The following is a 177,283-nucleotide window of genomic DNA, read 5'->3' as shown; positions in this document are numbered from 1 at the left end:
ACCCGCGGCTCGTACGTGAAGTCGAAGAACGCCTCACGGGCCTGCGCACCCACACCCAGCACCACACGGGCCTCCCGCGCGGTGTACGGCGTACCCGTGCGGTAGACCCGGTCGAGGAGCGCGACAAAACCCTGCTCCACCAGTTCCGGCATCAACTGCCCGATCGGCAACCCCGTACGAGTGCGCTCCGGCCCGCCGATCGCCGTGAAGAACGCCGCGTTCGCCGTCTCCAGCATGTGCGCCGGACCGGCCAGGGACGCGAAGACCGCCGACGACTGTCCGAACAGGGAGCGCAGGTCATCGTCGGCGCTCGATGCGGCGACGCCGCGCACACCGGTCCGCGCCTCAGCAGGCCACGGCGCGGGCTGTCCCGGTACGCGCGTCATATGTTCTGCCTCTCCTTCGGCTGTGCGGCATCGTCCGCCACGATGTCACGGGGGGCGGCGTCCGCGGCCAGGGCTCGGCCCGCGTCGGCGTACACGGAGAAGATCTGGTCCAGGCCCGTCAGCGAGAACAGGCGGGCCACCGAGTCCGGCACGGCCGCCAGGCGCAGGACCCGGTCCTGCGCGGCCAACTGCTGGGACAGTCCGAGCAGCGCGCAGATACCGGAGGAGTCGCAGAACGTCAGGAGGGTGCAGTCGACCACCACCGGGCCCGCCCCACGGCCCGCGGCGAGTTCCGCCTCGCCCGCCTCGTGCAGCTGCACCACGCTCTCGAAGTCGAGTTCGCCACGCAGCGCGAACACCGCGCCCCGGTCCTCCGGACCGACCTGGCCGACCTGGCCGACCTGCGTGACCTGCGTGACCTGCGTGACCTGCGTGACCTGCGTGACCTGCACCGAGAACACCCTTGGCTTCCTCCGCGTGAAACCCTCACCAACGATCATGAGCGAGTCCTGACGATCATCCGATCATCACGACGATCGTGATGATCCCGATGATAGAGACTCGATCCGCCGTCCTGTACCCGCAGGAGGTCCGACCCGCTTCCAGGGCATCAGAGTTGGCGGGACGTCACCGGGGGCGCGGCCCCGAGCTCACCGCCCGGGCAGGGAGCCGATCCGGCGGAATCGATGGTTCCGCACCCTCCCGTCGGCGGGACCGTGCGCCTCCGGCTCGTCGAGGACGGCCAGGTCGACCCCTTTGGCCTGCGCGTATTCGCGGATCTCCACCAGCGCCAGGTCGATGTCCGCGTCCGTGGCCGGCATCCCGTCAGAGGTGGTGAGGAAGCGCGCCGCTCCGGCGTCGCGGTGGGAGACGAGGAGCGCGTGGAGGCGGGCCACCGCGGTGTGCGCGGTGCTCCCTACGACGGTCTGCTCCCAGCCGTGATGGACGGCCACGTACCCGCTGTGGTCCTCGAACACATTGATCATCTGCCGGAGCCTACGAGTCGACGCAGGCGTGTCCTCGGATCGCCGCGCAGGGAACAGAACCGCCACCGCACCGGCCCTATCCGGGGTTCGGTGCGATCACGCGTCGCGTTCATATCGTCGGCAAGGCGCATTGTGGGTCCGGAGAGTGACGGTGACCGGAATCCGGGCGAGTCAGCGTCCGGCCCGTCCGCGGTTGTTCTAGAGAGGAACGATGCGTGCCCTTCCCTCCCTTCCTGCCGTCTGGCGGCAGTCCGCCTCCACCTCCCTGACCGTGGCCGGTACCGCCGCCGTCGTCGGTGCCCTGGTCGTCGCGGGGGTGTCCACCAGCAGTACCGCGCGCGCCGCGGCGGGCGGCACCACCAGCGCGGCGCTCATCGATCTGACCCTGTCGGACGTTCCCGCGCTGGATACCAGCGCCTTCTCCGGTACCTACGGGACAGCGGGATCGCCTCCCGTCAACGGCGCACCGGACACCGGGGACTTCTCCGATCCCGACGGTGTCCTCGCCCACTACACGGACGGCACCCACGCGGTCACCACCTCGCGGGCCGACGGCAAGAACTACGCCAAGGTCGACGCGGCGGGCCTGGTGGTCCAGGTGCACGGCCAGGACTTCATCCGCACCCCTTCGGGCAGCGCCGGAACCCTGAACACCTACGCGGAGTGCACCCCGCCGCCGACCGGCCCCTACGCCCTGGGGTACGCCCGCACCGCCGGGCAGCAGATCATGATCCTCGACCGGCCCGTCGGCCTGGGCACCACCACGTTGAGCGTCAGCGGCGAGGATCTCGGCGCGCCCGACACGCTGGGCACCAGCTCGCTGACCGTCACGTTCACCCAGCACGTGATCCCCGCCGGCGGGGCCCAGACACCGGGCGCGTACACCGCCGAGGCCTGGTTCGACGTGAGCGTCACCGGCGTCCTGCACGACCTCTCTGGCAACACCGTCCACGACGGCCCCATCGCCGGCGCACGGTTGGGCGAAGTCCACGCGGACTGCACGCCGGCGTCCACACCCACGCCGACGCCCACGCAGCCGCAGACGGCCACACCGACGCCCACGCCGACCCCGACACCCACGCCCACACCGACGCCCACACCGACGCCCACACCGACCCCGACGCCTACCCCCACGCCGACTCCGACACCGACCCCCACGCCAACTCCCACGCCGACCCCCACACAGAGCGTGACCCCGAGTCCGTCACCGACCCGGAGCGGTGAGAGTCCGCCGCCGGTTCCCAGCCCGTCCTCCAGCCGCGGAACGCTCGCCGACACCGGCGAGGACGATTTCGACGCCACACTGTGGGGCGGCATCGCCGCCGCGGCCCTCGCGAGCGGTGGCGGACTCCTGCTCTGGGGCGGTCGCCGACGCACCGGCCGCCACATGTAGCCGCAGCGGCGGTCCTGCCGCCGGGACCGCGGTCACGATGCGGTCCGCGGCGAGACACGCGGGGCCCGGCACACCGCCGGGCCCCGCCCGTGGACGTGCCGATGGCACTGAAGCCGCCGCACGTACAACCTCGGCCCCCGCTCGGCTGTCACAGGAGTACCCCTGTGCCCTGCAACCGAGTTGGAGCCCCCCGTGCGCATACGGACCTACGCCGCAGCAGTGACGGTCGCCGCCGCGGCCACCGCCGGCCTGCCCCTCGCAGCGCCCGCGACCGCCGCCACCCCGGCGGCGCCGACCGCGCTCACCAGCGACATCAACGGCGACGGTTACGCCGACCTCGCCGTCGGCGTGCCGGGCGGCGCCGTCGACGGCAGGGCCGGGGCCGGGTACGTCGACGTGGTCTGGGGCGGCCCGGACGGGCTCGACGCGAGCGGCGACACCCGGGTCACCCAGGCGACCCCCGGTGTCCCCGGCACCCCGGAGAAGGGCGACCGGTTCGGCGCCGCGGTGAGCGTGACCGACATGAACGGCGACGGCAGGGCGGACCTGGTCGTCGGAGCCCCGGGCGAGGATGTCGGCGGCGCGGGCACCGACGCGGGCACGGTCGCCGTCCTGTACGGCGCCCGGAGCGGCCTGGGCACCGGCACCACCGTCCTCAACGGCCCCTCGGCCGCGGCCGCGTACGGAAAGTCCCTGGCGGCGGCCGACCTCACCGGCGACGGCAGGACGGACGTCGCGATCGGCGCGACGGACAAGGTCGTGCTGAAGCAGGGCGGCGGTCCCGCCAGCACCGTGTTCACCGGCGCCATGGGCGGACGCGCGCCGGTCCTCGCGGTCGCGGACCTCGACGGCAGTGACGACGGCGTCGCCGACCTGGCCACCGGGTACTGGTCCACGACCCCCTTCACCCAGTCGCACGTACGCCTGTGGAGCTGGTCCCCCGCGGAGAAGTCGCTCGCCAACTTCTGGAACACCGACAACGCCGGCGTCTCCGCGCTGGCCACCGGCGACTTCGACGGGGACGGCCACGACGACCTGGCCCTCGGCGAATGCCGCGAGATCGCCGACGAGAACATCGACGACCCCTGCGGCCCGGAGGAACTCGCCCTGGGCGGCGGCATCCACGTCCATTACGGCGCCGGCATCCCCTGGAACTTCGGCTACCGCCAGCAGACCCTCAACCAGGACACGCCCGGGGTCCGGGGCGTCGCCGAGGCCGGCGACCACTTCGGAGCGGCCCTCACCGCGGCGGACGTCGACGGCGACGGCCGCGACGACCTGATCGCGGGCGCGCCCGGCGAGGCCATCGGGGACCGCGCCGGGGCGGGCGCCGCGACGCTGCTCCTGGGCGGCCCGACCGGGCTCGTCGACGCGAACGGCGCGGGGCACTCGGTGGCGTTCCACCAGAACACCCCGGGCGTTCCCGGCGCCGCGGAGGCGGGTGACGCGTTCGGCGCCGCGCTCGCGACCGGGGACCACGACCACGACGGCGCCCTCGACATCGCCGTCGGATCGCCCGGTGAGAACAGCGGCTCGGGCGGCGTCTGGGTGCTGCCCGCGGCCTCCGCCGCCGGCTCCTACGACGTCACCCCCGGCAAGCTCGGCCTGCCCTCGCCGTCGAGCGCGCTGAAGTACGGCGGGATACTCGGCAGCCGCTGACGGCCGAGCCGCCCCGGCCGGTTCCCGCGCGCTCCGCCGACGGGCCGAAGGTCCGACGGACCTTCGGCCCGTCGGCCTGACGCGGTCATCGCGGACAAGGCGTACCAACTTGCCTTCGCGTGCACTCCAAGGTGTTGTCTGTGGAAGAGACGGGTGAAGTGCCGTCCGCCCGGATGACGAGTTTTCCCGAGGGAGCACACCATGACGCAGAAGATCTGGTTCATCACCGGTGCCTCGCGCGGCTTCGGCCGGGAGTGGGCCGTCGCCGCCCTCGAACGCGGCGATTCGGTGGCCGCGACCGCGCGCGACCTCTCCACGCTGGACGATCTCCGCGCGAAGTACGGGGACCGGCTGCTGCCGCTGCGGCTCGACGTGACGGACCGCGAAGCCGGCTTCGCCGCCGTGCGGCAGGCGCACGAGACGTTCGGCCGCCTCGACGTGGTGGTGAACAACGCCGGCTACGGCCACTTCGGCATGATCGAGGAGCTGACCGAGGCCGAGGCGCGCGCCCAGCTGGAGACCAACCTCTTCGGCGCCCTGTGGATCACGCAGGCGGCCCTGCCGTTCCTGCGCGAGCAGGGCAGCGGCCACATCCTCCAGGTCTCCTCCATCGGAGGCATCAGCGCCTTCCCGCTGGTCGGGATCTACCACGCGTCGAAGTGGGCGCTCGAAGGCATGAGTCAGGCGCTGGCCCAGGAAGTGGCACCGTTCGGCATCAACGTCACGCTGATCGAGCCCGGCGGGTTCGCCACCGACTGGGCGGGTTCCTCATCGAGCACGTCCCAGCCGCTGCCCGCCTACGCCGACTTCCACAAGGAAGTGCAGGAGCAGCGCCGCAAGCGTGTCGGCACGCCGGGTGATCCGGCCGCGTCCGCCGCGGCCGTGCTGGAGATCGTCGACGCCGACGAGCCGCCGCTGCGCTGCTTCCTCGGCTCCGCGCCGCTGGGCATCGCCAAGGCCGACTACGAGCAGCGTCTCGCGGTGTGGGAGAAGTGGCAGCCGGTGGCGGAGCGGGCGCAGGGCTGAGCCCGGGCCGGACGGGCGGGCCGCTCCGGCGCCCGGAGCGGACGCGGGCACCTTCGAAAAGAAGGGACTTTATGTACGATTATGCGAGTGCGTGAGGGGCATCCGACTGCCTGAGCGGGGGCCGCCGGGGTACTGGTGGTACGCCGCACGGAACGACCACGGCACGACCCGGATGTCCGGAGGACAGACGTGAACGGACTCATCTTGCATGTCGACGCCCCCGAGGGACGACGCGTCCTCGTGCACGCCAAGGGCGAGCTGGACCTGCACGCGTCCGTCGACCTGTACACGCAGGTCCAGGATCTGCTCGCCACCTCGCCGACGGTCATCATGGACATGTCGGCAGTCACGTTCTGTGACTCGTCGGGCTTCAACGCGCTGCTGAGGCTGCACCGCAGGGCCCAGGAGTCCGGCGGCCGCCTGGTGCTCGCCGCACCGCATCCGACGGTGAGCCGGCTGCTCGCCCTGACCGGGTCCGACCAGGTCTTCGAGATCTTCCGTACGCGGGCCGAGGCGTGCGAGGCGCACCCCACCGGCATCTGACCGTCATTTGACGGCCCCGCCAGGGCGGCGCCGCTCCGCACGGTGCGACGGCACGTGCGGAGCGGCCCTCACCGTCAGGTGAGCGGCACGACCCCGGCGCACAGCGTGCACCGCCGTCCCCGCTGAAGCGACGCGCTCCAGTCGACCTCGGATCTCACCACGTACGCGGAGGAGACTTCGTGCGGAGGTTCGCGCACCTCCGCATCGAAGGCGTGCACGATCGCGTCCGGGGCGATCGCGCTGACCAGAGCGTCGTCACCCGTCGCTTCGATGGCTATCGTCCAATGCGTCATGCACACCGTGTGCTCCCTCCGCCGCGAATGACACCCCCTCCTCAACCGGCTCTCCTCGCGCGGCCCCCGCACGCGAACAGCCGAAAGGGCGGAGGCGACCAGAAGTCGCCTCCGCCCTTTCGCCGACGGGTGTGCGGTGTGTCAGTGGTTTCCGTGAGCGCTGGCGGAGGCTCCGGAAAAGAGTCGCGCGACCGCGCGGAACGGAAGAGTGACGACCGTCCCGACGGCGCCACCGATCGATCGCAGAACGTCCGCAATGGCCTTCAGCATCTCAGGCCCTCCTGTGGTGAGTCATGGCTTCTTGCACCGCGAGTCGTAACTCCCGCACAAGCTGGTTCCTCCCGGCTGCCCGTCGCCCCCGGATCGGAAACCGCTGATCCGGACCCGTTCGACGATCGACGCCGTCAGTCGTAGGGCAGCAGGGAACCGAGCGGGCCGAGATCGAGGTTGAGGTCCTCACGGCGCAGCCCGTGGCGTTCGCACAACTCCGTCATGCAGTCGTCGAGTTGCATCAGGGCGGTGCCGAGTCGGTCCTCCTGCTCCGGCGTGAGGTCGCCCGCGTCGAATCGGCGGACCGCCTGGCGTTCCATCAGTTGGCGGAGCAGTTCCACCACGGTCAGGACGAGGGACGCGAGGTCGCGGCCGACCGTTTCGGCGTCGAGGTCGATGCGGGCGTTCGCGGTCACAGGGGTCCTCCGTCGGCCCAGGGGGCGGGGACGCGTTCGCTCACGGATGCCAGCAGCGCGTGCAACGAGATGCGGACGAGCGGGACTTCGGCGATGGCGATGACCAGGTCGCCGCTGACCACGACACCCGTGGCCAGCACCCGGTCCAGGAGATCCACCAGAGGTACGCCGATGGGCGCACCGCTGTCGGGGCCCTGCCACGCGACCGGTTCCGTGCCGGCCGGGCGGCTCATACGGGACTTCCTTCCACGTGCCGCGAGGCCGGTTCCCGATCGGACCGCGCGCGCTGCTCGGCCCGGCTGGGCTGCTCAGTCGGGCCGGACGGGCCTGGCGGGTCGGACGGGCCGGGCGGGACGGACGGGTCGGACGGGTCGGACGGGTCGGACGGGTCCTGCGTGGAGGGCACCACGGCCTCCACGAAGGAGTACGGCACCCAGGGCCCGGCGATCTCCACGGCGCAGTCCCCCAGCTCGGGCGCCGCACGCAGCCGGTCGAGCAGCGCGACGAACTCCCGCCCGCGCTCCTCGTCGACCAGGTAGGCGGCGTTCATGATCTGCGTGCGGTCGCGGCCGGTGATCTCGGCGCTGTGCAGACGGCGGCGCACAGCGGCCGTCGCCACCGATCGGGCGGCCCTGTCGAGGAGTTCGGCCGCCTCGACGGCCTGTTCCCTGCGCCGCTCCCGGTCCTGACCGCGCTCGCGCAGCCGGGCCAGGTAGGCGCGCCCCCCGGGCCTGGACGCCGGAGCGGCCCCGTCCACCGGCTGCGGGGACGAGGCGGCCGGCGTCGCCGGCGGGCCCGCGACGAGACTGACCTTCACGGCCCACTCCCTGCGGCCGGAGATCCGCCGGAGACCGCGGTCGAACGCCCCCTCACCGGCGCGGAGAGCCGCCTGCGCACGCTCCTGCGAGTGGTAGAGCGTCGCCAGCGGAAGGGGGATCGCCCCGGCGCGCACGGCGAACGCGGTCACGACGTCGTGATGCGCCCGGACACAGCGCTCCAGCGTCGCGGGATCCGCCAGCTTCCGCTGAAGGGCCTCGCGCGAGTACCGATCCGCCGGGACGTCCTGGACCACGGCCCACAGCGCGCCGAACGGAAGGAGCCGCACCCGGCCCCCGCCGTCGTGCCCCGCCAGGTCCCGGGGCAGCTCCGGGCCGCGTCCACGCCGTACGGCGAAGACGCAGACCGCGGGCGTCGAATCGAGTGCACGCTCCGTCACCGGGTCTCCCTCATCCGCTCCAGCCGGTCCTGCGTCTCGTCGCCGTCCCCCGGCTTCAGCTCCGCCAGCTCGGCGCGCAGCCTGCGGTTCTCCTCGCGCAGGCCGTCACGAGCGGCGCGGGAGGACAGCGCCGGGTCCGTCTCCCACCAGTCGATCCCGGCCTTGCGGGCGGTGTCCACGGAGGCGATGAACAGGCGTACCCGGATGGTGAGCAGTTCGATGTCCAGCAGGTCGATCTTGATGTCACCGGCGATCACGACGCCCTTGTCCAGCACGCGTTCCAGGATGTCGGCCAGGCTTCCGTCGGACCGGCGCTCCATGTCCGCCGCAGGGGCCGAGGTGCGCCACGTGTCGAGTTCGGACACAGGTGATCATCGCCTCCGTGCAGGCCGCTCGGCCGCGTCGTCGTCCTCGGCGTCGTCGTCCTCGGCGTCGTCGTCCTCGGCGTCGTCGTCGTACGGCTCCTCGTAGCCGTCCTCCTCGGCGTAGTCCTCGTCGTCGGCGTCGTCGGCGGCGTCGGCGTCGGCGTCGTCGTCCCGCGCATCGGCATCGGAGTCGTACGACTCGTCGTCCTCGTCGTCCTCCAGCCCTTCCTCGTGGCTGCGGACGACCTCGCCGTCGCGGATCTCGCCGCGCCACCCCTCCACGTCCTCGTCGGCGTTGAGCGTGACGTAACGGGCGAAGTGCTTGAGGTCGAGGCGGAGCCGGCGGCCCTGCGCGCGCCAGAGGTTGCCGGTCTTCTCGAAGAAGCCGGCCGGGTAGTACTCGACGACCAGCACGATGCGGGTCAGCGTCGGAGCCAGCTCGTGGAAGCTGACCGCGCCGCGGGTGGAGCCCTTGCTGCCCTCGGAGGTCCAGACGATCCGGTCGTCCGGCAACTGCTCCTGGACGGTGGCCTTCCAGCTCCGGCTGGAGGGGCCGACCTTCACCTTCCAGTCCGAACTCACCTCGTCGGACGCCGAGACGCTCCGGACGCCCTTCGTGAAGCTGCTGAACTCCTCGTACTGGGTCCACTGGTCGTAGACCGTGCGCAGCGGGACGCCCACGTCGACGACCTCGACGATGTTGGTGACCTTGGTGTCTCCGGCCCCGCCCCCGCGACCGCCCGACGAGAACAGTTCCTTCGCCTTCCCCACCACACCGTCCTTGAGGTCCTTGGCCTTCTCCCCGACCATGGCCTTCACGGGCGAGTCGCCCTTCAGCACCCTGGCGCCGACGCGCGGCAGCGTGCCGCCGTTCTCCGCGGCGTCCTGCAACTTTCCGGTCAGGCCGGTCAGGGTGTCGCCCAGCTTGTCCGTCAGCTGCTGGGCCTGGGCGTCGAGGAAGTCGGTGAACTCGTCACGCAGCCGGTCCATCGGGGACCCGCCGTCGTCGTGCGAGCTGCTGCTCCGGCTGCCACTTCTCTTCTGTTCGGCCATGGCCGGGTCAGCTCCTTCGCCTCGAACGGGTCGACGTGGTACCGGTCGTCCGCTTCGCGGCTCCCGACTTCTTCGCCGCGGTCTTCTTCGTTGTCGTCTTCTTCGCCGTTGTCTTCTTCGCCGTGGTCTTTTTCGCTGCCGTCTTCTTGGCCGCGGACTTCTTAGTCGCGGTGTTCTTCGCTGCCGTCTTGCGCGAAGGCGCGGTCTTCTTCGCCGCCGTCTTCTTCGCCACGGTCTGCTTGGCCGCCGTCTTCTTGGCCGTGGTCCCGGAGGCGGACTTCTTCGCGGGGGTCGACTTCTTCGCGGGGGCCGTCTTCTTCGCCGCGGTCTGCTTGGCGGGAGCCTTCTTCGCGGTGGTCTTCTTCGCCGCCGTCTTCTTGGCCGCCGTCTTCTTCGCGGGCGCGCTCCGCTGCGCCGTACGGCGGCCCTCGCTCCGTTTCCCCGTACTGGTGCCCGCCCGCTGGTCGGCGGTGGACTCGGTGCGGTCGGATCCGCCAGGCTCCGGGCTGCTCGACCTGCCGCCCGCAGGCCTCTTCCGCGACGCCGACCGTCCCGACGACGCCCGCTTCTGCGCCGGCTTCGCGACGGCACTGGAGCTTTCACGGGCCGCACCCCGGCGGGGCGCGGGCTGGCGGCCGGAATCACGGTGCGTCCGCCGGTGGGCCCTTTCGCCGCGCGCCGGGCCGTTGTCCCGGCTCTGCGCGGTCGAACGCCGCCGTCGGGAGCCGGATCCGTCGTGGTCGTCCTGGTCGTCGTAGCCGTCGGTGTCATCGGTGTCGTCGGCGTCGTCGGCGTCGTCGGTGTCGTCCTCCGGGCCCGGCGCGGCCTCGTCCTCCTCGTCCTCCTCGTCGTCCTCGTCCTCCTCGTCGTCGTACGGCTCGCCCTCGCCGTCGTCCTCGTCCTCGTAGCGGTCGTCGTCGTAACGGTCGTCCGCGTCGTCCCAGCCGTCGGCGCTCTCCTCGCCGTCGCGGTCCGGGGCCGTGTCGTCGTCGTCCCGGTCGTCCTCGGCGTCCCGGTCGTCACGCGCGGAACGCAGCGACTGGGTCCGGTCGGCGAGCAGGTCGGCGAAGGACCCCAGCCGGCGATCGGCCGCCGCGGACACCGCGGCACGGCCGGCGTCCAGCAACTCGCCCCTGACCTGGTCGGTCAGCTCGGCGAACTGCGGTGTCTCCCGCAGCCGCTGGGCACCCTGACGCAACAACTCCTGGGGCGAGAGGCCGAACTTGCGGCCCGCGAGATAGGAGCCCACGGCGAAGGCCAGTTTGGCCTTCTTGGTGCGGCCCAGAAGGTAGCCGCCCGCCACTGCTGCGCCGAGGGCGATTCTGCTGCATTCGTTCATCGCACAATTCCCGTGGGTAGAGGGCCAGCCGACGCGTGTCAGGAGGCCGGTTGATGGAGCGAGGGCGGGCGTCGTTCGAGGAGGTCGAGCAGGTGCTCCTCCTCGCGTTCGAAGCGGGCGAGGTCGATGTCGCCGTGGTCGAGGGCGTCGTTGAGGGCGGAGAGCCGGGCCCGCAGGACGTCGGGGTCGTACAGCTCACGCTCCGCCGCGTCGATGAGCCGGTCGGCGACCCAGCCGACGCCCCTGACCGGGGCCAGGGGCAGCAGGAGCAGGCCGCTGATCAGGCCCACGTCACTGGCCCGCGGGCACGGCGTCGCCGCCGACGAAGCTGTAGCAGGGCAGCGGGCCGGTGACGGTGAGGGCGATCCGGCCCCGATGCCGCTCGGCGAGTGCCTGGACGGCCCGGCGGAACGGGGCCTCGTCGCTCTGCGCCACCAGGAAGGAACTGTTCAGGGCTCCTCCCGCGACCGCGCCGCCGACGCGCACGTCCACCGCGAGGGCGTCGAGATGGGCGACGACGTCCCGGGCCGCGGCTTCCGCACGGCGCTGGAGTGCGGCGGCGATCGCCTGGCCCAGCCGGACGTCGGCCTCGTACCCCGGGCGCTGGCGGGTGCTCGCGCGCAGGGCGCGCAGACCGGCGTCCTCACGCAGCAGTTCGGGCAGGGCCTCGGGGACGGACTCGCCCTTGACGTTCCACTCGGCCCTCCCGGCCACGCGCGCCAGGGCGGACAGGTTCTGCGCGCGCCGGGCGGACATGTCGGCCCGTACGGCCTCCTCGTCGGCGGCGATCATCCCGAAGCGCATGGGCAGGACGGGACCGTGCGCGAGGAGCGCGTTCAGCACGTCCTGGTGCGCGCGCAGATCACGGCGGCGGGCCCGCGGCCGCTCGGCCGCGGGGCTCACGACGGCGGCCAGGTCGTCCTGGACGAGGACCGTGACGGATGCGCCCTGGTCCCCCACCGCCGGGCAACGGCGCGCGTGTCCGGCGGTCGCCGGGTCCGTGAGGGCGTACACGTACAGGCTGGAGCGGGCGGGAGGTGCGGGCACGGTCAGTCGTCCTCTTCGTCGCGGCGCGGGGAGCGGGGCCGTCTGGCGGCGCGGCCGGTGGGGCGGGAGCGGGAGGTGCCACCGCGGCGCGGCCGGGAGGTCTCCTGCTCCTCGTCGTCCGTGTCCTCGTCGGAGCCGGAGTCGAGACCGAGGGTGTCCTTCACCTTGTCCCCGACGGAGCGGGCGGCCTTCTTGGCGCCGGCCTTGCCCATGGCCGCCGCGGCGCCGCCCCCGCCGAAGAGTTCCGGGACGGTCTTGCTGCGGCTGTCGTGCTCCAGGTCCAGGCGGTTGCACGCCTCGGCGAACCGCAGGTAGGTGTCCACGGAGGCGATCACGATCCGTGCGTCGATCTTGAGGATCTCGATGCCGACGAGCGAGACCCGCACGAAGACGTCGATGACCATCCCGCGGTCGAGTATGAGTTCCAGGACGTCGTACAGCGTGCCCGCGCGCGGTGCGCAGGCGACGACGTCCTCGCTGTAGGTGGTGGTCATGGCGGGGCCCTGTTCTCTCGGGTGGCGCGCGGGTCGCGCGTCAGCTGTCCGCCCATCCGCGTCGGTAGCGGCGGACTCTGCGGTACTGCTTCAGGCGTCCGTGTGCGTCGAGTTCCACCTCGTAGGTGGCCAGGAGGCTGGTGGTGTCGGGGATGCGTGCCACTTCCAGGACGTCGACGCTGACCCGCCAGCCGTCGCTGTCGGTCGGGCAGACGGCCGACACCCCCTCGGTGGGGAAGCCGATGAGGTCGGTCAGCGTGCGGCACGCTTCCTGGACCAGCTCCCGCAGGTCGGGGGCGGCTCGGTCGGTGTCCCGAGGCCGGGACCGGGAGGCGGTGGCCTGGGGGCTTCGCGAGCGTTCGGTCATGGGGACCACTCTTCAACGCGCGGGCCGCAAGGGCGCGGCCTGATAGCCCGAACAGGTGGCGCCCGGCCCCGGGCCCGGCGCGGCGCGGCCCCGGTCGCGCGCGGACCTGCTCCACCGCTCGGGCCGCCGGGCGCCCCCGGTCACCCGAATGGCGCAGCGCGGGCGGCGGGCGCAGAGTGGAGGAGGCGCCCTGACGGGCGGACACGCCGCCCGCTCCGGTCACTCTGGGAGGCGGCCATGTCCGACACCGACCTCGGCTACGGCAGTGCGACGGCGAACGGTCCGAACGCGGGATCGCGGCCCCCTACCGCCGCCGACAAGGGCGCGGGCCCGTCGGCTTCGCGGGGTACGACCTCGCGGGGCACGACCACGATCGCGGACAACGTCATCGCGACGATCGCCGGCATCGCGATCCGCGGCACCGACGGCGTCCACTCCGTCGGCAGGGGCCCGTCGAAGGCTCTGGGCGCGGTCACCGGCCGGATGTCCGGGGGATCCGACGCGGGCCGCTCGGTGAAGGTCGACGTGGACGACGGGCGGGTGCGGGTCGATGTCGACATCGAGGTGGAGTACGGCATGCCGATCCACGAGCTGGCCGACCACATCCGCACCCACGTCACCGACGCCGTGGAGACCATGACCGGTCTGGACGTGGGCGAGATCGACATCAACGTGTTCGCCGTGCACGTGTTCGACGAGGACGACGACAGTGCCGGCGGCGGTGACCGGGGCGGTGACGGCGGCAGCTGAGCGCGGGTCCTACGGGGTGACGATCGGGAAGGCCCTGTCGGGCTCGGTGACGTAGGAGAAGAGCCGGCCGAGGAGCGACGTGTCGCCGTGCGCGTCGACGCCGTCCAGGCCCTGCCCGGCGAGGACGCCGAGGAGTCGGGGCCTGGTCAGGGTCAGGGTCAGGCCCGCCTCCGACCTCGGGGCGGTCACCGTGCGGTGGGTGAGGGCGCCGTTGTGGAGGGTGAGGCGGTGGCGGCGGTCCTCGTCGGTGAGGACGAGGTCGATGGTGAGGTCGTCGTCCCAGGCGCGCGGGCCGTCGATGCGGATGGCGAGGGAGTCCAGCACCATGTCGGTCGTCAGGGCCATCGCCATCTCGGGGTTGGTGGTGTCGATGGCGATGGGGTTGACGCCGTGGCGCAGCTCCATCGCCGAGGTGAGGTAGAAGTTGCGCCAGGTGCCGTTCTCCGCGCCGTGGCCGAGCCGGTCGTAGACGTCGGCCAGGGCCGTCTTCGCGTCGGCGTTGTCGGGTGTCGCGAAGACGAGGTGGTTGAGGAGGGTGGCGGCGAAGCGCAGGTCGCCCGCGTCCACGTATCCGCGGGCCGTGCTCAGGGCCTGTTCGGGGCCGCCGAGGGCGTCGACGTAGCGCTGGGCGAGTGCGACGGGCGGGTGCTCCCACAGGTGGGCGACGTTGCCGTCGAACCAGCCCAGGTAGCGCTGGTAGATCGCCTTGATGTTGTGGTTGACGGAGCCGTAGTAGCCGCGTGCGTGCCAGGAGTTCTCCAGGGCCGGCGGCAGCTCCAGCTGTTCGGCGATCTCCGGACCGGTCAGGCCGTCGTTGAGCAGGCGCAGGGTCTGGTCGTGGAGGTAGGCGTACAGGTCGCGCTGGGCGGCCAGGAACGCGACGACGTTCTCGCGGCCCCAGGTGGGCCAGTGGTGCGAGGCGAACGCGACGTCGTAGCCGTCGCCGAAGTACTCGATGGCCTCGTCCAGGTAGCGGGCCCAGACGCGGGAGTCGCGGACCACGGCGCCGCGCAGGGTCAGGATGTTGTGCAGGTTGTGCGTGGCGTTCTCGGCCAGGCACAGGGCGCGCCTGTCGGGGAAGAGGAAGTTCATCTCCGCCGGGGCCTCGGTGCCGGGGGTGAGCTGGAAGACGATGCGGACGCCGTCGACCGTCTCCTCCTGGCCGGTGCGGGTGATGTCGTGGGTCGGCGGGACGAGGCTGATCGTGCCGTTCGAGGTGGTCATGCCCAGGCCGGCGCTGATCTGTCCGTCGGCCGCCTTGGGCAGCCGGTCGCCGTACATGAAGATGGCGCGGCGGGTCATGGCGTTGCCCGCGTACACGTTCTCGCTGACCGCGTGCTCCAGGAAGCCCTCCGGGGCGAGGATCGGTACGCCGTCCTCGGTGCCGCGGGGCAGGACGCCGCGCGAGCCGCCGAAGTGGTCGCCGTGGGAGTGCGTGTAGACGAGGCCGGTGACGGGGCGCTCGCCGCGGTGCCGCCGGTAGAGGGCGAGGCCCGCGGCGGCGGTCTCGACGCTGAGCAGCGGGTCGATGACGACGACGCCGCGCTCGCCCTCGACGAGTGTCATGTTGGACAGGTCGAGGCCGCGGATCTGGTAGATGCCCTCGCACACCTCGTACAGGCCCTGGCGGGAGCAGAGCTGGGCCTGGCGCCACAGGCTCGGGCTGGCCGTGTCGGGGCAGTCGCCCTTGAGGAAGTCGTAGGCGTCGTTGTCGTAGACGACGCGGCCGTCGTCCGTCTTCACGACCGCCGGGTCCAGGGCGTCGATGAAGCCACGGTCGGCGTTCTCGAAGTCGGTGGTGTCCTCGAAGGGCAGGGCGCTCATGGTGCGGCTCCGTTCGGCGGTGCGGATCTTGCCCCCTCATGCTGGGGGCTCTGCTTCTGGCGGGCAGGTCGGGCGGGCGGGGCTGGCGAACCGGGGCCTGGCCGCGCCCCGGGGTTCAGGGTTCGTCCACCGGCGCGTCCGTCCTGTTCCCGGGGCTGTTCGCCGGGCCGTCTCCCGGGACGGTCCTCGGGCCGTCTCCCGGGCCGTTCCTCGGGCCGTCTCCCGGGCCGTTCTCGCGGTTGTTCTCGCCCTTGTTCCCGGCGTTGCCGTCGCGCCACGCCCGCGCGGTGGCGAGCGCCGTGTCCAGCGGGGCGAAGATCTCGGCCCGGGCGGGGACGACGCCTCCTTCGCCGAGCCGGCCCGCGAGCCCCGACGCCCGCAGGAGCCGGACCAGCGACGGCTGCGCCCCGGCGATGATCAGCCGTCCGCCCCGGGCCGCGAGCGAGGCCGCGTACCGGTCGAGGAGGGTGAGGACGGCGGAGGACGGCACGTCGGGCAGCGCGCGGACCACCAGGATGACGACGCTGCCCCGCGCGGCGTCCGGCGTCGGCAGCTGCGCCTCGATCCTGGGGAGTTCGGCGAAGAACGAGGAGCCCGCGTAGTCCAGGACGGTGATCCCGCCGGGCGTGAGGCGCGTCGGCGGGGGCGCCGTGCTCCACCGGCCGTCGCCCGCCCGGACGAGGGCGACGAGGCGTGCCTGCCGTGCGGCCCGGACGCAGTACAGCAGGAGCGACAGCACGGCGCCGATCACGATGGCCTGCTGGAGCGGGAGCTGGGTGGTGGCCAGGAAGGTGAGGATCATCGCGGCGGCCGACATCCAGGACGTCCGCAGGACCAGCGCGACGTCGTGCCGTCGGCCCCGGATCAGCTCGCCGCCGACCACCAGGATCAGGCCGCCGATCACCGGCATCGGGATGCGCTCGGCGAGCGGACCGCACACCAGCACCACCAGGGCGAGGAAGACGCCGGAGATGATCCCGGCCCACCGGGTGCGGGCGCCCGCGCTGACCGCGACGCCGGTCCGGGACATCGAGCCGCCGCTGGGCAGTGCCTGGAAGAGCCCGCCGAGCGCGTTGGCGTATCCCTGGGCGCGGAAGTCACCGTCGACGTCGGAGCGGCTGCCGTCCGGGTTCGGCATGGACGGCGCGATCCCGGCGGCCTGCGCCAGGGCGACGAGCGCGACGGAGAAGGCCCCGCCGACGAGGGAGGGCACGGCGGCGGGGTCCGGTGCGGAGAAGCCGGGCAGGCGCGCGGGGATGCGGGCGATGTCGCGGACCAGCTCCACGTCGGTGGAGAGGACGGCGACCCCGGCGCTGACCACGACCATGGCGATCAGCAGCGCCACGGGTTTTAGTTTCTCTACGGCGCGGGAGGCCGCCCAGACGGCGACGGTGATGACGGCGACCAGCGTCGCGGCGCCCTTCCACTCACCGATGTGCGCGAGCCAGTCGCCCAGTTGGTACAGCTTGTTGTGGCCCTGTGGTGCGTAGCCGGTGGCGTCCTTGAGGACGCCGGTGATGATCTGGAGGGCGATGCCGGTGGAGAAGCCGGTCATCACGGCGTTGGAGACGAAGCTGAGCACCACGCCCAGGCGCAGCAGGCCCATCAGCAGCATGACGACGCCGACCATCAGGGTCAGCGTCGCGATGTTCCCGGCGTCCTCGGGGTCCAGTCCGGCGTCGGACAGCACGCTCTGCGAGGTCAGCGCGATGGCGCTGGTGAGCGTGGTGACCATCAGCACGGTCCGGGTGGTGAACGAGCCGACGATCGCGGGCACGACGCCCGCGTACAGCCCGGCCACCGGGTTGAATCCGGCAATGGCGGCGTACGCCATGCCTTCGGGGATCGAGAAGAGCCCGGTGACGGCACCGGAACTCACGTCGGCGGGCCGCGGGCGGCCGAGCCTCTTCAGGGCCGCCCGCGCCGCCGCCGCCGGACTCCGGGAGATGCCGCGGTCCGCCGTCACGGCGCGGCACGTCCGGAGCCGCCCGTACCCGTCCGTCGCCCGGTCCGCGCGGCGGCGTCGGCGGCGCCCGGGCCGTCACCCCGGCCGCGCGGGGCGTCGGCGTGGCGGCCGGGTCGCTCGGGAGCGGACGTGCGGCTCATGCTCGGGCCCACCCCTCTCTTCCTGGTGGGCACCAGCCTGGGTCCGGCGCCGGGCAGCGGCGAGCGGTGCGCGTCCGACCAGGTGCCTCCCCCGGCCCGGAGGGGCCGCGACCGCCCGGACCGGAGGGCGGCCCCTGCGCCGCTGCCGCGGACCGGCCTGACAGCATGCCCCGTAGCGTGTTCAGGGTGTCCGGCCGGCCGGTGCGGAGGGCATGTGCGACAGAGAGAGTGGTGAGGGTGCGATGGGTGAATCGACGAGGCCCGAGGTCGTCGTCCCGGAGGGGGACGCGCCGACCGAGCTGACCGTCCGGGACATGATCGTCGGGGACGGGGCCGAGGCGAAGCCGGGCATGGTGGTCAGGGTCCACTACGTCGGGGTGACCTTCGCGTCCGGCAAGGAGTTCGACGCCTCCTGGGACCGGGGGCTGCCGTTCAAGTTCGCCCTGGGCGGCGGCAGGGTCATCAAGGGCTGGGACCGGGGGGTGAAGGGGATGCGGGTCGGCGGCCGGCGCGAGATCGTCGTTCCCCCACGTCTCGGTTACGGGAATCAGTCGCCGTCACCGCTGATCCCCCCGGGCTCGACCCTCGTCTTCGTGGTGGACCTGATCGACCTCTACTCGGGCGCGGGCGGCTGGAGCAAGGCCTGACGCCCCTGCGCACGAGCGCGGTCGCCTACCGCAAGGCCTGACGCCCCTGCGCACGAGTGCGGTCGCCTACTTCGGGTCGGCGTCGAACTGGGCCGTGGACCAGCGGTGGCCGAGGAGGGTGAGGGCCAGGCACCAGGCCAGCGCGATCCACCAGTTGTTGCCGATCCCGGTCCCCAGCAGGAGACCGCGCAGGGTCTCGATGGCGGGCGTGAACGGCTGATACTGGGCGATCGGCTGGAACCAGCCGGGCATCGAGTGCAGGGGGACGAAGGCGCTGGAGATCAGGGGCAGCAGGATGAGCGGCATGGCGTTGTTGCTGGCGGCTTCGGCGTTGGGGCTGCCCAGCCCCATGCCGACGGCGATCCAGGTGAACGCGAGGGTGAAGAAGGCGAGCAGTCCGAAGGCGGCGAGCCACTCCACGAAGGTGGCGTCCACCGAGCGGAAGCCCATGGCGACACCGACGGCGCCGACGAGGACCAGGCTCGCCAGGGTCTGCACGACGCTTCCGACGACATGGCCGAAGAGGATGGAACCGCGGTGGATGGCCATGGTGCGGAAGCGGGCGATGATGCCCTCGTTCATGTCGGTGGAGACCGAGACGGCGGTGCCGATGGTGGTGGAGCCGATGGTCATGAGCAGGATGCCCGGGACGATGAAGGCGATGTAGGCGTCGCGGCCCGCCCCGCCGCTCATGGTGTCGCCGAAGATGTAGACGAACAGCAGGAGCAGCATGATCGGGGTGAGCAGCAGGTTCAGGGTGAGCGACGGGTAGCGGCGGGCGTGCAGGAGGTTGCGGCGCAGCATCGTGGAGGAGTCGCGCACGGCGAGGGAGAGAGAGCTCATCGGACGGTTTCCTTGGTCGGGCGGGCCGGGGTGGCGGCCGGGGCGTCGGGGGTGCCGCCGGTGAGGGCGAAGAACACGTCGTCGAGGTCGGGTGTGTGGACGGTCAGTTCGTCCGCCTCGAGACCGGCCGCGTCCAGCCAGTCGAGGATGGAGCGCAGTTCGCGCTGACTGCCGTCGCTCGGGATGCGCAGCGCCAGCGCGTCGTCGTCGCGGGTGGCCCCCTCCAGGACGGACACGGCGTGCTGGTAGACGGCCGGGTCGGTGAAGCGGAGCCGGATGTGGCCGCCGGGGATCATCCGTTTCAGTTCCTCCGCGGTGCCCTCGGCGGCGATCTTCCCGTCGCTCAGCACGGCGATGCGGTCGGCGAGTTGGTCGGCCTCCTCCAGGTACTGGGTGGTGAGGAAGACGGTGACGCCGCCGGTGACGAGGTCCCGGATGATCTGCCACATGGTGTGGCGGGAGCGCGGGTCGAGTCCGGTGGTCGGCTCGTCGAGGAAGATGATCCGCGGACCGCCGACCAGCGTCATGGCGATGTCCAGGCGGCGCTTCATGCCGCCGGAGTAGGTGGAGGCCGGCTTCCGCGCCGCCTCCACCAGGTCGAAGCGTTCCAGCAGTTCACCGGCGACCCGCCGCCCCTCCTTCTTGGAGAGGTGGTGCAGGTCGGCCATGAGGAGCATGTTCTCCTCCCCGGTGATCAGACCGTCGACCGCGGAGAACTGGCCGGTCACCCCGATCATCGAGCGGGCCGCGTGCGCGTCGGTGGCCGGGTCGTGGCCGCCGATGCGCACCGATCCCGCGTCCGCGCCGATGAGGGTGGAGAGGATCTTGACGGCGGTGGTCTTGCCCGCGCCGTTCGGGCCGAGCAGGGCGAAGACCGTTCCCGGGGGGACGGTCAGGTCGATCCCGTCGAGGACGACTTTGTCGCCGTAGGACTTGCGCAGGTTCACGGCGGACAGTGCGGAGGGCGGCTGGAGACCACCCTCCACGGCGGTTGCGGACATGACAGATGACGACATGGCGTCCTTTCGTTGCAGGCCGGGCGGGAAGGGCCGGGCGGGCGGTGCCGGTCGGGGCACCGGGCGAGTTGGGAGGAGGACCTTGACGAGGAGGTCCTTGACGAGGAGGTCCTTGACGAGGAGGTCCTTGACGAGGAGGACCTTGACGAGGAGGACCTTGACGAGGAGGACCTTGACGAGGAGGTCCTTGACGGGGAGGGCCTTGACGAGGAGGTCCTTGACGGGGTGACGGGGCCGTCAGGCACCCGCGGGGGGAACCCACTCCACGAGCCGGATCACCACGCCGTTGGGATCGGTGAGTTGCACCGCCCACTCCCCCCACGCCTCCTGGCGCAGGGGCAGGGTGATGTGCGCCCGCTCGCGTCGCAGCCGCTCGTGTTCGGCCGCGAGACCGGTGACGGTGAGGCAGATCGCGACGTCCGACGACGCCCGCGTGCCCGCGCGCACCGGCTGCCCGTCGCCCGTGGGGGCTTGGAGCACGACCACGTCGGCGGCCGCGTCGTCCCGTGCGAGATGGACGGCCTCCGCCGTGAGCAGGACCTCGCGGAAGCCCAGGTGGGTGGTGAAGAACCGGCTCGACGCCGCCGGATCGGCGACGGTCAGGAGCAGCGCCGATGCCACGATGTTCATAGCTGGTCTCCTCTGCGACGACTTTCCTCACGCAAGGATCCGCGCACCGCGCAGGCCGATCAACGGCCTATCCTGCACGGACGGTTAACCTGAGAGTTCACGGTCGACGGGGGGGGACAGTGGAGCTGCGGGAAATAGAGATCTTCCTGGTCCTGGCGGAGGAACTGCACTTCGGCCGCACCGCGGAGCGGCTGCACGTCACCCCGGCCCGCGTCAGCCAGGCCATCAAGAAGCAGGAACGCGTCATCGGCGCCGAACTCTTCAAGCGCACCAGCCGCAGCGTGCAACTGACGCCGATCGGGAGCCAGTTGCGGGACGGCCTGTCGGTCGGATACCGGCAGATCCAGGAGACGCTGGCGGCAGCCGTCGAAGCGGGCCGCACCTTCACCGGGGAACTCCGAGTGGGGTACTCGGCCGCCTGGTGCGGCAATCTGGTCGTGGCGGCCGCGGACATCTTCCGCACCCGTCACCCGCACTGTGTGATCCAGTTCCGCAACTCCCAGATGGAGGAGCCGCTCACGCCGATGCGGGACGGTCTCTGCGACCTCCAGCTCATCGAGCTGCCCATCGACGAGCCCGACATCGTCAACGGCCCGGTGCTCTTCACGGAGCCCCGCGCCCTCGTGGTCCCCGCCGGCCACCCCTTCGCCGAGCGCGCGACCGTGTCCCTGGAGGACCTCGCGCAGGCGCCGCTGATCTCGGTCACCGATCAACCGGAGTACTTCCTCGACCTGCACTACCCCCGGCGCACCCCCAGCGGCCGGGCCATCCCCCGCGGGCCGTCGGCCTCGGCCTGGCAGGACGTGCTCGCCCTGGTCGGCGCGGGCAAGGGCGTGTCACCGACGTGCCTGCGCGCGGCGCACTACTACTCCCGCCCGGACATCGTCTACGTCCCGTTCAGCGACGCGCCGCCCGTCCACTACGGCCTGGTCTGGCCGGCCACCGGCAACACGGCGAAGGTGCGCGCCTTCGTCCAGACCGTGCACGAGGCCGCCGCCCTGGAGGCGTCCTCCGCCTGACCCGGACGCGGGGCGGAAGCGCGGCGCGGCGGCGCCCGGGCGCGGCCCCTCAGGCGCGAAGGGCGCTGCGCTCGCCCCCGTCGGCGAACAGCACGGCACCGTTGACGGAGGAGCCGGCCGGGCCGGCCGGGAAGGAGTCGATCTCGGCGATCTCGGTGGGGTTCCCGGCGCGGCCGTGGGCGTTGCCGGAGTCCAGGGCGGCGATGTGCTCGCCGAGCATCGCGCGGGTGCCCTCGGTGTGGACCGGGAGGTAGGTGGTCGGTCCCCGCCCGACGGTCGGTCCCCGCCCGGTGGCCGGTCCCTGCCCGATGGTCGGTCCCCGGCCGGTGGCCGGCACCTGCCCGATGGCCGGCTCACGCCAAGGTGACGTCCACGCCGCCGTCGGCCAGCGTCTGGAGGACGGCGGCGAACAAGTCGTGGGGCCGACCCTCCCCGGTCAGGGTGTCGGACAGGTGCGCGCGTGCGACCGCGGCGTCCCGCCAGAGCAGCGGGGCGGGGCCGGTGTAGCCGAACGCGCCGCCCAAGCAGTCGTCGAGAGCAGCCAGACACCCGCCGAAGTAGCCGCCCGGCCCGTTGACCGCCTCGCCGAGAGCCAGGTAGAGCGCCGGCTCATCGGTGATGAACCGGCCGTCGAGTTCGTACGCGTGCCCCGGCGAACGGTCGCGGTGCGATCGGCGGCAGGCCCGATCCCGGACGAGTTCGTGCCACACCCCGCGGCGACGGGTGTCGAGTGCGGCCCAGGCGTTGACGTCTCCCGGCGGCCCGGAGAACCAGCGCTCCCAGACGGGCCGGGCATGGGTGGGGACCGTGTCGAGACGGCCCGCGTCGAGTTCCAGGTCGATCAGGCCCGCCCCGCAGGACGACGGGCGCCAAACGCTGACGGTGGCCGACAGCGGCCGGTCGGACAGCAGCTCGCCCTCGTCGTCCCGTATCTCGAGCGCGGCGTCGCCCAGGTCCAGCGCGCGCCGGGTGCCCTCCTCCAGTGCCGCCCTCAACCGGTCGCCCGGCGCGAGCCCCCGCAGCACGAGCGGCGGCGGCGCCGCATCGGGGGGCAGGATGCGGGTGAATTCCTGGCAGGACCCCAGCGCGCGGTACCCGTCGTGCACGCGAACGCGGCCCCTGTACCCCTCCGGCGGGCCCTCATGGTCGTCCAGGGCCGTGAGCACCAGACTGCCCGCGGGGCCCCGCCCCACAATCTCCGCGTCCTCCAGCAGCCAGACACCGAGCGTCTCGTCATCCGGCACCAGGCACACCCGGCTGCCCAGCCACGCGAGCCTGTCGGCCCGCTCCGGAATCCAGTCGAACAGCTCGTACGTCCCCCGCCCGGAATCTCCGAACAGCCCCTCCACATCGGCGCAGCGGCCCCAGACGTGCCCGTGCTCCGCCTCGGCCAGCGTGTACCGCACGCCCTCACGCACCCCCTCCGGCCCCCGTGCCCTCCCACCTTCGCGCCCCCATCCTGGCGCCCTGGCGTCCCGACGCACAGCAGGATCCAGCCAGTTCACCCACCACCCCGCCGACCCGCGCGCTCACCGGCCGACCCGCCAACCGAAGCATTACGTCACAACAGCGCGGCGACCTCCTCCGGGCTCTCCGGCAGCCCGGCCGCACGGAACCACACCACGTTCTGGGTGATACCGGCCGCCGCCCCCTCGGTGTCCACGAAGGCGCGCAGCAGGTCGCGCTGGGCGGGGGTGAGCGGGTGGGCCGGGTCGTACCCGCCGGGGAAGGCCAGGAGGAGGAGCGGCCCACGCTCGTAGTCGACGACCGACGGGCGGAAACCGGCCACAAGGGCGACGGCCACCGGTGCCACCTCCTCGAACGACGCGGCCAGGGCGAGCGCATGCCGCAGCACCGTGAACCGGAACCACCCGTCGAGGCCCGGCAGCGGCTCGGGGAACCAGCCGTCCGTCGTCTCCGGGTCCCGCAACGCGTCGAGGAGCACGGCGAGGGCGCGCGGCCGGTCGGCTGGGTCGGGGCCCAGCGCGGCGCAGACCCGCACGGCCGGGTCGGGATCGACGAGCAGGTCCGAGACGTCGCACCGCCACTGACCAAGCGCCCACGCCGCGACGGCCCGCTCCCGTCGACCCTTCTCGTCACCCTGCCGTCGACCCGACCCGTCGCCCTGCCGTCGACCCGACCCGTCGCCCACCCGGGCCCGGACCAGAGCGGCGGCGCGGGGTATCCGGTCGGCGAGCCCCGGGGCGCGCAGGAGCTGCACCGCGGCGCCGAGCGCGGCCTCGCGGACGTGGGGATCGGGCGAGGACAGGGACGGCTCGATGGCGTCGTAGAGGGCCGGCCGGATCGCCCGGCACGCGTGCAGCGCGGCGAAGTCGTCCGGACCGCGGTCGTCCGGCAACGCGTCGTGCCAGGGTTCCCAGTCCCAGCACAGGCGGCTGCGCCCCGGGTCCTCCCCGTACGCGGCCGACTCGGCGACCCGCCCCAGCCACGCCAGCAGGGAGGCCCGCAGGCCGCGCGGCGACCCGTCGTCCCACGGGACGTGCCCTTCGTGCTCGGTGACACCCAAGGGGTGGTCGAGGATCGCGGCGACGAACAGCGCCGCGGGCGCGGTGACGGAGTACAGCGAGCCCTGGTGCAGTACGCCCATGTCCAGCGCCCCCAGCGCGCTGGACCGCACCTTGGGATCGTCGTCCAGGAGGAAGCACAGGGACACGGGGATGTCCCGGGCCGAACCGTAGGCGTGCCGGAGGGAGTCCCAGTCGGTCTCCCTCAGGAGGTCCAGGGCCGCCGTCGGCAACCCGCTCACGATCCGTGCCATGCGGGCACTCTCACTGTCCGTCATGCGCGCAGCCTGCCAGCACCCACTGACAACGCCCCGCGCCCGCCGCCCCCGAGGGACGACCGGGCCTTCGAGATCCGGCGCCAGATCCACCGGCCGGATCCGGCCCCTGCACCCCTCCCCCGTTCCCGGCATTCTCTGCGCGCAGCGTTGACGCGTCCGCGCCCCATGGCTACGTTCCCCCTCGAACATGCCCCCCGGCACCTCCGCACCCTCCGCACTCCCGCCTCACCACCAGGCACCAGCAGGCACCACCAGGCACCACCCCGCAAGGGGATCGGACCCACCTCTCCACGGCATGACAACGTTGTCAGAAGTGCCCGCACGAGCCCTTCCGCTGTCCGGCGCGGCCGCACCGGCCCACCGGTCCACGCACACGAGGAGGCACGAAGGACATGAGACGTCCCTTACGGTCATCCGCCGCGCTCGGCGCCGGCGTACTGGCCGCCGGCGCGCTGGCGGTGGCCCAACTGGCCGGTCCCGCCGTCGCGGCACCGCGCCCGGCGGCCCTGGTCACCGCCCCGGCCACCCTGGTCAACCCGTTCATCGGCACCTCGAACCAGGCGAACGACTTCCCCGGCGCCGACGCACCGTTCGGCATGGTGCAGTGGAGTCCCGACACCCCCTCGCGGCCGCCCGGCGGCGGGTACGAGTACAACGACAAGTCGATCACCGGCTTCAGCCTGACGCACATCGCGGGGCCCGGCTGCGGAGCGGCGGGGGACGTGCCGGTGCTGCCCACCGTGGGCGCCGTCGACACGAAGGCGAGCGTCGGCTTCAGCCACGCCAACGAGTCGGCGTCGGCGGGCATGTACAAGGTGGCCCTGGACAACAAGGTCACCACCGAGCTGACGGCGACGAAGCGCAGCGGCATGGCACGCTTCTCGTTCCCGTCCAGCACCCAGGCCAATCTGGTCTTCAAGCTCACCGGCAGCCAGAACGGCGCGAGCGACACGCAGTTCACCAAGGTCTCCGACACCGAGGTCAGCGGGCAGGTGACCAGCGGCCGCTTCTGCGGCGCGGGCAACAGTTACACCGTCTACTTCGACATGGTCTTCGACCAGCCGTTCACCACCAGCGGCACCCCGGCCGCCACGGCGACGCTGCGCGGCACGGCCGGCAGGGGCGCCAACAAGAACGCCGCGGAGAGGGCGAACCACCCCGTCCTGCACGGCGCCCCCGCGAAGAGCACGGCCGGCCCCCAGGCCGCCGCGAACAACGGCTACGTCACCTTCGACGCCACCAAGCATCCCGTGGTGCAGGCGAAGGTGGGCGTCTCCTACGTGTCCGTCGCCGGCGCGAGAGCCAACCGTGCGGCGGAGAACTCCGGTTGGGACTTCGACGCCACCCGCGACGCGGCCCGGAACGCCTGGAACAGCGAGCTGGGACGGGTGCAGATCGGCGGCGGCACGGCCGCCCAGCAGCAGCAGTTCTACACCGCGCTCTACCACTCGCTGCTGCATCCGAACGTGATCAGCGACACCGACGGGCAGTACCCGGGCTTCGACGGCAGGGCCCACACCGTGGACGCCGGCCACCAGGCCGCCTACGGCAACTACTCCGGCTGGGACATCTACCGCTCCCAGGCGCAGTTGGAGGCCCTGGTCGATCCGCAGGCCGCCTCCGACACCGCGCAGTCGATGCTCGACGACTACCGGCAGACCGGCGTCTTCCCCAAGTGGTCGGAGAACAACGGCGAGTCCTACGTGATGGTCGGCGACCCCGCCGCCGCGATCATCGCCGACTACCACGCCTTCGGCGCCCGGCAGTTCGACACCGCCGAGACGCTGCGCGGACTGGTCGCCCAGGCGTCCAGGGCGAACAACGACCGCCCCGGCCTGAACTACCTCGACTCCCCCGGCTACCTGCCGCACAACGGCAGTTACGGCTGCTGCAACTTCTACGGGCCGGTCGCCACGACGCTGGAGTACAACACCGCGGACTTCGCCCTGTCGGCGTTCGCGGGCGCGCTCGGTGACAGCGCGAGCCAGTCCACGTACGCGAAGCGCGCCCAGAACTGGCGCAACGTCCTCAACCCGGCCTCCGGCTTCGTCGAGCCGCGCAACGCCAACGGCGCCTGGACGGGCGGCTTCGACCCGACCAGCGGCACGGACATGGTCGAGGCGGACTCCTGGATCTACACCGGCATGGTGCCGTTCAACGTGCGGGACCTGGCTCGCGCCAAGGGCGGCAACACCGCGATGAACCACTATCTGGACACCGTCCTGCGCAGCTTCACCGGCGCCAACGGCTACGCCTGGGTCGGCAACGAGCCCAGTATCGAGCTGCCTTGGGAGTACGACTACACCGGTCAGCCGTGGAAGACACAGGGCACCGTCCGCGCCGTCCAGCAGCAGATCTGGTCCGCGACCCCCGGCGGGCTGGCCGACGGCAACGACGACCTGGGGGCCATGAGCGCCTGGTACGTCTTCTCCGCGCTCGGCATGTACCCGCAGACGCCGGGCACCGCCGACCTGGCCCTGGGCTCGCCGCTCTTCCCGCAGGCCGTGATCACGCTGCCCTCCGGCAAGAAGCTGACCGTCAACGGCAACGGCGCCGCCGACAACGCCCCCTACGTGCAGTCGGCGGCCTGGAACGGCTCGGCGTGGAACAACGCCTACGCGCCCACCTCCGCCCTCACCGCGGGCGGAACCCTGGACTTCACCCTCGGAACGAGCGCCAACACGAGCTGGGCCGCCGCGAGTTCGGCGGCGCCGCCGTCGTACGGAGGCGGCACGTCGGCGCCGTCGATCCCGCGGGTGGGGCCGATCGTGTCCGGCGTCCCCGCCTCCGGAGGCGGCAAGCTGTGCGTCGACGTCGCGAACTCGGGCACGGCGGACGGCACCGCCACCCAGCTGTGGGCCTGCAACGCCACCTATGCCCAGGACTGGACGGTCGCCGCGGACGGCTCGCTGCGCTCGCTCGGCAAGTGCCTGGACGTGGACAACGGCGGCACCGCCAACGGCACCAAGGTCCGGCTGTGGACCTGCAACGGCACCGGAAGCCAGCAGTGGCGGGCCGGCGCGAACAACTCGCTGGTCAACCCGCAGTCCAACCTCTGCCTGGACGACCCCAACAGCTCGGCCGCGGGCGGCACCGCGCTCCAGCTCTACGCCTGCAACGGCACGGGCGCCCAGAACTGGACGCTCCCGGCGACCGCCACGTCCCTGACCGGCAAGAGGGCCGCCGACCCGGCCGGCACACCCGCCTGGCAGCCGGGCCGCAGCCCGACCGCCGCGCCGAGGACCGGGGCACGGCGGTGAGCGCTGCGCCCTGATCACCCGCCACCCCCCACACCGGTCCGGCCGCCCGGCTCCCCGAGGCGGCCGGACCGCTCCCGTCCCACGACGCGCCCGCCGCTCCACCCGGCGAGCGACCCCGGCACCGCCCCGGCGCGGCTCCGGATGGTTCGACGCGCCTCCCGCGCCGGGCCGGACCGGGCCGCGGTCCGGGGCACCCGTCTGACCAGCGGTCCCGCGACGCGCCGCGCGAGAGGCGATCGGCCGGGGCGGGAAAAGGCCACCAGATTGGTCTAGTCCTTACTTGGTGCAGACCATTGACACGTCTCCGTCCACAGGGCTATTCCGTAAGCATCTTCCGTGCGTCACGACTGAGTTGACGCCACTTCACCTCTGGATGGCCATGAGACATCTGCGCCCCCTTCGCGCCACCGTCACCGCGGTGGCGACCGCGGTGACCGCTCTGGGCCTCACCGCGCTCGCGGGCTCCCCCGCCCAGGCCGCGACCCCGCTCCCCGCCCACGTCTTCGCCCCGTACTTCGAGTCCTGGACGGGTGAGAGCCCCGCCGCCCTCAGCGCCCAGTCCGGCGCCAAGCACCTGACGATGGCGTTCCTCCAGACGGCGGCCAAGGGCTCCTGCACCGTCTACTGGAACGGCGACACCTCGCTGCCCGTCGCCCAGGCCTCCTTCGGCGCCGACATCAAGACGATCCAGGGGCGCGGCGGTGACGTCATCCCCTCGTTCGGCGGGTACACGGCGGACACCACCGGGACCGAGATCGCCGACAGCTGTACGGACGTCGACCAGATCGCCGCCGTCTACGAGAAGGTCGTCACGACCTACGACATCCCGCGGCTCGACATGGACATCGAGGTCGACTCGCTGGACAACACCGCCGGTATCGACCGGCGGAACAAGGCGATCAAGAAGGTCCAGGACTGGGCCGCCGCCAGCGGCCGCAAGCTGGAGATCTCGTACACCCTGCCGACGACGACCAACGGCCTCGCGGCCAGCGGTCTCGCCGTGCTCAAGAACGCGGTGGCCAACGGCGCGCGCGTCGACGTCGCCAACCTCATGACGTTCGACTACTACGACAACGCCACGCACAACATGGCCCAGGACACCAAGACCGCCGCCCAGGGCCTGTACAACCAGCTCGCCGCGCTCTACCCCGCCAAGACCCCGGCCCAGCTCTGGGGCATGATCGGCGTCACGGAGATGCCCGGCGTCGACGACTTCGGGCCGGCCGAGACGTTCACCCTCGCCAACGCCAAGGACGTGTACGACTGGGCCGTCGGCAAGGGGATCAACATGATCTCCTTCTGGGCGCTCCAGCGCGACAACGGCAGCTGCCCCGGCGGCGCCGCCGGGGACAGCTGCTCCGGCATCGCCCAGAACACCTGGGACTTCACCCACGTCTTCGCGCCCTTCACCAGCGGCACCACCGCGCCGGCCAACGACTTCTCGCTGACGGCGTCCCCGGCGTCGGGGTCGGTCAAGGCCGGGGCCTCCACGAGCGCGACGGTACGGACCGCGGTCACCTCGGGCAGCGCCCAGACCGTCAGCCTCACCGTCAGCGGAGCACCCGCGGGCGTCACCGCCACCCTCAGCCCCGCCTCGGTGACGGCCGGCGGGACCTCGACGCTCACCGTCGCCACGACCTCGGCGGCCGTCAACGGCACCTACAGCATCGTGGTCAGCGGCGCGAGCCCGGGCGCCGCGCACTCGGCGACGTACTCGCTGACCGTCACCGGCGGCAGCGGCAACCAGTGCACGGCGGCACCCTGGGCCTCCGGGTCGATCTACACGGGCGGCCAGCAGGTGTCGTACAAGGGCCACACCTGGAAGGCCAAGTGGTGGACGACGGGCGAGGAGCCCGGCACCACCGGCGAGTGGGGTGTCTGGCAGGACCTCGGCGCCTGCTGAACCCCTTCGATCCGGGCGGGGGCCCGGGGACCGTCGGTCCCCGGGCCCCCGCCCGCCCGTCGTCGCGGCGAGGGGGGCTCAGGTCCCGAGCCACAGGAGCGTGGTCAGCGCCCCCAGGGCCGCGCCCACCAGGGTCTGCGGCACCGTGTGGTAGCGCAGGGCCACCCGGGTCCAGCACACCAGCGCGGTCCCCGCGTACCCCGCCAGCCACCACGGGCTGTGCACGACGGCGAGCAGCGCGACCACGGCCGACGCGACCGCCGAGTCGACGGACACCTTCCAGACGGTGTTCACGCCCAGCAGGACGACGGTCATCAGCCACAGCGCGACCATCGCCCTGATGACGTCCGCCGGAGCCCGCCCCCAGGTCATCAGGAGCGCGCCGGTCCCGACGGACGCCAGGATGACGAGGAAGATGGGCGCCCGCTTCGTCCGGTCCACGACGTGGCGGTCGCCCCAGGTCCCCCGTCCGCGCTCGTACTCGATGTACGCGGCGGGCACCAGCCCTGCGCACAGCGCGCCCAGAAGTCCCCAGGCCAGGCCGACGGGTCCGCCCGCGACGGCCCCGATCCCGAGCATCCCGGCCACGAGCACGTTGCGCGGCTGGAGGACGTCCGTGACGAGGCGCGCCGCGCCGCTCGACGTACCGGGGGCCGGCCGGGCGACCGCTCTCGTCCTCGTCCTGGTCCGTGTCCTCATCCCTGTCCTTCGTCGGTCGAACGGCGTCGATGGAGCGTCGTGCGTCGACTCGGCGCGTCGGACGCGTGCGTCGGGCAGGACGAGGCAGTGTACGGCGGCGGCCGGCGTCCGCCACCGGGGTGAGGCGGCGTGACCTGACGCGGGTGGGCGGCGGTTGTCCCGTCATGAAGATGATCCGCGGTGCCGTCACCGCCTCCGCTCTCGCGCTCGCCGTCGTCGCGGCCCTCGCGCAGGGCGGCCCCGCCGCCGCCACCGAAGCGGCTCCGGCCCGCGTCGACAGGAGCTCCTGCACGCACCACTGGTCGGGGCCCCAGATCTGCATCCGCATGACCGGCGACGCCCTGCGGACCCGCGTGGTGGGCTTCTGGTCCAACCCTCCGGGGTCCGTGAGGTCCCGCACGACGTGGCTCGCCTCGGACGGCAGGCGGATCACCAGCGTGGCCCGCGCCACCCGGGTCGGAAAGACCGTCAGTTTCACCTGGTCCGGCGCCGATTACCGGGGCCGGAAGATCTGCGTGCGGTTCCGGGGGATCAACCGCACGGCCTGCCAGGACGCGCCCGTCTAGACCGGCCGTGACCGCCCCTCCGGCGCGCACGCGCCCCCGCCCGATTCAGTCGGCCGGACCGGGCGGGGGCAGGTGCGCGGTGTCGCCCCAGGTGCGCAGGCGCAGGGCGCGGCCGTCGGATTCCCAGTGGGACAGCGAGGCGTTGGGTACCGGCGGGAGTTCCTCGGACGGGACCGCGCCGGTCCCGGCCAGGACGTGGCGCAGGGCGACCAGGACGCTGTCGTGCGCGACCAGGAGGACGCGGCGGCCGGGCGCGGCCCGGCACAGGTCGCTGAGGAACTGCCCGACGCGCAGCGCCACATCGGTGAGGGCCTCGCCCCCGGGCGGCCGGTAGTGCCACTCCCCCGACAGGGCCCGCCGGGCGGCCTCCTCCGGGCTGCGGGCCCGTACGACGCTCGGCGGGTGCAGTTCGAAGACGCCCATCTCCCGGTCGCGGAGCCGCTCGTCGACCACCGTCCGCCGTGCGGGAGGCACGCGAGGTGTGGGACACGCCGAGGACGCGGGAGGTCGCGGCCCGCCCTGGGCGGCGGCGGTCCTGCGCATCACCTGCCAGGTCCGGCGGGCCCTCAGGTAGGGCGAGCACACCACCAGATCGGGCCCGCCCTCGGCGTCCAGGGCCGCCAGCCTGCGGCCCAGGGCCTCGGCCTGGCGCACGCCCAGCGGGGACAGGGCGACGTCCCGGTCGCGTCCGGCCAGCGGTGCGGTGGACCCGGCGGCCGCCGCGGCGGCGAACGCCACGTTGGCGGTGGACTGCCCGTGCCGCACCGCCCACAGCGACTCCAGGCCGCACGGTGGCACCGGCGCCGCCGTCGGCGGGTCGCGGGGGACGGATCCTTCCGGGCGGCTCACGGTCCTATTCTGCCCAGGCGCGCTCCAACAGGGCCTCGAAGGTGGCGGGTTCGCGGCCGATCAGTTTGGCGAGCGTGGGATCGACGGCGGTGAACTCGCCGTGCCGGGCCGCGGCGAAGACGCTCGTCAACAGGTCGGCGACGGGGGCCGGGGCGCCGTGCGCGAGGACCTGCTCGCGGAAGGTGCCGTCGGGAACGACGGTACGGGTGAAGGGGCGGCCGGTGATCCGGGACGCGGTCCGGGCGACGGTGTCGAAGTCGAGCGCCGCGCCGCCGGTGAGCGGCGGGGTCGGCCCCTCGAAGCCGCCCGCGCCGGTGAGGACCGCCGCGATGGCGTCGGCGAGGTCGTCGTGGCCGGTCCAGGCGACGGGCCCGTCGGCGGGGAGGGCGATGTCGCCGGTGTGGCGGGCGGGCTCCAGGAACTGCACGGCGCTGGCCGCGTAGAACCCGTTGCGCAACGCGGTCCAGGGCAGGCCCGTGGCGCGGAGCAGGTCCTCCGTCACGGCGTGGTCGCGGCACGCCTGGAAGCGGGAGTCGTGGGCGGCGCCCATCTGGCTCGTGTAGAGGATGCGGCCGACGCCCGCGCGCACGGCGGCGTCGATGGCGGTGCGATGCCCGGTGACGCACTCCTCGCCCGTGCGGTCGAGGGAGACGAGGAGGAGCTGGTCGGCTCCCTCGAAGGCGTGGTCGAGCGAGGCGGGGTCGTCGAAACTGCCCTGCCGGACCCGGACGCCCCGGTCGGCGAGGTCCTGGGCCCCGCGGGGGTCGCGGACGCTGACGCCGACGCGGGTCGCGGGGACGCGCTCCAGCAGGCGCTCGACGGTGAGGCGGCCGAGCCTTCCGGTGGCTCCGGTGACGATGATCATGAGGTTTCCCCAAACTGTTTCCAGTGGAATCACCTTCACGGTAACGCTGAAATATCGATGGAATCAAATCACCGGTATCATCGGTACATGGTCACCCGTGAGTCCCCCGCCAGCCCGGACAGTCCGCGTCGCCGCATCGTCGATGCGGCCGTCGAGCTGCTGGAGAGCGGCGGCCCCGACGCGGTCAGCACCCGCGCGGTCGCCGCCGCGGCCGGCATGCAGCCGCCCGCGATCTACCGCCTCTTCGGCGACAAGGAAGGCCTCATCGAGGCGGTCGCGGAGCACGGGTACGCACAGTTCCTGGAGAGCAAGCGCGCGCAGCTCGACCCCGCCCCGCAGGACGCGGTGGAGGACCTGCGGCGCGGCTGGGACATGGTGGTGGAGTTCGGGATCTCCCGCCCCGAGCTGTTCGCGGTGATGAACAGGGCGACCGGCCGCGGCGCGGACCTGGCCCACCGCGCGGGCCTGGAGATCCTGCACGGCCGGGTGCGCAGGCTGGCGGCCGGCGGATGGCTGCGGGGCGACGAGGAGCTGGCCGCCCAGATCATCCGGGCGACCGGCCAGGGCGCGGTCATCACCTGGCACTCCACGCCGCCGGAGCGCCGCGATCCGGCGCTGCTGACCGCGCTCCGCGAGGCCATGATCACCGCCGTCACCCGCGCCGAACCGACCGTCCCCGCCACGGAGTCCGGTCCCGGCGCGGCGGCCCGCGCACTGCGCGCCGCCCTTCCCGACGACGCCGGGGTGCTGAGCGACGCCGAGCTGCGGCTGCTGCGCGAATGGCTCACCCGTCTCGCGGACGCGGGCGGCGGCGCAGACCGTTCCGGCGCCTGAGGCGCACGGTCCGGCCAAGTTGCCGGACCGGCAACTTTAGGTGCGCGGCGGCGCCGCCCCGCGCAGGATCGACAGGGCCGCCCCGCGCACGGAAGGCCGGGGCGCGCGATTCGGTACGGCAGCACGAGCTACAGGAGGCATCCGGTGTCCGGACACCACGAGCACGGCGGGAACGGCGCGCACGCCCGGCAGGACGAGGAGGCCGCCGCCGCGATGTTCGAACCCGCCGGCTGGGACGAGCGGTACGCGGGCCAGGAGCGCTTCTGGAGCGGCGAGCCCAATCCGCAGCTCGTCGCCGCCGCCGACGGGCTCACCCCGGGCACGGCGCTCGACGTCGGGTGCGGGGAGGGCGGCGACGTCGTCTGGCTGGCCGGGCAGGGCTGGCGGGTGACCGGCGCCGACTTCTCCGCCGAGGGGCTCGCGCGCGCCGCCCGGCACGTCGAGCAGGCGGGCCTGGCCGAGCGCGTCGACTGGTGGCAGGTGGACGCCCGGGCCTTCGACGCGGGCGAGCGCGCGTACGACCTGGTCACCAGCCACTACCTGCACGCCCCCGACGGGGGCATGGTCGAGGTGACCCGCTCGCTCGCCGGGGCCGTCGCCCCGGGCGGACTGCTGCTGGTCGTCGGCCACGCGCCGTCCCACGAGTTCACGACGCTCTCCGAGAGCCACCGCAAGGCGATGTTCCTGGCCGCGGAGCTGCTGCCCGCCCTGCCGGACGACTTCGAGCCCGTCGTGGTCGAGCAGCGCACCCGCACGCTCCAGCGGGACAGCGGCCCGGTGGAGGCCGAGGACTCGGTGCTGCTGGCCCGGCGCGCCCGGCACTGACCCGCACCCGCCGCGGCGCCAGTCCGGGCCGACCCCGTCCAGGACGAAGCCGTGGCGCTCGTCGTCGCGGCGGAGCCGGTCCGGCGCCGTGTCGGCCCGCGTGGGGGGGGCAGGACACCTCGTGGCCGGTACGTCGGCGACGACGACCGCGAGCCGGCGGCGACAAGGAACCGGAACCCCGCGCACGAGCGGCGGCGCGCCGCTGCGGGAGTACGGCCGAGGGGCCGTCGCGCACCGGCCCGAGCGCCGCACCCACGCGCACGCAGGAGGCCACCAGGAGCGCCGCGGGCGTGCGGCGCCGGAGCCGTGCGCCCAGCCGGTGCGCCCGCGCGCCCGCCGACGCTTCCGCAGCCGGGCTGACGAACACCGCACGCCTCCCCCACGATGAGGTGCCGCCCTGTCGGTGGCGTCCACGCGGGACGGCGGTCCAGCCCCCGCCACGAGCAGACAGCCGGGGGAACACATGGGACGACGCTGGCTCATCACGGGATGCTCCTCCGGCCTCGGCCGGGCGCTGGCGGGCGCGGCCGCCGCGGCGGGCGACGACCTCGTGGTCACCGCGCGCAGGACCGCCGACCTGGAGGACCTGGCCGCCGCCTGGCCCGGTCGCGTCACGCCGGTCGCGCTGGAGCTGCGCGACGCCGACTCCTGCGCGGCGGCCGTCCGGTACGCGGCCGAACGGCTCGGCGGCATCGACGTGCTGGTCAACAACGCGGGTGGCGGCCTCTTCGGCGCGGTCGAGGAGACGTCCGACACCGAGCTGCGCGACCTGCTGGAAGTCCTGCTCGTCGGTCCATGGCGGCTGACCCGGCTGATCCTGCCGCTGATGCGGGCGCAGGGCGCGGGACACATCGTCAACGTGTCCTCGGTGGCCGGTCACCTCACCCTGCCCGGCGCGGCCGGCTACGCCGCCGGGAAGCAGGCGCTGGAGGCCATGAGCCAGACGCTCGCGGCGGAGACCGCGCCCCACGGCATCCGGGTCACCGTCCTGGAACCCGGCATGTTCGCCACGCGCTACGGCACCGCCATGACGGAGACCCGCGAGCACGTCGCGGCCTACGCCGAGGCCAACGGGCCCATGCTCGCGGCCTTCCGGGCCCTCGCGGACGCCCCGGAGGTCGGCGACCCCGACGACTTCGCCGCCCAGGTGCTCGCCGTCGTGGCCGGCGAGGGCCCCCTTCCGCTCCGCATCCCGATCGGCGACGACGCGTTCGGCTATCGGGAGGCGGCACTCGACGCGTCCCGGACGGATCTCGCGGAGGCGCGACGGCTCTTCGGGTGAACCGGGAATTCACGGCACGGGCAATTTGCCTCGAAGGGCGAAAGACCCGCCACGTTCCGCGACTCCCCGCGTTCTGCAAAGAGAACAAAGCGAACGGGAATGGCTGGTCGAAGGCTGGTGGAAAGCGAAAGGCCCGGCGCCCGCCGCACGCACCCGTGATCACGGAGCGTCACGGAATGAATGCGTAAAGATTTGTGCGCGTGGCGCGGCGCCACGCGATCAATTCCGCGTGTAAGGCCTCGTAAGATCTCGCCAACGCAAAAGGGAGTTCCCTCGGCGTCAGGCCTAGGAACCTGCCGATGCGAACTCCCCGCGCGGCCCCCACCATCCGGAATTGCGACCCGACGGAGATGCCGTTTTGCAACAGCTTAGCAACACCCGACCGTCCCTTTCGGGACGACTGGCCCGCGTAGTGTGCCGCCTTCGCGGATGGCGGCTGAAGAACGGACGGTCGCTCGTCGACGAGATGGTGCGCGGCGCCGCCTACAGCGCCGGTTCCGCGGCGGTGAGCCTTCTGGTGGTCTGGCTCCAGCACCACCTCTGAGAGACAGCCCCCTCGCCCAGCATCGCTCAGCTCGCGTGACGAGCTCTCAGAAGGCGTAGCGGATGCGCAGCCACGGCGTGTGCGTGGTGACGAGGTCCCTGAGGCGGGTGAGGGAGCGCTGTTTGACCTGGACCTGGTAGCGGATGTTGAGGGCGCCGTTCTCGGAGCGCTTCGGCTCCTGCGCCTCCGGCTGCCACAGCAGTTCCTCCGCCCGGGGATGCCAGCCGAGGTTCACCTCATGGAGCTGCTGGTTGTGGGTGAGCATGATGATCTCGGCGGCGGCCTGTTCCTTCACGCGCGCGGGCAGCACGTCGTCGAGGTGGCCGAGCAGGTCGGCCCAGTCGCGCTGCCAGCCGGGACGCAGGACGACGGGTGACAGGTTGAAGTGGACCTCGTAGCCCGCGTCGAGGAAGTCCGCGGCGGCGGCGATCCGCTCGGCGACCGGGCTGGTGCGGAGGTCCAGCAGGCGCGCGTCGGCAGCGGGCATGAGCGAGAAGCGGATGCGGGTGCGCCCCTGGGGATCGAGGTCCAGGAGGTCGGGGTTGACGAACTTCGTGGCGAACGACGCCTTGGCGGTGGGCAGGCGCCGGAAGGCGGCGATGTAGTCGGCGGTGTTGTCGCACAGCAGCGCGTCCGCCGAGCAGTCGCCGTTCTCCCCGATGTCGTAGACCCAGGCGTGCGGGTCGCACTGGTTCGGCTCGCCCTTCGGCCCCTGGGCCCGGACGTGCCGCCGGACGTGGGCCAGGATCGCCTCGATGTTGGTGAAGAGCGTGATCGGGTTGGCGTACCCCTTGCGGCGGGGCACGTAGCAGTAGGCGCAGGCCATGGCGCAGCCGTTCGAGACCCCGGGGGCGATCCAGTCCGCGGAGCGCCCGTTGGGGCGGGTGACCGGGTGGCGCCGGACGCCGAGGACCAGGGTCTCGGTCTTGATCCGGGTCCAGCGGCCGATGTTGCCCTCGTTGCCGTGCAGCTCGGGGATGCCCCAGTGGCTCGCCACCTCAGTCACGCGGGCGTCGGGCAGCCGGGCCATGATCTGCTGCCCGCGCGGAGAGGCGAGCGCCTCCGGTTCGGCGAAAACCGACCGGATGTCGAGCAGTCGCCGCGCCCGGGCGCTGTCGCGGAATCCGCCCGGGGCGGGCCCCGGCGACGGGGTGGCGTCCCAGCCGAACAGGGCCTGCTGACCGTCCAGGCCGTCTTGATCGTCCTGCTCGTCGTCGTGAGCGTCCGGGGAACGGTTCATGCGGGTACCTCCGGACTCGCGGCGCGGCCGGCGCCCCGTGAGGGCGCCTGTCACGGAGAGCCTACGATTCGGGCCGCCCGTCGCCGCGCAGCCCACGCGTGCCGTCCCCGGCCCGCTCCCTCACGCGCGCGCCCTGGTGGCGGGCGGCGGCGAGGATCTCGTACACGGTCGCCCCGGGCCCCAGCCGCAGGCTCTCCGGGGACCCCCCGGCCGCCTCCACGGACAGGATCTCCCCGTGTCCGTCGCGCCCGTCCGTGAAGGTGAGGTCCCGCCACGGGTGGCGCCACTGCCGGTCGGGGCCGCGCCACATCTCCACGGCGCGGTCGGTCGTGCGCAGCAGCCGGGCCGTGCGGAACAGGCGCGAGCGCCCCTCGGCCGCGCCGTGCACGGCGTACCTGCTCAGCTCGTGCTCCCCCGCCTCCAGGGACGTCCGCCGGGTCCGCTCCTGCCGCAGCTCCCGCAGGTTCGAGGTGAAGACGAGCAGGGCGAGCACGAAGGAGAGGAGCACGATGCCCGGGCTCGGCCCGCCGGTGCGCAGCCACATCAGGGCGCACAGGAACGCCCACACCAGGAGGAAGACCAGGACCTTGACGGCGATACCGCGTGCGGAACGACGTCCGGTACGGCGTTCCGTGCGCGGCGACATGCTCATCAGCACCTCCGGGGAGTCCGTACCGGATCCGGTACCCCGCACCACGCCCCGTCACGCCGGGCGTCGACCCGCGCGATACTGGGCCCATGTTCGTGGACACGGTGCGCACGCGACTCGGATCCGCCCTCTTCTCCCGCGTGGCCGGGCCGGACGGCCCCGCCAACCGGGCGCGGATCCACGACACCCCCGGCCCGCGCTGGTTCGCCCCCGACTCCCCCGTGCGGACGGTGCACGGCGACGCGTCCATGTTCATCGGGGGCATCGCCGCCCTGCTGCTCCAGTCGCTGCATCCGCTCGCGATGGCCGCCGTCGACGCGCACTCCGGCTACAAGGGCGATCCCTGGGGCCGTCTCCAGCGCACCAGTACGTTCCTCGCCGTCACCACCTTCGGTGTCGAGGAGCACGCCCAGGACGCCGTGGACCGGGTGCGCGCCGTGCACGGCCGGATCCGCGGCACCGCGGCGGACGGCCGCCCCTACCGCGCCGACGACCCGCATCTGCTCACCTGGGTGCACACCGCGGAGGCGTACTGCTTCCTCGGCGCCCACCAAAGGTTCGGCGCGCACCCGTTGGACGAGGAGGGGTGCGACCGGTACGTCGCGGAGTCCGCCCGGGTCGCCCGCGCCCTCGGCGCCGACGACCCGCCCACCGACCTGTCCGCGCTGCGCCGCCGGGTGGCCGCCTACCGCCCCGAGCTGCGGGCCACCCCGGCGGCCCGGGAGGCGGCCCGCTTCCTGCTGGTCACACCGCCGCTGCCGTGGCCGGCCCGGCCCGCGTACGCCGTGCTCGCCGCCAACGCGGCGGGGCTGCTGCCCGGTTGGGCGCGGCGACCGCTGCTGCTGCCGTACGTGCCGGTGGTGGAGGAGACCGCCGTCCGGCTCGGCGGCAAGGGCATGACCCGGGCGATCCGCTGGGCCATGACCCCTCCGTCCTGACCGCCGTACGGGCCCGCCGCGCCGCTCGCGCCCGGGCGGGCCGGAGCGGGCCGGTCGGGCGGTCTCACGCGGCCGGTGCGCCGCCGGGGAACATCGCCGCAGGGGTCGTCGGCAGGGCGTCCAGCGCCGCCACCGCGGCCGTCAGATCCGCGCGCACGGTGTCGAGTTCGGCGGGGACGTCCGCGGCGCGCGGGTCGTCGGCGCCGGTGACCGACAGGCAGGACAGCAGGGTCAGCAGCGCCTGGGAGACCCGGGCCCCGGCCGTGCCGAGCGGCCCGGTCTCCTCCTCGTTCACATGGTTCAGGACGTTCCAGACGTGGCCCGTCTGCCAGTGCAGCAGGCCCATCACCCCGGTCCAGTCGGCGCCCGACGCCTTGAACACCTGCTCGCGGGCGAGCGCCATCTCCTCGGTGCCCGCGCCGGCTTCGAGCATGTTGCCCTCGGTCACCATCCCGGTGCCGATGGAGGCGCCGTAGAGGGCGTTGGCGAGGACGGCGGCGAGGACGTGCTCGCCGCCGACCGTGTCGGCCTGCGCCGCCAGCTCCTCGGGGGTGGGGGCGTGGGCGTAGACGCCGAGGGCGGTCATGGCCGCGGCTATCGCTGTCGGGGTGGGCGCGGGGTGGCGCTGATCGTGAGCTGGCATGTCCAGGACCGTAGCGGGTCGGCGGGAGGGGACACGAACGGGCCTGCCGGACGTGTCCCCTCCCGCCGTACCGCGGGGCGGGGGTGTCAGTTCCCGCCGGAGCTCGCGAGGTTCTCCCGGATCTTGGCGATGGCGAAGCCCCAGCCCTGCTGGACGGTCGGCTTGGCCGGCACGGCGATCTCCTCGGGGTTGGTCAGGACGTCCAGGAGGACCGGGCCCGGCGTGGCGAACGCCCGGCCGACCGCCTCGGCGAGGTCCTCGGGCCGGGTCACGCGGATGCCGGTGATGCCGAGCGCCTCGGCGACCGCGGCGAAGTCCGGGTTGTCCAGCTCCGTGCCGAACTCCGGCAGGCCGGCCTGTTCCTGCTCCAGCTTGACCATGCCGAGGCGCTGGTTGTCGAAGACGACCAGTTTCAGCGGCAGTCGGCGGCTGCGGACGGTCATGAGGTCGCCGAGGAGCATCCCGAGACCGCCGTCGCCGCAGAAGGCGACGACCTGCCGGTCCGGGTTGAGGAGCTGCGCGCCGATCGCCTGCGGCATCGCGTTGGCCATCGAGCCCAGGTTGTAGGAGCCGAGCAGGCGGCGGGACCCGCGCATCTCGACGAACCGCGACAGCCACACGGTGGCCATGCCGGTGTCCGAGGTGAAGATCGCGTCGTCGGCCGCCAGGGCGTCCACGGCGGCGGCGAGCGCCTCGGGACGGACCAGGTGGTCGCGGTTGTCGAAGGCCGAGCGCACCTTGCCGACCAGGCCGTGGTCGTGCCCGGGTTCGGCGAGCCGGCGCTGCCCCTCCTGCCACTTGGTGAACTTCTCGCGCGCGCCCTCCAGGTGCTTGCGCTCGGTGCGCCGCTCCAGGCGGTCGAGCAGCCCGCGGACGGTGGGCCCGACGTCGGCGGCGAGGGCCACGTCGACCGGCACCCGGCGGCCGATGTGCTCGGCCACCCGGTCGACCTGGACGACCTTCTTGCCCTGCGGGTACCAGTCCCGGTAGGGGAAGTCCGTGCCGAGCAGCAGGAGCGTGTCCGCCTGGTCCATGGCGTGCGCGGCGGCCGGGTTGCCGATCAGGCCCGTCTGGCCGACCTGGTAGGGGTTGTCGCCCTCGAAGCCCTCCTTGGCCTTGAGGGTGAGCACCATGGGGGCAGCGAGGCGCTCGGCGAGGGCGAGCACGTCCTCGCGGGACTCCCGGGCGCCGCGGCCGACGAGCATCGTGACGTCGCCGCCGTCGGCGAGGGTGGCGGCCGCTTCGTCCAGGATCGGGTCGTCGGGCCGGTTGGCGGAGCCGACGACGGACAGCCGGGTCGGCCGGTCCTCCGGAAGCTCCTTGTCGCCGACGTCCCCGGGGACGGTGAGCACGGCGACACCGCGCCGGCCGATCGCGGTGCGCACGGCGATCTCCAGCAGCCCGGGCAGCTGTTCCGGGGAGGTGACGGTCGCACGGAAGACGGCGACGTCACGGAAGAGCAGGTCGTTGTCGACCTCCTGGAAGTAGTCGGTGCCCACCTCGGCGAGCGGCACCTGGCCGGCGATGGCGAGCACCGGGGTGCCGCTCTTGGCGGCGTCGTACAGGCCGTTGAGCAGGTGGACGGAGCCGGGGCCGACGGTGCCCATGCAGACGCCGATGGTGTCGGTGAGCTGGGACTGGGCGCCCGCGGCGAACGCGGCGGCCTCCTCGTGGCGGCAGCCGACCCAGCTGACGGACGCGCTCTCGCGGATGGCGTCGGTGAAGGGGTTGAGCGCGTCTCCGACGACGCCGAAGACATGGCGTACCCCGAGTTCCTCGAACGCGTCGATCACGACTCGGGCGACAGTGCGGGACATCTAGTGGTTCCTCTCGTACAGGGGGGTGCGCGGAGCGCTCGCGGGCGTGAAGGTGTCCGGGTCGGCCGCCTGCCAGTCGGCCGCCCAGCTCCGCGGGGGTGCGGCGAGCAGTTCGCCGGGCGACAGCCAGGGGTAGAGCTCGGCGTAGGAGCGGAAGCCGCCGTGGTCCTCGCGGCGCTGGAGCAGGTGCGGGCCCAGCTCGGACGCGTCGCGTACGCCCATGGCGGCCATGATCTGGAGGGCGCTGTGCAGCGTGGCCCGCTGGTAGCGGGTGACCCGGGCGGCCTTGTCGACGACGTCGAGGGCGCGGGCCCGGCGCGGGTCCTGGGTGGTGACGCCGGTCGGGCAGCGGTTGGTGTGGCAGCGCTGGGCCTGGATGCAGCCGACGGCGAACATCATCGCGCGGGCCGCGTTGGTGTAGTCGGCGCCGAGGGCGAGCCGCTTGACGATGTCGGAGCCGGTCGCGACCTTGCCGCTGGCGCCGAGCCGGATCCGGTCGCGCAGCCCACTGCCGGTCAGGGCGCTGTGCACGGTGAAGAGGCCCTCGGTGAGCGGCATTCCGAGGTGGTCGGCGAATTCCAGCGGGGCGGCGCCGGTGCCGCCCTCCGCGCCGTCCACCACGATGAAGTCGGGGGTGATCCCCTCCGCGGTCATGGCCTTGCAGACGGCGAGGAACTGGGCCCGTGAGCCGGGGCACAGCTTGAAGCCCACCGGTTTGCCGTGGGCCAGCTCCCGCAGCCGCGCGAGGAAGCGGACGAGTTCGCGCGGGGTGGAGAAGACCCGGTGGTAGGGCGGGGAGACGACCGTCTCGCCCCGGGGCACCCCGCGCACCCCGGCGATCTCGGCGTTCACCTTGCTGCCGGGCAGGACCCCGCCGATGCCGGGCTTGGCGCCCTGCGACAGCTTGAGCGACACGCAGCGCACGGACGGGTGGGCGGCCTTCTCCGCGAACTGCCGCTCGTCGAAGTCGCCGTCGCGGGTGCGGCAGCCGAAGTAGCCGGTGCCGATCTCCCAGACCAGGTCGCCGCCGGGCCGCAGGTGGTACTCCGACAGGCCGCCCTCGCCGGTGTCCTGGGCGAATCCGCCGCGGGCGGCGCCGGTGTTCAGGGCGAGCACGGCGTTGGCCGACAGCGAGCCGAAGCTCATCGCGGACACGTTGAGCAGGGCCATGTCGTACGGCGCGGTGCAGTCGGGGCCGCCGACGCGGACCCGGGGCGGCTCCTCGGGGACGTCGGCCGGGGCCATCGACGGGACGAGGAACTCGTAGCCGCGCGCGCTCATGTCGCGTTCGCTGCCGAACGGTTCCTCGGCGTCGACGCCCTTGGCCCGCTCGTAGACGATGCTGCGGGTGTCCCGGTCGAAGGGCCGTCCGTCGTAGTTCCGCTCGACGAAGTACTGCTGGAGTTCGGGGCGCAGCGACTCCATCAGGAAGCGCAGATGTCCGAGGACGGGGTAGTTCCGCAGGACGGAGTGGCGGCGCTGGACGAGGTCGTACAGCCCGGTCAGGGCCACCGCCGCCACGGCGGCCGCCGGCAGCCACCACCAGGGGGAGACCAGGAGGGCCGACAGCGCGGCGCCGAGCGCGGCGGCCGTGAGGAGGCCCACCAGGGCATATCGCGTCATGATCTTCGAGTGACCCCGATTCGGTCCGGCACACGTCGTCTCCCGGCCTTCCACCGGTTCCCGGCGGTTCTGCCCCGCGCGCGGGCCGTCCCGTGCTCAGGCGGCGTCGCGGTACGCGGGACCGCCCACGGCGACGTCCCGCACCTTCGCGCAACTGCGGCTGATCAGGCGGGAGACGTGCATCTGGGAGCAGCCGATCTCCTCGGCGATGCTGGCCTGGGTGCGGTCCTCGAAGTAGCGCAGGTAGAGGATGGTCCGCTCGCGCTCGGGCAGCAGCCGCAGGCCCCGCTTGACGGCTTCGCGGTCGGTGATCAGGTCGTAGCCGGGCTCGGCCGCCCCCAGGGTGTCGGCGATGCTGAATCCGTCGTCGGAACCGCCGGTCTCGGCGTCCAGGGACAGGGCCCGGTAGCTCTCCAGCGCCTCCATGCCGTCGCGCACCTCGTCCAGGGTCAGTCCGGCGCGCACCGCTATCTGCTCGATGCCGGGCTCGGTGTCCTGGCCGGGCTCGTTGAGCACGTCGCGGCGCGCGGAGCGGACCTTGTTGCGCAGGTCCTGCACCCGGCGCGGCACGCGCACGTCCCAGCCGTGGTCCCGGAAGTGCCGGCGCAGTTCGCCGGTGATCGTGGGGACCGCGTACGCCTCGAAGGCGCCGCGGGCGACGTCGTAGCGCTCGATCGCCTTCACCAGGCCCATCGCCGCGACCTGCTTCAGGTCGTCGATGTTCTCCCCCCGGTCGCGGAACTTGAGCGCGAGGCGGTGGGCCATCGGCAGCCATGCCTCCACCAGTTCCTCGCACAGCAGGTCGTGCTCGGGGCCGACCGCGGTGGCCGCCAGCCGCTCGAAGGTCGCGCGGGTGTCGGGGGCGTCGTGGTGGGTGTGGGCAGGCATCAGGAAGCGTTCCTCTCGCAGGTCCGCGGTGGCAAGGCAACTGCGAGAGCGGCCGAGACCGCGTGACTGGGCAGATTTCTCCCGCAGACGCGCCTGTGGTCCCAAGCACTACGACCCGGTTGCCCTTGGCCCTCGCCGACAAACGGGCCGGATGCCCGCGAGGGCGGAACGACGTCGCGCGGACGAGGGCCGCGCCGCCGGTCTCCCGGTCAGCGGGCCCTGTCGGTCACAGCAGTCCCTTGCGCCATTCCCGGAACAGCAGGTGGCCCAGATACAGGCCGCCCAGGGCCATGGTCCACACGCCCACCGGCAACTTCTCGAAGACCGGCGCGTTCTGGGCCGCGATGTCGGCCGTCACCAGCAGCAGCGCGCCGGTGAGGGCCGACAGGGCGAGATGGGGGCCGGTGCCCCGGGTGACGCGCCGGGCGATCTGGGGGGCCGTGAGGGCGATGAAGGAGATGGGGCCCGCCGCGGCGACCGCCCCGGCGGACAGGACGACGGCGACGACGACGCTCCAGGTGAAGGTGCGGCGCGGGTCGGCGCCGAGGGAGGCCGCCGTGTCCTGGCCAAGCTCGCTGGCCGTCAGCGGGCGGGACAGCGCGAGGGCGAGCGGCACGCACACCAGCAGGACGGTGCCGGCGGTGGCGGCGTCGCCCCAGGAGCGGGCGGTGAGGCTGCCGTTGAGGTAGGAGCTGAGGACGGTGGCCTGGTCGCGTTCGATCGCGTACACGATGTACTGGATGAAGGCGGTGGCCATGGCGGTGACCGCGACGCCGGCGACGACGAGCCGGGTGGGGTTGCGGAATCCGGTGCCGGTGGACACGTAGACGACGGCCATGGCGAGGACGGCGCCGCCCGCCGCCCCGAGGGCGATGGGGAACGACGGCAGGAGCAGGGCGACCAGTGCGGCGCCCGCGCCCGCGCCGGGCGCGATGCCGATGATGTCGGGGCTGCCCAGCGGGTTGCGGGTGACCGACTGGAACAGCGCGCCGGAGAGCCCGAAGCAGGCGCCCGCGGCGAGGGCGACGACGAGCCTCGGTCCCCGCAGCCGTTCCAGCACGAAGGCGTCGATGCTCGCGCCGTGTCCGCTCAGGGCGGCGGGGAGGCCGGCCGGCGGGATGCCGAGCCGGCCGACGGTCAGGGAGGCGAAGCAGGCCGCCGCGACCAGCACGAGGAGGGCGAGTCCGGTCCACAGGGTGCGTGCCTGTACGCGGATGTGGACGGCGGGGCCGACCTTCACCCGGTACCGGCGGGGGCCGGTGCCGGGTCGTGCGGAGAGGTGGGTGGTCACGATGCGGACCTCATTCGGCGGACGGCGACGAGCAGGGCCGGGGCTCCGGCGAAGGCGGTCACGACGCCGACCATGAGTTCCTGCGGCCGGACCACGACCCGGCCCGCGACGTCCGCGAACAGCAGCAGGGCGGGGCCGATGAGGGCGCCGCACAGGAGCTGGCGGCGCATGTCGACGCCGACCAGGGCGCGGGTGAGGTGCGGAACGGCCAGGCCCACGAAGGCGATCGGCCCGGCCGCGGCGGTCGCCGCCGCGGCCAGCAGGGTGGCGGTGAGCAGGCCGATCGCCTTCACCCGTGTCGGCCGGGCGCCGAGCGCGGCGGCGGTGTCCTCGCCGAGGGCGACGACGTTCAGGCCGCGGGCGAGGACGGCGGCGACGACGAGCCCGACGGCGACCAGCGGGACGACGGTCCATACGGCGGTCCAGGTGCGGCCGGTCAGGGCGCCGACGACCCAGTAGCGGTAGTTGTCGAAGGTGGCCGGCTTGCTGAGGGTGACCGCCTGGATGAACGCGCTGAGCACGGCGGTCAGCACGGCTCCGCCGAGGACGAGCCGCACGGGGCTGACCCGGCCGCCGACGATCCCCGCGAGGTAGACGAACACCCCGGCGAGCAGGGCGCCCGGCAGCGACCACAGCAGGATCTGGAGCTGTCCGCTCGCGCCGAAGTAGCCGGTGGCGGCGACGACGCCCGCCGCGGCGCCGGTGTTGATGCCGAGGAGGCCGGGCTCGGCCAGCGGATTGCGGGTCACGGCCTGGAGCAGGGTGCCCGACACCGCGAGGCCGCAGCCCACGAGGATCCCGAGGACCGTCCGGGGATAGCGGCTCTCCACGACGGTGGCCGCGTAGCCGTGCCCGTCCCCGGTCAGGGCGTCGAGGACCGCGCCGAACGGCAGCGTCTTGCTGCCGATCGCGACGCTCGCGAAACCGGCCGCGGCCAGGGCGGCCAGGAGGACGGCCACCATGACCGGGAGGGGAACGGGGCCCGTGCGGCGGCCCGTCGCCCGCGGCCCCGTGCCGGTCCGCGGGCGGTCGGTCTGCTCGACCTGGTCGACGTCAGCCACGGAACGCTACTTGCCCGCCTTCTCGACGGCCTTGTCGATGAGCGGCAGGTACCGCTCGATGCTCCACGGCACCGTCAGCGGGTTCAGCATCGAGGAGGCCGTGACGAACGAGTTGTCCGCGCTGTGCACGAGGGCGCCCTTCTTCACGGCGGGCATCGCCGCGTACAGGGGCTGCTTCTCGATCTCGCGGCGGTTCTTGTCGTCGCTGTAGAAGGTGAACAGCAGGTCGCTCTTGTTGAGCTTGTCCGCGTTCTCCAGGCCGATGAGGGAGGAGTCCGTGCCCTCGGTCTCCTTGAACGTCTTGACGACCGGATCGACCTTGAGGCCGAGGGACTTGACCATCTCCACGCGCTGCTCGGTCGGCGAGAAGACGCCGAGCGTGCCCGGTCCCGTGTTGTAGATGTACGAGAACTGGTACTTGGCGTAGTCGGGGCGGGTCTTGGCGGCGGCCGAGAGCTTCTTCTTGATGTCGCCGATCAGCTTGTCGGCCTGGTCGGGCTCGCCGAGCGCCTTGGAGACGATGTCGATCTGCTGGTCCCAGTCGGTGCTCCAGGCCTTGTCCGGGTAGGCGACCGTGGGGGCGATGTCCTTCAGCAGGTCGTACTGCTTGGCGGTGATCCCGGACCACGGGGCGAGGATGACGTCGGGGCGCAGCTCGGTGATGGCCTCGATGTCGAGCTGCTCGCCGCCCTTGAACTGCTTGGGCAGGTCGTCGCCGTTCTTCTTGACGGCCTCGTGGATCCACGGCAGGTAGCCGGACTTGTCGCTGCCCCAGGCGTACTCCTCGATGCCCACCGGGGTGTGGCCGAGCGCGATGGCCGTCTCCGCCGAGCCCTGGCCCAGGGTGACGACCCGCTTGGGCGCGCTCTCGATGGTCGCGGTGCCCAGGGCGCTCTTGAGGGAGACGGGGAAGGCGCCGCCGCCGCTCGATTTGCCCGCGGCGTCGTCCTGCTGGTCGTCGTTGCCGCACGCGCCCGCCAGCAGCACGAGGGAGGTGGCGGCGGAGACGGCGAACAGGCGTCGCGCTATGGAGCGGCGCACAACAGGCATGGGGCGTCCTTCACATGGGATACGGAGGTGGGGCGTCGGCCCGGAGGGACACGCGTCCGCCCGACCAAGGCCAACTTAGGTTAACCTATCCTAATACTTTGGCAATCCGGTGGACGGGCTGTGCCCCATCCGGCCAACCACGGCGCAGGACGGCGGAAGTTGGCCGGAACGCACCCCGCGGTCAGCACCCCCGCGCGAAGGTCAGCGGCACCTCCAGACGGGCCGTGAGCTCGTCGGGCGTGATGCCGAAGGTCCGCGTGACGTGGACGCCCCGGGGCGAGAGGTCGAACACCGCGCGGTCGGTGTAGACGCGGTCGACGCAGCCGAGGCCGGTGAGCGGGTAACCGCACTCGGGGACCAGCTTGGGGGCACCGTCCTTGGCGAAGAGGGTCATCGTCACGAAGACCCGCTTGGCGCCGATCGCCAGGTCCATGGCCCCGCCCACGGCGGGGATCGCGTCGGGGGCGCCCGTGTGCCAGTTGGCCAGGTCGCCCGCCGCCGAGACCTGGAAGGCGCCCAGGACACAGATGTCCAGGTGGCCGCCGCGCATCATGGCGAAGGAGTCGGCGTGGTGGAAGTACGCGGCTCCGGGCAGTTCCGTGACGGGCACCTTGCCCGCGTTCGTCAGATCGGGGTCCGCCGCGCCGTCCCGCGCCGCCGGTCCCATGTTGAGCATGCCGTTCTCGGTGTGCAGGACCACGCCGGAGTCGGCGGCCAGGTGGTCGGCCACCAGGGTCGGCAGGCCGATGCCGAGGTTGACGTAGGCGCCCGCGGGGATGTCGCGGGCGATCAGCGCGGCGATGTCGTGCCTGCCCAGCGGTTCCTGCCGGTCCGTCACCGCTTCGTCGAAGGTCATCGCCGCCCCGCCTCCCGGACCACGCGGTCCACATAGATGCCCGGGGTCACGACGGCCTCCGGGTCGAGCGCGCCCGTCTCGACGATCTCGCGGACCTGCGCGACCACGGTGGTCGCCGCGGTCGCCATGACCGGACCGAAGTTGCGGGCGGTCTTGCGGTAGACCAGGTTGCCCATGCCGTCGGCGCGGTGGGCGCCGATCAGGGCGACGTCGCCCTTGATCGGGTATTCGAGGACGTAGGTGCGGCCGTCGATCTCGCGGGTCTCCTTCCCCTCGGCGAGCGGGGTGCCGACGCCGGTGGGGCAGAAGAAGGCGCCGATGCCCGCCCCGGCCGCCCGCATCCGCTCGGCGAGGCTGCCCTGCGGGACGACCTCCAGTTCGATACGGCCGGCGCGGTAGAGGCCGTCGAACACCCACGAGTCCACCTGGCGCGGGAAGGAGCAGATCACCTTGCGCACCCGCCCCTCGGCGAGGAGCGCGGCGAGGCCGGTGTCGCCGTTGCCCGCGTTGTTGGAGACGACGGTGAGGCCGGACGCGCCCTGGCGGATGAGCGCGTCGATCAGCTCGACCGGCATGCCCGCCATGCCGAAGCCGCCGACGAGCACGGTGGATCCGTCCTCGATCCCGGCGACCGCCTCGTCCGCGTCGGCGCACACCCGCGCGGTCATCGGCCGGCCTCCGTGACGTTCTCCAGCACGACGGCGAGCGCCTGGCCGACGCCGATGCACAGGGCGGCGACCCCCCAGCGGGCGCCGGAGGCGCGCAGCCGGTGGACCAGGGTGCCCAGGAGGCGGCCGCCGGACGCGCCGAGGGGGTGGCCGAGCGCGATCGCGCCGCCCTTGGTGTTCACGAGGTCCGGGTCGACGCCCCAGGCGTCCACGCAGGCGAGGGCCTGCACGGCGAACGCCTCGTTCAGCTCGACGGCCCCCACGTCCCGCCAGGAGATCCCGGCGGCCTTCAGCGCCCGGTTCGCCGCCTCCACCGGCGCGTAGCCGAAGAGGTGCGGGTCGAGGGCGGACACGCCGCGTCCGGCGACGCGGGCGAGCGGGTCGGCGCCGATGCGCGCGGCAGCCGCCCGCGAACCGAGCAGGACGGCCGAGGCGCCGTCGCTGAGCGGGGACGCGTTGCCCGCCGTGATGACACCGTCGGGCCGGAACACGGGGGCGAGCCCGGCCAGTTCGCCCGCGGTGGAGCCGGGGCGGATGCCCTCGTCCCGGTCGAGCGTGGCGCCCCGGGCGTCCACGGCGACGGGGACGACCAGGTCGTCGTAGAACCCCTCGTCCCACGCCGCGTGGGCGAGCCGGTGGGAGCGGGCGGCGAAGGCGTCCTGGCGTTCGCGGCCGACGGCGAAGCGGTCCGCGAGCTGTTCGTTGGCCTCTCCCAGCGAGACCGTCCACTCCTCGGGCATCCGGGCGTTGACCAGGCGCCAGCCGAGCGTCGTCGACACGGCGGCCGTGTCACCGGCCGGGAAGGCGCGCGAGGGCTTGGGCAGGACCCAGGGGGCCCGGGTCATCGACTCGACGCCGCCGGTGAGCACGATGTCCGCGTCGCCGGTCTCGATGGTGCGGGAGGCGATGAGCGCGGCGTCCAGGGAGGAGCCGCACAGGCGGTTGACGGTCGTGGCGGGCACCGAGGTGGGCAGTCCGGCGAGCAGGACGGCCATCCTGCCGACGTTGCGGTTGTCCTCGCCCGCGCCGTTGGCGTTGCCCCACACGACGTCGCCGATGTCGGCCGGGTCGAGTGCGGGGGTCTTCGCCAGGGTGGCGGTGACGGCGTGGGCCGCGAGGTCGTCGGGCCGGACGTCGGCGAGGGCCCCGGAGAACCGTCCGAACGGCGTGCGCGCTGCTGCGTACAGATAACTGGAGGTCACTTCCCTCACGCTAGGAGCGCGCGTTCATCACGTCCAAGACCTGATTCGCATGGATTGATAAGCCGTCGTGATGGGTGTGGGTAGCCTGGGGCCATGGAACTCCGTCTGCTCCGGTCCTTCCTCGCCCTCGCCGACGAGTGCCATTTCGGGCGGGCGGCGGCCCGGCTGCATGTGGCGCAGCCCGCCCTCTCGCAGCAGATCAAGGCGCTGGAGCGAGAGCTGGGTGTCACGCTCTTCCACCGCTCGACGCGCCGGGTCGAGCCGACCGAGGCGGGCCGTCAGCTCACGGAGTACGCCCGCGCGCTCGTCGCGGAGGAGGCGCGGGCGCGCGCCCGCATGGAGGAGCTGGCCACCGGGCGCGCCGGGCGGGTCTCCGTCGGCTTCATCGGCACGGCGACGTACGACGTGCTGCCGCGGGTGGCCCGGACCGTGCGCGCGCGGCTCCCCGGGATCACCCTGGACCTGCGCGGCGAGCTGCTCACCCCGCATCTCGTGGCGGGGCTGTCCTCGGGCGCGTACGACCTGGCGGTCCTGCGCGGCCGTGTGGCGGACGAGGAGCTGCGGGTCACCTCCCTGCGGTCCGAGCCGCTGGTCGCCGTGCTGCCCGCGCACCATCCGCTGGCCGGGCGCCGGCGGATCCCGCTGGAGGCGCTGTCCGCCGAGCCGTTCGTCGTCCACCCCTCGCGGTCCCGGTCCTCGATGTACGACGTGGTGCTGGCGGCGTGCGAGCGGGCGGGTTTCCGTCCCGTCTCGCTGACCGAGGTCGGCGAGACGGCGACCCTGGTCGTGTTCGTCGCCGCCGGGCACGGGGTCGCCCTCGTGCCGCGATCGGTGCGCAGTCTCCGTCTCGACGGTGTCACGTACGTGCCCCTGACGGATCCCGCGTCGGTCGACCTGCTGCTCGCCCGCCGGGCGCGGCGCGCGTCCCCGGCCGTCGAGGAGGTCGCCGCGGTGATCGAGGGGTGCGTGGCCGGGTGACGCGGGGCGCCGGGACCGGCGTCAGGTGCGGGCGGTGGCGACCGTCAGGGTGTTGGCGCCGACGATGACGGCGATCGCGCACCAGGCGGCGGCGTCCGGACGCTGGCCGAGCACGGCGAGGCCGACCAGGGCGGCGAAGACCGGGTTGACGCTCATGAACACGCCGAAGAACCGTGCCGGGACGCGGCGCAGGGCCAGCAGGTCGGCGAGGAACGGCACGGCCGACGACAGCACCCCGGCCGCCAGCGCGCAGCCGAGCGCGGCCGGGCCCGGCCGGTGGTGCCACAACACCCAGGCGCCGACCGGGAGATAGAGCGCGCCGGAGACCGCGGCCGCCGTGGCGGAGCCCTCCAGGCCGGGCAGCCGGGCGCCGATGGTCCGGTTGAGCAGGATGTAGCAGCCCCAGCAGCCGGCGGCGAGCAGGGCCAGGCCGATGCCGGGGTAGTCGGTGGACGGGGTGGGCCGGGTGAGCACGGCCACCGCGCCGGCCGCCGCCACGGCCGCCGTCAGGTCGGTCCGCCGCCGCGATCCGGCCAGGGCCACGGCGAGCGGTCCGAGGAACTCCAGGGTGACGGCGAGGCCGAGCCCGATCCGGTCGATCGCCGTGTAGAGGGACAGGTTCATCCCCGCGAAGACCACGGCGAGGGCGAGGACGGGGCGCCACTGGGCGGCGGTGAACCGGCCCGGGCGCGGCCGGGCGACGGCCCCGAGGAGGACGGCGGCCACCCACTGCCGCACCGCGACGACACCGGCCGGGCCGATCGCCGGGAACGCCAGTGCGGCGACGGCCGCCCCGGTCTGGTTGGCCAGGCCGCTGGCCAGCATCAGGGCCACGCCGCTCCCCCGGCCGCCGGGCGTCGCGACGCCCGGCGCCGCGGCTGTTTCGGTCTCCATGCGCCCACGATGGGACCGCCCGGACCCTGCGCAAAATGCATCCGGGGGACCGTCTATACGCTGGACGCATGGACAGCCATCGGGACGGAGGGGCGGCGCGGGCGCTGGAGTTGAGGCACCTGCGCTGCCTGGTCGCCATCATGGACACCGGGAGTTTCACGGACGCCGCGCACGAACTCGGCGTCTCCCAGGCCGCGGTCTCCCGCACCCTGGCCGCGCTGGAGCGGCTGCTCGGCGTGCGGCTGCTGCACCGCACCAGCCGCGTCGTCACCCCGACACCGGCCGGTGTGCAGGCGCTCGCGCGCGCCCGCGTGCTGCTCGCCGGGGCCGGCGAACTCGTCCACGAGGCCGCCACCGGCCGCTCCCGGCTGCACATCGGCCACGCCTGGTCGGCCTTCGGCCGCCACACCACGGAGTTCCAGCGGCGCTGGCACGCGCAGCACCCCGGGACGGAGCTGCGCCTGATCCGCCACAACACGCCCACCGGCGGTCTGGCCGAGGGGCTGTGCGACCTCGCCGTCATCCGCGCGCCGCTCGATCTGACGCCGTGGGCCCACGCGTTGATCGGCCACGAGACCCGCTGGGTGGCGCTGGCCTCCGACGATCCGTGGGCGCGGCGGCGCGGCATCCGCCTGGCCGACATCCCCTCCCGCACCCTGGCCATCGACCGCCGCACCGGCACCACGACCCTCGACCTGTGGCCCCGGGACCGGCGCCCCGAGGTCGAGTACACGCAGGACATCGACGACTGGCTGGCCGCCATCGCCACCGGACGCCGCGTCGGCGTCACCCCGCAGGCCACGGCCGCCCAGTACCGGCGCGACGGCATCACGTACCGGCCGCTGCGCGACGCCGACCCGGTCCCCGTCCACCTCATCTGGCGCGTGCACGACACACATCCGGCCACCCACACCGCGCTCGCCCTCGCCTCCGGCCTGTACCGCGCGAGCGGGTGACGCAGGGGAGTTGCCGTCCGGGCCGACCGGGGGCCGGGGTTGCGAGGGGGTGGTGGCTGCCGGACGATCCGAGGGACGCGATCGACAGAGGGAGACGACGATGCCCGAGGCGCCGGAGCCCACGCAGGCCACAGCCGTCCAGCACAGCGACTTCGGACGCCGGGTCGCGGCCCGCCGCCAGGAACTCGGTCTCACCGCGCAGGACCTGGCGGACCGGACCGGCGCGTCGGAGGCGTACGTCCGGTACGTGGAGGAGCAGGCCGCCCACCCCTCATCCGGCTTCTGCCTGCGCCTGGCCGCGGCCCTGGAGACGGAGGTCGACACCCTGCTCGGCGGCGCGGCCACCCGTCCGCCCGGTACCGCACCCGCGGCGCACTCCCCCGCGTTCCTGGAGCTGTCGGAGCAGGAGTGCCGCGCGCTGCTGTCGTCGCACGGCGTGGGCCGGGTCGCCGTCCAGCTGCCGCACGGTCCGGTGGTGCTCCCGGTCAACTACACGATCACGTCCGACGGTTCCGTCGCCTTCCGTACGCGGCCGGGCTCGTCGCTCTCCGGTGCGGCGGGCCAGGAGATCGCCTTCGAGGTGGACCAGGTGGACGACGCGCTCAGCGAGGGCTGGAGCGTGCTCGTCGTCGGCGTCGCCTGCCGGGTCACCGACGCGGACACCGCCACCGCGCTCGACGACCAGGCGCACTCCGAGCCGTGGGCCGGGGGCGAGCGCGACCAGTGGCTGCTGCTCACGCCGCGCCGGATCAGCGGCCGCCGGATCCGCCGCACGACCGGCTGACCGGCCCGCGTCACGCGCTCCGGGTCACCCGTTCGGTCCTGGGCGCCCGTTCGGTCGTGGGCGTCCGTTCGGTCCTGGGCGTCCGTTTGGCCCTGGGCGTCCGTTTGGCCCTGGGCGCCCCTTCAGCCGTAGGCGTCCGTTCGGCCGTAGGCGTCCGTTCGGCCATAGGCATCCGTTCGGCCATAGGCATCCGTTCGGCCCTGGGCGTTCGTTCGGCGCCGCATCGTCTGCCCGGGCCGTTCGGGCGACGCGCCGGGGTCAGGCGGCGCCGCCGTTGGCGAAGAGCACCTGGCCGTTGGTCCAGCGGCCGTCGGGGCCGGCCAGGAAGGCGACCGCGCCCGCGATGTCCTCCGGTGTGCCGAGCCGCCCGAGCGGGGCGGCCGACGCGATCCGCTCGATCAGCTCGGGGCTCTTGCCCTCCAGGAAGAGCGGGGTCGCGGTCGGCCCGGGCGCGACGGTGTTGACGGTGACGTCCCGGCCGCGCAGCTCGCGGGCGAGGATCAGGGTCATCGCCTCCACCGCGCCCTTGGTCGCCGCGTAGGCGCCGTAGGTCGGCTGCTGCATACGGGTGACGGAGGTCGAGAAGTTGATCAGCGCGCCTCCGGGGCGCAGCCGCCGGGCGGCGAGCTGGGAGACGACGAACGTGCCGCGGACGTTGACCCGGTGCATCCGGTCGAAGGTGTCGAGGTCCATCTCGGTCACCGGCGCCAGGTGCATGATGCCGGCGGTGTTCACCACGACGTCCACCCCGCCGAACCGCTCCTCCGCGGTGTCGAAGAGCCGCGCCATCTCCTCCGGTTCCGCGACGTCGCCCGGCGCCGCGTACGCCGTGCCGCCCGCCGCGGTGATCGCCTCGACGACCTCGGCGGCCCGCGCCCCGGACCCCGCGTAGTGGACGACGACCGCGGACCCCGCGGCGGCGAGCCGGCGGGCGACCGCGCCGCCGATGCCGCCCGACCCGCCCGTCACCACGGCGACCCTGCGTCCGTCGCGCTCCGCGTCCGTCATCTTCTTCTCCTCGCCCTGTGCTGTCGGTGTCTCCACCCTCCGCCGCCCGCGACTATTTGTCTAATGAATCATTGATATCTAGGCTATGCGCATGGTGCATATGGAACGGGTCGACCTCAACCTGCTCGGCCCGCTGACCGCACTCCTGACGGAGCGGCACGTCTCGCGCGCGGCCGAGCTGGCCGGGATGAGCCAGCCCGCGATGAGCCGCGCGTTGCAGCGCCTGCGGGACACCTTCGGCGACGAGCTGCTGGTCCGCGCCCCGGGCGGGTACCGCCTCACGCCGCGCGCCGAGCGGATCCAGCGCCGGCTCGGCGCGGTCGTGCCCCGGCTGGAGACGCTGTTCGCGCCGGAGACGTTCGTGCCCGCCGAGGCGGCCGAGGCGTTCCGGATCGCGGGGACCGACTACGCCTCGGTCTTCGTCCCGGCCCTGGTCCGGCGGGTGTTCGGGCGCTCGCCACGCTCGACCCTGGACGTCGGCAGATGGCACGACGGCATCGTCGAGGACATCGACCACGGCCGGGTGGACCTGCTCTTCCACGCGGCGGGCAAGGCCTCGTCGGGGCTGCGCACCGAGCACCTCTTCGACGACCCGTTCCTGTGCGTCGTGGCGCGCGACCATCCGCTGGCCGACGGCCCGCGGCCGTCCCTGGACGCCTATCTCGACGCGGCGCACGTGGTCGTGGCCACCGCCGGTGGCCGCCAGAGCGCCATCGACGACCCGCTCGACCGGCTCCACCGGCCGCGCCGGGCCGGCCTGTCGGTGCCGTACCACTCCGTGGCGGCGCGCGCGGTGGCGGGCACATCGCTGATCGCCACGCTCCCCCGGCGCATCGCCGCCGAGCACGCGGCGGACCCGGCGCTGCGCGTCCTGCCCGCGCCGCCGGAGATCGGCCCGTTGCGCTACCACATGACCTGGCACCCGCGGCTCGACGACGACCCGGCGCAGCGCTGGCTGCGCGACACGGTCCGCGACGTGCTCGCCGAACCCCCGGCGGGCGAACCCCGGGAGACGGATAGTTAACTTAGGCTAAGCTAACTACGTGCCGAAGAATCCCAGGCTTGTCCCGAAGCACCCCGGCCTCTTCCGCGGTGAAGTGGTGCGCAGTGTGCGTTTCTCCCCGTCGATCCAGCGCGTGACGGTGTCCGGCGGCGCCTTCGCCGCGTTTCCGTGGCGCGGCTACGACCACTGGTTCCGGCTCTTCTTCCCGCTGCCGCACCAGGACGCGTTCGCCCTGCCGGACCTGTCGGGCACCAAGTGGTGGGAGCCGTACCTCGCCCTCCCGGAGGAGGTGCGCCCGCACTGCGCGAACTACACGGTGGCGGACTTCCGCCCCCGGACGGCGGAGCTGGACATCGACTTCGTGGTGCACTGCGGTCCGGCCGGGGAGCCCGAGGGCGCGGCGGCGATCTGGGCCTGCGCCGCCGGCCCGGGCGACCCGGTCGCCGTGCTGGACCAGGGCCTGCTGTTCGACTGCCCCGACGACGCCTCCGAGGTGCTGGTGGTGGCCGACGAGAGCGGCCTACCGGCCATGGGCGGCGTCCTGCGCTCGCTCCCCCGCGGCACCGTGGGCCGCGTCATCCAGGAGATCCCGGCCCACGGCGACCGGCGTGAACTCGACGCGCCGGACGGCGTATCGGTGACCTGGGTGGTCCGCGACGACGCCACCGCCGTGCCCGGCGCGGCCGCGCTGGCGGAGTTGCGGCGCCACGAGAAGGTGCCCGGGACGGGCTACGCGTTCGTCGTCGGCGAGTCGACGCTCGCCACCGAGGGCCGCCGCCATCTGCACCGGGCGGGCCTGCCGAAGAGCCGCATCACCTTCTCCGGCTTCTGGAAGCACAGCGGGGCCCGCCTCCAGCACGCGAGTTGACGGACCCCAGACCGCAAAGACTTCTTCGCAAACAGACCTTTGCGAAGAAGTCTTTGCGGTCTAGGGTGTCCCCCATGACTGACGCGGAGGACAGTGCGGACCGCCCCGGCGGGGCCGACGGGCATTCCGTCGTTCTGGACGCCGAGGGACTGCGCGCCCTCGCGCACCCGGTGCGCGTGCAGTTGGTGGGACTGCTGCGCAAGCACGGCCCGTCGACGGCCACCCGCCTCGCGGAGCGGCTGGGCGTGAATTCGGGGACGGCCAGCTATCACCTGCGCCGGCTCGGTGCGGCGGGCTTCGTCGAGGAGGACACCGGCCGCGGGAACGGGCGGGAGCGCTGGTGGCGTTCGGTGCACCGCACGATCTGGTTCAACGACCGGGACCTGGCCGCGCGCGAGCCCGAGGCGGCGCTCGCCTACCAGCGGTCGGTCGCCGCCCTCCACACCCTGCGCACCCAGCAGACGCTCAACTCCCTGCACACGATGCCCCGCGCCTGGCGGGACACCTTCGACATGAGCGACTGGGCCCTGCGGCTCACACCGGAGGAGACCACCGCGCTGTACGGGGAGTTGACGGATGTCCTCGCCCGGTACCGGCGCGACACCCCCGAGGCGGCGGCGTCCGCCCCCGAGGGCGCCGAGCGGGTGGGCCTCATCACCTATCTGCTCCCGGAACCCGACGCACCCGGCCCCGGGCCCGCGTCGGGGTCCGAGGAGTCATGAGCGGCGACGGCATGGGCGACGGGCGGTCGCCGGGCGGAGCCGAGCGGACCGGGGAGCGACCCGGGCGGGCCCCGGACGGGCGCGCGCGGATCCCGGACGGACGCGCGCGGACCCCGGACGGACGACGGCGTACCCCGGACCGTCCCGAGCGGTCCTTACGGCCGTTGAGCGGGGTGCTCGTGGCCATGGCCGTGTCACTGACCGGTACCCGGATCTCGGCGGTCGCCCTGCCCTGGTTCGTCCTCGTCACCACCGGCAGCGCCACCCGGACCGGACTGGTCGCCTTCGTCCAGATGGCGCCGTATGTCCTGGTCAAGGCCTTCACGGGACCGCTGGTGGACCGGGTCGGGCCGCGCCCCGTCTCCTGGACGACGGACCTGGTGAGCGCGGTCGCCGCCGCGGCCGTGCCGGTCTGCCACGCCCTGCACCTGCTGTCGTTCCCGCTGCTGCTGGCCCTGGTCGCGGTGATCGGCGCGGCCCGCGGCCCCGGCGACCTGGCCAAGGAGGTCATGGTGCCGGAGGCGGCCGAGCGGGGCGGGGTGCCGCTGGAGCGGGCCACCGGACTGTCCGGTGTGATCGAACGGCTCGCCTCCACGGTCGGCCCCGCGGCCGGCGGCTCGCTCGTGGCGCTGCTCGGACCGCTGACGGGACTCGTCGTCAACGCGGGGTGCTTCGCCCTCGGTTCCGTGGTCATCGGCCTGGCGCTGCCGCGCGGCACGGGACGCCCGGCCACATCCGCCGACCCCCCAGGGGACGCGGCGCCCGGGGACGACGCGACCCCCACGAACGCGGCGCCCGCGGGCTATTGGCAGCGTTTCGGCGAGGGCTTCACCTTCCTGCGCCGCGAGCCGCTGCTGCTCGCCGTCGTCGTCACGCTGGGCGTCACCAACCTCCTGGACGCGGCGATGTCCACGGTGCTCGTCCCCGTCTGGGCCGACGCGTCCGGGCGCGGACCCGCGGCGATCGGCCTGGTCGGCAGCGCGATGGGGGCGGCGGCGGTCGCCGGGAGCCTCATCGCGGCCGGGGTCGCGCACCGGCTGCCGCGCCGCACCGTGTTCTTCGCCGGCTTCCTGCTCGCCGGGGCGCCGCGCTTCCTGGTCCTCGCCCTCGGCGCGCCGTTGGGCGTCGTCCTGGCCGTCTTCGCGGTCAGCGGGTTCGGGGCCGGTTTCATCAACCCGGTGCTGGGAGCCGTCCTGTTCGAACGGGTGCCGCGCCCCCTGCTCGGCCGGGTCAACGCGCTCGGCGACTCGCTGTCCTGGGCCGGGATCCCGCTCGGCGGCCTGCTCGCCGGGGCGGCCGTCACCGCCCTCGGGCTCACGCCCGTGCTGCTGGCCTGCGCGTGCGCGTACTTCCTCACCACGAACCTGGCGGGGCTGCGCCCCGAATGGCGTGCGATGGACCGGGGACGGGAGCGGCCCGTGCCGAGTCCCACCGGGTGAGACCCGGCCGGCCGCCGCGACGTCCACCGCAGAAGAACGCCGGACCGCCAGCGCGGTCACGTGCTCAGAGCCAGCCGGTCGCCAGCCACACCGTGACGCCCGCGACGCCGATCAGCGCGAGGTTGAGGGCGATCATGCGGTCGCCCATCCGCAGGTGGACGCCGGTCGCCGCGACCTGGAGGACCACGAAGCCGACGGCGGCGGCGAGCGCCAGCCAGGGCGCGACGCCGGTCAGCGGCGGCAGGAGGAGACCGGCCGCGCCGAGCACCTCGATCAGCCCGATGCCCCTGACGGCCGCCATCGGCATGCTGTCCACCCAGGCCATCATGGGCCGGAGTTCGTCGCGGCCACGGACGAGCTTCACCCCGCCCCCGTAGACGTAGAAGAGGGCCAGCAGGCCGGCGACGAGCCAGTACGCGAGGTGCACGGGGTTCCTTTCGTGGCGCGGCGGCGGTGTGCCGCACGCCTCGATGGGACGGCCCCGCGCACCGCCCTGTCCAGGACGCGTTCCGCACCGCCGATACCGGCTGGGTATCGTCGCAGCATGGAGCTACGGACGCTGCGCTATTTCGTGGCGGTCGCCGAGGAGTTGCACTTCGGGCGGGCCGCCGCGCGGCTGCACATGAGCCAGCCGCCGCTGAGCCGGGCGATCCGGCAGCTGGAGGCGGACCTCGGCGCCGTCCTGTTCCACCGCTCGCCCGCCGGGGTCTTCCTCACCCCGGCCGGCACGGTCCTGCTCCAGGAGGCGCGCACACTGCTCGGCCAGGCCGAGCGGGCCCGCGCGCGGGTGGCGGCGGCGAGCGGCGCGGCGTCGCTGACCGTCGGCCTCCTGGGCGACAGCGCCGACCCGGACGTGCGGCGGCTGGCCGGCGCCTACCGGCGGCGGCATCCGGACGTCGAGGTCCGCATCCGCGAGACCGGCCTGGCCGACCCCACCTGCGGACTGCACGCCGGGCACGTGGACGTCGCCCTCACCCGCGCCCCGTTCGACGGGACCGGCCTGACCGTCCGCACCCTGCGCACCGACGCCGTCGGGGCGCTGCTGCGCGCCGACGATCCGCTGGCCGGGCGGCCCGCGCTGCGCCTGGCCGACCTGGCCGACCGCAGCTGGTTCACCTTCCCCGAGGGCACCGATCCGCTCTGGCAGGCGTACTGGAACGGCGGGGCCACCCGCGAGGGACCGGTGGTGCGTGCGGTGCAGGAGTGCCGTCAGGCCGTCCTGTGGAACGGGACGGTCGGCGTGACGCTCCTCGCCCACGACCCGGGCGCGGGGCTGATCGTGGTGCCGCTCGTCGACATGGAGCCGAGCCGCGCGGTGGTGGCCTGGACCGCGGGTGACGGCAACCCGCTGATCCGCTCGTTCGCCGCGCTCGCGGCGGCCGCGTTCCAGGGCGGCGCGGACCGCCCGCGGACCGGTACCCACGGCTGAGCCCGGCGGGTCGACCGGCTCGGCGGACGAGCACGGTGTGCGACGTGCGGGGCGTGCGGGGGCTTCGCCGGGGTTCCGGGGAGGCCCCTCGCGCGCTCAGGCCTGTACGTACGCGGCCCAGTCCACGATCTGCACGGCCGCTCCGGCGGCCTCCTCGCCCCGGCAGTGGGCGTGGTGCCTGCGGGCGATCCCGTCCAGGTCGAGGTGGCGGCCGAAGGCGGGGTGGGCCGTCAGCCGGCGGGCGTGGGCCCAGAGTCGGGGGTGGTCGGTGATGCGGTGCACGGCGGCGGCGTCCAGGTGGTGGCGGTGCACGGTGTCCAGCCGCACGAGGGTGGTCCAGAGGTGGACGTCGGCGAGGGTGAGGTCGTCGCCGAGCAGGTGGGTCCGGCCGTCGAGCCGGGCCTCCAGGTGGTCCAGGGCGTCGTGGAGGGTGGTCAGGGCGGTGGCACGTGCCACCGGGTCGGTGCCGGGCTCGCCGGCGCACTGGGCGGCGTCGGTGATGTCCTCGTCGCAGAGCCTGCCGAGCGCCTCGATCGCCTCCTCGGCGCCCCGCGGGTCGAGGTCGGGCCCGTGGTCGCCGAACTGCCGGGCGAGGTCGCGCAGGATGCCGGGGGTGTGCGTGCTGACGATCGTGCCGGTCCAGCTGTCGCTGAGCACCGGCGCCAGCGTCGGGCCGCGGTGCTGGTGCGCGCTCGCCTCGTAGAGCGGGCGCAGCGCGAGGTGTCCGCCGTCGGGGGTGTCCGGCACGGCGGACAGCAGGGTCACGGGGAGGGTGTCGTCGAGGGCGAGGAGGCTGTGGGTGACGGCGATCCGCATGCTGTCCGGACAGGACAGCGAGAGGTGGAGCCGGTAGCGGCGCGGGACGGCGTAGTAGCCGCTGCGCGCGTCGCAGCCGATCCTGCTGCGGAAGACGGGCGCGGCGGTCGAGGACGATGAGGCGGGCATACGTCTCCCTCAGAGTGCTGGGTCACAGGCATACGACGGCGACGGCGGGGCCGGGCACGGCAGGTGGTCCGTGCGGGTCAGGCGTGCGCGGGAGCAGGACCTCCGGGGCGCGGCGTCCTTGCCGCACTGCATACACGCGCGAGGTCGATGTACCGGCGGGACGTCAGCAGGGGCAGCTGCCGGACGGCGACGCGGACGGCGTCACCACCGAGGTCCGGCACGGCTCGACCCATGATTCCCTACCGATTCACTAGGATTCCCGTACAGGAGTCTCTTCCCGTGATCCAGCCCCGTCAAGAGGTCCGCGTCCAGCTCGTCCGCTCGTCTCACCACGTGAGAAGGGGTGCGGGCCCGCCGCTCACCTGCGGCGCCACTCCCGCGCCAGCAGCTCGTACGACCGCACCCGGGCGGCGTGGTCGTGGGTGATCGTCGTGATGAGCAGTTCGTCGGCGCCGGTGGCCTCCTGGAGCTGCGCGAGGTGGTCGGCCACCCGCCCCGGCGAGCCGACGAACCGGGTGTCGGCGCGGTCCCTGACGAGGTCGCGGTCCTCGTCGGTCCAGTCGAGGGCCCGCGCCTCGTCCGGCGTCGGGTAGGGGATGGCGCCCTCGGCGGTGCGGATGCTGCGGACCCAGGCCTCGTAGCCGTGGGCGAGTTCGCGGGCGGTGTCGTCGTCCTCGGCCACGACGACGTCCGCCGAGACGCTGACGTACGGCGCGTCGAGGACGTCGGACGGCTTGAAGTGGGCCCGGTAGCCGTCCACGGCCTCCAGCACGGTGCCGGGGCTGACGTGGTAGTTCGCGGCGAACCGCAGGCCCCGCGCGCCCGCCGCCTCGGCGCTCTGGCCGCCGCTGCTGCCCAGGATCCACACGTCGACCTCCGCGCCCTCCCCCGGCACCACGTGGGCCTCGACGCCGTCGGCCGAGCGGTAGGTGCCGGCCAGCAGGGCGAGCACGTCGTCGAGCTGCTCGGCGTAGTCCTGCGACTGGGCGCCGGGGAGCAGGAGCAGCTTGCGCTGCAACGCGATGCGCGGTGAGCCGAGGAGCCGTTCGAAGGAGAACGCGGGCGGGATCAGGAGGCCGTTCGGGGCCCGGCCGTCGACCACGGGCGTCGCGGTCGCCGGCGGTTCGGCCGGGCGGGCCGGCGGACGGCCGCCCGAGCGGCCGAGGCCCAGATCGAGGCGGCCGGGGTGCAGGGCGTCGAGCAGGCCGAACTCCTCGACCGTGCTCAGCGCGGTGCGGTGGCCGAGCTGCACGGCGCCGGAGCCGAGCCGGATCGTGGAGGTCCGCGACGCGGTGAGCGCGAGGACGACGGCCGGGGAGGTGCCCGCGACGCCGGGGTTGAGGTGGTGCTCGGCGAACCAGTACCGGGCGTACCCGAGGCGTTCGGCGTGCTGGGCCAGGTCGACGGAGTTGCGCAGCGCGTCGGCGGCGGTCGACCCGGACACGATCGGTACGAGGTCGAGCACGCCGAGGGGGATGTCAGACACGGGCGGACTCCTCGGGGGCCGGTGCGGCGGCGGGCGGTGCCTCGTCGGGGTGGGCGAGGCCGAGGTGGTGGCGCAGGGTCGGGCCCTCGTACTCGGTGCGGAAGACGCCCCGTTCCTGGAGGAGCGGGACCACCTGGTCGGCGAAGTCGTCGAGGCCGGTGGGGGTGATGTGCGGGACGAGGATGAAGCCGTCGCTGGCGTCGGCCTGCACGAACTCGTTGATCGTGCGCGCGATCGTCGCCGCCGAGCCGATGAAGTTCTGCCGGTTGCCGGTCTCGATGACGAGGTCGCGGATGGACCAGTTGTGGGCGGCGGCCCGTTCGCGCCACTCGCGGGCCGTGGCCAGCGGGTCGCGGTACATGCGCACCTGGGCCCGGCCCTTGGAGATGTGCTGGTCGCCGACGTCCGGGTCGATCTCGGGCAGCGGTCCGTCCGGGTCGTAGGAGGACAGGTCCCGGTTCCAGACGAACTCCAGGTGCTTGAGGGCGGTGGCGCCGCTGACCTGCTGGCGGCGCACCTCCCTGGCCAGTTCCTCGGCCTCGGCGTCGGTGTCGGCGAGGGTGAAGGTGGCGGCCGGGAGGATCAGCAGCTGGTCGGCGCGGCGCCCGAATTTGGGGAGGCGGTCCTTGACGTCCGTGTAGAAGGCCCGGCCCTCCTCCAGGGTGGCGTACCGGCTGAAGATGGCGTCGGCTTCGGACGCGGCGAACTCGCGGCCCTCCTCGGAGTCGCCCGCCTGGAAGATGACGGGGCGGCCCTGCGGGGAGCGCGGGACGTTGAACCGGCCGTGGATGTCGAAGTGCTGTCCGGTGTGGACGAAGGAGCCGGCCTTCGCGTCCCGCAGGAAGGCGCCGGTCTCCTGGTCGGCCAGGATCTCGTCGCCGTGCCAGGAGTCGAGGAGTTCGTGCGTGGTGGCCAGGAACTCCTTGGCGCGGGAGTAGCGCTCCTCCTGCGGCAGGAAGCCGCCGCGCCGGAAGTTCTCGCCGGTGAAGGCGTCCCAGGAGGTGACGACGTTCCAGGCGGAGCGGCCCCCGGAGAGGTGGTCAAGGCTGGCGAACTGGCGGGCCACCTCGTAGGGCTCGTTGAACGTGGAGTTGATGGTGCCGGTGAGGCCGAGGTGTTCGGTGACGGCGGCGAGCGCGGCGAGGACGGTGAAGGTGTCGGGGCGGCCGACGACGTCCAGGTCGTATATCTGCCCGCCCTGTTCCCTGAGCCTGAGCCCTTCGGCGAGGAACAGGAAGTCGAACTTGGCGCGTTCGGCGGTCCGGGCGAAGTGGGCGAAGGAGCTGAACTCGATGTGGCTGCCGGACCTCGGGTCGCTCCACACGGTGGTGTTGTTGACGCCGGGGAAGTGCGCGGCCAGGTGGATCTGCTTCAGTGGCTTGTTCATGGTCGGGGTCCCTCCGGCTCAGGCGGTGGCGGCGTGCGGGGCGTAGCGGTTGGCGGGCCGGCTCAGGCCCAGCAGGCCGCGCAGCGTGTCGGCCTCGTAGGCGGTGCGGAACGCGCCGCGGCGCTGGAGTTCGGGGACGAGGCCGCGGGTGATCGCGGGGAGGTCGTGGCCGGCGACGGCGGGCCGCAGCCGGAATCCGGTGAGTCCGCCGCCCGCCAACTCCTGGAGCAGGTCGGCGAGTTCGGCGGGGGTTCCGGCGAAGATCAGCGCGTCGCTGGTGTAGGGCTCGCCCGCGAGGGCGTCCAGCCGCTCCCTGCGGGCCCGGGCCGCGCCCGGCTCGTCGTCGAGGAGGACCACGAGGTCGCCGAAGACGTGCAGGGGCTCGTCGGCGCGGCCGGCCGCCCGCTGCTCGGCGCGGATCCGGTCGACGATCGAGCGGGCCTCCGCGGTGTCGTGCGGGGTGATGTAGCCGACGTCGGTGGCGCGGGCCACCAGCCGGAAGGGGACGGTGTCGTGGGCGAGGGCGGTGACCAGCGGCTGGCCCTGGGGCGGGCGGGGGGTGATGGAGGGGCCCTTGACGCTGAAGTGGCGGCCCTCGAAGTCGATGTAGTGCAGCTTGTCGCGGTCGATGAAGCGGCCGGTGGCGGCGTCCCGGATCTCGGCGTCGTCCTCCCAGCTGTCCCACAGCCTGCGCACCACCTCGACGTGGTCGACGGCCTCGTCGAAGAGGTCGGTCACCGCCTCGGCGGGGTTCGGCAGGTCCCGCATCTCGATGCGCGGGACGGTGCGGCGGCCGAAGTGGTCCGCCTCGTTCGACCGGGGCGAGATCTGGACGCGCAGTCCCGCGCGGCCGTTGCTGACGTAGTCGAGGGTGGCGATGGCCTTGGAGATGTGGAACGGCTCGGTGTGGGTGGCGATCACCGTCGGCACGAGACCTATGTGCCGGGTGAGCGGGGCGACCCGGGAGGCGATGAGGACGGCGTCGAGGCGGCCGCGGACCTGGTCGGTGCGGTCGTCGGGGTCCGGGAAGAGGGACGACTGCGGGCCGAGGCCGTCCTCGATGGTGACGAAGTCGAGCAGGCCGCGCTCGGCCTCCTGGACCAGGCCGGTCCAGTGGGCGGCGGTGAACAGGTCCCGGGGGCGGGCCACCGGCTCGCGCCAGGAGGCAGGGTGCCAGCCGGTGCCGTCCAGGGCGACGGCGAGGTGCAGCGGGGAAACGGGTGTTGGGGACACGGGTGGGTGCCTTCCTGGAGGTCCGTGACACGAGGACGCCGAGCCCTCGCGCGGGGCGGCGGAGCAGGGATCACCGGCCGGGCGGGCGCGAGGGCGCGGGCGGGGCCGGGGAGCGGGTCAGGGACGACAGAGCGCGCCGGCCACCCGCCGCAGGTCGATGTGCGGCCGGGTGTGCAGACGGACGACGCGGCGCGGGCGCAGGGTGCGCGGGTGGTTCCGGTGCGCTGTCCGCATGTGCCGCGCCTCCGTCCCCCATGCCGTGGTGCGCGTCCCGTCGTGGGTCACAACGCCTCCGTCGCGCGGGGTGTTCCGGGCGCGCGCAGCAGCAGGATCCGGGTCCGGCGGCGCAGGGTGAAGCCCATCGCCTCGTACAGCCGGATGGCCTGGGTGTTGGTCGCGGCGGCGTGCAGCAGAGGGGTGTCGCCGCGGTCGCGGATGCCGGCGGCGACGGCGCGGACCAGCAGGCCGGCCAGTCCCCTGCCGCGGTGTTCCGGATCGGTGCAGACGGCGCTGATCTCCGTCCAGCCGGGCGGTCGCAGCCGCTCGCCCGCCATGGCGACGAGCCGTCCGCGGTGCCGGATGCCGAGGTAGGTGCCGAGGGCGACGGTGCGCCGCAGGAAGGGTCCCGGCCGGGTGCGGGCGACGAGGTCGAGCATGTCCGGTACGTCGTCGGGGCCGAGCCGCACCGCCCGGGGCGCGGGTTCGGCGCGCAGCGCGGTGTCGACGAGCTGGACGCCCCGCCCGCCGCCGACGACCTCCCAGCCGGCCGGCACGGTCTCGACCCCCTTGATCCGTACGGTGTTGCCGGGCCCGACGAGCGTGTGCAGGTCGGTCCAGGCGGCGGGGTCCGAGGGGTCGGCGAGGGCGGCGTACGCGTAGACGTCGGCCGGGTACCGGGCGGCCCGGCCCACGCGCTCGGCGAGGTGGGCGTGCGGACCGGCGAGGGCGGCCCAGACCGCGTTGTCCAGCGGGTGGGTGCTCGGGTCGGCCGGCGCTCTGGGGATCACCCCACCATGTGTAACAGCCATTTGAGGGGTAAATCATTGCAGCTGCATGAAATCCGGCCCTGGACGTGGCTCGGAACCGGCCGTCCGGGAACGCAGGTGCCCCCGTACCGCAGCCGTCTTTCGAAGAGTTGAGCAGATACCGAGTGACCCGTGGGGAGAATCCTGCTGTGCTGATCAACCTGCCGAGTGAGACCACGCCGTGTGTGGGACGGACCGCCGAGCTGGCCGAGCTGCGCGAACTGCTGCGCGGGCCGGGGCTCGTGACCGTGACCGGCGGGGCCGGCATGGGCAAGTCCCGCCTGGCGCTGCGCGGGGTGCGCGGGAGCGACTGGGCCGGTTTCGACGCGGTGTGCTGGGCCGATCTGTGGCCGGTGCGCAGCGACGCGCTGCTCGCCGCGTCGGTCGCGGAGGCCCTCCACCTCTCGGACCACACCTCGCGGACGCTGGTCGAGGCGCTGTGCGACTGGATCGGCAACCGGCGCGTGCTGCTGGTCCTCGACTCCTGCGAGCACCTGGTGGCGGCGGCGAGGTCCCTCGTGGCGGACCTCCTGACGGTGTGTTCCCGGCTGACGGTGCTGGTCACCAGCCGGGAGGCGCTGGGGATGGCGGGCGAGGCGGTGCTGGAACTGGGGCCGCTCGACCCGGTGACGGAGGGCGTCGCCCTCTTCGCGGCGCGGGCCACCGCGGCGGGCCGCCCCTTGCGCGACACCACGGAACGGCTGCTGGCGACGCGGCTGAGCAGCCTGCTGGAGGGGGTGCCGCTCGCCCTGGAACTGGCCGCCGGCCTGCTGCGGCACCGGACGCTCCAGGAGGCGTGGGAGCTGGCGCAGCAGCGGCCCGAGGCGCTGGGGCGGCGGGAGGCGGGGCGGCGCGCGTCGCGGCACGACGCGCTGCGCACGGCGGTGGGGTGGAGCCACGAGCTGTGCCGTCCGGCGGAACGGCTGCTGTGGGCGCGGCTCGCGGTGTTCCCGGGGTCCTTCGACGCCGACCTCGCGGCCCTGGTCTGTCCGGGCGGGCCGCTGACGGCGGACACCCTGCGCGAGGCGCTGTCCGGTCTGGTGCGCAAGTCGGTGGTGGTCCTGCACGACGGCAGGTACCGGATGCTGGACTCGGTGCGGGACTACGGCCGCATGTGGCTGGACGAGCTGGGCGAGGGGGCGGCCGTCGCCGCGCGGCACGCCGCCGCGATGCTGGCGACCAGCCGGCGCGCGAACGACGGCTGGCTGACCGCCGAACAGCAGCACTGGTACGCCCGGATGCGCGACCTGTACCACGACGTGTGCCTCGCGACCCGTCACCTGATCGACGCGGAGGACCCCGCCGCGCTGGAACTCATCGGCAACACGGCGTTCTTCTGGGTCTGTTCGGGCCATCTGCACGAGGTGGCCTACTACGCGCAGCTCGCGCTCGAAGTGGCGCCGCGCGACGACCCGCGGCGGGTGCGCGCCCTGTGGACGCTGGGGCTGGCCCGGATCCTCCAGAGCGATCACACGACGGGCCGCACGCACGCGCAGGCGAGCCTGGCCGAGGCCTTCGCCGCCGGGGACACGGAGGGCGTGCGGCAGGCCGCCTATCTGGAGGGGCTGGCCTCGCTGCTCGACGGCGAGCCGGTCGCGGCGCTGAGCCGTGCCGACGAGGCGCTGCGGGCGGGGGTCCCGGCCCCCCGGGACGCGACCGGTCCGCCCACGGCCCCCGGGTCGGACGCGCCGCGGCCGAAGCTCACGTTCGGGCTGCTGCTGTGCGGTCTGGTGCGGGTCTTCGCGCTCACCGGCGCCGGCCGCCTCGAACAGGCGCGGCGGGAGGCGCAGGAGCAGCGCGGGGTCTGCGTGGAGCTGCGGGAGTACTGGACGCGTTCCTACCTGGACTACCAGCTCGCCCTGATCGCCCTGATCGAGGAGCGGCACCGGGCCGCGGCCGGTCACGCCCGCGACATGCTGGACGCGAAGCAGCGCATCGGCGACCAGTTCGGCATCGCCATGGGGCTCGATCTGCTCGCCACGAGCTGGTGCGCGCAGCAGGACCCGGACCGGGCGGTGGTCGCGATCGCGGCGAGCGACCGGTTCTGGAGCGCCGTCGGCCTGCTGCGCCGCGGCACGCCCGAGGTGCTTCCGATGTGCGCGCTGACCCGGGCCAGGACCCGGGCGCTGCTGGGCAGTGCGGCGTACGAGGATCAGGTGCGCCGGGCCCAGTCGATGGCCCCGGACTCGCTGCTGCACACGGTGCTGGGCCAGCAGCCGACGCGCTGACCCGGCACCGCGGGGCGGCCCGACCGGGGCCGCCCCGCGTGCGTGGTTCAGTGCCCGAGGACGCGGTCCACGGTCCGCACGAGTTCCCCGTCGGGGGTGTCGCCGTCCAGGGACCAGAACATGGCGCCGCCGAGTCCCTCGGCCTTCACGTAGCGGGACTTCTGGGTGAGCACCCGCGGGTCGTCGTACGTCCACAGGGTCGTGCCGTCGAACAGCCAGGCGTGGCCGTCGCGCGCGTCGCGGTGCAGGCGGTACGTGCCCGAGTCCGCCAGCGCCTTCAGCTCCTTGTAGTCGGCGTAGCCGTTGGCCCACTTCGCCGGGGCGGGTGCCGTGGCGGGCTGCCCCAGGCCGTCGCCGCCGCCGGTGACACCGGTCCAGCCCTGCCCGTAGAACGGCATGCCGACGACGAGCTTGCGGGCCGGGGCGCCGCGCCGCAGCCAGGCGTCGACCGTGCCGTCGACGCTGAAGTCGTCGCGGGCGTACAGGGCGGACTGCTGGGCCGTCGTCTTCTCGCCGCTGACGTGGAAGTCGTAGCCCTGGAGGTTGACGAAGTCGAAGTCCTTCATGATCTTGCGGACCTCGAACCCGGCGTCGATCTTGGCGGGTGCGGTCGGGACGAACGCGGACAGCTCGTAGTTCTTGTGCCGGGTGCGGCCGTAGGCGTCGAGCTGGTGGCGGAACTCGGCGACGAGCGCGGTGAAGTTCCGCTTGTCCTCCGGGCGGTACACGGTGTCGGTGTCGCCCTCGGAGCCGGGCCACTCCCAGTCCAGGTCGACGCCGTCGAAGACGCCGGCCGCGGCGCCGGCGCCGCCCCGGGCGCCGTCCTGCGGCAGGTTGCCCTTGAGGTAGAGGTCGACGCAGGAGGCGACGAGCGCCTTGCGGGCGGCGGGGGTGCGGACCGAGTCGGAGAAGTTCGTCGACCAGGACCAGCCGCCCAGCGAGATCATGACCTTGAGGCCGGGGTGCGCGGCCTTCAGCTCCCGGAGCTGGTTGAAGTTGCCGGCGAGGGCCTGGGTGTCGGTGTCGGCGACGCCGTCCACCGAGTTCTCGGCGTCGAGCGGGCGCTGGTAGTCGGCCCACGGGTCGGATTCACCGGGGACGTTGCCCATCAGGCACTTCCCGTCGGTGCCGATGTTGCCGAACGCGTAGTTGATGTGGGTGAGCCGGGCGGCGGCGCCGCTGCGCTCCAGGTCCTGGACCTGGAAGTCCCGGCCGTAGACGCCCCATTGGGTGAAGTAGCCGACGCGGCGCGCGCTGTCGTGGTGGGAGCCGTGGTGGCCGTCGTGGGCGACCGCGGCCGGCGCGATCGCGCCGAGCAGGGAGAGCGAGGTGACGGCGACAGCCGCCCGGGACAGAAGTCTTCGGCGCACGGGAGAAGGCGGGCGCAGGCGCATGACGGAGCTCATTCCTGTGAGGCGTGGTGCACGTGCCGTACGAGCGGTGGACTTGCCTGCACGAGAAACTATTGGTCTGGACCATCAGGGTCAAGAGTGGGGAAAGCCCGGCCCGCGCCCGGGGCGGCTACCGCAGGTCGAGCGTGTCCGCCGCGGTGACCAGGCGGCGCAGCTGCTGCTGGTCCCAGCCGGTCAGCCGCGACACCTCGGTCCAGTCCTCGGGGGTGGCGTCCTCGGCGCGCAGGGCGGCGGCGGCCTCGGCCTCCAGATCCGTGCGGGCCGCGTCCAGCGCGGCGACAGCGTCCTGGTACCTCTGAAGGGCGAGTTCCATCTTGGCGGCGTCCATCGCCGCATTGTGCACCACGCGGGGCGTCCCGGGCTCACTGCGGCGGCGGGGCGGGCGCCCGGCCGGGTGGTCGCGGTCCGTCGTCCGTGGCCCGCTGACCGGCGGCGTTCGGCAGGTTCTCCCCCGCCGTGAGGTGGTCGAGGACCTCGGCGAGCTCGTCACAGGCTCGCTGGATCGAGCGACGCGTGGCGCGCTGTTCGGTCACCAGGGAGGACAGCAGCAGCGCGGTGAGCGCGACGGCGCCGTTGAACGCGCCGAGCTTCGCCATGACCTCCAGGCCGGACTGCCGGACGAACGCGCCGCCTCCGGTGTTCGCCTCGAAGGTGGCCAGCACGGACGCGAACAGCGCGCACGACATGCTGCCGATCAGCTCGAACCGCAGGGCGGCCCAGACCAGCAGCGGGAAGACGAGGAAGAGCAGGCTGATCGGGCTGAGCGCGGCCAGCGGGACGAGCACCAGGGCGGTCACCACCAGGCACAGCGCCTCCTTCCACCGGTGGAGCCCGAAGCGCCCCTTCGGGGCGAGGAACAGCAGGATCAGCGGGGTGACCAGCAGCACGCCCATCGTGTCGCCGACCCACCAGGCCAGCCACACCGTCCAGAAGTCGCCCGTGTCCAGCTTTCCGGTCAGCACCTGCACGCCGACGCCCGCCGTGGAACTGATGACCATGGCGCACAGCCCGCCGAAGACCAGGGCCATCCCGTCGCGCAGCCGGGACACGTCGGGCCGGAAGCCGATCCGGCGCAGCAGCAGGACGGCGCAGAGCGGCGCGGCGGTGTTCCCGGCGACGTTGACCAGCGTGGTGGCCTGGGGCGTGGTGAGGGAGGCGATGACCAGCAGGGAGCCGAGCGCGACGCCGGGCCACACCCGCAGGCCGAACACGAGCAGGGCGGCGACGGCGACGCCGGTGGGCGGCCAGACGGGGGTGACCACGACACCCTCGATGTCGAGCCGGCCCAGCAGGCCGAGCCGCCCCGACAGGTAGTAGGCGGCGGCGACGAGCAGCGTCGTGAGAACGGTCCCCGCGGGCCGTCGTAACCATCGGCAGTCCACCACAGAGCCATCAGACACCGGCGCGGGCTCTCCGGCCACCGGCGGCGCGTCCGATCAGGGGTCCGCGGGCCGCCGCCAGCGGCTGCCGCCGTCGTGGCCGACGACGAGGACGGCCGCGTCGTCCTCGTGTCCCACCGAGTCCGCCAGCTTCATGACGGCCCGGGCGAGGGCGTCGACGCCCATGCCCGCGACGACGGCGATCTCGGCGAGCCGGGTGACCTGGCCGAGCCCGTCGTCGAGGCTCAGCGACGGCCCCTCCACCACGCCGTCGGTGAGGAGCACGAAGACCCCGCCCTCGGTGAGCCGGTGCCGGGCGACGGGGAAGGCCGCGCCCCGCAGCACGCCGAGCGGCGGTCCGCCCTCCCGGTCGTCGACGCCGGAGCGGCCGTCGGCGGTGGCCCAGATGTGCGGGATGTGGCCGGCCCGGGCGCAGTCGAGGACTCCGGTGCGGGGATCGAGGCGCATGAAGGTGCAGGTGGCGAAGAGGTCGGCGGCGAGGGAGACGAGCAGGTCGTTGGTCCGGCTCAGCAGCTCGCCGGGGTCGGCGGTGACCGAGGCCAGCGCCCGCAGCGCCACCCGGACCTGGCCCATGAAGGCGGCGGCCTCGATGTTGTGGCCCTGCACGTCGCCGATGGACATGCCGAGGGTGCCGTCGGGGAGGATGAAGGCGTCGTACCAGTCGCCGCCGACGTTCAGCCCGTGGGTGGCCGGGGTGTATCCGACGGCGACCTGGATGCCGGGCGGCTGCGGCAGGTCGCCCGGCAGCATGCCCCGCTGGAGCTCCACGGCGAGTTCGACGCGGGAGCGCTGGACCGCCGCCAGCTCGCGGGCCCGCGCGGTCATCGTCCCGAGTCTGTCGAGCAGCTCCTCGCCGTCGTCGACCGACCTGCTGCGGACCATGGCTCAAGCCTGCCCGCAGTCGGCGGCCGGCGCACCCGGGCGGGCCGGGTGGTCAGAACACGGGGGTCAGGACGTGGGGTGCGCGGGCCCGGGGACGGTCTCGTGCGTGCGCGGGGCGCCGTGCGCCTCGGGGGCGGCGGGCGCGGGCGCGGTGCCGAGGGCCGCGTCCATGGCGCGCAGCCGGCGGTTCGTGAGGCTGCTCATGTACGTCAGCCAGGTGAGGAACACGACGGTCAGGACCGCGAACCCGACGGTCTGGCGGGGTCCCGCGGTGAAGGCCGTCAGGACGGTGATCCCGACGAACATGACCGCGAGGAAGGCGAGCGCGGCCTTGCGGTGCCGTCCGCGGTGCGTGCGCTGGTCGACCAGCCGCCGCATGGCCTGCCGCTCCGCGGGGTCCGTGGGGACGTCGCCGGTGCGCAGCCGCCGGTCGAGGGCGATCAGGCCGTCCGTGCTCCCTGCGGCGCGCCGCTCCTTGCGCCGCGCGGTCAGCGCGATGCCGACACCGGCCAGGGATCCGAACACGGTGCGTCCGAGGACGGCGGCGAACGAGCCCTGCGGGTAGAGCAGTTGGACGATCACGACACCGGCGAGCACTCCCAGCAGGAGCTGTGCCCAGAAGTGCCTGGCGAAAAAGGTGTGGACGCGTTCCATGGGCCCTCTCCTCGGGTCGGCTGCCGGGTCACGTCCGGGTTCCCCTGTCCCTCGCGCGTACGCGGTACCCGGCCCACGGGATGCGGAGCCGGGCCGTCCGGCCGGGAGACCGAGGGACCGGAGACGTTGCTGGCCAAGTGCGCCGGGCTCGAACCGGCCCACTTGCGCGGACGGCCGTGGAGCCGTCGAACCTCAGCCTGCGCCGGGTCCACGTGTCGATGATCCAGGAATACGCCCGTCACGACGGCCGTGCCGACTTCCTGCGGGAGCGGACGGACAGGGCAGTTCACCTCCCTCCTACCCCTGGATCTCCCCGGCCGCCCGGCGGCGGCCCGCATCGGCTCGCTTTCGTGCGTGGATTTTTTCCAGGCCCCGCAGGAGGCGAGGGCCGGCCGGGAAGGCCAGTGGGCTCAGCCGGAGGTTTCTGCGCCGGGCTCGCACTCGAAGTCGCGGGCGGCGGTCAGGCCTTCGATGAAGGACCGGAAGTCCGGGGCGAGGGCGAGTTCGGTGCGGAAGTCCGCATCGAGCCAGGCGACAGAGGGTTCTGCGTACCGGCCACAGACTCGGTAGTCGAGCCCGATCCAGCAGTGTCCGTCGCCCGAGAACAGCACCAGCCCGGCTGGAAGTCCCCATTCTCCGACCAGGTACGGACTGTCGAGCAGGGAGCTCGTTCCCTCGCGACGGCCGATGCCCAGCACGTTGTCGAAGGGGACGTGGTCGGCGCTCCACGAAGTCGGCTCGCTGGTGGGGAAGGCATTCCAGTCGTCGGCGACCTCGCCGCCATTCCGATGGCTCAACAGGTCGAGCAGGGAACGGGGAAGCGTGACCCCGAGCAGTCGCTGGGCTTCCACGATCGCCCGGCCGGTCAGCGCCGGCTGCACCGTGCAGTCGCTACTGGTGTCCCACAGGGAGTGCCGGAGATCTTCAAAGCGTGCCATGGCCAGCATCGTAGAAGTGATGTCCCGCAGTTTCCCTCCCGGATGCCGCTGCTGTCCGCCGCCTTCCTGGTCACCGAGGGGCGCCGCACCCACCCGCGTCCCGCCCGGGATCCAGGTCAGCGCACCCCGGCCCGCTGCCGCTGCGGCGCGAGGGCGGGCAGACCGGTCCAGTCCAGGCGCAGGACGGCGAGGTCGTCGGTGTGCCGGCCGGCGTTGCGGACCTGGACCTCGTCGAGGACGCGGTCCAGGTGCGTGCCCGCGTCGGAGTCGGCGCAGGCGTCCATGATGGCGAGCAGCCGGTCGACGCCGAGCCGCTCGGCGCTCTCGTCGACGTGCCCCTCGATCAGGCCGTCGGTGTAGAGGAGCAGCGAGCCGGAGGGCGGCAGGCGGACGGTGGTGACCGGCCACCTGTGCAGGCCCGGGGCGATGCCCAGGGCCACTCCGTGCTCGATGACGAGTTCCCGGGAGCGCCCGTGGGAGGTCAGCAGCGGCGCGTGGTGGCCGGCCAGGTGGAGGGCGGCGGTGCCCGCGGCCCGGTCCAGGGTCACCAGGGTGCAGGTCGTGAACAGGTCGGTGCTGCTGCGCTCGGCGATGTGCATCTGCTCCAGGAGGTCCAGGAGGGCCCCGCCGCGGTGGCCGCCCAGGGTGAGGGAGCGCCAGGCGATGCGCAGGCAGACGCCGAGGGCGGCGGCGTCCGGGCCGTGCCCGCTGACGTCGCCGATGACGGCGTGCACCTGTCCGTCGGGGGTCTCCACGACGTCGAGGAAGTCGCCGCCGAGCAGGGCCTGCTCGCGGCCGGGGAAGTAGCGGCTGGTGGCGACGACGCCGCCGCTCGACAGCATGGGGGCGGGCAGCAGGCCGCGCTCCAGGCGGGCGTTCTCCTCGGCGCGCAGCTTGCCCGCCTGGAGATTGGCGCTGGCCCGCTCGGCCTGCTTGCGGTGCACGGCGTAGCGCACGGCCCGCTGGAGCAGGTCGGGCTCCACCTTGCCCTTGACCAGGTAGTCCTGGGCGCCGGCGGCGAGCGCCTCGATGCCGGCCTGGGACTCCGCGAGGCCGGTCAGCACGATGACGGCCGCGTCCCCGGCCGCGTCGAGGAGTTCGGCGACGGCCCCGACCCCGGAGGCGTCGGGCAGGTGCAGGTCGAGCAGGATGCAGTCGCTGCTCCGGGTCGCCAGCGTCCGCCGCGCCTCCTCCAGCGTGCGGCAGTGGTCCAGGACGTGGTCGATGTCGGTGTCGAGCAGGAGCTCCTCGACGAGCAGGGCGTCTCCGGCGTCGTCCTCCACCAGCAGGATCCGGCAGGGGGCGGACGTCCCATCGAGCGCGGTCATGGCAGCAGCGATCCTTCACTGTCGGCCGCCTCGGCGGACGTCTGCTGGGGGAACGTGAAGCTGATCGAGGTGCCGTCGCCGTCGACCGGGTCGACGGTGATGGTGCCTCCGTGGAACTCGACGGTCTTCTTGCACATCGCGAGGCCGATGCCGGTGCCCGGGTAGGCCTCACGGGTGTGCAGCCGCTGGAAGATCACGAAGACCTTCTCGCGGAACTCGGGGGCGATACCGATGCCGTTGTCCCGCACGGTGAACCGCCAGTGGTCGTCCTCCTCCCGCACGGTGACCCGGATGTGCGGGGGGCGGTCGGGGGCGCGGAACTTGATGGCGTTGGACAGCAGGTTCTGCCAGAGCAGGGTCAGCTGGCCGGTGTCGCCGTGCACGTCCGGCAGGGGGTCGTGCTCGATGCGCGCGCCCGACTCCTCCATGGCCACGCTGAGCGAGTCGACGGCGCTGGCGAGCGTGTCCTCCAGCGACACGCTGCGCTGGTCGTGGACGCGGCCCACGCGCGAGAACATCAGCAGGTCGTTGATGAGGACCTGCATGCGGTTGGCGCCGTCGACGGCGAAGGAGATGTACTGGTCCGCCCGCTCGTCGAGTTTGCCGCCGTAGCGGCGCTGGAGGAGCTGCGTGAAGCTGGAGATCTTGCGCAGCGGCTCCTGGAGGTCGTGCGAGGCGACGTACGCGAACTGCTCCAGCTCGGCGTTCGAGCGCCGCAGGTCCTCGGCCTGCTGGTCGAGGAGGGCGCGGCCCTCCTCGCTGCGGGCCAGCTCCGCCACCAGGCGCACGCGCATCGACTCGACGTCGTGGGCGAGCTGGCGCAGGTCGGCCGGGCCGGTGGCGGGCAGCTCCCGGTCGAACTGGCCGCGGCCCACGTCCCGGGCGGCGGTGCCGAGCTGGGTCAGCGGGCCGGTGACGCCGCGCCGCAGCCCGTAGAAGATGACGCACATCAGGACGACGATGACGGCGGCGATGGCGATGAACACGACGTTGCGCAGCCGCTGTGCCGTGTCCAGGTCCTCGCCCGCGTGCTGCCGGGCGGCCAGCAGGTGGTCCTGCTGCCGGGACAGGGAGACGCGCACCTCGTCGAAGAGCCGCTTGCCGTCCCCGGCCCGGTCGGCGGTGATCCGGACCGCGTCGGCGCTCGACGCCTCGGCGACCGGCCGTGCCAGGCCCCGCTGCCAGCTCTCCACGTCGGCCCGCACCGCCCGCAGGTCCTTCTCGGCCTCGCCCGACCCGGCGACGAGCCCGTCCAGCGCCTTCAGCGCGGCCTTCTCGTCCGCCCTGCCCCGGGTGTACGGCGTGAGGAAGTCGCGGCGGCCGGTGAGCCCGTAGCCTCGGACGCCCGTCTCCTGGTTGACCAGGGCCGCCTCCAGGCGCACCGCGTTGATCAGCGCCGGGGAGCGGGTCTGCACCACCTCGTCGGTCAGCCGCGAGGTGGTGCTCAGCGCCCACGCGCCCAGCGACCCGAGGATCAGCAGCAGGACGGCGCTCGCGGCGACCCCTGTCGTCACCCAGCGTCGGGTCGTCCAACGAGCTATGCCCGTCGGCTCGGGCCGTTCCGCGCCCACGTCCATGCTCCTGTGCTCCTTCGCCCGTCACAAGGTCCGCGGCCCTCGGGGGGCAGCGTCGATACCATACGGCACCCGACAACACTTGTTGTCGCCGGAGTTCCCTGACGGTACGGTTCGGGCATGCCAGGAACTGATCCGTCACTTCTCCCTGGAAGCCGTACCTTCGAGGAACTGGCCGTCCAGGCCGTCCAGACCCTCGTCACCGACCTCGCTCCGCAGGTCGCGTACCCCCTCGACGCCGACGAGCGCCGCGAAACCCCCCACCACGCACTGCGGCGGCTGCGTGTCCTGACCCACCTCCAGCGCGCGGTGAGCGAGCTGGAGGCACTGGCCGCCCGCGACGCCGCCGCCGCAGGCGCCGGATACCCTCAGATCGGCGAAGCGACACACCTCAGCCGTCAGGGGGCGCGCCGCCGCTGGCCCGGCCTCATCAGGCTCGACGGCCGCCCCTGCTCCCCCACTCGTTCCCCGGAGTACCACACCATGATCGCTTCTCCCCGCTCCTACGACGTCCTGCTCGTCGAGGACGACCTCGCCGACGCCCTGCTGATCCAGGACGCGCTCGCCCAGCACCACACCCGCAACCTCACCCAGGTCGCCGACGGGCTGGAGGCCCTGGAGTACCTGCGCGACCCCGAGACGTCGCTGCCGGACCTCATCGTGCTGGACCTGAACATGCCGCGCATGAACGGGCGGGAGCTGCTGCGCATCCTCAAGGACGACGCCGCTCTGCGCGCCGTCCCGGTGGTCGTCCTGACCACGTCGGCGGCGCCCGACGACGTCACCGACGCCTACCACCAGCACGCGAACGCATATGTGACGAAGCCGGTCAATCTGGAGGATTTCGAGGCGGCGGTCCGCAGCATCGACGCCTTCTATCTGGAGACGGCCACCAAGCTGCCCCGCGGCTGAACCGGCGGCCCACCGGGCCCCGGCCCGTCCGCCCAGCTCACCCCCTCTTTCCCCCGTGCCCCCGGGCCGCTCGCGAGCGGCCCGGGGGCACGGTGCGTGCCGGGCCCGTCCGCGCCCCGCGGGCCGTCCCGACCTTGACAGGAACACAGCCACTTGTATGGTCTAGGCCAAGCGTCAACGGCCGTTCCGCTTACGGGAGTCGGCCCTGTTCCGCAGGGCCGCCCTCCCTGTCCCTTCGCGCCTCTTGGCCCCACCCTCGAGAGGCCGTCCCGGACGTGCGTCCCCACATCGCACGCACCCCGGGAGACCTGTAGTGAAGGAGTAGGCATGCACGCCCGAAAGAAGAAGGCCGCCCTCATCGGCGCGGTCCTCGCCCCGGCCCTGGCCCTCACCCTCCCCACGGGTTCGGCGAGCGCCCACGGCTACATCAACTCGCCGCCCAGCCGTCAGGCGCAGTGCGCGGCCGGCACGGTGTCCTGCGGGGACATCACCTACGAGCCGCAGAGCGTCGAGGGGCCCAAGGGCCTGACCAGCTGTAGCGGCGGAAACAGCCGGTACGCGGAACTCGACGACGACTCCAGGGGCTGGGTCGCGACCCCGGTGCCGAGCGACGCGACGTTCGAGTGGAAGCTCACCGCGCAGCACGCGACGAGCACCTGGCAGTACTTCGTCGGCGGCCAGGAGATCGCGGAGTTCGACGACAACGGCGCCAAGCCCGGCGCGACCGTCACCCACCAGGTCGACTTCGGTGCACTGACGGGCCGTCAAAAGGTGCTGGCCGTCTGGAACATCGCCGACACCGCCAACGCGTTCTACGCCTGCATCGACGTGAACGTCGGCGGCTGATCCCACCCCCCACCCCGTGGTGCCGCGGGCCGTCCCCCACGGCGCGCCCCGACCGGGCACGTCACGGCCCCGGCGCCACGGCCGTCCGCCTCTCTCGTCCGCGCTCCCCCGCGAGCGGCCCGGCGCGGACCACCCCCCACACCTCCCGTCCTTAGGAGCGCACGCATGCGCCATCGCATCCTCGCCCTGCTGACCGCCGCCGGCTCGGCCGCGACCCTCACCGCGCTGACCCTGACCGCCCCGGCCTTCGCCGACAAGGCGGCCGGCGCGCCCGCCCACGAGACGTCCGCGCAGGCGGAGTTCGTCGTCAGCGAGGCCCAGTTCGACCAGATGTTCCCGGGCCGGAACTCGTTCTACACGTACTCCGGGCTGACCGCCGCGCTCGACGCCTACCCGGGCTTCAGCGGAACCGGCAGCGACACCGTCCGCAAGCAGGAGGCCGCCGCCTTCCTGGCCAATGTCAGCCACGAGACCGGCGGACTGGTCTACGTCGTGGAGCAGAACACGGCCAACTACCCGCACTACTGCGACACGACCCAGTCCTACGGCTGCCCGGCGGGCACCGACAAGTACTACGGGCGCGGCCCGATCCAGCTCAGCTGGAACTTCAACTACAAGGCGGCGGGCGACGCCCTCGGCATCGACCTGCTCAACAACCCGGACCTGGTCCAGAACGACGCGGCCGTGGCCTGGAAGACCGGGCTCTGGTACTGGAACACCCAGACCGGGCCGGGGACGATGACGCCGCACAACGCCATCGTCGACGGCGCGGGCTTCGGCGAGACCATCCGCAGCATCAACGGCAGCCTGGAGTGCAACGGCGGCAACCCCGGCCAGGTCCAGAGCCGCATCGACAGCTACGAGAAGTTCACCCAGATCCTGGGGGTCGAACCGGGCGGCAACCTCAGCTGCTGACCCGCCCCGGGCCGGGCCGGACCGGCGGTGAGAGCCACGACACAGCTCTGACCAGCAATCGGTCACCGGGAGGCCGCGTGAAGGGATCGTGACGGGGCAGTGGAAATCGTGCCCCTGCCCCCGACCCCCCGGAGCCCGTCTTGACCGCGACCACCTCGGCCCCCGTGAGCCCCGCCGCAGACACCGACGAGCGCCCCCTGGACGCCCGTCAGCGTCTGCGGCGGCGCCTGGAGCGCCTCATCGGCATCGCCGCCACCGAGGGCAACAAGCTGACGCCGCTGCGCAACGGCGACGAGATCTTCCCCGCGATGCTGGACGCCGTGCGCGGCGCCCGGCACACCATCGACATGATGACCTTCGTCTACTGGCGCGGCGACATAGCCCGCGACTTCGCGCACGCCCTCGCCGATCGCGCCCGCGCCGGGGTCCGGGTGCGGCTGCTCCTCGACGGCTTCGGCAGCCGCACCATCGAGAACGATCTGCTCACCCTCATGGACGAGGCCGGGGTGCAGGTCGCCTGGTTCCGCAAGCCGCTGCTGCTCTCCCCCTTCAAGCAGAACCACCGCTGCCACCGCAAGGTCCTGGTCGTCGACGAGACGACGGCGTTCACCGGTGGCGTCGGCATCGCCGAGGAGTGGTGCGGCGACGCCCGCGACCCCAGCGAGTGGCGCGACACCCACGTGCGGATCAGCGGGCCCGCCGTCGACGGCATCTGCGCGGCCTTCGCGCAGAACTGGGCCGAGTGCCACGAGGACCTCTTCGACGAGCACGACCGCTTCGTCGAGCACGAGCCGAGCGGCGACGCCATCGTCCAGGTCGTGCGCGGCTCGGCCAGCATCGGCTGGCAGGACATGCAGACCCTGCTGCGCGTGGTGATCGAGTCCGCGCAGACCCGGCTGCGCCTGGCCACCGCCTACTTCTCCCCCGACGTCTACTTCGTCGACCTGCTCTGCGAGGCGGCCCGCCGGGGCGTCGAGGTCGAACTGCTCGTCCCCGGCCCGCACACGGACAAGCAGGTGAGCCGGATCGCCGGCCGCCACCACTACGCGCGGCTCCTGGAGGCCGGGGTCGCCGTGCGCGAGTACCAGCGCACGATGCTGCACTGCAAGGTCGTCACCATCGACGGGATCGCGTCGCTGGTCGGTTCCACGAACCTCAACCGGCGCTCCCTCGACCACGACGAGGAGGTCATGCTCGCCGTCCTGGACGAGGAGTTCACCGCCGCCCTCGACGCCGACTACGAGGAGGACGTCTCGCACAGCATGCGCGTGCAGCTGGACCGCTGGTCGGACCGGCCGATGTCCTTCCGCGTCGCGGAGAAGACGACGCGCGCCATCCAGCACTTCCTGTGACCGGGACCCCCGGGGCCGCTTGACGGCGCCGCAGCGGATGAGCACAACGATGCGAACCGGCTCGTGCCCCCACACGGGTCCCGTTGTGCCCCCTCCCCCCACAGCTCGCAGGAGGCCCGATGACGCCCCGGACCCGCATCCTCGCCCGCGCACGAACGGACCGGCCGCCCACGGCCGGTCCGTCGCTGTTTCCGGCACCCCTGTACTCCGACAAGACCGACGGGACGCACAGCCAGAAACTGGTGGCGGCCCGCACCGCCGACGGCGTCACCTGGACCGGGCGCCACGACACCGTCGCGAGCGCCCTGGACTCGGACCGGCCCGGCATGGCCGTGGTGCGGCGGCTGGGCGACGGCTCGTACGTCATGTCGTACGAGATCTGCGCGGCGAGCGGGCAGTACGGGTGCGTCGTGCTGATCCCCGCTGGCGGGCAGGTGAGGTACGACGCGGACGGCGGCGGTCTGCTGGAGAGCGCCACCGCCTACGACGGGACCGTCCGCACGCCGCACTTCGCCTCGGCCGCCGAACCGGTCAGACCTTGCGCCAGCGGGCGTTCGCCCAGGAGAAGACACCGAACGCGGCGAGGCCGACGGAGATCAGCACGAGCAGCCAGGGCCCGGCCGGGGTGTCGGTGAAGGACCGCAGGGTGTCGTCCATGCCCTTGGCCTTGCCGGGCTCGTGCTGCATCGCGGCGGCGACGGCGAACCCGCCCGCGACGGCGAAGACGATGCCGCGGGAGGCGCCGCCGAACACGCCGAGGACGTCGACGGCCTTGCGCACCTTGGCCGACATCTCGGCCATCTTCAGGTGCTTGTGGTACTTGCGCATGACCGCGCGTGCGGTGATCCAGATGCCCGCGACGGCCACGCCGACGCCGACGGCGCCCACGATCCACTGGCCCATGGGCCAGTCCAGTGCCTTCGCGGTGATGTCCTTGGAGCTCTTGTCGGAGCTGCCGCTCCCGCTGGACTTGTCGCCGGCGGCGAAGGACAGCACGGAGTAGGAGACGAAGCCGTAGAAGACGAAGCGGCCCGCGGCCATCGCGCGCTTGCTCGCCTTCTTGCCGTCGGCGCCCGCCTGCCCGAAGGCCGCCTCGGACAGCCGCCACAGGGCCATGCCGGCCAGGGCGACGCCGAGCAGCCACAGGGCCGCCATGCCGAACGGCTTCTCGGCTATCTCCGCGACGGCTCCGCCGCGGTCGGCCTGCTTGCCGCCCCCGTCGGCGAAGGCGATGCGCAGGGCCAGCAGTCCGATCAGTATGTAGATGACCCCGCGGGCGATGAAGCCCGCGCGGGCCGCCATCGCCACCGCCGGGCTGTTCGCCGCGCGTCGGGCGTGTCCGAGACCTTGTGTTCTGACCGATCCAGTAGCCATGTCACCCAGTTGCCCCCGGACGACCGGTCAACTCCTGGCGGGCTCCTCTTCCTTCGGCCGGACTCCGCTGAGGACCGCGGTGATGGTCTTGCCGTCGTCGTGCCGGTCGATGCTGACGTGGTGCGACAGGTGCTGGATCATGAACCAGCCGAAGCCGCCGGGGCGCGTCGGGTCGTGGGGCTGGTCGCCCGGGAGGCGGGCGCTGCGGTCGCGGACCCGGATCACGAGATCGCGGTCGTGGACGCAGGCGCTGAAGCGGGTCATGCCGTCCCCGTGCCGCAGCGCGTTGGAGACCAGCTCGTCGGCGACCAGCATCGCGTCCTCGGACAGCCGGCGCGCGAGGCGGCGCGGCGCCGCCGCGCACAGCGGCTGGACGGCCGCGCTGGTCTCGGCCCGCGCCTGCGAGCAGGTCGTGCGCCCCGGGCCGGGGGTGTCGAAAGCGCTCATGCGAGGCTTCTTCCTCAAGTGGGGTGGGCGCGGTCTCGGCCGTCTGTCCCTCCCGCTTGCCCGGGGTCGAGGACGGCACACCCCCCGGTCCGGGACGATCCGGGGCGCACCGGTCACCAGTCGTGCAGCGACCCGTCCAGCTGGAGCCGGTTCACGGGCAGGTAGGCGGGGTCGTAGGGGTGGGCCCGGGCCGCGTCGTCGTCGTGGTCGACGCCGAGGCCGGGCTCCTCGCCGGGGCTGAGCAGACCGTCGGTGAAGGTGTAGGAGGGGCGGAAGACCTCGTCGGTGGCGCGGGAGTGCTTCATGTACTCCTGGATGCCGAAGTTGGGGATCGCGACGCCCAGGTGCAGGGCGGCGGCGAGGCCGACCGGGGAGATGTCCGTGGGACCGTGGACGCCCGACTTGATCTGGTAGACGGCCGCGTAGTCGAGGATCCGGCGCAGCGCGGTGATGCCTCCGGCGTGCGTGACGGGTGAGCGGACGTAGTCGATGAGCTGTTCCTCGAACAGCTCGCGGTAGTCCCAGATGGTGTTGAAGACCTCGCCGATCGCCAGCGGCGTCGTGGTGTGCTCGCGGACTCGGCGCAGCATGGCGGTGTTCTCCGCCGGGGTGACGTCCTCCAGCCAGAACAGGTCGTACGGCTCCAGGTCCTTGCCGAGCCGGGCCGCCTGGATGGGGGTCAGACGGTGGTGGGCGTCGTGCAGGAGGGGCAGTTCGGGGCCGAACTCGGCGCGCACCGCCTCGAAGACCCTGGGGGCGTGCCGCAGGTAGGCGCGGGTGTCCCACGCCTCCTCCACCGGCCGGTTCGCGCGGCGCGCGGGTTCGTGGTCGTAGCGGGAGGTGGCGCCGTCCTCGCCGACCGCGGCGTTGGCGCTGGAGGCGACGCCGTAGACGGAGCCGAGGCCCGGGATGCCGCTCTGCACGCGCAGGGCGCGGTAGCCCTGGTCGAGGTGGTCGCGGATGGAGTCGAACAGTTCCTCCAGGTCGGCGCCGCTGGCGTGCCCGTAGGCGAGGCAGCCGCGGCGGCTGCGGCCGCCGAGCAGCTGGTACAGGGGCAGGCCCGCGAGCTTGGCCTTGATGTCCCACAGCGCGGTGTCGACGGCCGCGATCGCCGCCATGGTGATGGGGCCGCGCCGCCAGTAGGCGCCCCGGTAGAGGTACTGCCAGGTGTCCTCGATCGCGTGGGCGTCGCGCCCGACGAGCAGCGGGGTGAGGTGGTCCTCCAGGTAGGAGGCGACGGCGAGTTCGCGGCCGTTGACGGTCGCGTCGCCGTATCCGACGACGCCGTCCCCGGTGCGCAGGCGCAGCGTCACGAAGTTGCGGCCGGGTGAGGAGACGAGCACCTCGGCGGAGGCGATGCGGGTGGCGTCGTCGCGTGCGACGCCGGGGGCGGGGGTGCGCGGTGCGGGCCGTGCGGTGGACACCTGGACATCTCCCTGGGTCGGGGGCGTGGCGGACCGCGCGCCCCGCGAGGACGGCAGGGGGCGCCGAGGGCCGGGCGCCGGGTACCGGTCCAGGTCGTGCGGTCCTTCGCCACCGTAGATCTTGCCGCGGCCCGGGGGTAGACCCGCCGGACGATCACACGGGACACGGGCCGGGCGGCGCCGCGATCCGGGGCGGGCCGGGTCCGGTCGCGGGGGCCGGGGCCGTACAGGGGCCCGGGCGGTTTGTTCCGGCCACACCGGACGGGATCCGCGCAGAAGCGTCCGGGCCGGACGGGAGTCTGGGAAACTGACGGGCTGGGTCCGCCCGCTGACGGATCGTCGCGCGGGCGCCGCGCACGGTCCGCCCGGCCGGGCCCGGCCCCGCACCCGACAGCCCGCACCCGACAGGCGGGAGCCGTTCATGAACGCCAGCACCCGCGATCCGGGGTTCGTCGGACGCGGCGCGCTCCTGGCGGAGGCCGCGGCGCTGCTCGCCGACGGCCGCCACCTCACCCTGGGCGGGCTGCCCGGCGTCGGGAAGTCCCGGCTGGCCCGGGTGCTCGCCGCCCGGCCCGCCGTGGGGGACGGCGCCCACGTCGTGGATCTCGCGCCGCTGCGCAAGGGGGCGCTGCTGCCGCACCTGATCGCCGGCGCCGTCGGGCTGGACGTCTCCGACGGCCGGCCGGCCCGCGACCGGCTGCTGTCCCGGCTCGCCGGCCGGGACGCGCTGCTGGTCCTGGACAACGCCGAGCACCTGGCCGACGCGTGCCGGGACCTCGTGCCCGAGCTGCTGTGGCGGTGTCCCGGGGTCCGGGTGCTGGTCACCAGCCGGCTGCCGTTGCGCACGGCGGCGGAGCGGCTGCTGGTCGTGGAGCCGCTGAGCGAGGAGGCGGCCATGGAGCTGTTCCTGGCCCGGGCGCGGGCGGCGGCCCCCGGCGGGTCCTGCCCCCCGCCCCACGACGTCCTCGCGCGCAGTCTGTGCCGGCGGCTCGATCTGCTGCCGCTCGCCCTGGAGCTGGCCGCGGCCAGGCTGGCCTCGCTGAGTCTGGGCGAGCTGGAGCACGCGCTGGACATCGGGGACGACCTCGCGCCCGCGCGCTGCGACCCCGAGCGGCGCCCCGCGCACCACCACTCGCTGAGCACCGCGCTGGGCCGCAGCCATGAACTGTGCCCTCCCGCCCAGCGGTTGCTGTGGGCGCGGCTGTCCGTCTTCATCGGCGCCTTCACCGCCGAGGACGCCGTGCAGGTGTGCGCCGACCGGCTGCTGCCGGACGTCGCGGGGGGACTCGACGGGCTCGCCGAGGGGTCGCTGGTGCACGGCCGGGACGAGGCGTTCTGGCTGCCGGTGACCGTGCGCACGTACGGGATGCGGCTGCTGGTCGCGCTCGGCGAGAGCGCCCGGCAGCAGGAGCGCTACCGGGCCTGGCGCGACCGTCCATGAGCCCCAACCGGGTGGCCTGCGTACCGGAAGTGATTGGCGTCCGTGTCGTGAGGTAAAGGCAGGTATGCACACCTTGGCTGCTTCGAGCAGCGCCTCCTGGATCTTCACCGTCGTCGGCGTTCTGATCGTCATCGCCCTGCTCGTCCTGCTGTGGACGAGCAGGCGCCGCCTGGCCCGGCGTCCGAACCCGCCGCAGTCCCCGCAGCCGCGGCAGGACTCGTGGCAGGACCCGGACCACCCGCAGCGCGACGATCACTGATCGGACGCGGCTTTCGCGGCGGACCCGAACGGGTTCGGGAGCCGCGGGGCGGGAGCCGCCCGGTGGGGCCGGTTCCCGTCGCGCCGTGTGAGGGGGGATCTCCAGGGGGTGAGCGTGTGGAGGATGTGCGGGGGTAGAGGGGACGGGCCGCCCTGTCCGGGCCGTTTTCGATCTGGGGGTAAACCGTTGACGACCGCACGCCTTTCGCGCAGAAGACTCGGCATCGCCTGTACGGCCGCCGCCGCCCTGCTGACCTTCACCGCTCCGCTCCAGGCCGCGACTCCCGTACCGGGCCGTACCGCCACCGCCGCCGAGCTGAAGGACGCGACGCTGGGCTACCGGGCCGACGGGCGGGCGGACGGCACCGTGACGGGGGCCACCGCGGCCCCGCCGTACAAGAAGGTCTGGAGCCGCGACTTCGGCACCGTGGTCTCGGCGCCCGTCGCCGTCGGCGACAAGGTGTACGCCGTCGTGAACGCGGACGACGGCACCGAGGGCGGCCCGCGCATGATGCTCGTCGGCCTGGCGGCCGCCACCGGCAAGAACCTGTGGCCCGCCGTCCCACTGGAGCAGAACGAACCCCAGGCCGGGGTCGCGTACGGGGGCGGCCTGCTCTACACGCAGACCTCGCGCGGCACGATCGCCGCCTGGGATCCGGCCACGGGGAAGCGGAAGTGGAGGGTCACGCTCGACTCGGCGTCGATGCAGTACCCGCCCGTCTGGTACGACGGCCTGCTGTACCTGCAAGACGGCCGCGGGACGGCGCTGGCCCTGCGCGCCGACACCGGTGCACGGGTGTGGAGCGCCCCGCTCGCCGAGTACGGCTGGGCGCCGACCGTCGTCGACGCCTCGGGGGTGTGGATCGGGTTCGACGGCATCGCCTGGCACCATCTCGCTCTCAGGACGGGCGCCGAGCTGCACCGCTTCGAGGTGCCCAACCTGTCCGGGTCCTACGGCAATCCGGTCGCCCTCGGCGCCGGCGCGGCCTGGATGCGCAGCGGCGACAGCGACGACGAGACGGTCACGGCCTACAGCCGGAAGACCGGCGCGGCCCTGCGGAAACTGCCGGCGGACGCGACCCCGGCGTTCGGGCCCGGCCGGGTGTACGTCGCCCACCGCGGCAGGGTCAAGGCGCTGAGCACCACCACGTACAAGGCCGCCTGGACGTACGTCAGCTCCCGGAAGGCGGCGACGGTGCGCCTGGTGGCAGGCGGATTCGTGTACGTGGAGGACGCCGACGGCCGCCTCGTCGTCCTCGACGAGAAGACCGGCAGGACCGCCTGGTCCTACCGGCGCTATCCCGCCCCGCATCCCACGGCGAACGTCGTCGCCGAGGACGACTGGAGGGGATTCACGGTGCCGGGCATCGCCACCGCGAGAGGCAGGCTGTTCGTGCCGGCCGCGGACGGCACGCTGATCGCGTTCCGGAAGGCGTAGCCGCGCCTCGGGCGGGGCGCTCCCCCGGTGTCCGGTGGGCGCCCCGTGCGGGTCGGGGGGGGCGCGTCAGACCGTGCGGCGGTTCCCGTCGGCGGTGCAGGGCAGTTCGGCTGCCGGGTGGTTGGTGACGAAGTCGCGGGTGGCCTGGCCCTCGGCGTCGGTGATCGCGGTGGGCTCGACGTCGATGATGCCGCCGAAGGGCCGGTCGACGTCGCGAATGATGCACAACGTGGTGGTGAGCAGCGCGGTGATCACGACAAGGGTGATCAGCTGGCCCCGGTTCCTCCTGCGCGGGATGCACATGCCGAGGGCGACGACGGTGATGGCGAGGGTGGCCAGCAGGAACCAGAGGATGGCGCTGGGGATGCTCGCGGTGGCCTGGGTGAGGCGTTCCTCGCGTTCGTCGGAGCGCTTGTTGTCGGCGGCGATCAGCATGCCGAAGACGGGCTCTCCCTCCAGATCGCGGAACGTCCGGCGGAAAGCGGTCGACCAGACGCTGGGTGCGGCCGATCCCCGGCCGTCGGCCATGGCCGGCCATTCCTGGGTGCGTACCGCGCGGGCGTAGCAGACGGCGGCGGCCTGGATCTCGGCCCGCTGCTTCTCCGGCGCGTACTCGGCGGTCTCCACGAGCTGGTCCAGAGCGCGGGCCTCGCCCCGGGAGGCGACCTCGGCCTTGCCGTAGGAGCCGTTGGCGGTGACCAGGACGAAGGCGAGGAGCAGGACGGTCAGGGTCAGCAGGGGGCCGACGAGGTCCTTGACCGCCATGCCGGTGTCGTCGTCCTCGGAGAGCAACCGGGGGCGCAGGAAGCGGTTGGCGGCGAGCCCGGAGAGGAGGGCGACGGCGGCCACGACGATGACGAGGGTCACGGGCGGGCACCCCCCGTGGAGCAGGACGTGAAAAGGGCTGGGTACATGCCCCAGCCCTTCCAGGTCTGCGGTGGCTCCACAACCGCAGAAACGATCGCTCACCCTCGTACGGCGGACGCCCCTTGCTCCGGACGACGGCACGGGCGAACGCCGTTCCGGCCGGGTGTCCACGCGCCGCGGCACCGGACCAGCGGGCGGGCGGGGCTGCGGACGTCCCCGGGAGCACGCCTTCGGCCGAGGACCTAGGCCGCCTCCCGGCCCGCCACGCGCGCGGGCACGCACCGTTCGAGCACGGCGTACGCGAGGACGGCGACGACGAGGCCCGTGACGGCGTCGGAGAGCTGCGGCGCCGACCAGTGGGCGACGGCCGCGGCGCCCGCGCCGATCGCCCAGGCGCCGAACGCGGTGGGCCGCACGGCCACCGTGGTGCGGCTGTCCATCGCGCCGCGGCCACCGCGGGCGAAGAACTGGTCGGCGATCAGGACCCCGCCGAGCGGCGGGACGAACACGCTGAGGATCACGAGCCAGTCGAGGAAGTGGTCCCAGACGCCCGCGAGCGCCGCCACGGTGCCGACGAGGCCCAGCACGATCGTCATGAGCCGCATCGTGCGGCCGGTCAGATGGGACCAGCCGAGCGCGCCGTTGTAGAGGCAGTGGCTGCACACCGAGCCGAGGTTGACGAAGACGAACACCGCGGCCAGTACGTCGAGCACGCCCGAGTGTTCGCCGGTCAGGATCGGCAGGAAGTCGCCGCCGGTGACGGCCGGGGCGGCGATCGCGCCCGCCGCGACCACCAGGCCGCCGGTGACCTGCGCGACGACGCTCGCCACCGGGAAGGCGCTGACGGTCGCGAGGACCGCCTCGCGGCCGTTCCTCGACCAGCGGGTGAAGTCGGCGGTCATCGTGCCGGAGTCGGCGAAGGTGGCCATGATCGTCGAGACGGCGGCGCCGAAGGTCAGGGTGGAGGCGCCGCCCACTCCCTCGTAACGGAAGACGGACCCCAGGTCGTGGTCCGCGGCGACGATCACCAGGGCGGTCACGCCCGCGACGATGAAGAGCGGCGCCGCGACCGCCCCCAGCCAGGACAGGGCCTTGATGCCGAGGTAGGTCAGGGCTATGAAGCCCAGTCCGGCGAGGACGCTGACCAGTTGCTCGTGCCAGCCGAAGGCCTGGTGCAGGGTGGCGCCGGTGGCCCCGGTATTGAAGGCGAACCAGCCGACCACGATGGTCGCGAGGAACGCCGCGGCCACGACGTACCCGGCGCGGCCGAACGTGCGGGTGGCCTGGAGCGAGAAGCTCTCGCCCGTGCTGCCCGCGCGATGGCTGAGGATCCCCACGTAGAGGAGCATCACGAGGTTGGCCGCCGCGATGGCGGCCATCCCGCGCCAGAAGCCCAGCATGGCGACGACCACGCCGCCGGGGACGGCGTTGGTCAGGATCATCGGGAATCCGAACCAGACGGCCGAGACCGTCCACAACGACTTGCGCCGGTCGGCCGGGACCGGGCTGTGCTCGTACTCGGCGTCGAGGGCCGCGGTGTCCGGCCGGGCGGCCGGGTCCATGGCGGAGTGCTGTGTGTTCATCGTGTGTGGGCTTCCGGGGCGGGCGCTCGCGCGCGTCAGAACCGTCAGGACCGTCAGGAGGGGGAGCCGGTGAACGTCTCGGCGAGGGCGACGACCGCCTTGGTGAAGGCCTCGGCCGGGGGATGCGTGATGCCCGCGCCGATCATGCCGATGCCCGCTTCCTTGTGGGCGATGGCCGTGTTGATGATCGGCAGGATGCCGGTGTCGATGACCTTGCGGACGTCGATGCCGGTGGGCAGGCCCTGGAAGTCCAGGGCGGGGATGGTGACGTTGGGGTTCGCCGTCGTGGTGATCTCCCCCATGTCCCGGGTGTACTGCATCGCCTCGGCGACGGTGCCGCCGACGAGGGCGACGATGGCGGGCGCGGCCGACATCGCGAAGCCGCCGAAGCCGTAGGTCTCCGTGATGGCGCTGTCCCCGATGTCGAGGCCGGAGTCCTCCGGCCGGTACCCGGCGAACATGGGGCCGACCACCCGCTGCGCGGGGCCGGTGAACCAGCGGCCGGGCAGTCCCGCGACCCGGATGCCGAAGTCGACGCCGTTGCGGGCCATGGTGGTGACGATCGTGGAGTGCTCGATGCCGTTCGCGGCGTCCAGGGCGGCCTTCGCCACCGCCATCCAGGTCGGGCCGGAGAAGTAGTCGGAGGACGCGACGAAGTCGAAGACCTCCTGCTTCTGCGCGAGCGTGAACGAGGACCGGAGCAGGCCGGGGGCGAGGGCCTGGAAGAGCAGGAGGGTGCCCGCGCCGTTGCGGTTGTGGCACTCGTCGCCCATGTGGATCGCCTGGGACAGCAGCAGGCGCAGGTCGATGGGGCCGGTGAACTCGACGGCCTCCTTCAGCATCGGGCCGAAGACGTCCCGCATCCAGATCAGCCGCTCGACGACGGACTCGTCGTTGGCGCCCATCCGCAGGATCTTCGCCATCTGCTCGGACAGGTTGGTGTACGCGGTGTTGCCGTGCGTCTCGTTCCTGACGATGTGCATGAACATCGACGCGGAGGTGACGCCGGCCATCGACCCGACGGTGTCCATCTCGTGGCACGGCTTGAAGGTGATCCGGCCGGACGCGGCGACCTCGGCGGCCTCGGCCAGGTCCGCGGCGAGGCCCTCGAAGACGAGGGCGCCGGTGACCGCGCCCCGCATCGGACCGTTCATCCGGTCCCAGGTGAGGGGCGGGCCCGCGTGCAGGATGGTGGTCGGGGTCATGCCGGGGACGACGTCGAGGGCGCGGCCGTAGCCGACGAGCATCGGGCGGGCGGCGGTGATCCGCTCGACGGCCTCGGCGTTGGCCCGCTCGATGCGGGCGGCGAGCGCGGGGGCGTCCAGGGCGTCGAGGGCGCGGGCCGCCTCGACGCTGCCGCCGCCCGGCGGGGTCCAGTCCAGGGTGGTGACCCGGGCGCCCTGGGCCGCGAGGTCGGCGTCGAACAGGGCGAGGCCGACATTGACGACGCTCAGCCCGGCGCCGAACAGGGCGGCGGCCTCGGGAGCCGCGGCCTCGCGGGGGGCGGCTTCGGAAGTGGCGGCTTCGGAAGTGGCGGCTTCGGGGGTGGCGGCTTCGGGGGTGCTCATGGCTACTTGGCCTTCCGGGCGATCTCGCGGGCGAACTCGCCCGTCTCGGTGGAGCTGCGGGTGACGATGACGCCGGCGGCCTCCAGGGCCGCGCTCTGGGCGGCGACCGACGGGGTGTCCAGGTCGGTGCCGAGCACGTAGGCGATCACCGGCAGGTGACGGCCGGCCGCGGCGGCGATGCGCTGGGCCTCGAGGAGGGCGGGCAGGGTGGTGCCGACCGGGTCCTCGTGGGAGCCGAAGCCCAGGACGAAGTCCAGGACGAGCGCGGCGACGGACGGGTCCTTCGCCTCCTCGACGATCCGCTCCAGGCGCAGCGCGGGGTCGATCATCGGGTGCGGGCGGCCGTTGGTGAAGTCGTCGTCGCCGAAGTCGAGGAAGGTGTGGCCGGTGGCGGCCGCGGCGGCGGTCAGCCGGAAGGCCGGGTCCTTCTGGATATTGCTGTACACGTCGACGCCCGCGTCCCGGACCGCGTACATGGTCTCGTCGCAGAGGGTGCCGCCGCAGAACAGGCCGCGCACGTACCGCTGGCCCTCGGCGAGGCCGCCGACGAGGACGGTGGCGGCGGCCTCGGCGTCGAACCCGTCGGCGTCGGCGGCCGGTTCGACACCCGCGTGGACCACGGCCTGCCGGGCCGCGTCCAGGCTGGAGGCGGCGAAGTGGGCGCCCGCGGCGGTCACCGCCTCCTCGGAGCCGCCGACGAAGTAGACGACGACGGGCTTGCCCGCGGCGGCGGCCTCGGCGAGGACCTTCTTCTCGACGGAGGGCGCCGGGGGCTTGGACACCAGCACGATGACGTCGGTCGCCGGGTCGGCGGCGAGCGCGCGGATGCCGTCGGTCATCATCAGGCCGCCGACCTCCTCGCTGAGGTCGCGGCCACCGGTGCCGATGAGCTGCGAGACGCCGCCGCCGAGCGCGTGGACGCGGACGGAGACCTCCTGCGAGCCGGTGCCGGACGCGGCGACGATGCCGACGGAGCCGGGGCGCACCTTGTTGCCGAAGCACAGGGCGACGTTGTTGATGATGGCGGTGCCGCAGTCGGGGCCCATCATGAACAGGCCCTTGTCGTGGGCGAGTCGCTTGAGGGCGACCTCGTCCTCGACGGACACGTTGTCGCTGAAGAGCATCACGTGCAGGCCGCTGGTGAGGGCCTTGCGGGCCTCGCGGGCCGCGTAGGCGCCGTTGACGGCGATCACCGCGAGGTTGGCCCCTTCGAGGGCCTCGGCGGCGCCGGCGATGGTGCGGTGGGTGACCGCTCCGGCCGCGGCGGACGCGGGCGCCCTGCGCCGCATCAGGTCCTCGACCTCCCGGAGGAGCTCGTCCGGGTCGGCGTCGTCGGCGGCGACGAGGACGATCATCAGGTCGCCGCCGGAGGCGTCCCGCAGCGCGTCGCTGAGCAGCCCCAGGTCGTCGAGGACGCCCTTGTTCATCTCGGTGCCCATGGCGGTGAAGGCCTGCTCCACCCCCTCCAGGGCGTTGGCCCTGGTCGAGACGGACATCAGGGACACGGAGTCGTAGTACGTGTTCTTCCGTACGACGGCTGTGGTGGTACTCACAGCGGACCTCGCAGTTCTTCTTCCAGGTGGAGTCCGGCCGCCAGGCCGGACAGGGTGTCGCTGCCCGAGGTGTGGCCGATGGCCAGCAGCCTGCGGACAGCAGCGTGCGGCGGCCGGTCGTCGTCGGCCGACTGCCGCAGTACGTCGATGAGTTCGGCCCGGACCCGGCCGCGGGTGGCCTCGGTGAGCGTCGCGTGGGAGACGTCGGTGGTGCGCCCGCGGTGCGCGTGGAGGACGGCGCGCACGACGGTGACGAGACCGGTCGGCGCGCTGCCCGGCAGGGCCGCGACGAAGGTGAGCCCGGTGAGGAAGTCGTCGCCGGCCGGGGTGAGGCCGGGGCCGAGGCCGAGCAGGGCGAGGACGCCGCGCCGGATCTCCGCGTCGCCCGCCCCGTGGCGCAGCGCGGTGAGCAGGGTCGCCCGTCCGGCGTCGAGGGCGCGGGCGACGGCCAGTTCGAGCGGTCCGGCGCCGGCGACCGGGCCGAGCATGCCGCCCCGGGGGCCGAAGTCCTCGTTGAGTGCGTCGAGTCGGCCCGCGATGCGCGCGAGGGCGCCGGGAGCGAGGCCGGTGAGGCGCGGGGCCACGGGCTGCCACGGTCGGGCGGCTGCGCTGGTCACCCGCAGCGGGCGGGGACCGGTGCCGAGGTCGATGTTCCCGGCTGCGAACGTCGCGGGCTGTCCGGCGGCGGGCGCTGCCGCGCTCCAGTCCGGGGTGTCCACGACGAGGGTCCGCGGGGCGTCGGCGCTGTCGCGGGCGGCGAGGGTGACGAGCAGGCCGTCCGGGGCGAGCAGGTTGACGACGCGGGTGAAGACGGAGTGGATCCGGCCCTGTCCGGTCGTCGTGCGCAGCAGGTCGAGGAGTTCGGCGTCGCCGGAGAGCGCGGGCACCGTGGACGTCCCGGCGGAATCGTCGTCGCGCAACGCGTCGCGCCCCCTTCAGCCTTCGGCCCCACCGGTGTGCGGGCCCCTCGGACGGTGCCCGCTGCGGAGCACCCACCTTGGTATACCATTCGCCGTCTCGTAGGCGAACACCTGTACCCGCACTTCTCAGCAAGGGACCTCACCATGCGCATCGTCGTCGCTCTCGGAGGCAACGCTCTGGCCAGGCGCGGGGAGCCGATGACGGCCGACCGGCTGCGCGCCAACGTCCGCGGGGCCTGCCAGGCACTGGCCGGCCTGGCCCGCGAGCACGAGGTGGTGATCACGCATGGCAACGGTCCGCAGGTCGGCCTGCTCGCCCTCCAGAACCTGGCCTACCAGGACGTCGCCGCCTACCCGCTGGACATCCTCGGCGCCGAGACCCAGGGCATGATCGGCTACGTCATCCAGCAGGAGCTGTCCAACGCCCTGGCCGGCGAGCGCGAGGTGGCCGCCCTCGTCACCACCACCGAGGTGGACGAGGCCGACCCGGCCTTCGAGCGCCCGACCAAGCTGATCGGCCCGACGTACTCGGCGCAGGACGCCGCCGAGGCGGCGGCCGAGTACCGGTGGACGATCGCCAAGGACGGCGGCGCCTTCCGCCGGGTCGTGCCCTCCCCGCACCCGCTGCGCGTCATGCAGGCCCCGCTGGTCGGCACGCTGCTCGACCACGGCACGCTGGTCGTCTGCGTGGGCGGCGGCGGGGTGCCGGTGCGCACCGACGCGCGGGGCCGCCAGATCGGCATGCAGGCCGTGGTGGACAAGGACGCGGCGAGCGCCGCGCTCGCGGCGGACCTGCGCGCGGACATGCTGATCATGCTGACCGACGGCGACTTCGTGAGCGAGAACTGGGGCACGCCGGAGCAGCGGGACATCCTCACCGCCTCTCCCGAGGGGCTGGCCGCCATGCGGTTCGCCGAGGGGTCGATGCAGCCCAAGGTCGAGGCCGCGGTGCGGGTCGCCAGGGCCGGCGGGCGCGCCCTGATCGGCCCGCTGGACCGGCTCGACGACCTGCTGGCGCGCGAGGTCGGCACGGAGGTCCGGGCGGACGTGCCCGGCGGCGTCGTCTTCGTCGGCGCCTGACCGGGCGGCCCGGCGCCGCCCTCGCGGGACGCCTTGGTGGGACTCCTCACCGGTCGCCCCTTTCGGTATACCAAGACCCGATCACGCCCCGCGCCGCGCCGGACGCCGCCGGGGCGCCGCCAGGAGAGGAGCACCGCCACGGTGCGCAGGAACCCGCCGGACGCGCCCCCGCCGACCGCACCGCCCCGCCGGGCGGGCCCGCTCGCGGCGCTGCGCGCGAGCCGGGAGTTCCGCGCCCTGTGGGTCTCCAACGTGTTCTTCTTCGGCGGCGCGTGGACCCAGACGATGGTGCTGGGCTGGATCGTCTTCGACACCACCGGCTCGGAGTTCCTGCTCGCGGTGTTCACCGCGGCGCGGCTCGCCCCGATGCTGCTCGGACCGGTGGCGGGCGTGCTGTCCGACCGTCACGATCGCGTACGTTTGCTCACGATCGCCTGCGGTTGGGCGCTCGGCGCGGCCGTCGCCCTGTCGGCGCTCGCGTCGGCGGGCCGGGTGCCGTACTGGGCGCTGGTGCTGGGCGGTCTCGCCATCGGTCTGGCGCAGTCCCCCTCCCAGCCCGCGCGCTCGGCGCTCGTCCTCTCCCTGGTCGGCCGCCGCCACCTGAGCAACGCCAACGCCCTCAACGCCATGGCGATGAACATGACGCAGGTGCTGGGTCCGGCCCTGGGCGGGGCGCTCATCAGTGCCTTCGGCGCCGCGGCCGCCCTGTGGATCTCCGCGGGCTGGTACGCGCTCTCGCTGCTCGCCCTGCGACCGCTGCGCCGCGCGCAGGCCGCCCGGGGCGCGGACGCCGCCGAACTCCCGCACACCGAGGAGTCGTTGCGGGTCATGCTGGTCGGCGGCGTGCGGCACATCCTGGGCAGCAGGCTCGCCACGGGTGTCCTCGGCGTGACGCTCGCCGCGAACGTGCTGCTGTGGCCCGTGTACCAGGCGTTCATGCCGGTCTTCGCACAGCAGTCGCTGGGGCTCGACGCGGACGGCCTGGGCCGGCTGCTCACGTGCGGCGGCGTCGGCGGGCTCGTCGGCTCGACCGTCATCGCGGCCCTCGGCGACTTCCCCTTCAAGGGCGGCCTGTTCGTGTTCGGCACCGCGGGCTGGGCCGCCCTGTGGGGCGCGTTCGCCCTGTCCCACCAGGTGGCGCTGTCGTTCGCGCTGATGGCGGGGATCGGCCTGCTCAGTGCCGCGTTCGGCGTGTTGCAGACGACGCTGCTGCTGATGACGACCGAACCGGCCATGCAGGGCCGGGCCTTGGGCGTGCAGGAACTGGCGATCGGCGTGATGCCGGTGTCCTCGCTCGTCCTCGGCGCGTCGGCGCAGTACGCGGGGGTGGCCACGACCACGTTCGTCAGCGCGCTGATCCTCGTCGCGTTCCTGGCGTGCCTCGCGCTGCGGATGCCGGCGCTGTGGCGCTACCGGGGCGTCTGACCCGGCCCGCCGCCCTGGTGCGCCGCGGCCTCCACCTCGCTGGTCGCCAGGTGCCGCCGCGTCAGCTCCTCGACGCGCCGCACGTCGCGTGCCTCGATGGCGCGATACAGCTCCTCGTGCTCGTCGGCCACGGCCCCGAAGTCGTCGTGCTGGCCGAGCAGCCAGCGCATCCGGCTGCGCAGCGTCCCGCTGAGCTCGCTCAGCAGCGCGTTGTCGGCGAGGTCGGTGACCGTTTCGTGGAAGTCGGCCGCCGCGTTGCGGGCCCGGGTGCCGTCGTCCTCGGCCGCGGCGTCCAGTTCGGCGTCGAGATCGGCGCGGAGCCGGGCCAGCCCGGCGCGGGTGCGGCGCTGCGCGGCGAGCCGGAAGCCCAGTACCTCCAGGGCGGAGCGCACCTCGCCGAGGTCGGCGATGTCGGCCGGGGTGAACTCGCGGACCACGGCCCAGGTGCGCGGGCGCGGGGTCACGAGCCCCTCCCCCGCGAGGTCGCGCAGGGCGTCGCGCACCGGCAGCCGGCTCACCCCCAGCTCCTGGGCGATCTCCCGCTCGACCAGCTTGCTGCCCGGCGCCCGCGTGCCCTCGATGATCTGATCCCGCAGGGTGCGCATGACGCGTTCCGACTCGGGGGTGAACTCCTCAGCGCCAGTCATGCCGTCATTGTCCCATCGCAGGTCACGGCCCCGGTCGGGGAGCGCGGGCGGCTGGTCGCCGCGGGACGGCGACGGGGACCGACGACCGGGGCGCCGCGGTCGGCGAGGTGCTGCTCGACCTCGGCCGACGGCCCGTCGGCGCACACACCCGTCCGCCCGCCGGCCCCGAGGGGCGGCGGGCGGACGGACGCGCGTGCCGGATCAGGCGCTCAGCTGCTCAGGCCTTGCCCTGCATGCTGCTGCGGGCCGGGTTCGCCTGCTGGTCGGCCTTGGGGTCCTTCTGGTCCGCCTTGGCGCGCACGCCCTGCTCGATGCGCTCCCCGATGGACTTGTCGATGTTCGACCAGTACGTGAAGGCCCTGGCCAGCACGGGCTCGGTCACCCCGTTGAGGAGGTGGCCGACGACGTTGTCCACGAGCCGGTCGCGCGCGGCGTCGTCGAAGACCTCGCGCACCAGGGTGCCCGCCTGACCCCAGTCGTCGTCCTCGGCGTGGTCGACGTAGGCGGCGCGGGTGATGGCGCCGTCCGCCTGCCAGCTCGGCGGCGCGTAGCGCTCGGTGTCGGCCGCCGGGCCGCCCTTGGAGTTCGGCGCGTACACGGGGTCCTCCGTCTTGCGGAACGCCATGGCCCCGTCCTTGGAGTACGTGTGCACGGGCGCGACGGGGGCGTTGACCGGCAGCTGCTGGTAGTTGCCGCCGATCCGGTACCGGTGCGCGTCGGCGTAGGAGAACAGCCGGCCGAGCAGCATCCGGTCGGGGCTCGGGCCGATGCCGGGGACCAGGTTGTTCGGCTGGAACGCCGCCTGCTCGATCTCCGCGTGGTTGTCCGTGGGGTTGCGGTCGAGGGTCATCTTGCCGACCTCGATGAGCGGGTAGTCCGCGTGCGGCCACACCTTGGTCAGGTCGAACGGGTTGAAGCGGTAGTCCGCCGCGTCCTCGTACGGCATGACCTGCACGTGCAGCGTCCAGCTCGGGTACTCACCGTCGCGGATGTGCTCGAACAGGTCCCGGGTGTGGTAGTCCGTGTCCGCCGCGGCCATCTGGTCACCCTCGTCCTGGGTGAAGAACTCGATGCCCTGGTCGGTCTTGAAGTGGTACTTCACCCAGAACCGCTCGCCCTGGGCGTTGATCCACATGTAGGTGTGCGAGGTGTAGCCGTTCATGTGGCGCCAGGAGCGCGGGATGCCCCGGTCGCCCATCAGCCAGGTGACCTGGTGGGCGGACTCCGGCGAGAGCGTCCAGAAGTCCCACTGCATGTCGTGGTCGCGGAGGTTGTTGTCCGCGCGGCGCTTCTGCGACCGGATGAAGTGCTGGAACTTCATCGGGTCCTTGATGAAGAAGACCGGAGTGTTGTTCCCCACCATGTCGTAGTTGCCCTCGGTGGTGTAGAACTTCAGCGCGAATCCGCGCGGGTCGCGCCAGGTGTCGGGGCTGCCGCGCTCGCCCGCGACGGTCGAGAACCGGGCGACGAGGTCGGTCCTGACCCCCGGCTGGAACAGGGCGGCCTTCGTGTAGGCACTGACGTCCGCGGTCACCTCGAAGTGGCCGAAGGCGCCACTGCCCTTGGCGTGCGGCTGTCGCTCCGGGATCCGCTCCCGGTTGAACTGCGCCATCTGTTCGATCAGATAGGAGTCCTGGAGGAGGATCGGGCCACCGGCGCCGACGGTGAGCGAGTGCTCATCGCTCTCGACCGGAATGCCGGCATCCGTGGTGGTCGGTTTGCCTGTGACGTCACTCATGGGAAACGCGTGCCTTTCGCTGGGGTTGTTCTCCACGCCTCATGGGCCTCGCCTGCGCAACGGCAGGAGGGCCCTGCTCCGAGAGGCGTCTGCGCCGCGCCCGGGGGCGTGCGGAACGCCCCGACAGCTCTTCCATCCTGCGGCCCCTTCGATGAGACGGCCATTCGTACGGGACCGGGTCCGGTCCGCCGTGCCCTGCGGCCACGGCACGGACCACGTCCCGAACACGGCCACCCTCCGGCTGTCCGAGTCGGGCACATCTAAACGGATGGTCCCGGCTCGACTGGGTACCCGGCAGCTTCGACGACCTCGAAGAGAGTGGAGGTGACCGCCGTGCCGGACACCCAGCCGCATGCCGCGGAGGGCCGCGACATGGGTCAGGAGCCGGTCAGCGAACTGGTCCAACGCGCTTCGCAGCAGCTCACCGAGCTGATGCGGGGCGAGCTTCGGCTGGCCCAGGCGGAGATGAAGGAGAAGGGCAGGCGCTACGGCAAGGGCGGCGGGCTCTTCGGCGGCGCCGGGATCGTCGGGTTCCTGACGCTCCAGGCGGCGGTGGCCGCCTCGATCGCCGGGCTCGCCGTCGTGTGGCCGGTGTGGCTGTCCGCGCTGGTGGTCACCGCGGTGCTCGGTGCGGTGGCCGCCGTGCTGGCCGCCCGGGGCAAGCGTCAGTTCGGCAAGGCCGCTCCTCCGGCCCCCGCCACGACCATCGAGAACGTGAAGGCCGACGTGGCCGAGATCAAGGAGAGTGCCCACCGATGACACAGGATTCGCAGTCGCAGTCCTCGCAGGACGGAACGGCCGTGACCGACCCGGACGAGCTGCGCGAGCAGGTCGAGCGGACCCGGGCCGAGCTGGGCGACACCGTCGAGGCGCTGGCCGCCAAGGCGGACGTCAAGGCGCGGGCCAAGGACCGGGCCGTGCAGGTCAAGGAGCAGGCGACGGTGAAGGCCGACGCGCTCAGGACCCAGACCACCGCCACCGTGGGCGCGCTTCGGACCCGGGTCTCGGGCCTCGCCCAGCAGGCGCAGGACCGGCTGTCCGGCCCCGACGGCGCCCCGGGATCGCGTGCGGTCCGGGACCGCCGGGCCGTCGCCGTGGTGGCCGCCTCCACCGGAGCACTGGTGCTGTGGCTGACCCTGCGGCGCCGCAAGAAGTGACGCCGGGGCGGTGACGCCCGCGCGGTGATGCCGGAGGGCCGCGGTGGCGGAGCGCCCTTCCGGCGGGGAGGGCCGTACGGCCCCTGGTCCGGCGGCATCTCCCGTCGGCACGGAAGACCCGGCGGCATCCCCCGTCGGTACCGAAGACAACGGCCCGGCCGACGACTCGGCACCCGCCCGGGCCACGAGGTTCGCTTCGGCAGTGAGGCGGACGGCAGCCGGGGCACCGCGGGACCACGCCGGAACGTCGGACGTGCGCGGGCCCCGGCTTTCGCCCGTCCGGACGCACCCGTTCGGTCCGCGCAGGCGCGCCGGGGGCCCGGCCCGGGCCGCCGCTCCGGGAGGGCGCGGTCTTCGGCGACGAGCCGTACGCGCACCGGGGGTGCGACAAGCGCGTCACGGCAGGGGACGCGGGCCCGCCCCGAGGTCGTGGACCGCGCGGCGCAGCGCGGGGAAGCCCCGCTCCGCGCGGTCGGGGTGGACCCGGTTGGTGAGCAGGATCGCGTACCGGCCCGCCCGCGGGTCGATCCACAGGCTGGTGCCGGTGAAGCCGGTGTGGCCGTAGGAGGCGGGGCCGAACGTCGCGCCCACCGGGGAGCCGACGGCGTCCTGCCCCTGCCAGGCGAGGGCGCGGCGCAGGTTGAGGCGGTCCGTGCGCGGGGCCGTCATCAGCGCGAGGGTGTCCGGCTTCAGCAGCGGCGGGCCGCCGGCCAGCAGCGCCGCGGCGAGGCGTTCGAGATCCGGGAGGGTGGCGAACAGGCCCGCGTGGCCCGCGACCTCGCCGAGCACCACGGCGTTCTCGTCGTGCACCCGGCCGACGACGGTGTGTCCGCGCCAGGGGCAGGCCTCGGTGGCCACGGCGCGTCCGCGCGCCGCGGGGCCGGGCCGGAAGCACAGGTCGCTCAGGCCGAGCGGGGCGCCGACGAGGTCGGCGGTGAGCCGGTCGAGGCGCCGGCCGGTGGCCGCCTCGGCGATCAGGCCGAGCAGGATGAATCCCGGCGAGGAGTAGACGACACGGGTGCCCGGGGCGGAGTGCGCGGGCAGGGTGCCGAGGGCGGTGAGCAGCGCGTCGCGGGTGGGGTGGTCGCGGTAGAGGGGGACGCCGCCGGGCAGTCCCGAGGTGTGGTCGAGGAGTTGGGCGACCGTCGCGTCCGCGTGCGGGCTGTCGCGGTAGCGGGCGAGGCGGGCGCCCACCGTGTCGTCGAGGCCGAGCAGGCCGCGCTCCACCAGGGCCAGCACCACGAGTCCGACGATCGGTTTGGTGACCGACGCGAGGTCCCACAGGTCGGTGCCGTCCAGCGGGTCGCCGTCGTGCGCCCGGGTGCCGGTCCACCCCCGGTCGCGGGGGCCGTCCGCGTCCCCGAACGACCAGGCGGCGCCGGAGAACTGCCCCTCGGCCCGGCCCTGTTCGAGCAGGGCGCGCCGGGCCGCCGCCTCGTCCGTTCCCCCGCTCATCGCTGCTCTCCCCCGGTGCCGATCATGCCGAGCCGTGGCCCCGACCGGGCCGCGAGGCCCGCCGAGACGGCGGCCGCGGCGGAGCGCAGCATCGGCCCGTAGAGGTGTGCCGCGGCCTCGTCGAGGGTGAAGGCGAGTCCGGTGAGGACCAGGGCGCCGACCGTGTCGCCGGAGGCGTCGCGCACCGGGGCGGCCAGGGCCCGCCGGTCCCGCCAGGCGTCCGCGCCGTCGAACGCGTAGCCGTCGCGGGCCGTCGCGGCCAGGGCGGTGCGCAGCGCCTCGGCGTCGGCCTCCGTCAGGCCGTCCCACCCGTCGGCGCCGGGGGCGGGCGGCGACGGGAGCAGGGCGTGTCCCGCCGCCCCCGCCGTCACGGCCTCCCGGGCTCCGGGCCGCAGGTCGAGGCCGAGCGCCTGCGCGGGCGCCCGGACGTCGAGGTGGATGACGGTGCGCCCGTCCCGGACCGCGTAGGACGCGAACAGGCCCGTACGCGCCCGGAGTTCATCGAGGACCGGGCCGGCCGCGGACAGGGCCGGGTCGTCGGCGAGGGCTCCCGCGGCGAGTCCGAGCAGCCGGGGCCCCGGCCGGTAGCTGCCGCCGGCGCCGGGCGCGGCGTACCCGGCCGCGGCGAGCGCGCGCAGCAGCCGGTGCACGGTGGGCTTGGCGAGTCCCGTGCGCCGGGCGAGGTCGGCGAGGCGGTGCGGCGCCCCGGTGTCGGCGAGCGCCGAGAGCACTTCCATGGCCTTGTCGACCGGTCCGGGCGCGGCGGCCGCCGCTCCGGTGGCCGCCGCGGCGGTGGTCTGGTCCTGCGAACGACTGTTGACCGGTTTCCCCATGTGACCTACCTTACCCGCATCGCATTCCATCCACCGGAACGGATGTGTTGCTCAATGGAACGAATACGTGGAGGGAGAAGCGGCCCGCCCCCCGGCCGCTCCCGCCGCTCCGTGCTGCGTGCCGGGGCGCTCACGGTGCCCGCCCTCGCCGCCCCCGCCCTGCTCACCGGGTGCGGCGGGCCGCCCGCGAAGGCGGCGGGGAACGTCCTGCGGGTCTCCCAGACCGGGGACCCGAAGACGATGGATCCGCACAAGCAGGGCGACATGACGTCGATGAACGCCCTGATCAACCTGTTCGACACGCTCACCACCCGGGGCCGCGACAACACCCTCCGACCGCGCATCGCCCTCACCTGGAAGGCGATCGGGCCGAAGGTGTGGCGGTTCACGCTGCGGCGCGGCGTGACCTTCCACAACGGCGAGGCGTGCGACGCCGAGGCGGTGCGGTTCAGCATCGGACGGCTGCTGGACCCGGCCACCAAGTCGCCGATCGTCGAGCTGCGTTACGTCGAGGGCGTCACGGTCGTCGACCGGTACACGGTCGACGTGCACACCTCGGTGCACGACCCGATCCTGCCCGCGAAGCTGTCGCTGTTCGGCGGGGTCGTCGTCCCGCCGAAGTACCTCGCGAAGGTCGGCGACGAGCGCTTCGCCGCGCACCCCGTCGGCACCGGGCCGTTCGTCTTCCGGCACTGGCAGCGCGACCACGAACTGCGGCTCGCCGCCTACCCGCACCACTGGCAGGGCCGCCCGCACGTCGACGAGCTGGTCTTCGTACCGGCGCCCAACTCGTCGTCCGCGCTGGCCGCCCTCCAGAGCGGCGGCGTGGACATCGTGGCGGGGATGACGCCGGACGCGGCGCAGCAGCTGGCCGGCTATCCGGACGTGCGGATCGGGCACCACACCGGCATCCGCACCTCCTACCTGTCGCTGGACACCCTCGCCGAGGGGCCGTTGCGCGACCGGCGGGTGCGCCGGGCCCTGAACCACGCGGTGGACGTCCCGCTGCTCATCAAGGCGGTGCTCGGCGGGCGGGCCACCGAGGTCCCGGCGATGATCCCGCGCGGCGCGTTCGGCTTCGACGCGACGCTGAAGCCGTACGAGCGGTCCCTCGCCCGGGCCCGCGCGCTGCTGGCCGACGCCGGGCACCCCGAGGGGATCAGCACCACGCTGACCGCCTCCAACGTGGACGCGAACGTCGCCGAGGCGATCTCGGGGCTGCTGGCCCGCGCCGGGGTGCGCGCCCGGGTGGACCTGCTCGACCCCGGCACGTACGCCCAGCGCCTGACCTCGGACAACCACGGGGCGCTCGGCCCGATGTACCTGGCCGCGTCGACCGTGTGGACGCTCGACGGCGAGAGCATGCTCCAGTCCAACGTGCGCAGCGACCGCCGCCAGAGCCGCTGGCACGACCGGCGCGCCGACCGGCTCGTGGACCGCGAGGAGCTGTCCGTCGAACCGGCCGTGCGCCGCCGCGCGTTCGCCGGTCTCCAGCAACTCATCAAGGACGAGGCGCCGTTCGTGTCGCTCTACCAGATCGACAACATCTACGTGCACAACACCCGCCCCACCTGGACGCCCGGCGCGGCCGGGGTCCTGGACATGGCGAGCGCGAAGGTGGCCGTGTGATGGCCGGGACCCTGACCGTGCCCGCCGGGGTGCGGGTGGGCGCCGTGCTGCGGCCCGCCCTCACCCGGCTCGGCACCGCGCTCCTCGTGCTGCTGTGCACCGCCACCGTCGTCTTCTTCCTGGTCCGGCTCTCCGGCGACCCGGTGAAGGTGATGCTGCCGCCCGACGCCACCGCCCAGCAGGAGAGCGCGCTGCGGCACGGCCTGGGCCTGGACCGGCCGCTGCTCACCCAGTACCTGGACTACCTGTGGGGCCTGCCGCGGTTCGACTTCGGCGACTCCCTCTTCTACAACCAGCCGGTGCGCGAGGTGCTCGCCGACCGCGTCCCGGCGACGCTGCTGCTCGCCGCGGGCGCGCTGGTGGTGACGCTGGTGATCGCGGTGCCCGCCGGGATCGTCGCGGCGATGCGCCGGGGCAGGGCCGCCGACCGCGGCGTCATCACGGCGGTCCTCGTCGGCCAGTCCACCCCGCCGTTCTGGATCGGCATCCTGCTGATCCTGGTGTTCGCGGTCGGTCTGCACGCGCTGCCCGCCTCCGGGTACGGCACGTTCGCGCACCTGGTGCTGCCGTCGATCACGCTCGCCGTCTACTCGGTCGCCGTCGTCGCCCGGCTGCTGCGGTCGTCGCTGATCGACGTGCTCGGCTCCGACCACATCCGCACGGCCCGCTCGCGCGGCCTCGGCCCGGTGCGCACGGTGCTGCGGCACGGCCTGCGCAACGCGTCGCTGCCCGTCGTGACCGTCGTCGGGCTGGAGGTCGGCAGCCTGCTCGGCGGCGCCATCCTCACCGAACAGGTCTTCTCCTGGCCCGGGGTCGGACAGCTGACCGTGCAGGCCATCGCCAACCGCGACTTCCCGCTGGTCCAGGGCACGGTCCTGCTGTTCGCCGCCACCTTCGTCGTGGTGAACCTGCTCGTGGACCTCTCCTACGGCCTCCTCGACCCGAGGGTGAGGAACCCCCGATGACCACCACCACCGCACCCGCCCCCGCACCGGCCGCCACCGCCGTGGGACAGCCGTCCATGTGGCGCTCGCTGCTGCGCAACCGGCTCGCCGCCGCGGCGCTCGGCCTCCTCGCCCTGATCGTGGTCTGCGCGGTGTTCGCCCCGCTGATCGCCCCCGCCGACCCCAACGCCCAGGACCTGCTGGCCCGGCTGCGGCCGCCGGCCTGGCAGTCCGGCGGCAGCTCCGCCCACCTCCTGGGCACCGACCAGCTCGGCCGCGACCTGCTCTCGCGCGTGGTGTACGGGACCCGGGTCTCGCTCCTCGTCGGCGCGGGGGCGGCGCTCCTCGCGGGTGTCATCGGCACGGTGGCCGGTCTCGCCTCGGGCTACCTCGGCGGCTGGACCGACCGCATCGTGATGCGCGTCGCCGACGTCCAACTCGCCTTCCCCGCCCTCCTCCTGGCGCTCGCGGTCGTCGGCTTCGTCGGCTCGGGACTGGGTTACGTGATCCTCGTCCTCGGCATCACCGGCTGGGTGTCGTACGCGCGGGTGGTCCGCTCCGAAGTGCTGTCGCTGCGCACCCGGGACTTCATCACCGAGGCCCGCGCGATCGGCGTGAGCGACCCGGTGATCATGCGCAGGCACCTGCTGCCGAACGTGCTGGCCCCGCTGGCCACCATCGGCACCCTGCACATCGCCGCGGCCGTGGTCGCCGAGGCCTCGCTGAGCTATCTGGGCCTGGGCGTGCCGAAGGAGACGGTGACCTGGGGCGGCATGCTCGCCGACGGACAGCTGTACCTCGGCACGTCCTGGTGGATCGCCGTCTTCCCCGGCGTCGCCCTGATGCTCACCTCACTGGCCATCAACATCATGGGCGACGCGCTGCGCGACGTCGCGGACCCGAAGGCGTACCGCCGATGACCGACCACTCCCCCACCCCGCCGCTCCTCGAATTCCGCGACCTGCGCGTCGACTTCGCCCTGGCCTCCGGCACCGTGCACGCGGTGCGCGGCGTCAGCTTCTCGGTGGCCGCGGGAGAGACCCTGGCCGTCGTCGGCGAGTCCGGCAGCGGCAAGTCCGCGACCGCGCTGTCCGCGCTGCGCCTGAACCCCGAGCCGCCCTGCGTGTACGCGGGCGGGCAGGTGCTGCTCGACGGCACGGACGTCCTCGCCCTGCGCGAGCGGCAGCTGCGCGCGGTGCGCGGCGCCGAGATCTCGATGGTGTTCCAGGACCCGATGACGAGCCTCGACCCGTTGCAGCGGGTCGGCGACCAGGTCGGCGAGGTGCTGCGGCTGCACGGCGGCCACTCCCGCGCCGAGGCCCGCGCCCTGGCGCTCACCGCGCTGGAGGAGGTCGGCGTCCCCGACCCCGAGCGGCGCTTTCGGCAGTACCCGCACGAGCTCTCCGGCGGCCTGCGGCAGCGCGTGATGATCGCGTCCGCGCTCGTCGCCCGGCCGCGCGTGCTGATCGCCGACGAACCGACGACCGCCCTCGACGTGACGGTGCAGCGCCAGATCCTCGAACTGCTGGTCGACCTCCAGGAGCGGCACGGCATGGCCGTCGTGCTCATCACCCATGACCTGGGGGTGGTCGCCGAGACCGCCGACCGGGTCGTGGTGATGCGGCACGGCGAGGTCGTCGAGTCCGGCGACGTGGAGCAGGTCTTCGGCCGGCCCGCCGCCGCGTACACCCGCGACCTGCTGGCCGCCACCCCCCGACTGGAGCCCGCCGCATGACGACCCACGACCTGCTGAAGATCAGCGGACTGCGCAAGGAGTTCCCCGGGCGGCCGCCGAGCGTCGCCGTCGACGACGTGTCGCTGACCGTGCGCGAGGGCGAGACGTTCGCGCTGGTCGGCGAGTCCGGCTGCGGCAAGACCACCCTGACCCGGCTGCTGCTGCGCCTCATGGAACCGACCGCAGGGCAGGTCCACTTCGACGGCACCGACCTGCTGGCGGTGCGCGGCGCCGCGCTGCGGCCGCTGCGCCGGCAGATGCAGGTCGTGCTCCAGGACCCGTACTCCAGCATGAATCCGCGGCTGCGGATCGCCGACATCGTCGGGGAGCCCCTCGTCACCCACGAGGAATGGGCGCGCGGGCGCGGCGGGCGGGCCCGGGTGCGCGCGCGGGTGGGCGAACTGCTCGACGCCGTCGGCCTGGACCCCTCGATCGTCGACCGGTATCCGCACGAGTTCTCCGGCGGGCAGCGGCAGCGCGTCTCGATCGCCCGGGCGCTGGCCCTGGAGCCGCGCCTGGTCGTCCTCGACGAGCCGACGAGCGCCCTGGACGTCTCCGTGCAGGCGCGCGTCCTCGATCTGCTCGCCGATCTCCAGCAGCGCCTGGGACTGACGTATTTCTTCATCTCGCACAATCTGGCCGTGGTGCGGCAGATCGCCGACCGGGTGGCCGTGATGCGGCAGGGCCGGATCGTCGAGTGCGGCGGCGCGGAGCAGGTGTTCGGCGCGCCCGCGCACGCCTACACGCGCCGGCTGCTGGAGGCCGTTCCGGTGCCCGACCCGGCGCGGGCCCGGCGGGTGCGGCAGGTCGCCCGATGACGGCCCTACGGCCCCTGCGGCCCCGACAGCACCAGGCCCGCCGCGCCGAGCAGCGCTCCGGTGTCCGCGGCCTCGCCGAGGACGACGCGCGGCAGCTCGCCGCCGAGCACGTCCGCCCGCAGCCGCGCCTCGACCAGCGCGCGGAACGGCTCCCCGCCGTCGAGGGCCTCGCCGTGCAGCACGAACAGGCCGCACGCGAAGAGCTGCTGGACGGTGGCCAGGCCGAGGACCAGGTTCTCCGCGTACGCGGCGACCAGGTCACGGGCGACCGGGTCGGCCGACCCCACCAGGTCACCCAGCCCGCTCTCCGCGAGACCGAGTCCGGCGGCCCGGCCGCGCAGCCAGCGGGTCGTCGCGACGGTCTTCCAGCAGCCGCGCCGCCCGCACGTGCACAGGTCGCCGCTGGCGGTGACGGTCATGTGGGCGCCGCTGCGGCCGCCGGCCGGGGCGAGCACCCGGCCGTCGTGCAGGATGCCGACGCCGAGCACCTCGCCGGTGGCGACGGAGGCGAAGGAGCGGCGGCCGCGCCCGGCGCCGAACCAGCGGTCGCCGAGCACCTGCACCCGCGCCCGGTGCTCGACCCGCACCGGGGCGCCCGCCAGCTCGGCCAGCCGGTCGGCGACGGGGTAGCCGCGCAGCGCGGGCGCGTCGTTCACCTCGATGATCCGGCCGCCGGCCGGATCCACGACCCCGGCGGCGGCGACCCCGATCCCGGCCGGGGCGTGTCCGGCCCACACCCGCGCGGCCTCGCCGAGCGCCCGGTCGACCACCGCCGGATCGGCGCTCGTCGCGTCGAAGCGGGCCTGCGCCCGGTCTCGTACGGCTCCCGTGCGGGTCAGCAGCGCGGCCCGCACCGTGCCGGGCAGGACCTCGACGGCGCCCAGCACACCCGTGTCCCGCCCGGTCGGCTCGTCCGGCCGCGGATCGGGAACCAACCGCAAAGGAATACGTTCATGCGCCATGCGCCGACTCTGTCATGCCCCCTGACCGGGGAGACAGCGGCATGACCCTCCGGAATCTGACCGAGAGCACCTGGCGGCGGACGCGTGCCGCGGCGCCCGACGCGATCGCGGTGCTGCCGATCGGCTCGCAGGAGCAGCACGCCGGGCATCTGCCGATGGGGACGGACACGATGCTCGTGGACGCGGTCGTCGCGCGGGCGCTGGCCCTGCTCGCCGAGGAGGAGGCGGGCGGCGCCGAGGTGCCCGACCTGGTCCTGCTGCCCACGCTGCCGTACGGGCACAGCCCGCACCACTCGTTCGCCGCGGCCCTCACCCTGTCCGCACCGGTGCTCGGCGCCGTCCTCGACGAACTCCTGGACTCGCTGGCCGCCTGCGGGTACCGCCGGGTCCTGGTCGTGAACGGGCACGGCGGCAACGACGAGATCATGCGGCTGGCCGTGAAGCGGTTCGCGCTGCGCGCCGAGGTGACGGCGGCGGCGTGCTCGTACTGGACGCTGAGCGACGGCACGCCGGATCCGGCGCCCGCGGACCTCGTCCCGGGGCACGCCGGCTGGTTCGAGACCTCCCTGATGCTGGCCGCCCGCCCCGAACTCGTCCGCGCCGAGCGGCCGGCGTGGGAGCCGGTGGACCCGCCGCCGCTGTTCGACCGGCCGCCGCACCCGGGCCTGACCGTGGAGCGGCACGGCGAATGGGAGCGGGTCGGCGGGGCCACCGACGACGCGGCCGGGGCGGACGGCGCGGCCGGGGCCCGGCTCCTGGACGCCCGGGTCCGCGGCCTGGCCCGGGCGGTGCTGGCCCTCGACGCCGCGACCCGGACCACCCCGGCCCACTGACCTCCGCCCCCGCACCTCCCGAGAGGAACGCACCACCCCTATGAAGATCACCGCCGTTGATGTCCACGTGGTCAATCTGCCGCTGGTCAACCCGTTCACCAGCTCCTTCGAGACGAAGACCGGCGAGACCCGCACCGTGGTGCGGATCAGGACCGACTCCGGGATCGAGGGCTGGGGCGAGACGATGTGGGGCCGGCCGGTCGCCGCGATCGTCCGCGACCTGGCCGAGGACCTGATCGGCACCAGCCCGTTCGCCCTGGAGTCCTTCCACCGCCGCCACCACATGGTGCCGTTCTTCTACGGCTACCTCGGCTACGCGGCGCTCGCCGCGCTCGACGTGGCCTGCTGGGACGTCATGGGCAGGGCCACCGGCCAGTCGGTCACCGACCTGCTCGGCGGCCCGGTCCGCACCGAGGTCCCGCTGACCGCGCTGATCACCCGCGCCGACGCGCCCGACGCCGCGCCGGCCGACCTGCCGGGGGCGCTCGCCGAGCACACCGTGCGGGTCGTCACCGAGGGCGGGTTCACCGCCGTGAAGCTCAAGGGCACCACCGATGTGCAGGGCGACGTCGCGATCCTGCGGGCCCTGCGCGACGCGCTGCCCGCGGTCGATCTGCGCGTCGACCCGAACGCGGCCTGGTCGGTGCCCGACTCGGTGCGCGCCGGGATGGCGCTGGAGGAACTGGACCTGGAGTACCTGGAGGACCCCTGCGTCGGGATCGAGGGCATGAGCCAGGTCCGGCAGAAGGTGCGCATCCCGCTGTGCACGAACATGTGCGTGGTCCGCTTCGAGGACTTCGCGCCCGCCGTGCGCCTCGGCGCCGTCGACGTGATCCACGGTGACGTCTACAAGTGGGGCGGCATCGCGCCGACGAAGGCGCTCGCCGCGCACTGCGAGACGTTCGGGCTCGGCATGAACCTGCACAGCGGCGGCGAGCTCGGCATCGCCACCGCCGCGCACCTCGCCGTCGTCGCCAGCACGCCGGTGCTCTCCCGCGCGATCGACTCCATGTACTACCTGCACGCCGACGACATCATCGAGCCGCTGACGCTGCGCGAGGGGCGGCTGCGGGTGCCGGACGGGCCCGGCCTCGGCGTCACCGTCGACGAGGACAAGCTGCGTCACTACGCCGCGGTGAACGACAGGGAAGGGGACCTGACCCGATGAGCGGCGAGTTCGGCGGTGTCGCCGCGAAGCGCGCCGTCCACAGCGCGGACACGCCGCCGCCGGCGGGCGGCTACAGCAAGGCCCTCGCCGCCGGACCGTACCTGTTCACCTCGGGCCTCGGTCCGCAGCACCCGGTCACGGGCGCCGTCGCCGACACGGTGGCGGAGCAGACCCGGCAGGTCCTGGCGAACCTGCGGGCCCTGCTGCGGGCGGACGGCCTCGACCTGGACGACGTGGTGAGGGCGACCGTCCATCTCCAGCACCTGAAGCGGGACTTCGCCGCCTACGACGCGGTGTACCGGGAGCACTTCACCGAGCCGCTCCCGGTGCGCACCACGGTCGGCTCCGATCTGATGGACATCCTCGTCGAGATCGACGTGGTGGCGCTGCGCCGCACGTCCTGATCCCCCGGCGGCGGTGCGGGTGCGGGCGTCCGGCGCGGGCGCCCGCACCCGTCTCAGCCCCCGGTGCTCTCCCGCACGATCACCTCGTGTCCGACGACGTGGTCCTGGAGCGGTCCGCCGTCGGGGTCGTCGATGCGGCCCACGAGCAGCGCCACCGCGGCCCGGGCGATCTCCTTCTTGTCCGGGGCCACCGTCGTCAGGGTGGGCACGCTGAACCGGGACGCCTCGATGTCGTCGAAGCCGACCACGTCGATGTCCTTCGGCACGCTCACGTCATGCTCGTGCAGGGCCCGCAGCGCGCCCAGGGCGAGGTGGTCGTTGAGGCACAACAGGGCGTCCGGCGGGGTCTCCCGGGCGAGCAGCCCGGCCGCGGCCCGGGCGCCGTCCTGCCAGTGGTAGGCGTCCACGCCGATCACGAGGTCGCCGTCGAAGGGGACGTGGGCCGCCCGCAGGGCCTGCCGGTGGCCGTCCGTGCGGAGCCGGTCGGTGCCCTGCCGGCCGCGGATCCGGCCGCCGACCACCGCGATCCGGCGGCGCCCGCGCGCCAGCAGGTGCTCGGTGGCCTCGCGCGCGGCCCGGACGTTGTCGATGGCCACGTGGTCGGTGCCGCCCTCCGCGGGCCGCTCGCCGAGCAGGACCACGGGCAGCCTGCGGTCCCGGGTGGCGAGGTCCCGGGGCTGGAGGGCGAGCGGGCTGAGGATGATCCCGTCGGAGAACTGGGCGTCGAAGCCGTGCAGGGCGGCCAGCTCCCGCTCGCGCGAGCCGCCGGTCTGGTGCAGCAGCACCGTCCTGCCGTGCCGGTCGGCCTCCGTCATCACGTGCTTGGCCAGCTCGGAGAAGTAGGCGACGTCGAGCTCGGGGACGGCGAGAGTGATCATGCCGGTGCGGCCCTGCCGCAGCTGGCGGCCCGCGATGTTGACCCGGTAGCCGAGGGCGTCGATCGCCTCCCGGACGGCCTCGCGGGTCCGGTCGGAGACATGCTCGAAGTTGTTGATCACGTTGGAGACCGTCTTGGGCGAGACGCCCGCGTACTCCGCAACGTCCTTGATCCTGGGTCTGGCCGCCACGCTGTCCATTCCTTCCGTCTGCCGTCCGCGATGGTATCGAGCATCACGAAAGGGTTTCGGGCCGGATCCCGCCCCGCTCCACATATTTACAACGATGTAATCGCCATGGTGCCATGAGCCGCGCACCGACTGGCACAGCATTGAGCGGCAAGGAGCACCATGCCTGTCCCCCGTCCCGAGTACCCGCGACCGCAGTTCGCCCGCGACGCCTGGCTGAACCTCAACGGCACCTGGCAGTTCGAGATCGACCGCTCCGACACGGGCCTCGAACGCGGCCTGCGGGAGCGGGAGCTGAGCGACCGGATCACCGTGCCGTTCTGCCCGGAGTCGGAGCTGTCCGGCGTCGGTGAGACCGACTTCCTGGAGGCGGTCTGGTACCGGCGCACGGTGACGGTGCCCGCCGACTGGGCGGACGCCCGGGTGCTGCTGCACTTCGGCGCGGTGGACCACGACGCGACGGTGTGGGCGAACGGCACGGAGGTGGCCCGGCACCGCGGCGGCTTCACCCCCTTCACCGCGGACCTCGGCGACGTCGCCGCCCCGGGCGGGGAACTGACCCTCGTGGTGCGGGCGCGCGACACCCGGCACGGCCCGCAGGCCCGCGGCAAGCAGGCCACCTGGTTCGCGAACTCGCACTGCCACTACACCCGCACCACCGGCATCTGGCAGACGGTGTGGCTGGAGCCGGTGCCGCGCGCCGTCGCCCTGCGGCGGCCCCGGATCACCCCGGACCTGGCGTCGGGCGCCTTCCACCTGGAGCTGCCGCTGACCGGCAACGCGCCGGGCCACCGGGTGCGGGCCACCCTGACCGACGAGCGGGGGCCGGTCGCCACCGCGCAGGCCCGCGCCGACCTGGACCTCGCCCCGCGCCTGACGCTCGCGATCCCCGCCGAACGGCAGCGCGTGTGGTCGCCGGCCGACCCGCACCTGTACGGCCTCACCGTCGAACTCCTCGGCCCCGAGGGCGCTCCGGTGGACCGCGTGACGTCGTACGCCGGTCTGCGCTCGGTCTCCATCGACGGCAAGCGGCTGCTCCTGAACGGCGAGCCCGTCTTCCAGCGCCTCGTCCTGGACCAGGGGTACTACCCGGACGGGCTGATGACGGCGCCGAGCGACGCGGACCTGGTGCGCGACATCGAACTCGGCCTCGCCGCGGGCTTCAACGGCGCCCGGCTGCACCAGAAGGTCTTCGAGGAGCGGTTCCTCCACCACGCGGACCGGCTGGGCTATCTGGTGTGGGGCGAGTTCGGCGACTGGGGCTGCGAGGTCGGCGTCCGCGACGACAACCAGCGGCCCGACGCCAGTTACGTCGCCCAGTGGCTGGAGGCCGTCGAGCGGGACTACTCGCACCCGTCGGTCGTCGGCTGGTGCCCGCTCAACGAGACGTACCAGAACCTGCACGACCGCATCACGCAGCTCGACGACGTCACGCACGCGATGTTCCGGGCCACGAAGCAGGCCGACGGCACCCGCCCGGTGATCGACGCCTCGGGGTACGCCCACCGGGTGCCGGAGACCGACGTGTACGACGCGCACTGCTACGAGCAGGACCCGGCTCGGTTTGCGAGGACGATGCGCGGCCTCGCGAAGGACCGGCCGTACCTCAACACCGGCCCCGACGGACGCGTCTGGTCGGTCCCGTACGGCGGCCAGCCGTACTTCTGCAGCGAGTTCGGCGGCATCTGGTGGGACGCCGAGGCCGCCGCCGAGGCCGCCGGCAATGTGCTCGACGACTCCTGGGGCTACGGCGAACGGCCGCGCAGCGCCGAGGAGTTCATCGAGCGGTTCACCGGGCTGACCGGCGTCCTGCTCGACGACCCGGACATGTTCGGCTACTGCTACACGCAGCTCACGGACGTCTTCCAGGAGCGTAACGGCGTCTACCGCTTCGACCGCGCGGAGAAGGTCGACACGGCCCGGCTGCGCGCGGCCCAGCTGCGGGCGGCGGCCTTCGAGAACGTGCGCTAGCCCGGTCCGTTTCGCATTTACATCGATGTATGTCCGTGGGTGGCGGTCGTCGACGACCCGCCACCCACCGGGAAGGAGACCCATGACCGGCCTACCCGCCCCCGTCGGCCGCCCCGCGCTCACCAGACGGCGCGCCCTGACGACCGCGCTCGCCGCCGGGGCCTCGGTCCTCGGCGCGGGCGCGCTCAGCGGCTGCGGCAGCGCGCTGGCCGCGGGCGACAGCACGGTCCGCCTGTGGGACCTGTTCCAGGGAGCCGACGGCGGCCTGCTCGACGAGATGGTGCGCACGGCGCGGCCCGACATGCCGGGCACCCGCATCGAGCGCACCGTCCTGGAGTGGGGCACCCCCTATTACACGAAGCTGGCCATGGCGTCGGCGGGCGGGCGCGGCCCGGACGTCGCCGTCGCGCACCTGTCGCGGCTCGCCGGTTACGCGCCGACCGGGCTCGTGGACCCGTGGGATCTGGACCTGCTCGCCGAGTTCGGCGTCCACCGGGGCGACTTCGCGGACGCGGTGTGGGGCCGGACGCAGGTCGACGGCGCGACGTACGCGATCCCGCTCGACACGCACCCCTTCATCGTCTTCTTCCACCCGGAGCCGACGAAGCGGGCCGGGCTGCTGAAGGACGACGGCACCCTGGACCCGGACGCGTTCTCGTCACCGCGGAAGTTCCTCGCCGCCGGGCGTGAGCTGGCGAAGGCGTCGGGCGGGCAGGGGATCTCCTTCGGGTACGTCAACGACACCGCGCAGGGCTGGCGGCTCTTCTACGGCCTGTACCGGCAGACGGGCGGCGCGTTCGAGCTGCCGCCCGGCGGGCCGGCGACGGTGGACCTGGACCGGATGGCCGAGGTCATCGCCTTCATGGCCGAGCTGGTCGACGGCAGGACCAACCCCGGGCGGCTGGACTACGACGCGAGCGTCGCCGCGTTCACCAACCGGCAGACGGCGATGACGCTGTCCGGCGAGTGGGAGCTGGGCACCTTCCGCGCCGCGGACGAGAAGGTGGACGCCGCCCCCTTCCCGACGGTCTTCGGCACCCCGGCGATCTACGCCGACTCCCACTCGTTCGTGCTCCCCCACCGCGACGACCCCGACCCGGGGCACCGGCGCCGCACGCACCGGGCCGTGGCGGCCCTGCTGAAGGCGGGCCAGACCTGGGCGACGGCCGGGCACATCCCCGCGTACACGCCCGTCACCCGGACCCGGGCCTACGCGCGGCTGCTGCCGCAGGCCCACTACGCCTCGGCCGCCTCGCGGGTGGTCCTCGACCCGGCGGCCTGGTTCGTCGGCGCGGGCTCCGACTTCCAGAACGCCATGTCGCAGGTGCTCCAGCAGGCCCTGCTCGACGGTCTCTCCCCGGACCGCGCGGCGCGCGCGATGGTGCGCCGCGTCGACACCTTCCTCTCCAAGCCCAGCCCGGCCTGACCTCCAGGAGGCACAACGATGTCCTCTCCGCACGCCTCGCCCCGGCCGGGACCGCCGTCGGCGCGCCGGCTGCCGCCCCCGGGCCTGCTCTTCGCCCTGCCCTTCCTCGTCCTGTTCGCCGTGTTCCTGCTGTGGCCGCTCGGCCAGGGCCTGTGGATGGCGCTCACCGACCGGGCCCTGTCCGCGCACGCCCCGTCCTTCGTCGGCCTCGACAACTTCGGCGAGGCGTTCGGGGACGCGGAGATGTGGCGTTCCCTGTGGCACACCGTGCTGTTCACCCTGATCTCGACCGTCCCGCTGGTCGTGGTGGCGCTCGGCATGGCGCTCCTCGTGCACACCGGGCTGCCGGGCCAGTGGGTGTGGCGGCTGGCGTTCTTCGCGCCGTACCTGCTGCCGGTCGGCGTCGTCGGCCTGCTGTGGCTGTGGCTCTACCAGCCCGACCTCGGTGTCTACAACCACCTCCTGGGGGCCGTCGGACTCGACCGGGTGGCCTGGCTGAGCGACGAGTCGGTGGCGCTGTGGGCGATCGCGCTGACGACGCTGTGGTGGACGGTCGGCTTCAACTTCCTGCTCTACCTGGCCGCCCTCCAGTCGATCCCCGACCACCTCTACGAGGCCGCGGCCCTCGACGGCGCCGGCGCCTGGCGGCGGCTGTTCTCCCTCACGCTGCCGCAGCTCGGCCGCATCACGACGGTCATCACCGTGCTCCAGCTCCTGGCGTCCCTGAAGGTCTTCGACCAGGTGTACCTGCTGACGAAGGGCGGCCCGAACAACTCGACGCGGCCGGTCGTCGAGTACGTCTACGACGTCGGCTTCACCGGCTACCGGCTCGGCTACGCGTCGGCGATCAGCTACATCTTCTTCGCCCTCGTCCTGCTCGCCTCCGCCGCCCAGTTCGCCGTCCTCCGCCGCCGGGAGAAGTGACATGACGACCACCACCGACGCCCCCGTCCGGCCCGCCCGGCAGCGCATCGTCCCGGTCCGCCCGCCCCGGCCGGGCGGCGCTCCCGCGCGCACGACCGCGAATCTGACGCTCGGCGCGGGCCGCACCACGCGCGTCCTCGCCCTCCTGGTCCTCGCGGTCGCCGCACTGATCTGGCTGCTGCCGATGGCGTGGGCGCTGCTCACGGCCTTCAAGTCCGAGCAGGACGCCAGTGATCCGGCGCACTGGCTCTGGCCCAGGCACGGCTTCACCCTCCAGGCGTTCAGCACCGTGTGGGAGCGCGGCGACCTGCCGCTGTGGATGCTCAACAGCCTCCTGATCTCGGTCGCCGTCACCGTGATCACCGTGCTGGTCTCGGCGATGGCCGGATACGCCTTCTCCCGCACCCTGTTCGCGGGCCGCAGGGGGCTGTTCGCGCTGACGCTCGCGGCCGTCCTCGTGCCGCCGCAGATCCTCATCGTGCCGTGGTTCGAGCAGATGCTGACCCTGCACCTGCTCGACACGTACGCGGCGGTGATCCTGCCGCAGACCGTGGCCCCCGTGATGGTGTTCATCCTGAAGAAGCACTTCGACTCGCTGCCGGTGGAGCTGGAGGAGGCGGCCCGGATCGACGGCGCCGGGCACTGGCGGATCTTCTGGTCGGTGCTGCTCCCGCTGTCCCGGCCGATGCTCGCGGCCGTCGCGATCTTCGTGTTCATCGGGGCGTGGAACAACTTCCTGTGGCCGTTCGTGTCCACGTCCGACCCGTCCCTGATGACGCTGCCGGTCGGCATCACGACCGTGAAGGACGCGTACGGGATCCAGTACGCGCAGTCGATGGCGTCGGCCGTGCTCGCCGCGCTGCCGCTGGTCGCGGTGTTCGTCTTCTTCCAGCGGCACATCGTCAAGTCCGTGGCCACCACCGGCCTGGGCGGCCAGTAGCCCCGCGCCCCGACGGCAACTCCGTGCCTGGCGCGACCCGTTGACACCACCCCGATCCCTTCCCTACGGTCCTGGAGACCTGGGACTTACATCGATGTAAGGAGCCGCTCGTGCGCGCACGGTCCCGTACCGCCCTCGTCCCCGCACTCCTCGCGCTGGTCGCGGGTCTGGCCTGCGGTCCGCAGGCCGCCGCCCACCAGGATCCCGCCGGACGGCCGGCGGCGTCCGCGGCCGCGAGCGGCACCTTCCGCAATCCGCTGAACACCGGCCCCGACCCGTTCGTGACGTACGCGAACGGGGCCTACCACCTGACCACCACCCAGGGCGACAGCATCAAGATGTGGAGTTCGCCCTCCCTGGCCACGCTGCTCGACGCCGAACCGAAGACGGTGTGGACGGACACCGACGCCTCACGCGACCAGCATCTGTGGGCGCCGGAGTTCTACCGCTTCGGCGACCGCTGGTACCTCTACTACACGGCCGACGACGGCACGGACGACCACCACCGGCTCTTCGTCCTGGAGTCGTCGGGCGACGACCCGACCGGCCCCTACCACTTCAAGGCCGGGCTCACGCCGCCCAACCACACCGGCGACTTCGCGATCGATCCGGGCATCCTCCAGCACAACGGCAGGCTGTACCTCGCCTACAGCGGCATCAACGCGTACCAGCACAACGGCCTGAACATCGCGCCGATGTCCGATCCGTACACCGTCTCGGGCGACGCGGTCGCGATCGACGCCGCCGGGGGCTGCCCCGAGGTGCGCGAGGGCCCCGAGTTCCTGAACCGCAACGGCCGTACGTGGCTGACGTACTCGACCTGCGACACCGGCAAGCCCGACTACCAGGTCTGGATGATGTCCCTCCCGGCCACGGCCGACCCCCTCGTCCCGGGCAACTGGGCGCAGCGCCCGGGGCCGGTCTTCTCGCGCGCCGACGCCCGCGGGGTGTTCGGCCCCGGCCACCACGCCTTCTTCACCTCGCCCGACGGCACGGAGGACTGGCTGGTCTACCACGCCAAGACGACGGCGACGAACACGTACTCCGACCGCACGACCCGCGCGCAGCGGATCTCCTGGAACGCCGACGGCAGCCCCGACCTCGGGACGCCGCTGGCGATGGGCGCGACCCAGGACCTGCCGTCCGGTGATCCCGGCTCGGGCAACCACTGGATCAACGACGACAGCCGGTCCAGCGGCGGCGGTGGCGTGACGTACACCGGCGCCTGGAACACGGGCACCGGCTGCGCCGCGCAGTGCTTCTGGGGTGACGACCACTGGAGCGACAGGGCGGGCGCCACCGCGACGTTCACCTTCACCGGGACCCGGATCGCGCTGCTGTCGGTCAAGGACACCGGGAACGGGATCGCGTCGATCAGCGTCGACGGCGGCCCCGAGCAGCGCGTCGACTTCTACGGCGCGATCCGCACCGGCGAGACGCTCCAGTACCTGAGCCCGCGCCTGGCGAACGGCCCGCACACGCTGCGGGTGCGGGTCACCGGTGAGCACGCCGCCGCGTCCGGCGGCTCGTTCGTCAGCGTGGACCGGGCCGAGGTGTACACGGACTGACGGCTGCCCGGCTCCCGTCCCCGCGGGGCGCCGCTGGGCGGCCCGTCCGTTCCCGGCCCTGTGCGCTCACTCCCCTTCGATGTCGGCGTCGATCTCGATCTCCAGCAGGCAGAACCCGCCGCCGTGGCAGGAGCCGCAGACCTCGCCGTCGCGGCTCCCGCTGCCGTGGCACGCGCCGCACAGGCCGTCGTGCCATGTCGTGCCGTCCAAGGCGTAGTGCGGGCTCGGGTAGTGCGTGTCGGGGAGCACGCACTCCACCTGTGTCTCGGGATGCCGCCGCACACACAGGTCCTGCCCGGAACGCCCCTGCCGTCCGTCCTGGATGATGACTCCTCCGTCGTCGGTCCGTCGGGTCTTCCCGTTCTGTCTTCCCTTCCCAGGGATAGCACCCGGTACTGACAACGGCCGCACGCGGACGGGCCCGCACCGGTTCGTCGGTGCGGGCCCGTGCGGGCAGCGGTGCGGGGGTCAGCCGCGGGTGGGCTCCAGTGCGCGGTCGTCCTGCGCCGGGGTGTCCTCGGCGGTCAGGTTCTCGCGGAGCTTCTCGCCCTCCACGTCGACGTTGGGCAGCGCCTTGTCGAGCCAGCGCGGCAGCCACCAGGCCGACCGGCCGAGCAGCGCCATGACCGCGGGCACGATCGCCATGCGGACCACGAACGCGTCGAAGAGGACGGCGATGGCGAGGCCGAAGCCCATCATCTTGATCATGCTGTTGTTCTCCATGATGAAGCCGGAGAAGACGCTGATCATGATGACGGCGGCGGCCCCGACGACCCGTCCGCCGTGCCGGAAGCCGGTCACGATGGCCTCGCCGGGGCGCGCCCCGTGGACGTAGGCCTCGCGCATCCGGGTCACGAGGAACACCTCGTAGTCCATGGCGAGTCCGAAGACCACGCCGATCAGGAAGATCGGCATCATCGACATGATCGGGCCGGGCTGCTCCACCCCGAAGAGGTCCGCGAGCCAGCCCCACTGGAAGACCGCGACCACGGCGCCGAGCGCCGCCGCGACGGAGAGCAGGAAGCCGAGCGCGGCCTTGAGGGGCACGAGGATCGAGCGGAAGACCAGCATCAGCAGGAGGAAGGCGAGGCCGACCACCAGCAGGAGGTACGGGACGAGCGCGTCGTCCAGGGTCTGCGAGAAGTCGATCGTCATGGCCGTCGCGCCGGTGACGAGGATCTCCGCGCCGGTCCGCGCCGTCCAGTCCGCGGCGTCCGAGCGGATCGTACGGACCAGTTCCTCGGTCTTGTGGTCGCTCGGCCCGGTCCTGGGCACGACCGTGAGGATCGCGGTGTCACCGGCCTCGTTGACCTGGGCCGGGGTGACCGCGGTGACGCCGTCGACCTTGGCGAGGTCGGCGCCGACCCGCTTGGCGGCACCGGCCGCGCCCCGCCCGTCGACGGTCACCATCAGCGTGCCGTTGAAGCCCGCGCCGAAGGACTCGGAGAGCATGTCGTAGGCCTTGCGCTGGGTGCTGTCCGGCGCCGACGAGCCGTCGTCGGGCAGGCCCAGTTCGAGGCTGGCGGCCGGGACCGCGATCGCGCCGAGACCGAGCACGCCGACGAGCAGGACGCCGAGCGGGCGGCGCAGCACGAAGCGGGACCAGCGGGTGCCGAGGTTGGGCCGCGCGCTGTCGGTGGCCGCACCGCGGTCCTTGCGGTCCTTGCGGCGCAGCACCTTCTTGCCGGCGAAGCCGAGCAGCGCCGGGATCATGGTGAGCGCGATGAGCACGGCGATGGCGACGGTCGCGGCGGCGGCCAGGCCCATCTTGGTGAGCATCGGGATGTTGACGACCGCCAGGCCGCTGAGGGCGACGACGACGGTGAGGCCCGCGAAGACGACGGCGGAGCCCGCGGTGCCGACGGCGCGGCCGGCCGCCTCCTCGCCCTCGCGGCCCTCGGCTATCTCGGCGCGGTAGCGGGAGACGATGAAGAGGGCGTAGTCGATGCCGACGGCGAGGCCGATCATCGAGGCGAGTGTCGAGGTGGTGCCGGACAGGTTGAGGACGCTGCCGAGCGCGGCGATGCCGGAGACCCCGATGCCGACGCCGATGATCGCGGTCAGCAGCGGCATGCCCGCGGCGACCAGCGAGCCGAAGGTGAGGATCAGGACCACCGCGGAGATCGCGATGCCGATCAGCTCGGCGCTGCCGCCCATCTCTTGGTCGGCCTCGACGGCGTCGCCGCCCGCCTCGACGGTGTACCCGTCGGCGCGCGCGCCGTCGATGGCCTTGGTCAGGGCCTCGTGCGCCTCGTCGGTCAGCTCGGTGCCGGCGACCTTGTAGGTGACGGACGCGTAGGCGGTGGAGCCGTCCTTGCTGACGGCGTTCGCCTTGTACGGGTCGGCGACCGAGGCGACCTGCGGGCCGTCGCCGAGCTGGGTGACCATCGCGCGCACATCGGCCTTGGCGGCCGGGTCGGTCAGCTTCTCGCCGCCGGGCGCGCGGATGACGACGCGGGCGGTCGCCCCCTCGGAGTTGGCCGCGGGGAACTTCTCGTCGAGGAGGTCGAAGGCCTTCTGCGACTCGGTGCCGGGCATGGAGAAGGAGTCCGCGGGCGGGGCGGGCGCGGCCGACGAGGCGAACCCGATCCCGCCGAGCAGCAGCACCCACAGCAGCGCGACGTAGCGGCGGCGCCGGAAGGACAGCCGGCCGAGTTTGTACAGGAAGGTGGCCACAGCGAAAGGGGCTCCCGTCGGGGTCGTGAGAGAACTCTCAGGCGGGTGCGACCACCCGGCGGTGCGTCGTTGCACGTCAGAAGGGTCGGCAGGATCTGTGTCCATCCTCGCCGCCCGGAGCGGCCCGCAGGTCAGCCTCTGAGCCACAGTCCGCGCCCACGGCTGCGGTAGGCGCCGCGGGCGGGTGTCATACCCGGGGAGGAGTCGGGTCCCATCGGTGTAAACCCCACGGTGGAGCGCGACCCCGAGGTCCCCCCGTCGCCGGGGGCCCGCGCGGCGCCGGTCAGTGCCGTCCGGGCGGGTCGCCCCAGGGGGCTTCGAGTGCGGTGCGCAGCGCGCGCAGCGCCTCCTCGCCGACGCGTGCGGCCAGCTCCGCCTCCAGGCGGGCCAGCGCGCGGCGGGCCCGGTCGTGGGCGTACCGGCCCGCCGGGGTGCGGCGGACCAGGCGCCGGCGGGCGGAGGCGGGGTCGGGCACCTGCTCCAGCAGGCCCGCGGCGACCAGGGAGCCCACGGCCTGGTGGACGGTCTGCCGGGTGACGCCCGTGCGCCGGGCGAGTTCGGCGACGGTGGTGCCGTCGGTGTCGAGGGCGGCGAAGAGCTGGAGCTGCGCCGGGGTGACGGCCGGCACCCCGCCCGCGTCGAGCGCGGCGAGCAGTCCGTCCTCGAACCAGCGCCGGGCCTCGCCCAGCAGTTGCGGCAGATCGCGCCGGCTCTCGGTCATCGCCACCTCGCAGTCCCGGGGCGGCCCTTGCCCGCCGCCCGCGTCTCGTGTCAGGCTACCTGACACTACTTGTCAGGCAGCCTGACATCAGAGTGCGGGCAACGAGGAGGGTGGACAGACATGACCATGGAGTTCGCGACGCGGTACCGCGCCGCCTCCCGGATCCCGGCGGATCCGTCGAAGCCGTACGTCATCGAGAAGGGCGAGGGCGACCGGGCCCACCTGTTCGGGGACCTGATCACGGTCTACGCGGGCGGCGAGCAGACCGGGAACACCTTCAACTTCTTCACCGTCGAGGGGCCCAAGGGCGACATCATCCCGGCGCACGTGCACGCGGACACGCACGAGGTGTTCTACGTGACGCAGGGCGCGGTCCGGCTCTTCGCCGAGGACACCGAGGGCGAGCAGAGCGAACGCCTCCTGACGCCGGGCGACTTCGGCTTCGTCCCGAAGAACTGCCCGCACGCCTACCGCATGGAGCGCCATCACACCCAGATCGTCGGCGTCGCGGCGGGCCCCGGCGGCACCTTCGAGCGGTTCTTCGAGACCCTGGGCACGCCCACGGAACGGCACGGTCCGCCCGCCGAACCGTTCGTGCCGGAGCCGCACCGGTTCGGCTCGGTCCCGGACCGGTTCGACGTGCGCTTCCTGCCCGACCACCAGTGGCGCACCGGATGACGCCCGGCGGGCTGCGGGCCTTGATCGCCGCCCCGCACCCCGACGTGGCGCCGCTGCCGCCGGCGGTGCCGCGCCCCGGCGGGACCCGGCTGCTGCGCGGGGTGCCGTACGCGGTCCCCGACGGCGCCCGCCCGCTCGAACTGGACCTGTGGCTGCCCGCGGCACCGGACCCCGCTCCCCTGGTGCTGTTCGTGCACGGCGGGGCGTGGCGCGGCGGGCGCCGCGACGACCTGGGCGTGACCACGCGCTCCTGGGAGCCGGGCCCCTTCGAGCGGCTCGCCGCGGCCGGTCTCGCGGTGGCCTGCGCCGACTACCGGCTCAGCGGGGAGGCGGTGTTCCCGGCGCCGCTCGATGACCTGCGGGCCGCACTGCGCTGGCTCGGCGTCCGGGCCGTCGAGCTGGCCGTCGACCCGTCGCGCACGCTGGTGTGGGGCGAGTCGGCGGGCGGGCACCTGGCCGCGCTGCTCGCACTGACCCACCGGGAGCCGCCGCTCGCGGGGGCGGTGGTCTGGTACGGGCCGGCGGACCTGACGACGCCCCGCCCGCCGTTCGACCCCGCCGACCCGGCGACGCCGGAGGCGCTGCTGCTGGGCGCGGCTCCCCGGGAGGTGCCGGCGGCGGCCGTCGCCGCGAGCCCCGTCCACCGGGTCCACGGGGACGCCCCGCCCTTCCTGGTGGTGCACGGCGAGGCCGACACGATGGTGGCGTGCTCGCACGGCCGGGACCTGGCGCGGGCGCTGCGGGCGGCGGGGGCGCCGGTGGAGCTGCACACGGTCGCCGGCGCCGACCACGGCTGGCACGGCCTGGACCGGGCGGAGGTGGAGCGGATCTTCGCGCGGTCCGTGGCGTTCGCCACCACCGCGAAATGATCTCTTTCCCCGGCCCGTCCCGCCTGGCAGATTGGGCCCCGCTCCCTCATCGACGCGCAGGAAGAGGTCCCGCATGAGCCCGCAGTTCGGCGACTACCAGTACGAGATCTACCTCGACGGGCTGCGCGGTGTCGTCCCCACGCTGCCGATGGAGTTCGGGGAGCTGGAGCGGCGGGCCGAGGCGGCGCTGCCGCCGTCGATCTGGTCCTACGTCGCGGGCGGCGCCGGGGACGAGCACACGCAGCGGGCCAATGTGCGGGCCTTCGAGCGGTACGGGCTGATGCCGCGGATGCTGGTCGGCGCCACCCGGCGCGACCTGTCCGTCGAGCTGTTCGGGCACCGGCTGGCGTCACCACTGTTCATGGCGCCGGTCGGGGTGATCGGCCTGTGCGCGCAGGACGGGCACGGGGACCTGGCGACGGCGCGGGCCGCGGCGCGCACCGGGGTGCCGATGGTGGCGTCGACGCTGTCGGTGGACCCGCTGGAGGACGTGGCCGCCGGGTTCGGGGACACCCCGGGCTTCTTCCAGCTGTACACGCCGACCGACCGGGCGCTCGCCGAGAGCCTGGTGAAGCGGGCCGAGGCGGCGGGCTACCGGGGCATCGTGGTCACCCTGGACACGTGGGTGACCGGCTGGCGCCCGCGCGACCTGTCGACCGCGAACTTCCCGCAGCTGCGCGGCCACTGCCTCGCCAACTACACCTCCGACCCGCGTTTTCGCGAGCTGACCCCGTCCGACGATCCGCAGGCCGTCGTCGGCTCCTGGGTGGGTCTCTTCGGCAATCCGCTGACCTGGGACGACCTGCCGTGGCTGCGGTCGCTGACCGATCTGCCGCTGATCCTGAAGGGCGTCTGCCACCCGGAGGACGTGCGCCGGGCCAGGGACGGCGGCGTCGACGGCGTCTACTGCTCGACGCACGGCGGCCGCCAGGCCAACGGCGGGCTGGCGGCGCTCGACGCGCTGCCCGGGGTCGTCGAGGCGGCCGACGGCATGCCGGTGCTCTTCGACTCCGGGATCCGCTCGGGCGCCGACGTGGTGAAGGCGCTCGCGCTGGGCGCGACCGCCGTCGGCGTCGGGCGCCCGTACGCGTACGGGCTCGCGGTCGGCGGCGAGGACGGCATCGTGCACGTGCTGCGCTCGCTGCTCGCCGAGGCCGACCTGACGATGGCCGTGGACGGCTATCCGACGCTCGCCGATCTGACGCCGGAGTCCCTGGTCACCCTTCCGCGGGCGTGACGGGGAGCAGCTGTGGGCGGCGGGCGGCGCGCCCGTCCCCCGAGGACCTGCCGCGCAGCCGCCGGCCGAGCCACGGGCCCAGGTAGGAGGCGAGCCAGCGCAGTTCGGTCAGGGCCGAGGGGGCCGGGGCCCGCCACGGGGGCAGCGGCGCGGTCCAGGAGTCGTCGCTGCCGGGCAGGCGGAGGGCGTCGGCGACCGCTGCCGCGATCCGGGCGTGGCCGAGCGGGCTGGCGTGCAGCCGGTCGGCGCTCCACAGCCGCGCGTCCGTGAAGACCGGCGCGTGCGCGGTCTCCGCGAGGGCGACGTCGTGGGCGGCTGCGGCGACCCGGATGCGGGCGTTGAGGGCGGTGATCCGGCCACCGAGCGGGCGGGCCGCGGGGATCATCCGGCCGACGTCGGGGAAGGTCACCGTGGCCACCTTGGCGCCCGCCGCGGTCAGTTCCGCGAACATGGCCTCCAGGTGGCCCGCCACCTCGTCGGCGTCGAAGGACGGCCGCATCAGGTCGTTGACCCCGGCCACGACCGTCGCCAGGTCGGGGCGCAGGGCCAGCGCGGCCGGCAGCTGCTGCGCGCGCACCTGGCCGGCGAGGCGGCCGCGCACCGCGAGGTTCGCGTACCGGACGGCCGGGTCGATCGCCGCGAGCCGTTCGGCCATGCGGTCGGCGCAGCCGCGCAGCCCGGTCGTGTCGTCGCCGTCGCCCACACCCTCGGTCTGGCTGTCGCCGAGCGCGACGTAGCGCAGATAGGGCGCGGCGGGGGCGGGCGCCGGGCGCGGGGAGGGGCGGGAGGGTCGGGAGGAGCGGGAGGGGAAGGGGGAGGTCATCGCTGCGCCCGTGCCGCGCGCAGGTCCAGGATCTCCAGGGCGCGGCGGCCCCAGCGGAGGTTCTCCTCCTCCAGGGAGATGCCGCGCAGCAGGGTGAGGTAGGGGCCGATCCGCTCGCCGTCGCGCAGGAACTCCTCCTCGGTCATGCCGTGCAGGAGGTGGGCGCGCACGCGCTCGTAGCGGGCGAGCTTGCCCGTCGCCCAGGTCATGCGCTCCTCGATGTGGGCGCGTACGGCGGCCGGGTCGCCGACGTCCGACGCCTGCACCTTGACCATCAGCTCGTCGCGCACGGCCATGGGCCGCGGCTCCTGGGTGGTGAACGCGGCGAGGTCGGTGCGGCCGGCGTCGGTGAGCGTGAACAGCCGCTTGTTCGGCCGGCGCTCCTGCGGCACCACGCGGGCCCGGACGAGGCCGTCCGCCGCGAGCCGTTCCAGCTCGCGGTAGAGCTGCTGGGGCGTCGCCGCCCAGAAGTTGGAGACGGAGACGTCGAAGATCTTCGCCAGGTCGTAGCCCGACGCCTCGCCCTCCAGCAGGGCCGCGAGCACCGCGTATCTGAGAGACATCTGGACACCGTACAGCGATGCGATTACTTTCACCCACACTTATTCAATTAGTTGACTATTAGGAAGAGAGGGGTCGTCATGGAGGCGTTCCGCAGGGCCGTGGAGGCGGACGACCACGCGGCGATCGAGGCGCTGCTCGCCGACGACGTCGTGTTCACCAGCCCGGTGGTCTTCAAGCCGTACCCGGGCAGGGCGATCACGGCGGCGATCCTGCGCGCGGTGACCCGGGTCTTCGAGGACTTCCACTACGTGCGGGAGATCAGCGACGCGGGCGGCCGCGACCACGCGCTCGTCTTCGCGGCGCGGGTCGGCGACCGCGAGCTGAGCGGCTGCGACTTCCTGCACGTGAACGACGAGGGGCTGATCGACGAGTTCACCGTCATGGTGCGGCCGCTGTCGGGGGCGAACGCGCTCCAGGCGGCCATGGCGGCGCAGTTCGACCGGATCGCGCGGGAGGCCGCGCAGGACTCCTAGGGGGTGCGGAGGGCGGCCAGCAGTTCCGTCGCCGACTCCCAGTCGAACGGGCCCCGGGTGAACCGGACGCCCATCGAGCGCAGGCGGCGCAGGCTGTCCCGGTAGGCCGGGTGCGCGGCCAGTTCCTCGCCGACGCACGGCGCGGCGGCGAGCGGGACACCGGCGCCGAAGGCTTCGCAGAGGGTGGCGGCGGCCAGCGTGTCGGCGATGCCCGCGGCCCATTTGTTGAGGGTGTTGAAGGTGGCGGGGGCGACCACGACGGCGTCGGCGGACGGAAAGGGGCGCGGGGTGCCCGGCTTCCGGGACGCGGCCCTGACGGGGTGTCCCGTCTGCGCCTCCACCGCCGCGAGGTCGAAGAAGCCGTCGGCGGCCGTGGGGGTGGCGATCACCCCGACGTCCCAGCCGGCCTCCCGCGCCGCGCCGATCAGCGTGCCGATGCCGTCGGCGGCCCCGGCCGCGCTCACGACGACGTACAGGAACGGCTGCCGCGCGGGCGGTTCAGACGGGGTCACTGGTCACCTTCCGGATCAGGTCGGTCAGGGCGGCCGCCACCGCGTCGAGTCCCCGGTGCGGGGTGACGGGCTCGTCCAGGTACAGATCGCGCCGCAGTTCCAGCATGACGGCGGTGACCCGCGCGTCGCGGCCGTAGTGGCGCAACGGTACGTACGTGCCCGCGAACGGCGTGTTCAGGCCGCTGTCGCCGAGCGGCGCGAACGCCGCGCGCGCGTGGGCGAGGAGGGTGTCCGGGGTGTGGAAGGGATCGGTGCCCAGGCAGACCGGCGGCCGGGCTCCGCCGCCGTGCAGTTCATAGGGCAGCGCCCGGCTCGGGTACGAGTGCACGTCGACGACGACCGCGCGGCCGGTGGCGGCGAGCCGGTCCTCGACGGCCCGGGTCAGCGCCTGCGCGTAGGGCTCGAAGTAGCGGGCGAGGAGGGCGGGTCCGTCCGGCGCCGGTTCGGGACGCAGCGGCTCGCGGTGGGTGGTGCGGGTGTAGACGGCGCCCATGCCGACCGCGCGCATCTCCTCCCGCCCGTCGGGGAACCGCTCGGGGTCGACGACCAGCCGGGAGCGTTCGTTGACGAACCGCCAGGGCGGCACGGGCGCGTCCCGGGCGGCGCGGGCGGCGATCTCCCGGGTGTGCGCGTCGGTGATCAGGTCCAGCTCCCGCTCCAGGCCCGCGTCGTCGAGGAGCAGGCCGGAGCGGACGTGCGGGGGGATCGTGCGCGAGCCGTGCGGGACGTGCAGGATCACCGGCGAGTCGGGGGCGCCGGACAGGAGCCGGTACGCGGGGCCGTCGCCGTCCGTGGTGTTCATGCCCCCAGCCTGCCCGGTGCGCCGCCCTCTCCCCCAGCGGGGCGGGGTCCTCGACCGCGCCCGCCCCGCACCGGCGCCGACGGTGCTAGCCCACGGGGACCACGGGGCCCGTGAGGGGCAGCACGGCCCGGCACTTCACCGGGCGCGGATGCGCCGGGTCGAGCGCGTTCAGGACGTAGGTCAGGGAGATGGGGTCGTACGCGGCCTCCAGGTGATCGGTGAGGTCGAGGGCGCAGGCGTCCTGGACGCGGATGTTGCGGACCGTCGCGCCCGGCCCCGCCGTCAGATAGCTGTTGGTGTACGGCGTGACGACCTCGTCGTACTTGCTGGCGATGACCGTGTAGTCGACGCCGGGCACGGTGTCGCCGCCCGCGTCGAGCTGCTTGTTGAAGTCCGAGCCGATCTCCTGCTCGACGAGGGCCGGACTGGTCTTCGTGAGCAGGTCGTTGGCCGGCTCCAGCAGGTGCAGGGCGCTGCCGAGCTGGGTGATGCCGCTGAGCGTGGTGCCGTGGTTCGACGGGGTGATGCCGATGAGCTTGCCGACCTTGCCCGCCGCGCCCGGGTCGTTCTTCAGGTAGTAGCGGGGCATCGGGCCGCCGCCCTGCGAGTGGCCGACCAGGTCGACCTCGGCGGCGCCGGTCGCGGCCCGCACCCTGTCCACGAACGTGCCGAGCTTCGCGGCGCTGTCCTTCATGGGCCCGGTGCCCTGGACCGGGCTGCTCTCGCTGTCGGCGCCGTAGTTGAAGGCGAAGACGCAGTACCCGTTGTTGGCCAGCAGGGGTGCGGCGCCCCGCCAGTTGTCGTTCATGTTCTCCAGCGTGCCGTGGATGAGGACGACGGGCCGCGGATGCGCGGCGCTCGGCCGGCACGCCCAGTCGTTGGCCCCGCCGGGCGCCTGGCCGGGCTGGAGGAATCCCTGGAGGAATCCGCTGGTGAAGTTGTACTCGACCGGCCGGGAGCCGTCGGCCGCCGAAGCGTCCGGCGCGCCGAGAGCGAGCAGCCCGGTAATTCCGAGGGCGCTCGCGGCGACCGCGCCGAAAATCGACTGTCTCATTTCCAGTACCGTCCCTTGTTCTGGAATACCGCGCCATTCATGGCGTCGGACGGCGCGAAGCTAGAAGGAGTCCCGGCCCACGGCAACGGTGCGGGCGAGGGGATGCGTGAGGCGCGCAGGACGGTGCCAGGATTGGCCCGCGGCCGCCACCGAAGGTGTCACCCGGATGAGTGTTTTTGTCGGCGACGTCACCCGAAAGGCCCACGATATCGCTGGTGAAAGACCCACTGGCGGCGCTGTTCGACGTTCCGTCAACACCTTGACCCGTGAGTAACACCGGCTCATACTCGGCGGGACGGACGGACGTTGAGGTGGGGCATGAACGCTTCCGGTACGGCCGGCCCGCCGGGCTTCGGCGGCGCGTGGGCGGCCTTTCCGCAGCGGCTCGCGGCGGAACTCCGCAAGGAGAACCGCACCCTGGCCGCCGAGATCATCCACGAAATACGCCGTCAGATCCCGGAATTCTCCCGCCCGTTGTCGGGGCAGTTCGGCGCCGCCATCCAGAACGGGGTGGAAACCGCTCTCGCGGAATTCGTCGACCGGGTCGAGGAGGGCGGCGGGGAACTCGACGCGGAGCGGCTGCCGGTGTACCGGGCCCTGGGCCGCGGCGAGCTGTCGGAGGGCCGCAGCCTCGACGCGCTCCAGGCCGCGTACCGGCTCGGCGGCCGGGTCGCCTGGCGCCGGTACGTGCGGGTCGCCCGCCGGCTCTCGCTCGCGACGGACGCGGTGGCGCAGCTCGCGGAGACCGCCTTCACGCACATCGACGAGATCGCGGCGGCGTCCGTCGCCGCCTACGCCCGGGCCCAGGCCGACGCGGCGGGCACCCTCGGCCGGCGCCGCCACCGGCTGCTGACCCTGCTGGTGGCGCCCGAGCCGGCGCCCGGTCCGCAGCCGCGGCACGCCCGGCCGGAGCCCGTGCCCGACGACGTGCTGCGGCAGGCGGCGCGGGACGCGGAGTGGCCGCTGCCCGACACGGTGGCGGCGGTCGCCCTGAGTCCGGGGCCTGGCCGACGGCCGCCCGGCCCGGGTGACGCGGGCCCCGCCCGGCCGCCCGGCGGGCCCTCGCGCGGACTGCGGCTGCCGTCCCTGGTGCTCGCCGATCTCGACGGCCCCGCGCCGTGTCTGCTGGTGCCCGATCCGGCCGAGCTGCTCACCGACCGGCGGCTGCGGCAGGTGCTGCGGGACCGGGCCGGCGCCACGGGCCCGGTCGTGCCGCTGCGGCAGGCCGCGGACTCGCTGCGCTGGGCCCGCGCGCTGCGCGCCCACGCCCCGGCGGACGAGCCGGCCGACGCCGACCGGCGGCTGACGGATCTGCTGCTGCTCGCCGATCCGCCGCTGGTGCGGCTGATGGCGGCCCGGCGGCTCGCCCCGCTGGACGCGCTCACCCCGAAGCAGCGCGAGCGGCTCGCGCACACCCTGCTCGCCCACCTCCAGACGCCGCACGGCAGCGCCCCGGAGCTCGCCGAGCGCCTCGCGATCCACCCGCAGACGGCCCGGCAGCGGCTGCACCACCTCCAGCGCCTGTTCGGCGCGCAGCTCGCCGATCCGGACGCCCGTTTCGAGCTGGAGGCGGCGCTGCGGGCGGGCCTCGCCCGGCCCGGCGGACCGGGGGAATACGCCCCGGGCCCGCCCTGTTGACGGCCGCGAAGGAGGCAACAGTGGAGCAGCAGAAGTACTACTCGCACGGAACGGCCGCGGAGCGCTGGGAGCGGGCGCGGATGTTCTTCGACGCCAAGGAGTACGCGACCGCCGCCCGGATCCTGGACGGTCTCGTCGCCGAGGTCCCGGAGCAGGTCGCCCCGCGGCTGCTGCTGGCCCGCTCCTACTACCACTCCGCGCAGCTGCGGCGCGCCGAGACCGAGCTGCGCGCGATAGTGGAGCGCGACCCGGTGGAGCACTACGCCCGGCTGATGCTCGGCCGCACCCTGGAGCGGCAGGGCCGGGACACCGAGGCGGCGCCGCACCTGCGGATGGCGGCGGCGCTCGCCGGGGACTTCCCGCAGGACTGAACCGCCGCGCGTGCGGCCGGAGCGACGAGCCCGGCCGCACGCGCCGCCGACCGCGACCGGACGGCCCCCCGACCTCGGCTAGCCTTGCCGGACGATGAACGACAAGGCCCCCTCCGCACCCGTCCTGACCAGCCCGTGGTCCGATCTGGCGCTCACCCGCCACCCCGAGGACCCGCGCGACCCGCTGCGCGCCTGGGACGCGGCCGACACCTATCTGCTGAGGCACCTCGCCGAGCGGGGCGTCGACCTGTCCGGGTCCGTCGTGGTGGCCGGGGACCGCTGGGGCGCTCTGGGCACGGCGCTCGCCGGGGCCGGGTGCGCGCCGACGCTGATCTCGGACTCGTACCTCGGACGCCGGGCCACGTGCACGAACCTGGAGCGCAACGGCCTGACCGGTCCCCTCCTGCGCACCACCCGGGACGACCCGCCCGCCCGCGCGGACGTGCTGCTGGTGCGGGTGCCGAAGAGCCTGGCGCTCCTGGAGGACCAGCTGCACCGGCTGCGGCCCGCCGTCCACCCGGGCACGGTGGTCGTCGGCACCGGCATGGTCAAGGAGATCCACACCTCCACGCTCCAGCTGTTCGAGCGGATCATCGGCCCGACCCGCACCTCGCTCGCCGAGAAGAAGGCGCGGCTGATCTTCTCGACGCCGGACCCGTCCCTGACCCCGGGCCCGAACCCCTGGCCGCTGCGCTATCGGCTGCCCGACGACATCGGACCGCTGGCGGGCCGCACCGTCGTCAACCACGCCGGGGTGTTCTGTGCCGAGCACCTCGACATCGGCACCCGCTTCCTCCTCCAGCACCTGCCGCGCGCCACCGGCGCCCGCCGCGTCGTCGACCTCGGCTGCGGCAACGGCGTCGTGGGCACGACGGCCGCGCTCACCCACCCCGGCGCCGAGGTGCTGTTCACCGACGAGTCGTACCAGGCGGTGGCCTCCGCCGAGGCCACCTACCGGGAGAACGCGAGCGGCGAGGCCCGCTTCCGGGCCGCGGACGGGCTGGAGGGCGTCGAGGACGGCAGCGTCGACCTCGTCCTGAACAACCCGCCCTTCCACTCGCACCAGGCGACGACCGACGCGACGGCCCACCGCATGTTCGCGCAGGCCCGCGCGGCGCTGGCGCCCGGCGGCGAGCTGTGGGTGGTCGGCAACCGCCATCTCGGCTACCACGTGAAGCTGCGCCGCCTGTTCGGCAACAGCGAACTCGTCGCGGGCTCACCGAAGTTCGTGGTCCTCAAGGCCGTGAAGCGGGAGTCACGGGCGGCGCGGGCCCGCCGGCAGTGACAGGGCGAGGGCGGCGGCCAGCAGGCACACCGCGCCGCACCCGGCGAGGAAGACCCCGGCGCCCCTGGCCGCCGCGACCAGCCCGGCGAGCGGCAGCAGCAGCGGGCTCAGACCGAGGGTGCACAGCGAGGTGACCGAGGTGACCCGGCCCGTGTAGCCGGGCTCGGTCCACTGCTGGAGCAGGGCGTGGCCGAGGACCATGGGCACCCCGCTCGCCGCGCCGAGCAGCGCGCACAGGGCCACGGCCGCGCCGGGTCCCGGCCGGGCGAGGCCGAGCGCGGCGACGAGCGCACCGGTGGCGGCGAGGCTCACGGCGAGGACCGTACGGGGTGCGGGCACCTGGCGTACGAGGGTGAGCGCGACGCCCGCCGCCGCGCCCGCCACACTGAACGCGCCGAGCAGCAGGGCGAGGGTGCCCGGGCTCCAGCCGCGCTCGTCGGTGAGCAGGACGAGCGTGGCGCCGATCGGCCCGCTGAAGCACATCTCGCCGAGCCCGATGACGCCGACGAGCCGGAGAAGGGGCCGGTGCTTCTTCAAGTAGCGCAGGCCGTCGACGAGTTGGGTGCGGGCGGACACGGTGCGCGGCGCCGGTCCACCGGGCACCCGCAGGCCGCCGAGCAGCACCAGCGAGACGGCGAACAGCAGGCCGACCACGGTGAACGCGCCGGCCGCGCCGGCTGCCGTGAGCGCCGCGCCCGCCGCGAACGGTCCCGCCGTGTTGGCGAACCGCACCGCGAGGGACCGCAGGCCCTGGACGCGCGTCAGCTGGTCCGGCGTGGTCAGCCGCGGCGGCAGCGCGCCCACGGCGGGCAGGAACACGGCGTCGGCGACGCCGAAGCAGACGGCGAGCGCCACCAGCAGCGCGAGCGGGGCGCCGCCCGTGGTGAGCGCGGCGGCCACGGCGAGCACGGTCAGGCAGCGCCCGAGGTCACTGCCGATGAGGACCCGGCGCGGCCCGAACCGGTCGGCGAGGACGCCCCCGCCGAGCATGAGCAGGGCGCGGGGCACGGCGCCCGCGGCGAGCACGAGACCGGCCTGCGCGGGTCCGGCGGTGTCGACGACGGCCCAGGTCAGGGCGGTCATGTAGAGGACGTCGCCGGTGACGGACGTGGTGTAGGCGCCCAGCCAGCGCAGCACGTGCGGATCGCGGTGGGCGGCGGGCGCGGTCGCCGTCGCGGTCATGAGCCGAAGGTCTCGTCGGTGGGGAACGCCTGGATCTGCACGGTGGCGCGGGCGGCGCCCGGCGTGGGCTCCCGGTCCCGGTAACGGGTGACGACGGCGTGCAACTCGCTCTTCAGGGCGTGCAGTTCGTCGGGGGTCACCCGCACGTCGAAGTCGCTGAAGGCGGTCACCGCGAACCAGTCGTCGGGCAGGGCGGGCACGACCCGTACGGCGGCCGTGCGCAGCCGGTCGGCGGCGGCGAGGGCCACGGCCCGGGTGTAGGCCCGTCCCTCGGGGCCGCCGCGCTCGGCGGGATCGTGCTGCGAGGCGCGGTGCAGCGCCCGCCACCAGCGGTCCCGGCGGTTGCCGCGCTCGGTGTCCTCCTCGATCAGGCCGCCCGCGGCGAGCCGGCGCAGATGGTAGCTGGCGGCGCCGGAGTCCAGCTCGAACCGGCGGGCCAACTGCCGTGCCGTGGCCGGTCCCTGGCGGCGGAGGTCGTCGAGGAGCGCGAGCCGGACGGGGTGGGCGAGCACCCGCAGTGCGGCGGTGTCGAGGGTGAACTCGGCTTCAGCGGGCGGGCCATGCGGATCGCGGGGGCGGTAGTCGTCGGCTTCTCGCATGAGGCCGAGCGTAGAAGGAGAAGAGTTGTTCGGGAAGAGTTCTTCGCGAACGACCCTTCGCGTGTGGAGAAAGTGAGGAATTCTTTGCGGCGGCTGCATCCGGGGGCGCGGCCCGGCCGGTAGTAGGGGGTGAGGCAGCGGGGCACGGCCCTGTTGTCCCTCGCGCTCGTCGCCGGCGTCCGGTGCGCCTGCACGCCCGGACGTCGGCGGCGTTCCGCACGGATGGTGCGCGCACCTTGTCGGAACGATGCCCTCCGGGACACGATGCCCCGATGAAGGGTGATCTTTTCGCGAATGAGTTCATGGTCCAGGCCGCTGTCGCGCCGGGCATGTCCGTACAGAACGCCAAGTCGATCCGGTACGTCGTCGACGGGGAGATGATGGCGCGGCAGGGATCGATGATCGCCTACCGGGGGAATCTTCAGTTCGAGCGCAAGGGCCAGGGCGTCGGCGGCATGCTGAAGCGGGCCGTCACCGGTGAGGGGCTCGCCCTCATGAAGGTGAAGGGGCGGGGCGAGGCCTGGTTCGCGCAGGAGGCGCAGAACGTGTTCGTGGTGGACCTCGAACCCGGCGACGTCTTCACCGTCAACGGCCGCAACGTCCTGTGCTTCGACCCCACGCTGTCCTACGACATCAAGACGGTGAAGGGCGCGGGCATCAGCGGCGGCGGCCTCTTCAACAGCGTGTTCACCGGGCACGGCAGGCTGGGCCTGATCTGCGAGGGCAATCCGCTGGTGCTGCCGGTGACGGCGCAGCAGCCCGTGTACGTCGACACGGACGCGATCGTGGGCTGGAGCTCCGGCCTGCGCACGTCACTGCACCGCTCGCAGTCCATCGGGTCGATGATCCGCGGCGGGTCCGGCGAGGCGGTGCAACTCATGCTGGAGGGCGAGGGGTTCGTCGTGGTGCGGCCGAGCGAGGCCACTCCGCAGAGTCCGCAGCAGCACTAGCGGAGCCCGACGTCTTCACACTTCCCACCCCTTCCGTCCAAACCCGAAGAGCATGGTTGTGCGACTGTTGGTCGGTTGCTCGCGCACCTGTATCGGGGGAGATCCATGCGCACTCACACTGTTGCGGCTTCCGCCGCGCTGATTCTGTGCACGGTGCTGGGCTCGGCGGCTTGCTCGTCATCCCCTGAGAGCAAGCCGTCCACCGACAGCCCGTCCTCGGCCGAGCGGCACCCGGCGGGGAAGAGCACGCCCACCGGTGATCTGTCAGCATGTGCGACCCGCAGCGAGAAACTGCCGGAATTCTGCGAGGTCGACGTCGATGTCTCCGGCATCGGGATCGGGACTCCCGCGACGGAGCCTCCGGAGACGAACGCGACGATGGCGCCGCCGACGGACTGATCGTCTTCGCCGGGCCGGGCCCCAGCTGCCGCACAGTGGCACCGTCTGGACGGACGTCTGGAGGGGCGACATCGGCCGTCAGCCGCGAGAGATCTTCGTCGTCAGCCCGCCGACATGCCCTAGGGCCTGTCGGCGGAGCCCCGTCGTCCGTCCGGGGTGCGGGTCGGGTGTTCGGCCACCGCGATCCTGGCCAGTTTGGTGAGCATCATGCCGTTGCGCACCTTGACCAGGTAGTCGACCGGCAGGCCGTGCATCCGGGTGCCCGGGCCCCGCAGGGGGTGCCAGTCGAGGACGAACAGCGTGTGCTCGCCCCACGGGATCAGCTTCATGGCGACGCGGGCGGCGCCGAACGGGTCGGCCTTCGCCTCCAGCTCCAGCCGGTGCCCGGGCTCGCAGATCCGGACGGTGCTGGTGTCGTCCGTGGTCAGCGGGCCGATGCCGACCCGGAAGCGCAGTGTGCTGCCCACGGCCGGCCAGTCCGGGTGCACCGCGAGCACCTGCTGGTTGCCCGTCACCCATTCGCCGTAGCGATGGCCGTCGCACAGCAGCCGCCACACCTCGTCGGGCGGGCTCAGGACGAGTCGGCGGTTGCGGGCCACGATGATCACGCTCCTTCTCAGGACAAGCGTGCGACCCCGCCGCCGCTCCGGCAACCGCCGGTGCGGTGGGGCCGGGCTCAGGGCGCCGCGTCGTGGTCCTGCGCGAGGCGCACGTGCAGGTGCAGGTCCTCGACCGCGTCCGCGGCCGTCGCGGCGCTCCCGACGAAGCAGCAGACCAGCGCGGCGGCGAGGGCGGCGCGCCAGCAGCGGCGCCGGATCGACGGCGCCGGTTCGCCGTCGATGAGTGCCCTGACGCGACGCGGCACGGCCCCGCCCGCCGTGGCGAGGATCGCACCGCGACGGGCCGCCGGGCTCCGGGAGTCGTGCGCCGCCAGGGCCGCCCGGCCGATGGCACGCGCGGCCAGGGCCCGGTCCCCCACGGCCCGCGCGGCGTCCTCGTCGGCCCAGCGTTCAAGCGCGTAGGCGAGCGGCCCCCGGAGCCCGAGGAGCGCCGGGTGCAGGCGTGCGGCGATCTGGCCCGCCGCGAGGAACCGGTGGTGCCGGCACGCGAGGTGCGCTCTCTCGTGGGCGAAGAGCGCCTCCCGCTCGCCTGGGGGCAGGGACCGCAGCATCGCGGAGCTGACCACGATGTGCCCGGCCGCTCCCCGGCGGCCGGGGAGCGCGTAGGCGTACGGGAAGTCGTCCGGGCGTACGGACAGCTCGCCGCCCGCCGGTCCGACGGCCCGCCGCTCCGCGCGCACCTCCCGGTGGTGGCGGCTCATGACGCGGGCGACCCGGGTGAGGCCGACGGGCAGGGCGGCGAGTGCCAGCGGCGCCGCCCACAGGGCGGGCGCGGAGTATCCGGACATCCACCGCGGGTGGAAGCCGGCGACCGCGGCGACGGCCTCCACCCGCAGCAGGCCGAACGCGGCCAGGGAGCCGACGGCGACCGTGCTGCACGCGGCGAGGAGCACCATGCCCGCGAGCAGGGCCCACGCGGCGCGGCGCGGACTCAGCCCCGGCGTCACGTGGCGCAGCACGGGGACGGCGAACAGCGGCGCCAGGAGGGGGAGCCACACTCCGTAGATCAAGTCCGGGCCCCCTCTCCCCGCTGCTCGGTCATGACGCGCATTCTGGCAGAGGGCGACGGCCGAGCGGTCATCCGTCCGCCCCGGGCGGCTCTCAGCCGCGGTAGGTCTCCAGCAGTCGCAGCCACACCTCGCTCACCGTCGGGTAGGCCGGCACCGCGTGCCACAGCCGGTCGATCGGGACCTCGCCGGCGATGGCCACGGTCGCCGAGTGGATGAGCTCGCCGACGCCGGGGCCGACGAAGGTGACGCCGAGCAGCACCTCGCGGTCCAGGTCGACGATCATGCGGGCGCGGCCGGTGTAGCCGTCGGCGTAGAGGCTGGAGCCCGCCACGTTCGCCAGGTCGTAGTCGACGGCGCGGACGCGGTGGCCCGCCGCCTCGGCCTCGGCGAGGGTCAGGCCGGCGCTCGCGGCCTCCGGATCGGTGAAGACGACCTGCGGGACGGCCGCGTGGTCGGCGGTGGCGGCGTGGGCGCCCCAGCGGTCGGTCTCCAGGAGGGGCACGCCGGCCGCGCGGGCGGTGATCGCGGCGCCCGCGATCCGTGCCTGGTACTTGCCCTGGTGGGTGAGGAGCGCCCGGTGGTTGGCGTCGCCGACCGCGTAGAGCCAGTCGCTGCCCTCCACGCGCAGGCTGTCGTCCACGGGGAGCCAGGAGCCGGGGGTCAGCCCGACCGTGTCCAGGCCGATGTCCTCGGTGCGCGGGGCGCGGCCCGTCGCGAACAGGATCTCGTCGGCCTCCAGGACCGATCCGTCGGTGAGCGTGGCCGACACCGTGCCGTCCTTGCGCTCGACCGCCGTCACGGACACGCCGGTGCGCACGTCCGTCCCCGCCGCGCGCAGCGCGTCGACGACCAGCTCGCCGGCGAACGGCTCCATGCGGTCCAGCACGGCGGCACCGCGCACCAGCAGGGTGACCTGCGAGCCGAGGGCCTGCCAGGCCGTCGCCATCTCGGTGGCGACGACCCCGCCGCCGACCACGATCAGCCGTCCGGGCGCACGGTCGGCGCTCGTCGCCTCCCGGCTCGTCCAGGGCCGGACCTCCGGCAGGCCGGGCAGGTCCGGCAGGGCGGCGCGGGTGCCGGTGCACACCGCGACGGCGTGCCGGGCGGTGAGCACGGTCACCGTGCCGTCCTCGGCGGTCACCGTGACCCGGCGGGTGCCGTCGAGGCGGCCGTGGCCCCGGTGGAGGTCGGCTCCGACGGACTCGATCCAGCCGACCTGGCCGTCGTCCTTCCAGTGCGACGTGAAGTCGTCGCGGCGCGCGAGGACGGCGGCCGTGTCGAGGGGGCCCTCGACGGCCTGGCGCAGGCCCGGGACCCGCCGGGCGTCGGCCCGGGCGATCACCGGGCGCAGCAGCGCCTTGCTGGGCATGCACGCCCAGTACGAGCATTCGCCGCCGACGAGCTCGCTCTCCACGATCGCCGCGCTCAGGCCACCGGCCCGCACCCGGTCGGCGACGTTCTCCCCGACCGGTCCCGCCCCCAGCACTACAACGTCGTACACGTGGTCGTTCGTGGTATCCGTGGCATGTGTCATGGCGTCCAGTGTCGTCGTAGGTGTGCGTGTGGGCCACATGGGTATGGGCGCGGAATACGTCCGACGGCCGGACGGTTGTGCACGAAGGCATCGCCCCCGACGGCTTCGCCCCGAGATCCAGGAAGCAGGAAGAGGGAAACACCATGAGCAGCACCACCAAGGAGCTGACGAAGGAGAACTTCGATCAGACGGTCACGGAGAACGAGTTCGTGCTGATCGATTTCTGGGCGTCCTGGTGCGGTCCGTGTCGGCAGTTCGCCCCGGTCTACGAGAAGGCCGCCGAGGCCAACCCGGACCTGGTCTTCGGCAAGGTCGACACGGAGGCGCAGCCCGAGCTGGCCGCGGCCTTCGGCATCCAGTCGATCCCCACGCTGATGATCGTCCGTGACCAGGTGGCCGTGTTCGCCCAGCCGGGCGCGCTGCCGCAGGAGGCCCTGGACGACGTGATCGGGCAGGCCCGCAAGCTGGACATGGACGAGGTCCGCCGGTCCGTGGCCGAGCAGCAGGCGCAGGAAGGGCAGCAGGGGCAGCCGACCGAGGAGGCCTGAGCCCCTCGGCGCGGGGTGCGGCGCGGGTCAGCTCGACTCGCGCCGCACCAGGCTCGCGCCCAGCACCTCTCTGATCTCCGGCTCGGCCGGCGGGGTGCGCACCAGGCGGTCGACGAGCTCGGCCAGTTCCTGGCCCGAGGGCAGGGCGAGCCGGACGGTCGTCAGCCGGGGCCGCAGCAGCCGGCCCAGCATCAGGTCGTCGGCGCCGACGACGGCGACGTCGTCGGGCACGGTGACGCCCGCGTCCTGGAGCGCCCGCATCAGCAGCATCGCGTACTCGTCGTTGTAGGCGAAGACGGCACGCAGCCCCAACTGCCCTATCCGCCGCGCGACTTGTGCGGCCTGCTCCTCGTCGTAGGCGATCGGCAGCGCGACCGTCCCGACGCCCGCCTCCCGGATGCCCGCGAGGCGCGGCGCGGCGAACACGTCCAGCCCCTCCTCGCGCGGCATCAGCACGCCGGCCCGCCGGTGCCCGCGCTCGCGCAGATGCTCCGCCGCGACCCGCCCGACCGCGCGGTGGTCGGTGATCAGCGCGTGCGCGCCCGCCACCGGCTCCGCGCCGAGGGTGATGACGGCCCGGGCGCCGGACCGGTGCAGGATGTCGATGCCGCGCCGGCCCATCCCGAGCGGGGCGAGCACGGCGACGGGCCGGAGTTCGGCCCAGGCGCGGGCCGCGTCGTCACCGGCGACGCCCACGCTCCCGTACTGCACGGCGGTGTAGTCGAAGCGGCTCAGCGCCCACTGGAACTCGTTGAGGAATCCGCTGTACAGGGCGCCGACGGGGACGTCGGGCGTCGGCATGAGGACGATGCGGGTGTGTCCGGCGCGCAGGCTGCGGGCCGCCGCGTGCGGGACGTAGCCGAGTTCCCTGGCCGCCTCGTGGACCCGGCGCCGGGTCGGCTCGCTGATGCGTACGGCGCTGGTGTTGTTGAGGACGTAGCTGACGGTGGCGCGCGAGACGCCGGCCCGGCGGGCGACGTCCGCGCTCGTGGGCGCCGCACCGCGGAGCGGGCCCGCCGGGGCGCCGGACGGGGGTTGCCGGCTGGGTATCTGCGGTTTCCGCGGTTTCTGCACCATGACGTACGGCATCTTTCCAGAACGGCTCCGCGTGCCGGGCGCCGGGCGGGCACCCGGTGCCATTCTGCCGGTCAACGTGCCTGTGAGGCCAGGCAGTTGGGACGTCCGCGGCATCCTCGTCCGGGTCCGCCGCCCGGCCGGGGCGGCCGGATCTAGCCCTCGGCGAGCACCCGCCAGACGTCCGGGTCCTCGAAACCCAGCGCCCACAGCACCGTGTACGGGACGTCGTGGGCGCGCAGCACGGTGAGATGGGCGGCGGTGCCGCGCGCGTCCTGGTACCAGACGGTGCGCCGGGTCGCGCCGTCCCGGTAGGTGAAGTGCGGGGTGCTGGAGTCGGGGTCGAGGGCGTACGGCGCCTTCTCCTTGCGCCGCAGCGCCTCGGCGTCCTTCCATGTGACGTGCCGGGCGCGGCTCTTGTCGCCGACGGCCCAGTCCCAGCCGTAGCCGGGCAGCCCCGTCTCCAGCTTCTCGCGCGGGATCCGGGCGGTGGCGGTGGTGAGAATCTCGTCGTACCAGCGCGGGGTGGAGAGCGGGCCGGGCGCGCCCTCCGCGTAGTGCAGGTTGTACGCCATGACGCGGACCCGGTCCGCGGCGGCGCCCAGCCGCTCGTAGTCCCACACGCGGCCGGAGGCCCGGGTCTGTGGGGTCACGGTGGCGAAGCACTGCTTGTCCAGGGCGTGCAGGCGGGCGCAGAGGTCGGTGACGAAATCGGCGTAACCGGCGCGCACGGCGCGGTAGGTGGCGTCGGGGCTCGGGGCGATCGTCTCGTAGTCGAGGTCGATGCCGTCGTAGGCGCGGCTGCGGACGACGGCGAGGAGCGCGTCGACGTGCTCGGCGCGGCGGGCCGGGCTGGTCATGAGGGCGCCGAGGGCGCCGGGCTTCATCCGTTCCATGACGGTGGGGACGACCTGGATGCCCTTGTCGTGCAGGCCGTTCACGATGCGGCGCTCGCCCGCCCCCGGGTGGCCGTCGACGCGGGTCGCGGACTTGGCCTCGTACCAGAAGGGGCTGATGGTGCGGATCTGCCCGGCGTGCGCGAGGGCGTCGCGGTAGGCGTTCTCCTGGTCCCAGTAGGGCAGCCAGGCCGAGACGGTGCGCGGCGGGGGCGGGGCTTCGGCGGCGTGCGCGGTGACCGGGGCGAGGGCTCCGGCGAGGAGCAGCAGGGCGGCCGGGGCGATGAGGGGTATGCGTCGTCGTGCCATGCACCGAGCGTGCGGGCCGTCCGGTGGGCCCGCCGCACGGACTGGGCCGTCCAGGCTCTAACGTGACCCGCGTGACTGCCTTGACGGATGATTCCGCGAACGAGCACCCGGGCCGCTTCGGAGCGACGGCGACGGTGCAGGCCGAGCCGGACCGGGTCGGTCCGGTGCGCACCGAGTACGCGCCCGCGCACGACGGCGACCCCGACCCGGGCGAGATCGTCTGGACGTGGGTGCCCTTCGAGGAGAACGACGGGCGCGGCAAGGACCGGCCGGTGCTCGTCGTCGCCCGCGAGGCGGCCGGGACGCTGCTGGCCGTGCAGCTGTCGAGCAAGCGGCACGACCGGGACCGCGAGTGGGTGGCGCTCGGCGCCGGACCCTGGGACCGCGAGGGCCGGGACTCGTGGGTGGATCTCGACCGGGTGCTGCGGGTGCACGAGCGGGGCATGCGGCGCGAGGCGTGCGCGCTGGACCGCGGCCGTTTCGACACGGTGGTGCTGCGGCTGCGGGAGCGCTACGGCTGGCGCTGAGCGGCCGGCCCGGCGGCGCCGGTGAGGACCCGCTCGAAGGCCGAGCGGGTCGCCGCGCCCTTCGTGCGGTCGAGGACCGCGAAGACGACCTGCTCGAAGCGGCCGTGGAAGCGCCCGGCCATCGGGTCGAGCAGTTGTGCGAACACCCGCGCGACCTGCTCCGGGTCGTTGCGGAAGACGCCGCAGCCCCAGGCCCCGAGCACCAGCCGCCGGTAGCCGTGCCGGGCCGCGACCTCCAGGACGCGCTCGGCGCGGCGGGCGAGCGCCACGGGGATCCGGTCGACCCGCTCGGGCGTGCGGCGCGCGATCACCCCGGCGTTCGGCGCGGGGCAGGTCAGGAAGCCCGCCTCGTAGGGCTCGTCGAGGAGCCGCCCGCTGTCGTCCCGGAACACCGGTACGCCGGGGCTGTGGATGACCCGGTCGCTGTAGAACACGTCCCGGTCCGCGCGGTGGTGGGCGTAGAACTCCGGCACGGCGAGCAGGCAGGTGTACAGCGCCGAGGAGCGGCAGAGGGCCTCCTCCTGGGCCTGCGCGCCGGCCAGGTGGCCGCCGCCGGGGTTGCGGGCGGAGGCGAAGTTCAGCACCGCGACCGGCTCCGCCCGCTCCCCCGTCATGCGGCGCGCCGCGCCGAGACTGCTCTCCCCCGTGACCTCGGGCGACGGCCACGGCGCCGCGACGGCCGGCGCGGGCGGCACGGCGACCGGCTCCGGGCCGTACAGCCGCGTGCCCTGCCTGGCCCGTGCCACCGCGCCGGCGAGGTGGATCGTGCGCCCGTCCCCCGTGACGTACGCCCCCGTGGCGACGATCTCCTCCGTGCGCTGCGCGAGCTCCCGCAACCGGGCGCTCACGCGCGCTCCCCCGCGACGTCCCCCGTCGGTTCCATGAACTCATCGTGTGCGCCCGGTGGCCCCGCGGACAACAGGTTTTCCGCGCACCGATCCGGCCACACCCAGCGCCAGGGGCACCCTTGTGCGATTCCCGGCGAGGGTCTTGGGTAGACGGGCGTTGCCCGAAACGGCCCGACCCGGGCCGAATCGCCGCCGTGGCCCCGACCAGGGACCATGGGACGGGTGAGGACCAGGAGGAATCCCGGTATGAGTGAGGAAGACTGTAGGAGCCTCGGCGAACCGCTCGCCGAGGCCGCCGAGGTGGAGGCCCTGATCCGGGGCATCTGCTTCAAGACCGGACCGCCGCGCGCGGTCGGCGTGGAGCTGGAATGGCTCGTCCACGAGCCGGGCCCGCAGGGGGCGCCCTGGCTTCCGTTACCCCCCGAGCGGCTCGACGCGGCCTATGCCGCACTGCACACCGTCCCCCTGCGTTCGTTGATCACCGTGGAACCCGGCGGCCAGCTGGAGCTCAGTTCGCTCCCCGCCGCCACCCTGACGGAGTGCGTCTCGGCCATGCGGGTCGATCTGACCGCCGTCCGCACCGTGCTCCGCGACCACGGGCTCGTCCTCTCCGGCCGGGGGACCGACCCCTGGCGGCCACCCCGGCGGGTGCTCCGCGAACCCCGCTACGACGCCCTGGAGGCCTCCCTCGACCGGGCCGGTCCCGCCGGCCGCTCCATGATGTGCTCGTCGGCGTCCGTGCAGGTGTGTCTGGACGCGGGGTACGAGGAGCCGGGCCCGCTGGGTCACGGCAGGCGCTGGGTGCTGTCGCACCTGCTCGGTGCCGTCCTGGTCGCCGCTTTCGCCAATTCGCCGATGCTGTCCGGGCGGGCCACCGGCTGGCGCTCCACCCGGCAGCTGCTGTGGGAGCGCATCGACCCGGGGCGCTCGGGCGCGCCGGGTTCGACCGCCGCGCCGCGCGCGGCGTGGGCCCGGCACGTGCTCGACTCGCCGGTGATGTGCGTGCGCGCGGACAGCGGGCCGTGGGAGGTGCCCGACCGGCTGACGTTCCGCGAGTGGATCCGCACGGGCGGCCCGCGGCCGCCGACCCGGTCCGACCTCGACTACCACCTGACCACGCTGTTCCCGCCGGTGCGCCCGCGCGGCCACCTCGAACTCCGCATGATCGACGCCCAGCCGGGCGACGACGGCTGGGTGATCCCGCTCGCCGTGACGACGGCCCTCTTCGACGACCCGCAGGCGGCGGAGACCGCCTACCGGGCCGTGAAGCGGCTGGCGGAGCGTTCGGGGCCGCTGCCCGCGCCGCACAACCCGCTGTGGCAGGACGCGGCCCGCCTCGCCCTCACCGATCCGGAGCTGCGGGAGGCGGCCACGGCCTGCTTCACCGCGGCGCTCGACGCGCTCCCCCGGATCGGCGCGGACCCCGAGGTGTGCCGGGCCGTCGACGACTTCACCCGGCGGTACGTGCTGCGGGGCCGCTGCCCCGCCGACGACGTGCTCGATCAGCTCAGCGACCCCGCGACCGCATCCGCCCAGGGGAGGGCCGTCCGCTCATGACCACTCAGCAGAACCGGGAGACCACCGGGCCCGAGAGCACCGACCCGGAGGCGCTCAGGCGCCGCGCGGTCGACGCCCTGGAGACCGCGCGGCGCCGCACGACGCTGCTCACGAGCTGCGTCGAGGAACCCGAACTGACCGCACAGCACTCGCCGTTGATGTCCCCCCTGGTGTGGGACCTCGCACACATCGGCAACCAGGAGGAGCAGTGGCTGCTGCGGGCCGTCGGCGGGCGGGAGGCGATCCGCCCGGAGATCGACCCGCTGTACGACGCGTTCGAGCATCCGCGCTCCGAGCGGCCCAAGCTGCCGCTGCTGGCGCCGCGGGAGGCGCGCGGTTACGCGGCCGAGGTGCGCGGCCGGGCCCTCGACGTGCTGGCGGACGCCTCGTTCGAGGCCGACGGCGCGGCGCGGCTGACCCGGTCGGGCTTCGCCTTCGGCATGATCGCGCAGCACGAGCAGCAGCACGACGAGACGATGCTGATCACCCATCAGCTCCGGTCCGGGGCCGCCGCGCTGACGGCGCCGGATCCCGAGCCGCTCGACGGCCCGTACACCGGGCCGGCCGAAGTGCTCGTCCCCGGCGGCCCGTTCACGATGGGCACGTCGGCGGAGCCGTGGGCGCTGGACAACGAACGGCCCGCCCACACCCGCACGGTGCCGCCGTTCCACCTCGACACGACGCCGGTGACGAACGGGAAGTATCTGGATTTCATGGCGGACGGCGGCTACCGCACGCCCGGATGGTGGGCCGCGCCGGGCTGGGAGCTGGTGCGTGAACACGGCCTGGAGGCGCCGCGGTTCTGGTGGCGGGACGCGGGCGGGCAGTGGCTGCGCCGGCGGTTCGGCGTCACCGAGGTCGTGCCGCCCGACGAGCCGGTGCTGCACGTGAGCTGGTACGAGGCCGACGCCTACGCCCGCTGGGCGGGCCGCCGGCTGCCGACGGAGGAGGAGTGGGAGAAGGCGGCCCGCTTCGACCCGGCGACGGGCCGTTCGACCCGCTACCCGTGGGGTGACGCCGACCCGACGCCGGAGCGGGCGAACCTGGGCCAGCGCCACCTGCGCCCCGCCCCCGCGGGCAGCTATCCGCTCGGCGCGTCCCCGCTCGGGGTGCGGCAGCTGATCGGCGACGTGTGGGAGTGGACGTCGAGCGACTTCCTGCCCTACCCCGGATTCGCCCCGTACCCGTACCGCGAGTATTCGGACGTCTTCTTCGGATCCGAGCACAAGGTGCTGCGCGGCGGCTCGTTCGCGGTGGACCAGGTGGTGTGCCGGGGCACGTTCCGCAACTGGGACTATCCGGTGCGCCGGCAGATCTTCGCCGGCTTCCGCACGGCCCGGGACGGCTCCTGATGTGCCGCCATCTGGCCTACCTGGGGCCGCCGGTGGCGCTGGGCGAGGTGTTGAACGCCCCGTCGCACAGCCTGTTCCGGCAGTCCTGGGCGCCGCGCAGGCAGCGGCACGGCACGGTCAACGCCGACGGTTTCGGGGTGGGCTGGTACGCGGACGGCGACCCGGTGCCCGCCCGCTACCGCCGGTTCGGGCCGGTCTGGGCCGACGCCTCGTACGCGGACCTGACCCGGGTCGTCCGCTCCGGGGCGCTGCTGGCCGCCGTACGGGACGCGACGCTCGCGGGCGCGGACGGGGAGGCCGCGGCGGCGCCGTACGCGGCGGGCCCCTGGCTGTTCAGCCACAACGGCGCGGTGCCGGGCTGGCCCGGGTCGCTGACGCCGCTGGTGTCCGCGCTGCCCGCCGCCGACCTGCTGTCCCTGGAGGCGCGGTGCGACGCGGCGTTCCTGTGGGCGCTCGCCCTGCACCGGCTGCGCACCGGGGACGAGCCCGCCCAGGCGCTGGCCGACACCGTCCTGGACGTGGCCGCGCTCCAGCCCGCGGCCCGCCTCAACCTCCTGCTCACCAACGGCGAGACGATCGCCGCGACGGCCTGGGGCGACACCCTGTGGTACCGCGCGGACCCCGCGCACGGCACGGTCGTCGCCTCCGAGCCCTACGACGACGACCCGCGCTGGACCGAGGTACCCGACCGCACCCTGCTCGCCGCGAGCCGCACCGATGTCCTCCTCACCCCGCTGAAGGAGCCTGCCGCGTGACCACGAACGATCCTGCGACCCCCTTCGACGTCACCCGCACCCTGCCCGCGGACGCCACCGGCGCGGCCCTGCGCGCCGACGTGCTGCACGGGCTGACCCGCACCCCGAGGACGCTGCCGCCCAAGTGGTTCTACGACGCGCGCGGCAGCGAGCTGTTCGACGAGATCACGACCCTGCCCGAGTACTACCCGACCCGGGCCGAACGGGAGATCCTGCTGGCCCGCGCGGCGGAGATCGCGGCGGCCTGCGGCGCGCGCACCCTGGTCGAGCTGGGCTCGGGCTCCTCCGACAAGACCCGTCACCTGCTGGACGCGCTGCCGGACCTGGCGGCGTACGTGCCGGTGGACGTCAGCGAGAGCGCGCTGCGGGGCGCGGCGACGGCGCTGCTCGCCGAGCGTCCCGGGCTGGGCATCCACGCCCTGGTCGCCGACTTCACCCGGGCCCTCGTCCTGCCCGCGACGCCGGGACCGCGCCTGGTGGCGTTCCTCGGCGGCACGATCGGCAATCTGCTGCCCGAGGAGCGGACGGCGTTCCTCGCGGCGGTGCGCGGCATGCTGGCGCCGGGGGACTTCTTCCTGCTCGGCACGGACCTGGTCAAGGACGAGGGGGTGCTGGTGGCCGCGTACGACGACGCGGCCGGGGTCACCGCCGCGTTCAACAAGAACGTGCTGACCGTGATGAACCGCGAGCTGGACGCCGACTTCGACCCGGACGCCTTCGAGCACGTCGCCGTCTGGGACGCCCGCGCCGAGTGGATCGAGATGCGGCTGCGCTCCACGCGGACCCAGGCCGTCAAGATCCCGGCGGTGGACCTGGCGCTCGAGTTCGCGGCGGGCGAGGAGGTGCGCACCGAGGTGTCCGCCAAGTTCCGGCGCGACGGTGTCACGGAGGAACTGCGGTCCGCCGGGCTGGAGTTGACGCACTGGTGGACCGATGAGGCGGGGAGGTTCGCGCTGTCCCTCGCCGCCGTCGCGGGCTGACCGGGCGGGGCGGCGCTACTCCGCGCGGTCGTCCAGGCGCCTGGTGATCTCCTTCGACGCCTTCCTGGCCTCCGTCTTCGGGTCGCCGCCCATCAGCACCCGGGACATGTAGGACTTGATGGGGTTGTCGGCGGCCTCCACCGCCGACCACAGCGGTGAGGCCGGGGTCGCCTTGCCGTGGGCGGCGCCCACGGCCATCGCGGCGACGCCGGGCTCGCCGGCCACGGCGGCGGCCAGCGTGGTCTTGTTCGGCACGTAGTTCATGGTCCTGGCCAGGTCGGTGTTCCACTTCTTCCCGGCCAGGGCCTCCACCACCGCGACCGCGCCCGAGCGGTGGGCGGTGTGCGCGGGGACGACGAGGTCGGAGCCGCCGGTGAACACGGCGCCCGCCCGTGCCGCCGTCCGCCCCGGGATGGGGAAGAAGCCGAGCTTGCCCTTGAGGGACGGGTTCTTCTGGAGGATGCGCTGGGCCGCGCCCGGCACCGAGATGATCTGGGCGACGTCGCCCTCGGCGAACCGGTCGGCCTGCGAGGGGTGTTCCTCGTCGGCGTCCTTGGGGCCGTCGCCGAGCGCCTGGAGCTGCGCGTAGAAGGCCATGCCGCGCAGCGCCGCGTCCGAGTCGAGGGCGCCGGTCCAGGTGCCGGCCGACTCGTGGGCGAGTTCGCCGCCCTCGTCCCAGATGAAGCCCGACAGCGTGTACCAGTCCTGCCCGGCGAGGTAGATGCCCTGCTTGCCGCCGGAGCCGAGGCGGCGCGTGACGTCGAGCCACTCGTCGCGGGTCCTCGGCGGCTTCTTGATGCCGGCGGCGTCGAAGAGGGACGTGTGGTAGATGACGACGCGGTTGGCGGCGTACCAGGGGACGCCGAACTGCCGGCCCTGGTCGGAGCCGGGCTCGGCGAGACCGGGCAGCCAGTCGTCCATGCCGAGGTCGCGCGCGGACTCCAGCGAGAGGTCGAGCAGTCCGTCGCCGTCGGCGTATCCCGGCACCTGGGTGTTGCCGACCTCGATGACGTCGGGGACGGAGTCGTCGCCGTCCTTGGCGGCGAGCGCCTTGGCCACCTTCTCGCCGATGCCCGTCCACTCCTGGATGCGGACGTCGATGCGCAGGTCGGCGTGGGTGGCCTCGAACTCCTTGGTGAACCGCGCGATGAAGGCGTCCGAGGCACTGCCCTTCATCAGCCACACGGTGATGGTGGTCCGTCCGGCGTCACCGCCCGGCAGGACGTCGCAGGCCGTGGTCAGCAGGCCGGACGCGGCGAGGAGGGGACCGAGGGACAGCACGGCACGGCGGGAGATCACGTGGGTCACTTTCTTCCTGCGGACAGGGAGGCGGGGCCCGGCGTGGGGGACGAGCGGGATGCTCGTACGGGTGTGGGTGGATTTTGGTATGGACCAATGCCCGGGTCAAGAGTTACCGGAAAGTAAGTAGCGGGCGGCTCCCTCGCGGAAGCGGTCGGCCTGGGGCACGGTGGAACCATGTCGAATCACACGTACCGCGTCACGGAGATCGTCGGCACCTCCCACGAGGGGATCGACCAGGCGATCCGCAATGGCATCAGCCGCGCCTCGCAGACCCTGCGCAACCTCGACTGGTTCGAGGTCACGCAGGTCAGGGGCCAGATCGTGGACGGGGAGGTCGAGCACTACCAGGTGGGCCTGAAGGTGGGTTTCCGCCTCGACGCCGACGCCTGACCCCGCGCGGCCCACCGACGGCGGGCCGGGCGGTCGGCCGTCGCTGGGTGTCCGAAGGTGTGTGTGTCCGAAGGTGTGGGTGTCCGAAGGTGCTGTGGCTTCGGCCGTGGGTGAGGTGGTCGGCGCGATCAGAAGGCTGGGGTTCGCGGCGCACCCCTCGTGCGACTACGAGCACCTCCTGCCCGGGGCGCGGGCGGGGAGATCCGGGTGAGAACCCGGCGCGTGTACGAGGTCGACAGAGATTCAGAGACGAAGATCGGAAACGTCGGCGCAAGCCGGTAGGTTCGGAAAGGAACACCTCGGCGTCGAGCCGCAGGGCACGTCAGTTGCTCACGTAGGCGCAGCGGGCCTCGGCAGCGGGAGGCGGATTCAGCCCTCTGCCGGGAATCCCCGCGGGCCCGGTGCGTTGAACAGGACGTGAGCACCGTGATCGAAAAGACCCGCTTCTCCGTCCTGGACCGCTCCCGCACCCGCGAGGGCCACTCCGGTGCCGACGCGCTGCGTGACACCGTCGCGCTCGCCCAGGACCTGGAACGGCTCGGCTATCACCGGTTCTGGGTCAGCGAGCACCACGGTGTGCCCGGGGTGGCCGGTTCGGCGCCGACGGTGCTCGCGGCGGCCGTCGCGGCGGCGACCCGCACCCTGCGCGTCGGCACCGGCGGCGTCATGCTGCCCAATCACCAGCCGCTGGTCGTGGCCGAGCAGTTCGGGGTCCTGGAGTCGCTCTTCCCGGGCCGCATCGACATGGGCCTGGGCCGTTCGGTCGGCTTCACGGACGGGGTGCGCCGGGCGCTGGGCCGGGACAAGGACGTGGCCGACGACTTCGCCGGCCAGCTCGACGAACTCCTGGCGTTCTTCGCCGGTACGTCGGCGACGCGGGCGCACGCCCGGCCGTCGGAGGGGCTGACCGTGCCGCCGTTCGTGCTGGCGATGGGCGAGGGGGCCGCGATCGCGGCGCGGGCGGGCCTGCCCATGGTCATCGGTGATCTCCGCGACCGGGAGAGGATGCTGCGCGGCATCGAGCGCTACCGCGCCGGGTTCCGCCCGTCCCGGTGGGCGGCGGAGCCGTATGTGGTGATCTCCGGGACCGTCGCGGTCGCGGGCAGCGAGCCGGAGGCCCGCCGGCTGCTGGTCCCGGAGGCGTGGTCGATGGCCCACTCCCGCACGCACGGCACGTTCCCGCCGCTGCCGCCCGCCGAGCGGGTGGCGACCCTGGAGCTGACGGCCAAGGAGCGCGAGTTCTACGAGGCCGGTCTGCGCGGCCACCTCGCGGGCACCGAACAGCAGGTCGCGGACGGGCTCGCCGCGGTGATCGAGGCGAGCGGGGCGCAGGAGGTGCTGGTCACGACCAGTACGTACGACCGTGAGGGGCTGCTGGAGTCGTTCCGGCGGCTGGCCCGGATCGCCCGGCTGACGCCCGCCTGACGCCTCTAGGGCCTGCTGGCGCCCAGGCCGAGGCCGTGCAGCAGCATCGGCAGCGAGGCGTGCAGTTCGCGCTGCCAGTAGGGCCAGGTGTGGGTGCCGGGGCCGTAGAAGTGCGTGGTGAGGTGGCGGGCCCCCAAGCGCCTCAGGCGGTCGGCGAGTGCGTGGTTCTGCCGGTTGAAGTCGGCCTCCAGGGGGTTCGTCGCCCCCGGCGGGTCGAGGGGGCCCGCGGTGCCGTCGCCGCTGGAGAGGTACACCGGCAGCGTCCTGAGGCGGGCGGCCAGGTGGTACGGGTCGTGGGCGGCCCACACGGCGCGCTGGGCCACGGGATCGCCCCACACGCGCAGCGGGTCGGTGCCCTGGGCGGCGAAGAAGCCCAGGATGCGCGTGGTGGACTCGTCGTCCAGGAGCGGGTGGGCGGAGCCGGAGTACGAGGCCGCCGCGCGGAACATGCCGGGGTGCCGGGCCGCGTAGAGCAGCGCGCCCTGGCCGCCCATGGACAGACCGGCGACGACCCGGCGGGAGCCGGCGCCCCAGTCGCGCTCCAGGAGGCGGCGCAGGTCGCGGGTGTGGAAGGTGTCCCAGGCGGGGTCGCCGCCCCGGCCGTGGTTCCACCAGTCGCTGTACCAGCCGTTCCAGCCCGCCTCGGGCATGACGACGAGGACGTGGCGCAGGCTGTCCAGGGAGGCGACGTCGGTCCGGCTCGTCCAGGACGTGTAGTCGCCGCAGCAGCCGTGCAGCAGCCACAGGGTGGGCCAGTGCGTGCGCCGGTCGGCGGGGTCCCAGCCGTCCGGGGTGAGCAGGCGGACCTTGACGGTGCGGCCGCCGAGCGCCGACGCGCGGACCGAGAGGTCCACCTGCCGTTCGGCGACCCGGGTGACGGCGACGACCTCGGCCGCGGGCCGCGCCGCCGGGGCGGCGAGCGCCGACGGCGCCGCGCCCGCGGTGAGCAGCAGCAGCGCGGCGAGGACGAGGAGCAGGCGTCTGGCGCGGCGGGTCAGGGCGGCGGTCATGGCGGCTCCCGTGGGTCGGCGGCGGGTCGTGCTCCTGCTGCGGTGCCGGGCTTTGCTGCGTGCTGCGGTGCCGGGCCGTGCTGCGTACTGCGGTGCCGGGGCTCGGTTCCTGGTGCGGTGCCGGGGGTCAGTTCCTGGTGGGGAGGACGAGGAGGGCGTCCCCCACCGGGCGTTCGCCGGTGGCGTCGGACGGGTCGTTGATCACCTGGCCGTCGACGACCATCGTGGTCGAGCCGCCGCCGTCGAGGTTCATGGCGTCCCTGAGGCCCAGCGCCGCGGCGACCGCCGCGCTCTCCGGGATGCTCAGGCCGAGCGATCCGGTGCCGCGGCCGTCGGCGGTGACGAGCACGGTGCGGCCCGCGGCGTCCGTGCCGGCGAAGGTGCGCGGGTTCCGCTTGTGCGCCCAGCCGTAGTAGAAGCTCGGGTTGCCGGGCTGGACCATGCCGTCGGTGGCCACGGTGACGTGCGGGCGGCCGTCGCGGACGAGTTCGGGCCCGCCGTTGAGGACGCTGGTGGTGCGGGACGGTACGACCGGGCGGCCCCTGCCGTCCTCCAGGCCACTCCGGATCCGCAGCGGCCGGCCGACCCGGGCGAGGGCGGTGAGCCGGGCCGCGTAGCCGCCGGTCGCCTGGACGCTGCGGCCCCCGGCGGGCAGGGCGCCGCCGCGCGGGGTGCGCACCGCGACGACCGTGCCGCGGCGGTCGAGGACGGCCTCGGCTCCGTCGCCCTTCGGCGTCTCCTTGCCGAACTCCTCGGTGAAGGCGACGAGTTCGTCGGGGTCCGTGCACGTGGTGTCGTGCAGCGGACGGGCCGTGGGGAGGTCGTCGGCGGTGCCGCCGCAGTTGCGGATCAGCCCGGGGACGCGGTCGACGCCGTCCAGCGGCAGCGCGGTGCGGCCCGTGCCGACGCTGCCGCTCCAGGTGAGGCGGGTGACGCCGGTGCCGCGTCCGGAGTCGTGGACGACGAGCCCGGGGCGGCCGCCGACCGCCTCGCTGAGCAGGCGTCCGCCGTAGACGCCGACGCCGGCCGGGTCGCCGGGCGCGCCGGCCCTGGGGTCCAGGACGAAGAAGCCCGCGTTGACGCCCGCGGTCGCCCGGTCGGCGGCGGCGAGCGCGCTGGTGGTCTCGCGGTTCTCCAGGTCGGGGCCGTAGGTGGCCCGCAGTGCGCCGCGGAACGCCCTCGGGTCGATGGTGAGGACGTCGAGGCGCCAGGGCCCGCGGTCACCGGCGTCGCCGTCCCAGCCGGTGTACCAGGCGGACCCGGTGTATCCGGCGGCGCGCAGCCGGGTGCGTTCGGCGGTGGCCGCGCTCTCGCCGGGGAAGGCGCCGACGCGGACCCGCCAGCCGAGCGTGCCGCCCGCGTAGTCGGCGGTCGCCGGGGTGGTGACCCGCTCGGATCGGGCGTCGAAGCCCTTGGCGCGCAGCGCCGCGAGCAGCGCGTCCGCGCTCGCCTCGTCCTTGAGCGCGGCCGGCGGCGCGTCCGGGTCGGGGGATCCGGCGCCGCCGGGAATGGCGAGCTCCACGGTCCAGGCCATGGCCGGGGCGTCGGCGCCGCGCACGATGCGGGTGAGCGTCACGCCCGGATGGAGCGTGCGGGTCGTCCGGGTCTCGGCCAGGCCCGCGGCGCCGAGCGGCAGTCCGCGCGGGGGCGCCGGCGCGGCCGGTGCGGGAGCCGCTCCCACCAGGGCGAGGACGCACAGGGCCGCGCCGACGCCGAACAGTCTGCTGTTCACGAATCCCCCACTCGACCGAAGAAGACCCCCGTAACGGTGCGTGGGCCCGCGACGGGCCGTCAAGGCATGTGCACATCATTCATCGGACGTTCTCCGGGACGTCCATCGCCGCGCCGCCGGGCGCGCGCCACCCGGCCCGGTGGGTGGATCATGGAGGACGACGTACAGAGCCCGCCGCACGACCGGGAGCCCGCCGCATGCACCACCCCGACCCGTCCGATCCCCGCCCCGACGGCCTCGTGCGGGTGCGCGGCGCCCGCGAGCACAACCTCAAGGGTGTCGATGTCGACGTGCCCCGGGACGTCCTCGCGGTCTTCACGGGGGTGTCGGGCTCGGGGAAGTCCTCGCTCGCCTTCGGGACGATCTACGCGGAGGCGCAGCGCCGCTACTTCGAGTCGGTCGCCCCGTACGCGCGCCGGCTGATCCATCAGGTGGGCGCGCCGAAGGTCGGCTCGATCAGCGGGCTGCCGCCCGCGGTGTCGTTGCAGCAGAGCCGGTCGGCGCCGACGTCGCGGTCCTCGGTCGGCACGGTCACCACGCTGTCGAACTCGCTGCGGATGCTGTTCTCGCGGGCGGGCCGCTATCCGCGCGGCGCGCGGCGGCTGGACTCGGACGCGTTCTCGCCGAACACGGCGGCCGGGGCCTGCCCGGAGTGCCACGGCCTGGGCCGGGTCCACCGCACCACCGAGGACCTGCTGGTGCCCGATCCGTCGCTGTCGATCCGCGAGGGCGCGATCGCGGCCTGGCCCGGCGCCTGGCAGGGCAAGAACCTGCGGGACATCCTCGGGGCGCTCGGCCACGACGTGGACCGGCCGTGGCGGGAGCTGCCGCGGGAGGACCGGGACTGGATCCTGTTCACCGACGAGCAGCCGGTGGTGACCGTGCACCCGGTGCGGGACGCGGACCGCATCCACCGCCCGTACCAGGGCACGTACATGAGCGCGAACCGGTACGTGCTGAAGACCTTCGCCGACTCCAAGAGCCCGGCGCTGCGGGCGCGGGCGGAGGGTTTCCTGCACAGCACGCCGTGCCCGGTGTGCGGCGGGGCGCGGCTGCGGCCCGAGTCGCTGGCGGTCACCTTCGCGGGGCGCGACGTGGCGGAGCTGGCCCGGCTGCCCCTGACGGAGCTGGCCCGGATCCTCGACATCCCCGATCCGTCCGAGACGGCGCGCGTCCTCACCGACGACCTGCGGGCCCGGATCGGCACGGTCACGGAACTCGGGCTCGGCTATCTGAGCCTGGACCGCGCCACGCCCACGCTCTCCTCGGGCGAGCTGCAACGGCTGCGGCTGGCCACGCAGTTGCGGTCGGGGCTGTTCGGCGTCGTGTACGTCCTGGACGAACCGTCGGCGGGCCTGCACCCCGCCGACACCGAGTCGCTGCTGACGGTCCTCGACCGGCTGAAGGCGGCCGGCAACTCGGTCTTCGTGGTCGAGCACCAGCTGGACGTGATGCGGCACGCGGACTGGCTGGTCGATGTGGGGCCGCTGGCCGGGGAGCACGGCGGCGAGGTGCTGCACAGCGGACCGGTGGCCGCACTGAAGGGGGTCGAGGCCTCGGCGACGGCCCGTTTCCTGTTCGACGACTCCCCGGTGACGGCACGTCAGGTCCGCACGCCGCGGGCCTGGTTCGCGCTCGGTCCGGTGACCCGGCACAATCTGCGGGACGTGTCCGCCCAGATCCCGCTCGGCGCGTTCACGGCCGTCACCGGCGTCTCGGGATCCGGCAAGTCGACCCTGATCGGGGAGATCGCGGAGGACCGGGAGGGGGGCGTGGACCGGCTGGTGGTCGTGGACCAGAAGCCGATCGGGCGCACGCCGCGCTCCAACCTCGCCACGTACACGGGCCTGTTCGACGTCGTCCGCAAGGTGTTCGCGGCGACCGACGGGGCGCGGGCCCGCGGCTACGGCGTGGGCCGCTTCTCCTTCAACGTCGGCGGCGGGCGCTGCGAGACCTGCCAGGGCGAGGGGTTCGTCAGCGTCGAGCTGCTCTTCCTGCCGAGCACGTACGCCCCGTGCCCGTCCTGCGGCGGCGCCCGCTACAACCCCGAGACGCTCGACGTGACCTATCGGGGGCTGAACATCGCGCAGGTCCTCGATCTGACCGTGGAGTCGGCCGCCGCGTTCTTCGCCGACGATCCCGCGGCCACGGCCGTGGCGCGCAGTCTGCGGACCCTGCTCGACGTCGGCCTCGGCTATCTGCGGCTGGGCCAGCCGGCGACCGAGCTGTCCGGCGGCGAGGCCCAGCGCGTCAAGCTGGCGAGCGAGTTGCAGCGGGTGCGGCGCGGGCACACGCTGTACCTGCTGGACGAGCCGACCACGGGACTGCACCCGGCGGACGTGGAGGTGCTGCTGCAGCAGCTGAACGGGCTGGTGGACGCCGGGCACTCGGTGGTGGTCGTGGAGCACGACATGGCGGTCGTCGCGGGCGCGGACTGGGTGATCGACATGGGGCCCGGCGGCGGGGACGCGGGCGGCCGGGTCGTCGCCGCCGGGCCGCCCGCCGCGGTGGCCGCCCACCCGGACAGCCGGACCGCCCCCTACCTGCGGCGGCTGCTGCCCTGACGGAGCCGGCCCTTGGCCAGCTTCCCGGTGGGTGTGCGCGGCAGCGAGGCGACGAACTCGACGGCTCTGGGCGCCTTGTGGTGTGCCATCCGGTCGCGTACGTACGCGATCAGCTCGGCGGCGAGTTCCGGTGCGGCGGACACCCCGTCCTCGGGCCGGACGTAGGCGCGGACCGACTCCCCCATCTCCTCGTCCGGCACCCCGACGACGGCCACGTCGGCGACGGCCGGGTGCAGGACGAGGCAGTCCTCGATCTCCTGCGGGTAGATGTTGACCCCACCCGAGATGATCATGAATGCCTTGCGGTCGGTGAGGAAGAGGTACCCGTCCTCGTCGACGTGGCCGATGTCCCCGGTGGTGGTCCACGCCGGGTGGGCGGGGTGCTGGGCCTCGCGGGTGCGGTCGTCGTCGCGGTGGTAGCGGAACGGCAGTTCGTCGCGCTCGAAGTAGACGGTGCCGGTCTCCCCTGGCGGCAGGACCTTCCCCTCCTCGTCACAGATCCTCAACTCGCCGAGGAGACCGGCGCGTCCGACGGAACCCGGCTTGCGCAGCCACTCGTCCGGGCCGATGAACGTGATCCCGTTACCCTCGGTCGACGCGTAGTACTCGTACAGGACCGGCCCCCACCACCGCATCATCCGGCGCTTCACCTCCGCGGGGCAGGGCGCCGCCGCGTGGACGGCGACCTTCATCGACGACGTGTCGTAGCGCTCCCGGACGGCGGGCGGCAGCTTCAGCATGCGCACGAACATGGTCGGCACCCACTGGCTGTGGGTGACCCGGTGCCGTTCGATCGCCGCCAACGCCCCTTCGGCGTCGAAGGATTCCATGAGGACGACGGTGCCCCCGGTCGCGGTGATCGTGCCGCAGAAGCGCAGCGGCGCGGCGTGGTAGAGCGGCGCGGGACAGAGGTAGACCGTCTGCTCGTCGAAGCCGTACATGGGCTGGAAGAGGAGCTGCACCGTGGACGGTTCGGTGCGCACGTCGCCGTCCGGCAGGGCCGGTTCGACGCCCTTGGGGCGGCCGGTGGTCCCGGACGAGTAGAGCATGTCGGTGCCGCGCGGCTGCACGGCGGGCGGCTCGGCGGACGCGGCGGCCAGCGCGGCGTCGTAGGTCCCGTCGTCGAGGCCGAGCACCTGGGTGACGCCGGGCGCCGCCGCGGCGACGGCCGCGCCCAGTGCGCGCAGCGGCCCGGAGACGACGAGGGCGCTCGCCCCGCAGTCCCGCACGATGTAGGCGGCCTCGTCGGCGGTGAGGTGGTGGTTGACGGCCGTGAGGTAGAGGCCCGAGCGCATCGCGGCCCAGTAGACCTCCAGGGCGCGCGGCTCGTTGCCGCAGAGCAGGGCGAGATGGTCGCCCCGGCGCAGCCCCGTGGAGCGCAGATGGTCGGCGAGGCGCAGCGAGTTCTCCTCCAGCGCGCCGTAGGTGAGGGTGGTGCCGCCGTCGGCCGTGACGACGGCCGGCCTGGCTCGGTCGTACGTTCCCGGATACATGGAGCGGACCGTACCGCGCCCGTATGACGCGGCGTCAGACCCCGGTGCGCGATGACGGGGCCGGGAGAGCACCTGCTCCCGGCCCCGCCCACCCCGCGCTGTTCGCGGGACGTGTGGTGGTGCGGCTCAGCGGCTGACCTTGCGGTTCGCGCGCAGCCACTCCTTGTTCATGTTCGTGATGGAGAACAGCGGTATGCCCTTGGGGCAGGCCGTCGCGCACTCGCCGGCCAGCGTGCAGCCGCCGAAGCCCTCGTCGTCCATCTGGGCCACCATGTCCAGGACCCGGGTCTCCCGCTCGGGGGCGCCCTGCGGCAGCACGTTCAGGTGGTTGATCTTGGCGGAGGTGAACAGCATGGCGGCGCCGTTCGGGCAGGCCGCGACGCAGGCGCCGCAGCCGATGCACTCGGCGTGTTCGAAGGCGAAGTCCGCGTCCGGCTTGGGCACGGGGGTGGCGTGCGCCTCGGGGGCCGTGCCGGTCGGCGCGGTGATGTAGCCGCCGGCCTGGATGATCCGGTCGAAGGCCGTGCGGTCGACGACCAGGTCCTTGATGACCGGGAAGGCGGCGGCGCGCCACGGCTCGATGTCGATCGTGTCGCCGTCCTGGAAGGACCGCATGTGCAGCTGGCAGGTGGTGGTGCGTTCGGGGCCGTGGGCGTCGCCGTTGATGACGAGGCTGCACGCGCCGCAGATGCCCTCGCGGCAGTCGTGGTCGAAGGCGACGGGGTCCTCGCCGCCCACGATGAGTTCCTCGTTGAGGGTGTCGAGCATCTCCAGGAACGACATGTCCTGGCTGATGCCGTCCACCTCGTAGGTGGACATGGCGCCTTCGGCGTCGGGGTTCCGCTGGCGCCAGACGCGCAGGGTGAGCTTCATGCGTAGCTCCGCTGGGTGGGGTGGACGTACTCGAAGACCAGGTCTTCCTTGTGCAGGGTGGGGGCGTGGCCGGTGCCGGTGAACTCCCAGGCGGCGGCGTAGGAGAACTCCTCGTCGACGCGGGCGGCCTCGCCGTCGGGGGTCTGCGACTCCTCGCGGAAGTGGCCGCCGCAGGACTCGGCGCGGTGCAGTGCGTCGAGGCACATCAGCTCGGCCAGTTCGAGGTAGTCGACGATGCGGTTCGCCTTCTCCAGGGACTGGTTGAACTCCTCGCCGACGCCGGGCACCTTGATGCGGCGCCAGAACTCCTCGCGGATCTGCGGGATCCGGTCGAGGGCCTTGCGCAGGCCCTCGTCGGTGCGGGCCATGCCGCAGAACTCCCACATCAGTTCGCCGAGTTCGCGGTGGAAGGAGTCGGGGGTGCGGTCGCCGTCGACGGACAGCAGCAGGTTCAGCCGGTCCTCCGTCTCGGCGACGACCTCCTGCACGACCGGGTGGTCTGCGCCGACCTCGTCGTGGTGCGGGTTCTTCGCCAGGTAGTCGTTGATGGTGGCCGGGAGGACGAAGTAGCCGTCCGCGAGGCCCTGCATCAGCGCGGAGGCGCCGAGCCGGTTCGCGCCGTGGTCGGAGAAGTTCGCCTCGCCGATGGCGAAGAGCCCCGGGACGGTGGTCTGGAGGTCGTAGTCGACCCACAGGCCGCCCATCGTGTAGTGCACGGCCGGGTAGATCCGCATGGGCACCTGGTACGGGTCCTCGTCGGTGATCCGCTGATACATGTCGAAGAGGTTGCCGTACTTCGCCTCGACGGCCTTGCGGCCCATCCGCCGGATGGCGTCGGCGAAGTCCAGGTAGACGCCCTGCCCGCCGGGCCCGACGCCCTTGCCCTCGTCGCACACGTTCTTGGCGGCGCGCGAGGCGATGTCGCGCGGCACCAGGTTGCCGAACGAGGGGTAGATGCGCTCCAGGTAGTAGTCGCGCTCGTCCTCGGGGATCCGGTGGGCGGGCCGGTCGTCGCCCTTGGCCTTCGGCACCCAGATGCGGCCGTCGTTGCGCAGCGACTCGCTCATCAGGGTCAGCTTCGACTGGTGGTCGCCGGTGCGCGGGATGCAGGTGGGGTGGATCTGGGTGAAGCACGGGTTGGCGAAGTACGCGCCGCGCCGGTGGGCCCGCCAGATCGCCGTGGCGTTGGAGTTCATGGCGTTCGTCGACAGGTAGAACACGTTGCCGTAACCGCCGGAGGCGAGCACGACGGCGTCCGCGAAGTAGGTGTCGATCCTGCCGGTGACGAGGTCCCGCGCGACGATGCCGCGCGCCTTGCCGTCGACGATCACCAGGTCGAGCATCTCGGTACGGGGATGCAGCTCGACGTTGCCCGCGGCGACCTGGCGGCTGAGCGCCTGGTAGGCGCCGAGCAGCAGCTGCTGGCCGGTCTGCCCGCGCGCGTAGAAGGTGCGGGAGACCTGGACGCCGCCGAAGGAGCGGTTGTCGAGGAGGCCGCCGTACTCGCGGGCGAAGGGCACGCCCTGCGCCACGCACTGGTCGATGATCTCGACGGAGATCTGGGCGAGGCGGTGCACGTTCGACTCGCGGGCGCGGAAGTCGCCGCCCTTGACCGTGTCGTAGAAGAGGCGGTGCACGGAGTCGCCGTCGTTGCGGTAGTTCTTCGCGGCGTTGATGCCGCCCTGCGCGGCGACCGAGTGGGCGCGGCGCGGCGAGTCCTGGAAGCAGAACTGGACGACGTGGTAGCCCTGTTCGGCGAGCGTCGCGCCGGCCGAACCGCCGGCGAGGCCGGTGCCGACGACGATGACGGTGTGCTTGCGGCGGTTGGCGGGGTTGACCAGCTTCGCCTCGAAGCGCCGGGTGTCCCAGCGCTCGTGCACGGGCCCGCCCGGCGCCGTGGCGTCGACGACGGGGGCACCGGTCGCGTAGTCGGTGTACTCGCGGGACGAGGTCATGTTCTTCAGCTCACCAATCCGGTCATGACGCCCACGGGCACGGCGACGAAGCCGAGCGTGAGCAGTGCGGCGAGGGCGTTGCCGGCGGTCTTCAGGACACGGTCACGGGTGCGGCTGCCGACGCCGAGGGTCTGCGCGGCGCTCCAGAACCCGTGCTGGATGTGCAGGCCGAGGGCGAGCATCGCGACGATGTAGATGACGTTGCCGTACCAGGTCGAGAACGTGTCGATGATGTTCTGGTAGGGGTGCAGGTGCTGGTACCCGCCGGGGTGCACCGTGCCGGTCGTCAGGTCGAGGATGTGCCAGACGATGAACAGGCCGAGGATGACGCCGCCCCAGCGCATGGTGCGGGTGGCGTAGCCGGCGCCCGGCTTCTTGTGCGCGTACCTGGTCGGGCGCGCCCTGATGTCGCGGCGGCTGAGCTGGTACGCGGACGTGGCGTGCGCCACCACGGCGACGACGAGGACGACGCGCACGATCCACAGGCCCCACTCGTGGTGCAGGACCGGGCCGCCCATGGTGCGCAGCCAGCGTGCGTAGTGGTCGATCTCCTCGGGGCCGAAGAAGATCTTGAGGTTTCCGATCATGTGGGCGACCAGGTAGAGCAGCATCACGATGCCGCTGACCGCCATCACGGTCTTCTTCCCGACGGAGCTGTCCCACACCGTGCGTGCCATGGACGGTCGTCGGTCCGTCCGCGTTGCCAGAGCCATGGGACCTGACGGTAGGGCCCGAGGACCCGATCGGTCCAAGACATGGAACAGCTCATTTCCATAGGCTGCGGCTATCGTGGCGGTACAGTGGGCGTCATGCAGTTCCAGCAGCTCCAGTACTTCGTCGCGGTCGCGGAGACCCGGCACTTCACCCGCGCGGCCGAGCTGGTCCACGTCGCGCAGCCGTCCCTGTCCCAGCAGATCAGGGCCCTGGAGCGGGAGCTGGGGGCCGATCTCTTCCAGCGGGCGCGCGGGAACATCACGCTGACCGACGCCGGGGAGGCGCTGCTGCCGCCGGCCCGGCGGATCCTCGCCGACGCCGACACCGCCCGGCACGAGGTGCAGGAGCTGGCGCAGCTGCGGCGGGGCCGGGTGCGGCTGGGGGCCACGCCGTCCCTGTGCACCGGTCTGCTCCCCGACGTGCTGCGCGCCTTCCACGACCGCTATCCGGGGATCCAGCTGCTCGTCGAGGAGGGCGGCTCGCACGACCTCGTACGGGAGCTGGCCCGCGGGGCGCTGGACCTGGCGCTGGTCGTGCTGCCGCTTCCGGCGCCCGCGCCCGCGCTGACCACCGTGGAGCTGCTGCGCGAGGAGCTGGTCGTGGTGTCCTCGCCGAGCGCGCCGCGGCCGGGGCGCGGGGGGCGCTCCGTGCGCATCGGCGACCTGGAGGGCGAGCGGCTCGTCATGTTCCGGCACGGGTACGACCTGCGGGAGCTGACCGTCGCGGCGTGCCGGGCCGAGGGGTTCGAGCCGGACTTCGCGGTGGAGGGCGGCGAGATGGATGCCGTGCTGGGGTTCGTGCGGGCCGGGCTCGGGGTGGCCGTGGTGCCGTCGATGGTGGCGATGCGGCCGGGGTCCGGTCTCCGGGTCACGCCGCTGGCCCGCCCGGGTCTGCGCCGCACCATCGCCCTGGCCCACCGCTCGGACGTGGCCCCGCCGCGGGCCGCGCGAGAGCTTCAGGGCATGCTGCTGGAGCGCGGCTCCCCCGCGCCCTGAGGCGTGGCCGGCGGTGGCCGTCGGCCGGACGCGGGACGGCCCCTACGGCGTGCGGTTCGTCAAGCAGTACAGCCCTCCGGAGGGGTCCCGCATGACGTGCCAGGCGCGCCCCTCCCCCACCGGCTCGGCCCCGGCCGCGACATGCCACGCCCGCGCCCGGGACGGCTCCCCGCAGGCCAGGTCCAGGTGGGCCGACGGCGGTGCGTCGGATTCGAGCCGCTGGAGCAGCAGCTGGACGGGGACCGCGTCCGCCGCCAGCAGCCGGAACTCCGGGCTCTCGCACGGCACTTCGGGCCACCCGGTGAGGGCGGCCCAGAACCGGGCCTCCGCCGCGTACACCCCCGGCGCCGTGTCCAGGGACAGCTGGTCGAGCCGGCCGGCGCGGTCGTCCCAGGGCGGCCGGGTCCGCTCCCCCTGCCACGGCACCAGGCAGAACGCATGACCGGCCGGCGACCTGAGGACCGCGAGACCGTCCTCGGCGAGGACCGGGACGGCGCCGAGGGAGCGCGCCCGCGCCGCCTCGCCCGGCACGTCCTCCACCGCGAGGTCGAGGTGCGCCCCGCCCGGGCCGTCCGCGACGCCCTGCACCTTGAGGTACGGGTCGCCCTCGGACGGCACGAGCGTCACGAACTCCCCGCGCGCGCCGCGCGGCGCGGACCGCCGGGTGCCCGTGACCCGGGTCCAGAAGTCACCGGCCGCGTCGACGTCCTCGTACGGCCGGTCGATGAACGCATACACCCAGCGGACGGTCACCGGCTCACCCCGTGGCGTCGGCGAGCGCCAGCTCGTGCAGGCGGTCCGGCGGGCCGGGGCGGGCGTAGTACCAGCCCTGGGCGGTGTCGCAGCCCAGCTCCTTCAGCTGCTCGGCCTGGGCGCCGGTCTCCACGCCCTCGACCGTGACGGCGAGGTCCAGGCTGTGGGCGAGCGAGACGATGCCCTCGACGATCTTCAGGTCGACCGGGTCCGCGGGGAACTGCTGCATCCCCTGGGTGAAGGAACGGTCCAGCTTGAGCACGTTGACCGGGAGCCTGCGCAGGTTCGCGAGGTTCGAGTAGCCGGTGCCGAAGTCGTCCAGCGCTATGTCGACCCCCATCTCCGACAGCCGGCGCAGCGGCTTGAGGAGGTCGTCGTCGGCGCCGATCAGCGCGGACTCGGTGACCTCCAGGCAGAGCGCGCCGGGTTCGAGGCCGGAGCGCTCCAGGATGTCGACCGTGTCGGCGACGAGCCCGGGGTGCGTGAGCTGCTTCGGCGACAGATTGACGTTGATGCGCAGCGGGCCCGCGTCCGCGTGCCGGTCCTGCCACACGCACGCCTGGCGAACCGATTCCTCCAGGACCCAGCGGCCGAGCGGCACGATGAGCCCGGTGTGCTCGGCGAGCGGGATGAACCGGTCCGGGCCGAGCACCCCGTGCTGCGGGTGCAGCCAGCGGACCAGCGCCTCGGCGCCGCGCACACTGCCGTCGCCGAGGTGGACCAGCGGCTGGTACTCGATGAAGAACTCGCCGCGGTCCAGGGCCGCGGGCAGCGCCGTCGTCAGGCCGTGCCGGGTGATGGCGCGGGCGTCGGCCTCCGGGTCGGCCAGTTCGTAGCGGTTGCCGCCCGCGGACTTGGCCCGGTACATGGTGATGTCGGCGCTGCGCAGCACCTCGGCGGGGCTGCGGTCGGCGGCCGGGCCCTCGACGATGCCGATCGAGCCGCGCACGGTGAGTTCGCGGCCGTCGATGCGGATGGGCGTGGACAGCGCGTTCATGATCCGGCCCGCGAGCTCGTCGACCTCGGTCCGGGTGTCGGGGCCGGTGGTGAGGGCCACGAACTCGTCGCCGCCGAGCCGGGCCACCATCTCGCCGCGCGCGGTGGCGCAGGCCTGGAGCCGGTCGGCGACCTCGACGAGGAGCCGGTCGCCGACGGCGTGGCCGAGGCTGTCGTTGATGGTCTTGAAGCCGTCGAGGTCGAGGTAGCACAGGCCGAAGCGGCGGCCCTCGCCCGCGCCGAGCACCTTCTCCAGGCGCTCGAAGAACAGGGTGCGGTTGGGCAGGCCGGTCAGCGCGTCGTGCGTGGCCTCGTAGCGCAGCCGCAGGTTGAGCAGCCGGCGCTCCGTGGTGTCCTCCATCAGCGCGAGCTGGTACTGCGGTTCGCCGTCCTTGTCGCGCAGCAGCGACATCGTCAGGTTCGTCCACAGGGCGGTGCCGTCGGGGCGGTAGAACGCCTTCTCCACCCGGTAGTGCTCGCGGTCGCCGCGCACCAGCTCCTGGTAGAGGTGCCAGACCTGCGGGGCGTCGTCGGGGTGCGTCCAGTCGCGGAGGTTGCGGCCGCGCAGCGTGCCCTCGCCGCCGCCGAACATCCGCACCAGCGCGTCGTTCACCTCCAGGACCGTGCCGTCGAGGGAGGCGATGGCGATGCCGATCGCGGCGCCGTGGAAGACCGCGCGGAACCGGGCCTCGCTCGCGTGCAGGGCCTCCGCGACGGCGCTGCGGGCGTTGAGCGCGGCCCGCGATATGGCCTCCTGCTCGGCGAGGGTGCGCTCGCGCAGCGCGGCGGCGAAACCGGCGGCGACCGCGTGCTGGATGCGGGCGCAGCGGGCCCGCAGGTCGTCCTCGCGCTCGGGGGTCTGTGCCTCCTCGCCGCAGTACAGGACGAGGTAGGAGTCGACGACGCCGAGGGTGCGGCTGAGCGCCTCCGGGTCGGTGCAGTGCGCGTCGACGAGCGCGGCGCCGACGGCCTGTCCCTGTGCCGCGTCCAGCGTCCGCGCGGCCAGCGCCGCCCGCAGCGAGCGGGCCAGCGGTATCAGTTCGTCCTCGAACTCGGGCCTGGTCAGGGACGTCGCCGTCACCGGGAAGATGGCCCGGCCCCAGATCGTGGCGAACCTGCGCAGTCTGTCTTCCGGTCCGCCCGGCTCTTCGCTCACGCCTTGCGCCCCACTCCCACATAGCCCGCGAATGTGTACGGATCCGCGTCCTGGATGTCCTGTGCCGCGTTCTCCGGCCGCCACTCCGGTATCGGGACGATGCCGGGGTCGACCACTTCGTATCCCTCGAAGAACCGCTCGATCTGCTCGCGGTCCCGCATGATCAGCGGGTTGCGGACGTCGTCGCGGTAGACGTCGACCGCGCCGCCGGCCTTCTCCGTCGATATGGGCATTCCCTCATAGGTGGCGTGCGTCACGACCAGCAGGCTGCCGGGTGCGAGCGCCCCACTGAGTTCGGCCACCGCGCCGTACGGGTCGTCGGCGTCCTCGACGAAGTGCAGGACGGCGACCAGCAGGAGCGCCACCGGCCGGTCCAGGTCGAGGAGTTCGACGACCTCGGGGCTCTTCAGGATCTCCCGGGGGCAGCGCAGGTCGGCGGCGACCACGGCGGTGTCCGGGTCGCCCTCCAGGACGGCCCTGCTGTGCGCGACGGCGACCGGATCGTGGTCGACGTAGACGACGCGGGAGCCCGGCCGGGCCCGCTGCGCCACCTCGTGCACGTTGCCGAAGGTGGGGATGCCCGAGCCGATGTCGAGGAACTGGCTCACGCCCTGGTCCGCCGCGTAGCGCACCGCCCGCCGCATGAACGCCCGGTTCGCCTGCATGATCTTGGGCAGGCCCGGCAGGAACTCCATGGCCTTGCGGGCGGCGTCCCGGTCGACCTCGAAGTTGTGCGAACCGCCCAGGTAGTAGTCGTAGATCCGGGACACGCTGGGCACCGTGATGTCGATGCCCTGCGGGGCCCAGGCAGGACGCTCCATCAAACTCTCCAAGGCGTAGGCGATCCGGTGTTCGAGGCGAGGCTACTGATCAACCGACAAAGGAGCGAGCCAAAACGGAAATTGACCGTCCGTTCTCGGTCACTACCAGCGGCACGTGCCAAAGCGCGGCGACGCGGAACCACCCCGAAATCATCTCTTTCCCCACCGAAAAGAAACCGGCCCGTTCCCCTCGTGCGGCCCGCACCGGGCCTCGTGGGAACGGACCGGCGATGCGCCGAATCCCGGACGACTCTACTGCGCGCCGCGCGCCGCACGCACCGGCCCCTCCTCGGCGGTCACCGGGGCGCGCCCACGGGCTTTCCCTGCGGGGAGGCCGCGTACCAGGTGCCACCGACTCCCTGGCCGTTGACGTCCCCCGGCTTCTTGTCGCCGGAGAACGTGTAGACCGGCCAGCAGTTCAGTGTCTGCTGCCTTCCGCCGTCGGGCCTGGTGAAGGCCATGAATCCCTTGAGGGGAATGTTCTTCGTGTCGTTCTTGGCGACCGGTTCGACGGCCGGCCATTTCGTCGCGCACGCTCCCACGCAGGCGGACTTGATGGGCCACGCGGAGTCCTTGAGGAAGCGGTAGACGGTCATGCCGTTCTTGTCGACGACGATCTCGCCGAGTTTCGGGTCGTTGCGGGTGGACAGCCCCTGGAGGTCCGCCGGGGCGGCGGCCGGGCCCGCCTTCTTGCCGTCGGGGGCCGCGGCGTACCAGACGCCGCCGACGCCCTGGCCCTTGGCGTCCCCGGGGGCGGTGTCCATGGCGTACCGGTAGACCGGCCAGCCGGCGACGGTGAGCTGCTTCGTGCCGTCCGCCGCGGTGACCGAGCCGAGCAGCGAGGGATCGACCCCGGCGGCGGCCTTGGCGCCGCTCGCGGGCACCGCGGGCCAGGTCTTCCGGCAGGTGTCGTCGCAGTTCGTCCTGGGCGGCTTCGCGGTGTCCTTGTCGAAGCGGTAGAACGTCATCCCCGCGCCGTCGGTAAGCACCTTGCCCAACTTCTCGCTGTCCCGGGCTGCGAGTTGGCCGGCGGGTGCGGCCTTCGCGGCGGGGCTCGCGGAGCCGTCCCCGGACGAGCCGTACGCGTCGTCCCTGTAACCTCCCTGGGCCTGTGCGGCGTTACCTACGTTCTGTCCGTCCGTGCGCCGGCCGCCCTCGTCCTGGCCGCACGCCGTCGTCAGCGCCAGCAGGGCCGCACCAGTCGCTACGAGCGAGGCGCTCCGCCAGGAGGTCTTCATCGTCAACTCCCTTGATTTGCATGGGTGTTGTGTGATCCCGGTCGGGTTCGCACATGGCCCTAGGTACGGGCGGCGAGGCCCGGCGCGTTCAACGCGGCCGAAGATTTCTCCCGGACACCCGCACGGGGCGCGCAAACCCCGAGTGCTCCCACACCCCTCCTTCGGGGCAATCCGCGCCGATCTCGGCGTGCCGGGGCGCGCCGGTGCTCATGCTCTCGGTCGTGCATCGAACCCAGCGGGCCGGACCCCGATCCTCCGGCCTGGTCCCACGCGTCCTCGCGGTGCTGCTCACCGCCTGGCTGTGCGGCGTGCCCGCCGCGGCGGCGTCGGCCCTCGCCCCGTCCGACAGCTGTGCCTACGCGTCCGTCGACGGCGACGGGGGCGGCGGCGCCGTGGCGGTCGCCGGCGACGGCGGCTATTGCAGCGCGGGCCCCACCACGCCCCCGCCGAAGACGCCCACGCCCAAACCGACACCGCCCAAGCCGACACCGCCGAAGCCCACACCGCCACCGCCTCCGCCCCCTCCCCCGCCGCCCCCACCGCCACCGGCGCCGGAACCGGACCCGCCGCGCGCGGCCGTCCCGCCGCCGCCCGCGGCTCCCCCCGCGCCCGCCCCGACCCCGACACCCACCCCCACGCCGACCCCGAGGCCCACGCCCACCGAGAGCCCCACGCCGAAGCCGAAGCCCGAGCCGACCCCCACGCCCGTGCACTTCCCGGTCTACCGCCCCGCCGTCCACCGCGCGCCGCCGCAGAGCGGCCCGTCCCTGGTCACGCTCACCCTGCTCATCACCGCCCCCGCGGTGCTCGCGGTCGCCGCCCTGCGCCCCCGCTGATTTCTTCGTGAGGTAAACGATGTCGGAATGGCTTGTTCTCGTCCTCGCCATGGTGGCCGCGTGCGCCATCGTGCTCGCCGTCCAGGTCCTGCAACAGCGCAGGATCGGTGAGGACGACGATCCGTCCGAGACCCCGGACGTGATCGAGTACATGACGATGATGATCGGCGTGGTCTACGCGATCGTCCTGGGTCTGGCCATCGCGGGCGTCTGGGAGGCCCGCAGCGCCGCCCAGGACCACGTCCGCAACGAGGCGCAGGCGCTGCACGAGGTCCACGAACGCGTACGGGTCTATCCGGCCGGTGTCCGCGACCGGATCCGCGCGGATGTCGACGCATATGTCAGCCATGTCGTGACCACCGAGTGGCACACGATGCGCACCAAGGGCGAGCTGACCGACAAGGGCACCCAGCTGCTCGACAAGGTCCGGCACGACGTCACCGACTACGAGCCGAAGAACGACTTCGAGGCCCAGGCGTACCAGCCGCTGCTCGACCAGGTCACCGCCGCCGACGACGCCCGCAACGCCCGCGCGGACTCCACCGGCGCCACCATGCCGGGCGTGGTCTGGTTCGGCCTGATCACCGGGGCGCTGGTCACCATCGGCATGATCTTCGCCCTCCAGATCCGCCGCACACCCCGCGAGCTGCTGCTCGCCGGGCTGTTCTCCGCCCTGATCGCCTTCCTGCTCTTCCTCATCTGGGACTTCGACGCGCCCTACAGCCGCGGGGTGGCGGCGACGGCCGCTCCGTTCCTGATGCTGTTCCCCGGCGCCGGATGACGCCGCCGGGCCGTCGTGTCCCCTGTCCGGCCCACACGCGTGCCCCGTTCGCACGACACCGATCGCGCCCATAAGGGGGTGTCCCTAGCGTTTCGGACAGCGAGGTGTTTGTCCCCAGCGCGCGGAACCGGTCCGCAGCCGCTCCTCGCGGACCCGGAGGACCCCATCATGACCGCGATACGCACCGCTTCCGCCGCCGCCGCGCTCGGCCTGACCGGCCTCGTGCTCTGCGCCCCCGCGGCGACGGCGGGCGACAACGACTCGTTCCACGTCAGTGTCGCGCCCACGACGATCGCGGCGGGCGGGCAGGTCACGCTCTACGCCAGCGGGTGCGACGACGTCACCACGGTCTCGGCCGGCATCTTCGACTCGGTCACGATCGACGGCGGCAGCGGTCAGAAGACCGCGACGGTCGACTGGGACGCCAAGCAGGCCGCGCTGTACACGGTGAAGTTCGAGTGCAAGGGCGGACCGAGCCGCAGCGTGGACCTGACCATCGCCTCGGGCCGCCAGGACAACCCCATGCCGCCGCCGGTGCCGCACGGGGTGAAGGCGGGGGTCGGCGGCAGTCTCGCCGGGTTCGACCTGCACGAGATCGGTCTCGGCGCCGCGCTGATCCTGGGCGCGATGGGCGGCGCCTACTACTTCTCGCGCCGGCGCACCGGCGAGGGCGACGCCTGACTGACCCCGGGAGGGCCGGTGCGGCGGAGACAAGGCGTTCTCCGGCACCGGCCCTCTCCTCGTGCGCGGACCCCGTGAAGGGGGGACGGGGCCCGCCGTCTCGGGGTGGTGTCCTACGCCTTGCCCTCGGCGCGGCGGCGCATCCAGAACACCCCGCCGCCGATCAGCGCGGAGGCCACCAGGGCCCCGCCGATCGCCATGTCGGTCGGGGTCGCGCCGGTCCGGGTCGAGCCGCCGAGGCCACCGCGGACACCGCCGTGGATGACCGTGAAGGCCGCCGGTCTCATCATCGGCGCGCCCTGGCAGCTGACGCTCACGTCGTGCGCGCCGACGGCGGCGTTGTCCTTGATGGTGGCCGTTCCGCTGGCCTGGCTGCCGCCCGGTACCGCGCTGAGGTTGATCGTGCCGAAGGCGTCCGACGTCGCCGTGCTGTTCGACTGGCACTTGGTCCCGTCGACCGACACGGTCACCTCGCCACCGCGCGGGACGACGCTGGGCGTGACGGCGAGATTGGTCGGGTCCTCCCAGGCCGACGCGGTGGGGGCTGCGAGTCCGACGGCGAGGACCGCGGCGGCGGACACCGCCAGGGCACGGGTGGTACGCATGGAAATCCTCCGCGGAAGGCGTCCCCGGGGAACGGCCCCCGGGATCTTTCGGCGAGAACGCCTCCCAGACGAACCCTCAGATGCCGTGCGCGCAGCCGCATTTCGGGAATCGGCCGTCCTGGTGAGGCGACACACCGCGAGAAGGGAACGAACAGGGTTATCACCGCAGGTCACGGACCGTCAGAAAATTCCTGGACCGCGCGACCCGGATGGCTCACCGGGCCTCTGAGCTGCGACGTCGGGGCCACCCGTTCGCCCTTGCCCCGTCGCTGGGCGCGCCCCGCCGACTTAGCGTGCTGATACGCGCAACGGATGCGGTCCCGCCACCGTTTCCAGAGGGGATGAGCGAATGTCCGACGCAATGCTGGACGAGGAGGAGCAGCCGAGGAAGCGCGCCCCCTGGGGCGTGATGGCGCTGGTCCTGCTCACCGGTCTCGCCCTGATCCGCAACGGGTCGGGGGAATTCGACATCGGCCCGCCGCAGCCCGCCTCGGCCGCCGCCGCGGACGGCCGTACGCCGGTCTGGGCCACCTCGAAGGCGCCCGACCCGCTGCCGTTCTCCGCGGTGGACCGGGTGCGCATCCCGGCGATCCGGGTGGACGCGCCGGCGATGCCGGTCGGGCTCGACCCGGAGGGCTGGGTGGACGCGCCGCCGCCGCAGGACCCGAACCTGGCGGGCTGGTTCTCGGGCGCGGTCTCCCCCGGCGAGAAGGGCACGGCGGTCGTCGTCGGGCACGTCGACAACATGCAGGGGCCCGCCGTCTTCTACGGCCTCGGCTCCCTGAAGAACGGCAACCACGTCGAGGTGAAGCGGAAGGACGGGAGGACGGCGGTGTTCCGGATCTACGGGATCGACGTCTTCGAGAAGTCCGCCTTCCCCGGCAAGAAGGTCTACGGGTCGACCGGCGCGCCGGAACTGCGGGTCATCACCTGCGGCGGCGGCTTCTCCAAGCAGCACGGCTACGACGGGAACGTCGTGGTCTTCGCCCGCCTGGTGTCCGTGCGCTGAGCGCCCGGTCCCGGCGGGCGCCCGGGCGCGGTCCGGGTCAGACGGGGCGGCGCGGCGGCACGGTGAGGCGGTAGCCGTCGTCGAGCAGGGCGGGCAGGTACTCGCGCAGGGCCGCGACGCTCTGCGACCGGTTGCCGCCGGCGTCGTGGTTGAGGACGACGACGCCGGGGGCCGCGCCGGACAGCACGCGGGAGACGATGGTGCCGGTGCCGGGGGTGTTCCAGTCGAGGGTGTCGACGGTCCAGGCGAGGGGTTCCATGCCGAGTTCGGCGCCGAGCCGGAAGGCGGCCCGGTTCCAGGCGCCGTAGGGGGCGCGGAACCAGGTGGGGGGCTCGCCGACGGCGTCCTCGACGACCTCGCAGGTGCGCTCGATCTCGGGCCGCATCCCGGAGCGGGTCATCCGGGTCAGCAGCGGATGGGTCCAGGTGTGGTTGCCGATGACGTGCCCGTCGTCGGCCATCTCGCGCAGCAGGTCCTTGTTGTCCACGGCCATCTCGCCGCACACGAAGAACATCGCGCGAACGTCGTGCTTGCGCAGAATGCGCAGGATGTCCGGGGTGTAGCGGGGGTCGGGGCCGTCGTCGAAGGTGAGCACCATGGCCCGCTCGCCGCGTCCGAAGTCCCAGCTCAGGATCGGCCGGTGACGGGGTTTCAGCGGGGTGCGGGCGGCGCGCTGGGGGCCGTATCCGGCGATCGGTCTCAGCCGGTACGCGGACGGCTTCAGGGGGCGGGCCGCGAGCGGGCCGCCGGCGGCGGGCGCCGCGGCCGGGCCCGCCGCCGGGGGCCCGGCGGGGTCGGCGGCGCAGCCGGTGAGCGCGGCCAGTCCGACGGCGGTGAATCCGCGCAGCAAGGCCCGGCGACCGGGCGGGATCTGAGGGGTGGTCATGTCTCATCCGTCACACGGTGCCGGGGTCACCGCGCACACCACCACCGGATGAGACGTGCGAAAGCACCCGTCCGGCCCCGCTCCCCCGCCCCGCCGCCGCCCCCACCAGCGCTTTCCGTTAGCCTCTGGCCCGTGACCGAACAGCACCCCCCTCAGTTCGAGCGCGGCACGGACGGCCCGAAGGTGATCGTCGTCGGCGTGGACGGCTCCGACTCGTCGTTCCGGGCCGCGGCCTACGCAGGCGGCCTGGCCCGGCGGCAGCACGCCCTGCTCGCCGTGGTGTACGTGCAGCCGGTGCTCGCCGCCGGGGCCGCCCTCGGGGTGTCCGTGACGGAGACGACCGACGAGATCGCGGAGAGTCTCGTCGCGGAGATCCGGGCGGCATCCGAACGGGTCAAGGACATATACGACGTGCGCTGGGAGTTCCACACCTTCCGCGGCGACCCCTTCAACGGCCTGGTGACCGCCGCCGACGAGCTCACGGCGGACGCGGTGGTCGTCGGCGCGTCGGAGCAGGCCGGGCACCGCATCGTCGGATCGGTCGCGGTCCGGCTGGTGAAGGCGGGCCGCTGGCCGGTCACCGTCGTGCCGTAGACCGGCGCCGCGGCGCGCCGGGGCGGACCCGGTCGCCCCGTTCGCCGCACCGTTCGTCGACCGCTTCGACCGCCTGCCGCAGAGCCACGCGTGTCCTCTGGGCGGGCGGACGGGGGTGCGCTGCCATACGCGCATGACGACGGCGCTCATCACACCCACCACCGCGGAGGACGACCTCGCGCAGGTGCAGCGCGAGCACGGCGGGCCGCTGTTCTCGTTCCTGCTGCGGCTGTGCGACGGGGACCGGCAGCGCGCGGAGGACCTGGTCCAGGAGACGTACGTACGGGCGTGGCAGCACCCCGAGGCGCTCGACGCCAAGTACGGGTCGGTGCGGCCCTGGCTGTTCACGGTGGGCCGCAGGCTCGCCATCGACGCCCGGCGGGCCCGGCTCGCCCGCCCGGCGGAGGTCGGCGACGGCGTGCTGGAGAGCGCCCGGGTCTGCGCCGACCACGCCGAGCGGTCCACCGCCGCGCTCGACGTGCGGGACGCGGTGGCGACGCTCAGCCCCGACCACCGCGCTGTGCTCATGGAGGTGTACTTCAAGGGGGCCAGCGTGGCGGAAGCCGCACGGGCCCTCGGCATCCCCCCGGGTACCGTCAAGTCCCGTGCGTACTATGCGTTGCGGGCGTTGCGCAGAGTGTTGCCGGGTTACGCACCTGACCTGCGCTGAAACCGGGCCGTAAGTCAAGCATCAGTAAAGCGCCTTGCTCGGGGGGCTGTTTCCTCGGTTGAGTAATCCGCTGTCCTCCCCGGTGAGTTGGACGGGTGGGACCCGGGGGCCGGCGAAGCGCACGGACCGGAGGAAGGCAGGAAGGGATGTTGCACGGAAACGAGGGCGGCACATCGGATGCCGCCAATGGTGAACTCACGGTTCCCATGGCCTGGTTGTATGCCGAGTACATCGCGGACGAGCTGCTGCGGACCGGCGATCTGATGCCGCCCACGTCCTTCGAGTTCCGGGCGGGCCGTGACGCGCTCGCTCTGACGATCTTCCTGTCCGACGCGGGTGACGAGCTGTCCGGCATCCGTGTCGTGTCGCAGCTGGAGACGTGGTCGTCACTGACCGCGTACGACCAGCCGTGGCAGGCCTGGGTGCGGGCGCGGTTCGCGGAACGGGAGACGCGGGCCCGGCGCGCGGGGCGCCGGTCGCCCGATCTGCGGCTCGCCACGGCGGCGTGGCGGTGGCTGGAGGAGACCGAGCTGCTGGCGCCCGACCTCGACGCCGTGCCGGTGCCCGAGGAGGAGGACGGACCCCAGGTGTGGACGCCCGCGTGGCAACTGGGGCTGCCGCTGGGGCATTTGGCGATCCATCTGTTCTGACGCCGGACGCGCGGGCGCGGGCCGGTCAGGGGGCGTAGACGCCCGCCCGGTACTTCGGGATGCGAATGGTGATCTTCGTGCCCGCGCCCACGGCCGTCTCGATCACGAGGCCGTGGGCGTCGCCGAAGACCTGGCGCAGGCGCTCGTCCACGTTCGACAGGCCGATGCCCGTCGAGCGGTCGCCCTCGCCGCGCAGGATCGCCCGCAGCCGGTCCGGGTCCATGCCGACGCCGTCGTCCTCGATGACGACCTCGGCCTCCGCGCCCGCGTCGGTCGCGCCGATGGAGATGCGGCTGCGGGTGACGGTGCCCTCCAGACCGTGTTTGACCGCGTTCTCCACGAGGGGTTGCAGGCACAGGAAGGGCAGGGTGACCGGCAGGACCTCCGGGGCGATCCGCAGGGTGACCGTGAGCCGGTCGCCGAAGCGGGCCCGGACGAGGGCCAGGTACTGGTCGATGGAGTGGAGTTCGTCGGCCAGGGTCGTGAACTCGCCGTGCCGCCGGAACGAGTAGCGGGTGAAGTCGGCGAACTCCAGAAGGAGTTCGCGGGCCCGCTCGGGGTCGGTGCGGACGAAGGACGCGATCGCCGCGAGGGAGTTGAAGATGAAGTGCGGCGAGATCTGGGCGCGCAGGGCCTTGATCTCGGCCTCGATCAGCCGGGTGCGGGAGCGGTCGAGTTCGGCGAGTTCGAGCTGGACCGAGACCCAGCGCGCCACCTCGTCGGTGGCCCGGGCCAGGACCGCGGACTCACGGGGCGCGTAGGCGACGACGGCGCCCCGCACCCGGCCGTCGGCCACCACCGGCGCGGCGACCGCCCAGCGCAGGGGGCAGTCGAGCGTGGCGCAACCGCAGTCGAAGGCGACCGTGCGGCCGCCCGCGAGCAGGGGTTCGAGTTGCGGCATGACGTGCTTGGCGTGCGGGTGCTCGGCCGTGCCGTCCCAGGCGAGGACCGCGGAGCGGTGGGTGACGGCGAGGGCCTCGGTGCCGAGGAGACTGCGCAGCCGGCGGGCCGACTTGCGGGCCGTGTCCTCGGTGAGCCCCGCGCGCAGGGCGGGGGCGGCCAGGGACGCCGTGTGGAGGGTCTCGAAGGTGGCGCGCTCGACGGGGGTGCCGACGTCGCTGCGCCCGGCGGGGTGGGCCGTGCGGCGGCCCAGCAGGAAGCCCGTGCCCAGGAGGATCGGGCACAGGGCGAGGAGGATCGCCGTGACCGTGCCGGTGGCTGTCACGTGGTGGTGCCTCTCGCCGTGGGGGGTGCGGGTGGGGTCGCGGGCGGGTCCGCGCGCCGCTCCGTACGCGGTTCGGCGCGTGCGGTGAGCGGGCCGTAGGGCTTCAGGGTCTCCGGCAGGTGGAGCCGGGTCATGGTGGCCGTGGTGTGCGGCGGGATCGCGGTGGGGGTCGCCAGGGAGACCAGGATCATCGCGAGGAAGCCGACCGGGACCGACCAGACCGCCGGCCAGGCCAGGAGGGTGTGCAGCCAGCCCGAGGTCGCCGCGCCGGACACGGTGAGGGTCACGGCGAGGAGGGCCGAGCCGCCGCCCAGGAAGAGGCCCGCGAGGGCGCCGGGCGGGGTGAGCCGCCGCCACCAGATGCCGAGGACCAGCAGGGGGCAGAAGGACGACGCGGAGACCGCGAAGGCCATGCCGACGGCGTCCGCGACGGGGACGCCGTCGACGAGGAGGGCGCCGCCCAGCGCCACCGCCATGGCCAGGACCACGCCCAGCCGGAAGTGCCGCACGCCCCGGGAGGGCAGCACGTCCTGGCTGACCACGCCGGCCACCGCCATGGTCAGTCCCGACGCGGTCGACAGGAACGCGGCGAAGGCGCCGCCCGCCACCAGCGCGCCGAGCAGGTCCCCCGCGATCCCGTCGATCATCCGCCCGGGCAGCAGCAGCACGGTGGCGTCCGCGTCCTGGGCGGTGGTGAGTTCGGGGACGTACTGGCGCCCCAGCCAGCCGTAGAGCGGCGGCAGCAGGTAGAAGACGCCGATGAGGAGCAGGACCACGACCGTGGTGCGGCGGGCCGCGCGGCCGTGCGGGCTCGTGTAGAAGCGGACCACGACGTGCGGCAGGCCCATGGTGCCGAGGAACGTCGCGACGATCAGCCCGTAGGTGGCGTAGAGCGGGTGGTCGGCGCGGCTGGTGGCGAGCGGCTGCCCGGCGCCCGCGCCCGCCGGGGGCAGGTCCGCGGGTGCGGGCGCCGGGGGGTGGCCGCCCTGCCCGCGCCAGGCCAGCAGCAGGAAGAAGGCGGGGACCAGCAGTGCCGTCAGTTTCAGCCAGTACTGGAACGCCTGGACGAAGGTGATGGAGCGCATGCCGCCGGCGGCGACGGCGAGCACCACGACGGCCGCCACCAGCGCGGCGCCGAACCAGCGGGGCGCCCCGGTGAGGATCTGGAGCGTCAGTCCGGCCCCCTGGAGCTGGGGCACGAGGTAGAGCCACCCGGCGCCGACGACCAGCATGCTCACGACCCGGCGCACCTGCCGGGACTCCAGGCGCCCCTCGGCGAAGTCGGGCAGCGTGTAGGCGCCCGAGCGGCGCAGCGGGGCCGCGACGAAGACCAGCAGCACCAGGTGGCCGGCCGTGTAGCCGACCGGGTACCAGAGCATGTCGGGGCCGTGCGCGAGGACCAGGCCCGCGACGCCGAGGAAGGAGGCGGCGGAGAGGTACTCGCCGCTGATCGCGGCGGCGTTGAGGCGGGGTCCGACGGTGCGCGACGCCACGTAGAAGTCGGACGTGGTGCGGGAGATGCGCAGGCCGAAGCCGCCGATGAGGACGGTGGCGAGGACGACGACGGCCACCGCCGGGATCGCGTACGCCTCGTTCACGGTGCTCCGGTGTCGGTGGTGTCCCGGCCGCGGACGAGGGCGGCGAAGTCGCGTTCGTTGCGTTCGGCCCGGCGCACGTACCACCAGGCGATGAGGACCAGGAAGGGGTAGCAGCCGAAGCCGAGGACGAGCCATTCGACGGCGGCGTTGCGCAGCGCGCCGAAGAAGAGCGGCAGGATCGCCACCGGCGCGGCGAGGACGACGAACGCGGTGATGCCGGTGCGCAGCTGGCTGCGCATGAGGGAGCGGACGTAGGCGGCGCCGAGCGTCGTCTGCTCGTCGATCTCCCACTGGGTGCGCAGGCCGGGCGGACCGGTCGCGCCGGGCGCGGTGCGCGGCTCGCCGGTCACCACCTGGCGTCGTGATTCGGACACGGGCGGGAGTCTAGGCATCAGCGGTGCGGCTGAGGAAGGGGCAGGTCAGCCGGTCAGCCGGCGGAGCGGCGCATCAGCAGCTCCCGGACCCGGCCGGTGTGGCGCCGGCTCACGGCGATCTGCGCGGTGCCGACCCGTACGGTCATTCCGGCGCCGTCCAGGCGGAGTTCGTCGATGCGGTGCAGGGCGACGAGGTGGCTGCGGTGGACGCGGACGAAGCCGAGGGCCTGCCAGCGCTCCTCCAGCGTGGTCAGCGGGACCCGCACGAGGTGGCTGGCGCCGTCCGCGGTGTGCAGGCGGGCGTAGTCGCCCTGCGCCTCCGCGTACGTGATGTCGGCGACGGCCAGCATGCGGGTCACGCCGCCGAGTTCGACGGGGATCCGGTCGGCGACGGTGGCCGGGGGCGGGGCGAGCGGGACGCGTTCGGCGACCCTGCGGACGGCCTCGGCGAGGCGCTCGCGGCGCACCGGTTTGAGGAGGTAGTCGACGGCCTTGAGTTCGAAGGCCTGGACGGCGAAGTCCTCGTGGGCGGTGACGAAGACGACCAGCGGCGGGCGGGCGAACCCGGCGAGGAGCCGCGCCACGTCGAGTCCGGTGAGGCCCGCCATCTGGATGTCGAGGAAGAGCACGTCGACGGCGCCGTCGCCGCCGGGGCCCTCCTCCAGGGCGCGGCCGATGCGGCGCAGCGCCTCGGTGGCGTCCGTGGCGCCCTCGGCGCTGTGCACGCGGGCGTCCGCGCGCAGGAGGTAGAGGAGTTCGGCGAGGGCGGGTTCCTCGTCGTCGACGGCCAGTACGCGCAGCATGCGGCGGAGTGTAATCGTGCCGTCGCTTGAATGAATCGGCTGCCCCGCGCGTACCGGTGGTCGAGCGCGGGAGGA

At 73.5% G+C, this 177,283-nt stretch carries 175 protein-coding genes and 2 pseudogenes; 75 read left to right on the top strand and 102 right to left on the bottom strand.

Annotation, left to right across the window (positions count from 1 at the left end):
- The 3 genes and pseudogenes from ACIP5K_RS17135 to ACIP5K_RS17125 all read right to left on the bottom strand — a co-directional run.
- A pseudogene (locus tag ACIP5K_RS17135) lies at window positions 1-386 on the bottom strand (hypothetical protein); the annotation flags it as partial.
- On the bottom strand, window positions 383-847 hold the full coding sequence (locus ACIP5K_RS17130) for an STAS domain-containing protein (protein WP_401410187.1): 465 nt from the start codon (window positions 845-847) through the stop codon (window positions 383-385). The pseudogene ACIP5K_RS17135 and the gene ACIP5K_RS17130, both read right to left, overlap by 4 nt.
- Window positions 848-1,036: 189 nt before the next feature.
- Window positions 1,037-1,372, bottom strand: a complete 336-nt coding sequence (locus ACIP5K_RS17125) for a hypothetical protein (protein ID WP_401410185.1) — start codon at window positions 1,370-1,372, stop codon at window positions 1,037-1,039.
- A gap of 211 nt (window positions 1,373-1,583) precedes the next feature.
- On the opposite strand from ACIP5K_RS17125, the gene ACIP5K_RS17120 reads away from it, so the two are divergent.
- The 4 genes from ACIP5K_RS17120 (at window position 1,584) to ACIP5K_RS17105 (ending at window position 5,993) form a co-directional block, all read left to right on the top strand.
- Window positions 1,584-2,765, top strand: a complete 1,182-nt coding sequence (locus ACIP5K_RS17120) for an LPXTG cell wall anchor domain-containing protein (protein ID WP_401410183.1) — start codon at window positions 1,584-1,586, stop codon at window positions 2,763-2,765.
- Window positions 2,766-2,957: 192 nt separating this feature from the next.
- Entirely contained in the window at window positions 2,958-4,424 is a 1,467-nt protein-coding gene (locus ACIP5K_RS17115) for an FG-GAP repeat protein (RefSeq protein WP_401410181.1), read from the top strand.
- A gap of 201 nt (window positions 4,425-4,625) precedes the next feature.
- Window positions 4,626-5,450, top strand: a complete 825-nt coding sequence (locus tag ACIP5K_RS17110; protein WP_401410179.1) for an SDR family oxidoreductase — start codon at window positions 4,626-4,628, stop codon at window positions 5,448-5,450.
- 189 nt (window positions 5,451-5,639) lie between these two features.
- Window positions 5,640-5,993 (top strand): STAS domain-containing protein, encoded by a 354-nt coding sequence (locus ACIP5K_RS17105; protein ID WP_401410177.1) that lies wholly within the window; start codon window positions 5,640-5,642, stop codon window positions 5,991-5,993.
- Between the two features lie 74 nt (window positions 5,994-6,067).
- On the opposite strand, the gene ACIP5K_RS17100 is transcribed toward ACIP5K_RS17105, so the two are convergent.
- The 12 genes from ACIP5K_RS17100 to gvpO all read right to left on the bottom strand — a co-directional run bounded on the left by ACIP5K_RS17100 (window position 6,068) and on the right by gvpO (window position 12,853).
- Complete coding sequence (locus ACIP5K_RS17100) at window positions 6,068-6,286, bottom strand: hypothetical protein (RefSeq protein WP_401410175.1); 219 nt, start codon at window positions 6,284-6,286, stop codon at window positions 6,068-6,070.
- 141 nt (window positions 6,287-6,427) lie between these two features.
- Window positions 6,428-6,556 carry an LPFR motif small protein gene (locus ACIP5K_RS17095; protein WP_401410173.1) on the bottom strand — a complete coding sequence of 43 codons (129 nt, stop codon included), beginning with the start codon at window positions 6,554-6,556 and terminating at the stop codon, window positions 6,428-6,430.
- A 134-nt stretch (window positions 6,557-6,690) separates the two neighbouring features.
- A complete protein-coding gene (locus ACIP5K_RS17090; RefSeq protein WP_401410171.1) occupies window positions 6,691-6,972 on the bottom strand; it encodes a gas vesicle protein K in 282 nt (93 codons plus the stop codon).
- The gene (locus ACIP5K_RS17085; protein WP_401410169.1) at window positions 6,969-7,205 is read right to left on the bottom strand and encodes a gas vesicle protein; all 237 of its coding nucleotides are present in this window, start codon (window positions 7,203-7,205) and stop codon (window positions 6,969-6,971) included. The genes ACIP5K_RS17090 and ACIP5K_RS17085 overlap by 4 nt, the downstream gene beginning before the upstream one ends.
- A complete protein-coding gene (locus tag ACIP5K_RS17080; RefSeq protein ID WP_401410167.1) occupies window positions 7,202-8,188 on the bottom strand; it encodes a GvpL/GvpF family gas vesicle protein in 987 nt (328 codons plus the stop codon). Before ACIP5K_RS17080 ends, ACIP5K_RS17085 begins: the two co-directional genes overlap by 4 nt.
- Window positions 8,185-8,508, bottom strand: coding sequence for a gas vesicle protein (locus tag ACIP5K_RS17075; RefSeq protein WP_401410238.1), 324 nt, complete (start codon window positions 8,506-8,508; stop codon window positions 8,185-8,187). The genes ACIP5K_RS17080 and ACIP5K_RS17075 overlap by 4 nt, the downstream gene beginning before the upstream one ends.
- A 51-nt stretch (window positions 8,509-8,559) precedes the next feature.
- Complete coding sequence (locus ACIP5K_RS17070; RefSeq protein WP_401410165.1) at window positions 8,560-9,606, bottom strand: SRPBCC family protein; 1,047 nt, start codon at window positions 9,604-9,606, stop codon at window positions 8,560-8,562.
- Window positions 9,607-9,613: 7 nt separating this feature from the next.
- On the bottom strand, window positions 9,614-10,945 hold the full coding sequence (locus ACIP5K_RS17065) for a histone protein (protein WP_401410163.1): 1,332 nt from the start codon (window positions 10,943-10,945) through the stop codon (window positions 9,614-9,616).
- A gap of 38 nt (window positions 10,946-10,983) precedes the next feature.
- A complete protein-coding gene (locus ACIP5K_RS17060; protein WP_401410161.1) occupies window positions 10,984-11,235 on the bottom strand; it encodes a gas vesicle protein GvpG in 252 nt (83 codons plus the stop codon).
- Between the two features lies 1 nt (window position 11,236).
- Window positions 11,237-11,992 (bottom strand): GvpL/GvpF family gas vesicle protein, encoded by a 756-nt coding sequence (locus ACIP5K_RS17055; RefSeq protein WP_401410159.1) that lies wholly within the window; start codon window positions 11,990-11,992, stop codon window positions 11,237-11,239.
- Between the two features lie 2 nt (window positions 11,993-11,994).
- Window positions 11,995-12,486 (bottom strand): gas vesicle protein GvpJ, encoded by a 492-nt coding sequence (gene gvpJ / locus ACIP5K_RS17050; protein WP_401410157.1) that lies wholly within the window; start codon window positions 12,484-12,486, stop codon window positions 11,995-11,997.
- Between the two features lie 40 nt (window positions 12,487-12,526).
- Entirely contained in the window at window positions 12,527-12,853 is a 327-nt protein-coding gene (gene gvpO, locus ACIP5K_RS17045; protein ID WP_401410155.1) for a gas vesicle protein GvpO, read from the bottom strand.
- A 237-nt stretch (window positions 12,854-13,090) separates the two neighbouring features.
- Between gvpO and ACIP5K_RS17040 the strand changes: the two genes are divergently transcribed.
- Window positions 13,091-13,603, top strand: a complete 513-nt coding sequence (locus ACIP5K_RS17040; RefSeq protein WP_401410153.1) for an Asp23/Gls24 family envelope stress response protein — start codon at window positions 13,091-13,093, stop codon at window positions 13,601-13,603.
- Window positions 13,604-13,612: 9 nt separating this feature from the next.
- Here ACIP5K_RS17040 and ACIP5K_RS17035 read toward each other — a convergent pair whose 3' ends face one another.
- Window positions 13,613-15,427, bottom strand: coding sequence for an alkyl/aryl-sulfatase (locus ACIP5K_RS17035; RefSeq protein WP_401410151.1), 1,815 nt, complete (start codon window positions 15,425-15,427; stop codon window positions 13,613-13,615).
- Between the two features lie 115 nt (window positions 15,428-15,542).
- Complete coding sequence (locus ACIP5K_RS17030) at window positions 15,543-17,393, bottom strand: SulP family inorganic anion transporter (protein WP_401410149.1); 1,851 nt, start codon at window positions 17,391-17,393, stop codon at window positions 15,543-15,545.
- Between the two features lie 382 nt (window positions 17,394-17,775).
- Here ACIP5K_RS17030 and ACIP5K_RS17025 point away from each other — a divergent pair, with 382 nt between their 5' ends.
- Window positions 17,776-18,180, top strand: coding sequence for an FKBP-type peptidyl-prolyl cis-trans isomerase (locus ACIP5K_RS17025; protein ID WP_401410147.1), 405 nt, complete (start codon window positions 17,776-17,778; stop codon window positions 18,178-18,180).
- A 66-nt stretch (window positions 18,181-18,246) separates the two neighbouring features.
- On the opposite strand, the gene ACIP5K_RS17020 is transcribed toward ACIP5K_RS17025, so the two are convergent.
- The 3 genes from ACIP5K_RS17020 to ACIP5K_RS17010 all read right to left on the bottom strand — a co-directional run bounded on the left by ACIP5K_RS17020 (window position 18,247) and on the right by ACIP5K_RS17010 (window position 20,669).
- Window positions 18,247-19,023 carry an ABC transporter permease gene (locus tag ACIP5K_RS17020; protein WP_401410145.1) on the bottom strand — a complete coding sequence of 259 codons (777 nt, stop codon included), beginning with the start codon at window positions 19,021-19,023 and terminating at the stop codon, window positions 18,247-18,249.
- Window positions 19,020-20,024, bottom strand: a complete 1,005-nt coding sequence (locus ACIP5K_RS17015; protein ID WP_401410143.1) for an ATP-binding cassette domain-containing protein — start codon at window positions 20,022-20,024, stop codon at window positions 19,020-19,022. Before ACIP5K_RS17015 ends, ACIP5K_RS17020 begins: the two co-directional genes overlap by 4 nt.
- Window positions 20,025-20,276: 252 nt before the next feature.
- Window positions 20,277-20,669, bottom strand: a complete 393-nt coding sequence (locus ACIP5K_RS17010) for a VOC family protein (protein ID WP_401410141.1) — start codon at window positions 20,667-20,669, stop codon at window positions 20,277-20,279.
- Window positions 20,670-20,788: 119 nt separating this feature from the next.
- Here ACIP5K_RS17010 and ACIP5K_RS17005 point away from each other — a divergent pair, with 119 nt between their 5' ends.
- Complete coding sequence (locus ACIP5K_RS17005) at window positions 20,789-21,688, top strand: LysR family transcriptional regulator (protein ID WP_401410139.1); 900 nt, start codon at window positions 20,789-20,791, stop codon at window positions 21,686-21,688.
- Window positions 21,689-21,737: 49 nt separating this feature from the next.
- Here the strand turns inward: ACIP5K_RS17005 and ACIP5K_RS17000 are convergent, their stop codons facing one another.
- The 3 genes from ACIP5K_RS17000 to ACIP5K_RS16990 all read right to left on the bottom strand — a co-directional run bounded on the left by ACIP5K_RS17000 (window position 21,738) and on the right by ACIP5K_RS16990 (window position 24,491).
- Window positions 21,738-22,025, bottom strand: a complete 288-nt coding sequence (locus ACIP5K_RS17000; RefSeq protein ID WP_401410137.1) for a hypothetical protein — start codon at window positions 22,023-22,025, stop codon at window positions 21,738-21,740.
- Between the two features lie 16 nt (window positions 22,026-22,041).
- Complete coding sequence (locus ACIP5K_RS16995; RefSeq protein ID WP_401410136.1) at window positions 22,042-23,094, bottom strand: hypothetical protein; 1,053 nt, start codon at window positions 23,092-23,094, stop codon at window positions 22,042-22,044.
- Between the two features lie 155 nt (window positions 23,095-23,249).
- A complete protein-coding gene (locus ACIP5K_RS16990; protein WP_401410135.1) occupies window positions 23,250-24,491 on the bottom strand; it encodes a hypothetical protein in 1,242 nt (413 codons plus the stop codon).
- Between the two features lie 392 nt (window positions 24,492-24,883).
- Between ACIP5K_RS16990 and ACIP5K_RS16985 the strand changes: the two genes are divergently transcribed.
- Both ACIP5K_RS16985 and ACIP5K_RS16980 read left to right on the top strand, forming a co-directional pair.
- Complete coding sequence (locus ACIP5K_RS16985; RefSeq protein ID WP_401410134.1) at window positions 24,884-27,751, top strand: lectin; 2,868 nt, start codon at window positions 24,884-24,886, stop codon at window positions 27,749-27,751.
- A 379-nt stretch (window positions 27,752-28,130) separates the two neighbouring features.
- Complete coding sequence (locus tag ACIP5K_RS16980) at window positions 28,131-29,654, top strand: glycosyl hydrolase family 18 protein (RefSeq protein ID WP_401410133.1); 1,524 nt, start codon at window positions 28,131-28,133, stop codon at window positions 29,652-29,654.
- Between the two features lie 78 nt (window positions 29,655-29,732).
- Here ACIP5K_RS16980 and ACIP5K_RS16975 read toward each other — a convergent pair whose 3' ends face one another.
- Window positions 29,733-30,353 (bottom strand): hypothetical protein, encoded by a 621-nt coding sequence (locus ACIP5K_RS16975; RefSeq protein WP_401410132.1) that lies wholly within the window; start codon window positions 30,351-30,353, stop codon window positions 29,733-29,735.
- Between the two features lie 164 nt (window positions 30,354-30,517).
- On the opposite strand from ACIP5K_RS16975, the gene ACIP5K_RS16970 reads away from it, so the two are divergent.
- Window positions 30,518-30,919: a hypothetical protein gene (locus tag ACIP5K_RS16970; RefSeq protein ID WP_401410130.1), complete on the top strand. Its 402-nt coding sequence runs from the start codon at window positions 30,518-30,520 to the stop codon at window positions 30,917-30,919.
- Between the two features lie 45 nt (window positions 30,920-30,964).
- Here the strand turns inward: ACIP5K_RS16970 and ACIP5K_RS16965 are convergent, their stop codons facing one another.
- Both ACIP5K_RS16965 and ACIP5K_RS16960 read right to left on the bottom strand, forming a co-directional pair.
- Window positions 30,965-31,768, bottom strand: a complete 804-nt coding sequence (locus ACIP5K_RS16965; protein WP_401410128.1) for a histidine phosphatase family protein — start codon at window positions 31,766-31,768, stop codon at window positions 30,965-30,967.
- Between the two features lie 4 nt (window positions 31,769-31,772).
- A complete protein-coding gene (locus tag ACIP5K_RS16960; RefSeq protein ID WP_401410126.1) occupies window positions 31,773-32,633 on the bottom strand; it encodes an SDR family oxidoreductase in 861 nt (286 codons plus the stop codon).
- An 87-nt stretch (window positions 32,634-32,720) separates the two neighbouring features.
- On the opposite strand from ACIP5K_RS16960, the gene ACIP5K_RS16955 reads away from it, so the two are divergent.
- The 4 genes from ACIP5K_RS16955 (at window position 32,721) to ACIP5K_RS16940 (ending at window position 36,118) form a co-directional block, all read left to right on the top strand.
- A complete protein-coding gene (locus ACIP5K_RS16955) occupies window positions 32,721-33,467 on the top strand; it encodes a TetR/AcrR family transcriptional regulator (RefSeq protein WP_401410125.1) in 747 nt (248 codons plus the stop codon).
- Window positions 33,468-33,611: 144 nt separating this feature from the next.
- Window positions 33,612-34,292: a class I SAM-dependent methyltransferase gene (locus ACIP5K_RS16950; RefSeq protein ID WP_401410123.1), complete on the top strand. Its 681-nt coding sequence runs from the start codon at window positions 33,612-33,614 to the stop codon at window positions 34,290-34,292.
- 463 nt (window positions 34,293-34,755) lie between these two features.
- Window positions 34,756-35,574 (top strand): SDR family NAD(P)-dependent oxidoreductase, encoded by an 819-nt coding sequence (locus ACIP5K_RS16945; protein ID WP_401410122.1) that lies wholly within the window; start codon window positions 34,756-34,758, stop codon window positions 35,572-35,574.
- Between the two features lie 412 nt (window positions 35,575-35,986).
- Window positions 35,987-36,118 carry a hypothetical protein gene (locus ACIP5K_RS16940; protein WP_401410120.1) on the top strand — a complete coding sequence of 44 codons (132 nt, stop codon included), beginning with the start codon at window positions 35,987-35,989 and terminating at the stop codon, window positions 36,116-36,118.
- Window positions 36,119-36,164: 46 nt separating this feature from the next.
- Here the strand turns inward: ACIP5K_RS16940 and ACIP5K_RS16935 are convergent, their stop codons facing one another.
- Both ACIP5K_RS16935 and ACIP5K_RS16930 read right to left on the bottom strand, forming a co-directional pair.
- Window positions 36,165-37,358, bottom strand: a complete 1,194-nt coding sequence (locus ACIP5K_RS16935; RefSeq protein WP_401410118.1) for a spore photoproduct lyase family protein — start codon at window positions 37,356-37,358, stop codon at window positions 36,165-36,167.
- Window positions 37,359-37,419: 61 nt separating this feature from the next.
- The gene (locus ACIP5K_RS16930; protein ID WP_401410116.1) at window positions 37,420-38,010 is read right to left on the bottom strand and encodes a hypothetical protein; all 591 of its coding nucleotides are present in this window, start codon (window positions 38,008-38,010) and stop codon (window positions 37,420-37,422) included.
- Between the two features lie 86 nt (window positions 38,011-38,096).
- Here ACIP5K_RS16930 and ACIP5K_RS16925 point away from each other — a divergent pair, with 86 nt between their 5' ends.
- Complete coding sequence (locus ACIP5K_RS16925) at window positions 38,097-38,945, top strand: oxygenase MpaB family protein (RefSeq protein WP_401410114.1); 849 nt, start codon at window positions 38,097-38,099, stop codon at window positions 38,943-38,945.
- A 64-nt stretch (window positions 38,946-39,009) separates the two neighbouring features.
- Here ACIP5K_RS16925 and ACIP5K_RS16920 read toward each other — a convergent pair whose 3' ends face one another.
- The 10 genes from ACIP5K_RS16920 to ACIP5K_RS16875 form a co-directional block, all read right to left on the bottom strand.
- Window positions 39,010-39,588 carry a DUF6245 family protein gene (locus ACIP5K_RS16920; RefSeq protein WP_401410112.1) on the bottom strand — a complete coding sequence of 193 codons (579 nt, stop codon included), beginning with the start codon at window positions 39,586-39,588 and terminating at the stop codon, window positions 39,010-39,012.
- Window positions 39,589-39,674: 86 nt separating this feature from the next.
- A complete protein-coding gene (locus ACIP5K_RS16915) occupies window positions 39,675-41,405 on the bottom strand; it encodes a thiamine pyrophosphate-dependent enzyme (RefSeq protein WP_401410110.1) in 1,731 nt (576 codons plus the stop codon).
- Complete coding sequence (locus ACIP5K_RS16910) at window positions 41,406-43,028, bottom strand: FMN-binding glutamate synthase family protein (protein WP_401410109.1); 1,623 nt, start codon at window positions 43,026-43,028, stop codon at window positions 41,406-41,408.
- Window positions 43,029-43,124: 96 nt separating this feature from the next.
- Window positions 43,125-43,916: a SigB/SigF/SigG family RNA polymerase sigma factor gene (locus tag ACIP5K_RS16905; protein WP_401410107.1), complete on the bottom strand. Its 792-nt coding sequence runs from the start codon at window positions 43,914-43,916 to the stop codon at window positions 43,125-43,127.
- A 226-nt stretch (window positions 43,917-44,142) separates the two neighbouring features.
- Entirely contained in the window at window positions 44,143-45,210 is a 1,068-nt protein-coding gene (locus ACIP5K_RS16900) for a FecCD family ABC transporter permease (protein ID WP_401410236.1), read from the bottom strand.
- On the bottom strand, window positions 45,204-46,169 hold the full coding sequence (locus ACIP5K_RS16895) for a FecCD family ABC transporter permease (protein WP_401410234.1): 966 nt from the start codon (window positions 46,167-46,169) through the stop codon (window positions 45,204-45,206). The genes ACIP5K_RS16900 and ACIP5K_RS16895 overlap by 7 nt, the downstream gene beginning before the upstream one ends.
- Before the next feature lie 105 nt (window positions 46,170-46,274).
- A complete protein-coding gene (locus tag ACIP5K_RS16890; RefSeq protein ID WP_401410105.1) occupies window positions 46,275-47,318 on the bottom strand; it encodes an iron-siderophore ABC transporter substrate-binding protein in 1,044 nt (347 codons plus the stop codon).
- Window positions 47,319-47,499: 181 nt separating this feature from the next.
- On the bottom strand, window positions 47,500-48,174 hold the full coding sequence (locus tag ACIP5K_RS16885; RefSeq protein WP_401410103.1) for a 3-oxoacid CoA-transferase subunit B: 675 nt from the start codon (window positions 48,172-48,174) through the stop codon (window positions 47,500-47,502).
- Window positions 48,171-48,842 carry a 3-oxoacid CoA-transferase subunit A gene (locus ACIP5K_RS16880; RefSeq protein WP_401410102.1) on the bottom strand — a complete coding sequence of 224 codons (672 nt, stop codon included), beginning with the start codon at window positions 48,840-48,842 and terminating at the stop codon, window positions 48,171-48,173. The genes ACIP5K_RS16885 and ACIP5K_RS16880 overlap by 4 nt, the downstream gene beginning before the upstream one ends.
- The gene (locus ACIP5K_RS16875) at window positions 48,839-50,044 is read right to left on the bottom strand and encodes a thiolase family protein (RefSeq protein ID WP_401410100.1); all 1,206 of its coding nucleotides are present in this window, start codon (window positions 50,042-50,044) and stop codon (window positions 48,839-48,841) included. The genes ACIP5K_RS16880 and ACIP5K_RS16875 overlap by 4 nt, the downstream gene beginning before the upstream one ends.
- A 93-nt stretch (window positions 50,045-50,137) precedes the next feature.
- Between ACIP5K_RS16875 and ACIP5K_RS16870 the strand changes: the two genes are divergently transcribed.
- Window positions 50,138-51,022: a LysR substrate-binding domain-containing protein gene (locus tag ACIP5K_RS16870; protein ID WP_401410098.1), complete on the top strand. Its 885-nt coding sequence runs from the start codon at window positions 50,138-50,140 to the stop codon at window positions 51,020-51,022.
- Between the two features lie 21 nt (window positions 51,023-51,043).
- Here ACIP5K_RS16870 and ACIP5K_RS16865 read toward each other — a convergent pair whose 3' ends face one another.
- Complete coding sequence (locus ACIP5K_RS16865) at window positions 51,044-51,916, bottom strand: EamA family transporter (protein WP_401410096.1); 873 nt, start codon at window positions 51,914-51,916, stop codon at window positions 51,044-51,046.
- Between the two features lie 68 nt (window positions 51,917-51,984).
- Between ACIP5K_RS16865 and ACIP5K_RS16860 the strand changes: the two genes are divergently transcribed.
- Both ACIP5K_RS16860 and ACIP5K_RS16855 read left to right on the top strand, forming a co-directional pair.
- Window positions 51,985-52,872, top strand: a complete 888-nt coding sequence (locus ACIP5K_RS16860) for a LysR family transcriptional regulator (RefSeq protein ID WP_401410094.1) — start codon at window positions 51,985-51,987, stop codon at window positions 52,870-52,872.
- Window positions 52,873-52,972: 100 nt separating this feature from the next.
- The gene (locus ACIP5K_RS16855; protein ID WP_401410092.1) at window positions 52,973-53,656 is read left to right on the top strand and encodes a helix-turn-helix domain-containing protein; all 684 of its coding nucleotides are present in this window, start codon (window positions 52,973-52,975) and stop codon (window positions 53,654-53,656) included.
- Between the two features lie 258 nt (window positions 53,657-53,914).
- Here ACIP5K_RS16855 and ACIP5K_RS16850 read toward each other — a convergent pair whose 3' ends face one another.
- Window positions 53,915-54,664 carry an SDR family oxidoreductase gene (locus ACIP5K_RS16850; protein WP_401410090.1) on the bottom strand — a complete coding sequence of 250 codons (750 nt, stop codon included), beginning with the start codon at window positions 54,662-54,664 and terminating at the stop codon, window positions 53,915-53,917.
- A 91-nt stretch (window positions 54,665-54,755) separates the two neighbouring features.
- Here ACIP5K_RS16850 and ACIP5K_RS16845 point away from each other — a divergent pair, with 91 nt between their 5' ends.
- The 4 genes from ACIP5K_RS16845 to ACIP5K_RS16830 all read left to right on the top strand — a co-directional run bounded on the left by ACIP5K_RS16845 (window position 54,756) and on the right by ACIP5K_RS16830 (window position 58,696).
- Window positions 54,756-55,688, top strand: coding sequence for a LysR family transcriptional regulator (locus tag ACIP5K_RS16845; protein ID WP_401410088.1), 933 nt, complete (start codon window positions 54,756-54,758; stop codon window positions 55,686-55,688).
- A 19-nt stretch (window positions 55,689-55,707) separates the two neighbouring features.
- On the top strand, window positions 55,708-56,535 hold the full coding sequence (locus ACIP5K_RS16840; protein ID WP_401410086.1) for a siderophore-interacting protein: 828 nt from the start codon (window positions 55,708-55,710) through the stop codon (window positions 56,533-56,535).
- 74 nt (window positions 56,536-56,609) lie between these two features.
- The gene (locus ACIP5K_RS16835) at window positions 56,610-57,257 is read left to right on the top strand and encodes an ArsR/SmtB family transcription factor (RefSeq protein ID WP_401410085.1); all 648 of its coding nucleotides are present in this window, start codon (window positions 56,610-56,612) and stop codon (window positions 57,255-57,257) included.
- Window positions 57,258-57,442: 185 nt separating this feature from the next.
- Window positions 57,443-58,696, top strand: coding sequence for an MFS transporter (locus tag ACIP5K_RS16830; protein ID WP_401410083.1), 1,254 nt, complete (start codon window positions 57,443-57,445; stop codon window positions 58,694-58,696).
- Between the two features lie 64 nt (window positions 58,697-58,760).
- Here ACIP5K_RS16830 and ACIP5K_RS16825 read toward each other — a convergent pair whose 3' ends face one another.
- Window positions 58,761-59,123, bottom strand: coding sequence for a DoxX family protein (locus ACIP5K_RS16825; protein WP_401410081.1), 363 nt, complete (start codon window positions 59,121-59,123; stop codon window positions 58,761-58,763).
- Window positions 59,124-59,240: 117 nt separating this feature from the next.
- Here ACIP5K_RS16825 and ACIP5K_RS16820 point away from each other — a divergent pair, with 117 nt between their 5' ends.
- The gene (locus ACIP5K_RS16820; RefSeq protein WP_401410079.1) at window positions 59,241-60,125 is read left to right on the top strand and encodes a LysR family transcriptional regulator; all 885 of its coding nucleotides are present in this window, start codon (window positions 59,241-59,243) and stop codon (window positions 60,123-60,125) included.
- A 96-nt stretch (window positions 60,126-60,221) separates the two neighbouring features.
- Here the strand turns inward: ACIP5K_RS16820 and ACIP5K_RS16815 are convergent, their stop codons facing one another.
- The 6 genes from ACIP5K_RS16815 to ACIP5K_RS16790 all read right to left on the bottom strand — a co-directional run bounded on the left by ACIP5K_RS16815 (window position 60,222) and on the right by ACIP5K_RS16790 (window position 66,204).
- Complete coding sequence (locus tag ACIP5K_RS16815; protein WP_401410077.1) at window positions 60,222-61,070, bottom strand: glutathione S-transferase C-terminal domain-containing protein; 849 nt, start codon at window positions 61,068-61,070, stop codon at window positions 60,222-60,224.
- Window positions 61,071-61,428: 358 nt separating this feature from the next.
- Window positions 61,429-62,556 (bottom strand): LLM class flavin-dependent oxidoreductase, encoded by a 1,128-nt coding sequence (locus tag ACIP5K_RS16810; protein ID WP_401410075.1) that lies wholly within the window; start codon window positions 62,554-62,556, stop codon window positions 61,429-61,431.
- On the bottom strand, window positions 62,549-63,943 hold the full coding sequence (locus ACIP5K_RS16805; RefSeq protein ID WP_401410073.1) for an NtaA/DmoA family FMN-dependent monooxygenase: 1,395 nt from the start codon (window positions 63,941-63,943) through the stop codon (window positions 62,549-62,551). Before ACIP5K_RS16805 ends, ACIP5K_RS16810 begins: the two co-directional genes overlap by 8 nt.
- Window positions 63,944-63,961: 18 nt before the next feature.
- A complete protein-coding gene (locus ACIP5K_RS16800) occupies window positions 63,962-65,176 on the bottom strand; it encodes an LLM class flavin-dependent oxidoreductase (RefSeq protein ID WP_401410072.1) in 1,215 nt (404 codons plus the stop codon).
- 117 nt (window positions 65,177-65,293) lie between these two features.
- A complete protein-coding gene (locus tag ACIP5K_RS16795) occupies window positions 65,294-65,410 on the bottom strand; it encodes a putative leader peptide (protein ID WP_401410071.1) in 117 nt (38 codons plus the stop codon).
- A 47-nt stretch (window positions 65,411-65,457) separates the two neighbouring features.
- Window positions 65,458-66,204, bottom strand: a complete 747-nt coding sequence (locus tag ACIP5K_RS16790; RefSeq protein ID WP_401410069.1) for a GNAT family N-acetyltransferase — start codon at window positions 66,202-66,204, stop codon at window positions 65,458-65,460.
- A 146-nt stretch (window positions 66,205-66,350) separates the two neighbouring features.
- On the opposite strand from ACIP5K_RS16790, the gene ACIP5K_RS16785 reads away from it, so the two are divergent.
- On the top strand, window positions 66,351-68,429 hold the full coding sequence (locus ACIP5K_RS16785) for an ATP-binding protein (RefSeq protein ID WP_401410067.1): 2,079 nt from the start codon (window positions 66,351-66,353) through the stop codon (window positions 68,427-68,429).
- Window positions 68,430-68,476: 47 nt separating this feature from the next.
- Here the strand turns inward: ACIP5K_RS16785 and ACIP5K_RS16780 are convergent, their stop codons facing one another.
- From ACIP5K_RS16780 to ACIP5K_RS16760, 5 genes are all read right to left on the bottom strand, one after another.
- Complete coding sequence (locus ACIP5K_RS16780) at window positions 68,477-69,799, bottom strand: glycoside hydrolase family 18 protein (RefSeq protein WP_401410065.1); 1,323 nt, start codon at window positions 69,797-69,799, stop codon at window positions 68,477-68,479.
- Window positions 69,800-69,950: 151 nt separating this feature from the next.
- Window positions 69,951-70,169 (bottom strand): hypothetical protein, encoded by a 219-nt coding sequence (locus tag ACIP5K_RS16775; RefSeq protein WP_401410064.1) that lies wholly within the window; start codon window positions 70,167-70,169, stop codon window positions 69,951-69,953.
- 34 nt (window positions 70,170-70,203) lie between these two features.
- A complete protein-coding gene (locus tag ACIP5K_RS16770; protein WP_401410062.1) occupies window positions 70,204-71,241 on the bottom strand; it encodes an MASE1 domain-containing protein in 1,038 nt (345 codons plus the stop codon).
- A gap of 36 nt (window positions 71,242-71,277) precedes the next feature.
- Window positions 71,278-72,123, bottom strand: a complete 846-nt coding sequence (locus ACIP5K_RS16765; protein ID WP_401410060.1) for a PP2C family protein-serine/threonine phosphatase — start codon at window positions 72,121-72,123, stop codon at window positions 71,278-71,280.
- 66 nt (window positions 72,124-72,189) lie between these two features.
- Complete coding sequence (locus tag ACIP5K_RS16760) at window positions 72,190-72,777, bottom strand: hypothetical protein (RefSeq protein WP_401410059.1); 588 nt, start codon at window positions 72,775-72,777, stop codon at window positions 72,190-72,192.
- An 80-nt stretch (window positions 72,778-72,857) separates the two neighbouring features.
- Here ACIP5K_RS16760 and ACIP5K_RS16755 point away from each other — a divergent pair.
- A pseudogene (locus ACIP5K_RS16755) lies at window positions 72,858-72,998 on the top strand (hypothetical protein); the annotation flags it as partial.
- A 189-nt stretch (window positions 72,999-73,187) separates the two neighbouring features.
- Here ACIP5K_RS16755 and ACIP5K_RS16750 read toward each other — a convergent pair.
- From ACIP5K_RS16750 to ACIP5K_RS16740, 3 genes are all read right to left on the bottom strand, one after another.
- Window positions 73,188-73,715, bottom strand: coding sequence for an SMI1/KNR4 family protein (locus ACIP5K_RS16750; RefSeq protein ID WP_401410057.1), 528 nt, complete (start codon window positions 73,713-73,715; stop codon window positions 73,188-73,190).
- Between the two features lie 116 nt (window positions 73,716-73,831).
- On the bottom strand, window positions 73,832-75,043 hold the full coding sequence (locus tag ACIP5K_RS16745; RefSeq protein WP_401410055.1) for a PP2C family protein-serine/threonine phosphatase: 1,212 nt from the start codon (window positions 75,041-75,043) through the stop codon (window positions 73,832-73,834).
- The gene (locus ACIP5K_RS16740; protein ID WP_401410053.1) at window positions 75,040-76,620 is read right to left on the bottom strand and encodes an ATP-binding protein; all 1,581 of its coding nucleotides are present in this window, start codon (window positions 76,618-76,620) and stop codon (window positions 75,040-75,042) included. Before ACIP5K_RS16740 ends, ACIP5K_RS16745 begins: the two co-directional genes overlap by 4 nt.
- Before the next feature lie 117 nt (window positions 76,621-76,737).
- Here ACIP5K_RS16740 and ACIP5K_RS16735 point away from each other — a divergent pair, with 117 nt between their 5' ends.
- From ACIP5K_RS16735 to ACIP5K_RS16720, 4 genes are all read left to right on the top strand, one after another.
- Window positions 76,738-77,529, top strand: a complete 792-nt coding sequence (locus tag ACIP5K_RS16735; RefSeq protein ID WP_401410051.1) for a response regulator — start codon at window positions 76,738-76,740, stop codon at window positions 77,527-77,529.
- Between the two features lie 327 nt (window positions 77,530-77,856).
- Complete coding sequence (locus ACIP5K_RS16730; RefSeq protein WP_401410049.1) at window positions 77,857-78,375, top strand: lytic polysaccharide monooxygenase auxiliary activity family 9 protein; 519 nt, start codon at window positions 77,857-77,859, stop codon at window positions 78,373-78,375.
- A gap of 165 nt (window positions 78,376-78,540) precedes the next feature.
- A complete protein-coding gene (locus ACIP5K_RS16725; RefSeq protein WP_401410048.1) occupies window positions 78,541-79,290 on the top strand; it encodes a chitinase in 750 nt (249 codons plus the stop codon).
- Window positions 79,291-79,454: 164 nt separating this feature from the next.
- On the top strand, window positions 79,455-80,642 hold the full coding sequence (locus tag ACIP5K_RS16720; protein WP_401410046.1) for a phosphatidylserine/phosphatidylglycerophosphate/cardiolipin synthase family protein: 1,188 nt from the start codon (window positions 79,455-79,457) through the stop codon (window positions 80,640-80,642).
- A 531-nt stretch (window positions 80,643-81,173) separates the two neighbouring features.
- Here ACIP5K_RS16720 and ACIP5K_RS16715 read toward each other — a convergent pair.
- From ACIP5K_RS16715 to manD, 3 genes are all read right to left on the bottom strand, one after another.
- Window positions 81,174-81,944 (bottom strand): DUF1206 domain-containing protein, encoded by a 771-nt coding sequence (locus ACIP5K_RS16715; RefSeq protein WP_401410233.1) that lies wholly within the window; start codon window positions 81,942-81,944, stop codon window positions 81,174-81,176.
- A 99-nt stretch (window positions 81,945-82,043) separates the two neighbouring features.
- A complete protein-coding gene (locus tag ACIP5K_RS16710) occupies window positions 82,044-82,463 on the bottom strand; it encodes an ATP-binding protein (protein ID WP_401410044.1) in 420 nt (139 codons plus the stop codon).
- A gap of 113 nt (window positions 82,464-82,576) precedes the next feature.
- Entirely contained in the window at window positions 82,577-83,821 is a 1,245-nt protein-coding gene (manD, locus tag ACIP5K_RS16705) for a D-mannonate dehydratase ManD (protein WP_401410231.1), read from the bottom strand.
- A gap of 487 nt (window positions 83,822-84,308) precedes the next feature.
- On the opposite strand from manD, the gene ACIP5K_RS16700 reads away from it, so the two are divergent.
- The 3 genes from ACIP5K_RS16700 (at window position 84,309) to ACIP5K_RS16690 (ending at window position 87,024) form a co-directional block, all read left to right on the top strand.
- Window positions 84,309-85,328 (top strand): ATP-binding protein, encoded by a 1,020-nt coding sequence (locus tag ACIP5K_RS16700; protein WP_401410042.1) that lies wholly within the window; start codon window positions 84,309-84,311, stop codon window positions 85,326-85,328.
- A gap of 73 nt (window positions 85,329-85,401) precedes the next feature.
- Window positions 85,402-85,587, top strand: coding sequence for a DUF6479 family protein (locus ACIP5K_RS16695; protein ID WP_401410041.1), 186 nt, complete (start codon window positions 85,402-85,404; stop codon window positions 85,585-85,587).
- A gap of 186 nt (window positions 85,588-85,773) precedes the next feature.
- Window positions 85,774-87,024, top strand: a complete 1,251-nt coding sequence (locus ACIP5K_RS16690) for a PQQ-binding-like beta-propeller repeat protein (RefSeq protein WP_401410039.1) — start codon at window positions 85,774-85,776, stop codon at window positions 87,022-87,024.
- 66 nt (window positions 87,025-87,090) lie between these two features.
- On the opposite strand, the gene ACIP5K_RS16685 is transcribed toward ACIP5K_RS16690, so the two are convergent.
- From ACIP5K_RS16685 to ACIP5K_RS16665, 5 genes are all read right to left on the bottom strand, one after another.
- Entirely contained in the window at window positions 87,091-87,891 is an 801-nt protein-coding gene (locus ACIP5K_RS16685; protein WP_401410038.1) for a hypothetical protein, read from the bottom strand.
- Between the two features lie 242 nt (window positions 87,892-88,133).
- The gene (locus ACIP5K_RS16680; RefSeq protein ID WP_401410036.1) at window positions 88,134-89,474 is read right to left on the bottom strand and encodes a cytosine permease; all 1,341 of its coding nucleotides are present in this window, start codon (window positions 89,472-89,474) and stop codon (window positions 88,134-88,136) included.
- 53 nt (window positions 89,475-89,527) lie between these two features.
- On the bottom strand, window positions 89,528-91,042 hold the full coding sequence (locus ACIP5K_RS16675) for a DUF1116 domain-containing protein (protein ID WP_401410034.1): 1,515 nt from the start codon (window positions 91,040-91,042) through the stop codon (window positions 89,528-89,530).
- A 2-nt stretch (window positions 91,043-91,044) separates the two neighbouring features.
- Entirely contained in the window at window positions 91,045-92,595 is a 1,551-nt protein-coding gene (fdrA, locus tag ACIP5K_RS16670; RefSeq protein ID WP_401410033.1) for an acyl-CoA synthetase FdrA, read from the bottom strand.
- Window positions 92,592-93,515: a DUF2877 domain-containing protein gene (locus ACIP5K_RS16665; RefSeq protein WP_401410031.1), complete on the bottom strand. Its 924-nt coding sequence runs from the start codon at window positions 93,513-93,515 to the stop codon at window positions 92,592-92,594. The genes fdrA and ACIP5K_RS16665 overlap by 4 nt, the downstream gene beginning before the upstream one ends.
- A gap of 144 nt (window positions 93,516-93,659) precedes the next feature.
- Here ACIP5K_RS16665 and ACIP5K_RS16660 point away from each other — a divergent pair, with 144 nt between their 5' ends.
- A complete protein-coding gene (locus ACIP5K_RS16660) occupies window positions 93,660-94,595 on the top strand; it encodes a carbamate kinase (RefSeq protein WP_401410029.1) in 936 nt (311 codons plus the stop codon).
- 141 nt (window positions 94,596-94,736) lie between these two features.
- Window positions 94,737-96,020, top strand: a complete 1,284-nt coding sequence (locus ACIP5K_RS16655; protein WP_401410027.1) for an MFS transporter — start codon at window positions 94,737-94,739, stop codon at window positions 96,018-96,020.
- Here ACIP5K_RS16655 and ACIP5K_RS16650 read toward each other — a convergent pair.
- Both ACIP5K_RS16650 and ACIP5K_RS16645 read right to left on the bottom strand, forming a co-directional pair.
- Window positions 96,005-96,667, bottom strand: a complete 663-nt coding sequence (locus ACIP5K_RS16650; protein ID WP_401410025.1) for a GntR family transcriptional regulator — start codon at window positions 96,665-96,667, stop codon at window positions 96,005-96,007. The genes ACIP5K_RS16655 and ACIP5K_RS16650 overlap by 16 nt on opposite strands.
- A 217-nt stretch (window positions 96,668-96,884) precedes the next feature.
- Window positions 96,885-98,405, bottom strand: a complete 1,521-nt coding sequence (locus ACIP5K_RS16645) for a catalase (protein WP_401410023.1) — start codon at window positions 98,403-98,405, stop codon at window positions 96,885-96,887.
- Between the two features lie 372 nt (window positions 98,406-98,777).
- On the opposite strand from ACIP5K_RS16645, the gene ACIP5K_RS16640 reads away from it, so the two are divergent.
- Together ACIP5K_RS16640 and ACIP5K_RS16635 are read left to right on the top strand one after the other, a co-directional pair.
- On the top strand, window positions 98,778-99,164 hold the full coding sequence (locus tag ACIP5K_RS16640) for a phage holin family protein (RefSeq protein WP_401410229.1): 387 nt from the start codon (window positions 98,778-98,780) through the stop codon (window positions 99,162-99,164).
- Window positions 99,161-99,562, top strand: coding sequence for a DUF3618 domain-containing protein (locus tag ACIP5K_RS16635; protein ID WP_401410021.1), 402 nt, complete (start codon window positions 99,161-99,163; stop codon window positions 99,560-99,562). Before ACIP5K_RS16640 ends, ACIP5K_RS16635 begins: the two co-directional genes overlap by 4 nt.
- Window positions 99,563-99,958: 396 nt before the next feature.
- Here ACIP5K_RS16635 and ACIP5K_RS16630 read toward each other — a convergent pair whose 3' ends face one another.
- Both ACIP5K_RS16630 and ACIP5K_RS16625 read right to left on the bottom strand, forming a co-directional pair.
- Window positions 99,959-101,017, bottom strand: coding sequence for a serine hydrolase domain-containing protein (locus ACIP5K_RS16630; protein ID WP_401410019.1), 1,059 nt, complete (start codon window positions 101,015-101,017; stop codon window positions 99,959-99,961).
- A complete protein-coding gene (locus ACIP5K_RS16625) occupies window positions 101,014-101,850 on the bottom strand; it encodes an IclR family transcriptional regulator (protein ID WP_401410017.1) in 837 nt (278 codons plus the stop codon). Before ACIP5K_RS16625 ends, ACIP5K_RS16630 begins: the two co-directional genes overlap by 4 nt.
- Before the next feature lie 54 nt (window positions 101,851-101,904).
- Between ACIP5K_RS16625 and ACIP5K_RS16620 the strand changes: the two genes are divergently transcribed.
- Genes ACIP5K_RS16620 through ACIP5K_RS16600 form a run of 5 tightly spaced genes read left to right on the top strand, consistent with a single transcriptional unit; the run spans window position 101,905 to window position 106,976 of the window.
- The gene (locus ACIP5K_RS16620) at window positions 101,905-103,479 is read left to right on the top strand and encodes an ABC transporter substrate-binding protein (protein ID WP_401410016.1); all 1,575 of its coding nucleotides are present in this window, start codon (window positions 101,905-101,907) and stop codon (window positions 103,477-103,479) included.
- Entirely contained in the window at window positions 103,479-104,444 is a 966-nt protein-coding gene (locus ACIP5K_RS16615; protein ID WP_401410014.1) for an ABC transporter permease, read from the top strand. Before ACIP5K_RS16620 ends, ACIP5K_RS16615 begins: the two co-directional genes overlap by 1 nt.
- Window positions 104,441-105,343, top strand: a complete 903-nt coding sequence (locus ACIP5K_RS16610) for an ABC transporter permease (RefSeq protein ID WP_401410012.1) — start codon at window positions 104,441-104,443, stop codon at window positions 105,341-105,343. Before ACIP5K_RS16615 ends, ACIP5K_RS16610 begins: the two co-directional genes overlap by 4 nt.
- Complete coding sequence (locus tag ACIP5K_RS16605) at window positions 105,340-106,158, top strand: ATP-binding cassette domain-containing protein (protein WP_401410011.1); 819 nt, start codon at window positions 105,340-105,342, stop codon at window positions 106,156-106,158. The genes ACIP5K_RS16610 and ACIP5K_RS16605 overlap by 4 nt, the downstream gene beginning before the upstream one ends.
- Complete coding sequence (locus ACIP5K_RS16600; protein ID WP_401410010.1) at window positions 106,155-106,976, top strand: ATP-binding cassette domain-containing protein; 822 nt, start codon at window positions 106,155-106,157, stop codon at window positions 106,974-106,976. The genes ACIP5K_RS16605 and ACIP5K_RS16600 overlap by 4 nt, the downstream gene beginning before the upstream one ends.
- A 5-nt stretch (window positions 106,977-106,981) precedes the next feature.
- Here ACIP5K_RS16600 and ACIP5K_RS16595 read toward each other — a convergent pair whose 3' ends face one another.
- Window positions 106,982-107,938, bottom strand: coding sequence for an ROK family protein (locus tag ACIP5K_RS16595; RefSeq protein ID WP_401410008.1), 957 nt, complete (start codon window positions 107,936-107,938; stop codon window positions 106,982-106,984).
- Between the two features lie 41 nt (window positions 107,939-107,979).
- Between ACIP5K_RS16595 and ACIP5K_RS16590 the strand changes: the two genes are divergently transcribed.
- Genes ACIP5K_RS16590 through ACIP5K_RS16580 form a run of 3 tightly spaced genes read left to right on the top strand, consistent with a single transcriptional unit; the run spans window position 107,980 to window position 110,343 of the window.
- Complete coding sequence (locus ACIP5K_RS16590; RefSeq protein WP_401410006.1) at window positions 107,980-108,771, top strand: creatininase family protein; 792 nt, start codon at window positions 107,980-107,982, stop codon at window positions 108,769-108,771.
- A gap of 40 nt (window positions 108,772-108,811) precedes the next feature.
- On the top strand, window positions 108,812-109,939 hold the full coding sequence (locus tag ACIP5K_RS16585) for a mandelate racemase/muconate lactonizing enzyme family protein (RefSeq protein ID WP_401410004.1): 1,128 nt from the start codon (window positions 108,812-108,814) through the stop codon (window positions 109,937-109,939).
- Window positions 109,936-110,343 carry a RidA family protein gene (locus ACIP5K_RS16580; RefSeq protein WP_401410002.1) on the top strand — a complete coding sequence of 136 codons (408 nt, stop codon included), beginning with the start codon at window positions 109,936-109,938 and terminating at the stop codon, window positions 110,341-110,343. Before ACIP5K_RS16585 ends, ACIP5K_RS16580 begins: the two co-directional genes overlap by 4 nt.
- Window positions 110,344-110,396: 53 nt before the next feature.
- Here ACIP5K_RS16580 and ACIP5K_RS16575 read toward each other — a convergent pair whose 3' ends face one another.
- Entirely contained in the window at window positions 110,397-111,419 is a 1,023-nt protein-coding gene (locus ACIP5K_RS16575; protein ID WP_401410000.1) for a LacI family DNA-binding transcriptional regulator, read from the bottom strand.
- A gap of 150 nt (window positions 111,420-111,569) precedes the next feature.
- On the opposite strand from ACIP5K_RS16575, the gene ACIP5K_RS16570 reads away from it, so the two are divergent.
- The 5 genes from ACIP5K_RS16570 to ACIP5K_RS16550 all read left to right on the top strand — a co-directional run bounded on the left by ACIP5K_RS16570 (window position 111,570) and on the right by ACIP5K_RS16550 (window position 118,236).
- Window positions 111,570-113,378, top strand: a complete 1,809-nt coding sequence (locus ACIP5K_RS16570) for a glycoside hydrolase family 2 protein (RefSeq protein WP_401409998.1) — start codon at window positions 111,570-111,572, stop codon at window positions 113,376-113,378.
- An 82-nt stretch (window positions 113,379-113,460) separates the two neighbouring features.
- Window positions 113,461-114,804: an extracellular solute-binding protein gene (locus ACIP5K_RS16565; RefSeq protein ID WP_401409996.1), complete on the top strand. Its 1,344-nt coding sequence runs from the start codon at window positions 113,461-113,463 to the stop codon at window positions 114,802-114,804.
- Between the two features lie 18 nt (window positions 114,805-114,822).
- Window positions 114,823-115,728 (top strand): carbohydrate ABC transporter permease, encoded by a 906-nt coding sequence (locus tag ACIP5K_RS16560; RefSeq protein ID WP_401409994.1) that lies wholly within the window; start codon window positions 114,823-114,825, stop codon window positions 115,726-115,728.
- A 1-nt stretch (window position 115,729) separates the two neighbouring features.
- Window positions 115,730-116,668 carry a carbohydrate ABC transporter permease gene (locus tag ACIP5K_RS16555; RefSeq protein WP_401409992.1) on the top strand — a complete coding sequence of 313 codons (939 nt, stop codon included), beginning with the start codon at window positions 115,730-115,732 and terminating at the stop codon, window positions 116,666-116,668.
- Window positions 116,669-116,778: 110 nt separating this feature from the next.
- On the top strand, window positions 116,779-118,236 hold the full coding sequence (locus ACIP5K_RS16550; RefSeq protein ID WP_401409990.1) for a glycoside hydrolase family 43 protein: 1,458 nt from the start codon (window positions 116,779-116,781) through the stop codon (window positions 118,234-118,236).
- Window positions 118,237-118,302: 66 nt separating this feature from the next.
- On the opposite strand, the gene ACIP5K_RS16545 is transcribed toward ACIP5K_RS16550, so the two are convergent.
- The 3 genes from ACIP5K_RS16545 to ACIP5K_RS16535 all read right to left on the bottom strand — a co-directional run bounded on the left by ACIP5K_RS16545 (window position 118,303) and on the right by ACIP5K_RS16535 (window position 121,633).
- Complete coding sequence (locus tag ACIP5K_RS16545) at window positions 118,303-118,485, bottom strand: hypothetical protein (RefSeq protein ID WP_401409988.1); 183 nt, start codon at window positions 118,483-118,485, stop codon at window positions 118,303-118,305.
- Window positions 118,486-118,704: 219 nt separating this feature from the next.
- Window positions 118,705-120,912, bottom strand: coding sequence for an MMPL family transporter (locus tag ACIP5K_RS16540; protein ID WP_401409986.1), 2,208 nt, complete (start codon window positions 120,910-120,912; stop codon window positions 118,705-118,707).
- Between the two features lie 283 nt (window positions 120,913-121,195).
- The gene (locus ACIP5K_RS16535) at window positions 121,196-121,633 is read right to left on the bottom strand and encodes a MarR family winged helix-turn-helix transcriptional regulator (RefSeq protein ID WP_401409984.1); all 438 of its coding nucleotides are present in this window, start codon (window positions 121,631-121,633) and stop codon (window positions 121,196-121,198) included.
- Between the two features lie 120 nt (window positions 121,634-121,753).
- Between ACIP5K_RS16535 and ACIP5K_RS16530 the strand changes: the two genes are divergently transcribed.
- The 3 genes from ACIP5K_RS16530 to ACIP5K_RS16520 all read left to right on the top strand — a co-directional run bounded on the left by ACIP5K_RS16530 (window position 121,754) and on the right by ACIP5K_RS16520 (window position 124,417).
- Complete coding sequence (locus ACIP5K_RS16530; protein ID WP_401409982.1) at window positions 121,754-122,311, top strand: quercetin 2,3-dioxygenase; 558 nt, start codon at window positions 121,754-121,756, stop codon at window positions 122,309-122,311.
- On the top strand, window positions 122,308-123,180 hold the full coding sequence (locus ACIP5K_RS16525; protein WP_401409980.1) for an alpha/beta hydrolase fold domain-containing protein: 873 nt from the start codon (window positions 122,308-122,310) through the stop codon (window positions 123,178-123,180). The genes ACIP5K_RS16530 and ACIP5K_RS16525 overlap by 4 nt, the downstream gene beginning before the upstream one ends.
- A gap of 73 nt (window positions 123,181-123,253) precedes the next feature.
- The gene (locus ACIP5K_RS16520; RefSeq protein WP_401409978.1) at window positions 123,254-124,417 is read left to right on the top strand and encodes an alpha-hydroxy-acid oxidizing protein; all 1,164 of its coding nucleotides are present in this window, start codon (window positions 123,254-123,256) and stop codon (window positions 124,415-124,417) included.
- Here the strand turns inward: ACIP5K_RS16520 and ACIP5K_RS16515 are convergent.
- Both ACIP5K_RS16515 and ACIP5K_RS16510 read right to left on the bottom strand, forming a co-directional pair.
- Window positions 124,398-125,240, bottom strand: a complete 843-nt coding sequence (locus tag ACIP5K_RS16515; protein WP_401409976.1) for an SGNH/GDSL hydrolase family protein — start codon at window positions 125,238-125,240, stop codon at window positions 124,398-124,400. The genes ACIP5K_RS16520 and ACIP5K_RS16515 overlap by 20 nt on opposite strands.
- Window positions 125,237-125,803, bottom strand: coding sequence for a PadR family transcriptional regulator (locus tag ACIP5K_RS16510; RefSeq protein WP_401409975.1), 567 nt, complete (start codon window positions 125,801-125,803; stop codon window positions 125,237-125,239). The genes ACIP5K_RS16515 and ACIP5K_RS16510 overlap by 4 nt, the downstream gene beginning before the upstream one ends.
- A 78-nt stretch (window positions 125,804-125,881) precedes the next feature.
- Here ACIP5K_RS16510 and ACIP5K_RS16505 point away from each other — a divergent pair, with 78 nt between their 5' ends.
- The gene (locus ACIP5K_RS16505) at window positions 125,882-126,277 is read left to right on the top strand and encodes a nuclear transport factor 2 family protein (RefSeq protein WP_401409974.1); all 396 of its coding nucleotides are present in this window, start codon (window positions 125,882-125,884) and stop codon (window positions 126,275-126,277) included.
- Here the strand turns inward: ACIP5K_RS16505 and ACIP5K_RS16500 are convergent.
- From ACIP5K_RS16500 to ACIP5K_RS16490, 3 genes are all read right to left on the bottom strand, one after another.
- Window positions 126,274-126,789, bottom strand: a complete 516-nt coding sequence (locus tag ACIP5K_RS16500) for a flavoprotein (protein ID WP_401409973.1) — start codon at window positions 126,787-126,789, stop codon at window positions 126,274-126,276. The genes ACIP5K_RS16505 and ACIP5K_RS16500 overlap by 4 nt on opposite strands.
- The gene (locus ACIP5K_RS16495) at window positions 126,776-127,591 is read right to left on the bottom strand and encodes an N-formylglutamate amidohydrolase (RefSeq protein WP_401409971.1); all 816 of its coding nucleotides are present in this window, start codon (window positions 127,589-127,591) and stop codon (window positions 126,776-126,778) included. The genes ACIP5K_RS16500 and ACIP5K_RS16495 overlap by 14 nt, the downstream gene beginning before the upstream one ends.
- Window positions 127,592-127,676: 85 nt before the next feature.
- Window positions 127,677-128,645 carry an esterase/lipase family protein gene (locus ACIP5K_RS16490; RefSeq protein WP_401409969.1) on the bottom strand — a complete coding sequence of 323 codons (969 nt, stop codon included), beginning with the start codon at window positions 128,643-128,645 and terminating at the stop codon, window positions 127,677-127,679.
- Window positions 128,646-128,963: 318 nt separating this feature from the next.
- On the opposite strand from ACIP5K_RS16490, the gene ACIP5K_RS16485 reads away from it, so the two are divergent.
- The 3 genes from ACIP5K_RS16485 to ACIP5K_RS16475 all read left to right on the top strand — a co-directional run bounded on the left by ACIP5K_RS16485 (window position 128,964) and on the right by ACIP5K_RS16475 (window position 131,939).
- Window positions 128,964-130,283 carry a helix-turn-helix domain-containing protein gene (locus ACIP5K_RS16485; RefSeq protein WP_401409967.1) on the top strand — a complete coding sequence of 440 codons (1,320 nt, stop codon included), beginning with the start codon at window positions 128,964-128,966 and terminating at the stop codon, window positions 130,281-130,283.
- Window positions 130,284-130,363: 80 nt separating this feature from the next.
- Window positions 130,364-130,654, top strand: a complete 291-nt coding sequence (locus tag ACIP5K_RS16480) for a tetratricopeptide repeat protein (RefSeq protein ID WP_401410227.1) — start codon at window positions 130,364-130,366, stop codon at window positions 130,652-130,654.
- A 94-nt stretch (window positions 130,655-130,748) separates the two neighbouring features.
- Window positions 130,749-131,939, top strand: a complete 1,191-nt coding sequence (locus tag ACIP5K_RS16475; protein WP_401409965.1) for a methyltransferase — start codon at window positions 130,749-130,751, stop codon at window positions 131,937-131,939.
- On the opposite strand, the gene ACIP5K_RS16470 is transcribed toward ACIP5K_RS16475, so the two are convergent.
- Both ACIP5K_RS16470 and ACIP5K_RS16465 read right to left on the bottom strand, forming a co-directional pair.
- Window positions 131,910-133,121, bottom strand: a complete 1,212-nt coding sequence (locus ACIP5K_RS16470) for an MFS transporter (protein ID WP_401409964.1) — start codon at window positions 133,119-133,121, stop codon at window positions 131,910-131,912. The genes ACIP5K_RS16475 and ACIP5K_RS16470 overlap by 30 nt on opposite strands.
- A complete protein-coding gene (locus ACIP5K_RS16465) occupies window positions 133,118-133,720 on the bottom strand; it encodes an ArsR/SmtB family transcription factor (protein WP_401409962.1) in 603 nt (200 codons plus the stop codon). The genes ACIP5K_RS16470 and ACIP5K_RS16465 overlap by 4 nt, the downstream gene beginning before the upstream one ends.
- Before the next feature lie 272 nt (window positions 133,721-133,992).
- Between ACIP5K_RS16465 and ACIP5K_RS16460 the strand changes: the two genes are divergently transcribed.
- Window positions 133,993-134,670, top strand: coding sequence for an AIM24 family protein (locus ACIP5K_RS16460; RefSeq protein ID WP_401409960.1), 678 nt, complete (start codon window positions 133,993-133,995; stop codon window positions 134,668-134,670).
- 105 nt (window positions 134,671-134,775) lie between these two features.
- On the top strand, window positions 134,776-135,069 hold the full coding sequence (locus ACIP5K_RS16455) for a hypothetical protein (protein WP_401409959.1): 294 nt from the start codon (window positions 134,776-134,778) through the stop codon (window positions 135,067-135,069).
- Window positions 135,070-135,188: 119 nt separating this feature from the next.
- On the opposite strand, the gene ACIP5K_RS16450 is transcribed toward ACIP5K_RS16455, so the two are convergent.
- The 3 genes from ACIP5K_RS16450 to ACIP5K_RS16440 form a co-directional block, all read right to left on the bottom strand.
- Entirely contained in the window at window positions 135,189-135,668 is a 480-nt protein-coding gene (locus tag ACIP5K_RS16450; protein ID WP_401409957.1) for an SRPBCC family protein, read from the bottom strand.
- 77 nt (window positions 135,669-135,745) lie between these two features.
- Window positions 135,746-136,699: a M56 family metallopeptidase gene (locus ACIP5K_RS16445; RefSeq protein WP_401409955.1), complete on the bottom strand. Its 954-nt coding sequence runs from the start codon at window positions 136,697-136,699 to the stop codon at window positions 135,746-135,748.
- Window positions 136,700-136,790: 91 nt separating this feature from the next.
- Complete coding sequence (locus ACIP5K_RS16440; RefSeq protein WP_401409953.1) at window positions 136,791-138,233, bottom strand: dihydrolipoyl dehydrogenase family protein; 1,443 nt, start codon at window positions 138,231-138,233, stop codon at window positions 136,791-136,793.
- 143 nt (window positions 138,234-138,376) lie between these two features.
- On the opposite strand from ACIP5K_RS16440, the gene trxA reads away from it, so the two are divergent.
- A complete protein-coding gene (gene trxA, locus ACIP5K_RS16435) occupies window positions 138,377-138,781 on the top strand; it encodes a thioredoxin (protein ID WP_401409951.1) in 405 nt (134 codons plus the stop codon).
- Between the two features lie 27 nt (window positions 138,782-138,808).
- Here trxA and ACIP5K_RS16430 read toward each other — a convergent pair whose 3' ends face one another.
- Together ACIP5K_RS16430 and ACIP5K_RS16425 are read right to left on the bottom strand one after the other, a co-directional pair.
- The gene (locus ACIP5K_RS16430; protein WP_401409950.1) at window positions 138,809-139,858 is read right to left on the bottom strand and encodes a LacI family DNA-binding transcriptional regulator; all 1,050 of its coding nucleotides are present in this window, start codon (window positions 139,856-139,858) and stop codon (window positions 138,809-138,811) included.
- A gap of 152 nt (window positions 139,859-140,010) precedes the next feature.
- Window positions 140,011-141,060, bottom strand: coding sequence for a glycosyl hydrolase family 18 protein (locus ACIP5K_RS16425; protein WP_401409948.1), 1,050 nt, complete (start codon window positions 141,058-141,060; stop codon window positions 140,011-140,013).
- Window positions 141,061-141,131: 71 nt separating this feature from the next.
- On the opposite strand from ACIP5K_RS16425, the gene ACIP5K_RS16420 reads away from it, so the two are divergent.
- The gene (locus tag ACIP5K_RS16420) at window positions 141,132-141,587 is read left to right on the top strand and encodes a type II toxin-antitoxin system PemK/MazF family toxin (RefSeq protein WP_401409947.1); all 456 of its coding nucleotides are present in this window, start codon (window positions 141,132-141,134) and stop codon (window positions 141,585-141,587) included.
- Here ACIP5K_RS16420 and ACIP5K_RS16415 read toward each other — a convergent pair.
- On the bottom strand, window positions 141,572-142,435 hold the full coding sequence (locus tag ACIP5K_RS16415; protein WP_401409946.1) for a TIGR02452 family protein: 864 nt from the start codon (window positions 142,433-142,435) through the stop codon (window positions 141,572-141,574). The genes ACIP5K_RS16420 and ACIP5K_RS16415 overlap by 16 nt on opposite strands.
- A 246-nt stretch (window positions 142,436-142,681) precedes the next feature.
- Here ACIP5K_RS16415 and egtA point away from each other — a divergent pair, with 246 nt between their 5' ends.
- From egtA to egtD, 4 genes are read left to right on the top strand one after another with little or no spacing between them, the layout of a single operon-like run.
- The gene (gene egtA, locus ACIP5K_RS16410; RefSeq protein ID WP_401409945.1) at window positions 142,682-143,992 is read left to right on the top strand and encodes an ergothioneine biosynthesis glutamate--cysteine ligase EgtA; all 1,311 of its coding nucleotides are present in this window, start codon (window positions 142,682-142,684) and stop codon (window positions 143,990-143,992) included.
- Window positions 143,989-145,344 carry an ergothioneine biosynthesis protein EgtB gene (gene egtB / locus ACIP5K_RS16405; RefSeq protein WP_401409944.1) on the top strand — a complete coding sequence of 452 codons (1,356 nt, stop codon included), beginning with the start codon at window positions 143,989-143,991 and terminating at the stop codon, window positions 145,342-145,344. Before egtA ends, egtB begins: the two co-directional genes overlap by 4 nt.
- On the top strand, window positions 145,344-146,099 hold the full coding sequence (egtC, locus tag ACIP5K_RS16400; protein WP_401409943.1) for an ergothioneine biosynthesis protein EgtC: 756 nt from the start codon (window positions 145,344-145,346) through the stop codon (window positions 146,097-146,099). The genes egtB and egtC overlap by 1 nt, the downstream gene beginning before the upstream one ends.
- Window positions 146,096-147,079: an L-histidine N(alpha)-methyltransferase gene (gene egtD, locus ACIP5K_RS16395; protein WP_401409941.1), complete on the top strand. Its 984-nt coding sequence runs from the start codon at window positions 146,096-146,098 to the stop codon at window positions 147,077-147,079. Before egtC ends, egtD begins: the two co-directional genes overlap by 4 nt.
- Before the next feature lie 15 nt (window positions 147,080-147,094).
- On the opposite strand, the gene ACIP5K_RS16390 is transcribed toward egtD, so the two are convergent.
- Window positions 147,095-148,387, bottom strand: a complete 1,293-nt coding sequence (locus ACIP5K_RS16390) for an extracellular solute-binding protein (protein ID WP_401409940.1) — start codon at window positions 148,385-148,387, stop codon at window positions 147,095-147,097.
- A gap of 168 nt (window positions 148,388-148,555) precedes the next feature.
- On the opposite strand from ACIP5K_RS16390, the gene ACIP5K_RS16385 reads away from it, so the two are divergent.
- Window positions 148,556-148,771 carry a dodecin gene (locus ACIP5K_RS16385; RefSeq protein WP_401409938.1) on the top strand — a complete coding sequence of 72 codons (216 nt, stop codon included), beginning with the start codon at window positions 148,556-148,558 and terminating at the stop codon, window positions 148,769-148,771.
- Between the two features lie 417 nt (window positions 148,772-149,188).
- Window positions 149,189-150,196: an LLM class flavin-dependent oxidoreductase gene (locus ACIP5K_RS16380; protein WP_401409936.1), complete on the top strand. Its 1,008-nt coding sequence runs from the start codon at window positions 149,189-149,191 to the stop codon at window positions 150,194-150,196.
- A gap of 5 nt (window positions 150,197-150,201) precedes the next feature.
- On the opposite strand, the gene ACIP5K_RS16375 is transcribed toward ACIP5K_RS16380, so the two are convergent.
- The gene (locus ACIP5K_RS16375) at window positions 150,202-151,206 is read right to left on the bottom strand and encodes an alpha/beta hydrolase (protein ID WP_401409934.1); all 1,005 of its coding nucleotides are present in this window, start codon (window positions 151,204-151,206) and stop codon (window positions 150,202-150,204) included.
- Window positions 151,207-151,333: 127 nt separating this feature from the next.
- Window positions 151,334-152,938 carry a phosphodiester glycosidase family protein gene (locus ACIP5K_RS16370; RefSeq protein WP_401409932.1) on the bottom strand — a complete coding sequence of 535 codons (1,605 nt, stop codon included), beginning with the start codon at window positions 152,936-152,938 and terminating at the stop codon, window positions 151,334-151,336.
- A gap of 197 nt (window positions 152,939-153,135) precedes the next feature.
- On the opposite strand from ACIP5K_RS16370, the gene ACIP5K_RS16365 reads away from it, so the two are divergent.
- Entirely contained in the window at window positions 153,136-155,502 is a 2,367-nt protein-coding gene (locus ACIP5K_RS16365; protein WP_401409930.1) for an ABC transporter, read from the top strand.
- On the opposite strand, the gene ACIP5K_RS16360 is transcribed toward ACIP5K_RS16365, so the two are convergent.
- The 4 genes from ACIP5K_RS16360 to ACIP5K_RS16345 form a co-directional block, all read right to left on the bottom strand.
- A complete protein-coding gene (locus ACIP5K_RS16360) occupies window positions 155,478-156,995 on the bottom strand; it encodes an acyl-CoA synthetase (protein ID WP_401409929.1) in 1,518 nt (505 codons plus the stop codon). The two genes, ACIP5K_RS16365 and ACIP5K_RS16360, sit on opposite strands and share 25 nt — an antisense overlap.
- 126 nt (window positions 156,996-157,121) lie before the next feature.
- On the bottom strand, window positions 157,122-157,868 hold the full coding sequence (locus ACIP5K_RS16355) for a succinate dehydrogenase/fumarate reductase iron-sulfur subunit (protein WP_401409927.1): 747 nt from the start codon (window positions 157,866-157,868) through the stop codon (window positions 157,122-157,124).
- Window positions 157,865-159,823, bottom strand: a complete 1,959-nt coding sequence (locus ACIP5K_RS16350) for a fumarate reductase/succinate dehydrogenase flavoprotein subunit (protein ID WP_401409925.1) — start codon at window positions 159,821-159,823, stop codon at window positions 157,865-157,867. Before ACIP5K_RS16350 ends, ACIP5K_RS16355 begins: the two co-directional genes overlap by 4 nt.
- A gap of 5 nt (window positions 159,824-159,828) precedes the next feature.
- On the bottom strand, window positions 159,829-160,500 hold the full coding sequence (locus ACIP5K_RS16345; protein WP_401409923.1) for a succinate dehydrogenase: 672 nt from the start codon (window positions 160,498-160,500) through the stop codon (window positions 159,829-159,831).
- 132 nt (window positions 160,501-160,632) lie between these two features.
- Here ACIP5K_RS16345 and ACIP5K_RS16340 point away from each other — a divergent pair, with 132 nt between their 5' ends.
- On the top strand, window positions 160,633-161,532 hold the full coding sequence (locus ACIP5K_RS16340) for a LysR family transcriptional regulator (protein ID WP_401409921.1): 900 nt from the start codon (window positions 160,633-160,635) through the stop codon (window positions 161,530-161,532).
- A 42-nt stretch (window positions 161,533-161,574) separates the two neighbouring features.
- On the opposite strand, the gene ACIP5K_RS16335 is transcribed toward ACIP5K_RS16340, so the two are convergent.
- The 4 genes from ACIP5K_RS16335 to ACIP5K_RS16320 form a co-directional block, all read right to left on the bottom strand.
- Window positions 161,575-162,285, bottom strand: a complete 711-nt coding sequence (locus tag ACIP5K_RS16335; RefSeq protein ID WP_401409919.1) for a VOC family protein — start codon at window positions 162,283-162,285, stop codon at window positions 161,575-161,577.
- 4 nt (window positions 162,286-162,289) lie between these two features.
- Window positions 162,290-164,437, bottom strand: a complete 2,148-nt coding sequence (locus tag ACIP5K_RS16330; protein ID WP_401409917.1) for a putative bifunctional diguanylate cyclase/phosphodiesterase — start codon at window positions 164,435-164,437, stop codon at window positions 162,290-162,292.
- Window positions 164,434-165,258, bottom strand: a complete 825-nt coding sequence (locus ACIP5K_RS16325; protein WP_401409915.1) for an SAM-dependent methyltransferase — start codon at window positions 165,256-165,258, stop codon at window positions 164,434-164,436. The genes ACIP5K_RS16330 and ACIP5K_RS16325 overlap by 4 nt, the downstream gene beginning before the upstream one ends.
- A 296-nt stretch (window positions 165,259-165,554) precedes the next feature.
- Entirely contained in the window at window positions 165,555-166,496 is a 942-nt protein-coding gene (locus ACIP5K_RS16320; RefSeq protein WP_401409913.1) for an SCO0930 family lipoprotein, read from the bottom strand.
- A gap of 221 nt (window positions 166,497-166,717) precedes the next feature.
- Between ACIP5K_RS16320 and ACIP5K_RS16315 the strand changes: the two genes are divergently transcribed.
- The 3 genes from ACIP5K_RS16315 (at window position 166,718) to ACIP5K_RS16305 (ending at window position 168,794) form a co-directional block, all read left to right on the top strand.
- Window positions 166,718-167,332 (top strand): hypothetical protein, encoded by a 615-nt coding sequence (locus ACIP5K_RS16315; protein ID WP_401409911.1) that lies wholly within the window; start codon window positions 166,718-166,720, stop codon window positions 167,330-167,332.
- A 19-nt stretch (window positions 167,333-167,351) separates the two neighbouring features.
- Window positions 167,352-168,113 carry a hypothetical protein gene (locus ACIP5K_RS16310; protein ID WP_401409909.1) on the top strand — a complete coding sequence of 254 codons (762 nt, stop codon included), beginning with the start codon at window positions 167,352-167,354 and terminating at the stop codon, window positions 168,111-168,113.
- Window positions 168,114-168,281: 168 nt separating this feature from the next.
- Window positions 168,282-168,794: a hypothetical protein gene (locus tag ACIP5K_RS16305; RefSeq protein WP_401409907.1), complete on the top strand. Its 513-nt coding sequence runs from the start codon at window positions 168,282-168,284 to the stop codon at window positions 168,792-168,794.
- A gap of 113 nt (window positions 168,795-168,907) precedes the next feature.
- Here the strand turns inward: ACIP5K_RS16305 and ACIP5K_RS16300 are convergent, their stop codons facing one another.
- Complete coding sequence (locus ACIP5K_RS16300) at window positions 168,908-169,399, bottom strand: hypothetical protein (protein ID WP_401409905.1); 492 nt, start codon at window positions 169,397-169,399, stop codon at window positions 168,908-168,910.
- 349 nt (window positions 169,400-169,748) lie between these two features.
- On the opposite strand from ACIP5K_RS16300, the gene ACIP5K_RS16295 reads away from it, so the two are divergent.
- On the top strand, window positions 169,749-170,408 hold the full coding sequence (locus tag ACIP5K_RS16295; protein WP_401409903.1) for a class F sortase: 660 nt from the start codon (window positions 169,749-169,751) through the stop codon (window positions 170,406-170,408).
- A 37-nt stretch (window positions 170,409-170,445) separates the two neighbouring features.
- Here the strand turns inward: ACIP5K_RS16295 and ACIP5K_RS16290 are convergent, their stop codons facing one another.
- Window positions 170,446-171,294 (bottom strand): polysaccharide deacetylase family protein, encoded by an 849-nt coding sequence (locus ACIP5K_RS16290; RefSeq protein ID WP_401409901.1) that lies wholly within the window; start codon window positions 171,292-171,294, stop codon window positions 170,446-170,448.
- 132 nt (window positions 171,295-171,426) lie between these two features.
- On the opposite strand from ACIP5K_RS16290, the gene ACIP5K_RS16285 reads away from it, so the two are divergent.
- From ACIP5K_RS16285 to ACIP5K_RS16275, 3 genes are all read left to right on the top strand, one after another.
- Complete coding sequence (locus tag ACIP5K_RS16285; RefSeq protein ID WP_401409899.1) at window positions 171,427-171,888, top strand: universal stress protein; 462 nt, start codon at window positions 171,427-171,429, stop codon at window positions 171,886-171,888.
- A gap of 133 nt (window positions 171,889-172,021) precedes the next feature.
- Window positions 172,022-172,558, top strand: coding sequence for a sigma-70 family RNA polymerase sigma factor (locus ACIP5K_RS16280; RefSeq protein ID WP_401409898.1), 537 nt, complete (start codon window positions 172,022-172,024; stop codon window positions 172,556-172,558).
- 146 nt (window positions 172,559-172,704) lie between these two features.
- Window positions 172,705-173,208 (top strand): hypothetical protein, encoded by a 504-nt coding sequence (locus ACIP5K_RS16275; RefSeq protein ID WP_401409896.1) that lies wholly within the window; start codon window positions 172,705-172,707, stop codon window positions 173,206-173,208.
- 25 nt (window positions 173,209-173,233) lie between these two features.
- Here the strand turns inward: ACIP5K_RS16275 and ACIP5K_RS16270 are convergent, their stop codons facing one another.
- The 4 genes from ACIP5K_RS16270 to ACIP5K_RS16255 form a co-directional block, all read right to left on the bottom strand.
- Window positions 173,234-174,433, bottom strand: coding sequence for a sensor histidine kinase (locus ACIP5K_RS16270; protein WP_401409894.1), 1,200 nt, complete (start codon window positions 174,431-174,433; stop codon window positions 173,234-173,236).
- Window positions 174,430-176,031, bottom strand: coding sequence for a cation acetate symporter (locus ACIP5K_RS16265; RefSeq protein ID WP_401409892.1), 1,602 nt, complete (start codon window positions 176,029-176,031; stop codon window positions 174,430-174,432). The genes ACIP5K_RS16270 and ACIP5K_RS16265 overlap by 4 nt, the downstream gene beginning before the upstream one ends.
- Window positions 176,028-176,381, bottom strand: coding sequence for a hypothetical protein (locus ACIP5K_RS16260; protein WP_401410225.1), 354 nt, complete (start codon window positions 176,379-176,381; stop codon window positions 176,028-176,030). The genes ACIP5K_RS16265 and ACIP5K_RS16260 overlap by 4 nt, the downstream gene beginning before the upstream one ends.
- A gap of 77 nt (window positions 176,382-176,458) precedes the next feature.
- Complete coding sequence (locus tag ACIP5K_RS16255) at window positions 176,459-177,208, bottom strand: LytR/AlgR family response regulator transcription factor (protein WP_401409890.1); 750 nt, start codon at window positions 177,206-177,208, stop codon at window positions 176,459-176,461.
- Between the last annotated feature and the right edge of the window lie 75 nt (window positions 177,209-177,283).

Origin of the sequence: Streptomyces sp. NPDC088785 (assembly GCF_044750685.1) — a bacterium.
Classification (GTDB): domain Bacteria; phylum Actinomycetota; class Actinomycetes; order Streptomycetales; family Streptomycetaceae; genus Streptomyces.
The sequence above is the reverse complement of the archived record's forward strand: the minus strand, read 5'-3'. Positions and strand labels throughout refer to the sequence as shown.

Coding starts and splice junctions, on each gene's coding strand:
- ACIP5K_RS17125 (WP_401410185.1), bottom strand. CDS start 1,372: ATGATCAATGTGTTCGAGGACCACAGCGGGTACGTGGCCGTCCATCAC.
- ACIP5K_RS17120 (WP_401410183.1), top strand. CDS start 1,584: ATGCGTGCCCTTCCCTCCCTTCCTGCCGTCTGGCGGCAGTCCGCCTCC.
- ACIP5K_RS17110 (WP_401410179.1), top strand. CDS start 4,626: ATGACGCAGAAGATCTGGTTCATCACCGGTGCCTCGCGCGGCTTCGGC.
- ACIP5K_RS17100 (WP_401410175.1), bottom strand. CDS start 6,286: ATGACGCATTGGACGATAGCCATCGAAGCGACGGGTGACGACGCTCTG.
- ACIP5K_RS17095 (WP_401410173.1), bottom strand. CDS start 6,556: ATGCTGAAGGCCATTGCGGACGTTCTGCGATCGATCGGTGGCGCCGTC.
- ACIP5K_RS17085 (WP_401410169.1), bottom strand. CDS start 7,205: ATGAGCCGCCCGGCCGGCACGGAACCGGTCGCGTGGCAGGGCCCCGAC.
- ACIP5K_RS17075 (WP_401410238.1), bottom strand. CDS start 8,508: ATGGAGCGCCGGTCCGACGGAAGCCTGGCCGACATCCTGGAACGCGTG.
- ACIP5K_RS17070 (WP_401410165.1), bottom strand. CDS start 9,606: ATGGCCGAACAGAAGAGAAGTGGCAGCCGGAGCAGCAGCTCGCACGAC.
- ACIP5K_RS17065 (WP_401410163.1), bottom strand. CDS start 10,945: ATGAACGAATGCAGCAGAATCGCCCTCGGCGCAGCAGTGGCGGGCGGC.
- gvpJ (WP_401410157.1), bottom strand. CDS start 12,486: ATGACCACCACCTACAGCGAGGACGTCGTCGCCTGCGCACCGCGCGCG.
- gvpO (WP_401410155.1), bottom strand. CDS start 12,853: ATGACCGAACGCTCGCGAAGCCCCCAGGCCACCGCCTCCCGGTCCCGG.
- ACIP5K_RS17040 (WP_401410153.1), top strand. CDS start 13,091: ATGTCCGACACCGACCTCGGCTACGGCAGTGCGACGGCGAACGGTCCG.
- ACIP5K_RS17035 (WP_401410151.1), bottom strand. CDS start 15,427: ATGAGCGCCCTGCCCTTCGAGGACACCACCGACTTCGAGAACGCCGAC.
- ACIP5K_RS17025 (WP_401410147.1), top strand. CDS start 17,776: ATGGGTGAATCGACGAGGCCCGAGGTCGTCGTCCCGGAGGGGGACGCG.
- ACIP5K_RS17020 (WP_401410145.1), bottom strand. CDS start 19,023: ATGAGCTCTCTCTCCCTCGCCGTGCGCGACTCCTCCACGATGCTGCGC.
- ACIP5K_RS17015 (WP_401410143.1), bottom strand. CDS start 20,024: ATGTCCGCAACCGCCGTGGAGGGTGGTCTCCAGCCGCCCTCCGCACTG.
- ACIP5K_RS17010 (WP_401410141.1), bottom strand. CDS start 20,669: ATGAACATCGTGGCATCGGCGCTGCTCCTGACCGTCGCCGATCCGGCG.
- ACIP5K_RS16990 (WP_401410135.1), bottom strand. CDS start 24,491: ATGACGGACAGTGAGAGTGCCCGCATGGCACGGATCGTGAGCGGGTTG.
- ACIP5K_RS16985 (WP_401410134.1), top strand. CDS start 24,884: ATGAGACGTCCCTTACGGTCATCCGCCGCGCTCGGCGCCGGCGTACTG.
- ACIP5K_RS16980 (WP_401410133.1), top strand. CDS start 28,131: ATGAGACATCTGCGCCCCCTTCGCGCCACCGTCACCGCGGTGGCGACC.
- ACIP5K_RS16975 (WP_401410132.1), bottom strand. CDS start 30,353: ATGAGGACACGGACCAGGACGAGGACGAGAGCGGTCGCCCGGCCGGCC.
- ACIP5K_RS16970 (WP_401410130.1), top strand. CDS start 30,518: ATGAAGATGATCCGCGGTGCCGTCACCGCCTCCGCTCTCGCGCTCGCC.
- ACIP5K_RS16960 (WP_401410126.1), bottom strand. CDS start 32,633: ATGATCATCGTCACCGGAGCCACCGGAAGGCTCGGCCGCCTCACCGTC.
- ACIP5K_RS16955 (WP_401410125.1), top strand. CDS start 32,721: ATGGTCACCCGTGAGTCCCCCGCCAGCCCGGACAGTCCGCGTCGCCGC.
- ACIP5K_RS16945 (WP_401410122.1), top strand. CDS start 34,756: ATGGGACGACGCTGGCTCATCACGGGATGCTCCTCCGGCCTCGGCCGG.
- ACIP5K_RS16935 (WP_401410118.1), bottom strand. CDS start 37,358: ATGAACCGTTCCCCGGACGCTCACGACGACGAGCAGGACGATCAAGAC.
- ACIP5K_RS16930 (WP_401410116.1), bottom strand. CDS start 38,010: ATGAGCATGTCGCCGCGCACGGAACGCCGTACCGGACGTCGTTCCGCA.
- ACIP5K_RS16925 (WP_401410114.1), top strand. CDS start 38,097: ATGTTCGTGGACACGGTGCGCACGCGACTCGGATCCGCCCTCTTCTCC.
- ACIP5K_RS16920 (WP_401410112.1), bottom strand. CDS start 39,588: ATGCCAGCTCACGATCAGCGCCACCCCGCGCCCACCCCGACAGCGATA.
- ACIP5K_RS16915 (WP_401410110.1), bottom strand. CDS start 41,405: ATGTCCCGCACTGTCGCCCGAGTCGTGATCGACGCGTTCGAGGAACTC.
- ACIP5K_RS16910 (WP_401410109.1), bottom strand. CDS start 43,028: ATGACGCGATATGCCCTGGTGGGCCTCCTCACGGCCGCCGCGCTCGGC.
- ACIP5K_RS16905 (WP_401410107.1), bottom strand. CDS start 43,916: ATGCCTGCCCACACCCACCACGACGCCCCCGACACCCGCGCGACCTTC.
- ACIP5K_RS16895 (WP_401410234.1), bottom strand. CDS start 46,169: ATGGTGGCCGTCCTCCTGGCCGCCCTGGCCGCGGCCGGTTTCGCGAGC.
- ACIP5K_RS16890 (WP_401410105.1), bottom strand. CDS start 47,318: ATGCCTGTTGTGCGCCGCTCCATAGCGCGACGCCTGTTCGCCGTCTCC.
- ACIP5K_RS16885 (WP_401410103.1), bottom strand. CDS start 48,174: ATGACCTTCGACGAAGCGGTGACGGACCGGCAGGAACCGCTGGGCAGG.
- ACIP5K_RS16880 (WP_401410102.1), bottom strand. CDS start 48,842: ATGACCGCGCGGGTGTGCGCCGACGCGGACGAGGCGGTCGCCGGGATC.
- ACIP5K_RS16870 (WP_401410098.1), top strand. CDS start 50,138: ATGGAACTCCGTCTGCTCCGGTCCTTCCTCGCCCTCGCCGACGAGTGC.
- ACIP5K_RS16865 (WP_401410096.1), bottom strand. CDS start 51,916: ATGGAGACCGAAACAGCCGCGGCGCCGGGCGTCGCGACGCCCGGCGGC.
- ACIP5K_RS16860 (WP_401410094.1), top strand. CDS start 51,985: ATGGACAGCCATCGGGACGGAGGGGCGGCGCGGGCGCTGGAGTTGAGG.
- ACIP5K_RS16855 (WP_401410092.1), top strand. CDS start 52,973: ATGCCCGAGGCGCCGGAGCCCACGCAGGCCACAGCCGTCCAGCACAGC.
- ACIP5K_RS16850 (WP_401410090.1), bottom strand. CDS start 54,664: ATGACGGACGCGGAGCGCGACGGACGCAGGGTCGCCGTGGTGACGGGC.
- ACIP5K_RS16845 (WP_401410088.1), top strand. CDS start 54,756: ATGGTGCATATGGAACGGGTCGACCTCAACCTGCTCGGCCCGCTGACC.
- ACIP5K_RS16835 (WP_401410085.1), top strand. CDS start 56,610: ATGACTGACGCGGAGGACAGTGCGGACCGCCCCGGCGGGGCCGACGGG.
- ACIP5K_RS16830 (WP_401410083.1), top strand. CDS start 57,443: ATGGCCGTGTCACTGACCGGTACCCGGATCTCGGCGGTCGCCCTGCCC.
- ACIP5K_RS16820 (WP_401410079.1), top strand. CDS start 59,241: ATGGAGCTACGGACGCTGCGCTATTTCGTGGCGGTCGCCGAGGAGTTG.
- ACIP5K_RS16815 (WP_401410077.1), bottom strand. CDS start 61,070: ATGCCCGCCTCATCGTCCTCGACCGCCGCGCCCGTCTTCCGCAGCAGG.
- ACIP5K_RS16805 (WP_401410073.1), bottom strand. CDS start 63,943: ATGAACAAGCCACTGAAGCAGATCCACCTGGCCGCGCACTTCCCCGGC.
- ACIP5K_RS16795 (WP_401410071.1), bottom strand. CDS start 65,410: ATGCGGACAGCGCACCGGAACCACCCGCGCACCCTGCGCCCGCGCCGC.
- ACIP5K_RS16790 (WP_401410069.1), bottom strand. CDS start 66,204: ATGGCTGTTACACATGGTGGGGTGATCCCCAGAGCGCCGGCCGACCCG.
- ACIP5K_RS16775 (WP_401410064.1), bottom strand. CDS start 70,169: ATGGACGCCGCCAAGATGGAACTCGCCCTTCAGAGGTACCAGGACGCT.
- ACIP5K_RS16765 (WP_401410060.1), bottom strand. CDS start 72,123: ATGGTCCGCAGCAGGTCGGTCGACGACGGCGAGGAGCTGCTCGACAGA.
- ACIP5K_RS16760 (WP_401410059.1), bottom strand. CDS start 72,777: ATGGAACGCGTCCACACCTTTTTCGCCAGGCACTTCTGGGCACAGCTC.
- ACIP5K_RS16750 (WP_401410057.1), bottom strand. CDS start 73,715: ATGGCACGCTTTGAAGATCTCCGGCACTCCCTGTGGGACACCAGTAGC.
- ACIP5K_RS16745 (WP_401410055.1), bottom strand. CDS start 75,043: ATGACCGCGCTCGATGGGACGTCCGCCCCCTGCCGGATCCTGCTGGTG.
- ACIP5K_RS16740 (WP_401410053.1), bottom strand. CDS start 76,620: ATGGACGTGGGCGCGGAACGGCCCGAGCCGACGGGCATAGCTCGTTGG.
- ACIP5K_RS16735 (WP_401410051.1), top strand. CDS start 76,738: ATGCCAGGAACTGATCCGTCACTTCTCCCTGGAAGCCGTACCTTCGAG.
- ACIP5K_RS16730 (WP_401410049.1), top strand. CDS start 77,857: ATGCACGCCCGAAAGAAGAAGGCCGCCCTCATCGGCGCGGTCCTCGCC.
- ACIP5K_RS16725 (WP_401410048.1), top strand. CDS start 78,541: ATGCGCCATCGCATCCTCGCCCTGCTGACCGCCGCCGGCTCGGCCGCG.
- ACIP5K_RS16715 (WP_401410233.1), bottom strand. CDS start 81,944: ATGGCGGCCCGCGCGGGCTTCATCGCCCGCGGGGTCATCTACATACTG.
- ACIP5K_RS16710 (WP_401410044.1), bottom strand. CDS start 82,463: ATGAGCGCTTTCGACACCCCCGGCCCGGGGCGCACGACCTGCTCGCAG.
- ACIP5K_RS16700 (WP_401410042.1), top strand. CDS start 84,309: ATGAACGCCAGCACCCGCGATCCGGGGTTCGTCGGACGCGGCGCGCTC.
- ACIP5K_RS16680 (WP_401410036.1), bottom strand. CDS start 89,474: ATGAACACACAGCACTCCGCCATGGACCCGGCCGCCCGGCCGGACACC.
- ACIP5K_RS16675 (WP_401410034.1), bottom strand. CDS start 91,042: ATGAGCACCCCCGAAGCCGCCACCCCCGAAGCCGCCACTTCCGAAGCC.
- ACIP5K_RS16660 (WP_401410029.1), top strand. CDS start 93,660: ATGCGCATCGTCGTCGCTCTCGGAGGCAACGCTCTGGCCAGGCGCGGG.
- ACIP5K_RS16650 (WP_401410025.1), bottom strand. CDS start 96,667: ATGACTGGCGCTGAGGAGTTCACCCCCGAGTCGGAACGCGTCATGCGC.
- ACIP5K_RS16645 (WP_401410023.1), bottom strand. CDS start 98,405: ATGAGTGACGTCACAGGCAAACCGACCACCACGGATGCCGGCATTCCG.
- ACIP5K_RS16640 (WP_401410229.1), top strand. CDS start 98,778: ATGGGTCAGGAGCCGGTCAGCGAACTGGTCCAACGCGCTTCGCAGCAG.
- ACIP5K_RS16635 (WP_401410021.1), top strand. CDS start 99,161: ATGACACAGGATTCGCAGTCGCAGTCCTCGCAGGACGGAACGGCCGTG.
- ACIP5K_RS16630 (WP_401410019.1), bottom strand. CDS start 101,017: ATGAGCGGGGGAACGGACGAGGCGGCGGCCCGGCGCGCCCTGCTCGAA.
- ACIP5K_RS16625 (WP_401410017.1), bottom strand. CDS start 101,850: ATGGGGAAACCGGTCAACAGTCGTTCGCAGGACCAGACCACCGCCGCG.
- ACIP5K_RS16620 (WP_401410016.1), top strand. CDS start 101,905: ATGGAACGAATACGTGGAGGGAGAAGCGGCCCGCCCCCCGGCCGCTCC.
- ACIP5K_RS16615 (WP_401410014.1), top strand. CDS start 103,479: ATGGCCGGGACCCTGACCGTGCCCGCCGGGGTGCGGGTGGGCGCCGTG.
- ACIP5K_RS16610 (WP_401410012.1), top strand. CDS start 104,441: ATGACCACCACCACCGCACCCGCCCCCGCACCGGCCGCCACCGCCGTG.
- ACIP5K_RS16605 (WP_401410011.1), top strand. CDS start 105,340: ATGACCGACCACTCCCCCACCCCGCCGCTCCTCGAATTCCGCGACCTG.
- ACIP5K_RS16600 (WP_401410010.1), top strand. CDS start 106,155: ATGACGACCCACGACCTGCTGAAGATCAGCGGACTGCGCAAGGAGTTC.
- ACIP5K_RS16595 (WP_401410008.1), bottom strand. CDS start 107,938: ATGGCGCATGAACGTATTCCTTTGCGGTTGGTTCCCGATCCGCGGCCG.
- ACIP5K_RS16590 (WP_401410006.1), top strand. CDS start 107,980: ATGACCCTCCGGAATCTGACCGAGAGCACCTGGCGGCGGACGCGTGCC.
- ACIP5K_RS16585 (WP_401410004.1), top strand. CDS start 108,812: ATGAAGATCACCGCCGTTGATGTCCACGTGGTCAATCTGCCGCTGGTC.
- ACIP5K_RS16580 (WP_401410002.1), top strand. CDS start 109,936: ATGAGCGGCGAGTTCGGCGGTGTCGCCGCGAAGCGCGCCGTCCACAGC.
- ACIP5K_RS16575 (WP_401410000.1), bottom strand. CDS start 111,419: ATGGACAGCGTGGCGGCCAGACCCAGGATCAAGGACGTTGCGGAGTAC.
- ACIP5K_RS16570 (WP_401409998.1), top strand. CDS start 111,570: ATGCCTGTCCCCCGTCCCGAGTACCCGCGACCGCAGTTCGCCCGCGAC.
- ACIP5K_RS16565 (WP_401409996.1), top strand. CDS start 113,461: ATGACCGGCCTACCCGCCCCCGTCGGCCGCCCCGCGCTCACCAGACGG.
- ACIP5K_RS16560 (WP_401409994.1), top strand. CDS start 114,823: ATGTCCTCTCCGCACGCCTCGCCCCGGCCGGGACCGCCGTCGGCGCGC.
- ACIP5K_RS16555 (WP_401409992.1), top strand. CDS start 115,730: ATGACGACCACCACCGACGCCCCCGTCCGGCCCGCCCGGCAGCGCATC.
- ACIP5K_RS16535 (WP_401409984.1), bottom strand. CDS start 121,633: ATGACCGAGAGCCGGCGCGATCTGCCGCAACTGCTGGGCGAGGCCCGG.
- ACIP5K_RS16530 (WP_401409982.1), top strand. CDS start 121,754: ATGACCATGGAGTTCGCGACGCGGTACCGCGCCGCCTCCCGGATCCCG.
- ACIP5K_RS16525 (WP_401409980.1), top strand. CDS start 122,308: ATGACGCCCGGCGGGCTGCGGGCCTTGATCGCCGCCCCGCACCCCGAC.
- ACIP5K_RS16520 (WP_401409978.1), top strand. CDS start 123,254: ATGAGCCCGCAGTTCGGCGACTACCAGTACGAGATCTACCTCGACGGG.
- ACIP5K_RS16515 (WP_401409976.1), bottom strand. CDS start 125,240: ATGACCTCCCCCTTCCCCTCCCGCTCCTCCCGACCCTCCCGCCCCTCC.
- ACIP5K_RS16510 (WP_401409975.1), bottom strand. CDS start 125,803: ATGTCTCTCAGATACGCGGTGCTCGCGGCCCTGCTGGAGGGCGAGGCG.
- ACIP5K_RS16505 (WP_401409974.1), top strand. CDS start 125,882: ATGGAGGCGTTCCGCAGGGCCGTGGAGGCGGACGACCACGCGGCGATC.
- ACIP5K_RS16495 (WP_401409971.1), bottom strand. CDS start 127,591: ATGAACACCACGGACGGCGACGGCCCCGCGTACCGGCTCCTGTCCGGC.
- ACIP5K_RS16490 (WP_401409969.1), bottom strand. CDS start 128,645: ATGAGACAGTCGATTTTCGGCGCGGTCGCCGCGAGCGCCCTCGGAATT.
- ACIP5K_RS16485 (WP_401409967.1), top strand. CDS start 128,964: ATGAACGCTTCCGGTACGGCCGGCCCGCCGGGCTTCGGCGGCGCGTGG.
- ACIP5K_RS16480 (WP_401410227.1), top strand. CDS start 130,364: ATGTTCTTCGACGCCAAGGAGTACGCGACCGCCGCCCGGATCCTGGAC.
- ACIP5K_RS16475 (WP_401409965.1), top strand. CDS start 130,749: ATGAACGACAAGGCCCCCTCCGCACCCGTCCTGACCAGCCCGTGGTCC.
- ACIP5K_RS16470 (WP_401409964.1), bottom strand. CDS start 133,121: ATGACCGCGACGGCGACCGCGCCCGCCGCCCACCGCGATCCGCACGTG.
- ACIP5K_RS16465 (WP_401409962.1), bottom strand. CDS start 133,720: ATGCGAGAAGCCGACGACTACCGCCCCCGCGATCCGCATGGCCCGCCC.
- ACIP5K_RS16460 (WP_401409960.1), top strand. CDS start 133,993: ATGAAGGGTGATCTTTTCGCGAATGAGTTCATGGTCCAGGCCGCTGTC.
- ACIP5K_RS16455 (WP_401409959.1), top strand. CDS start 134,776: ATGCGCACTCACACTGTTGCGGCTTCCGCCGCGCTGATTCTGTGCACG.
- ACIP5K_RS16440 (WP_401409953.1), bottom strand. CDS start 138,233: ATGACACATGCCACGGATACCACGAACGACCACGTGTACGACGTTGTA.
- trxA (WP_401409951.1), top strand. CDS start 138,377: ATGAGCAGCACCACCAAGGAGCTGACGAAGGAGAACTTCGATCAGACG.
- ACIP5K_RS16430 (WP_401409950.1), bottom strand. CDS start 139,858: ATGGTGCAGAAACCGCGGAAACCGCAGATACCCAGCCGGCAACCCCCG.
- ACIP5K_RS16425 (WP_401409948.1), bottom strand. CDS start 141,060: ATGGCACGACGACGCATACCCCTCATCGCCCCGGCCGCCCTGCTGCTC.
- egtA (WP_401409945.1), top strand. CDS start 142,682: ATGAGTGAGGAAGACTGTAGGAGCCTCGGCGAACCGCTCGCCGAGGCC.
- egtB (WP_401409944.1), top strand. CDS start 143,989: ATGACCACTCAGCAGAACCGGGAGACCACCGGGCCCGAGAGCACCGAC.
- egtC (WP_401409943.1), top strand. CDS start 145,344: ATGTGCCGCCATCTGGCCTACCTGGGGCCGCCGGTGGCGCTGGGCGAG.
- ACIP5K_RS16385 (WP_401409938.1), top strand. CDS start 148,556: ATGTCGAATCACACGTACCGCGTCACGGAGATCGTCGGCACCTCCCAC.
- ACIP5K_RS16375 (WP_401409934.1), bottom strand. CDS start 151,206: ATGACCGCCGCCCTGACCCGCCGCGCCAGACGCCTGCTCCTCGTCCTC.
- ACIP5K_RS16365 (WP_401409930.1), top strand. CDS start 153,136: ATGCACCACCCCGACCCGTCCGATCCCCGCCCCGACGGCCTCGTGCGG.
- ACIP5K_RS16360 (WP_401409929.1), bottom strand. CDS start 156,995: ATGTATCCGGGAACGTACGACCGAGCCAGGCCGGCCGTCGTCACGGCC.
- ACIP5K_RS16355 (WP_401409927.1), bottom strand. CDS start 157,868: ATGAAGCTCACCCTGCGCGTCTGGCGCCAGCGGAACCCCGACGCCGAA.
- ACIP5K_RS16350 (WP_401409925.1), bottom strand. CDS start 159,823: ATGACCTCGTCCCGCGAGTACACCGACTACGCGACCGGTGCCCCCGTC.
- ACIP5K_RS16345 (WP_401409923.1), bottom strand. CDS start 160,500: ATGGCACGCACGGTGTGGGACAGCTCCGTCGGGAAGAAGACCGTGATG.
- ACIP5K_RS16340 (WP_401409921.1), top strand. CDS start 160,633: ATGCAGTTCCAGCAGCTCCAGTACTTCGTCGCGGTCGCGGAGACCCGG.
- ACIP5K_RS16325 (WP_401409915.1), bottom strand. CDS start 165,258: ATGGAGCGTCCTGCCTGGGCCCCGCAGGGCATCGACATCACGGTGCCC.
- ACIP5K_RS16320 (WP_401409913.1), bottom strand. CDS start 166,496: ATGAAGACCTCCTGGCGGAGCGCCTCGCTCGTAGCGACTGGTGCGGCC.
- ACIP5K_RS16310 (WP_401409909.1), top strand. CDS start 167,352: ATGTCGGAATGGCTTGTTCTCGTCCTCGCCATGGTGGCCGCGTGCGCC.
- ACIP5K_RS16305 (WP_401409907.1), top strand. CDS start 168,282: ATGACCGCGATACGCACCGCTTCCGCCGCCGCCGCGCTCGGCCTGACC.
- ACIP5K_RS16300 (WP_401409905.1), bottom strand. CDS start 169,399: ATGCGTACCACCCGTGCCCTGGCGGTGTCCGCCGCCGCGGTCCTCGCC.
- ACIP5K_RS16295 (WP_401409903.1), top strand. CDS start 169,749: ATGTCCGACGCAATGCTGGACGAGGAGGAGCAGCCGAGGAAGCGCGCC.
- ACIP5K_RS16290 (WP_401409901.1), bottom strand. CDS start 171,294: ATGACCACCCCTCAGATCCCGCCCGGTCGCCGGGCCTTGCTGCGCGGA.
- ACIP5K_RS16280 (WP_401409898.1), top strand. CDS start 172,022: ATGACGACGGCGCTCATCACACCCACCACCGCGGAGGACGACCTCGCG.
- ACIP5K_RS16275 (WP_401409896.1), top strand. CDS start 172,705: ATGTTGCACGGAAACGAGGGCGGCACATCGGATGCCGCCAATGGTGAA.
- ACIP5K_RS16255 (WP_401409890.1), bottom strand. CDS start 177,208: ATGCTGCGCGTACTGGCCGTCGACGACGAGGAACCCGCCCTCGCCGAA.